Source organism: Alkalihalobacterium elongatum (assembly GCF_019024285.1).
Taxonomy (GTDB): domain Bacteria; phylum Bacillota; class Bacilli; order Bacillales; family Bacillaceae_F; genus Alkalihalobacterium; species Alkalihalobacterium elongatum.
Window position 1 is genome coordinate 230,687 of record NZ_WMKZ01000001.1, and the last position, 230,686, is coordinate 461,372.

The following is a 230,686-nucleotide window of genomic DNA, read 5'->3' on the forward strand; positions in this document are numbered from 1 at the left end:
AAGGTGGGAGAACAGGGCGAGCTTATTTCAATATTACAACAACCGACTTGACCAACTTCAACACAATTCGAGAAGCTTCTGCCAGAAGAAGTAGAAGACTCAATTTCGAGCATTTAAAAGTAATGATCTATAATGAAAATTTAGTGCGAGGCACACCCATGCTTAAACATTTAACAGATTGGTATATTCGAGACCACGAAATGAGGAGAAAATCTTATGTCTATATTACAAGTGCCAATACGAAGGATATTTTAAATATTAAGTTGCCACTTGAAGAAATGATAGCCACTTCCATTGAAGACATCACTGATAATTATCAATCTCTTTTGGAGATGCCTTCGCCCACAACAATTGGTGAAATAGCTAGTCATATTACTGGTAAAGAGAGTTTTATAATCCCACAAATTAAACTAGTGGGTAATGATTTGATAATTACAGGAGCCGCCGTATTTCTAGGAAAAGAAAACACGATGCTAGGTTGGCTAACTGAAGAAGAGATAAAAGGCTATAATTGGATTATAGGTGACGCCCAAAACGTGATTATCGAAGTGGAGTACGACGAAGGTCAAGGAGAATTCTTTGTATATGAAGTAGTCGAAATGGATACTACCATTGATTATCGCCGCGAAAATAACCGTAATATTTTTGATGTTAAATTAAGAGCTGAAGGATCACTAGGAGAAAGTTGGCTTAATGATGTGGAGATTAATAATGAAGAGACGATCCGTGAACTAGAAGCCCTTATCGAAAAAGAAATTGTTCGGCAAGTTAATATTAGCATTGAAAAAGTTCAGAATGATTATCAAGCGGATATTTTCGGGTTCCATAAAAAAATTCGGCAACAACAATATCCTTATTGGAAAACGATAAAAGAAAACTGGGAGGGCGAAGGCGGAGAGTTCCAAAATGCCGATGTGAATGTGTCAGCCGTCGTTAAAATACGCCATTATATGTTAAACGAACGCTTAGAATAGCCGTTATTGGAGGTGACTTAAATGTATAGAAAGTTATTAAGAAAATTAAATACAAATAAAGTTCGTTCAAAAGATGAATATACACTTGAGGTATCTCCTGTTATAGACGAAATGATTACTTCCATTAAGAACATCGTTGGTGAAAGTGATGACATCGTCCAACGTGATTTCCTAATCGGAAAAGGACTAAAAGCGACTTTGTTTTATGTTGATGGCTTAGCTGATGAAAATGGGATTGAAACAAAAGTGATTAAGCCTCTACTACACTTTTCTGATGACGAAGTTGAACGTTTAAAAGGGGATGCCTTATTAAACCATCTAACAAAGGAAGTTACCCATTTCATTGAATTTTCAATCGAAACGACATATGACAATGCTATCTTACCTCTCATGTCTGGGGAAACATTACTCGTCATTGATGGCATTCCCAAGTTCATTTTATTAGAAACGAGAAGCTTTAATCAGCGTGCAATCGAAGAGCCTGAAAGTGAAATTGTTGTTCGGGGGCCTCGTGACGGGTTTAATGAGGTTCTTCATACAAATGTCATGTTACTTCGCAGACGAATTAGAGATCCAAATTTGACGGTACAATTCGGACAAATCGGACGGAGGTCTAAAAATGATTTTGCCCTTATTTATGTGAAAGGTATTGCAAATATGGATCTAGTAGAAGAAATGCGTTATAGGATTTCTTGTATTGATGTAGACAATATAGAAGGGACAGGTGGTCTAGAACAATTTGTCGAAGATAATGTATTATCCCCTTTTCCGCAATTAATACGAACCGAACGACCAGACAAAACAACTTCACACCTTCTTAATGGGAAAGTTGTTATCGTATTGGATAGTACGCCGTTTGCTTTAATTGCACCACTGACCTTTGAAGAATATTTTAAGTCACCAGAAGATAACTATGATCGCTGGCAAATTAGCTCATTATACCGTGTGCTCCGGTATACTGGTGCATTTATTGCGATGTTCTTACCTGCACTTTATATAGCAATGGTATCGTATCATCAAGGTATGATTCCAACTACATTGGCTCTTTCAATTGCTGGTTCGCGAGAGGGTGTTCCATTCCCAGCCTTCATAGAGGCACTCTTGATGGAATTTACGATTGAGTTACTGCGTGAAGCAGGGGTTCGTTTACCTCGTCCTGTTGGTCAAACGATTGGTATTGTTGGAGGACTCGTCATTGGGGATGCGGCGGTTCGTGCAGGGATTGTAAGCCCTATTATGGTGATCGTCGTGGCCTTGACAGCGATCGCATCTTTCTCATTACCAGCTTATAATATAAGTATTACATTTCGGATGTTAAGATTTGGTGTTATGATAGCCGCTGCTACATTTGGCCTGTTCGGTATCGTTATCTCTTATATTTTAATTAACATTCATCTTGTCGGTTTGCGTAGCTTCGGTAGCTATTATACATCACCGTATGCACCCTATCACTTTGCAAATTGGCTTGACCTCGTAATTAAGGCCCCTATCTCAGTAATTAAAAAAAGAAAAGCAGAACCAAAGACAGAAGATCAGAACCGTCAGGTTTAATAATTCTTAACTATGGACCGTGCTACTGAATTTGAATTCTTCTTTCATCATATATGAGGTTGTCTCAAAGTAGTGCCAAACACGGTAAACAGCATGTAAACTGCCGTGAAGGGACAATTGAGCCAACCTCGCTCGTTCTTACAAACTATTGTAAGATTTGTATCTCACTTTCTGCTCTCAACTCAGCAAGAAGCTCGTTTAACAACTCTCCCCGCCTCTTTTGAATCACATTGGCTTCAATCGTAGGCCTCACCTGTTCCACATCAATTTCACCTTCTGTAAAGCCATTATATTGTTCAAGTAGATCATCGATTTCATCGACTGAAATTTCGAGTCCCTCTAAGTATCGCTCAACAAAAAGGTCAATTTTTAACATATTCTCTAAATCTTTTTCTGTCAGATAATTTGCTTTTAATTCTTTCAAATACTCTTCTTCATCTTCATAATTATGTCTAATGTCATTCATGTGCTCTTCTATATACGTAGCATTTATCCCATCACGTTCAGCAGCCTGAAGTAATAATACCTTACTAATTAAATCTTCTAATATTTGCTCCTCAATTTGACGAACAAAATGGGGATCTTCTGTATCTAGCCCATCCTCTTTATACATTCTTTTTCTGTGTTCCACTAATTCCTGAAATTCAGATTTATGTATTTTCTCATCATTAATAATCGCGACAATGGTCATTTCATCATTTGGCAGTTGAACTTCCTCTTGTTCTAATTTTTCGCTGCCCGAACATCCAGCCAGTCCAATAAAGAAAATGGCTGTTAAGAAAATATAAACATAACGAAACACAAAAATCATCCTCTCTATTCATTTTTCCAATAGTAAGGATTTTAAAACGGATCGGTCATTATGTAAAGAATGTTACCAGATTATGAAAATTATGTAGTCCAAAAAACAGCATTAGGAATACCCTTCAAGCCTAATTTGTAAAATTATGTACTGCATCACTAAAGTATCCCGTGAACTATAATTATTTGAAGGAATAGAAAGATAGCCCGTACTAGGGAGCGCATACTTAACCATTCCTTCAATCCTTTAAATCATTAATCCAGAAGTAGCCCTTGACTAAAACCTGTTGAATAAATCAGCGGATCGTTTTGCAGTGATAACACAGCACTTACTGGATAATGATCCGAAGCCTCACTCTTTGCCACACTTGTTTCATTAACAATAAATTCCCTACTATGAAAAATATAATCAATTTGCCAATCCTGGCTATAGTAAGTTTGAAGTGGAGTTCCTAAATTGCTTTTCGTTAAGAGAGAATTCCAAATTTGATATTCTTGTTTTTTAGGTAAGGAGTTTAGGTCCCCCATCAATAGAATAGGCTCATCAATTTCTTTAAGCCTTTCATAAATTAGGCCAATAGCAACTATCCGTTCTTCCTGATCTAAACCTAAGTGAGTATTCATCACGTATATAAACTGTCCATCTAATAAATCTAGCTTCGACAATATTGCAGTTCGATTTTCTTTTTTATTTATAAAAGGGATCATTTCAGTACTTTTGATAGGAAAGCGAGAAAGTATTGCATTTCCATAATAAATACCTGGGTAAGATATAGAAGGATAAAAAACAGCATTCATCTCTAATTCCTTAGCGATAATTTTTACTTGATCTCTAAACTTCGAACGAACACTGTAACGCTCAATTTCCTGTAAACTGATGATATCAGAGTCTAAAGCTCTTAATGTTTCTATTGTTCGGTCTAGATCTACACGGTTATCTATTCCTTTTCCATATTGAATATTATACGTTGTAACCGTTATCATTTTATTTGTTACATCATGGACCTGGTTGCTATTCCATGTGTATTTTATCCTATTTTTTTCATGAAGGCTGTAGATCATGAACGCTAAAATAATTGTAATTACATAGGTTATTAATAATTTTTTCGACATGCCTACCTCCTATAATAGTATTTATAGTTTTATATTATCACAATTTTCTAACTATTCTACCTAGTAATATTTCCCTCCTCCTATATAGCTAAAACTTATTAATTACCTCTTAACCACGATAAAAAACCTTCTATATAGCAGTAAGAAGGTTTTTTGTGAACTTTTATACTTTTTTTGCTTATAATCTTCTACTTGAAAGAAACCTTATAAAACAAATCCTGTAACTAACTTCTCTAAAGATCGTTTAATCGTACTTCTTTTCGTTTATCTTAGCAAATGTATTTTGAACAACGGTAGTCATAATTTCTATTCCTTTGAGCAAAGCATCCCTATCAAAGGTCATATGTGGATGATGGAGTCCTGGTTGTAAATCACATCCTAATCCTAGCATAGTCGCTTTTAATTTCGGACGTTTTAGCTTATAAAAATGAAAGTCATCCCCACCCGTTGTCATTATAGGGGCTACATGTTTCTCTTCACCTAATATTTCTTTTATTGATTGACTCATGATTTCTGTCGCTTCCTCACATACTTCGGCAGCAGCAATAAAAGCTTGATGAGACAACTGAATTTCAACATTATTTAAATCTGCCAAAACAGTTATAATTTTTTCTACACGTGCTAACAATTCATTCATTTCTTTATTCGATTGTGCCCTTAAATCTAAACTAAAGTTCGCATTTCCTGGAATAATATTTGCACTATCCCCTCCTGCCATAAACTTTGTCACTTTAACTGAATAGGGAACCATAGGATCTAGGTGAATGCCTTTTAAAAGAGAAACCAGTTCTGCTCCGACTTCAATAGCATTAGCACCAAGATGCGGCCTTGCTCCGTGCAGATCTGCTCCCATAATCTTCCCCTCTATAAATCTAGCTGAACCGTGATATATAGCTGGTGCAGCATTACCATTAGCCAATTCCTGAAATGGTCTTAAATGAACTCCATATAGAAAATCAACATCGTCGATAATTCCCTTTTCCACAAGTTTTAAAGCACCAGTTCCTTTTTCTTCAGCTGGTTGAAAAATCAATTTAATGGTACCTGGTGATTTATAGTTTAATTCCTTTAAAGCCAACATTACACCGATAACCATTGTCATATGGGCATCATGACCGCAAGAATGGTTGGCACAAAATGTTCCTTCTACTTCCTGCCATAACGCGTCCATATCAGCACGGACAGCCACAACAGGCTTTCCATTACCCGTTTCTGCTACTACGCCAGTACAATCTTCAAACGTGGTTGTTTTCCAACCATTATCTTTTAATAGTTTAGTAATATAGTCTGTCGTTTTTACTTCTTTCCAACTAACCTCTGGATTTTGGTGTAGATGATCAAACACTTGCATCACAGTAGTTTTAATATCTTTTATGATTTGTTGCATACGAAACACACCTCTCAACGTCTTTTTCACGAAGAACGTTTCTTGATTTAAGAAAAGTTTCTAATCAAACATATCTTAATTCTATTGAATGTTCGTAAAATTAGCAATTGACCAATAAGTAAAATATCGATATAATAAATTTTTAGAAAATATAAACATTTTTACTATTTTTATGGAATAAAATTGAATTCATCTGAGGGGGAGAGAGAATGGAGCTAAGAGACGATCCAGAATTACAAGAGCGGTTTCTACATCCAAATCTACGAGCTGGTGGTTGGATACGATCAATCGCGTTATTTTATGATCTCGTTATTCTTACGATGGTCCTTTACATGACATCTGCACTAACTACATTATGGATGATGACAACGACCGAGTCGTTATTTATAGGGGACCCAGAACGTGCAAGACAAGACATTTGGGCAAACGAACCGCATTTATTTATTATTAATTATTCGATTTTAGGAGCTGTATTCCTTATTTATCAAGTCATTTATCCTGCTTTTAAAAGAAGATCAATAGGGATGATGATTGCCGACTTAACATTAGTTGACGAACAAAGACAAGAGTTAACGAAGTGGCATTATGTAAAACGAGAATGTTGGAAACTCCTTTTGTTCCCTACCTTCATCCTCTCATTTGGTAAAAATAGACGTACACTTTATGATAAGGTGAGCAAGACATATTTAATGAAATATTAATCAACTATGCCCAAAATGATTTAAAATGGCGAATATATCATAAATATTAATCATCATAATTATAACTTACTAAAATTAAAATTCGCCATTTACACCACCTTCATACTTTATAAGGAATGATCCCTCTCAATTCCCAAAAAACTAGTTCCTTTAGACACTTTGCGATCCACTCTTTCTTACCCTTACAAAAACAATGCTACAATAATTCCTACCATACCAATTACCGTCAATGCATATACAGGCTTAACGGCCATATCACCGCCATTTTCCATCGCTCTACCGAACATCAAAAACACTAAAGGATGCACGAGAAATGGCATTGAGAAAATAAACGGAATAAGTTCTGCTGCTTCCATGCCAAACATCCCGCCCTGAATTGCGGCAAATAATCCAAAGTGAGATATCGCAGAAGCTTGTGCCATCGCTGCATAATCCATAGTCAATGGACTTAAGGAAAGAAATGCAAGACCACCAAATACAGCACAAATTTGCCAACCGAACGAAAACTGCATAAGTGCTGTCACTTCAAAACGATCTTCGCCATTAGCTTTATGCAAGTTTTTCAATGATAATACAGTAAGAAACACACCAACGGCCACAAGGAGAGCCGTTGGGATCAACCATAGGCTACCGCGATTTGCGCTCACTGCAAGAATAGAAAATACAAAAATATGACCAAAAAACGGAATGTTGATCATAATTGGTGCACGAGTGGCAGCGATTTTACCGAAGTCTCCAGCCGTACAAGCCCCTGTTAATCCCGAATGAGATAAGGCTCCTGCCATACCTGGCGCTAAATTACGTACATTGACCGTTCGGGCAAAATACATTAGAAGAGCAATACCGCCAAACATCCATAATAATTGACCGAAAAAGCTGTAAACGAGAACTGCATTTACCCCTGGAATACCAAATGCATCACCTACTCGAGAACCGCCAATTAAGAAATTGGCTGCCAACACAATCGGAATCCCTGCAAATAAAAGAGCACGTAATGTTGGCCCAAACGCCCAGCGATAAAAAATCGCCCCAAGTGCAGCTGCAATCATCATGGCAAAGAAGATTTGTGGTAGTGCAATAATCGGACCTACTATTTGTGCGACGTAGTAAGAACTAATTAAAACACCAATTATCCCAATAATTTCAATGAGACCTTTGCGTAAGTATAGGTGTTTATTTGAAATTTCTGCTTTGTTATCAATAAGAATTACCGATCCTACAAGACCAATGTACGCAACAACTGGGTAATAAGACGCTAGCATATCATCTGGGTTTGTTCCGAGCAAAACTCGTCCTACTCCTTCGATACCTAATAAAAGGAAAAATGCGCGAACTATAAAGAACAGCTGAGTTCTGCTCGTTCCAAGCACCAATTCTTCATCAGAAGGAACCATCATTTCTTCGTCATCTAACGGCTTCTTCCCTAGTATTTTCCGCAATTCTTGCCCACCGACAAAGAAAGAAACTGTTAGGGCAATGATTGTCGTCTTTGCCATTAAGTCAATAAACGGAAAATTATCGAGACCTGGTGAAGAAACTCCACTATATTCCAATATGTACCCCATCGCTAAACCAAAAATAACAATAATCAAAATTGGAGAATACCTTGTTCCTGCAACTACCGTTCTTGCAATAAGTACGATAGGAACAAGAAACAGAAAAATAATCCAAAATTGGTTAAGTAACTGTAAATTCGTAAGTTGTTCTGAGATGTCCATGATAATCTCCTTTTTTTCTCGTAAAATAACTCTATTAAATCCATAATGACATGAAGCCTACTCCCACTCATAGCGCCTATACCAAGGATGATAGCCCCTTTGATCGAGCATCTAACACGACTGATTTCAAGAAAAATATCTATACGAGTAAACTTTTTAATCACAACCATCCTTAGCCGTTTATAACTATTCGAAAGAAATGAAGTTTTACTTTATCATTTTGGATTAACAGGTTGTTTATCATACATTAAAAAGGAATTTAGGACAATTAACTTAACACTATAAAAATCCTCGATTAACCATCAAAAATAAAAAAAAGAGTTGCCACAAATGTGACAACCCTGACTAAAGAAGTACAAAAATTATTGTTCTAACATTAATTTTTCTAGCTGTAATGGTTCAATGTATACTCCATCTTTATAAGCTCTCATATTTCCACCAGAGATCTCATCGATCAGTACAACTTCTTTATTATCGCCAACACGACCAAATTCAAACTTAATATCATACAATTCGATACCTTTTTTCGCTAATTCTTCCTTGACGACGTTTCCAATTTGCTTTGTGAGGTCTTTTAGGACATTGTATTCTTCTTTTGAAAGAATGCCTAACATATCAAGTGCATCTTCAGAGATTGGTGGGTCTTGACGATCGTCATCCTTTAATGTCACCTCTACAAAAGCATCTAGGTCTTGTCCCTCTTTCGCATAAATTCCGTAACGACGTAAGAAACTTCCTACTGCTTTATAACGACAAATTACTTCAAGACCTTTACCAAACACCTCTGCTGGCTTGACCGTCATTGTTCCTTCCTCAATATTTGCATCAATATAATGTGTCGGTATTCCTTTTTCCTTTAATGCTTCAAAAAAGAATGCTGTTAAACGAAGCCCAGCCTTCCCTGCACCTTCAATTGAAAGACCGACTGTATTGGCACCAGGATCAAATACGCCATTTTCCCCCGTCACATCATCTTTAAATTTTAATAAAAAATTTCCATCCTCTAACTTATATACATCTTTAGTCTTACCAGTATATGTAAGTTCCATCACAATTCCCCTTCCCATTTAAAAACTTTTCATGAATCATTATGCACTAAAATGTCAAATAAACCAATAAGTTGTCGGGAAGAATTTTGTGAAACTTGTTAGATAATTAGAAATTATCATATACATTATGTATTTCATTAATAAGAATACAGTTTATTTTAATATTTACTGCTTTCTAATCAACTCAACTACTACTGAAAAATACCTAATTAATCAGCAAAAAGGTGTCTACCAATTGTTAACTTCGGTGTCGTGTTATCAAAAATCCATTGGGACGTAGCAATTTGAGGATTATAGTAATAAGTAGAACCATAGCTAGGATCCCAGCCTATCCACGCATCCTTCACAGCGCGATACGCTATATAAGTTGGAGTTAAGTTGTATTGCCCATCCTGAACAGCTGTAAACGCATTTCTTTGATAAATAACTCCTTCAACCGTTGAAGGAAATTCGGAAGAATAAAGGCGGTTTTTTATTACAGCAGCTACAGCTACTTGACCTTTATAAGTTTCACCACGTGCTTCCCCGTGTACTATTTTTGCCATCTTCTCAATTTCAACTAGCCTGTAAAATGTTCTAGGACCTGCAACACCATCAACTGATAGACGAAAATCCTGTTGAAGTTGACGTACCGCATTTTCTGTTAACATTCCGTAGTACCCGGTGGGAGCTACATTAAGATAATCTAGTTTTACAAGCTTTTGTTGTAATTCGAACACCTCTTGTCCCTGATCTCCATTTTGTAGCACACCCTCATTAGCATGAATTTCTTTTGGTAACGTCCATGCTAACAATAGACAGATGTAAACAGAGAATATAAGCTTTATTCTTTTTGACATCTAACAACCTCCTTTTGTTAAATTCAATCACGAATAAAACAAAAGATAAATAACCATCTCATTATTTAGGAAAAACCTCCTGCCAATTCAGATAAATAGAACTAGAAAAAACCGATATGAAAACTAGTAATAAAATCCTTATTTTAAATTTCTGAATTTAGCCAAATTACAAGAACTACTTCTACTCTTCATAAATCATCTTTCGTGTCATTCCACCGTCTACAACTAAGTTAATGCCAGTAACAAAGTTATTGTCCGAGGCGGTTAAGTACATGCATGCCTTGGCTATATCTTCTGGTTTTCCGACGCGCTTCGAAAAATGCTGTTGATGATCAATTTCACGTAATGTACTATAATCTCCTGTTTCAATCCATCCTGGAGAGATAGCATTTACAGTAATATTGTATTCACTTAAGGATGCTGCTAGAGCGTGAGTTAATGCAACAATCCCACCTTTTGACGCTGCATATGCTTCTGAATTAGACTCTGACATAATCGCTCTCGTCGAGGCAATGTTCACAATTGCTCCTCCTCGTTCTTTTTCACGCATAACTTTAGCGACTTCTTTTGAACATAAAAACACACTTCGAACATTCGTATTCATCACACGATCCCAATCCCCTGCAGTACATTCAAATAGAGACTTAAACTGGCTAATTCCTGCATTATTAATTAGGATATCAACAGTACCGTATGTGCCTTTAGTCTTTTCTACTAATGCAAATATCTCTGTCTCTTCGCTAACATCCGTCTTTATAAAAATGACATTATATCCCGATTGCCTTAGTTCCTTAACCGTTTTTTTACCTTGATCTTGATCAATATCAGCTAGTACAACTTTATATCCATACTCTGCATATGCTCTTGCAATGGCTTGACCGATACCATTAGCTGCACCCGTCACAATTACTACTTTTCCCTCGTTCTTATTCATAGTTCAACTCCTATCGCGTTTGTAATATGTATTTGTTTACAAATTGCACACTATAGTAAAAAAATTACTTGTAAATAACTAAAAATTTATATTCTATTTCCAGTACATAGTATAGTACATAAAAATCCACTTCTTCCACAAAATAAACTGACAAAGAATTGGGGGTGAATAATAAATGGATGAAAAACGTGTAAAACAAATCCTTTCTTCTTCTGCCGACATTGATGTGAAATATAATGGGACTTCAGTATGGATCGATAAATTGAATGAAGACGGAAAAACTGCGACTGTACATTTAAGAGGTCCTTTAGAAGAGCGTTCTGAAGTAGAGATTTCCGAACTAGTCGAAGAATAACTTTTATTAAAACTCTTTTGCAATAATAAGAACACCTAATCTCAAAAAGAAGTAAAAAGAGCCTGATTAATCGCAAACCAGGCTCTAACCGCTTCCTACCTTCTATCCTTTCCTTCATATCAACTTCATGATCATCAGACCAACCTATATATTTGCTGTTAATAAATGAAATTTGCCAACCAATAAAAATAAGGAATACCAATAATCAAATTAAACGGCAGTGTTAGTCCGAGCGCCGATCCAATATAAATACCTGAATTGGCTTTCGGTATCGCTTGACCGACCGCTGCTGGTGCGGCAATATACGACGCACTTCCAGTTAAAAACGCTAAAACAACTGCTCCACCGACTGAAAGACCAATAAGATAACCAGCTAAAACTCCTATAGATCCGCCTATTACTGGTAAGATAAATGCAAAAAGAAACGATACTGGCTTCAAATTTTTAATTTGACGAATACTTTGTGTTGCAACCATTCCCATATGAAGTAAGAAGATACAAAGGATACCGTAAAATAAATCTCCGAACAATGGTCTAATTTGGACGAGGCCATCAGTATGTGCTACGTATCCAATAAAAATACCGCCTAACAAAAGAAAAATACTCTTTCCGAAAAATGCTTCTTTTATGACATGCTTGATACTAGCTTCGGGGTTGTCTTTTTCTTCATCTTCTTTTTGCGAAAAAACTTTATATAAAACTATGGCTAAAATAATTGCGGGACCTTCCATTATGACTAGGATAGCCGACATATAGGCTTCATAATAAATACCGATTTTCTCTAAAAATGCAATACCTGCAATAAATGTTACCGCACTAACTGATCCATAATGAGCAGCAATCGCAAAGGAATCAGTAACTGAAAACTTAAACAACCCTTTAACAACAAAAAGAGATATTCCAAACATTAATATACTTAAGACAATGGAAGTTATTATCGTTGGAAGCATGTCCATCAATGTGACATTTCGCAGCTCCACTCCACCCTTAATTCCAATCGTAAGAAGGATAATCATCGTGTAGCCAGTATAAAATGCACCTGGGACTTTTAAATCGGAGTTGACGATGACAGCAACGATCCCAATTATGAAAAATAAAATCATCGGTGACAGCAAATTGGTATAGGCAATTTCATAAATTAAATCCATAAAGCCCACCTCTAATCCCAACTTTTGTTATTATATTAAATTAAGGTAACCTATTTGATCGATTTATATAATAATTCCCCACTTAAAACTACTTTTCAGTAATACAAATGAGTTTTAAGTGAGGGATTTTATGATGAAAAAATTATTCTACTTTCACTTCAATATTAAAAATGGCATTATACCCATAACCTTTGCGATTCCAAAACTCACTCTGTGGTTGGATATTACCTTGCGAATCTCGTGCTCTTGTTTGGATTGTATAACTCCCTTTTCCTGGTGTCTTCCAAACATAACTCCATTCTGTCCATGCATATGATGCAGATTTTTCTTCTAAAGTTACAGGCTCCCATGTATTTCCTTGATCAAATGAAATTTCGACTTCTGCAATTTGACCTTCCCCACTCCAAGCTAGACCGACAATTACGTGAGTACCTTCATCGATTATTGAATGATCTAAAGGTTGTTGAATAATTGAATTCACTCGAACGGTTGTAACAGGAGTTTTACCCTCATCAGTATCTGGTCTAGGATAATAGACATAATCATCCGTTTGAAAAGGGCCTTCAAACGGTCGAGTTACTACCGTTATCGTTTTTAACCATTTTACCGATGCCATCCCGTACCAATCTGGAACAATTAACCGAAGCGGATACCCATGTTTATAAGGAATAGACTGTCCATTATATTCAAAGGCAACGAGCGTATCAGGATGAAGAGCTTTCTTCAATGGAAGACTTCTTTCAAAAGAAACAACTTCATCTTTATTCGGTTTTACGCCGCGGTCTTTTCCAGTAAACACTACTTCTACTGTATTCTCATCTGGCTTTGCATAATTTAACAGCTCTTTAAGCGGGACACCTGTCCAAACCCCTTGACTCACTGCACCTTCCTCCCATTGTTCACCAAAAACTTTCGGACGGAACTTCGCTCGTTGATTACCCGAACAAATTAATGGGAGAGTTATTTTTTTATGGGGTAATGCCTTAATTTCTTCTAGTTTTATAATAAAAGGATTACTTACAGCACCAGTCACAAGCAGATTTTCACTAGCCACATTCAATTCAGGGTATTGAAAATGATTACGCAAAAACCAATACTCTTTGTCAAAAATCGAACCGCGCAAAAAATGGATCGGTGTTTCTTGATTTTCAGGAATTAAACTTCTCGTTGTAAAGTATGGTCTTACTTTCCCGTCATCCATAAAATTCCCCTTTCAAATTAAAGCTTCATAAAAACATATTAATATTGATCATTGAATAGACCTCATCTAAACGTGATGCCAAAAAAATCATTCTAATGAACTGAGTAAGAATGGTGAACATAAAAAGAGTTAAACTAAGGAAAATACAATTGGGAGGAATACTACTTGAAGAAAAAAACGTTAACAATCCAACCCGCCTTCTATTTAGATAGTCCCTATGCTAAATACATAGAAGACGAGGAACATGATGACTCTTACGGATTAATTTATTATGAATTTCTTCATGAAATGGGAACTTTACTAGGAGTTGATATTATTTTTAATCAACTTACTGAAACGAATTGGTTAATCACAGATGACCACCATATGAAAATCACCTATTATAAAGATGGTCAAAATAACGAAATGTTAGAATTTGAACCTAAAACAATCGAAGGCAAACAATCCATACAAAAGATGGCAGACAAGCTTTTACTGGATAATTCGATGTATATAACGTTTAATTAGAACACGTTGTTTAAAAAGCACTGGTATCATTTGGTTTAAGACATAAAAAAACAGGACCGCTAAAAAGTCCTGTTTTATACTGTTATTCTTTGTCTGTAAGCTGTTTGCTGAAAACAAATGTCATGACTAAAAATACAACAAAGCTGATCATTAACACCGAACCACCAACGATATAGAAAAGGAGATTAAATAGCTCTGGCGCCCATTCTGGCTTGAAGTAATACATCCACATTCCTGCTGTTAGTCCAAAACTACCTAAAAATGCCGACCATACTTGTACGGTTGCTAACTTTGACTTTTTAGGAATCGCAAAAATTGCGTAAAAAACAGCAAATGCAAAAAGGGAAAGCCACCCGACAACTAAAATGTGAGCATGAATAGCTCGAAATAGATACGATCCTGCTCCAGCCATGTGACCACCCATAAATGCTCCAATGACAGCGTATATGGCAGATGTTCGAAGTAAAAACTTAGTTCTATTCAACTTAACCACCTCAATTTATTTTGATTTATTATAACTAGAAGGCCACCAATTCCATCGACCTAATAAAGTAACAATTGCTGGTACAAGCATTCCACGTACTAAAAATGCATCCATTAGAATTCCAATACAAACAATAAATCCAAACATAAACAATTCTAAGATCGGCTGTGTCATTAATACACCAAATGTTGCAGCCAAGATCAGTCCTGCAGAAGAAATAACTCCCCCGGTATATGCCACACCTCGCTGCACGGATTCACGAATAGTAAAGGTACGATTTTCCTCTCGTATTCTAGAAATTAACATAATATTGTAATCTACTCCTAAAGCTACAAGAAAAACAAAAGCATATAGTGGGATACGATAGCTCATTGCTTCATATCCAAATAGATTTTCAAAAATAAACCAGCTAAGCCCTAACGCAGATAGATATGAAATCAATATAGTTGTCATCATATAGATAGGTGCAATCAGCGAGCGTGTATGGAAAATTAGCATCGTAAAAATGACTATTGTTACGACAATAATGACAATCCGAGTATCTCGCTCATTTAATTCCCGAATATCAGCCTGCTTGGCTGTTTCACCTGCAAAATAGAGGTAGGTTTGATGACTTCCTAGGCCACTATCATCTAGAAGTCTCTCTCTTTTACTATTCAACGAGTTTAATAGATCTAAAGCTTCTTGATCATATGGGTTCATATTTAGAATGATATCAAATTTTACAGCTTGTCCTGATTCAGATAACCAGCGCGTCCCGTGTGTTTCCCCATTTGTTATCAGATCACGTTCTGGTAAAGATGTTGACATTACACCTTCTTCAGCTAATAAACTTTCATTTAATCGCTCTAACGCCGTTAGTTCTTTTTCGGAAAAAGTAAATCCATCTTCCTTCTCCACGAGTATAGTTACAGGAGCAAGCTCTCCAGCAGGAAAGCTTTGTTCAAGCTGCTCAAAACCAATACGAGAATTCATATCGTCTGGAAATGATTTTACTAAGTTAAATGAGTATTGGACATTCAGTACATTTAGTCCGTTAACAATAAGGAATAAAAGAACAATCCCCCCTGAAATGAAGGGGCTTTTGGTTACAACCGAACCGACTTTATTCCAAAATTTATTTTTCTTTAACGTCTCCTCACCAACTTTAGGTATGGCTGGCCAGAATGAACGTCTTCCTACAATTGTAAATAATGCTGGGATTAAGGTAAGACCAGCTAGTAAAACAATTGCAATTGTAATCGCAAATACAGGTGCGAAGTTCTGGTATGGCCCGTAATTTGCTAAGAAAAGAACGAGCATCGCGGCAAAAACAGTGCCACCGCTAAAGAAGATTGGTGATGCAACCTCCTTTACTGCCTCTTTCATAGCCTTATGCTTACTCTCATGTTTCCGAAGTTCTTCACGATAGCGAGAGAATACAAATAAGCAATAATCTGTAGTTGCCCCAAATAATAGGATCATAACGATGGATAAAGATTGGGATTCGATCATAAATACTTGATTAGCTGCAAATAAACCAAGAACCCGATCGACCACTTGGTAAACAATCGCAACAGCAAAAAGTGGAATAATTGCTAATAACGGCGAACGATAAATAACAATTAGTAAAATTAACACAAGACCAATGGTCGAAAATAACAAAACGAGGTCTGCGTTAGAAAATATTGCAATCGTATCCGAAGCAATTCCTGCTGGCCCAGTAACCATTAAAGTGCCAAGATCTAGTTGCTCATCACCATAAGCCTGGATCTCGATAACCGTATGATTAATATCGGACATTTCTAAATGATCGGTTAAAGTTACAGGTAGAACAATGGTTGAACCATCTTCTGATAAAAACATTTCTTTTGCATGATCAGGAAAGTGGTGAAAAGGAACCGTAGACTCTATTGTAACAAGTTCTGTCTCATCCGTTAACCATTGACTCACTTTATCAATCTGTGAAATATTGGACTCATTCCATACTTCATCAGCCTGAAATACAAGTAAGGCTAACAAACCCTCCTGTGAGAAATAAGACTTCACTTTTTCACTCGCAACAACGGAGAGTGCTTCCTTTGGTAAATCGTCTTCTCCAGTATTAACAGTATAATCATTCGCTGATGGAGCTGCACTTAAAGCCCCAGCAACCACAATCCAAATACCTAAAATGAGCCATACCCACTTTCGGTCTGATGTATATTTAGCTAATTTGCTCATTTCTTTCTTCCTCTCCTATTTTACTTATTTCATCGTCATGTGTAGTAGTAGTAACCTAGAAAACTGTCTATCATCTCCTCTTGTATTTTGTACCCAAACAATTAGCATTAATTTTCTTTTCAAACTGATCATATCAATGCAATATGAACACAAGATGAACAAAGAAGGACCAAGCTTACAGATTTTCAAAAAACCTTACGCCCTCTTTTACTTACATCTATAAAAAAAGGTGACTAACACCCATCTTGAGGGAATTAGTCACCTTTTTTAACTGGAAGCGTAAATTTAAACTCTGTTCCTTTTCCAACTTTACTTCTCACAAATATGGACGTTTGATGCAGATCTATTATTGACTTTACAATCGAAAGTCCGATTCCCGTACCGACTTTTTTCGATCTAGCCTTGTCGGTTTTATAAAAACGATCCCAAATATGTTTTAAATCTTCTTCTGGGATTCCTTCTCCATTATCCAATATACTGATCTTTACATTATCATCCTGTAGAGATAAACTCACTTGAATTTCACTATTCTGTGGTGAATATTGGATCGCATTTTGAATTAGATTAACGAATACTTGTTCCATACGATCTAAATCAGCATATACAAAAATATCTTCATCCACACCTTTTATCTCAACATTAATCTTTTCCTTCAATAACTCTGGTTCCATGTTTGCTATAACTAACCTGATTTGTTCAGAAAGGTTGTAATTAGTAGGCTGAATGATAATTTTTCCAGCTTCTAACTGCGTTAAGCTTAGTAAATCATTTACTAGCTTAATTAACCGTTCCGTTTCTTTTTTCATGATGGAATAGTAATGATTCTTTCGTTCTTTAGGTATCGTTCCATCAATTAAAGCAACTAAAAATCCTTTGATTGAAGTTAACGGTGAGCGCAAATCATGAGAAACATTTGCAACAAAGTCTCTTCGCATTTGCTCCAAACGATCTAATTCCTTAGCCATAAAATTAAATGTTTCTCCCAATTGTCCCACTTCATCTTCCGTTTTCACTTGTACGTTACGGGAAAAATCTCCCTTCGCATACTGCAATGCAATTTCATTCATATGCCGAAGAGGTGCAGTTATTTTTCTAGAAATAAACCAAATAGCAACACCAGTTAAGGCGATTGTAATAAACATAGTGAGCAAAATAAGAAATATCATTTGGCGGGACTGGTGATTGTATTCATGAAATACCATCACCATTGAATATATATGTTGATTTTCTAGCTCAACTTCGAGTGGGGCAGCCATTAGATAGATTAGGTAGTCATTTATTCTCATCGGTTCCGTAATAAGCTCTCCTTCTAAGGAAGTCTGAACAATATCTGAATCAATCTCTGCTAATTCTGGAGGAGCATAGTCAGATTGAAAATGGACCTTCCCCACCTCGTCATAGATTGTTACCGTTGTATGCGGTTGGTTTAAACTCATTTGTAGTGATGATTTCACAACCTCTTGATCCCAATCTTTTTTATACGCTAGTTGTAAGTGGCTTACAATTTGATCCCGTTGATGATAAAAAAGCTCCTCGTAATTGCTATATAAGTATTCATGGAACAAATAAATAAAGATCGTACTAAATATTAAAAACGCTAACAGTAATATAAGAGAGTACGTTAGAAATAACTTTGTAAAAATTCCTTTTCTTTTAATCACTGACGTCCACCTCAAACTTATAACCCACCCCACGAATTGTTTTTAGGGCCCATTTTGAAGTTGGTTGTCCTAATTTCTCTCTTAATCTTTTCACATGTACATCAATCGTTCGAGGATCACCATCAAAATCATAACCCCAAATTTGATCTAGTAGCTGTAAACGTGAAAAAACTTGGTTTGGATGAGACGTAAAAAAATAAAGTAATTCTAATTCTTTAGGCGGCATCGTGACTTCTCTCCCACCAATAAACACTTTAAACTCTTTCATATTTATTGATAAACTAGGCCATTCTATATTTTCGCTTTCGTCAACCAACCCATTTGTCCTTCTCAGCACCGCCTTCATCCGTGCAATTAGCTCATTTGGGTCAAAAGGCTTAACAATATAATCATCTGCACCTAAATCCAGCCCACGGATTTTATCATAACTTTCGCCCATTCCCGTAAGCATTATAATAGGAATTACTGAATTTTCACTTCTAATTTCCTTACACACTTCCCAACCATCCACTTTAGGAAGCATGATGTCTAAAATGACAAAGTCAGGCTGGTCATCGTAAAACTTTATCAGCCCATCCTCACCTTCATTCGCAACAATCGCGATGTGGCCTTGTTTTTCAATATATAATGTAATCAGTTCACATATATTAAGATCATCTTCAATGATTAGTACCTTCAATGGACTCAAAGTGTTCCTTCCTTTCTTAAGCCAATTTTTCCTTTTTACAAAGATAACATTTCTATATGAACACGATGTGAACAGTTTTAATTTACTGCTAAAAGATAAAAGCAAGTTTCACATGGTTTTTCTGATGTTTGGACATACTTTAACTATATTATTAGTTAGGCTTTGCCAAATTCATGGATCATAATTCATACTCACTAAACTTTAACAAAGCCGAACAGGAAGGAGGAAATGCGATGGTAGACGAAAGCATTCAAGCCAGGGTCGAAGATAATTTTATGAATATTTGCGATTCTTGGGGCAACTGTAACGAAGAAAATATTCAGTTTTTTTTAGCCGAGTGTTATGGTCAAAGTATTGATCCACAGTTTTGTATGAGCTGGCTAGAACAGCACAAAGAACAATTGCCCAATTGGTCTTCTCTTTCAGTAATTGCTCAAGAATGGATTAATGAACATACCTCTACTGGATCCCCCCTCTCCATGGAAAATGACTAACAAACTAAAATGGATTTTCGTTTAATAAAGTAAAATACCTACATATACTATCATTAAAAAAGCTTCGACAAAGAGGTATCTCTTTAGTCGAAGCATATTTGTTAGAGTTTTTCTTCAATTATTCTATTACTAATAAATTTTTTAAGGCTATCTATTTCCTCTGTTTGAATGATATGAGTTGTTTCACCTATTTTCACTAGTTGGGCAGCCACTAATGCAAGTAAATGATATCCCTCTAATAGTGCATCTTGTAGTTCATTTCTTCCTTGGAGTAAGTTATTTTCTGATTGAATGTTCACCGTATGGTTACCTATTTTTTTTATGACACCGTGATGAACAATCATAGCTTCTAAGTAATAATTACGTACAAAATCAACTTCTTTTGTTTCTAGTTTTAACTCTTTTATGTTGTTAATACGTTGTGGTACTACTTCCATAAAAGACTCATAATGGAAATTAAAATCTTCTCTTTGTTCATAAGCCATTAGAACATTATGTAAATAAAAAGTATAGTCTATCGTGTAATCGGGAAGTTCTTTTTTCTCTAGAGCCCTATAAAATAAGTCTAATTCTTTTAACAGGTTCTCTTTAGATGCTGTAATCTCTATACTCGTCTGATCCCAAGCTCTTTCATTTTGAAGCTGTTTCTTTGTAAAAACTAGATTTTCTTCATTTTGTTCAAAACTTTTCTCACCAGTACTTAAGGTAGATATATGAATTTCATTTCGTTGAATTTCTTTAATAGCTGCTTGAGATTGGTCATTCGTTTGAACCGTTTCATTTTGACCACATGCACTTACTAATAACATAATCACTACTAAAGGAACCAACTTTTTTAATACTTTTATCATAAGAACCCCCCTACTTACATCAAACAACAAAGTTAGACACAATTCTCATGATACAACATTGAAGATTCATGTAATATGATGAAAAATTACTAAAAATTATTAACTTAATACCCAACACAATCTAAAGAACTAATTCAATAGTAATGAAGTCTGAGCGAAATTTAAAAACTCTCCAAAATTAATACTATAGAACTAATCAAAAGAGCTATTAGGATGATGTTTAACCCATATTTGTCCTATACAGTAGTGTTGATGTTTACATTTGTAGTTTTGGGGGCTTTGTGACAATTGACGCATCAATGCCTTTCTTAATAAGGTCACTGACAATTTGCTGGATGGGATTTACGGTTTTCTGATCATCATTTAATACGATCATTGAACTTTCACTCTTTTTCATTTAAACCCTCACCTTTTTCTTTTGCTAAGTAAAAGATAGCATATAAATATGAACTGAATGTGAATAAAACACCTTATCACAACTGTTCATATAACTTTAACATTCACTAATGAAAATGCCTTCTTATCTTAGTCAACACAATCAATAGTTAACAGACATCACATTAGCCTAACAAAGCTATGAAAAAAGGTAACTCCATGAGTGTCATGCACTTTGGAGTCACCTTTATTTGAGAGTATCATAATCTATCAGATCGAGGGAGGGAGGTATTCACTGATAGTTATTCGTATATTTTTACGATCTAGTTAGCAGCTTTTTCGCGCCTTTAGAAATTATAAATGCATTTCCTTGTGCTTCGACAAATCCACCCGACTTCATATCTCGAAGTGAACTTCTCACTTTAAATAATGGTTGTCCAATTTTCTTTGAAATGTCTTCAGGCGTTAAAGCCTGATCTTGGATTGCTGATAACAACGCTTTTGCTGAACTCGTTAATGTTCCATCAGGATTCACACAAGCCATCGTATTCACCGCCTTATTTTAATTCTTTTTTGCAGAAGTACCAATCGACACATTCGATGCCTTCCTCTTTCATGCGCTCCTCCGCCATTTCTTGTGTTGCTGCAGGAGGAACAATGACTTTTTCACCTTTTCTCCAGTTAGCAGGTGTTGCAACACCGTGCTCATCAGAAGTTTGTAATGATTCAATGAGACGGAGGATTTCATCCATATTGCGTCCTGCTGATAATGGATAGTAAATAATTGCTCGTACTACTTGGTTTGGATCAATGACGAACACAGCACGTGATGTTGACGTATCACTTTCTCCTGGCATAATCATTCCGTATTTCATTGCAACATCTTTGTTTAGATCGGCAATGACTGGAAATTCGATTTTCACACCAAATTTCTCCTCAACGTTTCTTACCCAAGCAATATGGGAGTGAACACTATCAATACTTAAACCTAGTAACTCTGTGTTTAGTTCACGTAATTGCGGATAAATTTCTTGGAATGCCATAAATTCAGTCGTACAAACTGGGGTAAAGTCGGCAGGGTGTGAGAATAAAATCACCCAGCTCCCTTTATAATCCGATAATTGTATTGTCCCGTGTGTTGTCACACTTTCAAACTGTGGTGCTGGCGAACCAATACGTGGTAAACCTTCATTTACTTCTTGTACTTTGATTTCTTCGTTCATCATTTATAACAACTCCTTTTTAATAATAATTATTATCTTGCTACAATTACATTCTACACCGGTTTTATAAAATACTCAAGGGGGTATTTGGTGTTTTTTTATAATAATTATAATTAAGTTCAAACTTTGTTCATATTTAATACGATAAGACTTCTAACTCTCCTGTTTCTAAATGAAATAAATACCCTTCTACATCAACCGAATTGCCATATTTAACATAAATCGGATGACCCTTTAATATCTTCATTTGCTGAATGACATTTTCTTTCTCAAGCTGATAACTACTTGTCTCATTATGCCCTTTGATCGACTGATGAACGTGTGTGATCCAGTTTCTAAATGACTCCACTTCTAGTGAGTCATTGGGGTCAATTTGTTGAGCAGCTTGGATTCCACCACATCCTGTATGTCCTAAAATAACGACCTTTTTTACGTTTAGGTGCTTTAAAGCATAGTACAGACTCGCATTAAAGCTATCGTCATTTTCATTCACTTGATTAGCAATATTTCGGTGAACGAATAACTTCCCTAACGGCATTTGCATAATGACAGAAGGGCTGACTCTAGAATCCGTACAACTAATAAGGAAGATTTCGGGACTTTGTCCTTTACTTAAATTTAAAAAATAATCCGTATTCCTTTGTTTCATCTCTTTTACAAAGCGTCGATTTTGCTTCATTATGTCATTCATACAACGTTCTCCTTTAGCTTGAGTTCCTCTATTGCTTGTTCTACTGAATAGTAATCTATTTGTTTGTCATACTTACTCTTCCACCCTGCCTTTTCCACTAAGTCTCGAACTGGACCTTTCATCCCTGTTAAGATACAAGTTACATTCATTTCTTTACAAACGTTCATCATTTCTTCTAATTGATCGATCGCGACAGCATCCATATCGTTTACAGCCGACATATCTAAAATAAGCCATTTCACTGGTCTCGTTGTTATATATTCTTCGACCTTATCTTCTATAAAGGACATATTAGCGAAATAAAGAGAACGGTCTACACGCAAGATAAGAGCGTCTTGATAAGTTGTTACTTGAGGGAAGCGTTTTACATTTCTAAATATGTTTTGCTCTTTTAAATAACCGACCTCTGCAATATGAGGATAGGCACTGCGCCAAATAAAAACGACGAGTGAAACTACAATTCCAATTAAAATTCCTGTCTCTATTCCAATAAAGAGAGTTAGTATAAATGTAATTGTGAGTACCCAGCCGTCTATTTTTTTCACTTTAAATAAGTGTTTAACTTCTTTTACATCGATTAAACTATAAACGGCGACGATGATAATCGCAGCTAAAACAGCATTTGGTAAATAATAGAATAATGGTGTCAAAAATATTAACGTAATAATAATTAAAACCGCTGAAATAATCGAGGCCAAACCTGTTTTAGCACCTGATTGATAGTTAACGGCGGTTCGAGAAAAACCACCTGTTACTGGCATTGAGGCAATAAAACTACTAAAAATATTAGCTAAACCTAAACCTTTCAACTCCTGATTGGGGTCGATTTTATATTTCTCTTTAGTTGCAATTGCTTTTGCAACAGCTATCGACTCCATAAAGGCGATAAATGAAATCATTAGCGCTGTAGGCAATAGTACTTGGATCGCTTCTAGATTTATTAGTGGTATTGAAAAATGAGGTAAACCTCTAGGAATGTCCCCTACAATTTTTAAGTCAAGTTCATCTAAGCGAAAGAGATAGGTTACTAAGATAGAAAACGCAACTACAAAAATAGGACCTGGAATAACTGGCACGTACTTCTTCATAAAAATAAGGATTAAAATACTTGAGATACCAAAGAAAAATGTTAATAGATGTATGTGCGAAATACGTTGAAATACTTCAACGATTAGTTGATGTGTATATTCGTGACTCTGCAGATTGACTCCTAGTAAATGTTTAATTTGACTTAAGGCAATCACAATTGCGGCAGCTGACGTAAATCCGCTAATAACAGCATGTGACAGAAAATTAACGATAAAGCCTGCCTTCGTTAACCCAAGGACCAGTTGGATCACCCCAACCATTAAGGCTAGTAAAATAACATAATTTAAGAACTCTGGTGTTCCGGGCTCGACAATGCTGGAAACCCCCGTAAAAACTAATAACGATACCATCGCTACTGGCCCAACAGCTAATTGTCTTGAGGACGCAAAAATCGCATATATGAGCAGTGGCACAGTTACTGCATATAAACCGATAACTGGATCAATTCCAGCTAACATTGCATATGCCATTCCTTGAGGTATTAACATAACAGCGACAATAATACCTGCTGAAATATCCCCTTTTAGAAACTCTTTCTGATAATTTGCTATCCATTTAATAATAGGAAACCACTTTTTTATCATGATGAAATCCTTTCTGAGCTTCTATTTTATTGGCCCGGCCCAATGAGAAATACCAGGTATTACATTCCATACATTTTTATAACCGTTCTTTTCTAATAAATGACATGCAAAGTCACTTCGATTTCCTGTTCTACAAATGACATAGATATCTTCTTCTTTAGCTAGTTCATCTAGACGAAGCTTTAGTTCACCTAATGGAATAGATACCGCCCCTGGAATATGCTTAAATTCAAATTCTAATTCTTCACGCACATCGACGATAGTGATTAATTCTTGTTCTAGCTTACTTATCAATTCATTATTAGATATAATTCGTGCATGTAAATACTTATCGTTCTGTGCCTCCTTACCTTTTCGAATATAGTGAATAAATACATTATCATTAGCTAAACCATCGATATATTCATGGCCTGTATAATTGGCCCATTCCTTCAATTCTATAAAACAATCAACTTCAGTTGAAATTACTTCTAGAACCTCACCTTCATTAAGTTCGGTTAATGCTTTTTTCACATGGACTAAGGGTAAAGGAGAGCGTTCCCCTTGAATATCAATAGTTTTCGTCACTTTCACTTCCATAGTTCTCACCCCAACGTTCTTTTAGATCTTTACTCCCTAACTATATAAAATCTAATTTAAACTCGATTAGTTAATTGGCACGACATAAACAACCTACAGAATAGCAAGTAACTGCTCCTATATTTATAAGCAGCAGTTACTTTTTTACCTCTAGTTTTTTATTGCTCTAGCTTTTTAATCGTTGCTGCACTCGTCTGTAATAGGCGTTGGACTGCTGGTTCCTTCAATAATCCCATGAGTCCCAAAATGCCAACTGGCTTTTGTTCGGTTGAACTAACTTCGTTATACGCTGCATTGGATACTTCCAATATTTTAGGCATCGCTTTCATCATTGGTGAGTTGAGTAGTTGATCACTTAGCTCTGTTAGTTGGTTGAGCTTCTTTGTCGCGTGATCAATCGTTGTTTCCGTTACTGCATCAACTAGTATTCCTGAAGCTTCAGCGAGGTCAAGAAGCTTTTCTAGCGTTCCGTTTTCGGCTAAGTTCCCCAAACGATCTAGCATTGGAAGTAGTTTCTCACCTACCGTAATGAGCTCGTCTAGCATCTTAAATAGTTCCGGTCTTTCGATTAGTTCTAAAAGCACTGCCGCTTTCTCGATTTTTTTTGTTAAATTTTCAATCGTCTCGCTCGTTAAGGCATCAGATGCAATTTTGGCCATCGTTAAAGCATCATCTAGTACTTCTGCTTTCGATACGAGCGAACTTAACACTTCAGGATCAAGATTTTGTAGCACTTCTCTTTGCTCTTTCTCTAGTACTTTTATCATACTGCCACCCTCTTTCCTCTTAAAGAATTTATTATAAAATTCCTTTTAAGTTAATCCAGTGGGCATTATTATAGGAAAGCTTAGCCCAATGTACAGCTTTAGATGGTGTGACAGGCTTTGGTGGTTGATCATAGTTGAAAGCGATATAAGTTGCTTTGTGTAATCCAGTTTCAATAAAACAGAAGACTTTTCCGTTGTATCGTTTATTTGCTTGCCCACCATCGATCATGCTTATTAGATTTTCTGCTAAAATTTCAACCTCAAAGTGTGCTGTCGAACCAGCTTTACTAATTGGTAGGTTTGTAGCATCTCCGATAACAAAAACATCGTCATGGTCTACATGGTTTAAATATTGGCGATCTGTCGGTAACCACCCTTCATCATTGTCCGTTAGCGATGATTTAACAGTAACATCCGCTCCTTTATGTGGAGGGATCATGACGAGTAAATCGAAAGGAATTCTAGTATCATCTAGAGCGACTAATTCTTTTTTTTCAGCATCTACATGGTCAATCATAAAGAATGTTTCAATATTTATGTTTCGCTCTGTATATTCTTTTGTTGCAAGCTTTGCAACAGACTCTGTTCCATACGGTTTTTGAAGCGGATAACAATACGTAATGTTTGTTTTTTCACGAATTCCTTTTTCTCTAGCCCAATCATCAAACATCATTGTAAATTCAAGTGGAGCAACTGGACATTTATGTGGCAGACCGACAGCCATAACAACGTTACCACCATCAAACTCTTCCATTGCTTTTTGTAGTTTCATAGCTCCATCTAAAGTGTAAAAAATGTGTCCTGCTTCTTCTAATCCTGGTACTTCTTCCATAGCAGGTCTTGAACCTGTTGCAATAATCAAGTAATCATACGATAGAGTTTTACCTGATTTTGTCTTAACTTGTTTTTGCTCTGTTGAAAATTGAGTTGCTTCATCAAATACAATGTCTACTAATGGCGACACAACATCTTTAACAGGACGGATAATTTCTTCCTCTGTTTTTAATCCAAATGGGATATACAAAAGCCCTGGCTGGTAGAGGTGTTCTTTTTTATCACTAATCATGGTTACGCTTACATCACCGTTCTTTAGCTTCTCTCCCATACCTTTTGCAAGCGCATTAGCCATCATCGTTCCAGCTGTGCCACCGCCGATAATTACGACTTTTTTCATGAGTCTCCCACCTTCCTACTTGTTAATACGAACTTGGATGCGGTAATAACCATCTTCCTTTTCTTGTCCAATATATTCGTGGTTAAATTTTTTCGCCCACTCTGGTACGTCTTTAAGTGATCCTTCTTCATTAGTCCATAATTCTAATACATCTCCACCATTAGCTGTTTTTGCCTTTTTCATGAGTTCTACTAAAGGTCCTGGACAAAAAGCTCCTTTTGCATTAATGATTGTTACGTTTTCTTGTACTAACATAATCATTCACTCCTCATCTTTTTTATATTAACTACGTGACAATAGTAGATTACATCAGAATGTAAGCGATTTATATCAGGTAAGTCACTTATCTTTTATTTATACCATTCACATTTTAGACACATTTTTGTAACGTTTATAAAGGAAAGGCTTAATTTGAGTGACTGCTAGAGTACGTTTCTAGGAAATCACAGTGATTAATTACATCATTTAATACGTGCTTAAATAGAGACAGCATTTTTTTCTTGTGAAACAGCGCCACCAAGTTATTGCTGGTAACGATTAAATGTATAAACCAACCTTTTTTGAAAAATGAACCTTGAGAATAGGAAATTAAAGAAAGTGCCCAGCTCCAAGACAGTCTCGTTGGCGCTAGGCACTTTACGTAAGCTAAATTTTTAAAAAGAAAACAATTCAATGTTTCTTAGTTTTATCTTAGAAGACATTAAGACGTATGATGAACTGCACAACGGTTCGGCCCAATTTCTAATTCTTGTTTACGCTCATTATCTGCAGTTTCGACACCACGATTGATCGAAATGATCTCCTCAAAGTTTGGTGGTTTTACAGAACTAGCTGATTTTTCGACTTGAGAAATAAAGTCTTCTTTATCGGTTTGGAACATCGTTTTATTTTGTTCACGAACCTTACCTAAAGTTTGTCCAATGTAATTGTCTGCATTTCTTTCAGTTTCATAGTCGGCATAGTGCGCTGGCAAAACGATTATGTCATCCGCAATTTGAGCTACTTTATCATAGACAGTATGATATAAGTCATCGGCCCACTCTTTCACTTTTCCACCTAAGTCTGGACGACCTAACCCACTAACAAAAATCGTATCTCCCGAGAATAGTAATTTCTTATTCACAAAGAAAGAGACACTTCCTGGTGTATGACCTGGTGTTTTAATCGCTAGTACTTCGACAATCGCATCTTCAAATTCAATTTTTTCATAGTTTTCTAGAGGATTGAATTCGAAGACAGCCCCTTCACTCTTCATGATGTAATAAGCTGCTCCTGTTTTTTGAGAGAGCTCATAGCCACCTGACAAATGATCCGCATGCAGATGAGAATCTACAATATGGGTAATCTGTACATTATGTCGTTTCGCTGCTGCTTCATAAATATCCACAAAGCGAAGTGGGTCCACGATTAACATTTTATCTCCTGAAATGACATAGTAAGATAAACAACCTTTTCCGACTCGAATGAGCTGGTATACTTCGATTTTTGCATCTTCATACACTTTTGCTTCGTACAGATACTCACTCCAAGATTTCATTCCACCTTCTAAATAAAACGTGCGAAGTCCTTGTTCCTCAAGTTGTTCTGCAACAAATCTAGAAGAGCCTTCTTTTGCACAAACAACAAGAATATCCTGTTCTTTTGGCAGCTGATCAAGATGCTGCTCAACTCCGTCTAAAAAATCAAAGTACGGAATATTTACAGATGTTATTTTTTCTCCTTCAATTTTCCAGTCTGTGTAGTCCTCATTGTTTCTCACATCTAAAATAAATAATTGCTTTTTACTTAAAATGTACTCAAATACTTGGGCTGTTTGCATTGATTTTTGTGTCATGAAAATTACCTCCAGTAGTTGTTTTATAGTTTTTTTGATACTTAAGTTAAGAAACTTCTATCACCCTATGACTTTGGTTGACGTGCTCCCCATATAAATAAGATTGCTATTGAAATTACAATGGTTAAAAATGGTGCAACCATGATCAGAAAAAAGTTCATATTAGCCCACCTTCCTTTCTTCTTCGTGATCGTCTGCCTTAACAGTCTCACCCTTCACATAAGAAGCATCGAATAAGAATAATCTCATCAGGATGTACAAAGAAGGAATTAACAGAAAGAGTCCTGCAATAAACGCAATGATTAAAGCTTGGGCCATCGTTGCATTCGTAAAGCCATCATAGATGTTAATATACGGATATAGTAGGTACGGTAAGTGAGACACCCCGTATCCAAAGAACGCAAAAGCAAATTGAAACATTACGAATACGAAAGCAAGTCCATACCGCTCACCTTTCCAAATGTAATAAACAGCCCCTAAGAAAAATAGTAGTGACAGTATAAACATCCAGCCGACGTCGACCATGTTTTGAAAGTGTTCAGGATTGTGATTATTTAATGCGAAAAATACGAGCACACTGGCAATGATCGTCGGCGTTGCCCAAGTCAGTGCGTAGTTACGCAAAAGTTGGAGCGCTTCGAAGTCCTTCGCTTTATTTGCGTAATAGCTTAAAAAGGCTGACGAAATAAACAGGACACTTACAATCGATAATAAAACGACACTCCAAGAATACATATTTGTGAAAAGCTCTTTATAATGTAACAGTACCTTTCCATTCTCAACGGTAATGAAACCACCTTCTGAAATAGTCAATACGACCGATAATGATGCTGGAATTAACAGACCCGTAGCTCCGTATAGAAATGAATACACTTTACTATCTTTGGCACCATACGTTCCAAAAGCATAGTAAGAACCACGGATTGCTAATAGGATAATTGCTACACTTCCTGGAATGAGTAATGCTGTCCCAAAGTAATAAGCGGTGTCTGGAAAAAAACCAATAATGCCTACAAAGAAGAAAACTAAGAATACATTCGTCACTTCCCAAACAGGTGAAAGATATCGCTGAATTAAGTCATTCATAATATGATTCATGTTTGTTAATCTACTATAATAGTTAAAGAAGCCAGCTCCAAAATCAATCGAAGCTACAATCAAATAACCATATAAAAAGATCCAAAGAACTGTAATACCAATCATTTCATAGCTCATGTCCTATCACCTCCTTTTAACTGATACGTCGTTGCTCTTTTAACTCCATTTCAGGCGTGTTGTTCTTAAACATCTTTCGCAAAACGATCGAACATGAGACCGCTAGAATGATATAGACGATCGAAAAAATAACGAGCATTATATCGACATGGTCTGCCGTTGTAGCTCCCTCTGCTGTTTTCATAACACCAACTAAAATCCACGGCTGTCTTCCTACTTCTGCAAGGATCCAGCCGACCTCAATGGCTATCATGGCCAGTGGACCTCCAATGATAATTGACCATAATAAAGGCTTGTTGTACAAGTACTCCTTCTTCCATTTGGATAACGCGACATAAATAACTGAAATTGCAGCTAAATACATACCGATGGCAACCATGATGTCAAACATATAATGAATCCATAATGGCGGTACCTCATCGGCTGGAAAGTCATTCAAACCAATTACTTCAGCACTTGGTGAACCGTGGGCCAGAATACTTAACCCATAAGGAATTTCAAGGCCATATTTTAGTTCATTGTCTTCTGTTAGGATACCTCCTAAATGAAGTGGTGCTTCTGTCGTTGTTTCAAAATGTAATTTCGCTGCTGCAAGTTTTTCAGGTTGATATTCCGCTAAAAATTTTCCAGATAAGTCCCCTATCACAACGGTTGCAATTGAAAATACGAGAGCAGCCACCATCGTTAAATGAAGCGCTTTCTTATGATACACATGGTTTCTACCTTTTACGATTTGATACGCAGAAACCATCGCCAAAATGAATGCTGAAGTTAAATAACTAGTAATGAGAACGTGGGCAACTTTTGTTGGCATAGCTGGCGTAAACATCGCTGCGATTGGATCGATATTCGTAATCACACCATCCACTAGCGTAAAACCTTGTGGGGTGTTCATAAATGCATTTACTGTCGTAATAAAAAATGCTGAAGCTGATGCACCAATAACAATTGGAATAACCAATAAAAAGTGACGCATTCTACTCTTAAAACGATCCCACGTATAAAGATAAATGCCTAAGAAAATCGCCTCAAAGAAAAATGCAAAGGTTTCCATAAATAACGGTAACGCTATCGTTTGTCCTGCAACTTTCATGAAGTTTGGCCATAGCAAGCTCAGTTGTAATGCTATTGCCGTACCAGTTACAACACCTACGGCAACGGTTATAACAAACCCGCGAGCCCAACGTCTTGCTAATAAGGAGTAATGAGGGTCTTTACGCTTTATTCCCATCCATTCTGCTAATGCGATCATAACGGGTACACCTACACCGATCGTGGCAAATATAATATGAAACACTAACGTAAAGGATGTAAGTATTCGGCTATATATGACCGGATCGTACTCAAACATAACAATTCTCCTTTCCTATTTTGTTGTTAACGAAAGAACCGACTAATTAAGAAGCATAATGCCAGCAACAATAAAACATACCATAATGAGCCAAAGCTCTTCTTTCGTATTTTTCTCCACAGACTCCCTTCCTTCGTTTCCCTTAAGTCATTGCCTTACGTTCTATAGTTAGAGTGTAATCAAACGTCAATATCGTTCACATAAGGTTTTTCCCCTATATTTAAGGTAAAAATGAGTATTTTATGAACAAAAAAAGCTTAACGGCTGTTTCACCGTTAAGCTTTATTAAATATCTAATAGCTGATATTTCTGAGCAATTTCAATCCAATCTGCCTTAGATTTGATATTTAATTTCTTAGTAATATTATGTCGGTGTGTTTCAACCGTTTTCCTTGAAATGGACAGTTTTTCTGCTATTTCTTTTTGCGTGTGACCTAATACCGTTAACACAAAAACTTCTTTTTCTCGCGGGGTAATCGGCAAAGTTAAGGTATCCTCATTCTCATCCCAGTCCTCTGTAAGTTTTCCTTCAAAAAACTTTTTTCCGTTCATAATCAAGCTTAAGTATTTCATCAGTTTATCGCCATTAAACCTTTTGACCATATAGCCGTTCGCTCCAAGTTTATAAGCTTTCTTTTGGTAGGAAATATCATCATGCATTGAAAAAATAACGATCTTTGCATCAGGGAATATTGAACGCATTTCGCGTAGTACTTCAAATCCGTCCATTCCGTCTGGTAGCGATAAATCTAAAATAATTAAGTCAAATGAATATTCAATTGCTTTTTTTATAGCCGTTCGCCCATCTTGTGCTTGAATAATATATTCAACAGTAAACATATCTTTTATTAATAAAGCTAAACCACTTGCTACTACCTCATGATCATCTACAATCAGTACTTTCACAGTTAACACCCTTTATTATGTAAATCTACATACCCTTCAACCTTCGTTGGACCTCCAATTTTACTATCCCAATTAACTTCTCCGTTAATCATCGCCATTCGCTCTTTCATATGATACAATCCAAGTCCTTTAAACTTCGTTTGACTTACATCAAAACCTTGACCATCATCAATAATTTGGAATATAATTTGATCTTCACTTTCAGCAAATTTAATGGTTATTTGTTTTGCTTTTCCATGACGAACCGCATTCGTAACCGCTTCTTGAATTAAACGAAATAATTGCAGCTCCACTTCTTTAGATAGAACGTATTCACGAATTTTATAGGATAATGTAAAGTTGACCTTATAAAATTTTTTCCAGTCTTCTACCGCTGATCTTAAAGTCGCCTTTAACCCAAATTGATCAATCGCTTGCGGTCTTAGTTGCTTGGTTAACCTTTGAATATTGTCTAACGTTTTCTCTAGTGTGCCCTCGATTTTACGAAAATGACTTTGATAATTTTCATCAGTAATATGATGCTTAACTCCTTGTAATCCCAAAAACGCACTATATACCCCTTGAGATATATCATCATGCAGCTCCATTGCTATCGCTTTTCTCTCTTTTTCTTGTGTAGCGATCGTATCTCGTATTAATAGCTTCTTTATTTTCAAGCGTTCTTTTTCTGATGTCCACTTTGGATTTCGAAGTATGAGTACCATAAACTCCATACCCTCTAGTGTTATTTTGGTTGTACTCATTTCAAATGATGTTTCTTTTTTTCCTTTATATGTCGGCATATGAGCTTGAAAGCTTGGAAGAGGATCTTCGTGTGCAAGAATACATCGTTCCTCACCAGGAGCTACTTCTCTCATCTTACAATACGAACAATAAGGGACTATATCTCCAAGTTCCCAACCTGTCATTTCTTTGGCTAAATTATTATGATAATGAATTACACGATCCTTATTAATGATTACGACCCCTTCAGATAAATCGTCCACCAATTGTTTAAACCACTCTAGTTTCATGATTTACACACCCCATCCCAAATATCTTCATTAAATTAATATCAAATAAAAATAGAAATATCGAGGAAATCAAGACCTGTTCACAAAATCTTCTTATTAAAATAAAAAATTAAGGGAAATCACTTATACGCAACTTAATATATTAAGTTATAATTAATGTATATACCCACTACCGTATTTTAGCGTCTAGTTAAAACTTTTTCTAATCCTTTTATCTTCTAAATATCCCCAGAATTGAAGGGGCATATGAATTTAACAAGCATTTAATCATTAAGCGATGTTTAAGAAGAGTGTTGATTTTGGGCTCATTACTAAAGAATGAAGGCGTGTGATATTAACATTTCACAAGATGAGCCCAAACCAACTTATCTCAACAATATCCTTTAACAGAGCTAATCATAAAAAGAGAGGAAATAAAAAAAGGTTTACAACATCAAATTTATTTGATATATTAAGTTTACACAAATTAATACCCCAGAGGGTATAAGGAGGGAAATAAAATGAAAAACAATTACAATCCACTTTACTTTTTAGCTGCTCTCGGAAATGGTGGTCTTGCCGTATCATTTTTCATGTATTTAATGTTTATGGTCCCACATCCAGATACGCCAATGGCAACATTCAATCACATCTACCCGTATATTACAGGTGAGAATACGTTTGTCTCTATCTCTATTATCATAGCTTTGCTAGCGATGATTTATTTTGCCGTAAAGCATTTCGAGAAAGTTATTTGGAATGTGAAAGAGTTTAATAAATTCAAAAAAACAGACGCATACAAAGCATTACGTTCTTCAAATGGTGAAGTCGCTTTAATGGCTATTCCATTAACTTTTTCAATGATGATCAACGTTCTTTTCGTCTTAGGAGCCGTCTTCGTTCCTGGATTATGGGATTACGTACAATTTCTACTTCCATTTGCATTAATCGGGTTTATGATTGTTGGGTTCTTTTCATTAAAGATCTTTGTAAGAATGATGACTCGTTTCATGACGACACCATCTTCATTCAAAGAAGAAGCAAACAATCACTTTAGCCAATTGCTTTCTGTATTTGCGTTCACAATGGTTGCTGTAGGTTTCGCTGCTCCTGGAGCGATGAGCCACAATCTAGTTATTTCAGCTACAGGGATCTTTTTCTCAATCTTATTTACTGTACTAAGTGTAATTTTAATCATTGTTTGGATTGGTTTAGGATTACGATCCATCTTTAAAAATGGGTTTGCACTAGAAGCTAGTCCAAGTGTTTGGATGCTCATTCCTATATTAACGCTTATCGGAATTACAGGAGTACGTGTTACTTCTGGTTTAGCACACAACTTTTTAGGAACTGACCCACACCCTTTAATCTTTTTTGTAGGTTTAGGTGCGGTGATTACGGCTCAAATCGTTATTGGAATTCTTGGTTACTCTGTCTTAAAGAAATTAGGTTACTTTAACACATTTGTTGGAGGCAACAAGAATAGTGCAGGTAGTTACGGACTAATTTGTCCAGGTGTTGCCTTCTTCGTATTAGGGATGTTCTTTACACACTGGGGATTAGTACAAAACGGTGTGATTGATAAATTCTCAGTTGCATACTTTATCATTCTTGCACCATTCGTATTCGTACAATTCAAAACCATTCATGTTCTATCTAAACTAAACAAAAAACACTTTAAATCTACAACAGAAAAAGAGCCTAAGGTTCAAGAAAAAACAGCTTAAATTTTATTGCTATGCAGGATCATGAAGTGGTCCTGCTAGCTCACTTATTTTTACTATTAAATGTAAGCGCTATTATAAACACTTACCAAATTTATTACTACATTAAGGCGGTGAATTTACATGACACAACTACCATATAAAGTAGCAATTGTCGGTGGTGGAACGGCTGGAATAACTGTGGCTGCCCAATTAGCAAAAAAAATATCACCTGATGATATCGTGATTATTGACCCAGCAGCTCATCATTATTATCAGCCACTATGGACATTAGTAGGGGGAGGAATTGTTCCGAAAGAACAGTCGGCTCGTAAGGAAAAAGACCTTATTCCACGAGGGGTTCACTTTATTCAAGAAGCCGTTGAAGCCTTTAATTTAAATAGAAAAACACTAACAACAGACAAAAATAAAGAAATAGTTTTTCAGTATTTAATAGTTGCCCCTGGTCTTAAACTTTACTGGGATCAAGTGAAAGGCTTAAAGGAAGCAATAGGACAAGAAGGTGTTGCTAGTAACTATGCTTATGAATATGTAGATTACACATGGGATACCATTAGAAACTTTAAAGGCGGAAGAGCAATTTTTACCCATCCTAATACACCTGTGAAATGTGGGGGTGCGCCACAGAAAATTATGTATTTAGCAGAGGAATTTTTTGAAACCGTTGGAGTTCGTAATGAAACAGAGGTTATTTTTAACTCTGCTAATCCAGCTATTTTCGACGTGCCAAAATATCGTAAAACTCTTGAAAAAGTTCTTCTAGAAAAGAAGATCAAAACAAATTTCAGAACGAATTTAATTGAAATTGACCATAAAACTAAAAAAGCAACGTTTGAAAATATAGATACTGGTGAGATCAAAACCTATGTATATGACATGATCCATGTTACCCCACCGATGGGACCTCATCCTTTTATAAAGAATAGTGAACTAGCGGATGAAAATGGCTGGGTAGATGTAGACCCTAACACTTTACAGCATAAACAATTCCCATTCGTTTTCGGTTTAGGCGACAGTGCGAACTTACCAACCTCTAAAACAGGAGCAGCAATTCGAAAACAAGCACCCACTGTCGTAAATAACTTACTTTCCCTAATTAATGGCAAACCATTAAATTCTATTTATAAAGGTTATACCTCATGTCCGATTGTTACAGGACGAGGCAAATTAATCTTAGCAGAATTTGATTACAACAAAGAACCAAAAGAAACATTCCCTTTCAACCAAGCAAAACAACGATATAGCATGTACTTCTTAAAGAAGGAATTACTTCCTCGTTTTTATTGGCATGGGATGTTGAAAGGAAGAATGTGATTTTTGTTAAGCACAAACTTATAGAAATATGCATAAAGGGTGAGTGTTACAAAAAATAGCTAACAGCAAATAGGCTGTTAGCTATTTCAATGACTGCATACAATAACATTTTCTAATCGATATCTTTTTTGTTCTTCCCTTTCACAAATCGGTATGTAACGTAAGCAATGTACAAAGGAGTAGCAATGTAGATCAAGTAAGGAAATTGACCATAAAATCCTTTGTAAATTACAAATAATGCGCAACCCAAAAAGATGGTCACAATTGTCCCGTATTTCGGTAACGGGACTTCTTTTAAGCTTGGTATACGTAATTTACTTACCATTAAAAAGCACAGCGCTGTAAATACGACCGTTGTTATAATATTGGGAATCAGTTCTCCAAATAAAGTGAGGGTCGCCAATATTCCCCCAGCAGCAGTAATTGGAACACCAATAAAATAATTCATCGATGACTTCGTACTCACATTAAACCGAGCTAAGCGATAAGCGCCAAACAGCGGAAATAAACCAGCAACTATAAAGCCTAATAATCCAAATTGATAAAAGTATGTATAATACACTAAAAAGGAAGGCGCGACGCCAAACGTCACAATATCAGCTAACGAGTCTAACTCTTTTCCTAAAGCACTTTCTGCTTTTAACATTCGGGCTACTCTTCCGTCCATACTGTCTAACATCATTCCGATAAGTATTAAAATGGCCGCATTTTTGTATTGGCCCGTTGCAGCATACCCGATCGATAGGAAACCACAATACAAATTCCCTAACGTAAAAAGGTTCGGGATGCTTTTTGTAAATCGCATATGTTGTCACCACGCTACTTAAGATAAATTTCCTTATGAACCTAACCATATTCTTTCATTTAGTCGCTTATTTTACAATTACTTAAATAAGAGAATCTGTATATTAATAAAAACAAAAATAACCTGTTCTGTCAAAGATTTATTTATTACATTTCCATTAATCAATCACTTCTCTATAGCTAAATAGAACGAAGCTGTACCCGATTGATACAGCTTCGTTCTATTATTCACTTTATTTCTCAAAATACTCTTTCACAAACTTAGGCTCCTTGCCTTCAGCAAATGTATAGAAGTCAGGGTATGAATGTTGATGATAGTAGTATCCGATAATGTATCTTCCATCACCACCCCATTGTGATCTTTGTAACGCTTCCTCTAATTGTTCAGGCCCTTCGATTTTCAGGCCATTTTGTTGCATTTTGATGTTTTCCTCTAATTCATACTTATGAATATAATCATACATTTCCATATCTTCTTCCATCTTAAACACAATAGCATGCGAAATGTCTTTAGGGGTTACTCTTGCTTGGTCTCGTAAACCTTTTTGCTCGAGCCAACGATCCATTTCATCGTAGGATTTTTTCCATACGGTATTAATTCTCTTTTCATTTGCCCATAAGTATTCAATATAAGCCCAAGGTTCACGTCTGTCATTCATATCTGCATAAGTTTCAGCTTCAATTTCTGAAGTTAAGACTTGATGGAACTCTTTCATATCTTGAGGATCAGTTAAGACTACTCTTTTCCCTAAGTTCGTGTGTAGTGAAATTCGATCAAGCTCGGATAAATCATCAATGGTTATCACTGGATTTTGATTACGTCTATGTTCTTTTGACTGATAAATTGGTTTGTAGAATTCATCGTATACTTTCATTGGAATACGATACTGTCTCACAAGTGTCTTATCGCTATCTAAGTCGTATCCGAATACAACAAATCCTGTGTCTCCACTATAATTTTCAATCATAGCCTGGTCATGGACAATTTGCTCGTGTAAGCGACGAATGTTTTTTATATTCTCTTCTTCCTTATAGGAATAGGACTGTCTAATATCTAATTCTTTGTCACGTCTAGAGTTATTTGACTCCCCTTGCTCTTCCACTTTCAACTCATCCAAAAGAGGATAAATACCCTCAGACATGTACACTTGATGTACATTCGCTAAATCTGGCACTTTTTTCTCGTAGCCTAAAATATCAAATTGCATAATGAAAGCTACTAAAATAATCGCAACCGTATAGATTGCATAGCCTTTCCATTTCGCGAACACTCGCCACGTCTTTTCTAAGATCATTTCAGCAATAAAATATCCTATAATGGATCCAGCGATATAGCCAAAGATAATCCATCCTAGTTGTTGATTTTGCATTGCGCCAAAATAGAGCCCCCCAACTAACATAGAACAAACCGTAACACCATATTTAAAAACTGGGCGTAACGACTTGAAGGCAATTGCTTGCGTCGCACTTTCCACACTTCGATTTTTATAAACGAATAACGAAGTTACATAAAAAAAGATGATAAACAAAAGGTAGGCGAAGATCTCTCGTACAGTTAAAGGTGTATGAATGACTTCAACTATGCGTACAAACGGTAATATTCTTTCAATGTTTTGCATTAAATAATATTCCCCGGCAAAACCAAACAAGAAAAACTCAACATTCATGAGGAAAAGTACCGTTATGCCAGTAGGAAAAATAAGCATGATATAAATAAGTGCCCCTTGTAAAACAGACATCCCTGTCAGCATCGCAACAAAAACACCCGCTAAAAAGACAAAAACATTTAATAGTAATGTTACTGCCATCCAACTAAAAACAGAGGAAAACGATAATAATTCTTCAGCTGGTAAGACACTTCCTAAAGCCCAAGCAAGCAATCCTGTTAAAAAAATAGGGACAAACAGAATGACAATCCCTAATAAAACATGTTGGTTAAATAAACTTTCTCTTTTTAGCGGTAAACTATGTACAAAGTCACTTGATGATTTAACTTGAATATAGCGAAAGATAAAAATCGAAAGTAATACAGGCATTAAAAACATTAAAAACACTTGGAACTCGATAGAAACCTCAAATAAACTAGTAACAGGCCTTGTAAAAAAAGGGTGCTCATGTCCATCTCTCGTATAGGCCATTAAGAGCTGCAAAGGCAATGCAAATAATAAGCATAAAAAATACGCAATTCCAACCCAGCCGACACTTCTTAAATCTTGGATGAATATACCTCGATTAAACGATAATGTTTTCGATAGCATAACCGACATCCCTCATTTCATATATAAAAATCTCTTCAAGCGTTAAAGGTAAAACGTCAAATATAGCTGGTTTGAATGATTCAATATGGGACGTCACCTTTTCGTGATTTCCTCTAACAATATAAAGGCGTACACTGCCCCGCTCTTCTTTATACAACACGTCAATTCCATGTAAAAAAATCGGTGGAACTTCATGTTTAAAAGCGACTTGAATTTTATGAATATCCGATTTTAAATCATCTAGGTCTTTTTCAATCATCAGTTCGCCCTGATGAAGTATCCCGATTTGATCACAAAGGTCCTCTACCTCACGTAAGTTATGTGAAGAAATCATAATCGTCATCTCTCTATCAGCTACATCTTGTATCAGTAGATTTTTTACTTTATTCCGCATAACCGCATCAAGGCCGTCGAGTGGTTCATCCAAAATAAGCACCTTAGGCATTGTTGATAAAACTAACCAAAATGCTACTTGTCTCTGCATCCCTTTGGATAAACGGTGTATTTTTTTATTAACATCAATTGGGAACACTTCACGTAATCTTTGGAAACGCTCTTCGTTCCAGTTTACATACATACTTTTATAAAAATCAGCCGCCTGCTTAATTGTCGTGTTTGGAAAGAAAAATAAAGCGTCTGCTAAAAAAATTACGGATTGCTTCTTGCTTACATTTTCAAAAATAGGCTCGCCGTCAATGAGAACATCTCCTGAATCTTGTTTATATATACCCGCAATCATTTTCATTAAGGTCGTCTTACCTGCACCATTGGAACCGAGTAGCCCGTAAATGGAGCCTTTTGAGATTCGTAGACTTAAATTTTTGACAGCTTCTGTTCCCTCGAATTCTTTGCGAAGGTTTTTGACTTCAATCACTTTCTTCTCCTCCCTTCACTGACTCCTCTGCAATCGCAACTAGAGATAGGATGTCCTCTTTTTTCATTCCTAGATACATAGCTTCTGATAAAAGCTTCACCAATTCTTCTTTCATCTTCTTCACCTTTTCATCATTTTTCGTTTCTGATTGAGGAGCAACATACTTTCCCTTACCTGGAACCGAGTAGATGTATCCTTGGTGCTCTAACTCACGGTATGCTTTTTGTATCGTATTGGGATTAATCGTTAATTCTTGTGCTAAAGCTCTAACTGAAGGTAATTGTTGGTCAGCTACGAATACCTCATGGATAATCAACTCTTTCAATTTTTCAACTAACTGCTCATAAATCGGTTTTCTACTTCTGATATCTAATTGAAACATGACTTCCTCCTTTCTAGGAAGCTTACTTTTATAGCTATTGCAAATCTCTTTTTTGACCCATTTTGCGTATGACGTTCACTAACTGTACTATTTATCGTATTACAGTTTTAATTATATATGCCAAAATTAATTTTGCAACCATTTTTTTCTAAATATTTTGTTCATGTTGGTAGTGAACACAAATAGAGGTGCAAATCATCATGTGATCTGTACCTCTATTTGTATGGAAATCTGTCGATTATTAATGTGAAAAAAACAATGATTTTTACTCTCTCAATTTGTAACCTATGGTCCTTTCATTAAACCATCTTAAAGAACCTTCCACTTTTCTTCTAATTTAACTATCATTCGATTTAATTGTGAATCTTTATTATCGCCTAACACTTGAAAGATCTCATCTTCTTTTACATGATCTGGACTCTCACTCTGGAATTGCAGTAATATGTTGTCAGCTTCGTTTTTACAATGGATATTTCCTAAAGATTGACCAGTTCGCCCGTCTCGTACCTTTTGTGCCTTCGTTTCGATCACTTGTAAGACGGTTCCCTCTTTTATCATTTCTTTTAAGCTCATAAATCCTAACGATGATGTGTTTTTAAAAATAGTTATATCTAATCTCTCATATGTTCCTCGCTGATTACTTTTATGAAAAATAGCATCATTGAGCTCGCTCAAAAACGTTTGATACGACTTTTCGTCTTCCCAAAAAGATACGATATACGCCTTTGTAGGGTTAAAGAGTTACCAACCACCAACTTGACCTATAAATCCGTCTACACCTTTTAGCACAGACCAGTAAAATTGGGCCGTTGAGAACTTCTCTTTGTTATCCTCATTGACATGGCATCTAATCCACTTCACGATCATGACGTTACTCCTTGATGATATTCTTCGTAAGTGACCAAAGCTCTTTTATATAATTCCGCGTCCATACCAAACCGTTCCGTTAACCAATATTCCATTTCTTTTTTGTTAAGCTCTTTTTGCGATGTTCCTGTCTTGAAATGTTGTTTAAGCGTCTGATTTTTTATTGAAGTGGGAACGCCATCAATGTATCCAAAAATTTGGATTTCTTTTAGAACGGGTGAGACCTTCCAATCATTTGAACGGTTGATGTGCGCCTTCATCTCATCTATACGAACCACATCTGTTCGGAGAATTTTCGTTGGCCCTGGAGTTCTAGTGATCGTAATTTCGTTTTCTTCGACTTTATACACAAACACTTCCCGTTCAGTTTTCACCTGAAATGACTGATAAATTGGGTAAGCTTGAAACAATGGTGCACAATAACCAACATCTACATAATAGGGTTGATCCAAATCAACTCGTAAACATAAATGACCAGGATCCATATACATATAATTCACTTGATATCCCAGATTAGTCAGCAACCAATGCATTCCAACTGAATGCGTCCAACACGTTCCTCCCATTCCTTGATGAATAATCCTCTTAAAGTATCGTTCAATAGGTGGTAAAAACCGTCCTGTCTCATTTCCTTCCTCCCAATCAACCACCTTCGAAAGCGTTTCCCATTTAATTTTTAGTTGATGATTTTTAATCATCTCGTTTAAGAATGCTAGATTTGCTTCTTGTCTTTCAACAGATAAAAAGTCTAATATTTCGTTCACTAGCTTTACTTGTTCATTCATACTTTCAAGCCCCTCCCCCAAGTTCTTATCCTTAGTTTATCAAGGAAGAACACAAATTCCGCCGATCAGAAGATGGATCATTTCTACAACTTTTGATGTAGGATTTACAGACAACCCATCACCGTATCTCCGAAATTACGAATATCAGCAAGATAGTCATATCCTTTAGGAGAGCCGAAGCTATTTAACATCCGCACGACAACTATATCATGTTTTGGTATCACCAATAGAGCAACATTCGTATACCCTAAAATTTGATAGGCTCCTTTTGAAATGAGCGGGCCAATTTCAGACTGTAAAGCAGGCAAGTCTTTTACAAACCATAGAAAGCCGTTTTGAGGCAGATCTTGGTCTACTAACCGCGGGGATTGAAGAGCTGTTGCAAGCTCTATTATTTCTTTTGCTACCTTTTGTTCTCCGTTTATCTCTCCCATTTTTAAATGAAGGTATCCCCAGTAAGCAAGGTCCCGTGTGGACACATACATATTCATCTTATCACCTGCAGTACTTTCGCTTGTAACCCAATTTCGATCATAGGGATCACGAATTACATCAACAAGCTTCTCATTTGACTTGGCATACCAGCCAGTTTCACGAAACCCGATTGGTTCAAACACTTCATTTTGGAGAATTCCCGCTATCGTTTGACCTGTTGTCCCTTTGATTACTGCAGCTAAGAGATCAATACCAATCATCCGATACGCCCAGTTGGTGCCAGCAGGAAATTCACGAAAAAGACTTCCTTCTTTCATATGAAGTCCATGTGCATGAGTAAGGAGGTGCCGAATCGTTGTCCCTTCTAAAACATTTCTATCTAGATCGTTCACATATGCTGTTACAAGATCATCGATTGAAGAGATGTAGCCTTTATAAACCGCATAGGCAACTGCAAATCCGATATAGCTTTTCCTAACCGAAGCAACATGAAATTGGGAGTCTGCTTGAATAGGTCTCGCTGATAAATCAAGAGAATGGTTTCCCCAATACTGTTCCGTTACGAGATTACCCTTATGGATAACGATACATGCCGAACCTGACCAACTAACAGCCTTTTGCGTTTGTCTAATATGATCCAGTACAGGGGTGAATTGATCGCTTGATTGTTTATCCAAATTCATAAAATTACCTTCCTTCTAGCACCAAGCTAAAAAAACTGTTTGATAAAATAACGGGGATTTAAGTATTCACCTGTAGCCTTTTTGATTTTTTCATTCCAATGTAATGAAGCACCAGGGTTGATGAACTCTCTAATTAAATACGATCCGACCTCTTCTGTGAACAAGTCGTTTGAAATATTCTTTTCAATAAAACAATGCAGCTGTGATGCGGTTAGTTCACCTAATAAATAATCTTGATACGAAGCAGGAGCTAGTGAGAAGTGCATTTTAGCTGCCCAGTCTGGGAAATGATTCTGTTCTGGTGGATGCATGAATTGAATATCTTGCACGAGCTTCCACCATAATTGGTTTAAGTTTTGATTTGGATTTTCATACAATTCTCTTTCAAAAAATGAAAACGTAATAATCCAACGAGCCGATACAAGCATTTGCCGCTGAAGCATTTTATTAGTAAAAGGTTTTAGCTCTTCTAATTGATTTGACTTAAGAGTAAGAAACCGTTTTTGCCAACTGCCCATTTTACTCATGCGTCCGAAGAATAAGGCGATCGCCTCTGTCGTTAATGTATGCGAATGAAAGCGAAGAATAAATGGTAATTTACGATCGATGTTTTTAAAATACACTGCATGACCGAGCTCATGAAGTAAAGCCGTGCACCAAAATAGACTTTCATCCAAATTTACTAGTATTCTGACATCTCCCTCTCGATTAATGTCCGAGCAAAATCCAAATGGGTTTTTATTATCTCGAGGATATAAATCACTGCGATTTAGAACGTCCTCTATTTCTAGCCCCATTGATTGAAAGGTTTGGTTTGCAATGTCCTTTATGTTTTTTCCTAAGAAATACGTATCTATATCTAATCCTTGAACAGGTGGCGCTTCTTGAAAGAAAGGATCGGTATAATGCCAAGGTCGAATATCACTTGTCGATACCCCCCATTTTTTTGCTAATTCTTCATCCATTTCGTGTTTAATCACTTGAAATGGGCCGTCTGATTGTTCCTTTAAACCTTCTAAAATATGAAAAACATCGTTAATGTCTAGCTCTTGCGTCTCATAAGACATTTGATAGAAATTATCAAATCCTAAGGCACGTGCATCTTCATTACGCTTTTGGATTAGCCGTAAAACTTTTGCTTCGATTTTTTTGCCAATTTGCTTGCTAGCAAACCATGCTTCTTTTCTTTGATTAAGGTCACTGCTAGTCTTGAGAATGTCTTTAATCTCATTGTTTGTTACTTCTTTCCCATGGATATTTGGACGAAAAGTTGTAAACGTTTGCGAAATTTCTTTTTCTAGCTCCAACGTTTTAGCTTGCGACTCTGGACCGAGTTGATTTTTAATCATTTTGCGATAAATGTCATCTAATTGTCGTTGTTGTTTATTTTTTAAGCGCTGTGTGCTTCGAAAAGTAGAAACTTGATCCATCAATTCTTTGCTTGCAAAGTGACTAAAATATGTATTTAAAGCTTTTTCATGCTGTTCACTCCATTTTTGATCTCCTGTTGTTGCAGCCATCCAGTGATTCGTAAGCACGGATTGGTAAAGGTCTTTTATCGTCTCATTTTGGTTATTTAAGAACGCTTCTATAGTTTTTACACTCATTCTTTCCCTCCTCCTTCATAGTAATGGTATATTCCCATACTAACAAACGAACGAGACAATCACTCAAAATATTCAAATAATCACAAATTTTTCTATAATCAGCGTAATGTAGCAAATTTTATTTACAGAGCTAGAAAACTAATTTATGGTAAATAAAAGATAGAATAGTAGGAATTATTTATTGAGTAGAGGAGATTTACCTATTTTCTAGAATTATACGGTAGCAAGTATTTACGAAAAAGGAGAATCCCAATTAATGCTTCAACAATTATTATTACAAGTTGTTTTTATTTTATTTCCAACGTTGCTTTATTACACGATCCTAAAAAACAACACATACCTTAAAAAATATAACAGTTTAATGGTAGGTTTTTTAAGCAGTTTAGCTATTTTATTATGTATGTCTTTCCCAGTCTCTTTTGGGACTGGAAACATGATGGATTTACGGACGATCCCTTGGATCCTCTCCTTTTTATACGGAAGCTTTCCCATCGGTATTTTCGTCACCATTATGATGTTTACTTTTCGTTTGTTTATTGGTGGTATTGGTCTATATGGTGTTTTAGCTGTCTATTCTTTATCGGTAATCCTTTTATTTATATACTTTAGAAATTATGAAACTTTTACATATACAAAAAAAGTTAAATCAACTTTAATACTTACTGCAATTAATTCACTACTTATCATTTTATCGATTCAGCTAATGTTTGGGTTTTCATCGAACAATGTGTACGTTTTTTATTTGTTTTTTATAATCATGCACATATTAATGATGTGGATCTGCATCTATGTGATAGAAACGATACGAGAGCATGGACAATTACGAGTCGAACTTCAAAAGTCTGAAAAACTTAACATCGTCGGCCAAATGGCTGCAAGCGTTGCTCATGAGATTAGAAACCCAATGACCGTCGTAAATGGGTTTGTTCAAATTTTACAACAAGATAAAGATACTCCAGAGAAACATCGAGAACATTATGAAATTATTACACAAGAATTAAGACGTGCCGAAACGATCCTAAACGACTATTTAACATTAGCAAAACCACAGGCCGAGAAACTTGAAACAATCAATATTCATGAACAAATCAATCGGATCAATCATACCCTCTCATCTTACGCACTCATGAAAAGTGTGAGTGTCGAGTACCACCTACCTCCAGAGAATAACTATTTAATAAAAGGCTGCCCTGAGAAATTCCAACAAGTACTTATAAACATAATCAAAAATGCGATAGAGGTTTCCACAAAAGGCGAAGTAGTTACCGTCTCCATTTCAAAAAATCGTAACTTCTACTACATTTTCATAAAAGATAACGGTTGTGGGATGTCAAAAGACGAATTGCAGGTTTTAGGTACTCCTTTTTATTCTTTAAAAGAACGTGGAACTGGACTCGGTTTAACGATTTCATACAGTATAATCCACTCGATGGAAGGTACCATTGAGGTGACAAGTCAAAAAGGAAAAGGAACTACATTCATGATTGGCCTACCTGTAATAAAGAGAAGCTTAGTTTAACGTAGACTAATACATACGAAATTATAGGAACCTGTCACAAACTGCTGACATGCTGCATACGTTGAAATTAAGTTAGTAGGTACCAACCCTTTTTTAAATCATACAAGGATTATAGTTGGTTGAAATAATTATTGAAATTAAAGTTTGAACGACCTGTTAATTCATCTACTCTGATTAAAAATAGGACTTACATTCCAAGCTCTGTTATCCTATTAAACATTGATTTAGAAAGTGGTTGATATGGAGGGAGGGATTACATGCCTAAATACAGAAAAATACCAGTCGTCGTCGAAGCGGTCAAATTAAAGAGATCGATTACAATTGAAACTGCAGAAGGTACAGTAAGAGGTTTACCTGGTGACTTTTTGATTACTGAACCAAGTGGAGAACAGTACCCCATTCGATCTGACGAGTTTGAGGCAACTTATGAACGAGTAAAATCATCGAAGGATATAGGTGACTTTCTTAAGAGAGCTCTGGGGAAACTGAAGAATAAGTCTACAGAAATTTTTATGAAACACCAATAGTCGTAATAAATATTTTGAAAGGAATGAAAAGAATTTATTATGATGAAATGATTAGCCTACTATGAAAAGTGGTTACCCAAAATTCCACGTTTTCAGTAGGTTTGTTTTTTGAAACCTTTCATTCATTAACTTTACTTCTTAATAAAACAACAATTTCACTTAAAGAAAAATTGACTCAAACGACAACTCCTCCTCAATAAGTGAGTTCCCATTTGAGCCAGCTAAACGATACATTAATTAACCTTAATAAACATAGATACGATCAACCCTAGTAATAGAAAAACACCAAGTACTATGAAACTCATTGTATAATTCAACATACTAATTAGAAAAATGGCTATAGCTGGACCAACACTTGCCCCAACAAATAAAATAAAAGCATTAAATGTAACAGCAGTCCCTCTTACTTTTTCTCCTAGGATACTTACCATTGAAATCGTGACAGGACACACTATAGCAATACCTGCGACAAATACTACACTCATCAGAACAATCATAAATAGATTGGAAAAAACACCTATCATTGTCACTCCTACAGTTGCGAGCAGAATACCAACACGTAATACATTTGAAATACCATATTTATTTGAAAGCTTTCCAGCAAAAGGAGCTAGTATAATTCCAAAAATCCCGACCGCTCGAACAGCCAACAGCTCTTGGCTAGACACTCTAAACGTATCTGTACTTAAATAGCTATTTAATACAGTATACATGGCAACGAGTGAAAAGAGCGTCAAGAACGTAATGAACAACGTAAGTAGCAACTGATTATTTTTAAGTAGAACGACCATTTGTTTAAAAATATCCCAAATGCTCACTCCACTCGGACTTCGTACCTCTTTAGGAAGTATGAAAATAACGAGAAGACTAGATATAAAATACAAAGCGGCGAGAGTAAAAAAGATAAATGGCCAGCCCCAAACCTCTTGTATCGCACTGCTTAACACTTGCCCAAAAATAGCTGCCGTCAAAAAACCTGATGTAATAAATCCGATTGTCGTCAATCGCTTTTCAGCGGGATACACTTCCCCTACATAAACAAGTGAGATAGGCGCATATACAGAAGCTACTGCTCCTTGGATCGCTCTTAAAACAAGTAACCAATAAAAACTTTCCACAAATCCAATCAATAGAGTAACAATTGTGATTGAGCCAATTCCAATCATTAAAAAACCTTTCCGTCCAAATCGATCAGAAAGTGCTCCAAAAATTAAACAACCAAGTGCGTAGAAAAGGGAGAACACACTTCCCGTTAGAGCTGCCTGTTGTAATGAAACTTCAAAAGTTGAACTGAATGCTGATATAAGTGGGATCGTAATATACATGCTCGATAATACTACGAGTCCACACCAAACTAATACAGCTGTTAATAAAGAAAATGACCGATCGTTCGGTTTTACTTTTACCTCATTTAGTTGAACTTCACTCATAGAAGCCTCCTTTAGTAACTCCCCCTTTTAACCCTTATCCACATTTCATTCTTATTTACGATTGAATATATATGGTTATGCAGTCTTTCGTTTTTATAGAAGTAAATTATCAAAGTTTCTAATTAGTTGCTTTTTCCGACCAAACAAAAAACACTTGATTGCAGAACAACTACAACCAAGTGAATTAAATTAACAAGATAAATATAGACAGAACTATAAATAACCAACCAGAAATCGAACTTGCATGATTTTTAAATATATTCAGTGCCACTAAGTGACCAAATTTGGATCCACCCCATATAAAGAGAAAACTAGTCACAAATGCTAAAAAACTTGATAGTAAAATTGGAAACCCCGCCAATCCGCCAGAAAAACCAGCAGCTAAAGAGTCAATACCCAATGCAATCCCTAAAATGACCGCAGCTTTTAAGCTTAGATCTAGCTTTTTTTCATCTGCCTCCTCTTGCTTAGATTTTCTAGCATCCCATAAAAACCAGAAACCAATGAGGAGAAAAACAAAGGCAGCTAAATATAATAATAGATGCTCTGGTATAACTCCAGCGATAGCGTCTCCAAAATATAATCCTGTCCCCATTGTTATTCCTGAAAAAATCGCAATGACAAATATAACCTTCATTGGGATTTTCCCTCTCATACCGAGTGAGAAACCTACAGCTAAATCATCAAGATTAGACGCAATGACGAGTATAAGTATATGCCAAATCAACAGATACCTCCTTCATAAATTCCGTTAATCAAAACCCTTAATCCCTAACTTGCGTTACAAATGGATGGAATAAATGAGTGTAGGTCGGTCTTTAATATTTTTTTCCTTCTCCAAGCTCATACCTATTCGTTCGGCAACTTTGATCGAAGGGGTGTTGTATTTATTGATCATCGAGATTAACCGAGATAATTGAAGCTTATTCCAACCATAGTCTCGAACTGCGCTTGCCGCCTCCGTTGCATATCCTTGTCCCCAGTAATCTCGAACAAATAAATAACCTATTTCCATTTCTTTTTGGCCATCTACTATTTGCGGTACAATCCCGCACTGACCAATGAAAGCCCCTGCACCTTTTAACTCACAAATCCAAAGCCCCGAGTGATGAATTTCGTAATTCTTTATATTCCAGTTTATCCATTTTCGTGCTTCTTCTCTCGTTTTTGTTGATTTATAGTACTGCATAGCAATTGGATCGGAAAATATCATCATGAGATGATCTTCATCCTGATCATTCATTTTTCGTAATGTTAATCGCTCTGTTTCTAGTATGGTCATCCCTATCCTCCTCGATTTGCCCTTTTTTAAACCTTTTTCAAAGGAACCTTATTTACACCAATTCTAATAAAAAAGACCCGCATCTTGCCTGCGAGTATATACAGCATATCTTAATTCGCTTGTCTCACTTCAACATGCTCACTCAATTTTAGATTGAGTTTGTCAAAGTCTCTTATTTTTAATAAGTCCAAATTAATTTCCACTTCTTTTCCACTCGTTAATAGTAAGATTAGTTTGTTGTCACTAATTCTACTTTCTTCAATATCATTATAGGCGATTTTCCGCTTCAAGCGAATAAGCCCTTTGTGAACTAACAGCATATCATTTTCTAGTTGTATATATGTAATGTCATTTAAACGTAAATAATACAACCCTATAATTATACTAAGTGCCACATTACAGCTAATAACGATAGCGACAATAACCGTAAAGGCCGTAAAACCTAATCCAACAAAGAGAAACAGTAGACAAACGAGATTTAGAAGCGCAACTCCTATCCATAGCATCCCTGTTGTTTTCCATACGCTATTTTCTCTATATTTCAAATCCACTCCATCCATCTCCCCATCACTTCTGTACCACTACTATACTATTTTTCTTTTTTTTTGTAAAAACTATTTAGTAGAATCAAAAGAAAACAAACAGAAGCTGGTTCAAATGATCAGCCTCTGCTTGTAATTACAATGGGTACGTGAATTCTTCATGTGTTATCCGCATAATTTGATTATCTTTATATTCGCCGTCATGTAACTCCCTTTTAGGTAACACTTTGATCTTTTGAAAGCCACATTTTTCGTAACATGCAATAGCTCTCTCGTTCCACGTCTGCGGATCAATGAAAACTTCATGTACACCTTGCATGGTAAATAAGTAATGAAGGGTTAACTTCATGACGTCTGTTCCAATTCCCTTATTCCAATAGACGTGTTCGCCGATAAATAAATCGATCCCGTACACTTGCTCGTATCTTGACGCACCATACTCCTCGATTTCTTCTTGCTGCAAGTGATAAAACTGCAAATACCCTATAGCTTCTTTTTCGAATTTGATGATGCACGATTGAACATAATCCTCCCCGATAGCTCGTGGACGAAACTCATCGTATATCTCTTCAATAGTATGTTTCACACTTTTACCTTCGTAAAACTCTTGAACGACTTCATCATTTAACCACTTATATAGTAATTTATAATCTGCCTCACAATCCATCAGTTTACGAATAGATAAACTATTATTTATAGCTAGCATTAGCTCTCTTCCCTTAAAGAAATTAATCCTAACCGCTCACATAGCTGTAAATAGTTTTGAGCATATTCGAAATCGTATGCCCCAGACTCTTTGTGTACTAATGCCAAAACCTCTTTTACTGAACGAGTTCCATCAATCCAATATTGTAAAAATACTTCATACCCTGCTGGTGGATTTGCCTGCTTCTTAAACCCATACCATTGCAAGCGATCTTCTACTGGTAACCGTTCTAATTCAAAGGTTAAATCAAATGGACCTTCATATGTCCTTTTATAAACCTTCTCTGTAAATTCTGATTGTAGATTTACCACTTTTGTTTCAGTTTTAGTAACCAATGCTTCGGTTACATGTGCGTGCTGTTGTAAAATTTTTATTTGTTCACCTAGTAACTCCTGTGCTCGATCTACTTGTTTCTGGAGGCTAGTAAACTTGCGAATGTTCGCATACTGTCGATAGCTTTCCAAAGCACTTCTTTCATAGTCACAGTAAAATTCAAAGGTTTCTTCCCAATTTTTGCTAAGGTGCGTGTTCTTAAATATCGATGTTAGCGCTTGCTGTAAATCGGTGTATCTTGTAGCAGTATCATTGTTTAATAGTAACGACCAGTTTTGTTCACTGCCATTTGCTAAACCATATGCATAAAAAGCTGTTGTAAGAGCAACAGTTTTCATCATGTTTGGATCAAGATTATTCGTGGAATCTTCTGTTGTATGGTAATGCTTATCTGGCCACTGGATCAGCATTGGACAAGGGATTCCAATGGTCGGGTCAGCAATAATATAATGGTCACTACCACCCGAAAACCGTGTTCTTAAGAAATGAGTTGTACTATATTTGAAAGTTCCCGTTAAATTGCTCGTATTCTGACTCACCTGCAATAAGAGATTATAAGCAAAACGATCGACAAAGGTCGGTGTAGCCATTGGTGGCTGTTCAATACATAACGGTCCTCCACCTTTCGTCTGATCAGCTCCAACCATATCTAGGTTTAAAGCAGCAATAGTCGTGTCTTTCCGCTCTGGGTGTTGAGCAAAGTACGCATACGTCCCTGTCATTTCAGGCATCAATAAAAAGCGTATACCTAAATCAGGTTGCGGTAGCTTTCCTTCATTGATAAGTCGCTGTAATGTTCGCATCGTTTCCATTAAAGTACCAGGTCCTGATGCATTATCTTGACCTCCAGGGTATGGATGACATAAGTGACTGACTAAAAGAATTTCCTCTTGTTGTTTTCCTTCAATAAAAAACTCAATATTCTCGTAATGACCGTCATATAATTCTGCGTCCACGATTGCTGACAAACGAACAGTTTCTCTTTCACATCTTGTACGTAATTCATCTCCTACTCTTGGGGAAACCGCAAAACCAAATGCTTTCTGTTCATCACCTTGCCACCAGAATGACGTATACTGGATCGCATCTGGCATATCTAACCGCGTTCGGATCGGAGGATACTCATTTAAGTTATCAAAGACAAGTCCGATTGCTCCATGCTTAACGACCGCTAGATCATGTATTAAAAATTGGTTTCCACGAACAAGCGCTATTTTGCCATTTAAATTAAGTCCTTCATAACTTTTAGGATCTTCTGCCTGATCAACAACGACAAGCTCGGCTTCGACCCCTCCTGGCGGTGTTGCTACACTACGTTGTACAACGGAAATTTCCTCTTCTTCAAACCGCGCAATCCGCTTTCTTTCTTCTCCTTCAATCCATAACTCTGCATGATTACAATGCCACTCTTGAAATGTTCGATGAGCTAAAAAGCGGCTCCCAGCCTCCGCCAAATAGGATACTAGCTCGGCTTCGACCCCATCACGTTTTAATAAATTCACAACTGCTTCTGCAGCTTCACGGTACCCTGTTGACGCTTGGATCCGATGAAACTGCGCAATCCGATCAGCGTATCGAAAAGCTTGTCTTCCTGAAAGTTCCTCTTGTAAAACCTTTCCCCAGCTTGGAAACATATTAAATTTCTCCTTTATGTTCATGTACTATGTATTTAATCACTATATTTTTAGACTATTCCGTTATTATTGTATCAAAATTAATCGAACTTTTGGGGGCACCACATAAATTTCTTTAGTGACCCGTAATAGTTTGACAACAAAAAACCTCCTGCACATTTTATAGTCACAGAAGGTTAGAAGGATATAACAAAACATCATTTTTTTAAATATGTTCTCTTGGGACACCAGGAGGTGAGTAAGGTGGTGGACTTTTCAACCATCCTCTCGTTTTCATTAAGTTTTTTAGCGGAGTGGCAAATTTCATAAGTTGGACTTGTATTTGGAAAAATAATAATCCAACGTCACTTCTGATTGATTGAGACATAGAGGCTGCACAAAATGAAATAGAAGTCGCAACTTTTGCAGAAATCAGGTTAGCAATTTCATCATTGGTCAACCTTACCCCTTCAGGAACTGCAGTTGGGTCCGAGTTCGGCTTATCCTCATTCACTGCAGGTAGTTGAACTCCTTCTTTAATTAAAAACTCTTTGATCATATTGTAATCCTTTTTAGATGCTTGAACTGCATTTTCCAATGTGTGTCTTAGATCGGGATCAGTCGTCGTATTTAAGGCAGCTTGGTAAAGAGCACGTGCCTCTTGAAAGGCAGTTACAGCCGTCCATAAGCTCATAACTTCACCTACATGTAATGGGGGTTTCGGTTCATCGTCTATAAATGATTGTAAAAGTTCTGTTATAGCTTCAATTGCTCTGGTCATCTTACACCTCATCATATAGTATTTTAACTTCTATGTAAAAACTAGTGCCTCACTCGAATGCACTAGTTTCCAAACTTCGTTCATTTGTTTAAACTCTGCTAGTTCGGGCAGTAAGGAGATACGTCAAGCTAATCAAAAAGACATTGATATTGTTCATCCTTTGAATAACTTTAAACAACAAAGTTTTAAACAATAACCTTAAAAGATTGATCATTTTATCCCCTCCTACCCATATTATTAGCTAATGAATAAGGAAATAATTATTGAATTATTTCCAGTCAACTTACAAAGGTGCCCCCAATAACCCCCAAAAAAACAGACCAAATGATTATCATTTAGCCTGTTTTATCGAAATTAATTAATCATCCCAACACGATTTACGTTTTCGTCTGACGATCCATGGTCTTTCATCAAACTTTTTGTGTCGGTAATCATATTTGTGCTTACGCTTATCTTTATCATGTTTTTTCTTTTTTTCTTCAACTTCTTCACATATTAAAAAGATTTTATCATCATGTTTCTTCTTTTCCTTTTTCTCTACTACCTTGCAAACCAAGAAATCTTTGTCATCGTCATCTTTCCTTTTTCGATCATCATCTCTGTGTTTATGATCATCATCTCTGTGTTTATGGTGATAAATTAAATCTGCAAGGTCCTCAAGTAAATCTCTAAAATTGTCACGCATCGTATATCCTCCTTCCTATCACGAGATAATATATTATATTAAGGAAGAACACGCTATGGAAAGGCGCTTGTCTTACGACAGGTGACGATTTATTCTAACTTATTTCAATTGCTTTACTGGGAAAATCAAAAAAATTAGGGTATCGTGATCTCATCTTTTGCTTCCTCTTTTAATTTTCGAATTGCTGCCTTACAAACACCATAAGAAAGCCATTTACAGCCTTTACATAATATATCTAGATCATCTGGCTCAATATTATCTCTAATACGTCTAAAGATTGTCTTTTTAGAATAAAAAAAACCAGGCCGTACTTGTAACTTCTCATTAATTCTTCGGTCAAGTTCCCTTATTTCATTATCGACTTTTTCAAATGTCGTGCAATTATTCCTTTCCATAGCAGGACAATGCTTACAAATTTCATCCGTATCCTCGTTGACAAAAATCTCAAAATCAAGATCTAACTTTCGGTATATTGGTGCAAGGTGCTCCATTTTATTAATAAAAGAAGGTGAATACCCATGACCACTGTATCCTAATAAACATAGTAAGTGATGCCCTCTTAAATTCAATTTCCCCACTCCCCTAACTGCTCTATTGCTATGGCTATCTTTTATTTAAGCAAAAGTTTACGAAAAGTGCCTTTAATTAATTGCACCCTTTTATAAAAACTCAAGCAAAACAACGACTCCCACATCGTATCGTTCGATCCCATATACAGTTGACATATAATTAATTCTATATAATCATTTCTACAAAAATATGTAGAAAACCTTCAAATTATCGAAAAATGTAAACCTATATTAATTTTATGTTAACACAACATACTTTAACACAAAACATCTTAGTCAATAATCTTTATTAACATTGTTAAAAAAGAAGGCCGCCTCTAATCAGCAACCTTCTCTCATTATTTAAATAGTTATTCAAAATTTAAACATTAAAATGTCGGTAAATTATCTAAATTATTAGTTGGATCACCATCAGCATCACTTCGCAAATGCATATCTCCATCTCGCCCTTTAAATACATTAACATGGTCAATTTCACCGTTTTGTGCCATCATTTGTGCTTGCTTATAATCAACGATTTGACCACTAGACAGTTTTAACTCAACGATATCACCTTCATTGTTTTTTTTGACAGCTACAACTTGTTGACTCATAGTATAGCCCTCCTTCATAGTGGTGACTATTTTTTTACACGTTTAGTATTACGCAATTTTTACTTTTTATCCACCTTAATCCTCTAAACATCTAAAAATGATAATTGTGTTTTATTACATAAACTCACCCTCGTTATCGAACAATACAATCAAGATTAAGGAGTGGTGATGGCATATGAAATCAAATTCCGCTGAACAAAAAGAAAAACCGTTACAGTGGTGGCAACTATCACTTTTAGGTGTTGCTTGTACCATTGGGACAGGCTTTTTCCTTGGTTCGAGTATAGCAATTAATATGGCGGGTCCATCCGTTATTTTTTCATATATTTTAGCAGCCATTGGAACGTATTTTGTTTATGAAGCACTAGCTAAGTTAATGATTAATGATCCTCAAAAAGGATCTTTTCGTACATACGCAAAACATGCTTACGGTCGTTGGGCTGGCTTTACAAGTGGATGGGTCTATTTTCTTTCAGAATTGTTAATTATCGGTAGCCAAATGACAGCCTTGTCTATTTTCTCGCGTTTTTGGTTCCCTAATATTCCACTTTGGGTATTTGCGACAATTTATTCCGTCCTTGGACTTTTAGTCATCTTAATGGGTCCATCAGGGTTTGACCGAGTAGAAAACTTATTAGCTGTTCTAAAAATTGCAGCAATTTTAATGTTTATCATTTTAGCCCTCCTTGCCTTGTTCGGTGTACTAGGGCCTGGAAATGGTGAAGCATTTAGAATCCCCAGAACTTATGAAACTGTATTTCCTAATGGTTTAACTGGGTTACTCCCATCTCTTATTTATGGGTTTTACGGTTACGCTGGAATTGAGATCATGGGGTTATTAGCTGTGCGTTTAAAAGATATGAAAGAAGCACCTAAATCAGGGAAGGTCATGCTACTTCTATTAGCTATTATTTATGTATCTTCAATAGGGCTTGCATTACTAATGGTTTCATGGGACCGTTTTACGACTGAAAAAAGTCCCTTTGTAACAGCTCTTGTTCAATATGATTTAGCATTTGTACCTCATGTATTTAATGCGGTATTTATTATTGCTGGTTTTTCAACGATGGTTGCATCTTTATTTGCGATTATACGAATTCTTGTCACTCTTGCAGAGGACCGTGATGCACCAGGCATCTTATCAAAACGTGTAAAAAAGGATATTGCACTCCCTGCTATGGCTTTAACGGCAGGAGGTATTACAGTATCCATTGTTTTAGCTTTGATAATGCCTGGAAGAATTTATGAATATGTTACAACAGCTGCTGGCCTTATGTTACTGTACAATTGGTTTTTCATTCTCGGTTCTTATGGTCGGATTATAGAGATGAACTTAATGTCAAAGATTAAACGCATACTAGGTTTTCTTCTTGTTTTTCTAGGTGTTTTTGGAACTGTCTTTCATCAGACAAGTAGACCTGGATTTTTTGTTAGTTTAGGTTTCATTGTAGTCATTGGTATCATCACGTTAATTATGAAACACTTTTGGAATAAGACAAAGGATGATGATAACGGTCCAGGTTCCTTATTCACGAAAATAAAACAATAGCAGCTTGAATTCCGAAGTAGATCCCAAATCCAATTAACGACAACCCTGAAATAATTGATATGACCGTTAACAATCGATTTGTTAAATACTTACGCATCGTACTTGCAAGGCCAGCCATTGTTAAATCCCAGACCGTAATTCCAATAAATATTGCGGCACTATACAAGATGACTTTTCCTGTACCATAAGTCGTCACGGTTTTCGCTAAAATAGATCCAAAAATACCGAGCCAAAAGAGAATCGTCAGTGGATTAAATAAGGACATAAAAAAACCAGACATAAATGATTTTAAACGAGATTCTTTTTGACTACGCATACTATTAACATCAATTTGGTTTGCACCCGATAAACTTTCAAATCCAGTATATACAAGTACGAAGAAACCGAAAATCCAAAGGAATGTCTGCATAAAAGGAATTTCTAAAAAATGCACGACTCCTACAAACACTAATAACATATAAAAAGCATCCGCAACCGTGGCACCTAGGCCTACAAGCCATGCATGAAAGAAGCCGTTTTTTATTCCTCTATCAATTTGGGCCGCATTTACTGGCCCAATGGGTGCCGCTAGTGATAAACCTAAAATAATATAGCTTATAAAAACACTCATGATCTCCTCCTCCAAATCAGCTAGCTTTCTACGACGGACAAACTGTACGACTTGTACATTGTATTCAGCTACATTAGAACTTACGACTGGAGGATTTATTTTTTGATACAATCTTATTCCAAATAAAATAAGCTGCTTCTTCTAAAAAGAGGCAGCCTTTTCTGTTAGTTTAATTGAATGGAAACAATATAGACGTGGTCATAGTTTGTAACCTCTTTTAACTCTTCATTAGTTAAAGGCCCATTGATAACTGTAATTGTGTCTTCATTTGTCCTTATGACAGATGCTACTGCATATAATTCATTTAATGACAAAGAAACGGGATCCGTTATCCCACCGTAGGCACTTAATGAATAATCTTCATCTAAGTTTAATTCTCTTTCGATTGAACCATGAGCAGACTCTGAATTCGTCATCACAGATAATGCCCATCGTTCCTTCTTGTTGTTTTCAAATTGTTGATTAATAAAAACAGTTCGAATGATTTTATCGTCACTATTTTCATAAATCGGTGTTGTCATTTCTACTACTTTTGAGACAAGCTCACCTTTAGTATAGTGATCTACAGTGACATAAACTTCGGATACATCAAGATTCTCAATGTCGATATCATGAACAAACGCACGATCTCCGATGCTTTGCAATAACCCCTCTTCAAATGGAGTTAATTCACCATTTTTGATCACTGCAGATTTCTGCTCTTCTCTAGATTGTTCTTTGTTCCCTTGTTGATTTGTTGCACTTTCATTTGACGGTTCTGTTGTACAAGCAGCAAAAAAAACTGTTACACAAAGTACGAAAAGTAAAATTACGCGTTTCATTTGTCATCTCCTCTTTCCTATGAAAACATCCTATGATAAATTCAAATAGTAAGACGTTAATAGAACCTTTAGGTTACACTGAAATAGAAAAAATTTTTAAGGTGGTTTTAACCATGAATTCAATACATAATTTAGATACTCCGTCATTGCTACTCAACCTAAACCAGCTAGAAAAAAATTTAATTGCAATACGAGATGTTGCTAAACAAAATGGAATCGGGTGGCGTCCTCATATTAAAACGCATAAAAGTGTGAACATCGCAAAAATGCAATTGGCTGAAGGTGCGTGCGGTATTACTGTTGCTAAATTAGAAGAAGCAGAAGTTATGGCTGCAGCAAATATTTCAAATATTTTAATTGCCTATCCACTAGCCCAGCCCAAAAAGCTTGAGCGGTTAATAAAATTATCTACCCAAGCGAAAGTAATACTTGCTATTGATTCGTGCGAGCAAGCTGAGATTGTGAATACAATTTTTTCTGAATGCAATGAACCCTTGGAAGTTTGGATCAAAGTTAACTCTGGACTAAATCGTTGTGGTATTAAAGTTGAGGAAATCGTTGCGTTAGCCAAAAAAATAAAAACGATGAAGCATCTATCATTAACTGGCATTTTTACACATGCAGGCCATTCATATGCTGCGACTTCTCTAGAGCAAATTGAAAAAATTGCTGAGGATGAAGCAAAGTCAGTCATTCAGAGTGCTGAACTTTGCGAACAAGCGGGCATTACAATTCAACACCGTAGCGTGGGTTCGACACCGACGTTTAAGTATGGAGCAAAAATTAAGGGCATTACTGAAATTCGTCCAGGGAATGCTGCATTTTACGATATGTGTCAAGTCGGATTAGGTGTTGCGGAAACAAAACAATGCGCTTTGACTGTTCTAGCTAGTGTTGTAAGCAAAAAGAATGACCGAATTATTTTCGATACAGGTAGTAAAGCCTTGTCATTGGATCAAGGTGCACATGGGAATAAAAGTGTTATTGGATATGGTTGCGTGATCAACCACCCTGAAGTTACGATCGAGCGACTCTCCGAGGAGCATGGAGTCGCAACGTTTAAAGACAGCAATTTAAAGATGAATGATACCGTGGAGATTATCCCTAATCACTCATGTGTGGTCGCCAATTTGTTTGAAGAGTATATTGTTCACCACGATGGAGATATCGTTGATAAATGGAAGGTCGACGCTCGCGGATTAATGAAATAACCTCTTTACTATATACCTATTTTCCAATTCCAACAATTCCATAATATATTTGCCAATATGTAAACAACTATAATAATTAAAGGGCTGACCGCAGTCAGCCCCAATAAAGTAACTATCTAAATGATACGATCCTAATTAATAGCTATCGTACATTTGGCTTTCACTATAGTCACTTTTTCCATATTGTGACATTTAGTCTTGACCACCATACATTTGGCTCTGACCTTGTCCACTTTGAGACATTTGGCCTTGCGACTGGCTACCTTGTCCCATTTGTCCTTGTGACTGACTTTGCATTTGTTGTAACTGTTGTTGGGATTGGTTGATTTGTTGAGTCATTTGATTAAGAACATTAAAGGATTGGAGGGATTGGCTAACGCTCCCTAACATTTGTGTCGCTTGCTGGATTGATTGCTGTAATTGTTGGAACGTTTTTTGCTGTTGTTGTTGAGCTTGTGAACTAAATTGCTGCATTTGTTGTAATAATTGATTAGCTTGTTGCTGATCTTGACCACTAGAAGATTGCGAACTCATAGAACTAAATTGCTGCTGAGTCGATTGCAATTGGTTCAGTGTCGATTGCATTTTCTCTAAATGTCCACGCAACGGCATTAACTCCTCTCCAATTTCTTCTTCTGCCTTTTCAGCTGCTACTCGTTCAACGATTTCTTTTGTTTCTTTTTCCATCCCAAATTCCTCCCTAAATTGTTCTCTAATCGGTTCTTGATTAACGGCTTCCCCTGTAGTAACTGGAACAAATTCCGGTTTTACTTGTCGACGTGCCCAAGCTGTAACCGTAACCACACCAGCTAAAACTATAATCGTTAAGAACAAAAACATCACGATATCAATTGTAATCAACCTCCGATCACCAACACTACATCCTTGTGTCACTGGGACAACCATTATTATGATCAAGACCGTCGACTTCTATTTGATTAGAATGATGTTAATTATTAACTCTTTTCTCTAAAAGTAAATACAATGAAACAATAATCACGAGGGAACATTATTGATGAGGTGGTTCACTATGTTAAAAAAAATAATGGCTTTTGTGTTACTCTTCATCGCTTTCACTACAGTTGTTTCAGCACAAAACCATAAACCAATCGAGATTTTTCATATTGAAAAAGGCGAAGTTATCCAATCGGTGCCTTCAACTAACAAAATACAAACAGAAATCAAAAAGCTTATAAAAGGAACTACAGGTCTAAGTAAAAAGTTCAATCCCATTCCTAATGAAGGCTATATGATAAAAGTTCCATTTGAACGCGCAACTACAATTGAAAATGAGTGGTTTCATGATTTAGTCGATCAAGTTGTGTTCATTTTCCCAGAAGACGGAAAACCTTATTACCTGTTATTTAATGATGAAAATACGCCTTTCTTTTTCACTTTTGAGGGAAACACAAAACCGTTATTAAGAGAATTAAACTTCGACCCATCTTCCACGAACTAAATAAGACGACAAGCTTAGCGATTGTTAAGCTTGATACATAATCTTTCACGTCAATTCCTACCTTTTTTTGTATAATACCCCTCAATTTATACCCTTTAATGTTATAATTGATTTCTACAATTGCAATACAAGAATTCTTAAATATCCTCATTTTAGAATCGTTAGTCTTAAATTTAATAAAAAGGAGCGAGATATGAGAGGAGTTTTTATTTGCTTACTAATGAGCAGCCTGCTCTTTGCTGGATGTACCTCAAATGAAACGCCAAAAGAAAATTTATTGCCCGATGAAACCAAACAGGGAGAAAATACTTTAGAAACTACCGTGCCTGTATTCGAACAACAACTTAAAGATACTCAACTAGAAATTGGAGACGCCGTTCTTGTTCAAGGTACGATAGCAACTGTTTTTAAGAAGGATTTTCATTCTGAAGGATATCCTATATATGGTTCAAGTGATTTTGGCTTATTTGTAGAAAATGAAGTGGGACAAATAATAGGCACTGTACACATTGTTAATGATCAAGAGATGAACTATTCAGAAGGAAGCAAAGTAAAAGTTTATGGCATTATAAGAGAGTTAAACGAATTAGAGGATATTTATTATATCGATGCCGTTACCATAAAAGAATAAGTCAGACTATATTCTTTATTGGAAGCACCTGCTTTAAGTGGTGCTTTTTTTGAGCTTTCTTCATTTTAAACCCGCCTTTATATATGACGGTTTCACGGTCGTACACTCACTCTAGTTCCAATCGGAATCGTACGGGCTAATTCTTCTACATCCTGATTAAACATTCGAATACACCCTCTAGAAACCGCTTTGCCAATCGAAGAAGGATCGTTAGTACCATGAATGCCATAACCCTTTTTCGATAACGACATCCACATTGTACCAAAGGGACCACCTGGATTAGGTGCTTTATTAATTATGACAAATTCTCCTGTCGGTGTTTGTTTTAAGATTTGTCCTACAGCAATTGGGTACGTTTTTACAACGGTACCGTATTGAAACAATGTCAACGTACGATTAGAGATAGATACCATAATTGAATATGGCAGTAAGTCTGGATTAGGAAGTCCTGGAATCGTAATCGCTTGGCCTACGAATATCAAATTAGGATTAACAATTTTATTGGCTTGCAGTAAAGTTGTATAAGGTATGCGATAATCTTCTGAAATTTTCCACAAGGTTTCACCAGGTTTCACAATATGTTGGTACATTCTAAAATTCCTCCCGAACTAAATGATGATATATTCTATGGAAGAAAGTACCTAGTGGAGCTTTACCCATTATTTTTTCATATAGTTAAGCCCATCCTGAACATGGACACTCACCTAACCAACAATTTGCAATAGGCTAAATTAGGTTAGGAGTGAATATCATGAATTTCTTATGGACAAAAGAAAAAGCGCTACTTCATATGTATGGATGGAAATTAAATGCGATACAACAATTCGAGGAGAAAATGACGCATCGCCACCATCTCTTTCCATGTATTCCAGCAACTCAAGCCTTTGTACTTGGTCATTTACGTTATGGTTTTGTTGGTCATCCTGATGAACAGCAAACTTCATATGAACTAGCACAATTATTAAAAGAGTACTCTGAAAATTATCGACAATTTGGTAGATATACTACACTCATCGTATTTTTTGAAGGTTCAAATGAAGAAAACGTTTTGGTTGAAGAGTATGAACAGAAGTATTGGCACTTATTAAACGAATTAACAGAACTAGATGAAAAACAGTGGCCCGAACATATTCCTCAAGATCCCCATCAAAATGAGTGGGAATTTTGCTTTCATGGTGAACCTTATTTTATGTACTGTGCAACACCAGCCCATACACATAGAAACAGTCGATCATTTCCTTACTTTATGATGGCCATTACTCCAAGATGGGTACTTCAACAATTTAATGCTTCTCCTGATTATGCAAAAAAAATGAAAACCCAAATTCGGAAACGTCTTGCAGCCTATGACCACATTGAAGCTCATCCAGAATTAAAGAAGTATGGAGAGGATGATAATTATGAATGGAAGCAGTATTTCCTTCATGATGACGAAACCGCCCTTGCTAAATGCCCATTCCATCGGGCGCAACAACTGATGAATAAAAAAAAGTAATCTAATAATGAAAATAGGATAGGAAGAAAGGTTAACTCTTTTCCTATCCTATTTCCAGAGATTACACACTAGAGGCTTTGACTGTACCATGTTTATCATTAAGCACCGCTTTCATTTGCTCTAAGCAAACAAACTCAGCCACAAAGGGAGTCGCTGGCTTTTTAAAAAAATGTTCTTTTGAAGAAAACTGTTCAATTTGCCCATTGTTTAACAACATTACTTTATTAGAGAGAGCCATCGCTTCGGTAAAATCATGGGTAACATGAATGATCGTCACATCTTCTTCAAAGTGAATCGATCGGAAAAGATCATAGAGCTCTAGTCTCGTTTTAGGATCCAGAGCTGAAATGGGTTCATCTAATAATAAAAGCTTAGGCTTCATGAGAAGGGCTCTTGCTAAAGATACTCGCTGTTTTTCTCCCCCACTTAAACGCTGTGGTTTACGCTCTAAAAGATGGTCAATTTTCATCTTTTCTGTTAAGTCTCTCATTCGAGCTATAATTTGGCTGTCACGTTTTTGTTCTTTTGCCGCAAATAATATATTTTCTCTCACTGTGAAAAACGGGTAAAGAAAGCTATCTTGATAGGCGAAACCGATCTTCCTTTTTTCAACTGGTGTATTCGTTATATCTTTCCCATTTATATATATACGACCGTGATCAATTTTGGTTAATCCGACAATGCTTTCAAGCAGTAACGTTTTCCCACACCCTGTTGGCCCCATCACCACTAAATAATCATTAGGTTGTAGAGAGAAATCGACATTCTTGAGAGCAAATTTTTCGTAATTAACACTCAATTGTTCTATTTTTAAATGCTGGCTCATCGTCTCTCCTCCATTCGCTCAAACATTCTAATTACTGTCAGAAATACTATTGCAAATAAAATCATCACTATTGAAATCGCAACTGAAAATTGAATTTCACCTATCGACATTTTTAAAAAGATGGCAATGCTGACCGTTTCTGTCTTAAATTTGGTCATACCTGCAACCATTGATATCGCTCCAAACTCCCCCATAGCTCTCGCCCAAGCCATGATGATCCCACTCCAAATCCCAGATCTCGCCATCGGTAATGACGTTCGCATAAATACTTGAAATGGACTATAGCCAAGAGTTGCGGCTACTTTTTCAAATCGCTCATCATAGCTGGCAAAGGCTTGTTGACATGCTCTCACAGCTAATGGTAAACCAATTACAACTTGAGCAACGACTACCCCAACAGGAGTAAAAACGATACGAATGCCAAGTGAACTTAACAAATCACTAGTTATCGGCCCAAAAAATAATAATAAGGCCACACCCGTTACTAAAGACGGAAGAATTAACGGTAGATCAAAAAGCGAACTAATGACATTTTTTAAAGGAAAAGACACTTTCGCTAAAACATAACCAACAGGAATGGCAATGATTGCTATAATTAATGCACTAATCAATGAAGTCACCAACGTAAAAACGATTGCAAAATGAAATTCTTTATCTTGGATTGTTGTAATAAAAGCAAATAGATCTACATAAAAAAATAAACCAATATAGACAGAGAATAAAAATAATGCCGTGAGTATATATATCGTGATAAAGCTTTTCGTTAATAATTGATTTGTACGCATAATTCTCCTCACTTCTATCTTGGGTATTTTCATTTACACGAATCATTAGGAAAAATAAGAACGATCTATCGAAACGATTGGATCGTTCTTTTTCCCCTAGTTACTAATGAATTTCACCTTTGATGTTATATCCGTGATATTGAAATACGGCAGGTGCTTCTTTTTCTAAAAACTGAAGAAATTCAGTCGCTGCTTCTTTTTGCTCAGAATAGGAGATGACCGTACCCATAAACGCATGAAGAACATTTAGATCTGGATCAATCTGTGCGGCATCTAGCTTTTCACGATTTTTTTGAAATGCGGCAAGCTCACTGATTGCAGCGTCAACTTCTCCCGACATTATCGCCATAACAGCTTCAGAACCTGTTTGTGCTGTTATAATTTCATTCGTTTCTACTTGTTCTGTTATTCCTAATTCTTCAAACATTTCATACGCTGATTGTCCGAGTGGTGTTCCTTCACGATTAGGAATCGCAATCGTTAAGCCTGGCTGTGCAAGATCCCCAATACCCTGTATATTTTTCGGATTATCTTTGGCTACAAGAATGATTGGGGTATGAAAAGCAAGTGGACCAAATACTTCATCCTCGATATGGCCTGCTTCCTTCATCGAATCAATCACCCTTTGTGATCCTGGAATAAATATATCACCTTGCTTACTCATCTCCAGCTGGCCGACTAATCCCGCATTATTGTTATAATTCACTTCCACTTTTACACCTGTTTGTTCTTCATACATTTCAATTAGTTCATCCATCGGCTGGGCAAGACCTGCCCCAATTAGGGCTTGAAGCGTAATGTATTCATCGCTTTTTTCATTTTCGTGATCAGATGAAGAGCTATCATTCGAACCACATGCAGCAACTGTCATCATTGTAAAAGCTAGTAATAATGCAAAAATAAATCCTTTTCTTTTAATCATTTTTTATCCCCCATTTTGTTCCTACTAAATTTTGTTGAAAGTTATATCCGAATTGGCGTTCGAAGTGATGATCGAAAAAGTCACTAAATGTGAACATTTCGCCTGCCCCATTTTCATCCATAAATCGATAAGCTTCATCTACATCTTTAAAGGTGTTAATCCCATAGCCCATCGGTGTTTGAATGGATGCATCATAGACAAAATAAGCATCTTCAATGTCTAACCACTCCAACGTATGATAATCACGTACATATTGAACCGCAATCTCTCGGTCGCTATACTGCTTTAACCACTGATAATGACAGCCGATATCATCAAACATAAAGTATTGGCCATTGGTCAGATGAATTTGGGTGGCATATTGGTTATCGCCCATGACCATATTACACTCATTACAAATGTCGACTCCTTCTGAAATTTGATAAGGCTCATACTCTTTTTCTACACAAGCACTTAGCATCAGAAGAAGTGTTATACATCCAATAAAGAAGAAACTATATTGTCTCGTAGTAACCCCCTCCTTTTATTGATACTATTAAAGTAATCGATAATTTTGAGAGCTTTGTGAAATATAAATTTTATTCACGATTTTGTCAAAATACCCTATACTGTATAAATAAATAACAATTCTCATAATCTTAATCAAAAACTACAAAAGACTAGCTTAGTTACAAATGTAACATCAAGCTAGTCTCTGATAACTTACTATTAAAATTGCATGAACTTTACTAATGCTTTTAATGAGAGATGGATCACATTTCTCCCTTGTTATCCCTATCAGTTTCAACGAAATGTTTTAGCATTGCCATCTTATTATCCCAAAACTGCTCGTAAAAAGATAACCATTCCTTTAACTCTAGCAAAGCATCTGCTTGTAGTGTGTAACGAGACTCTCTGCCCATTTTCTTAACACTCACAAGATTAGCTTCTGATAAAATACGTAAATGCTTAGAAACGGCTGTCCGACTGATTGGAAAGTGTTTACTAATGATTGTAACAGGCATTTCTCCATCCGCTAACAACCGTAGCATCTTACGTCTCGATGGATCAGCGATCGCTTGGAACACATCATGCTTTTGTTCTAGTGGCATTACCCTTCCACTACTTTACGCAATGCTTCATGCACAATTGAATCCCAACCATTGTTCATACGGTCACTGATCTCAGCATTGGTCTGATCTGGTCCTGGACCGGGAACGATTTCATCTGATGCGCCCCAACCTGAATGGATCAATGTAAATTCCGTCTGCTCCCCTAAATCTTTAAGTTCAAAAGATACTTTCCAGCCAGCTTCGCCCCATGAAAACACTAATTTGTTTGGTGGATTTAATTCCAACACCTTACAAGGCGTCGGACCAAACGGTGACTGAATTGTAAATTCATAGTCTAACTCTTGTTTAAAATCATTAGGCATAAACCATGAGTCAATGCCTTCTGATGTTGCAACAGCATTCCAAACTTTGTCGATGTTTGCATTAAAAACAGCTTGTTTACGAATATCTAAAGTAGATGTCATTCTTATTCCTCCAGTATGTAAATGCGCAACCAAAAGGTTGCATCTTTATTTTACGAAACCTTTTGGTTTCATGTCAAGCACTTGCGTTCACAGATTAATACCTTTTTGACAATTACAACAAATGATATAAATACAGTCGTGACCGTTAGCATAGCTAAAATCGAGATTGTCTGTTAGCCATCAAAAGCTATCACTTCAAATTGAAAGAGCACCATCCCAACTGATATAAATCATTAAATACTTTAAAATATAGTTCTCAAACTCCCAAAAGACCCCTATTACACTTTCTCTTAGTGTAATAGGGGTGGGCAGTACCATTTGTATGGACACGAATTATGGAGTTTATTTATCTTTCATTTGATAAAAAAAAGCTCTACTTCAACTATCTCTAAATCTATATACAAACTCAATTACTTTGCTTTTTTTAATATTTGTTTATTTAATTTAGCAAATAGTTCATCGTCTGTATCGCATTTAATGATTTTCTTTCCATCTATCAAACTGAAAGGACAACGTTTACATGTTTTGCATTCACCAATGCACCCTTTTCGTTTCACAGTGATGTCTGGATACTTTTCTTTTATATGTTTAAACACCTTTTTAGATACATCATTTTCTTTACAAAAGTAGATTTTCTTCATATGTACGTCCACCTCTTAGAAGTACTAATTGATAATTATAATCATTATCAATATCATATCAAAGGTGGTTACACAAGTCAGCTTATTTTTATTAAATTTCAGTTTTTATTTTTCTACAAATTTTTTAAAATTTGTGATCGATAACTTTTCATTTACCTTTACTTCATTTAACACTTGAAATCCATTTCTCTTATATAAAAGGATCGCTGGAGTGTTGCTCGTTCCAGTAGAAACAATCCACTCATGTATCGAAGGCTCATACTCTTCCAAGTACGTCAATAATGCTTGTGCGATACCTTTTCTAAAGTGATGAGGATGAACCATCAGACGATGAATATCTAATATCTCTATTGACATTTTGTAAGAGATCGCCCCGACTACTTTTTCCTCTATAACATATCCTAAAAAGACTTCACCGCATTGTTGAAGTTCTTGCACGGTTTCATTTAAAGGCGGGAGGTCAAAATAACCGATGATATTTGCTTCTACTTTATAAGCATTTTTTTGCAAAACGTTAATCTCAGCTGCCATAGTTGGGTCTGTAATATCTAACTTTTTAATCATGTAAACCCTCTCCCTGTTAAAAGGTTTTGTTAATAACATATTAAGATTGTAAATTTACTATGTTTTATTTGTGCAATACGTTGTTTCTTGTTTTTTATTTTGTTATTTTTATAATATCGTTTTTCGATATTGGAATACAATAATGAAAGGGGTTTACGATTGGAGGATAAAGTTTTAAGAAAGTTATTTCTAGGTTTTATTCAGATACATATTTTACATCATGCCAAAGAGCATCCGATTTTCGGTTTGTGGATGTTAGAAGAGCTGAAAGAACACGGTTATAACATAAGTGCAGGTACATTATACCCTATCCTTCACAGCATGGAAAAGGACGGCCTTCTATATAAAGAAGATCTGAAAGTTGAAGGGAAAATTCGCAAGTATTACTCAACGACTGAAAAAGGTGAAACCTTACTCGTTGAAGCAAGAAATAAAGCCTATGAGCTTTTCAAAGAAATTAAAGATTAACAAGAGGTGCAAAGATGTCTAATCAAAATGAAAATAAATTTAAATCCCTATTAGAAGTGTTGCTCGTCTCCACTCGACTAGGTTTCACTTCATTCGGCGGTCCAATTGCACATTTGGGCTATTTTTATGAAGAGTATGTTCGTAGAAGAAAATGGATGGATGAAAAAAGCTACGCTGACCTCGTAGCATTATGTCAGTTCCTACCAGGACCAGCAAGTAGCCAAGTAGGTATCGGAATTGGCGTCATGCGTGCTGGTTTACTCGGAGGAATATTAGCTTTTCTTGGCTTTACCCTTCCTTCCGTTATCGCCCTCATAGTATTTGCCGTTCTTCTCAATCAGTTAGGGTTTGCTGACTACGGATGGATTCACGGGTTAAAAATTGTTGCGGTTGCCGTAGTAGCGCATGCAATTCTTGGGATGGCAAAGAATTTAACACCGGACTTACAACGACGAACGATTGCCTTATTTGCAATTGTTCTCACACTACTATGGCAAACGGCATTTACTCAAGTTGGAATAATTATCTTAGCTGGATTTGTCGGTTATTTATTATATAAACAACAAACAATCGATGATACTACATCTAGTTCAAAGTTTCCGATTTCTCGTCGCTTTGCTTATGGATGTTTAACGGTATTCTTTGGATTACTAATTCTTCTTCCGATTCTACGAGAAGCTACAGCGATCAATTGGATTGCTATGTTTGATAGCTTTTACCGCTCTGGAGCACTTGTATTTGGTGGCGGCCATGTCGTCTTACCTTTACTAGAACGTGAATTTGTACCAACAGGTTGGTTAACAGAAGAACAATTTTTAGCTGGCTACGGTGCAGCACAAGCCGTACCAGGACCTTTATTTACATTCGCCGCTTACATCGGAGCCGTCATTAACGGCTGGCAAGGTGGGTTGTTAGCAACCATTGCAATTTTTTTACCTGCATTTCTACTCATTTTAGGAACACTGCCATTTTGGGACACATTGCGCCGCAATCCGAAAGTCAAAGGGGCATTAATGGGTGTTAATGCCGCAGTTGTCGGCATTTTAATCGCCGCCCTTTATCATCCGATTTGGACGAGTTCGATTTTATCAGCTGTTGATTTTGCATTTGCTGCCGTCCTATTTAGCATGTTAGTGTTTTGGAAACTGCCTCCTTGGGTCATTGTATTAACTGGAGCATTCGGCGGTTTTCTATTATCTTTACTATAAGTGCAAAAAAGTGAGGCCAATTCGATTAGCCTCACTTTTTTAAAACATTATAGATCTGTTGGTTCTTCTAGTTTTAAATTCAACAATTTTGTTAATGCTGATTTACTTTCCCTAGACGTTAAAATATAAAGAATGTCCCCTGATCTAATTTTAGTTCGTCCACGTGGGGTAATTAACTCTGCATCACGTATAACCGCATTGATTAAAACCTTCTTTGGAAACTCAATTTCCATAATTCTTTTACCGTTAATTAGATGATTTTCATTTACTTCAAATTCAATAATTTCTGCATTTGCTTTTCCAATCGAAACAAGCTCTAAAGAATGCGGTGAGTTAGCTTTTGGTGGACCCGTTAACTTTAACTTTTCTGCCATATAAGCAATCGATGAACCTTGCACAAGTGCAGATGTTAATACCACTGCAAAAACAACATTGAAAAACATTTGACTGTTTTCTAATCCCGCAATCATCGGAAATGTTGCTAAAACAATTGGTACCGCTCCCCGTAAACCTGCCCAAGATAAGAATACTTTTTCTCTCCAACTATATTTCATCCCAATCGTCGAGATAAATACAGCTACTGGCCTTGCAACTACAATCAATATAACGGATATTAACAATCCTTTTAGTAAAATGAAGTCATTAAAAAGTTGACTAGGGAAAATGAGTAAACCTAAAATCACAAACATTAAGATCTGCATCATCCATGCAAACCCTTCATTAAATCGGAAAATCGACTGTCGATACGTTATTTCTGAGTTTCCAATTACAAGTGCTGCAACATATACTGCTAAAAGACCGCTAGCGCCGATAAGTGCAGTTACACTATACGTCAATAAAGCAAAGGCTAAAGCAAAGACAGGGTACAACCCACTTGAATCTAAGTTAATGCGATTGATCGCATAAGTGGCAAGCCTGCCAAAGCCTAACCCAATGAGTAAGCCTATCCCCATTTGCCATAAGAATGATCCTACTAATAATAAATAATTGGGTTCGTCTGCAAGTATGAGTTGTATAAAGGAAAGGGTTAAAAATACCGCCATTGGATCATTAGTTCCAGACTCTGCCTCTAGTGTTGCTCCCATCCTCGCTTTGATGTTCTGCCCTTTTAAAACTGCAAATACAGCTGCAGCATCAGTAGAGCCAACAATCGCACCGAATAACAAAGCTTCTAGCCACGATACATCCAATACGAGTTTTGCTGCACCTGCTACAACAACTGTAGTGATGATAACACCTAATGTGGCTAAAGATAACGACGGAATTGCTACCCGTTTAACAGTTGGCCATTTTGTTTGTAAACCCCCTTCAAACAAAATAATTACTAATGCTAAAATACCAATCAACTGAGCAAGCTTAGCATTATCAAAATAAATTAAGCCAAGACCATCACTACCTGCAATCATTCCAACTAATATGAAAAGTACAAGAGCGGGTACACCAATTCTTGTTGAAAATTTGGTCGTTAGTACCCCAATAATTAGTAAAAGCGACCCCAGCAAGATGAAGTAATCTATATTAAAAGTACCTCCCATTGCTTCATTTTTCTCCTCTCTATCTATCTACAAATTAACATCAATTTGAATTTTCTTATTTACTTCGTTTTTTTCAATTCCTAAATATTTATACGTTTCTGATGGAGTCGAATGGTTAAAATGTTTTTGTAATAGTGATATAGCTACTCCTCGTTTATATGCATGATATCCAAATGTCTTCCTTAGTGTATGTGTACCAATTTTTTGGTTCAGGCCTGCCAATCTTGCGACATGATTAATAATTCGATATGCTTGTTGCCTAGTTATCGGCTGGTCCCCTTTTTGGGATTTAAAAAGATAGTCGTCCTCTTTAAGTTGAAAACTTTCAGCGTGAATTTCTAACGCTGATTTTACTTTGTTATTAAAATAAATATATCTCTTTTTTTTATCATTAAATTCGTAGTATTCTTTAACAACATTTTCATTTGTGAAAACATCTTTGACTTTTAGTCTTAATAATTCAGATACCCTTAACCCAGTATTAATACCCACTACAAAAAATAAATAGTCTCTTTTTGAATGATTGAGTAAAATTTGTTTCATTTCCCCGATCTTCGATTTATCTTTTATCGCCTCTACGTATTCCATCGAAACCCCCAAAGAAATATGTTACATAACATTATTTTAACACACTCTTATGTAACATACGTTGTTATACACTCATTTTCTTAACAAGCAATAGTACTTTATTGATAATATAAGAGTAAGCACATATACTAATTATAAAAAATAGTTGGTGTACTGATGAAAATCAAACTTCTATTCCTTTTTATTTTTATATTCAGCTTTATTCTTTCCACTTCTAAAATTGATTTACATGCAGAAACAAATGGTGATCCTTTAATCGTTGTTATACCAAGTTCATCAGACTTAAATACTAGTTGTTTCGGGAGTCCATTTTCATTAAAAGGAATCGTGCCATACTATTCAATTACTCCAATTTATATTTTGTATGCTCTACCAGGTAAATATCTATTTCAAACGACGATTGAAAAAATAAAAACAATAGTGAATTTACTTACTATCAAATTTCAAAGTACATTCATCCTTCAGTGGTCTTATGACTCATAAATTAGAAGAAACTGAAGGAGATGTTAATAATGGAATCCAATAAAAGAGCGAAGTTACCACCTGAAATTAGAGACTCAATTATGAGCGTAGTTATATCTATTGTTTTAATGACGATCGTGTTTTTATTTGCTCATTTTGTATTAGGGATGGAAGTTTTCCCTGACTAAATTCTATAAAGATGTCCCTGGAACCACAATGGATCAGGGGCATTTTCCTATTCAAGCCTGAACTCGAACAATATGATAAAATGGGGATACAAAAATATGAGAAGTTGGTGCAAATAACCTCAATGAGCTTATTTGAAAAATTATATTCACTGGTCATTATTTTAGCGGTCGTTATCGGGGTGTTATTAGGACAACTTGCTGTTGTAAGAGAAAACGCCGAGGTATTCATTGTTCCGTTACTTGTTGCAATGCTTTACATAACTTTTTTACAACTACCTGTAGAAAATATAAGAATATCTTTTAAAAACATCAAATTTACCTCTCTCTCCTTGTTGATTAATTTTATTTGGGTACCGATCCTCGCTTGGTTACTTGCTTTAGCTTTCTTATCGAACCATCCTGCTTTGTATATCGGATTTATTATGTTGATGGTCACACCATGTACCGATTGGTATTTGATTTTTACGAGCATTGCAAGAGGAAACGTAGCGCTCTCGACTGCAATCTTACCGTTAAATTTAGTTTTCCAAATCCTGTTACTGCCTGTTTATCTCCTCCTATTTGGTGGTACAACCGGTGTTGTTGAGTGGTCTTTCTTATTAAAAAGCGTGCTACTCATTTTACTCATCCCTTTTGTAGGAGCTATACTAACAAAGGTACTGTTGCGAAAAAGACACCATATGAAAGAAACTCTATTCTCTTACATTAGCTTATTACCGATGATTTTTCTAAGTCTTGCAATCGTTGCTATGTTCTCTGCTCACGGTCAATTGCTATTTAGTCATTTCGATTTACTGTGGAAAATTACGCTTCCAATCCTATGCTTTTTTGTTGTTAATTTTATAATTGGTCAAAAGATCGGCAAGCTCATGAAGCTGTGTTATGCAGATCGAGCAAGCCTAAGCCTGACAACACTTGCCCGAAACTCTCCTATTGCGTTAGCCATCGCCATGACAGCCTTCCCAGATGAACCGTTGATTGCTCTTACTTTGGTCATTGGACCTTTATTAGAGCTACCTATTTTAGCGCTTATTTCTCAAGTTCTTTTAATGGGAAGGAAATAAACAGACTCAATAATTCAATTTCTTAATAATAGAAAAATCCAGTCTAGAGTGACTGGATTTTTAATAATTTTCTATTTACTGAACTTTTCATTGACTAATTCATTCAATACATGGTTTATTCCTACCGTTCGTTCAACATCTAAAACGAAAGCGATTCCCTTCCCTGGCTCATCTAAATGGGCTTCTTTCATAATCATCGTTAAAACATCGTCTGTTTTTTTACGATCAATTAAAGTAAGGACAATTTCTTTTTCAGGTTCAATTAATATATTAAAAAACTTAGCTTGCTCGTGAATTCCTGTCCCACGGCCCGTTAAGATCGTTCCTCCTTCTGCACCAGCTTTTTTTGATGCTTCTACTACTTTGTCGGAATCACCCTTGTTTATTATCGTAACGATTAGTTCATAATGGATATTTTGTTCTGGCATTGGTATATTCCTCTCTTCCTCTGGTACTGTATGGCTTTCAACAGGTACATTTAATAAGTGACAAATTCCACCTACTTGCTTTAAATCAATTACCATTCCTAAACCTTTTCCAGGTTCATTAATTTTGCAATCATTAATAATCGTTTTCACTACAGTGTCCATTATGTTAGTCGATGCAAGAGTTAATATTACCTCCTTCTCTGGCTCTACTGGTATACCTAAAAAAGTTTTATTTTCATGAATTCCTGTACCTTTCCCAAGTAGGATTGTACCTCCTTCTGCACCAGCTTTTTTAGTCGCTTTAACAATATTTTTTGCTTGTCCTTTTTTAACTACCGTGATCATTAATTTATGCTTCAGATTTAACTTCATCTTTACTTTTACCTCCTTTACGCTCATACAACACACCTAATATTAATACCGATAAGATCGGTGATAACGCAACGAGTGCAATCATACCAAACCCATCAATAAGCGGGTCCCTTCCTTCAATGGCAGATGCTACTCCAACAGCAATGGCTAAAATAAAAGTAACCGTCATAGGTCCAGTCGCAACCCCACCAGAGTCAAAGGCAATAGAGGTAAACGTCTTCGAAGAAAAGAACATCATAATAATAACAATTAAATAACCTGGTATAACAAAATACCATAATGGAATTCCAACTAAAATGCGAACCATTGAAACAGCAATAGAAACAGCAACTCCGATCGAAAGGGTGTAGAGCATAACCTTCTGTGAAATATATCCACCAGAAACCTTTTCAACTTCATGGTTTAGTATCCGTACAGCAGGTTCTGCGAATGTAGCAACAAAGCCTAGTACAAAGCCTATCGGTATAAGCACCCAATTATACGATAAACTGCCTAATGTTTCGCCAATTAACTCGCCAGCTGGAAAAAAACCAACATGAACTCCTTGTAAAAATAGGGCTAGTCCAAAAAAAGAAAGAATAAAACCTTTTCCGATATTAATGATCTTCTGTTTCTCGAGTTTTAGAAAGAAAAACTGAAAAATAAGGAAGAAGATAATCAGTGGCAGTAAAGCGAACGTTACTTCGAGTAATACATGACCAAAGCCTTCGAAAATATTAATTTTCATCCGTAAATCACCCCTAATAACAAGACAGCTAAGATCGGCCCAATCGATGCAAGCGCAACTAATCCAAAGCTATCACTAGAAGACGTCTTACCCCTTAATACAGAAGCGACCCCTACTCCGAGGGCTAAAATAAACGGGACGGTCATAGGCCCTGTTGTAACCCCGCCCGCATCAAACGATATAGGGATAAAATGAGCTGGAGTAAAAGCTGCTAATAAAAATACTAGACCGTAGCCGCCTAAGAGCAACCACTTTATTGAAAAGTTAAAGACGATTCGTAACATCGCTAATGCTACAAAAATTCCCACACCAAGTGCTACCGAATATACCAATATATTTCTTGATATTTCACCGTTAGATACTTGATCGATTTGCAAGGCAAGCACTCGAACATCTGGTTCTGCAACGGTTACGACAAAACCTAATAAAAATCCAAAGAATAGAATTAAGCCAATTTTCTTAGTTTTTGGTAATGCTGAACCTACCATTTCGCCTACTGGTAGTAATCCGATATGTACACCTAATAAAAATAACATTAGTCCTAAGCTTACCATGACAACCCCTGCTAGGAATTGAAAAAATACTTCCATCGGCAGCCAAATCAACGTAAATTGTAAAACAACAATAACGAGTGTAATGGGTAAAATAGCATAGACAACTTCTTTTACCGTATCTCTTATATCCTGCATTTAGTTCTCCCCTCGTTCAATTTTAACTTAGTAGTTCTTTGTTAAATTCTGTTTATTTATATAAAATACCTTTTTTATTATAAATGAAACTTATCAACAAAAATAAAGCAAAAAATAATTTAATCTGACAATACAATGAAATCCCATTATTAACTGTTTTCTTATTCATTGTTGTAACTGGAGCTTCTAACACTAGTTTAAAACAGCATTGTAAATATTAACCATAAAATTTTAGTTTACTTTCTATAAGAAGGATGATATATTAATAAAGCGATGAGCTCATTGTGTAAGTCGATAAACACGCCATTTGGTAATGCACTATGTGGAGTGCAGTTTATCGCCTCAATACGCGAAGACGATGTCCATTGGACATCGTCTTCTTTTATTTTAATTCTACTACTCAAAATTCTTGTACCTACTCTTAATGAAATGCTTATCTTTTTGGAAGAGATTTAGCTTTCTTATTCCTAATATAATAGGTCCCATTAAAAACTCATTACGAAATGGAACCTTAAAAATGACAATTAATATGACAACAGAACAAACTGATAATATACCTACTAATGTCGGACTATTTAAAATTAACAAGCTAAAGCTGTACATGAGTATATACATAAGCGCTGACCATCTTATATTCCACCCATGTAAGAAATAAATAGCATTAAATTTCTTTAAACCAAACCACTCAACAATTACCGAAGTTGTCACCCATTTCATAGTGTGTAAAACCTTTTTAAATGACGAATTCGGGACTCTTGATAAAAATAAAAGAGTAATTAAAGGCATAATGACGAAAAGATGTAGCCCCCTTGCCCACCTAATATTCATATAGTTTGACTTGTAGTCCCATAAAATAAAATGCTTACATGTATAGTAATAAAACAAATTAAAAAAACCAACATATAGCACACTAATATAATGCTGATCGAGGTTCTTCAAGGTTTTCCGTTTTACATTTAAGAGTAACAGAAGTATAGCCAATAGGATATGCATTTTTCCCCTCTACTTTCCTCTTCTAAGCCAGAAACCGCACTTCAAAATGTAATAATTTGTAAATTATCTTTATTTTTTCCATATCCCAATCCAAACATACAAATAATTTTACTTACATCTTAAGTGCTCAAAAGCTAAGTACTATTACTCAACCGAATTTTTAAACCTTTTTTTTCCTCTATTTATACCAAAAAGGTTGTTTGTACATATGTTACCTATATACGAACTAAGAGGTGAGATTGTGGATATAAGAAAACCAAATTATCCCCTTTGGACAGACATTCCATATGCAGGTGAAAAAAATCCGCCAAACAACCCAGTTGAGCGCTTTGCAGGCACTTGGAAAACGTATTTTATCAGACGTTGTAAAGGAGGGGGCTTTGAGACATTAGATGGTAGAAAAGTAAGATTTGAGATCAGACACCCCAATACGATAAATTGGGAAAAGCAATTAAACGTCGTTCAAAACGAATTAGCAAACATAACAGATCACAGAATAGCCCTGTGAAGTATTGGGGTTCTGGGCCTCCAACAAAACAGTGGTTACCTATAGCTGATCGAATGATTGATTCGTATATCGTCCCAGCACCTCGAGCAGCTCGAATATTATCAGCTCTGTTCACTGGGCTTAATGATGCGTTTATTCTGACCTGGGACATTAAGTACAAGTTAAATGTCGCGCGCCCAAACCAAATGGTCAAGAGTTAACAACCATTATCTGTACACCAAAACATCCTGCTTACCCGTCAGGACACGCAACTGTTTCAGGTGCAGCGGCAGTCATTTTAAGTTACTTCTTTCCAGCGGAAAGCAGAAAAATTCATGATATAGCTGAAGAGGCTGCATTATCAAGGCTATATGGAGGTATTCACTTCCCAATAGAATGAGAAAGGGCTTCGTTTAGGTCGACAAATTGGGCAAATTGTCGTAAATGAACTAAGAAGAGATTTAGATACCAGTGGTCATCCTATCGATACACCTTATCGCAACTATAAAAATGCTAAACTAATGCCACCACCATACGATCAAGTCATACCTTACAACTTTGATGCCTCATGTAGCTCCTTAGTTATCGAAACAGAAAAAGCAATTCCCAAAAAAGAAATAAAGACTAGTAATCTTACAAAACCAGTATTATTTATCTAAAAAATAAAACCATCAGAATTGATTATTCTGATGGTTTTATAAATTCATTAGATCCTTCTAGTCCTAACATTATCTTTAATAGATCCTCTAACATCTCCATTTGTTGATTGACCTTTTCTTCATTAACTCCTAAGTTTAGCGTATCAAGCATTAGTCCATTCACCAAAGACAGTATAAATATTGTAATTTCTTCAATAGGTTTTCTAGGCTTAAACTCTCCTAAATTTACCCCGTGATTAAAGATTGCATTTAATAACTTTTTACTTTTATCATATCGTTCTGATAAACGTTCTCTTTTCTTCATATCACGCCAGCTGATTACTGAATATTCATAGAACGCTGGGACTATACCTTTTTCAACATTAAGAACTGCTTGCTTTTGAAGTATTAAAAATTGATTAACTGCTTCCCAGCCTGTTGAAAATGATTGTAAGTACATTTCCACATTCATTTGACCTTGTTGTTCTAAATAATCGAGCAAAGCTTCAAAAATCTCTTCAACGCTTGAAAAGTAAAGGTAAATTGTTCCCCTACTTATTCTAGCCTCTTCTATAATATCGGCCAACGTTGCTGGTTCAAAGCCTTTTGTTTCAAATACTCTTTTTGCAGCAAGCAATAATTCAACTCTCTTTTGTTCCTTATATTCCTCTGAAACTTTTGGAGACAAGATAAACATCCTCTCAAACGAAAAATCTAAGCACTTTTTTTCATTTTCATCTTAACTTTTTGCTGCCTTAATGACAATATCATCGTAATTAAAATACATATATACAAAAGAAAAAGTACAGTATGTGCGCTGTCAGGAACAGGATGATTAGAAATGCTCGGTAAAAGACTCAATGTTCGGCTAAACAAAATTTCATGTAAGTGTTGTGCGTCCAAAGTAGTACCAAAAATATATGGTAGCCAGTTTGACATAATTTGTAGAAAAAGTAGTCCACTCATTAAAACAGTACAAATCATCATCATAAACCTTTTTTGTATAAGGAAAGAAATAACCGAAAGTACGATCGGTAAACTAGTCACAATGGTCCCTATTACTAATTGAGTATAATAATCATCTCCAAAAAAAGCTTTAGCTACATGAGTATCATTCCAAGGAAACAAATTGACCCATGTTATTAACAAAAAATAAATTAACCCAACAAAAAGTAAACTGACAGTAATTTTTTTCATATAAATTCTCCTTTAATTTTAAAATGACACTAGTGTCACTTTTATTATAATGACACCAATGTCATTATTCAACTGTTTTTTGCTAAATTTTCAATAAAAAAAGAAGTATTTTTTGATTGAAAAAACACTTCAGAAAAGTTGGTTCGTCTAGCACATATCATTTAATTCTTTTTTATAGAGCTAGATTTTAAAACTCGAATTTTATTAAATTTTTAGCTTGTCTACTATTCCCCTACAGATTGTCCAGGTGTTACAATGACCATCAAGTTCATTAAAGGGAGAGACTGACTCATTTGAGCAGTTTTTCTCTTTTTTTGTTGAAGAAAATACGGATGGAAAGGATGATCGGATTATGCACGTAGGTAGTAAAGGTTGGTATGTCCAAAAGTTGAAAGAGCGCGGGATCCGATATATTGACGGTCGGAAGCTTGAGTTGTATAAAACTCATATTTTAGCAAACTTATATAATCGTAAAAGCAATATCAAATAATTATTGTGAGTCATGGATCCCCCATGACTCTTTCTGACTTCCTACTTATATAGAACATTTGAAACAAAAAAAGAGCTCATTAGTTGAGCCCCCATACTCTTTAATCGATTAAAGCCAATGTACTTCCAATTAGTGTTTTTGATTGGATGTCGATATATTGTTCGAGAGTATAGCGCTTGCGTAGTGCCCAACCCCTAAATGCCCACATATGCCCTTGAACAATAATATTATGTGTGAGTAAATAAATATCATCTTCATGAATAGAAATGTTTTCTTCTTGTAGTGCTTTTGAGAAAATCCCCATTACATATTGAACAAAATCGTTTTCTTTTGATAAAACATACTCTAAATACGGCTTCGGTAATGAACGTGACTCACTATACATAATCCCCGTTTCATCCCAGATCTCGTTTATAACATAAAAGTATTCCTTAACAAACGACCTTAAACGATTAAGCCCAGTAAACTGATCACTCACTCTACTTTTTAATATCGTATTCAATTTGTCATAAAGAGATTCAAAGAACAAATACAATATATCTTCTTTACTTTCTACGTATTCGTAAATGGCACCAAAGCTCATCCCTGCATTTTCAGCAATTTCCCTCGTTGTAGTTCTATGAAATCCTTTTTCTTTAAACGGTTGAATTGATGCCTCTAGGATTTGATTACGACGCTTTCTAATTTTTTGATTGTTTTTTACCATCGATGGGATATGTAACTTTTTCAATCCTTTTCCTCCTCTTCTTAACTAGGTTAATAAAGTTAAAAAAACTGAATAGAACCCTTTAGTTTTACATCTTCGTTTTCGTTCTTCACAACCACTTCTCCACCTGTATCTTCTCCATTGATTGTACAAATAACTTGAACTCTTTCACCTGGAAGTGTCATTGCCGTAAACTTAACGTCAAATTGCTTAACCTTGTTAAGGCCAAACCATCTAGTTAGATGACTTCCTGCAAGGCCCATAATGAACATTCCTTGAGCAATCACATCAGGTAGACCATTGTCTTTCGCTAATATCATATTTGTATGAATTGGGTTAAAATCACCAGATGCCCCTGCATATCTTACAAGCTGTTCCCTAGTAATCGTAATATATTCGCTCATTTTCATTTGACTCATCTGCCCTCACCTCTCTCAATTACTACCGACTTACATTCTAAAAGCAAGTCTGCTTGTTCATTAATGAAAACGGTTTCAAAGGAATAGATGGACAGCCCTTTGCGTTGTTTCATTCCAACGAGAAAGGTCTTACCATATAGCTGTTCTCCTGCAAAAATTGGTTTATGATACGTATAGGATTGACTACCGTGTAAAACTCGGGTTAAGGTGAGCTTAAAATCATCAATAATACATTCAAAATCTAACCCTTTCCACATTTCGGGAACCGTTCCAAACGTCAGTGGAACGGGTACATCAGGATACCCTGCTTCTATTGCTGCTTTCTTGCTCATATAAACTTCGATATCATCTGCCCCTGTCGCTTTTGCAAATTCGGCTATTTTTCCTCGCTCTACTTCAAACTCAAATTCTTTTAACAACTTAGGTAGCTTTAAATTATTTTCCATAATATCCTCCTTACTAATTCAATTAACACTTCCCAATAGTTACCACAGTTTACTATTAGAAACATTTTTGTACTTTTAAGATATTAATCTATGTTTTGTTTTACAATAGGAAAGGCTAGAGTAAAACAAGTCCCTACACCCGCTTTGCTCTTAACAGAAATTTCTCCTTGCATAACTTTTATGATACTAAAGACAACCATCGTTCCGAGCCCAGTTCCTTTATTTTTTGTAGTGTAGTATGGTGTTCCTAATCGCTTGACCTGTTCTTCAGTCATCCCAACACCTGAGTCTTGAATGTGGATTACAGCATTATCTTCTTCCTGCTCTAGCTTTATTGACAATTCTCCACCATCTGGCATCGCTTCAATACCATTTTTAATTAAGTTGATTAAGCATTGATGAAATTTTTGTTTTTCTCCTGCTATAAATAAATTAGGACTAAATTCAGATAAAATAGTTACGTTATACATTGTTGCATATGGAGAAACGACTTTAATTACGTAGGTTAATTCATCGGTCAAGTCTAACAGTTTTACATTTTCTAATGAAGGCTTTGCAAACGTTAAATAATCGGTAATGATTTCTTCAGCACGATCTAGTTCCTCTAGAGATAGTTTAATATACATGTCCTTTTTATCATCTGGGATATCTGTCCCCCTCAATAACTGTATAAACCCTCTGGTAACTGTTAATGGATTTCGTACCCCTTGAGAAATACTAGCAGCAATTTCACTAACAATCTTCAGTTTTTCCAGCTTTTTAAGCTCATCGATGATCATCCGCTCAGTTCTTGAGCGCTCGATCAGTATTACAAAGAAGATAATTCCAACAAATTGTGTACTAAATAAAATGATAAGGGAGATTAATTTAAATGTATTGACATTAGGATTAACAAAAAATATTACGGCAAATAGAAACACAATTCCAAAACTAGCTGCTATTCCAGCGATTTTGACTTTGTCTTTAGTCTTGATGGCTATTGTAAAACGAGGAATAAGATACCATAGAATGAAAAATAAGATAGAATAAATAATAAATGAAGCGTAATAACCATCATCTACCCCTAAAAAAAAACGATAGCTTATCAAAGTAAAAATTAAAAAAACTAAGACTCTTCGACCACCATAGAGAGCACCAACAATTAACGGCAACTGTCGCATATCAAAAATTAAGGAAGGTGTTGGTGAGATCGTAAATGTCATACTTAAAATGATTGAAACTCCAGAAATAATGCCTACAAAGATTTCATTAGAAATACGTGGTGAGTTTTTTTCTATAAACTTATGATAAAAAAAGTAGAGAAAAAAACAAAAGTTAAATTTAGTAGGAAAATTTGAACATCATCAAATACTGTATTCACCCTTATCCTCCAATCAAGGCATTTCTGGTATTTAATACATTCTCTTTTTAGCTTGTAAACTCCTTTTTGATATTTACGTTTTATCAGAAACTTTATAAAAAGTGCTCACTTTCTTTGGAAGAATGTTTTCTAATAGTAACAAAGTACCAAAAGAAGCCAGCCTGTGAAGATAACGAAACTTCTTATAATTACTATTTAAACAGCTCATGGTGTAACCCTATTAGCCTAAATATCTATGCGAGTAACGATTCACTCTCGTAAATATCAGTCTATGCAAAAAAGCATGAGAAAATATACTCATGCTCCTTATTTAAACACCACGTTTATTGCCCCACAATAAGGTATGCAATTGCGGTAATACTTTAACTTGATTCAATTCTTTAGATGCAATAACTTTTTCAATCAATCGCTCATAGCTCGAAATTAACTTATGCATTAATTGTGATGGTTCAATATCTTGCAAGTCCTCATTTCCAACTTGTAAGAAAAATGGAACATCTTTATATCTTACGTGAACGTTCTTCGCATAATTAAGATCCTCATCATTGAAAATAACTACTTTTATACTTACGTTATCTTCCAGTCTATTATTTTCCTTTAACTGGTTAATAATTTTATCTAACGTTTCAAAATTCGTATCCATTCCCGAGCTCGGCGGCTTCGGTGATAAGGTTAAATCATCAACCTTCGTAAACCAGTCCTGCCATTTACTTCCCTGCGTTTCTAATCCGATTTTAATGTTATCTCCTTGAAGAACATCAATTAATTCGTCTATAGCTGCATATAATGCTGGATTCCCACCCGAAATCGTTACGTGATCAAAACGGTCTTCCCCAGTTTGTTTAAGTTCTTCGTAAATTTGTTCGGCACTCATTTGTTTAATTTGATCTTTAGCAGAACCATCCCATGTAAAAGCGGAGTCACACCAGCTGCACCGGTAATCGCATCCCGCAGTTCGAACAAACATCGTTTTCCTACCGACAACCATTCCTTCTCCTTGAATTGTCGGCCCAAATACTTCAATTACAGGAATATTATTCGCCATCGAAATCACCTTTTCTCGGACGATACACAACATAGCTAGTTGGAGTTTCTCTAACAACAACTTGGATACATTTTGGCTTATTTGATAATTGATCAAGGTATTTTTGAATGTTTTCCCAAATTGTCCGTGCGACAACTTCAGTCGTTGGGAAATTCTCTGATTGTAGATCATTAAAGTCCAAAGTATTATCATTTAGAATGGTATGATCATAACGACCATGTACTAATTTTTTGATTAGCTGAAAGTTTACTAGAAAACCACTATCATTTAACGTATCACCAGCTACTGTAACATTAACAAAATACGTATGACCGTGAACATTTTTGCATTTACCAGCTTCATCATGAGGAATAAAATGAGCTGCTGAGAAATTAAAGTCTTTATTTAATTCATATCGATAATCATGTTGAACTTGCGGATAAAATTGCTGTATCATCTAAGCTCGCTCCTCTCTTTTCATATGCAAAAACTCCTCATATCCCCTCAAGCGTAATTCACAGGCAGGACATTCACCACAACCATCACCAATAATACCGTTATAACAAGTTAACGTTTTTGTCCGTACAAACTCGAGTGCACCTAAATCATCGGCAAGCTTCCATGTTTCGGCTTTATTTAACCACATAAGTGGCGTATGAATGACAAATTGTTGATCCATTGATAAATTAAGAGAAACATTTAATGATTTAACAAATGCATCTCGACAGTCTGGATACCCACTAAAATCTGTTTCACAAACACCAGTAATAATATGTTTTGCATCAACTTGACTAGCTAGAATACCAGCAAACGATAAAAAGATTAAGTTTCTTCCTGGAACAAAAGTGGACGGAAGATCCCCATCTTCTCCTGCTCTTACTTCAATATTCTCACGAGTTAAAGCACTAGGGGCTAACTGATTTAATAAGGACATATCAAGAACATGGTGCTTAACACCTAATTCTTCAGATATCTTCTTGGCACATTCTATTTCAAGATCGTGACGTTGATTATAATCAAAAGTCACCGTTTCTACTTCTTTAAATTGTTTTAATGCCCAAAATAGACAAGTGGTACTGTCTTGACCACCACTAAAAACAACAATTGCTTTTTCATTTTTCATCATGGTAAAACTCCTTTACAAACGAAAAAACAGCACCTCTAAGAAGTCCTGTTTCTTCTTAGTTTTTTATAGAGGGTTGAGCTAGAACCTCTACCGATCATTAAGATAACCGGAATTTCTATTTGACTATATTTATTATACTATCATAGAAATTGCAACATTAATATTATACTCTTTCTTACAAAGAATACAACCTTTTAGTGACTCATTTTTTTCTTCTGATAGAAATTACCGACTAAATAACTGCAAACAAGGCCAATTATAAAAGATAAGATTGACCCTCCTGCGGTAAATCCACTAGGTCTCTCTTCGTAAAAGCTAAACATTAACAATTGTATTTCAAAGATATTCCCAATGGCAATAAGAACACCACTTACGCTAAAAAATGTTAATAAACCAACAATTACTGTTTTGACCACAAGTACACCACCTTTGACAGCTAAAGCTGACTGAACAAAAAATCTCGGCTGTGTAGAACTGTAAATTCATACACCTCTTAGCAAGTGAGAAAAATGAGAACAAGATATTTTGAGTTTAACATGATAATAAATAATTTATTTCGTACAAACCCACATTACTTTTCGTAAATGAACCTCGTCTTTGTCAATCCAATTTAAATTTTCATTTTTTATTATTTGATAAATCTGTTCACTATTTACTTTGGACGGTTTAGCACGTTTAATCCAACTGTCTAGGTCCATTGTTGAAGTCCATTTTTTATAGCAAACTATATTAGTAAAGCCAACTGATTGAAAAAGTTCTTCCCACTTCTTTAGTGATATGCATTCATTGTGAGAGGGATCACGCAATTTTTCAATTTCATTGATCCTATTATTCGTTCCACTGTCTTCTGGAATATAGTTATCAACTATAATAAGTTTTCCTTTCTTTGTTAAAACACGGTGCATCTCTGCAACAGCTCTTCTTAATTCAGGAAAATGATGCGCTGCAATGCGACATGTGACAATATCAAAGGAATCATCTGGAAAAGAAAGATTTTCAACATCTCCAATTGCAAATGATATATTGTGTATACCTTTTGTCTTTGCATGACTTTCTGCTAATTTAAGCATATTTGGTGTGATATCTACCGCAACAACCTCATAAACTAACTCACTTAAGGTGATGGCAGTGTGACCTGCACCTGTAGCGACATCTAAGGCTTTTCTTCGCTCCCCCTTTCTTACAACTTCTTTAATCCATGCTAAATCTTTTCCTTTTGCATGCACATTACTTGTCAGATAACCATCTGAAGTTTCATTAAATTGACGAATGACATCATCCTTTTCTTTCATACACTTCCTCCTCTTCCCAAAATATTTATTCTATAATATTAACTTTCATAAAAGATCTTTTCTCAAAGATTGTTACTTTTTACTCAGATGTGAGAAATGCTAATTTCACCTAGCATCGCTTTAGTAATAAGTATTTATATCTATTCAATAATATTTTTACTATAAAACTATTCTAATTTTAGGTAATTAGTAGTATACTTAGATGGTATTTTTTTCATAAGGAGGGGCTTATATGGTTAAATATGAGTTATTTATGCCTGTTCACAAAGGTCTAAGGTTTGCATTAGGAAATTTATTAAACCATGTTAATCAATTAAACTTTGAAAATGAACAAAAGCTGAAGGAATTTACAAAGGAGTTTAACACTCTGTGTGCTGTATTGCACTCGCATGCTGAACATGAAGATGAACATGTTCATCCGATTATTGAAAAATATGCTCCAGAAGTGGCTGAAAAAATGGAAACAGAGCATGAGGCAACAGATGTCCTATTAATCGAGCTAGAAGAATTAATTAAAGATATTAACAACAGTTCTGCAGAAACCCGTAGAGAACTAGGTGTTAAGTTTGTCTATGGTTATAATAAGTTCCTTGCAGCGTATTTAAACCATTTACAAACAGAAGAAGTTGACGTCATGAATATACTATGGGAAAAGTTATCTGTTGAAGAGCTTATGGAAGTAACTGTAGCTATCCGTTCTTCCATTCCACAAGAAATATTAATGGATTACTTTAAATATATGATCCCAGGCCAGAATATTTACGAGCGCGTTGAAATGTTAGGTGGAATGAAAAAATTTGCACCACCTGAAGCATATCAAGCTGCCTGTGAGTTGGCTAAATCTGTATTGTCCAAAGAGGATTGGTCAGAATTGAAAACGGAATTAGAAGCTGCATAAATATCCTAATTTTAACAAAGTCTTCAAACGAACATAAAAGAAGAGGTTGATGAGTGAAGTATTTCTATAAATTTAGCCTCTTCTTTTATGTGAATTGTAATCCACTGATTAGTTCTTATACCTTTAGGAAAAGACAAGGGCTTGGTCATATTATCTAGTTTGTACTATTAACTTAGTATTGAAGGCTTTGATATAAGTAGCTTGTTTTTATCTTCAACTAAGGAAATATGTAATTGTTGTTCCTCTGTAATGGATGCAAAAAATATTGATTTAACATCCTCAACGTTCAGTATGTTTAATTCCTGTTGGAGCCACGCCTCTGTTACATTAAGTTTAGTTAATACTTCTTCATAAACTTTCCCTTCAATAATAACTGGATAAGCAAGCCCCGATGAAACTTTCGCGACTCCCAGATCTTCTATTTTCACATTTGCTTTTTTAGGCTTTCGATGAACTGAGAGATTTCCGTTACCTTCTATTATCGCGAGTTCAACTTCACTTACATCAAAAATCTCCTTCTCTCTTAACATCTGTAAAATATTATCAATGGAATATCTGATCTGACGAAGGTTTTCCACAATAAATTTTCCTTCACTAATAACAAGTGTTGGCTCAAACGTGATTAAACGCCTGATTTTTCTATTGCTGATTTTCCACTTTGCCACTAAAATTTGAAAAAGTCCTATTAAAATTATGGCTACCCCTGTATGGATATGTGGAACATTAGGGTCGGCAATGTCAGCTCCAACTACTGCTCCAAGAATAATTACTACTAAAAAATCAAATACTGGTAATTCTGCTATAGAACGTTTCCCCATTAAGAGCGTTGCAATAAGTATCAGTGGTAATATCGTGATAATTCTAAAAAAAAGAATGATTAACTCCTTAGCCAGCTCCATAAAGTTCATCCCTTCTAGATTTGTCAAACACTTCCTTTCCTATTTTTCTAATTAAACTAAAATTCTATTCTATTTATGTTTTTTTTCTCATTGAATGTTGTTCTTTGCTTTTGAACCTTTAGCCAAGCACACTTTGCGTGAAGGTTTAAGCAATAATGTTTACGAAAAACATTAAATACTATAATTAGTTAGGGGTTCCTATTTTGTAATAATCCGTCTAAAGAAATCAATATATTTATATGTTTTTTTAGTTTAATTAGATATCAAACGAAAATTACAGAATAATAAAGGATAAGACTGAAATAGATAGAATACAGAAAATTCTGAAATACGATATAGTGAATATATATTAGAATAAGTCTATATCAAGGGGGGATGAAATGTGAAAAAATGTTTGCTTCAATTGGCAACAGCACTAACCGTATTAGTAAGTTTAACTGGGTTTAGTCATACAGATGTAGAACAATCTTATCATCCTATAAAAATACAAGAGGATCTACCTCATCGTCATTAAAACAATAAAAATAAACTAGGTTGACTCTACACTAACTTTAAAGTAAATGAGTCCCCCTGACAGTTTCTAAAAAGAAACATAGTAAAAGACAGGGGCAACCTAAAAATAAAAGGAGTTCAGTATAGTATGAAAGATGTCGTCTTCTTTCTAAGAATGAACAGCTTATAATCCCCCCGGTGAAAGGGGTGATACCAATGGATGCAATGACGGTATTCTTAGCAACTAGTATGTTTTTATTAACTCTCGTAAACCTAGTCATTCTTCTGATTGAAAAAATTAAAAAATAGTATTCTGCGGGGTGATTTGCTGTTTATTCATCATTTGAATAAAAATTGATTTCTCTTTTAACAATGTCCGCAAATTGTTCATTTCCTTCAAGATCAAAAATTGTTTTTGCTTTCTCTAAGTATTGTAATCCTTCTTGTTTATGCCCTAGACTATTTAGATTTTTACCTTTTTGAAAATGCAACTCACCAAAAAGGCACATGATCTCGTGCTCAATGCATAATCTAATCCCTTGATCGACTTGTTCTAATGAGGATTGATAGTTTCCGTTTTTTGATAAAGTCTTCGCAAAATTAAATAAAATCCTTATTCTAATACTTTTATCTTGAACCACTGGAAGTTTTTTTAGCTGATAAAGAGCCTTCTGATAATATTCAAAAGAATTCTCAAAATCACCAACCTCACTGTAAATAATTGCAATACTCGTCAGAATCTCAATTTGCCTTTCCGAAAAATTCTTTGTAGTCGTATCGGTAAGTTCAACAGCTTCTTTTAAAAGCTCAAGAGATTGCTTGGCATCTCCTTGGATATAATATATACAGATTGCCTGGTGCCAAAGCATAAATTGTTGATTAACCTTCGTTTGAAAAAGTGGATTGGGCATCTCACTCTCTATCATCTGCGAAACTTTTTCATAGTTACGTTTTCTTATTTCCTGGCGAATTTGGAAAAACACTTCTTTCACATAATCCAATCTTGGACAATCTGTTATATCAAAAAAATAATTAATATCTACTCCAAACCGATTAGCTATCTTATAAAGTACATCTGCAGACGGCGAAACATCCCCGCATTCAATTTGACTTATGAGAGATTGAGTACAGATTCCTTTTGCTAACTCTTTTTGAGACAAGCGTAAGTAATTCCTTAAATCTCTAATCGCTTTTCCAACTGGTATCGCTTCCATAAACACCACCAACAACTTTATTTTTCATTTTACTAGCACCATCTTTTGGAAACAATCAGCCTTTGGTAATTTTTATTTAATTAAGTTGTATTATTGAACCCCTTAATACTAGTACATGTTTTCACTAGCACCGTTCAATTATCATTGAGTACGAAATATTAACTATATAAAAGGAGGATTTATATGAGTAATGAAGTTCATTTAATTCCATATAAAGTAGAGGATGTTATTCCCTATGCTACAGAAAAATTTCCTAAAGGCGTTGTGATGGTTGAGGCCCCGCTATTATGGGACAAGACCCAAGGTGATAACGTTGTAATTGCAGTATTAGACACTGGTTGCCAAATTGATCATCCAGACCTAGAGGATCGAGTGATTAGTGGCTATAATTTTACAACAGATTATCGTGGAGATCCTAATAATTTTGCTGATAACAATGGTCATGGTACACATGTTGCTGGAACGATAGCAGCGTCATTAAATGACCAAGGTGTTGTTGGAGTTGCCCCAAAAGCTGATCTCTTAATTTTAAAAGTTCTTTCGGGAACTGGTGGCGGTAAATACGATTGGATCATTCAAGCTATTTATTACGCGATTAACTGGAAAGGCCCTGACGGCGAAAAGGTCCGTGTTATCTCGATGTCTCTAGGTGGACCTCAAGATGTTCCATTGCTTCACGAAGTGATAAAAGAGGCAATAAAAAACGATATTGTCGTTGTTTGTGCTGCAGGAAACGATGGTGATGGGAAAGAAGATACGATTCAACGAGCGTATCCAGGGTATTATCCTGAAGTTGTACAAGTTGGTGCTGTCGATTTCAGCCGTAAACTCGCTCCATTTACAAATACAAATGATGAAATTGACCTAGTTGCACCAGGTGTGAACATTCTTTCAACATATCTGAACAGTAAGTATGCTCGACTCTCGGGTACTTCCATGGCTACGCCACACGTAACAGGCGCGATTGCCCTTTTAATCAATATTTGCGAACAAGAATTTGAGCGAAGGTTAACTGAACCAGAAATTTATGCCCAATTAATTAGGCGTACTGTTCCACTAGGTTTTAGTAAGTGCGCAGAAGGGAATGGATTACTTTCTCTTCACTCCGCAGCACAGTCTTTAATCAAATTGTTTACGTCTGACGATCATATTGCATAAGAGAGAACAACCCTCACTTTGGCCCTACACAAAATACCAATTAATTATGATTTTATGCCGAAATAAAAAAACTGCACCCCTATTTGTTAGTTGTGTCTAACAATTGGGGTGCAGTTCACTTTGGAATGCTTTTTTTATTTCTATGTCAATTTCAATTTCTATGACCAAGAGAGAATATATATGTTCATTACGCTTCTACTGACAAATTGAAATTTATGAGATATAGTTGCCTGTTTTATTTTTCTTAATTTCCCCTCGAACTACAAGCATCTCTAAAATTTTTTTTGTTACGAGCGTGTTATTATTCGTGTCCTTGAGTTGCGGGTTACTGGCTTTCAACTTCTTAGCAGCTCCTTCATAAGAAATTGCTCTTTTAGATTTCTGGACCATCTCAAGTAGTTGAATCGTATAACTTTTCATTTCATCACCCTTTCAAAGTAACCTAAGTGTAACATAGTGTTGAAAAAATAGGAAATTTCAAATTCTTTTGTCATACTCTTATTTGAAATAGCAAGAACAAATTAAAAAAGTAATCTGGCAAAGCAAATATACTTTTTAAGATACTTTTATTTAGGCAAAATAAAGAGACCAACTTTTTCGTTAGTCTCTTTCATCCAATATATTATCTTGCTTGAATAAACATTTGAACCCAAGCACCATGATAGAAGCCTACACCAATTGTATCGAAATTAGGGTTTAGAATGTTTTGACGATGACCTGGAGAATTCATCCATGCATTCATTACTTCTTGAGGTGTTCTTTGACCTTTTGCAATGTTTTCGCCTGCTGATCGATAGCTAACACCAAACGTTCTTAACATATCAAAAGGTGATCCGTAGTTTGGACTGTTATGTGCAAAGTAGTTAGAGTTAATTAAATCTTCTGCTTTCTTATGTGCAACATGCTTTACGTCAGCGCGATGCTGAAGAGGTCTTAAACCGTTCTTTTGGCGTTCTTGGTTAACAAGCGCTGCTACTTGGTCTTCGAAAGCACTATGATGAGCAGCATCAGGTTTTAAGCGGATTACTTCACCAACGTGCATATTTCTCGGTTCTACATCAGGATTAAGTCTCATTAACTCACGATAATCTAAACCATAGCGTTGTGCAATAAACCAGAATGTATCACCACGCGAGACTTTGTAGTGAGAGAATGGTGGTTCTTTAAACATTTTGATTTGTGCATCTGCAGCTGGTTGTACAGAAAAAAGTGAAACCATAAGTACCGCTGCAACAAGCACGAACTGTAATCGTTTCATAAGTGGTAGTACCTCCATATAAGTATTTTTCAATGTTAAGTTTCACTTTTTCGTGTAAAAGCATACACAATAAAAGCTTCTTCCTAAATTTTTATATTTAGGAAATTGATATGCTATAATGGAAAAACTATATAAAAACATTTGGAGGAATTATGTTAACTTTTAATGAAAAATTAGCAATCATTGAGTCGTTTAAAGAACTAACTAGAAAAGATGTTTCCCTAGGCAGAGTCAACTTTCAATATGAGGAAAGCCAAGCGGAAAAGAAAAATGTTGTTTACCATCTACACCCGAATGGAAATGGCTTTGTTTACGCAGGAAATATCAAGGGCTATTCGACTGACAATAAGGGAATGGTAAATATTCGAGAATTTACAGAAGATGAACTTAAAACAATCATTCAACAATCCATAAATTCACTAGATGTTGTCAACCCCAACGAAGATGAACTAAGTGATGAGGCTATTGAAGAAACGTGGATTAATCGTGATAAACAATCTCTTACTCTTATTAATGAAGAGGGTATGTGGAATGTATATGCTGGTTTAAATCTAGATGGTACGTTTAATTCCTATGGCGAGGCTGCTGCTTATTTAGATGAAGAAGGCTTTAAACGTCTATAGTTTCTTTCTATTGCTATAGCCGTTAGCCAAGCCACAAGTTAGGTTAACGGCTAGATAGCATCAAGTTACCAAAAATAGCATATAAAAAAGCAGCGAAGTCCTGAACACGTCGCTACTTTTGTAAGTATTTATGATTTCACTACATATTTGCTATGATTTACTACCGTTCTCGCTAAATTTCCATTCTTTTCTTTTCTGTTTAATTCAACAGCTACAGAGTTCGTATAAACAGCAATTACTTTTGCATTTTCACCTTTTTCTACACCTTTATTAATTTGAATGATATCACCGACATTTACATGTGACTCTTGTTCCTCTGACATTTTACTTCCCCCTTTAAATTAAAGTATTTCCCCTTTACTTGTAAACATTCTGCCAACACCATGAATAAAAAAGTGGTAGCTGTTAGTAATACTCCACCACTTTATTGTTAAGATATTACATTATTATTAAGCAACAGTTCGTTCATACTAAGGGTGTTATGAAATCATAGGTCTGTTATGTAATCTTCGAACAAAACCCTTAGATATGATATCATTAGTAAAAAAGAAAGAAAAGGTGTTTTGCATGGAAAAACAATTAGAAATCGGGCAAAAAGTTACAGGGATATATAAAACAGGCAAATACATAGGTGAAATAACCAATATTAGACCCTCACAATATGTAGTACGAGTTTTAGCCGTGCTAAAACACCCAGATCAAGGTGATCTACATAATCCCAAAGAAACAAATGTCGAGTTCTTTCATGAACGTAGAGCACTAGCACACCGTGAACAAACTAACATTCCTGAAGTTTATGTTAAACCTTTTGAGGGTGGTATTCCTGATTACAAGGAATCTCTTAAAGAGGCTCTACAAAAGCAATATGCAATCCTTAATGAAGATGGAAGTGAATGGGCGAAGAAGTCAATCGAAATGCTTCATTCATTAGAAAAAGATTATTTTAAATAAAGGTGTCATAAAATTATGTGTTGATTTTGGTCTCATTAGTGAAAAATTCTAAATTCATTTTATTACGTCGTTGGAGCTAAGCTTAGTAAAACTTTCAAACGATGAGCCAAAATCAACGTATTTAAACAATAGGACTAATATAGCTATTTTTATTTATAACTCCAAATTAATCCACATTTCAGTTTGCTCGAGTTCCCCCGCTAATTGATAAAGTAAATCCTCTCTTCCTCTCGCAGCCATAAATTGAACCCCGCACGGTAAACCGTCTTTTGTTTTATGCATTGGAACTGTCATGGCTGGTTGCCCTGTTAAATTAGCAAGTTGTGTAAATGGTGTCCGCATTAAGCTTTGCTCAGCAATTTGGTCTACTATTCCAGTTTTCTTTAACAGGCCCCCTAAACCAATCGTACCAATTGCATTAATTAATAATTTTTCCATTGGCTTCGGTTCGAGTTCACCGATTTTAGCAGGTGGAAAAGCTGTTGTTGGTGTTATATACAGGTCGTAACTTTCATGAAACGTTTCCATCGCAAATGCCGCCCTATCCCATTCACGCATACTTAGCACAAACTCTTCTGCAGTTGTCGTTCGTCCTAATAAACCTAATAACCATGTCTGTGGCTCAACATCACTACTCTTTGCCTTTCTTCCTAATACATCTTCTAATGAAGTAATCGTTGCAGCAACTTCACCAAAATACATCGTTAAATAACTTGTTGCAATTTTTTTACCGTCAACTGGAGCTCTCTTTTCTTCTATCCTATGTCCTAGTTTTTCAAGTTGTTTCACCGTCCGTAAGACAGCTTCTTTACACTCTTGATGTACGTCAGTCCCTAGAGGAGATTCTGTTGTAAAAGCAATTTTTAATACCTTATCGAATGGTAGAGTGACACATTGTAAGTAACTACCCTCGTATGGCGGAGCTTGAAAGGCACCACCTTTTTCAATACCATGGATTTCATCTAGCATGGCAGCACTGTCTCGAACTGACTTCGTTAACACATGATCAGAAGAAGCTCCTTGCCATTGTCTACCAAGTGTTGGCCCTGCTGGTGTGCGTCCTCGCGTTGGCTTAAGACCAAAGAGACCACAGTAAGCTCCTGGTATACGGATTGAACCACCTCCATCATTGGCTCCTGCTATTGGTACCATTCCTGCTGCAACAGCAGCACCAGACCCACCACTTGAACCACCTGGTGTAAAATCTAGGTTCCATGGATTTCTTGTTGGACCATAGTGGGTAGGTTCCGTAATTCCCATTAACGCAAACTCTGGTGTATTTGTTACACCTAAAAAAACCGCTCCTGTGTTCCTTACTCTCCTAACAAATTCACTATCTTTTTTTGCACGATATGATTGAAGTGATTTAGAACCAGAGGTGATTGGTTCACCTTCGATTTCTTGCGTAATATCTTTTAGCAACATAGGGACCCCAGCGAAACGTCCAGTTAACTCTTTTGTCTCTATCATTTTTTCAGCCTGTTCGTACATCTTATGAATAACCGCATTTAGATGCGGGTTTTGTTGTTCTATAACTTGAATAGCTTGCTCTAATAACTCTTTTGGCTGAACTTGCTTTGATTTAACAAGTTCAGCCAGTCCAAGTGCATCGTAACTTTTGTAAAAATCCGCCATACGATCACCTCTTACACATTTTCTTTTTTTCTCAGGTATTTATCGATTTATATTAATATCAGTCCAAGAAACGAAACAAATAAAAGTCTTTTTTCCTATGTATTTTGTTAGATAACTGATTTCGACGTCTAACCGAAAATTCCTTTTTGTCCAAGAAAATATAAAAACACAATCAGACGATTGTGTTTTTATTATGGTCATGTACCATTGTTAATTTTCGATTTTCAAATGCAACTTTCATTCACCTATTCATCTACAGCAAGCTTCTTTAATGGCTGATCAGCAGGTCCTTCAATTACATCTCCTTCTGGAGAAAACCTTGAACCGTGACATGGACAATCCCATGTACGTTCGCCGTCATTCCATTCCACCTCACAACCCATATGCGTACAAGTTGTATCTACACAATGAAGTTTTCCATCTTCATCACGGAATGCCCCTGCTTTTTTCCCGTTTACTTTTACGTGTGTCCCTTCTCCGACCTTAACATCTTCAGGGAACTTATCAATACGTTCAAACTTTCCTTTCACTAACTCTACCGCAACGTCGGCATTCTTTTTTACTAACTCCTTAATACTTGGGTCTGGAACAAAACGTGACGGTGTGAAGATGTCTTCATAGAGATGTCGACCTTCTAAAATAAGATCTTTTAACATCATCGCTGCTGCTGTACTGTTGGTCATCCCCCATTTACGATACCCAGTTGCTACAAGAATGTTTTCTTTCGTTGAGGTGATAGGTCCAACATACGGGACTTTGTCCAATGTATATAGGTCTTGTGCAGACCAGCGGTAGCGAATATCAGTTAAGCCTAAAACATCCTTTCCAAACTGTGCAAGTGCTGCATAATGTTTGATCGTATTAACACCTTTACCTGTTTTATGGCCATCCCCACTTAATAGAAGAAGCTCTTCACTTCCAATCGGTGTCGAACGAACAGAACGAGTTGGTGACTCGGAAGTTATATACATTCCACCTGGATAAGGCTGTTCTGATTTAACAGCGACAATATAAGAGCGTTCTGGATGCATTCTCGCAAAATAAAAACCCATTCCATCATAAAAAGGAAAATGAGAACATGATACAGCGTATTTACATGCTATATAATGACCATTTCTCGTAATGATTTTCGGCTGATCTTCCTCTTCTACATTCACTGCTGTCGTATTTTCGTAAATGAGTCCCCCCGCTTTTTGAATTTCCTCTACTAGAGGGAGCAAGTACTTAATAGGATGAAATTGCGCCTGATTTCTCATCACTACAGCCTTTTTCATCGGAAGCTGTAAAGGCATCGATTCGATAAGCCCACCTTGGATGCGTAGTTGTTCATAGGCTTTCGCTTCTTTCTCCAACTTATTTAGTTCCTGCTCTGAATTCGTATAGATGTAAGCATCCTGCTCTTTAAAATCACAATCAATTTTCAATGAAGTAACTGTATCTTTAATAAAGGCACGCGCTTGATCATTTGCATGATAATATAATTTTGTTTTTTCCTCACCGAAATGGCTAATAAATTCGTCATAAATAACTCCATGCTGTGCAGTTACCTTCGCAGTTGTATGTCCTGTCGTTCCGTTTAGGATAACACCAGCATCAATTAATGCCACTTTTACTCCTGCTTGACTTAATAAATAAGCTAGAGTAATCCCTGTTATACCAGCACCTACTATACCAACCTCAACTGTAATATTTTCTTTAAGTGATGAAAAAGAAGGAATCTGTATATCATCACGCCAAAAAGGCTCTGGAAATTTCGGAAAATTATGGTTATCATTGTTATTCATTGTCATGTTTTTCCTCCACAATTGTTTTCCTTATGTTCCCCTAATTAATTGGGAAATATGTGAAGTTTGATTTGGAAATTTTACCATTCACATGATGAGTAGCCTAATATATAGAATAAAGAAGAAATTGGAGGAAAAATAAATGAGAGAATTAATACTCGTGTACCATGCAAAAAGTGGGGTGTGGAACGGTTTATTGGACTCGATCCATAAATGGGCTTCTCCTAGCACGTATCCATGTCAATTATGCGCTATTACCTATGGACATGTCAGTATGAAACGTGAGTGGAAGAAGTACATTGAATCGCTAGACTTTCCCGTTACCTTTTATCATTTAGATGATCTTCCAAGCGATTATCCTGAAACAAAACTCCCATGCGGATTTCTCCGCACTTCAAATGGGCTTCAGGAACTAATAAGCAGAGAAGAAATAAATAGCTGTAAAAATGTTAAAGATTTAATTTCTATCGTTAAAAACAAACTCAAATAAAAAACTGTCCTAATAAACATTCTAGCCTTAAAACTCTGGGTCGTACTTATTGTAGCAACTCTTGCAGGTTTAAGGACTAGTTACTTAAAGGACAGCTAGACATTGTGAAATAGACTCTTTATATCAAAATTCAATACGAGCAGTGACAAGATATTTAGTTTTCTTCAGGAGTAAACGTTCGCCTTGAAAATTCATCATCTAGCATGAACAAAGCATTGTTGTCGTTTTGAATTCGCTTCAGCTTTTCAATAATACTATCGAACATCGCTTCTTCCTCCACTTGTTCGTCAAGGAAAAATTTCAAAAATTGAATTGTAGCATGCTCTCGTTCATCCATCGCAATATCAGAAAGCTTATAAATATTTTTAGTTACTAGTTGTTCATGAGCATACCCATCTTTAAAAACATCTAAAATCGTATCAAACTCATTTTTCGGTGTTTCATAGCCTGTAATTATTGCCCTTTTCCCACGATTGTTAATATAATTATAAAATTTCATTGCATGGAATCGCTCTTCCTCTGCTTGAACTAAGAAGAAATTTGCAAATCCGTCGAGACTTTGTGCAGAGCACCATGCTGCCATTGCCATATATGTATGTGCTGACTCAAATTCAAAATTCATTTGTTCATTTAATGCGTTTAACATTTTCTCACTTAACATCATACCGCCTCCTTTATAAGCCATGTTACCCGATGGTTCTTTTATTTACAAGCTATCTAATTCCCCTGCACCAAAAGAGAATCAAAAAAACAGATGGGAGCTTTTAGTCCATCTGTTTTTTATTTGTCTGTTATAGAATGGCTGTTTATTTTTTTATGTTTCGATTTTGTGTGGAAGTGGTATCAAATTGTTGGTGGTAATTTTTTGCTTTGGAGATATCATAACTGCACAAATATCATCGTTATAGCCTTCAGTTTTAGAGATAAACTTTTGCATTACCTCTAAGAATGATTGATTAGTTTCTTTAGAATGAGTGTAGTAACTCATTATTGTATCGATACCTTTTTCTCCATCAGCTCTAAATTCGTCAGTCAAGCCATCTGTATACAACAATAAATCCCAGTTTCCATGTAGTTCAACGATACCACAGTGGTTTGGGAGTTCTTTAAAGATACCAAGAGGCATAGATCCTCTATCTAATGAGTGTATCCCGCTTTTATTAATAAGAAGTCCAGGTGGGTGGCCTGCATTCATATAGGTAATACTTTGTTTATTTGTATCAATTAGTGCATAGATGCCAGTGACAAAAGTAAATAATTCTTCATCGCCTTCGAGCAATTCATTTAACATTCGATTCAACTCACACATAACCTCATAAGGATTTATCTTTTCACTCATGACTTTCTTTAATGCGGGTGTGATAGCCATTCCTATTAAAGCTGAAGAAACTCCATGTCCCATAACGTCTAGCACGATAACACCATATACACCATCTTCAATTTCATACCATGCACAAAGATCGCCTGACAAAAAATGAGATGGAACATAAATACTATCGATAGAAAGTTTAGAATCATCAAGTGGTTTCATTAAAGTAGATTTTTGAATTTTCCTTGAAAGTTGCAGTTCTCTTTTTGTTTGAGTTTCATACTTTCTTAATTGTGAAAAATATTCTTCAAGTTGCAATGTACTCCCTATTAAACTAGCAAATGTTTCTAGTTTAGGGATATGGCTCTCATTAAATACATCAGGTTCTGGATCCATTGCACATAACGTTCCAAACGTTTTCCCGTCCTCAAGAACAATGGGAACGCCTAAATAAGAACCAATTGTAAACAACGAAGTGACTGGCATATGATTGACAAGAGATGACTGAGCCGTATTCTTTATTAATAAAGGCTTATGGTGAGCTACGACCATATTACAGTAAGATTCTTCTAATGGGGCATTAAAGGTAGAAGGAACCGTACATCCACCTTCTTTATTAAATACATCTAATATAATAAATCGGTCATTTCTTGTACTAGCAATAAAAAAAGTTTTTGCTGGAATAGTTTCACTCATTAATTGAAAAACATTTCGTCCTGTTTTTGCAAAGTTTGCTAATTCCGAAGCCATAAAATCCTCCATTATCTTAATTTGTATGTTATCTAACTATAGTATAATTTGTAATATTTTGATAGTCTCGTTAGAAATGTTTTTTTATTGGGAAGGATTTTTCTTCTTGATTGCTCGAAAGAAAATCAGTAAATTTCATAGAAAAAAGTAGTGATGCTATGACTAATATGAACAAAATTAATAATGATATTAAACTGGCAATACCATCAATAGCGATGTAAAAATTAGAAATGGAACGATATAACTGAAATGAAAAAAACGACGTCATTAAAAAGACCAAGTAAAAAATAATTGAACTCCTTCTCACAGTACACCATCCTTTAAAAATTATAAACGATAAGCAGGATGACCCCTGCAGTCAATGCAGGCAAACACCCTCAACTGATGCAGTAAAGCGAGCCAATATTCATCGCTTTCCTCTTTTCTTCGTTTGAAAACGTCACACGCTCTTGTTTGTCTCTCTCTAAATTTATCTGAAAATTATAAAAATATACACTAAATTATATTTCACTTTAGCAAAATTATTTGCATTTTATAAACATTTCCTATAAAGGTGCCAGGCACCTTTATTGCTTTAAAGTCTCTAAGTGATTTGAATTTCTTCTAACATCTGTTCATATACCCTCTTAATCATCCGTTAAAGGTTATTCCGTCATACCATTTATTGTTATTTATATAAAAATTCACTAAAATTTAATTGTAGTTAAAATAAAAATGCACGGAAAAAATAAATCCGTGCACTTTCTAGCAATACTTATTAATGATCATCAAATTCTATCACTATATCTAAAACCGCTTCCTCGTTTAACTTTTGAATGTATACTGTTTCTGATTCTCTATCATCCGTATTTATAAATTTATTAAATTGCAAGCTTATTCCCTTATCCTGTCTGTCTGTTAATACTCTATAAATTTTGTTCTGGTCTAAACCACCACCGATATAAAGCCCTTCATAAGGGTCTCCTCCTAAATTACGGATTGTCATTTCATAGTAGTCGTGTTTTTGATTGACAGAATTGTATTGAAAGTCAAAAGAATAATAAACTTCAATAGTAACATGGGTCTGGACGACTTTTTCTATATAAAATTCGTACTGTTCGTCAACTAGATACGTTTCATCCACAATAAATGTGCTTACACCTTCTATCACTGGTATTTCATCGATCAAAAATTCCCATTCACCCGCGTAGTCCCCACCACGGTAGACCGTTACATTTATATCTTTTAGCTGATCGACATCACCTACATATGAAGAACCAAACACCCCAGCAAGTCTCGTTTCGGAAAGCTGCCTCGTCGGATTTCCACTAAGCATATGATAATAACTACCACGATCACCTACAAAAAAACGCGACTCTTTCAACATAAGGTCTTCTTCAGGAACAGCAACAAGATCAATAGGTTCTGGATGTGTTTCAATAAAGCCGAAATAAAGCCTCGTACCGTCAAACATCATTTCAGTAATTTCTAGCGTAATGCCGTTACTCGTTGCTGATATATTCATTGGAGTTGTCAATCCTTCTTCACTCAAATGCTGAAGCCCTTCCTCACCTACTAATTGAAATACACTTTCCTTTAGCAACTTTTCCTGTACCCCTTGCTGAACAACAGACTGGAACATCGGCATTGAAATAATCATCACTATAAAGATTGCAGCAGCGACACCGAATATTACCTTGTAATTCTTCGATGGTCGTTTTTTCCGTTCTGGCAGTGAATTAAGGGTTTTATTCATACGATCAACGACCGATGTTGGCGGCTCTTTCACGTTTTGTCGTAATCGTTTTGACAGTTGTTTATCCAGTTCATTCATTTGTAGAACACCTCTTTTCGTTAGTTTCTAATAAGGGCATTAATTTCTTTCTTGCTCGATGTAATCTGCTTTTCACTGTACCCTCTGCTACATTTAATACCTCACTCATCTCGTTAATCGTCCATTGCTCTATATAAAATAGAACGATTACCACTCGTAAATCATCTGGAAGTTGTTGTATCACTTCTTCTAATTCAAAATCAGTGGTCATCGTTTCAGAAACCACTTCTCGGTTCCACTCCGTTAACTCGACAACACGTTTACGCTCACGAACAATAGAGTAACTTTCATTCATGACAATCCTCATCAACCATGTTTTAAAATATTTCGGTTCTCTTAACGTTGTAATTTTTTCATACGCTTTCGTTATGGCTTCTGAAAGTGCGTCCTCGCATGCTTCTTTTGAATGGACAATTGTAAGTGCCATACGATACATACTGTTTCGATTTTGTTCTATTAATTGTACGAATGCTTCTTTATCACCTTGTTGAGCTCTTTTGACTACTTTTACCTCATTCATTGCGTCCCTCCTCTCTTTCTATACGTTAGATGGGGAACCTGGCGATCTGGTTCACAAAAAAAATAAAAAAGGACTGGCCCAATTAAATGTGCATTCCCCTCATCTTCGTGATAGCACCACATGGTCAGGTTACTACCTATCCTAAAAATGAGATGAAAGGACACTTATATGAGTCAGCCCACACCTTGTCTATATAATTTATGGAATAGCTTATTAAGACGCTTTTTTCGGTTCTAAAACTTTTTTCCCTCGCAAAACAAAACTACTGGCAAATACCATTACAACTAAAGTAACGGTTATTAAGGCGCCGTGCATGAGCCATACCATTTGTGGCATCGTCATGTGTGAAAGGAGAAATGGAGCAATAAGGAAACCACCAGCAAAACCGAGTGACTTCAACAGCATCCCTACGCCAAAGATACGCCCACGAATGTGATTTGCTGTTCGTTGTAAAATTGTCGCATGTAGTGTTGTAAAGGCAGCATCAAAAATTCCTGTAAAAAAGGCAAAGAATAAAATAATCCAAAGGTTTAACCCAGATAAAAAGATAATAAATCCAGTAGACATTAAAATCGCTGAAATAAAGCATGTAAAATAGATCTTTTGATCTTTGATCCATGGTAACTTAGGTAACGTAAATGTCGCTAAGACAGAACCTACACCCCAAACAGCCCAAATCATACCGTAATAAAAGCTCTGCCTTAATGGATCGAGTGTTTCAGCCAATAATGGAATTCCCATATTGTGAGAGCTTCCCGCAAATGCACCAACTAAAAATACGATATTTACAAACATTAACATTGGTGCGACTAATAAATATGAATAAACTTCTTTTAAATCGACCCAAACCGATTTTAATTTCTGCGTAATCCCACTTGCTACCTCTACCGTTCGAGTCATCGGCGACTCCCATTTAATACGTAAAAGAACCAAACCTGCAATTAAATATAAAGTGGCATCTATAAATAACGTTAATTTATAACCAAGAAAATCCGTAATGATGGCTGCAGCTAAAAAGCCTGCGACAAGAGCAAATGACGTCAATCTCGCAATTAAAGCATTCGTTGGTAGAGTGTTCTTCTCCCCAAAAATTTGTGGGATTTCCGCACTAAAGCTAACCATATAACTACTATTCACAAACCCTATTAAAAACGATGCAATAATAATCATTGTAGGATCTGGAAACGGAATGAGAGCCATAATAATACCTGCTCGTAAAAAATTACTAATGATCATAATCTTTCTACGGTTAAAACGATCGGCTAAAATACCTGAAAAAAGACTCGACAACACCCCGCCAATCGTCCGAGCGGCCATCGTTGCTGCGAGCCAAGCCGTACTTCCAGTTGCTGCGTAAATAATAACGTTCAAAACAATTAAATCCATAAACATACCAAAATCGGAAAGGGCTTTCGTATACAAAATCATTTTGCGATTCATGTTGCAACCTCTTATTCTGTTTTTTTATTATATTGTAATCTGCTTATAGTTATTTCGCAATACGAAATTTTAGTAATTTAGAAGACTGTCTTCGTAGTTGATAATGAATATTTACATTTGGAATTGATACACCTTCAAGGAAAATATTAGGAGAATCCAATAACCAAAACCCGTTTGAGCCACCTTAAAGGTATAGATTAGGAAATTGGCACCTTTAACAGTAATTAGTGTTCGAATGGTGGGATATATCTCAAAATCATGGGGTATCAGTAAACGAGCTTATTGAAGGCTAACCCTAATGTAGATGAATACGCATTACCGATCAGGTCTCAAATAAAAATCCCTCCCTGTAAGATAAATGTAAAATAACACAAGTCCTAAACCACAATAGGTGTAGGACTTGTTTCGCTTCTATTTTATTAATCAAACCGTGTCGTCTGATAGCCATCGATGATCCGTTCAAGTTCCATCGTAAAATTCAACTGCAGTGGACCTGGCAGTAGGCTTTCAATTTGCCCGACTTCCTTTAAGCTTTCTGCGTCTTCTAATTCTTTCGGCTGCAGTTCAAGCGTGCGAAACCATTTTTCAAATTCATCGATGAAATCGTAGAAGTGACGTTCAAATCGCTCCGCATGTTCTGCTCCTTCGTCACCTGAAGTTTGCTGCATCATTCCCCAGTCCGCTAACGCTTCATCTAATGCTTCTAACACTTTGTTAAACATACAACATCAAGCCGCCTTTTCCTATTTGTATTGTACGTCAAACCACTCTTTGGCCAAATCAACTTCCTGTCTCGTTAATTCGTGGCCACCTTCCCCCCAATGCTCAGTAACCTTTGCATTGGCTTTTCGAAGTTCTTCAATAAGCTCTTTTGTCTCATCAGCTGGAATTAATGGATCACGCTTCCCAGCACCCACGAATACCGAAGTTTTACTAAGATCAGGAAGTGCGACACCCCGCAGTGGCACCATCGCATGAAAAAGAATTGCTCCTTTTAGCGTATGTTCATAATGATACATTAAGCTCGCAGCGATATTGGCTCCATTTGAATAACCGATTGCAACGACTCGCTTACGATCAAAACCGTATTTTTCAGCCATTTGGTTGATGAATTCATGAAGCTCTTTTGTACGGAATTTTAAATCTTCTTCATCAAATACCCCTTCGCTAAGGCGTCGGAAAAAGCGTGGCATTCCGTTTTCCAATACATTTCCTCTTACACCTAAAACTGAACACTGTGGAGCGATAATTTCCGCTAATGGTAATAAGTCGCGCTCGTTTCCACCGGTACCGTGTAATAGCAATAAAATTGGAGCTTGTTTGTCTGACCCTTCAATAAATACATGTTGCATCATTATTCCTCCTCTATTCTTTCGTCTCTAAAGGCTTAAGTTTTGCTTCGATTTCTTCACGTTGATGTTCAAAATATGGAGGTAGTGACAGTCTTTCTCCTAAATGTTCAAACGATTCATCTCCTTCAAAACCAGGACCGTCTGTAGCAAGTTCATATAAAATTCCATTCGCTTCACGGAAATAAAGTGACTTAAAATAATATCTTTCTACAAAACCTGAATTTGGTATTCGCAATTGTTTTAAGTAACTTGCCCACCCACGTAATTCTTCCTCATTTTCAACTCGGAAAGCTACGTGATGAACACTACCTCGACCTTGTCTCTCAACAGGTAGGTCGTTTCTTTCTTCTAAATGAACTTCTGTTCCTGTACCACCTTCACCCGTTTCAAACACTCTAACATCTGGTTGGCCATTAATAAGTGATGGATAGGAATCTTTTTCTCGATAACCTAATAGCTCGGTAAGTATTTCAGCAGATCGGTCTACTTTTGCAACGGTTAAAATAACAGGACCCAATCCATAAATCGCATGTTCAGTGGGTACGGGGGCCTTATCCCAAGGCTTTCCTCCAGCAACACCAGCATTATTTTCATCTGAAACGAGCATTAACCGCTGACCTTCAAAATCACGGAACGCTAATGTTTTTCTTCCTGTATGTTGAGAGATTTCATCATGGTCTATCTTATTTTGTTCAAATCGTTGCTTCCAAAAGTTCAATGAAGCGTCACTAGGAACTCGAAGTGACGTCGTACTAATACTATTAGTCCCGTAATGTGTTTGTCCCGCATAAGGCAATTCAAAAAAGGTTAAGTCCGTACCTGGGTTACCTCGTTCATCTGCATAAAAGAGGTGATAAACCGACGTATCATCTTGGTTAATTGATTTTTTGACGAGCCGCATGCCTAACGTTTTCGTATAAAACTCATAGTTTCTTTTCGCATCGGCTGTAATGGCTGAAACGTGATGTTGTCCTCTTAACGGTTTTAATTCCATATCTTCACGCCCTTCATTTTTTTACCTTATATTTAAGTTTAGTACTTCACTTTTTCACTGTAAAGAATACTGCTTAAGACCTGTTACTCCACTCTGGCTCCATATGAACGTAAAAAGGATACCGCTTGACCAATATCCATTCGAGCTCCTTTCACATCCATCGATTTGAAATCTACTCCTTCTAATAGTGCCCCACGTAAATCAGCACCATTTAATCTAGTTTTACTTAACTGGCATCGGGTTAAATCAGAATCTCGCAAATCTACTTTTTCTAAATTAGCTTCAGTTAAATCCGCTTCTGCAAGTTTAATTCCCCGTAACTTTTGCTTTGATAAATTGGCGTATCGTAAATTAGTATATGACCAATCACCGCCTACAATCGTCATCCCATCCAAATTGGCTTCTGCAAAATCAGAGCCCGTCATTTTACATTCTTTAAAAACAGCTACAAATAAACTAGCGGCACCAAACAAGCAATTAGTAAAAGACGAGCCTGTATGCGATGATGCATTTAACTGTGCTCCTGTAAAATCACAATCGATAAATTGGGAGCGTACCGTTGCTACTTCCTCAATGTGACACCCACGAAAACGACAGCGCACAAAAAGACAATTTTTCAATTCAGCCTCACGAAAGTTGATATCTGTAAAATCTATTTCAATAAATTCTTCCGCTAAAAACGTTCGCATCTTTTTCAAATACTCCTATCGTAATCTCAATGTTCCTGAAATTGTACAAACAGCACTACCACCTACTTGTATAACTGGACCGTTTTCACTAAATGAAGTTTTTATATGTAATCTTCCAGGACGACCAGCAGCGTAACCTTGACTTATGTAAAATTCATGGTTTCTATTACTTTCAAGAATATTTTCCAACAGAAAATAGCCCGCTAATGCACCGTTAGCAGAACCCGTCACAGGATCTTCCGCAATTCCAACAGCAGGGGCAAAATCTCGTGTATACACTTTCATACCCTCTTCTTGGCTGTCAAATGTGAAAAGATGCGTTGTACATATGTCATGCATTAGATTATGTTCTTTTAACTGGTCAATCATTGGGGTGGCTTCATCAATTGCTTTTCGTGTATTAACAGGAATTAATAAGTGCCAATTCCCTGTATAGCCGAGTTTTATTGGAAATTCTGCCTCCAGTTCGCTAGTTGAAATACCGACCAACTTCGAAATCTCTTGAATGTCTGTAGCTAACTCTTTTACCTGTGGCGTCGTCTGCGTCATAATAACCGATTGAAGCTTTCCGTTGTCCATAGAAAATTCAATCGGGACTACCCCAATGTTCGTTTTAAAATGAATGGACTCAGCCTTAGCTAACCAACTATATTCTGTTGCCATCGTCCAAGCAGCTGCCAGCGTTGCATGCCCACAAAAATCAATTTCTTGCGTAGGTGTGAAAAAGCGGACACGAAAATCAGTAGCTTCTTGGTCATCAGGCATTAAAAATGCCGTTTCAGACAAATTTAATTCTCGAGCAATTTTTTGCATTTCAACTTCAGTTAAATGAGTGGCATCTGGGACTACTCCCGCAGGATTTCCCCCAAATGGTTCAGTTGTAAACGCATCAACATGGTAGATTTGAATGTTTCTCAAGTAGATCATCCCTCTCTATTCAATTAAAAAGCAGCTCCAGTGAGTCAAACTAGAACTGCTACGCTTCGATGTCTTATAGGTTTATGCTAATACTTTAATAAATTCTCTCATGTAATCTGGCAAATCTGGTGGACGACGGCTCGACACAAGATTCCCATCAACTACAACTGGCTCATTCACCCATGTAGCACCCGCATTTTCCATATCGTCTTTTATTCCAGGTGTACTCGTAACTGTTTTGCCATTAAGAATTTTGGCTGAAATTAATACCCAACCCGCATGACAAATTTGTCCAATTGGCTTGTTTTGTTCATTTAATATTCGAACCATTTGTAGTACATCCTCATATCGTCTTAACTTATCTGGAGACCACCCACCAGGTACGAGAATAGCGTCATATTTTTCAGCATCTACTTCATCGAATGCCATATCACTGACGATTGGTACACCGTATTTTCCAATGTATTCTTCATTTGCCTTTTCACCAACAATATGTACGGTTGCCCCTTCTTCACGACACCGCAAAACGGGATACCATAACTCTAAATCCTCAAAATCATCACTGACGAGTTGAATGATCTTTTTACCTTCAAGTTTCAAATAAATACCTCCTTAGACAAATAGTAGACTAAGTTTATTTTCTCACTATCGAGAAGTCGAATGCAAATGAGGCGGTTTTGAATTTTCATTTTGCAAATGAAAAAAGGAGTATGAAAAAACGAGCCCCAAAACATATAACAGCAGTGCAAAATAAGCAGGAAGTAAATGAATAAAATCAGTATATCCAATCGCAAAATGAACCCCGATACCTGCTGTAAAGGCTGGAATTCCGCCTAGAAACAGCATCCACCAAACCCATTTGTTACCCTGTTGAAATCCCCATAACGCTATCATAAGAATTAAAAGCCCCACACTAAGTAACGCGCCGCCAAATCCTGCTCGGTCATGAGCAATTACAGGGATCAGCCGTTCATTAAACTTGTTGAGCATTTCAGGCGGCATACAAATATAGGTTAAGTCAGTTGCAATAAACACATTCGTAATCCCAATATAAGCAATCGTTAAACCACCAAAAACAAATGAAAATCCGAGAATAACTAAGGCAAACTGGCCAAATAGACTTTTTTTCCAAATTACATGGTTTCTTTGATTTGTTGATTTTGCAGTTCCGTTGACCTTTTTTGTTTTTACAAACCCAACAAGATAGAAAGGTAAAAGAACGAGCCAAAATATAAGATGCAGCCAGTCAAAATAACCATATCCGATAAATAGAAAGATGCCAAGAAAACCAATAATAGCTGCTGTATCTGTCGCTTGCTTCGCCCACTTCAACCCCTGACGAATGCCGTATCTCGCCAACCCCATATAAACGATTCCACCCGAAATCATCGTACCAGCTAAAGTCATCCTATCATGTGCCATAAAGTAGAGAATACGCTCATTAAACACATAAATCGTTTCACGATTCATTTCTAAAAAATATTCGTCATACGGTAGAATAATGCTAGACATACTAATGAGTAATGTAATAAGTCCTCCAATTACGATTGATAGACCAAAAAGGAAATACCACATCCAGCCTGATTGCGGTCGTTCACAGTCGTGAACTTGAGACAGCTGTACCTCCTTAATTCTCTTCGTCAAGCCTGGACCTGAAAAAACATAGCCGCCTGATAACATGAGCAAATCTACTTTTGCATTAATCAATTGAAGTGCATCCGCTGGTTCACGAACACCTCCAACGGTAATGATTGTTTTCTTATAGTCTTGTTCTTTTAATACATTTATCGCCTTAAGGTGCTCTTCCAAATTTAATTCGTCACCTATGTTACCGATTTCATCTAGGACAATACCTGAATACATTTTCTTAATAGATTTTACTACTTCTTTATTTAGTTGATTTGGCTTTATTGCTATGTAAACTAGTTTATCCGTCACACTAGGATCAACTACCCTATTAAAACTAAATTCAATGATAAATGCATCAGCATATTTTTCTAGTGCATTGATGATTCCTTGCTGGTCTTTCTCATTGCCAGCAATCCGGATAAAAACAGGCTGTTTTCGTTTGAATTGTTTTAACTGTTCTATCGTCTTTTCCAGTCCCACCGACTCAAAGTTTTGTGAAAATTCGATGTAATTTTCTTTTAGATGAACGATTGGAGGTTCCCCATTATTATTAGGTTCGGTTGTTACTGGACCAATTTCAATAAAACCAAAACCAAGATTGCTAAAGGCTTTTGTACCAGATAATAGCGGATCCACTTTTCCAGAAAACCCGATAGAATTACGGAAGTGAATTTGATCTACTTCTTTAGCCAGAAGAGGTGATGACTCTTCTCGCCCAAGAAAGTTAATCAGATGGTGACCACCTGGCGCTGACGATATTCTATTCATTCCTTTATGGATAAACTCTCTTGAATGATGAGGAGATAAGCTTGAAAGTATCGGTTTAAATAAAATATGATAGGACCAATCAGGCATTGTCACCCTCCTTTCAAATGACAGATAGAGTCTGTATCTTTTTAATCAAACGGAAATTCATAGACCTTATACTTGAATTGTTGCTGAAATCCAATACTTTCTGCTACCGCTATTGATGGAGCGTTTACCTCCATACAATCCCAGTATGGTACCATCCCGTTTCCTAAGCATTCATTTGCAAATGTATAGGCCAACTTCTTAGCGAATTGATTTCCACAACGGGGGTCGTTCCGTTTCAATATCAATACCATGGTACTTTCCTCCAACAAATCCTGATAAGCATACACTGACGATATCTTCACCTTTTAACACACAAAATCCAATTCCTTTTTCAAGAAACTCACGCTCTGGATGCCAAAAGTTAAATATTTATTCTTTAAAAATTTACTATCCTAATAGACTTTTTTGAATTAATTAGTTCACTCGAAATTTTTATAACTTAGTGGTGTGGTTCAAGCTTCGGTTCTTTAGTTTTTTGAAATGTTTCTTTTGTTAGCTTATAAACCCTTTGGTTTGAAGCTTCAAGATTACGCTTCATGTCTTCCTTCTAAGATAAATGGTTTACACCTGAAAAACTCATGGGATTTTAATTCATAAATCACCTTTTTCGCCGCTTCACGTGGTTTGTTCTTTTACAAAATTATACACGATAAAGCTATGAAACTATATCTTTCTATTTAATTTAAACAAATCATCCCTATTAAAATGGCTCTAGTGACGATGTTTTTACAAAGTAATCATTGTTTTTTCCAAATTCGTAGTGTTATAATGATATCCATTAAACAGAATATTGTGCTTTATGGTACTTGTTGAACAAGTTTAAAAGGGAAATCGGTGCAAATCCGATGCGGTCCCGCCACTGTGAAGAGGAGCATGATCACCGAAAAGTCCACTGTCATTTTTGAGATGGGAAGGACGTGATCATGTGTTGAATCGAAGCCAGGAGACCTGCCATTAAAGAGCAACACTGTTATTTACCCACGAGGATGGGGAGGTGTTTAGGATGGAAGCTTTGATACGGATAGCAAAGGATTCGACCTAATACAAACACACTCTCACATTTTGGGAGTGTGTTTTTTTAATTGATACAAAAGTATAGACAAATAAGGAGAGAAACGAATGCTAATGCTATCAACCTATCAAGAAAAAGTTATGAGTGCAAACGATGCTGTTCGCTTAATTGAACCAGGAGATGAAATTATTACTCCTATTGCTGTCGGTGAACCTCCAGCTTTAATGGAGGCATTAATTGAATTTGAAGGCCTTGATAACAATACACTGTATCAGATGCTTTCATTTAGGGAAGTAGTACCTGTTGCTAAAGACAAACTCAAGATTGTATCAATGTTTTTAAACTCGTATGAACGAGCTGCGTATGCTAACCAGATGATCGATCTTTTACCCAACCATTTTTCAATCTTGCCAAGGATGTTACAAACAAGGGTCAAAAATCCTATCATTATGGCTCAAGTATCACCAATTGATGACGAAGGTTATTTTTCATTAGGCACAAATTGTGATTATACGGCAACACTAGTCAACCATTCAAAAGCAATATTCGTAGAAGTGAATGAAAATATGCCGAGAACATATGGAAAAAACCAAATTCATATCTCTCAAGTTAAAGCCATTATTGAGCATACTTCACCATTAGCTGTGACTGGAAAGCCAATAATCTCTGAAAAAGATAAAGCAATTGGACAGAATGTTGCGAACTTAATTAAAGATGGAGATACAATCCAAATAGGCTTTGGTTCTATACCAAATGCAGTCATGGAACATTTAATAAACTTTCGAAACTTAGGCGTATTTACAGAGATGTTTCCTGATGGTTTAGTAGATCTATATATTAGCGGTGCGATTACAAATCAAAATAAACCTTTTTACAAAGGAATTTCAACCGCAACATTTGCTTTTGGAAGTGATAGACTCTACCAGTTCATGCATGAAAACCCTGCCCTTTGCATGATCCCTGTTAACGAGTCAAACAGTATTAAGCGAATTTCAGAATTTGATCAGTTTGTTACAATTAACGGAACTGTAGAAGTTGACTTTTTAGGACAATGCAATTCGGAAATAGTGAAAGGAAGATATTATTCTTCGTCAGGTGGTCAATCTGACTTTGGAAAAGGCGTTACATTATGTAGAGATGGCCGTGGTATTATTTGTTTACACTCCACAACGAAAGACGAACAGATTTCCAAGATTGTTCCTTTTCTTAGTGAAAAATCGGTCGTTACAACATCCAAAAACGATGTCGATATTATCGTCACGGAATATGGCGTGGCTCACTTAAAAAATAAAACGATTTCAGAACGTACACGGGCATTGATTGACATCTCCCACCCTAAATTTCGTGAGGAACTTACTTTTACTGCTAAGAGTATGGGATATCTTTAAAAAGGAGTGATTATCGTGGAAAAGTTTACGGCATATTATTTAAATCATTTACTAGGAGTTCTTGTAGCGAAGCCCGATTTTAATACGTTACTGGAGAGTTATGAAAATTTAAAAGTTGACCTTGAATCTAGGGATGATCAAGGTCGTAATATCGAATCGTTAGATGAAGCTTTTAAACAAGCTGTTGAGCATTGGATGTTCGCTAATTAAGTTACTATTAATATTAGAGCGGCTAGGTGTAACGTCCTTAGCCGCTTTTCTTCTTACAAGTGTAAAAGTAATATTGTAGTTAGGTCACTACTTTTAATAGCGATCAAAAAGGTGCACGTTCACTATTCATCCCATTAAGATCCATCTGAAACCAGCCAAGCTGAAGTGCACTAATATGTTTAGAGTAATATAAACGTCCGTTAATAATATGAATGTGCGACCCACGGTCATCGAGTTGCTCTGTTTCAAGTGTATTTAAATCAAGTCTATATAAGCTATGATCTTTAGATACATTAGTGAAATATAATCCATCTCCTGCAACATTAAACCCTTGACTTTCATAAGTCGTTAATCGTTCCGTCTTTGTCCCATCAAGCTCTACTCTATAGATTTTCGAACCATCTAATGCACTTTCATAATAAACCCAGCCAGCTTCTACAATAAAAGTTCGCGTAGGGTAATCAATAACTTTTGGCGTTAGATGAGCTTCATCCATTTCATCAATCTCCACGACATAAAGAATACCTTTTGGCTCTTTTTGATAAATCACTTGATTGTCATATACCGTATAACGGAAAAGATCATCAATTAACTGTATCTTAATACCATCTTTAGATACCATATATAAAGGCTGTTTATTATTTAGGGGATTGTTTGTTTTATAAAAAATCCAATCGTCTATTACTCGTAAATCAATTGCATAGTCATCAGACATTTTTTCTACCTCTGTCCCGTCTTTTTTCATCCGGTACACATTAAACCCGTCTCGTTCATCTGAATAATATAACCAATCCCCTACCACATTTAAGTCTTTTGCTAAGACCTCAGAAATGAGTTCTTTTTCTAGATGATCTTCAGTCCATTTATAAATGCCACTCTCTTGCATCCAATTGGAGTAATAAACCACTTCCCCATCTGTTGCAAAATAAGAGCCATTCAAATGGTTTCCATCTGTGTTTCCTTTAACTCCTTCATGGAAGACTGATTTCTCATCAACTAGTTCACGCTCACCAAAAAGGATTTCTCCGTATGTTTTAGCATTTTGAATGACTGTATCTGGGACATTTACTTCCTCTACTTCATTAAAGGAATCATACGTAATATACAGCATTTCCGTCACTTTATTTTCTAGTTCATCATCAACTATGTTCAAATTAAACGAGTATTCCATCATCGCAGAAGTCCGGTAAAATGTTTCTTTGTCAATAATCATCTCGTAATTTAACGAGCTAGGACCATTCCCTGTTCGTATAGCATAAAGCATCGTATGAAATAATGGATCGTCCATTACATAGTAAAATGGGAAAAGACCCTGCCACAAAGGATGCAACCCCTCTTCTGATGTTGAAATAGTAAAGCGGTAGCCATTGTTATCTTCTATAAAATTAAATAAGTCGATGTTTTCTAATATAAGTTCTAATTCTTCGGCTGGGCCGAGTGCATTAATATCAGGGGATACATTAACCCACAAGTCACTATCCTCGTCCATTAAATAGTACGTCTCTCCCCCAGTAATATATACTTCTGCACTCATCGTTGCTCCTGAAACTTTAGATGTCCTGACGATATGTGCCTTTAGTGGGTCTACTAATATAGTTCCATTAAGATAGGAGATTAATGTCCCACTATCATTTTCTTTCGAAATTGAATCTAGCTCAAAGTTATATGTTTGCACTTCTTTCATAGCTTCAATAGATTGATTTAAAACTTCTTCCTTTGTTAATTGCTCAATTTCTGGCTGACAGGCTGCAGTAAATGCGGTAACACATAATAATAGACCAGCAAAAATTATAAAACGATAAAAACGCATGTATTCCCCTTTCAAATTAAGTAGCATGGATTTATTAGAATAGATTTAACTATTGTTTTAATTACGCAGATTATCAACTGTAGTACGTACTTTTAGATATCCATAATACCATAAAAACCTATGTTTATTACATTTTTTTCACGGGTAAATAAAGATCAAGGAGGGATGAATGATGAGAAATAAAGAAAAAGAAAAAGAACTTCAAAACCGAAACCAAAAATCCCAAGCCTTTAAACAAGATTGGGACCAACAGCTTATGAGAGACCAATTGGTTATGCCAATAGACGAGCCACCACTCGAAGACATAAAACTAGAAGAACAAGAAGAACGAGAAAAAAAGAAAACGAAGCAACAATCATCAAGCGAAGTATAAGAGGCTGAATTATTTCAGTCTCTTTTATTTCCCCTTCATAAATGGTTAAATGAAACGAACAACATTAGGTAAGGGTGGTATGCTTTAATGTTCGAGGAGTTTTTCAATCCTGCTGCCTATATGAAAGGCACGATTTTTTTATCTCCTGCCCATATAGCTTCATTAATTTTATTTTTATTATCGCTCATTTGGATGTTTGTACATAGAGATAGACCTTACATGGGAAAAATTCGCTGGTGGCTTCTTTCTGTACTTGTCATTTCAGAGCTTAGTATTATTATGTGGAGTATTGCAGCTGGCTTGTGGGATATCCGCTATAATTTACCGCTACAACTATGTACAATTAGTATTTATTTAAGCTCTGTTATGTTAATTACACGTTCTTACCGGATTTTCGAGTTCATTTATTTTTTTGGAATTGGAGGTGCGCTCCAAGCATTAATTACACCTGAATTATTTTATACTTTCCCTCACTATCGTTTTTGGCATTTTTTTATTGCTCATATCGCTATCATCCTTGCCATTCTTTATATGATTTGGATCCATAAATACACTGTTACATGGAAATCTGCTATGCGGTCTTTTGTATTTCTCAACATCCTTGCATTTATCGCCTTCTGGGTCAATTATTGGACAGGTGCGAACTATATGTTTTTAGCTAGAAAACCCGATAACCCAAGTATCCTCGATTGGCTTGGACCATATCCATGGTATATCTTATCACTAGAAGTTATCGTTATTCTCATGTTCACCCTTCTTTACTTGCCGTTTTATTTAAAAGAAAAATACAAAAATAATTAACCTCTCTATGTATAAATGGACAGCTTTTACACAAATTAATAAGAATACTTTTTGAGGAGGTAATCAACTTGAATAAGTTTTTAGATCTTATATCTTCCTTTTTGATAGCTTTATTTGAGTTAGAGTACGAACACCTTCTTTATGATGAATTATACTTAGAGGAACATGGCGACCCTACAGCCAAAGTATAAGATGTAATTCATCCATTATAATACATTTCTACTTACAGGTGGAGTTCTACACTATCCCCTTCTCTAACGTGACGAACTCCCCTTTACATTATCTCCCCACCTGTCATTCAAATTTATTACCCCTAGACTTTTTCATTTCTAACAATTTCATCACCAAAACTTTAATCATATTATCCTCCTTTAAAATTAATCGTTCCTTCTTATTCCTTGGACTATGAGTATCCACGGCTGGAACATATACAACCTCTAAAATGATTTCCTAACTATCTAACTATTACTGGTAAATTTTCTCTTCGTACTGCATAAAATTGGGAGGAGTGTCAAAAATAACTGATACTTAGAAATTCTATCCATACTTCTTGGGAGGTGGGTTTAGTGAAGTCATTACAGTTTGACTATAGTATTCCTCGCTATGTCTTTAGCAAGGTCGTTGGAAAGTGGAAATCATCTCTTTATTGGCATCCACGTCTATCTTGTATCAGGTTACGTGAAGTAGAAGAACCAACTCTTCCGAATGAAGACTGGATCAAAGTCGAAGTCACTTTTGGCGGTATTTGTGGAAGTGATTTGAACTTAATTTTTCTCAACGATAGTCCAGCAACTTCACCTTATGCGTCTTTTCCTTTTACGATTGGCCATGAAGTTGTAGGGAAAGTTGCAGAAATGGGCCGTAATGTCAGTCATCTCAAAAAAGGTGATCGAGTTGTAATCGATCCAATATTATCATGTATGAGTCGAGGCTTTGCAACACCTTGTAAAGCTTGCGAACGTGGAGAATATAGTTTGTGCAGTCATATGACTGAAGGAGACGTATCACCAGGATTACTAATTGGAGCTTGTAAGGATACTGGTGGGAGCTGGGGACCAGTTCTCGTCGCACACAACACCCAAGTTTTACCTTTACCAGATGAAGTTGATGATTTAAATGGAGTCTTGATTGAACCGTTTAGTTGTGCACTTCATGCCGTCTTAAAAAATAAGCCAAAGCCTCAAGATCATGTGCTTGTTATCGGTGCTGGAGTGATTGGTATTTCAGTAATTGCAGCTATCCGTGCCCTAGGAATTAGTTGTCATATTACTGCACTAGTTAAACATAAATTTCAGGGTGAGCTTGCTCAAACATTTGGTGCTGATGAGGTCATTTACTTAACCCGTAACGGTTCGTATGTTGATGAAACAGCTAAAACTTTGAATGCAAAAGTGTTAAAACCGATTTACGGTGCTCCTGTTATTGAAGGAGGAGCTGACATTGTATACGAATGTGTCGGCAAAAAACAAAGTATAAACGATTCACTACGTTTTGCGCAAAGTGGCGGGAAAGTCGTTTTACTTGGATTAGCTAGTATTATCGACGGGATTGATTGGACGACTGTTTGGTTAAATGAATTAGAGGTAAAAGGTAGTTTTGCCTACAGTACGGGTGAATACGAAGGTAAAACCATGCGGACACTCGAGATCGCTATTGAATTAATTCGCCAAAAGAAAGTTGATTTATCACCAATGATTTCTCATCGTTACCCTTTAGAAAATTATAAGGAAGCAATATTTACAGCAACCAATAAAAGTAGTCGTTCAGTTATGAAAGTTATTTTTGAACATGGGAACTCAAACACCGCAGGAGGAATGCAACATGAAAACATTTCTAGTTAACGGAACTACTGAAACACCGTTTATGCAATGGTTAGAAAAAGGAATGAAGCACGTATTTACTCAAAATGATTTTACACTTTTTAAAGAGGTCGATGAGGATTTACGTCTTGTTCTGAATTTTACAGACGCTGAAACTTGCCGTCCATTTAGAAGAAAAGCACAAGCGACATTTGTCGTTTCCATATTGGAAAAAGAGAGTGTTATGGAAAATGTATTCAAGGAAGCGTACCCTTATTTAATTCGGTCTCTTTCTAACCACTTAATGTTTGTTAACCACAACGATGGAATTACAACTTTTTATTTCTTAACACCCGAACAGGGCTGCTACCAAATTGAATATAAACAAGGTGATGACGAGGCAGAGCTTTTCCAAAAAATATATGAGCGCTTAGAACCGCTTGCCTCATCACAACTCGTAATCGACAACGAATTTCACTTCGACTTACCAGAACCATTATGGAATGGGGATGAAGTAAGCATACAGTTGAAGCAATCAGGGAAGAAGCTCGATGAAATGGATCTTCTCCCTGCCCCCTTCCCAATTGATGAGTATTTAACGCCAAGAGATATGCGGCATTTACATAAGTTATATGGAATTGGCGGTTTAAGTTATGGGAACTTAAGCGCAAGACAAGATGAAAACCATTTTTGGATGAGTGCAAGTGGCATTGATAAATCCAACATGGATACAATTGGACAAGATATCTTATTTATTAAAGGCTATAACTCGAAAGACAATAAAATTGAAGTAAGTGTTCCGCCAGAAGTTACACCAAAACGCGCTTCTGTCGACGCAATCGAACATTGGATGATTTATAAGGAGCACCCTGAAGTTGGGGCCATCGTTCATATTCACGCATGGATGGACGGAATTCAAGCGACTGAAATCAACTACCCATGTGGGACAGTTGAATTAGCTAAAACGGTTGCACAACTCGTTCGCGAATCAGAAAACCCTTCTCAAGCTGTTATCGGCCTAAAAAACCATGGCCTTACGATTACTGGGACAAGCCTAGAAGATATATTTGAACGTATTGATGGAAAAATTAATCGCCAAGTTCCAATGAATTAATCCGAAAAAAAGCGAGGCTGAAAAAGTACATCAACCTCGCTTTTTTTATTTTATTATCTTACTTCCTCAAGCTCTTCCTCATTCTTACCGACCTCTTTAATTAATGCTTTATAGCCATTTCTCGTTAACTTAAATTCATTATCAACATAACCTGACTTTTCTAGTGCTTGGATGACGTCGGCAGATAAAGAGGCCCGAATTTCTTCTAATGCCCAATTCAAGTCATAAATTGTTCCATTAAGTACTGAATCCTTATCAAGAGATGCTGCAATTTCTTTGATCGGATCCACTTTAATGAAGTACTTTTTCGTTTCAAGTACAGCTTGGTGGATTTTGTTTTTGGCATTCATGATATCTTGCATGATTGTTGATATTTCATTATCTTTTTGCTTGATTTGTTGGCGGTATTGTTGTTTTTCAAGATCACTTAATTCAGCTTTTGAAAAAAGCTCCTCTAATAATTGTGTACGGTCAAAATCGACCTTTTCTAAATCGCTTTGTTTTTTGGCAACTTCTGAGTTTGTTAACTCAACAGCCTCAACTTTGACGTTCTCGACTTTTTTAGACTCTGATATATCTGATTCTACTCTACTGTTAGCAGGTGAACTAGATAATTTACGATTAATAGATACTACAAGAGTCATCAACAGCACAATAACGAATAATCGAAAAATCATTTCATTAAACAACGCCCCAATTAAAAGAGCGCTACCTATGAAAGCAACTATTATAATGAGCGCCCAACCTTTTAATGAGTTTGGCTTTTTTAATTGTTGTAATGACGACGAAGACTGCTGCTTTGATCTATATTCCATCTTCTTTCCCCTTTGTCTACAATTTAATCTTTTTACATTTAAATCTACTATAATGAGTATATCAATAATATCTATCCTTGTGAAAATTCAAATGTGTCAACTTATTATAGAAAAAAAGTTTGCTATTGTAATGAGGAGTCTCTACTAATTCTACTACAAAAATACCTATATTAAGAATGATAAAGCGATTACAAAGATTGATAAATGGTATAAAAGGTCTAGTATGTTATTATTCCTATAAGATTTTAGCATATTGAGAGCAACATAACCTGAACGAATAACGATAATGACTAAAGCAATGGTGATTAAGATTGATGGAATCATTTCGTACCACCTCCAAGTTGTAGTCATTGATGTATATGTTGAAATGTTTTGAAATAATACTCTTTAATCTAACACTTTGGGACTGTTAATGTTTGTTTTTGATTTGGGATCATTTTTGGGCTCATTATAGAAAAAATGGAACGAAATTATGTGTGAAAATAACATTTGGACACGAGGAGCCCAAAATCAATGTATGTCAACAATAGGCTTTACACTACTTTTTTTAAAGAATTTCACCGTACAAATCGTCCCTTTACCTTCTACAGAATTTATTTTTAATTCCCCTCCATTTCTCTCTGCTATGCAAAAGGATATAGGTAATCCAAGACCAAGGTGATTTTCTTTAAATGTATAAAAAGGGTCTAAACATTTTGAAAGCTGCTCTGTACACATTCCTACACCATTATCACTTACAATTACCTGTACATATTCCTCTGTATCTTTTGTTTTAATATCAATTTTACCGTTATCCTTTATAGACTCTACGGAATTATTCAAGAGGTGGGAGATCAGTTCACTAATTTCCTCTGAATCTATATAGATAAGAGGAAGGTTATATTCAAGGAGAAGATTAAGATGATATTTTTTCTTCCTATGTTCAATTTTGTTTTTATTTATCGATTGAATAATAACATTATTAATATTATTTTCCGATCGATTAACCCTCTTTTTACTCGATAAGAAAATTAAAAAACAAATAATATGGTTGATTTGTTCTAATTCTTTTATTAAGATTTCCTTCATTTGATTTTCAATCGGTTCATTACTCCTCAACACTTGTAAAAACCCTTGAACTGTTGTCATTGGATTCCTTAAAGTATCTGCCAATCCTTCTGCCAATTGGCCAATTTGTTTGTAGCTATTTAAACGAGCAATTTCTTCTTCCATTATTTTATAAGTGGTTATATCGGTTGATGCAGTTGCTAGACCAATTATATTTTTTTCTTCATCGAATAGAGGCTCCCCAGAAACATCATAGATTCTCACATCATCTTCCATGAGAAAAGAGATTTCTTTTCTAATCTTTCTTCCTGTTGCAAGAACTTCTATTTTTAACGCCATTAATTCTTCAATGCCGCTATTTTGTGCGAGTTCATCATCTCTTTTTCCAATACATTCTTCCGCTTTAAAGTCAGAATGGGGGTTATAAACCCATCTATAGCGTAAGTCCGTATCAATATGTGCTACTATAATAGGGGCATTCTGAAGAGCTTGCTTTAAACAGGCTTGAATATCAACGGCTGTTAGCTTTTCATTTAAGAAACTTCCGGATTTATATATATTAGGTTTGTTTTTTGCTAGTTCAGACATCTTTTCTCCTCTTTCTAAATAGTTTTTACATAAATTACCACAAGGGGTATTTACTGGGGTGATAAGTGCTGATATTTGCGTAACTTAAGTCGTACTATTCGACACAATTCTTGTTATACCTTTACTTAAAAATTGTTATTTATTCAAAAAGAAGCCATAGCAAACCTATGGCTTCTCACTATTCTAACTTTACTATTGTAATGGGCGCAATTTGTTTTTCCCTGCATTGTGTATTTTAACCTTCACAGTAATATCTTTTAAAGACTCCTTCGTTAATGGAAGTTCTTCATTTTCCGTTAACTTTCTCCACACTTCTGGATTATTCTGGTAAAATGCATAGGATAATCGATAGATATCAGCATATATTTCTAGCCCTTTTTCAAACGTTTTTCTAATTTCATTTTCAATCACTTGCTGGGCTTGTTCCTCAATTAATTCCAAGGAGACAGAATCCATCATTTGGATTACATTACCTTTTACTTCTACTTCGATGTCAAATTGAACAGAAGATCCTTCTACAATTGGTGTGATCTGTGCATCTGGGTTTTCCATCATAACCACACTAGCTGGCTCACCCTTATGGTTAATAACGATCGGTGCCCTCTCTGTCGTGTCTTGAAGCCAACGGAAACCAACCACATCTAAATCAGTCAATGTCCCTTTATATTTTTTATTTGTTAATAAACTTACTCCATCCATATGGATAGCTGGGAAAAGTTCTTTCCCGTCAAACCACTGTTCTTTATCAATAGTTAAATGCGGAGCAAAGGCCGTCTTCCCAGGTTCATTTAAATCGGAAATAAACCGATGCATACGAATAGGTGGTATAAAAGAGCTCTGCGCATAACTATCCGTGGGATTCCCTAATGTCCCTAAAACAGGGGATGCTTCAAGGACTGGGAACGTAGCTAAAAGATCCTCCAATGGTTCATTTGTTGTAAACAACCACAGTGTATAACGGATTTCATGGTAACGTAAAAGTAAATCTAAACTTTCAGCTATTTCTTGCTCGATCGCAGCGTCGCTTAACACAACGGCAGCGAGATGCCCCCAGAAAATTCGTTGAGCAGTTGAATGATATAAATTATGTACAGCTGTATCGACCGTTTCACCGACACCCTTACCAACAATGGCTTCATGCTGTTCACCACCACCACCACCAGCTTCTCCTCTAGCTATGGTTGCAAAATTTAATAGTTGAGCATACGCCACATAAAGACCATCTACGTAATCTATACCAATGACATGAATGTAGTACATCCGTTCCAACTGTTTTGCGTTGATACAAGACGTTAAAAGAAATACGGTTAAAAAAAGAATAAGGAACTTTTTCATGTACTATTCCTCACTAGTTTGCCTCGTACGATCAATCGGATCTAATAAACTGGGACGCTGCTTTAACGTTTTCCAAGAAGGTCGGAGGACACTGTCTAACAAGTCCTTAACTGAAGAAATAGGAAATAGCGGTGCCAGGTAAGGGACACCAAACGTTCTTAGGTTCGCTACATACAATAGAACTAAAAAAGCCGAAACGATAAACCCGAACATCCCTAAAAAACTTGATACGATTACAACAGCGATCCTTAAAATACTAAGTACACCAATTAATGATTGATTGATTAGTGTAAAAGTAGCTACTAATGATGTCGCAAGAACCACGACCATCCCTGGTGCTGTTAAACCTGCACGAATCGCAGCATCTCCTATAATTAAACCACCTACTACAGTTAACGTTTGACCAATCGCTAATGGAAGTCGTGCTCCAGCTTCACGGAACAACTCAAACAAACCTAACATCACTAATGCTTCAAGGGGTGATGGTAGCGGAACCCCCATCCTCGATGTTACTAAGGTCGCTAATAACATAACTGGAATTTGATCTTGATGAAAGGTAACTAACGCAATCCAAAACCCAGGAAGAAACACTGCTACTGATAAACCAAATAGCCGTAATATCCTTTCAAATGAAGTATAAACAAACGAGTATTCAGAGTCTTCTGCGCTTTTCAACAATAAAAATAAATTGGCTGGACCAATTAATGCCGTTGGTGCACCATCAACGAAAATAATAAATCTGCCCCTCATTAACGAGTCGACTACAAAATCAGTTCGACCTGTATATTCGAAAGTAGGAAAGAGCTGAAATCTCTTGGCGCTAAGTAACTCCATCATTTGATTGGTACTAAACAAAGTATCAATATCGATGTTTTCGATTCGCTCTTTGACTTGCGATAGCGTTTCTTTATTCGTAATGTCATCGACATACAATAAGCCGACTTTCGTTTTTGACCTCGTACCAATAACATATTTTACGTATTTTAGTGAGTTTGTCGGAAGACGTTTTCTAATTAAAGCTATATTCGTACCAATATTTTCGATGAAGCCATCTCTAGGACCTAAAACAGAAACCTCTGTATTCGCTTCTTCTGGACTTCGATCAGGGAAATTAGAAATATCAATTTGATAGGACTCTTTAAGTGTTTCAAAAAAAACAACTAACTTTCCATGGAAAACCTCTCGACATAGTTGCTCGGTATCTTCAACTGGTTCTAAAGATGAAACTTTCCATTGTTTAACCGTTATCGCATTTAAGTACTCCGTAGTTTCAAAAAGCTTCTCTATACTCGGTATAATTCTTTCAATTATTAATTCAGTATTACATAGCCCTGGTGAATACACGAAAAGGACTCTCTCTTCATCCCCACGATAATTTTTAAACATCAGTGGCTCAATCCTAACATCTTCGCAAAAAGCAAACATTTCTTGAAACGTTTTGTAATTGACCTTTCTTGGTGGAGGTTGATTTGTTGAGTGACTGTGCGGAATTTCAGTTATTTTTTTCGACTTTTTTAACCACTTATGTAATCTCATGGGTAGCATCATTTCCCTTCTTTTTGCTTAAAAATGTAACCGTTAAAAGTAGAATTGACAGTGCAATTACGAATATAAGAGAAAACGGCAAGAGATAGGTCGAAATAAAAAACAAAAATTGGAAATCTTTTCGCGGAATGAGAGTCATTGCTATCATGAGAGAAAAGAAAACGGCTAATAACTGGGCTCGCTTTTTAGGTTGATGAACATTAAATATCTCTGGGACAAGAAAAAGTAAAAAAGTAATCCGAATAAACGCACCAGTCAGCCATTGATATATCGATAAAAAGTCAACGTGTTCAATAAAGCGACCGATCGTAACTAACGCCCACTCCTCGTAGGCTGGAAATCTTTGTCTCGCAGCTTCCGCAGGACCAAATTCAACAATAGCCCCAATTAAAGGACCGAGAGTTAAAGTAGCGAGAAAGGCCGTCGTTAAGAGTATAGGCACCAACTTTATAGATGGTTTCACCTTATGCTGAATAAATAAAATAACAATTATCTCTACCAAACCTGCTCCTGAATAGATCATTCCGTAGTAAATTGAAGGGTCAAACCCTCGTTCTAAAACAGGTTGTAATAAAGAGTAATCCTTATTTGGTTCGTTTGCTAGCATGACAAAAAGCCCAAAAACTATTACGACAGGTAATAGAATTCCATTAATAGTAGCTATCGTTCTTAAGTTTGTAATGGCTGCTAAGAAACAAAGTACTGAGAAAACGATTACAATGACAATTGATGGAGTTCGAGGCAAATAAGTAATAACTGTCCATTCCGAAAGATCGATGATCGTTACAGTGGCTAATACCAATAAATAAACACTAATTGCGCCAACTATAACCGCAGCTACTCCTTTTCCGACACTCCTGCTTAACCATAGATATAAATTTTCTTGCTTGGTTTTCTTCGTAATAAAATAGATTAATGGCACCCAAATAAGCGCTACCAAACAAGCACAAATAACCGAAACCCATGCATCTCTACCAGCTGATTCCAACAAGGCTGGAATAATAATGACATGATTCATAAGTCCAACTGAAGTGATGATAATTAATATTAGTGCAAAAAAACTGACTGCATCCGTATGTTTCATAGCTACCTCGTCCAATAAATTTGATAAAGTGAACCTTTTTCAGAGGGGGTTTTCTGCATCCCCCACTGAAAATTAGTTGAACCAATCGGGTTGTTATTGGCGCTTATCTCCCACTTAGCCTTTACTTCCTCAAAGGCTTGAATTGGGTGTCTTAGCGCCAGTTAAACGGGATAAATATAATATTTACCATTGCTGTTGAGTTTATGTAATTTTATTAGCCAAGTATTGTCCGTGCCTTGCTGATCTTATAAGCTATAGTATTTTAATTTATGTATCCTATTAAAGGTGGACTTATCCATACCAATGAAAAAAGTGCCTAACTCCTCATAATAAGAGCTTAGACACTTTCCCATATCACTTTTATTTAAATGTATTTTCAGAAATATTTTGTATAAATCGACTCTTTTCACCTATATAAAAAAGGTCCAGTGAGTGCATCGCCCTTGTACAAGCAGTATAAAATAAATTCCGTTCACTTTCCTCGTGATATTTTATGTTTGATGCATCGTAAATAATGACAGCATCAAACTCAACTCCTTTAGATAAATAAGATGGAATTACAAGCACACCTGCTTCATAACCTGTTGATTGTTTCGTTATCATTCGAAGAGGTACTAATTCTTTTAAATGTTCATAAACATTTTCTGTTTCCTCAGCCGTTTTACAAATAATTGCGATCGTTTCTAGTCCATTGGCTTGAAGCGATTTAATTCTCCCGCTTATTTTTGAATGAAGATCATTATGATCAGCGGCTAATTCAACCGTTGGCTTTTCACCTTGTCGGTTAAAAGGGTCGATATTTGCACCGATAATCTCTTTTGTAAACTCGACGATTTGATAAGTCGAACGATAACTACGTGTTAGCTGATATTGCTCCATTTCGTCTTCTTGAAATAAGTAGCGTAATGCTTCAAAACTATTGACGGAAGAATGAGCATAAATGGACTGATTTAAGTCGCCAAGTACCGTCATCTTTGCCCGTGGAAATAAACTTTTAATGAAAGCAAATTGAAACGGAGAATAATCTTGTGCCTCATCAATAAACACGTGACGGATCGACGTGTTCACCTGAAGACCTTCAAGCCGACCTTTTAAATAAAGAAGAGGTGTCGCATCCTCATAACGAAGATGATTTTGTTCGATATTTTCAGTCGTTGAAACACAAATATCAGTCCACTCCTTCGGTAATTGATCCGAATAACGCTTAACATACTCTGTTTTCCTAAATAATTGAAGGTACGTTGCTTTTACATCAATAAACTGTAAATTCTCAATATATCTTTTGATTTTTTTCAAACGTTTTTTCACAATGATCGCAGCAAGAATTTCTTTTTCCCTGTCAAAATCATAAAATTCATCGTTGTTTTGACTGTTTTTTTGGAGTTTATGGTAGGCTTTTAAATAAGCTTCCTTATCTAATAGCTCCATTTCACGTTCAACCCACTCTTCTTTACGCTGCTGAAGCTCAAACGTTCGTAGCTCCTTCAGTAACCATTCTGAGGTTAAATTCATTCGATTAGGTATCGGTAAATTTTGATCTAAAGCATAAAAATACTCTTTGATCCTTGCGCTTGAAAATAAGGCTTGCCCTTTGAATTTTAGCCCTTTAAAAATGATTCCATCTTGTTTTAGAAGATTTAAATACTCATCAATTACCTGCATAAATAAGAGTGACGATTTCAATTGGATGCCTGCAATACCAACTTGGTAAGATATATCTTTTGTTTTGGTCAAAACAAATTCCATTTGAGAAAATGGATCTTCTATCGTAAACGAATTACCTAATCGATGTTCTAAGTATTCTTGAAATGTCGTCTGTTGCATATTCTCTTCACCTAGCTCTGGTAGGACGCTAGATACGTAACTATTAAACATGGAGTTTGGTGAAAATAAGACGATATTTTCGGCTAATAGTGTATCGCGGTATCGATACAATAAATAAGCTACTCGTTGTAGAGCTGCTGAAGTTTTTCCACTTCCAGCTACTCCTTGCACAATTAACAGTCTTGCTTTTTCATTACGAATAATTTGATTTTGTTCTTTTTGGATCGTTGCAACGATGCTTCTCATTTGCGAATCTGCTTGAGCCCCAAGAACGGTTTGAAGCATTTCATCTCCAATCGTAATTCCTGTATCAAACATATGTAAAAGCTCACCGTTTCGGATGATATATTGCTTTTTTCCTTCCATCGTACCAACAATAATTCCAGAAGGCGTTTCATATTGTGCCGTCCCTGGCCCGTAGTCATAATATAAGCTTGAGATCGGCGCACGCCAATCGTACACATAAAAGTCGACGCCATTTTTATCGACGAACGAAGAAGTCCCGATATACACCTGTTCAGTCTCGTTTTCTCCAGTTTCAAGAAAATCAACTCTACCAAAGTACGGTGACTTCTCTAATTTATGTAAATTACGCAACTCGTTCATCGAATGACGATGTCTACGCTCTCTTTCTGACAATAGCTCAGCTTGTTGTTTTATACTTGCAAACGTTTCAGCTGCTTCTTCGGCATTATCAAAATTTACGGTCACATCGTCCCAAAACTTCCTTCTGATGTCGACAACGTCTACTTTTACATCGCCTAGCTGGTCCTTTAATTCGTGTATTCGCTCATTAATTTTATTAATAACGAAATCGACTCGTTCTTGTTCTACTTGCCAATCCTTGTTCTTTTCAGTCATAACTTCACTCCTAGCAGATCGTATCTAAGAAAAGCGGAAGGTGTCTGTTTGATGGCTGTAGCTAGACACACTGCAATTTGACTTTAGAAAAACTACCTCTTATCTTTGTTAGAATACGTATAATTTATTCCTGTTTTAGACAAAGAAGGACGTTCCTTCCATGTGGATACGTCCTTCTTGATGTCTATAATTTAATGTTATGTGTAAAAGCGTTCATTTATCTATCCACGAACATTTTTCTACAGCTTAATTTGAAGCCAACAATGATTTTAGCACTTCTTGGACGAGTAGACCTTCTTTGAAATCAATTAAGAATGCTTCTTCACCTTCTGTCGCCTTTACAAATTCATCGATTAAGTTTATTGGAGACGATACCAAATCACTCGGTTCAATGATAGCTAATTCTTCCCCACGACGAGCTTGTTTCACTACTCTCCAGTCTTCCAACGCAATCGTTTGCTTCGTACCATGGATTGTAAAAGCAATTTTCTCTTTTTCAGCTTGTCCAACAAGACCGTCCACTAACACTTGTAAACCACTTTCCAACGTTAAAGTTGCGATTAAACCAATTTCACTTTTCTCATGATCTTCTGGATATTCTATTTGGGAGTCGACGTTAGTTACTTTTCCAAACATATGAACAATCATTTGTAAATAGTGCGGCATAATTTCACGGATAAATCCACCTTGTTCACGAGTGCCAATCCACGGAGTTTGTTGCCACACACGAGGCCACACGTCAAAATGCAATTTTAAAGAAATTCGTCTTACTTCTCCTAAATCCTCTTTCTCAACCCGTTTTTTTATCGTTGTAAAAGGTGCATTGTAAGGTAATGGAAAGTGAATGGCATGGACAATGTCTGCTTGCTCAGCATACGCTAACATCTCCTCTGCTTCTTGAAGTGAGTTAGCTAATGGCTTCTCACATAAAACATGTTTCCCATTTTTAATCGCAGCGAGAACAACTGCATGATGATAGGCTGGGGGAACAGCAACATAAACAATGTCGAGCGAATCTCTTTGCACTAATTGCTCATAATCAGTCAAAGCAGTTACCCCACCACATTCAGCTGCCGTTTTGTTTGCCAGTGTTTCATTTACATCACAAACAGCATCAATTTCAGTATGAGCATTGGCCATAAATTCTTTAATTAACCGTTGTCCAACCACTCCTAAACCAACAATTCCAACTCTTTTTTTACGCAAATCATTCACCCTCTCCCGAATATACGAATTTTAGTTTACCATCAACGAACGATAATTTCGCGTCAAATGTATTATCGCCTTTTTTAAACCCTTTAATAACGTTCGTTTCTTCTCCCTTAAGCAATTTCTTTACATTTGCTTGCGATACGGTTTTTCCTAGAAGTTTTTTTGAAATCGTGAAATTACATTTCTTCGTCGTGTAATTCGAACAACCATAAAATGTTCCTTTATCAACAATATCACCATTACATTTCTTACAAGTACCGATTTTTGTTCCTGGCGTTTTCGTTCCTCTTGTTTTAGCTCCCCTTGTTTTCTTCCCTTTTCTTCGACTTCTAAACTCTTCTAGATTGTACGAGGAAAAGTTCCAGGACTCACTTTGCTTAACCGCATCTTCTATCAATTTGAGTGAGAGCTTTTTTACTTGATTCATAAAATCACTAGGCGAGGCAGTACCTTCTCCAATTTCATGAAGACGTTGTTCCCACTTAGCCGTCATTTCTGGAGATGATAGTAGGCTCTCTCCTATGGAATCTATTAATAATATGCCTTTATTCGTTGCACTAACTTGATTTCGTTTCACTTCAATATACTTACGATCTTTTAAACCTTTGATTATACCAGCACGTGTTGCTTCTGTACCCAGTCCTTCTGTTTGTTTTAAAACTTTCACTAAGTCACTGTCTTCAAGATGCTTACCTGCTGTTTTCATTAACGTAATGAGTTGACCTTCAGTATACCTTTTGGGCGGTTCGGTTTTTCCTTGTCTTACTTCAACTTTTTTGACAGTACCTGTTTCTTTTTCTTGTACAAGTGGTAAGTCTTGGTCATCGTCGTCACGTTTTTGTTTTTTCTTCCCACTATAGATGACTTTTCGCCAACCAGCTTGAACTTCTTGTTTTCCTTTTGAAATAAACATCGCTCGCTCATCAACAACGGTGTGTATCGTCGTATAATCAAAAATTGCCTGATCATAGTGAGCTGCAATCAGTCGTTTTGCAATGAGCAAATAGATTTGTTGTTCATCAGGACTTAGTTTAGCAAGTTGCGGAACTTGTTCAGTCGGTATAATTGCATAGTGGTCACTTACTTTCTTTTCATCCACATATCGTTTGTTATCGAGGATGGAAGGCTGTGGTACAGGGAAGAATGAACCGAGGTCGTCAAAATGTAGTAGCTTTCGTAAAATTTCTGGAAACATTTTTGCTTCTTCTTTTGTAACGTGACTTGAGTCAGAACGCGGATAAGAGATCAGTCCTTTTACATAAAGCTTTTGAGCAATCTCCAGCGTTTTTTGCGGTGAAAACTTATACAAACTGTTTGCCGTTGCTTGCAAGGCTGATAAATTAAAAAGGTAAGGGGGCTGAAACTCTTTTCGTTCTTTTTCAACGGATTGAATTGCTGCTTCTTTTTCTTCACAAAACTGACGGATTTTGTTTGCCATAGCTTCGTCATCTAAACGTGTTTCCTCGTCCTTATGCCACTTCCCCTTGTAAACTTTTCCTTGAACATCAAAAGTAGCATTAACTTCCCAAAATGGTTTCGATTGAAAGTTAGCAATTTCTTTTTCCCTTTTCACAATGAGCGCAAGTGTTGGGGTTTGCACTCGTCCAAGTGAAAACACATCAGATATTCCTCTTTGTTGCAACAACAAGGTGTAAGCACGGGACGCATTCATACCAACGAGCCAATCGGCACAAGCTCTTGAATAGGCTTCATAGTAAGTGGTTCTCGTATCCGTCTCATCCAAAAGTTTAGAAAAACCATCGATGATTGCCTTATTGGTCAGCGATGAGATCCACAACCGCTTCATCGGCTTTTTCACGCCACTTAATTGGATGATGTTACGGACAATTAACTCCCCTTCCCTCCCTGCATCTCCTGCATGTATAATTCGAGACACTTCATGTTTATTTAATAATTGCTTTACGATAGTAAACTGTTTATATTTTGATTTCGTCACTTTATATTGAAATTTTTCTGGAATGATCGGTAATGTTTGTAGCTTCCACGTCTTCCATTCTTGCTTATAAAATTCAGGTGGACATAGCTCTGTTAAATGACCAATCGCCCACGTACAATAAGCACCATTTTTAAACACTTCATTCGGAAGGATTTCAATAAACCCATCACGACGCTTAAATTGAAAGGGCGATGCTAGTTTTAACCCTTGGTCTGGCTTTTCCGCAATAATAATTTCCATCGATTTAACCTCACTAATGGCTGTTCATAGTTTTTAATAGATAAGGCTTAACAACAGTGCTAAGTATACACACTATCAATATTAGCGCCTTTACTATATGAATCTACTTTTCCATTCACTAAGTATATATGAAAGGAGTCATTACAGCACGTGAAATTTTCTTTTAATATTCGTAAAGATATGTCTCTCATTCTATATGTAAAACCTACAGTTGCCCCTTGGAATAGTAAAGATTTCAGAAGAATTAACTATAACATTAAACGTCTCATAATAATTTCTAAAATGTGATGATATGAAACCTCGTTCATTAGTTGGGGTTGTGACGGGTATCGGAAGTTTCGACGAAAAATCAATATTTCGTCGATATATTTAAAGTTCCACTGAAAAACATAACTTCCGTTGATTAACAAAAATATAGTTGTCATATGCAAAAATACACGGGAACCGATAACGAGTCCCGTGCTTTTTCGTAGTTTTTCTATAATTTACACCCACCACATATCAGAAGGTTTTTCTTCAATAATAATGGAGTTAAGGTTTTTTACGGCTCTAGCAAAGCCTTCTTCAATCGACATGATTGGATCCTCATGCTCAATGCTGACGACGTAATCATACCCGTAAACTCGTAATGCACTAATCATATCTGACCATTCTTGAATGCTATGACCGCAACCGACTGAACGGAACGTCCATGCTCTCGTTTGGACTTCACCGTATGGCTGCATGTCTGTTAACCCGTACATATTCACGTTTTCTTGGTCGATGTACGTATCTTTCGCGTGAAAGTGATGGATAGCATTGGCTTTTCCTAATATTTTAATCGCAGCCACTGGATCAATTCCTTGCCACCATAAGTGACTTGGGTCCAGATTAGCCCCGATTGCATCACACGTTTCCTCACGTAATTTAAGAAGTGTATACGGAGTATGAACTAAAAAACCTCCGTGAAGCTCTAAGCCAATTTTGACATTGTGGTCTTTCGCAAACTGGCCCATCTTCTTCCAGTATGGAATTAACTTTTCTTCCCATTGCCACTTTAATACATCACCGTATTCATTCGGCCAAGGTGTAACAGGCCAATTCGGGTATTTCGCACCTTCATGATCACCTGCTGTTCCCGAGAAGCAATTGACTACAGGAACTCCCATTAAATTCGCCAGCCTAATCGTCTTACCTAGGACGATATCCGATTCTTCAGCAAATGCTTTATCAGGAGAAATCGGATTTCCATGACAACTAAAGGCACTGATTTCAAGGCCTCTAGACGTAATTTTTTCTTTGTATTCTTTTCGCTTTTCTTCGCTTTCTAAAAGCGCATCGAGATCGCAATGGGCATTCCCTGGATAACCACCTGTTCCAATCTCAACTGCTTTTACGCCAGCCGTCTTGACATAATCTAACATTTCGTCAAGGTTTTTTTGTGAAAATAAAACCGTAAATACACCTAATTTCATACTATGCCCTCCTTACTTTCCGTTAAGTTAAAGCTCAATACTCTTACCCGTTTCACTGCTTTTATAAATACCATCAATAATTCTTGAAACTTCAAGTGCTTCTTCAGCCTTAACAATCAATTCATTCCGCCCTAAGCAAGCATCGATAAAGTTTTGTGCTTGGGGAAGACCTGGATTGTCTTCTCCACCAATGTAGTTTGCTTGACTGTTAAGAAGCATCCCATGCTTGGCTTGATTGAGTTCAAACGGGAATAAATCAATTCCACCTGTTTCTCCAGATATACTTACTCGTTCCACATCTTCTTTTATGTTAGCTGACCATGACGTTTCAAATAACATCGTTGCTCCGTTTGCAAAGCGAACATACGCTGTTACATGATCATCGACATCGAACGTTTCGTGATTAAAAGTGCCCCATTCATTGATCTGGTTAGGCATTTTACTAAGTTTGTTATATGTTTTTCCAACGACTTCAACAGGTTTAGGACTACCAAGAAGCCATAAAGATAAATCTAAAAAGTGACAACCGTAGTCGATTAAACTACCTCCACCTTGTAGTTCTTTATTTGTAAAGACACCCCACCCTGGGACTTTTCGTCTTCTAAGTGCTTGCACACGTGCGACAATCGGTGTGCCTATTTCATTTTCTGAAATGACGTTCTTTGCAGCTCTAGAGTCTTTCATAAAGCGGTAATGGTACGCAATCGAAAGAACTTTACCCGACCTGTCCCGAGCATCAATCATTGCTGTACATTCGTCTGTATTCATCGCCATCGGCTTTTCACATAACACGTGAACACTGGCATCTAGAGCTGCGATCGTAATTTCCGCATGAAATTTATTCGGTGTACAAATCGTTACCGCATCTACCTCATGGAAAAGGTCGCGATAATTCGTATATACCTTTTCAATATTAAACTTTTCAGCAGCAGCTTTAGCTGTCGTTTCGTTCACATCACAAACTGCTACAACCGTTACATCGTTGGCTAGCTTTAGGAAGGCTGGGATATGCCGATCTTGAGCAATCCCACCTGCCCCAATAATACCCATACGTAATTTACTCATGCTAGACTCACCTTTCACTTACACGCTGGTAATTCGTTTTGTTTCATTTGACTCAAGTGCAGAAAGAACAACCTGTAGGGACTTAAGTCCTTCTTCACCAGTAACAAGTGGTTGCTGATCTTCTATTATCGCATTGATAAAATGATCAATCACTTGGGTATTCGTTTGTCCCCCCGATTCGTTCGTTTGGATTCCCCCTAGCTCATACTTAACGACTTCACCATTTTTATATTGAACAATAACTGAATGGACAGGGTCATCTTCAAGACGAAGGATCGCATTCTCTCCATAAATAATCGTTGAGTTATCTTCTTTTGAAACGTAAGACCAGCTTGCAGCAAGTGTACCGATAATGCCACTTTCAGTTTTTAATACACAAACAGCTGTATCATCTACGTCTGTGTTTTCTTTTGCACTTGTTTCAACAAATGCCCCTACTTCCACAAACTCCTCTCCAAGGATGTATCGTAATAAATCGGTTTTATGAACACCGAGATCACCCATGGCGCCGATGTAAGCTTGTTCTTTTTTAAAGAACCAACTGTCTGTTCCATCAGCACTCCAGCCTTCTGGGCCACCGTGACCAAATGATGTACGGAAGCTATAAATTTTTCCTATCTCACCATTTTCAATTAACTGTCTGGCTTTTTGATGAGACGGTACAAAACGTTGGTTATGAGCAATCATTAATTTCTTATTACTTTGTTTCGCCGCTTCAATCATCGCAAAGGCATCTTCACGTGAAGTGGCCATTGGTTTCTCACAAAGGACATGTTTTCCTGCTTGTAATGCCGCTATCGAAACAGGCGCATGTAAATAGTTTGGCGTACAAACACTTACCGCATCAACATCTGCATTTTGTAATAACTCTTCATAATCCATATAAGCTTTAGCTTCATATTTTTCAGAAAATTCTTGTGCACGTTCTTCAACAATGTCACAAACTGCTACAATTTCAGCTTGCTCATTATTTGCGTATTCAGGCATATGGCGATGTTTTGCAATACTCCCACAACCGATAATTCCTATTCTAATTTTGCTCATCGATGACACTCCTCAACTTAGTTTTTAGGTTTAATTTCTTCTAATGGCTTAGCGTTTCCGTAGACAGGTCTCTTTCGTTTCGTCGGAGCCGTCCATTCCACTGCATTTTTAATTACTCGTTGAATTTCCTTGTTGTAATAAGTAGGATACGTTTCATGACCTGGTCGGAAATAAAAAATCTTTCCGTTTCCACGTTGATATGTACAACCACTTCTAAAAACTTCCCCACCTTCAAACCAACTCATAAAGATCAATTGGTCAGGTGCTGGAATATCAAAATGCTCCCCGTACATTTCTTCTTTATCTAGTTCAATATATTCACCGATTCCTTCAACGATCGGATGGCTCGGATCGATGACCCAGAGTCTTTCTTTTTCGTCAGCTTCACGCCACTTTAAATCACACGTTGTACCCATTAATGTCTTGAAGATTTTAGAAAAGTGACCCGAATGAAGAACGATCAATCCCATCCCATCAAGAACTCGTTCTTTGACTTTTTCAACGATCTCATCATCAACTTCATCATGAGCAAGATGTCCCCACCAAACAAGTACATCAGTTGTATTTAAAACGTCTTCTGTTAATCCGTGTTCTGGAGTATCTAGTGTAGCCGTTTTCACAATGATGTCTTCTTCATCTAAAAAGTTAGCAATAGCACCGTGAATTCCTTCTGGATAAATATCTTTAACTACTGGATTTTTTTGTTCGTGACGATTTTCATTCCAAACTGTTACATTGATCATATATCTCTCTCCTTTTACATTTCTTATTTGACTCCATCATATGTGATATAGCAGTAACTAAAAATAGATTATATAATTAAAACATATACTATTTTGCTATTTCTTTAGAAAGGAAGCTTTATGAAAACACATATTGGCTTTTGTGGTTTTTCCTATCATACAAAAGGTTATTATTCCAACGACAATACAAAATTAACCGGATATCTTGTTCGCCTTCAAACAGAAGGGTACTGTGAAGCTTTAATTAATAAGCGTAAATTTGAGATAAAAAAGGGAGACCTTCTCCTAGTGAAACCTGGTGATTATTATGATCTACACATTGAAGGCAATCAAAAAAGTGGTGACTATCACTTGTTTTGCGAGGGTTGCTGGGTTGACGAATGGTGGGAGCGTTCGGTAAAGCCTACTGTTTCTCGGATTGACCTTGATGAAAAAATCCTTTCACTTTGGCGTAACCTTATCATTGAACAGAGAAGGCCTACTTCAGAGAAAGATCATGAACTTTCTCAATATTTACTGCAAGCATTACTAGTTTCACTTGAGCGAGCGGTTAATGACGTTGCCCCTACTGTTAGACGACCCTATCCTGTTACAAGAATGATGCGTTACATTGAAGAGCATGCGACAAGTGGTTTAAAAGTTGAGGATGCGGCAAGCCATGCTGGACTTAGCGTTTCTCGAGCCGTCCACCTTTTCAAAAGCAACGTCGGAAAAACAATGATTGAATATGTACAAGAAATCCGTTTATCTTCTGCCATTAATCAAATGAAATATACGTCGATGACACTTGAGCACATCGCACACAACAGTGGTTTCGGAACGTATCCTTATTTTCATAGAGTGTTTAAAAAGAAATACGGGATGTCACCAGGGGAGTACCGAAAGAAGGAGTAGAGAAGGTAAAACTGATGAAGATAAAAGGACGCAATACACTCCGACTTCAATCGGGGCGTTTGTGTCCTTTTAAATACTTGTTTAAAAGTTTGCAGCTACTAATCTATTTTGCGGACTTCACAGGCCCTTATTTCCAACAATTCATGTGAAATCTTCGACTCTTTCATAAAATAAGAGCTTCTGAGTGCCCTACACGTGCAAAGTTTAGACTAATTCGCGTTAGACCGACATTTCTATTACACCTGTATTTGTTGTGACACTCATATTCGCTAACCATGCAGCACCGATGACACCAGCATCGTTTCCTAACGTAGCAATTGTAATGTCAATACCATCAAACACTCTAGGGAATGCAAAACTCACAAAATACTCTTTAATTGGAGCTAAGATAGTATCTCCCGCTTTTGATACTCCTCCACCGATCACAATTTTTTCAGGGTTTAACCCGTTTGCTAAATTAGCTAATGCGAGACCTAAGTACAGGGCCACTTCATCGATTACCTTTTTCGCAGGCCCATCCTCTTCTTTCGCTAAATCGAGCACGTCTTTTGCAGTCAGCGTTTGTGTTTCCTCAAAGACATCTTTTAATCTAGTAAAATGTGTCGTCGTGCTAACTTCTTCTAGCGCGAGACGAACGATACCTGTTGCCGATGCGATCGTTTCTAAACAACCTTTTTTTCCGCAATTACAGCTTGCACCATCTTTGATCACTGATGTGATGTGACCAATTTCACCGCCAGCTCCATTTAAGCCGTGAACAATTTTGCCATTAGAAATAATGCCACCCCCGACACCTGTCCCTAGTGTTACAAAAATCATATCGTTAGCTCCAGCTCCAGCACCTTTCCACATCTCACCAAGTGCTGCTAAATTCGCATCATTGTCAACAACAACTGGTAAAGCTGTTTCTTTTTCTAGTAGAGCTTTTAACGGGAAGTGTTCCCATCCTAGGTTTACAGCAACTTCAATTGAACCATCTGTAAAGTTAACAGGTCCTGGTGCGCCAACACCTAGTGCAAGTAATGTTCCTTTAGGAACGTTTAATTCTAGCATCTTTTGATCAATTGATTTAGCTATGTCAGTTGGTATACGGTGACCATTTTTAGTTTTATCTGTAGGAATTTCCCACTTTGTCACTAACTCTCCATCTGTTGTTACAAATGCTAGTTTAATTGTAGTCCCCCCAATATCAACCCCAACGAGCCATCTCTCTTCCATCATGACCACTCCTTCTCCTTGTTTATACTCTCAATTCTATTCAAAAAAATAATAATGATTTTTAGTCTTAAATAGTCGAAAAGGACACTGTCCCCAGTATCCTTTTGACGTTTCAAACTCCCTAATCGCAAACGTTTGCGCATGTGACCTTTTCCGTATTCTTAGACTAATTTATACACTCTTGCTTCGTACGGTTTCAATGTAACATTTTCAAGCTTTTCTTCTAGAACCCCATCATAGTTACTCAATAACAATTGTGCTGATTTTTTCAATAAGCTTTCTGGTAAACTAAATTCTGTTGCTTCTGCAAAGAGGTTCGTGATAACCAATACGGTTTCATTATTTAATGTACGAGTATAGGCATATACTTGTTCATGATCTTCTGCAATAAGATCATACGTACCATAGACAAGAGCTAAGCCGCCTTTTCTTAATTCAATTAGTTTTTTGTAATAGTGGTAAATTGAATTTGGATCTTGCATTGCCTGTTCTACGTTAATATCCTTATAGTTCTCATTCAATTTCAACCAAGGAGTTCCTGTCGAAAATCCTGCGTTTGCATCTGTATTCCATTGCATCGGAGTTCGCGAATTATCTCGGCCATTTTTCCAAATAACTTCCATGATCTCCTCATGGGTTTTTCCATCTTCAATTTCACTTTTATATAAGTTCTTGATCGCTACATCATTGTAATCATCAATAGACGTAAATTTCACATTTGTCATTCCAATTTCTTGGCCTTGATAAATGAATGGTGTACCTTGCATTAAAAAGTACATAGTTGCAAGACATTTTGCAGACTTTTCCCAGTACTGTTCACTGTTCCCCCAAGTTGAAACCGAACGTGGCTGATCATGATTTTCAAGGAATAATGCATTCCACCCTAATCCATCAAGACCTTTTTGCCATTTCGTTAATGTTTCTTTAAGAGCAGGGAGATCTAAACCTCCATCGGTACTTTTACCCCAAAGGTCAAGGTGTTCGAATTGGAAAATCATATTAAAGCAACCTTTTTCTTCGCCTACCCACTCTTCTGCTTGATTAACTTTAACACCATTTGCTTCACCGACTGTCATGATGTCATATTTATCAAACGTTTCACGTTTAAGTTCCTCAAGAAAAACGTGAATACCTTCACGATTCATATGTCCTTCTAACGACGGGACATAGCGTTTATTGTTTGGATTCGGTAGGTCAGGGAAACCTGGTACCTTCTTGATGTGCGAAATGGCATCAACACGGAAACCATCAATCCCTTTATCTAACCACCAATTAACCATTTCATATAAGTCGCTTCTTACTTTTGGATTCTCCCAATTAAGGTCAGGCTGTTTACGGGAGAAAACGTGCATATAATATTCTTTTGTCGTTTCATCAAATTCCCAAGCCGAGCCGCTAAAAATGGACTCCCAATTATTTGGTTCTTTTCCGTCTTTACCAGGATGCCAAATGTAGTAGTCTCTATATGGATTTTCTTTCGTAGATCGCGACTCAATAAACCATGGGTGTTCATCAGATGTATGATTGATGACAAGATCTAAGATTAATTTCATACCGCGGTCATGAACTTCTTTTAAAAGTTGATCAAAGTCAGCCATTGTTCCGAAGTCATCCATAATCCCTTTATAATCACTAATATCGTAACCATTATCATCATTTGGCGAGCTAAAAATTGGACAGATCCAAATAACGTCTATTCCTAAGTTTTTTAAATAATCTAGCTTTGAAATGATCCCTTGAATATCACCTATTCCATCACCGTTTGAGTCCATAAAGCTACGAGGATATATTTGATAAGCTACTGCTTCTTTCCACCATTTCTTTTTCATCAGCAAACGCCTCCTTCTCTCTACCATAAAAATAGCATATTTACATCATTAGCGCAATCGTTTGCACGATATTTTTTATATTTTATTCTCCATCAAACTTTGCTTAGTTTAATTTGTATATTCGTGCTTCATGAGGACGTAGTATTGTATTCTGAAGGTTTTCCTCGTCTGTTACATCAGTATAATTAGCAATAATAAGTTCTACCGTTTGCGCACTGAAATTTACAGGCAGCGAATAGTCCGCTTTGACATCAGCATGATTTAAGATTACTAACCACGTTTCACTTCCATACGTACGTGTATACACGTAAACTTTTTCTTCATCTTGAGAAAGATCTTTATAATCGCCATAAATCATGACAGGATTTTCTTTACGTAATGAGATTAACTTTTGATAGTAAAAAAATACAGAATTAGGGTCTTGCAAAGCTTGCTTTACATTAATTTCTTTATAATTGGGATTAACCTTAATCCATGGTGTGCCTGTAGTAAAGCCAGCTTGTTCTGTATCATCCCACTGGATGGGTGTACGTGAATTATCACGACTTAACAGTAATAAACTTTCGAATACTTCTTCTGGGTCACGACCTTTTTCGACTTCTTCCTTATACTTATTTTTCATCGCAATATCATTATAATCATCAATCGAATCAAAACGAACACCTGTCATTCCTATCTCTTCACCTTGATAAATGTATGGAATTCCTGGAAGTGTATGAATCATTGTAGCTAATAGTTTTGCCGATTCGAGCCGATACTCTTGGTCATTTCCATAACGGGTGACTTGGCGAGTGTGATCGTGATTGTTCAAGAACTGTGAGTTTGTCCCTTTTCCTTTTAATCCCTCATACCAGCGTGTTTGGATTTCTTTAAACCGTTCCATATCCCATGTTGGCATATCATCTGCAACCTCGAAATGGAATAATGTATGTAACTCTTTACGGTCTTCTCCTACATAAAGAAGTCCATCTTCTGGTGTAACGAACGGAATTTCACCAACGGTCATAATATCGTAATGCTGTAGCACTTCTCGATGCATCTCTTGTAAATACTCGTGAATACCTGGGTTATTACCTAAATAGTTAATATTATTTGGATTTTCAACACTCGGAAAACCTTCTAATTTTGCAAGTAAATTAATAACGTCCAATCGAAATCCATCAATACCTTTATCTAACCAGAAGCGCATCATTTTATAGATTTCTTGACGAACCTTTTCGTTTTCCCAGTTTAAATCTGGTTGTTCCACTGCAAACGAGTGCATATAATATTGATTTGTATTTTCATCATACTCCCAAACCGATGGTGTGAAGTAAGATCGCCAATTGTTAGGCTCTTTACCGTCATGAGAGTCCTTCCAAATGTACCAATCACGTTTCGGATTACTTTTAGAAGAGCGAGACTCAATAAACCACGGGTGCTGATTTGAAGTATGATTAACCACAAGATCCATAATTAATTTCATCCCACGCTGATGAATCTCGTGTAAAAGACGTTCCCACGTTTCCATGTTTCCAGCCTTATCCATAATGCTATAGTAGTCTGAAATATCGTAACCGTTATCAAAATCAGGCGACTCATAACAAGGATTTAACCAAATCACATCGACACCGAGCTCTTTAATGTAATCAAGCTTGTCGATTACTCCTTCTAGATCCCCGTATCCATCGCCATTTGTATCATAGAAACTACGCCAATATACTTGATATACGACTGCTTCTTTCCACCACGTCTTACCCATGTCCATATCTCCTTTTTTACCTAATAGTTTTAATATCCAACTATATTAATAAAAATTCTCATAAAAAAGAAGGGTGTCCCAATAGTGCCTAGTTCTCCATTACGTATAAACGTCTAGTAGAAAGTCTTCATTTCTTAAACTTCTTCTTGGATAGAAAATTGCACTTTGTGATGGGACAGCCCCACTTCTATTTACAAGATTGCCTTTTTACTAACCTATGAGGTACAATTACCTTTTTCTCCCCATAGTCAGGGTTGTTAATCTTGCTGATTAAACAATTCGTTGCTTGATAACCTAGATCATAAATATGGATATCAACGGTTGTCATTGTAGGTGACGAAAGTTCTGAAATCATTACATTATTAAAGCTAACGACAGATATATCACTAGGAACATTTACATTCATATCGGCTAGCATTTTCAACACACCAAAGGTCATAATATCATCAACAACAATAAGTGCAGTTGGGCGTTGTTCAAGAGACATTAGCTCAATAACCGCATCTTGTCCACCTTTTTCTAATTCTTCATGGTGAACAATGTATTCGTCTCTAACAGGAATATTTGCATTGATTAGGGCTTGTTTATATCCTTTTAGATGATCAATCGTTACGACATAATCTAAATTTCCACCTATAAACCCAATTTTTTCATGACCTAGCAACATCAAATACTCTGTTACTGTTTTAGCTGCCTTAAAGTTATCATTGTTAACAAAGGTTACTTGATCTTCATCAATATCATAAGGTCTACCAATCAGTACAAACGGAAAGCCTTGTTCAATAAGAAAGGGCATTATTTTATCGTCTACTCGAGAGTAGAGTAGCAGTATTCCATCCACTCGACCCCCATATACCATTTGCTTTACTTCTTCATAAATCTCTTCTTCTGTTTGACCAGTTGATAAATAGAGACCGTATCCTTCTTGGTGCGCTTTCGTACTAATTCCCCGAATAACTTCTGGGAAGAATGGATTTTGAAACGCAATTTTTGCCGAGTTGGGCATAACTACCCCAATGGTTTTTGTACTTTTATTGGCTAAACTTCTTGCGTTTAGATTAGGGTGATAACCTAATTCCTTCATTGCTTCCCTGACACGTTCTTTCGTCTTTTCACTTATACGTGAACTATTTGCAATAACACGAGATACCGTCGACGGTGCTACATTTGCCCGCTTAGCGACATCTTTTATAGTGACCGCCATCGGTATCCACCTCCTCTACAGTGATTTCATCTATATTTTAGCCCTTAGCACTACACAAGACAATCTTTTCCTTTATTGACTGTTATCAATTTTCTAATGAATTTCATTATGAAGTTGTTACAATCCACATGAGTAACGCCGAGTATAAGAATAGACCACCAGCAAGTACTAACAAAATAATAGATAGTATTTTAAATCCTTTAATCACTTGAAATCACCTTCTAATTACTTATTATCCTTTTTCAGCACCGGCCGTTAAACCTTCTACAATATACCGTTGGAACACAAAGAACAAGATCATAAGTGGAAGTGCAATAAGAACTGCACCTGCTGCGAACACAGTAAAGTTGTTATTGGCTTGTCCTGAAACTAATGTAAATAGTCCTTGTGCTAATGTCCAGTTACTGCTTGAACGCAAGATAACCTCTGCCATAATGAAGTCCATACTCGCACCAACAAAGCTATTAAAGGCAACGAATGCGATAATTGGTGTAGCCAGCGGAAGCATAACTTTCAGGAAGATATCCGTATTCGATGCTCCGTCAATACGCGCTGCTTCCATTAAACTGTTTGGAATACCATCGAAGAAACCTTTTACAATCCATGTATTAAACGCGACACTACCTGCAGCTAATACAAGAATATAACCAAGATGAGTATCTAAAAGACCAAACGTTCCTAATAAAGTATAGATCGCAATCATCCCCATGATCGTTGGAAACATCTGAAGAATAATAATCGCCATTAAACCTTGCTTTTTACCTTTAAATTTAAACTTTGAAAAAGCATAACCTGATAAAACTCCGAAAGTCGTTGAAATGACCATATTTGAAAATGCGATAAACATCGTATTTCGATACCAAGTAATATAATCATGTTCAGCAAATAAAGTTTTGTAATGTCCCCAGTTCCATTCTGCTGGGCTTGGGAAGATCCTCGACGTGTGTAGTGAAGATCCAGGGTTCACTGAACCGATAAAGATAAAGTACACAGGGAACAAACAAATAATAACGAGTGAAACTAAAATACTATATACAATAACCATGTTAATTGTCTTTTTTACTCTAGGGTTAAGCATTTATTATACATCCCCTTTCAAGGCTTTGGTATTTCGTAAGTTGAAATACGCAAATCCAGCAATGATCAAGAAGACGACTAAAGCAACGGCAGAAGCAATCGCATATTGCCCATTATCTAATGTCATTTTGAAAATCCATGATAACAAGATATCGGTATGACCAGCATAGTTGTAGTTTGCGTTTGTTGGGCCACCTTCTGTCATGAGATAAATAAAGGTTAACTGGTTAAAGTTAAATGCGAATGTAAAGACCATTAGCGGAGTCGCAGCTACCATAACGATTGGGAATGTTATTTTCCTAAATTGTTGAACGATTGTTGCTCCATCTACTTCAGCTGCTTCATAAAGTTCTTTACTAATTGTTGTTAATACAGCTGTAAACAATGCCATCCAGAACGGAAAGCCTAGCCATAAGTTAGTCAATAATACAGCTACTTTTGCCCACATTGGATCTGATAACCAAGGAATGGGGTTCAAGCCCACAGTTCTTAACATATCGTTAATAACACCAAACTGCCCATTATACATATTTCTAAAAATAAGAATACTTACAAACCCTGGTACAGCCCAAGGAATAATATAGATATTTCTCCAAAACTTACGATATTTAACAATCTTTTGTGATAAAACAACGGCTACAAAAAGGCCTGCAAATACAACTAAAACGGTTGACAAAACTGCCCAAATGATTGTCCAAGAAAAGACTCCGAGGAACGTTCCTCTCCAAGACTCCATTGTAAATAAACGAAGAAATTGTTCGATCCCCACCCAATCTACTAAAGCCCTTGGCGGCAAATAGTTTGGTGAAGAGAAGTTCGTAAAAGCAATTAATGCTGTAAATACTAACGGGAATACAGTTAATAAAAGCATAGCAGTCGCAGTTGGTGCGATTAATATATAAGCGTATCCCGTATCCCATGCGTTACGCATAGATTCCTTAAAATTGTTAATTGGTTGACCTAGTTCACGTAATTTTCCTACAAGGTAAGCATCACGAACACTTAGATAGTAAATAGCTAGGATAACGAGTAATAAAATGACCATCATTAATCCTTCAGCCATTAACAAAATCGAGTGGTCACCTTGCTCGATAATACGCCCTCTTTGTCTAACTTGCGGCTGTTCCCCTAACGTTATTAATCCATGTAAACCGCTAATAATCGGTCTTACTGCGAATATCAATACAATAAGTTCAAATACTGCCCAAGAAATACCTTTCCAATATTGCTTATTATAAATTTGTCCTAGTCCCATAAAGAGAACAGATAGCAAAGCTGCTGTTTTGCTATGACTTTTGTCTTTATGTGACACTTTCATTTCTGATTGATTTGCCATTGATTATTCCCCCTTTAAACGGAATAAGTAAACTGTCAAAAAACTTAATATATTTGCGGGATAAAATGGATAATCAGTGAGGGGGTTAGGGGGATTATACCTTCATACCACACTCACTGATTATTTTAATGACTTTTTTTTTATTGTAATAACGATAAATTGCATTCATCGTTATTACTAGATTAATTATTGTTGTTGCTCGCGAATAGCAGTTTCAATTGTATTTACTGCGCGGTCTAATGCTTCTTGAACATCAACATTACGATTCCAAATTTCTGTGAACGCAGCTTCCATTGGTCCCCAAACAAGTGGCATTTCAGGAATGTTTGGCATTGGAACAGCGTGAGTAGCTTGCTCTAAGAAACCTACAGAAATCGGGTTACTTTGAATATCTTCATGCTCTGTTAAAGCAAAACGCGGCGGTAATGCACCAGTAATTTCGTAAGCAGATAATAAGTTTTCTTCATTTGTAATAAATTTCGCTAATAAAGACGCTGCATCTGGGAATTCAGAATAAGCATTAACATAGAAACCACGAGTTCCAGAGAAAGTTGTTGGGTTTTCACCGTTGCTTAAAACTGGCAGTGGAGCTACGTTAAAGTTAATTCCAGCATCCTCATAACCACGAACAGCCCAAGGACCATTAATGTCGAACGCTAATTCTCCACCTTCAAACAAACCAGTTCTAACGTCATAAGTAATATCTTCTACAGCCATACCAGGATTTAACTCTTTTAATGGCAGTAAGATTTCTTCAGTACCAGCAACAGCACCAGCGTTGTTTAAACCGATGTCTTCTGGGTTCGTACCGTCATCACCAAAAACATAACCACCGTGTCCACCAAGGAAACCATATAAGAAGTATAAGTTAGCAGGCTCCATCATAAAGCCGTATTGTTTACCTTCTGTTAAATCACCAGCCATTTCAAATAGCTCTTCCATTGTTTCAGGTGTTTTTTCTACTAAGTCTGTGTTGTAGTAAAGGGCATATGTTTCAATACCAGATGGATATCCGAATAATTCACCCTCGAATGAAGTAGCTGTGATTGCCGCTTCCATGAAATCTCTACTATATTCTTCAGGCCAGAAGTTTTCTAAAACTAGACCAGCTGAGATTGCACGTCCGATACGGTCATGCGTTGATGCGAATACGTCAGCAGCCATTCCTTGTGGACCATCAGTTGCTAGACGCTCTGGAGCATCTTCTTGGTTCACTTCTTCTACTTGAACTGGCACGCCATATTCAGCTTCAAATCTCTCAGCCATTAATTGTGCCCATTCAAGTTGTTGGTCACCGTCACTCCATAAAAGTAACTCTGCACCTTCTTCAGGAACGATTTCAAAATCCTCTACTGTTTCTTCAGTAGTATCTTCACCGATCCCCGTATCTTCTTGTACTTCTTCATCTGCTGCTCCACCACAAGCTGCAAGCATCATTGTTGACGTTAACAACACAGAAGCAGTTAAAAGTTTTGTCTTTTTTAACATAATCAATTTCCCCTTTTTAAAGAATAATTAATAAATAATAGAACATCCTTTTACTTACAAAACGACTAAGTATTTTACACCTCCTTTAAATGATAAAGGTCATTAAGGGTTGTACACATTTTGACAACACGTGATAGTTATTGGGTACGATACATTTATTTTCTAATACAATGCTATTTTCTATTCGAATTTAATACTAAATTATTCGAGTTCATCTTACTTTGAAGAATAAATGATCACGCCCCAAGGCAACCGCTTGCATTAAGTGTTTTTAAAAAAAGCTTACGCACACAATAGATGTGAAAACGTTTGCACTTTGTTGAATTTATTATACAATCGATTATCTACACTGACAATACTTTTTTACGAAAATATTTTCGTTGTCACCTAAACGACTTATTTTGTTTATTGGTCATAGCTTTAGAGTTAATAACTCTTCTTTTTTTCATTCGTCCAGTCTAGTATAATTACTAGTACTAAAGAGTACCCTTACTCAAGGAGTATTCTTACCTCGAAAGGTGCTTTGCAAGATTCTTAATCGTATATCGTGCTTCATTTAAGCAATCGATTGCACTTTAGTTATGATAAAGTCTATTTTTATCCATAGTTCCCCTTTCTAAAAAGATATATTTAGCAATAATTTCTCTTTCAAAACCAATGTTCCCTTTCCATCCATGCCCATACTACAGGTCGTGCAAGCGCTTGACAACCATGATCATTGTTAGTAAATTTCTTGATGAGTAACGTACCAATAAATTTTGTGCCATATCAAAGGAGAGTGTCACTCATGTTAAAAGCAGCTATTTACCATCGTCCTAAAAATGAATTTGCTTATGCTATAGATGAAAGCACCTTGCATATTCGACTGAAGACAGGCAAAAATGACATACATAAAGTTATTCTAATATACGGTGATCCTTATGATTTTAACGAAGAGGAAAAATGCTGGGTATCCAACAAAAAAGAAATGACATTCAACGGCAGTGATGATTTGCACGATTATTGGCAAGTGGCAATCTCTCCTGAACATCACCGGTTGAGGTATGGATTTTTACTTGAAGGAGATAATGAGTCTCTTTATTATACTGAGAAAGGTTTTTATGAAGAAAAACCAAATGATGCTGGTTATTATTTCTGTTTTCCATTTTTGAATAAAGCTGATGTTTTCTCTCCTCCAGCATGGGTAAATAACACAGTTTGGTACCAAATCTTTCCTGAACGTTTTGCAAACGGAGATCGCATGATTGATCCAAAAGGAACTCTACCATGGGGAAGTACTGAACCTACAACGACGAATTTCTTTGGAGGAGACTTTCAAGGAGTTATTGATCACTTGGATTATTTAGAGGATCTTGGTATCACAGGATTGTATTTCACTCCTATTTTTAAGGCCTATTCCAACCATAAATATGACACGATTGATTATATGGAAATCGATCCACAATTTGGCGATAAAGCAACATTTAAAAAACTCGTTCAAAGATGTCATGAAAAAGGAATACGTGTCATGTTAGATGCTGTATTTAACCATAGCGGGTTTTATTTCCACCCCTTTCAAGATGTATTAAAAAATGGGGGAAATTCCAGTTATAAAGACTGGTTTCACCTACATGGCTTCCCAGTAAAAGCAGAAGAGCCCGCTAATTATGATACATTTGCGTTCGTTCCTTCCATGCCAAAGTTAAACACAGAGAATGAAGAAGTAAGGACCTATTTATTAGAAATTGCTCGTTATTGGATTGAAGAGTTTGATATTGATGGATGGCGTTTAGATGTTGCAAACGAAGTCGATCATTCGTTTTGGAGAGAGTTTCGAACGACTGTTAAACAAGCGAAACCCGACGCCTATATATTAGGTGAAATTTGGCATGATTCTATGCCTTGGCTTCAAGGTGATCAGTTTGATGCCGTTATGAATTATCCACTTACCACTGCAATTACGGAGTATTTTGCAAAAGATAATATGAAAACCTCTCAATTTGCAAATGCAGTCACTGCAGTAAATAATCTTTATCAAGAAACTGTGAACAACGTACAATTTAATTTACTAGGAAGTCATGATACACCAAGGATCCTTACGATTAGTGACAACAACAAAGACAAAGTAAAACTGCAAATGCTTGTTCAGTTTACGATGGCAGGTACCCCATGCATATATTATGGTGATGAGATCGGGATGACAGGTGAGCAGGATCCAGGCTGCAGAAAATGTATGGTGTGGGATGAAAAAGCTCAAGACCAAGATATGTTTACTTTTACTAAAAAACTTATCGAGCTCCGAAAACAACACGACTTATTACGAACCAATCAAAGCTTTCATTTTATCGAGATTTCCGATGATGATGATATTATGATTTATCGAAAAAATGATGAACATCAGGAAATTGTTGTATTTATTAATAACAATTGCAAGAAGAAGGTAGTTTCGATACCTACTCCCTATCAAAATAAACAAGGAAAAAATTTATGGAGTGATCAGAAAGTTACATTGGCTTCTACGCTTCAACTCGACGCCTATGATTTTCAAATCATTTTGTTGTAATTTCATATGAACTTAAGGTGACTCAAAAACAAATGTCACTACGTCTGAAAGGGTGAAATTGCTTATATTAAAAGTAGCTACTTCACCTTATAGGAGGGATCGGCACATTGAGTCACTTTTTCGCATGAGTGTTCTGTTATAGCCTACATGATAAAGGAGGGAATAGAAATGCTTCAAAACGAAAAGCAACAACAACGAAAATTGACCCTCTTCGCTATTACTTGGCCGATCTTCATCGAGATTATGCTTCACATGATTATGGGGAATGCAGATACATTAATGCTCAGCCAATATTTTGATGATGCAGTTGCTGCTGTTGGCGTTTCCAATCAGTTATTAGCTGTTATTATCGTCATGTTTGGGTTTATCGCTACTGGAACTAGTATTCTAGTAGCTCAATACCTAGGAGCAAATGAAGGAGAAAGAGCAAACCGATTTGCTGTTGTTTCTATATTCGCAAATGTTATTTTCGGCCTTGTACTAAGTATTATCCTATTCTGTTTTAGTGAATCGTTATTGCGAATGATGAATTTACCTCCCGAACTAATGGACAATGGCGTAACTTATTTACAAATTGTCGGAGGATTTTCTTTTATCCAAGCATTAATTATGACAATTGGTGCTATTATCCGTAGTCACGGCTTTACTAAAGATGCAATGTATGTAACGATCGGGATGAACATCTTAAATATTATTGGAAACTACGTATTTATTTTTGGGGCTTTTGGATTTCCAGAGCTAGGGGTTACAGGAGTTGCCCTCGTTACGGTCGCAAGTCGCTCACTTGGCGTCATTGTATTACTTGCTCTTCTTTATAGACGAGTAAATGGAAACCTTCCTTTTTCTTTTTTACGATCTTTTCCAAAGTACGAAATTAAATCTTTATTGAAAATCGGGATCCCATCTGCAGGAGAGCACCTTGCCTATAATACTTCACAAGTTGTTATTGTTTATTTTATTGCATCCATTGGAACAGAGGCATTGACAACCAAAGTGTACACACAAAATATCATGATGTTTATACTGTTATTTTCAGTAGCTATCGGTCAGGGTACACAAATATTAATTGGTCATCAGGTGGGGGCTAATAAACTGGAAGATGCCTATCAACGATGCATTCGCAGCTTAAAGATAGGGGTCGCGGTTTCTACATGTATGGCCATCATTTTTTACCTTCTTAGCGACTTTATTTTTTCAATCTTTACGTCAAATGAGGAAATAATAAGGGTTGGGAGTATACTATTATTATTAACTATTATACTAGAGCCAGGGCGAGCATTTAATCTCATCGTTATTAATGCGTTGAGAGCAGCTGGAGATGTGAGATTTCCAGTTTATATGGGAATTATCTCCATGTGGGGAATCGCTGTTACAGTCTCCTATACTCTAGGAATCTACTTTGGGTTAGGTTTAATAGGAATTTGGATTGCCTTTATACTCGATGAATGGTTGCGCGGCCTTTTCATGTTGTGGCGTTGGCGCGGTCGAAAATGGCAGCAGATGTCATTTGTTAAAAAAGTTGAACAAAAAGAACATGTGTAAAAAATAGGATGACTCATAAGTCTTAAGCGCCTCACCTTAAATGGTAAGGCATAACTTATGAGTCAATTTTATTTTCTTGATATCTCTGTAAGCTTTTTTAGCCTGGTAAATAATAACCTTCAGCTTCTAGTAATATGATGAATAGTAGGAGGAGGTTTCAATGGAAGCATTAGCCTTTCTATTTTCACTATTTCTATTAAGTATCGATGGATTTATTATTGGATTTATCTTTGGACTAAAGAAAATACGTATTGAATTATTAACATTAACAGTGATTTCAATTTTTACAGCACTTGTTATGCTCGTAGCATTGTTCTTTGGTAATGTAGCTGGAGAATTTATTCCAACATATGCTATCAAAGTATTATCTGGGGTATTGCTGATATCTATCGGAGCCTATCAATTAATGAGCGCCCCCCCTATTTATCAACCTTCGTTTTTGATACGTCTAGCTATCATTATTAACATTGACGGTCTCGCCTACGGGGTACAAGCAGGGTTAGCTGGACGTTCTTATAGTTTTGCTTTTTTTGTAGGAGTCTTTCTATTCATCGCGATTGTCTTTGGTGTGGTGCAAGGTAATACGATAAAAAATCCATTGATTTTGCGATATATCGCCATATTGCCAGGGGTAATTTTTATAGTGTTAGGATTAAGTAAATTTATATTTTAGCTTCTCTATATTTATACAGTCGCTTCCAATGATAGACCTTTATCCAACGCCTAAATATCCCATTTATTTCGAGAAACTAAGTTCTTGCTTTTTTAAGTCAATGGTCATAAAATGATCTTAAAAATGTCTAAACTTGGGATCGAGGAATTACATTGGAACAACAACTAAAAGAACATCAACTGGGAATACTATTTGCCATTGGTGCTTATGTACTCTGGGGAATTCTCCCGCTTTATTGGAAGTTACTTGACGCCATACCCGCACATGAAGTTTTGGCCCACCGGATTGTATGGTGTGTAGTTTTTATGTTTATCATTTTATTAGTCTTAGGAAAGTTTAAAAGCTTCATAGAAGAAGCTCGGGGAATTCTCACTCATCCAAAACAGTTAATTAGTATTATTTTAGCATCAATAATAATAAGTATTAACTGGTATTTATTCATTTGGTCTGTTAATAATGATCGTGTCATCGAGGTGAGCCTTGGTTATTATATTAATCCAATCGTAACGGTAATTCTCGGTGTACTTGTTCTCAAGGAGAAGTTATCTTTTTGGCAAATGGTAGCGGTAGTCCTTGCCTTTGTTGGAGTATTACATATGACCATACAATTTGGAAGTATTCCATGGGCTGCCTTAACGTTAGCCATTAGTTTTGCGGTCTATGGATTATGTAAAAAAATAGCCAATGTTGGAGCGATGACAGGTTTAACGATTGAAACATTGTTAATCACCCCATTTGCGTTGATTTTCCTCCTAAGTTTAAGTCGAACTGATGCAAGTTCATTTACAACTGATGGTTTAACTGTGATGTTCCTTCTCATTGGAGCTGGAGTTGCGACAGCTATACCGCTATTGTTATTTGCAGGTGGTGCTAGGAGAATATCTTTATCATTAATAGGTTTTTTCCAGTATATAGGGCCAACTATCATGCTTATTATTGGTATCTTATTATTTAACGAACCTTTTACACTGGCACATCTAAGTTCCTTTTTATTTATTTGGACAGGACTTCTGATCTTTTCATTTGGTAAAACAAAGTTGTTTATTAAACTTGAACCGAAGTTTCTACACAAAAAGAAATCGTTTCAAGGCTAAAAAATCACAAGTACCGCTATGGACATTAGCGGTGCTTGTTTTTTTAGTGTATGTACTGTACTTATGAAACTTCCTTACTTTTATATATCATATCAATATGTGGAATCTCATCTTCTAAGTACACTTCCGAGATCGTCTTAAATCCGAATGACCCATAAAACTGTTCAAGATATTGTTGCGCCTGAATTTTAATTTCACCTTCATTTAAATTGTTTTCAATAAAGTCGATCGCCTGCTTTAGCATTTCCTTAGCTAGTCCAGTTCCCCTGTACTCTTTTTTTACAATAACTCGCCCAATCGAACATTCCTTATACTTCAATTGACTTGGAAGGATCCTTAAGTACGCAACAACATCACCAGCTACTTCTTTAAATAAATGATGCGATGAAAGATCATAACCATCTACTTCTTCATATGGACAATTTTGCTCAACGACAAAAACATTGGTTCTTTGTTTTAAAATATTATATACTTCTAGGTTGGTTAGTTGTTCAAAGGTTTTTAACTTCCACTCCATTTTTACACCCCCTTTCTCAAAGATATTTCTTGCCTCTATGCTATGGGCATTTTACCATGGGTAAGCCTGGTCGTCACGCTATTAGCGAACGGTCCAAATGCAATGAAGTTTTAAAAAAAGCTATTAATGCATTATTTCATTAAAACATTCCTATCCATTAAATCCGCTCCCCTTGAGTCATATCTATACAAAACAATATTGAATTTAGATCACTTTATCATCAATTTCATGATTTGGGACAGAATAACAAATATATCTTTGATTTTAGGAGCGATTACGTTGTCGGATATCCCTCTAGGCTTATTATTATTTCTTGTTATTCTTCTATTTTTATCCGCCTTCTTTTCCTCTGCGGAAACAGCATATTCGAGTGCAAATAAAATTCGAATTAAAAGCTATGCTGATGAAAACCGTTCTGGAGGACAAAAGGCATATTTTATTTCGCAGCATTTCGACCATGCATTATCAACGATTTTAATTGGGAATAACTTAGTGAATATTGCGGCTGCTACGATTTCCGCTCAAATTGCAACTACCTTGTTTGGTGCTAATACGGGACTAGTCGTAAGTACAGTCGTGATGACAATTCTCGTCCTTATATTCGGAGAAGTACTGCCGAAATCATTTGCCAAAGAAAATGCGGAACCATTTGCTTTAAAGATTGCTGGCATTTTAACTTTTCTTATGAAATTGTTTAAACCATTAACTTGGATACTTGTCCAATTAAAAGAAAGGATTTCTGCTTTAGTTACGAAGCAAGAGCTAACCCCTTCTATAACAGAGCAGGAATTAAAAGAAATGGTAACAATTAGTGAAGAAGAGGGTGTCATTGAAAATCACGAAAAAGAGTTACTTCATAACTCGTTAGATTTTAACGATATTAGAGTCGTCGAAATATTAACGCCAAGGACCGATGTTTTTGCTATAGATGTTGAAATGCCCGTAGATGAAGTAACCGCTTTATTATTTGAGGAGCGTTATTCAAGGATTCCAGTTTATGAAGGCAACATTGATAATATAATTGGGATTTTATCTGAACGTGACTTTTTGTCTCACTTAATTAAACATAAAGATGTAAATATTCGAGAGATTGTTCGTAAACCGATGTTTGTAATTGAAACATTAACAGTTTCAACCCTTTTACCAATCCTACAAAAGAACCGTGTCCATATGGCAGTTGTGATCGATGAATTTGGAGGTACTTCTGGGATTATTACGTTAGAAGATATTTTAGAAGAACTTGTCGGTGAAATCTGGGACGAACATGATGATAAAGTACGGGGTGTGGACCAATTAGAAGAAAACCTCTATGAATTTTATGGTGATTTTGATTTAGATGATTTTGCACGACTTGCTAAAATCGAACTCCCTGATAGTACAAATCATACATTAGGAGGTTGGCTTGTTGAGCTCTTCCAAAAAGTACCTACCGACGGTGAACAGCTCGAATACGAACATTTAACGATAACCGTTGTTGAAGCAGAAGAACGCAGAATTATTAAAGTAAAGGTTGAAATAAACCAAACAGTTTAAACAGGGTGCCAGGCACCTTTACTCTATTAGTGTGGTAAAGGTGCCTGGCACCTCTTCTTTCTTCTTTCTTCTTTCTTCTTTCTTCTTTTCGTTTTTCTTTCCTCGTTTTTTCACGAATGCCTATGGGCTGACATACATTATTCCATGATAATTTGCTAGACGATCACCTTCTAAGAAAGGAGTCATAATATCATGGAGTTAACCGCAGCTCATTGGATGTATCTCATAGGTACGTGCATCATTATTGTGACGATGCTTTTTAGACAAAACGTAGTAGTTCCCGCACTATTAATGACCTTTTTCGTTGGCTGGATCTATAGTGGGTCATTTCTAATGGGGGTCCAATCAATATTCAATGCCAGTTTAACAGCAGCAGCAGAGCTCTTTAATATATTCCTTATTATCGCAATTATGACAGCACTTCTTCATGCTTTAAAAGCGCTAGGATCCGATGAACAAATGATTATCCCGTTTCAAAAAGTAATGAAAAACGGACATCTTTCCTTTTGGATTCTCGTATTTGTTACCTATGCACTGTCATTATTTTTCTGGCCTGCTCCAGCGGTTCCACTCATTGGTGCCCTTCTTATACCCGTGGCAATTCGGGCAGGGCTACCGCCAATTGGAGCTGCCATCGCCATATCTTTAGCTGGTCATGGAATGGCTTTGTCATCTGACTTTGTTATTCGAGTTGCACCAGGGCTAACCGCTTCATCCGCTGGATTAGATGTAGCAGCAATAACCGATAAAACATTTATTCTCTCACTAATTACGGGAGCAGTCGCGCTCTCAATTGCTTACTTTATGATTCGTAAGTCAATTGTTAAACCATCGAAAGAAAATCTTATAAAATGGGAACAAAATGATGAGGAAGATCAAGCACAAGATCAAGCAATAAGTCCCCCTAAGCAAACTACATCCCAAACCAATAAATATAGCTTTTTGTTTGCTCTTATCGTTCCACTCACCTTTTTAGCTATTATTATCTATGTTGTGCTTGCTACATTTTCAAATGCTGTTCCGTCAATCGAAAGTGGGGCCGGGGCGTCACTTATTGGTGGAATTGCCGTTATCCTCATTATTGGTGCATCATTTGCTAAAAATTTAAAAACTTCCTTGAGAAATGTTGCCGATCATATAACAAAAGGCTTTATGTTTGCTTTTAAAGTAATGGGTGTTGTCATCCCAATAGCAGGCTTTTTCTTTATTGGTAGTGGAGATTTTGCAGCGAAAATCTTTCGATTAGAGGACCCTGATCAAGCGCCAGCCTTTTTGTTTGATTTAGTTCAAGCAGGCCAACACGCTATACCTGAAAATGCCTTCATTACAGGCTTCGGTGTACTTCTACTTGGTATGATATCAGGGTTAGACGGCTCAGGGTTTTCGGCCTTACCATTAATTGGTTCTTTATCAGATGCCTTAAGTCAAAGTATCGAGGTCGATGGAACGACACTTGCCTCAATTGGTCAAATGGGTGCTATTTGGGTAGGTGGAGGAACGTTAATAGCGTGGTCACCAATTATTGCTATTGCAGGCTTTGCTAAAATCCCTGTAATGGACCTAGTTCGTAAAAGCTTTATTCCAGTAATTCTCGGTCTAACTGTTTCAACAATTGTAGCATTACTGTTCTTATAAGCTTCTAGATTAAGAGGGTGACTTTGATAAGTGCCATCATACCCCACTATTGGAAAGTTTGAGAAGCATAATTATAAAGTCACCCTTTAGTTATTTAAGAGTCAATATTTATTCGTATGATATCGTCATTTTTTCAGCTGCGTTCTTTGCTTTTTCTCTTGATGTATCAACTGAATCTGATGTATGAAGCACGACAGCCATTCTTCTTCCAACCTTCGTTTCTGGCTTACCGAAGATACGAACTTGTGTATCAGGCTCCGCTAGTGCTTCTTCAACTCCAACTACTTGATATGACTTACTCTCTTCCCAAGCTTTAAGCGTATGACTTGCCCCTGGTGATAGTAAACGAATTTCAGGAATAGGAAAACCTAATATCGCTCGTACATGTAGTGCAAATTCAGATAATTGTTGTGTAGCGAGTGTAACCATCCCCGTATCGTGCGGACGAGGTGAAACTTCACTGAAATAAACTCCATTTGGTGTTAAAAATAATTCTACACCGAAAAGACCATATCCACCTAAAGCATCTGTAATTTTTTTAGCAACTTCCTGTGACTCTATGATTTGCTCGCTCGTCATTTGATGTGGTTGCCATGATTCTATGTAGTCACCATCTTTTTGAACATGCCCAATCGGTGCGCAATAAGAAGTTCCTGATACAGAGCGCACTGTCAACAAAGTGATTTCAGAGTCAAAATGGATAAACTCTTCAACGATTACTCTGGCTTGATTTCCTCTGCCACCCTCTATTGCTTCATTCCATGATTTTTCTATATCATCAATCGATCGACATACACTTTGTCCTTTACCTGAAGAACTCATAATCGGTTTAATCACACAAGGAGTTCCAATTACTTCAACAGCTTCCTTTAGCTCGGTTAGTGTATTGGCAAATGCATATTTAGCTGTAGGAAGTCCAAGTTCTTCACTTGCTAACCGACGAATTCCTTCTCGGTCCATTGTTAGTTGAGTGGCTTTTGCAGTAGGCACAACATTGAAACCCTCTGCTTCTAATTCTACTAATGTACTTGTAGCAATCGCTTCTATTTCAGGTACGATATAGTCAGGTCTTTCCGTCTCGATAATTTGACGAAGCTCTTTGCCATCTAACATATCAACCACATAAGAACGATGTGCTACGTGCATTGCTGGTGCATGTTCATACCGATCCACAGCTACCGTCTCTGCCCCTAATCTTTGTGCTTCAATAATAACTTCTTTTCCTAACTCTCCTGACCCTAGTAACATGATCTTTTTTGCATTTTCTCCAAGTGGTGCACCGTACATTATGTAATTCCCCCTTTTAATCTATACACGAACATACTAACGTACAAGAAACGATAATTCAACTATTTTATTTCATATATACGAACTTTATACTGTTTTTATATATAAATGTTCGACTTAATGGTATTTTAAATAACTCTTAACCATTTCTTTAATTCTTTTTGAAAAGCTCTTCTATCATATATTATTGCTCTGAAAACAGACCAAATGAAATTATTCATGAAAACTTCTAAATCATGCACTAAAAAATCAAAAAATTTAATGATAACCTTCCATTTCCTATGAAAAAAAAGGTAAAATAAAGAAGTAGTATCATACATATGAAAGGTGAGTGAAAGTACATGTATAACTTAAAAGAAAGTGAACGTATTTTTGTTTTTACAGGTCCAGACGGTTCAGGGAGAAAAACAGTTGCAAAGCTAGTAGGAGCAACCTTCCATATGAACGGTGTCGTTTCCCATACTACTAGAACAAAAAGAAGATATGAGACTGAAGGTGTCGATTATCACTATTTAAACGAGGCAGACTTTCTTGAAGCTCACCGTAACGGAGAATTTTTAGAGAAGGTTGAAATTAACGGGTATTTATATGGAATTAAAGAACAGGAAATCGAAGAGAAATTTAAGAAAAAAGGCTGTATTTGGGTCGTACTTAATACTGAAGGTGCCGACATTTTAAAAGAAATGTATGGTGATAAAGTCATCCGCATTTTTGTACATGCTGATGAAGAAACAGTAAAAAGACGTCAATACGGTCGCGGGGACTCAGACGAAGTAATCCAAAGTCACTTAGACCACTATAAAGCAGATATGGCGTATAAAGAAAAGTGTGAATACGCTGTTGAAAACTATGAACTTTCTCATACAACATTTGAAATCGCTAACATAGTGGAGAAATATTTAGAGTTAAATTAATTTATAAGTAAAAAAGTTCCTACTTTGACCATTGTGCTGGAACTAAAAAGAGCTTGTACCGCCGTGGTATAAGCTCTTCTTCTTTTCCTTTTTAGCTTTGTTAATTTTGGACTCCGCTGTATAAAATGTCAATTTTACGCGCCTTCCAGTGTTCTTCAACAGCGTTTTCTTATTAAGTACCCAATCATGAATCACTACAGCTAGTCAAAATAACTATGGGCGCCTTCTATTTTTTCTATAAATAATTGGGAAGCTTTTGAATATCCTGGATTTTTTGATTGTACGAGAGAAAACTGCCTAACAAACTTTTGATTGTTGATATTAAGCTTTTTGATCGTTCCTGCCTGTAGTTCTTTTCTAACCGTCCATTTAGAAATCATCGCGATCCCTAATCCTTCAGAAACAGCTTCTTTTATCCCTTGACTACTACTAAAAATAAAGGAATGTTTTACATCTAAATTTAATTCAAGCATAAACCGATCACTATAAGCACGGGTACCCGAACCACTTTCTCTCCAAATCCACACTTCCTCCTGCAACATTTCTGGTTTAACGACTTTAAGTTGAGCTAATGTATGATTTCTCGGGGCAATCACAATCATTTCATCTTCCATGAATGGTTGTACCTCAATATCTATATGAGACACTTCCCCTTCTACTAGCCCTATATCAAGATCATTTCCTCTAATCCTCTCGATCACTTCTTCGGTATTAGCTACGGTAACTTCTACTGTAACCCCACGGTTTTCACTAGCATATTCAGCTAAGATTTTCGGAAGAATATACTCACCGATTGTAAAGCTAGCACCTATTTTGAGCGTTCCTTGAACGATATTTTTTCGATCATCCATTTCCTGTTTAGCTTCATCATACAAAGAAAGCATTTGTTTAGCTTTCACATAAAGAATTTTACCTTCTTCAGTTACTTTGACCTGTTTTGGTGAACGGTGTAGTAACGTAGCGCCAAATTCATTTTCTAAATTACGAATGTGTAGACTAACATTCGGTTGCGATACATTTAATAACTTTGCTGCTCTTGAAAAATTTTTTTGTTCCACAACAGTGACATATATGCGTAAATTATCAATTGACATCTTTCAATCTCTCATAATACCGGGTAAGCTCTATAATCATCGCACCCATTCTTTCGAGTTCGGGAACTACATAGTTGTAAATTCCTTCCTCCTTAAACGCTTCAGCCGTTACTTTTCCTACAGCTACTGGTACCACTTTTTCTTTAAAGAATGGCAGCAGCTGATCGTAAGTCCCTTGTTCTTTTGCATAATTAAAAAGAGACCGTACTTGAATTGCTGTTGTAAAACATACCGCATCTACTTTTTCTGCAATAATTTCTTCGCACAGTGTGTCAACTGTTGCTGGTTCAGGGGCAATATGGCGGTACGGTAAAATATGTTTAACAATAGCACCTTTTTCTTCTAAAAACTTCGTTAAACGTGGAGCTGTTTCCCCGTGCAGTTGGATCGTAACACGTTGCCCTTTGAAGTCATATCCATTCAAAGCTCTAGATAATCCCTCTGTGGTTCCATCATCATCTTTAGCAACTGGCTGTACATCAATTTTTTTTAAGGCTGCCATTGTCTTATAGCCTCTAGCTGCAACTTTTACATGACCAACCATATGTAAAAACTTTTCTTCTAATCCATTATTTTTAGCGACATTAAGTAATGTTTCAGTCCCAATTCCAGTTGTAAAAATCAGCCAATCTGTACCATCTTCAATCAATTGTTTTAATTCTGGCTCTACTTGTTCTTCTGCTAAAAAAACCGTTCCTTGTAAGGGACGAACAATACCTGTTCCTCCCTGTTTTTCAATTAATGTTACCATCTCTTCTGTTTTTCGAGAAGCCGCCAGAGCTATTGTTTTTCCTTCTAATGCATTTCCCATGTTATTACTCCTTTCACTACTTTTACTATGAATCTAGTTTACCCTAAAATAGTTAAAAGAATCGAGATTGTCACAACACTGACTAAAGTTGTTACTAAAGCAATACTAGATACCAGTTTAGGTGTTGTATTAAATTGTAGGGCATACATCGTTGTAGTAACAGCTGTCGGCATTGCCGTTAATACGATTAATACTTTTGCTAATAACGGATCCACAGGAAACAACATAACAAATACAAAGGCTATAAGTGGTGATACAAACATTCTTACTGTCGTCCCATAAATTAGCCTTTCTTTATTAATCACTTTATCGACTTTTAGCTCTGCTAACTGCATACCTAGTATGAGCATAACAACTGGAATAGTCGCTTGACCAACAAGATCAACGGCTGCATATAAATTAGCTGAAAGTGGTATGCTAAACAAGTTAAATATAATGGCTATAATCATCGCATATGTTAAAGGCATTGCACTTATCGTTTTCAACGCAGCTCTAAACCCTAATTGACCACTCGCAGCATAGTATACCCCAAAAAAGTTCATAATAACGGACTGGAGAACCATAAACGATACTGCATAGGCAAACCCTGTTTCCCCGTAGGCAAACAAAATGATGGGTGCCCCGTAGTTACCCGCATTCATAAAAGCAGTGGATAAAATTAAGCCACTTTCCACATCACGAGGATATTTCCTAAAGTACGCATAAACTTTATTAATAATAATGAGGACAAATAAAAGAATAAGAGAAAAGACCGTAATAAACACATACTGTTGATCTAACTGAACATCATAGAACGTTCGAAATACTAAAGCAGGAGTTAAAATATAAACAGCCAACGTCGATATTGATTTCAAATCCATTCTTTTCCAACGCTGGACCACAAACCCTGCAAGAAAAATTAAAATTGCAGGCAAAACGACATTAACAAAAATTGTCAATTACTATCACTAGACATACTACCGCACTCCTAAATATATAATATTTACTTGTTTAGACAATAATACACTAATATTAAGGAAATCGAAATATCCAATCATAATTACATATTTTATCATTTATAAGAATATCTGCTGTGTTAAAGCTTATTGTTGATAGATGTTTGGACTCATATTGATAATATATTGTTTCTCCTTCATAGTGATATTGACCCAAAAATCAATTATTTCAAATATTAACAAACACCAGCACTAAACATAACAATCATTCACATATCTACATTGCAAATGTAAATACTAAATTAAACGAAATAACTGGGAGGATAATTATGTCTGCAATAACGCAACCTCAATATAAAACATTTTGTATGAGTGAGTATGACGTTCTTAAGAAAGTTATATTATGTGAGCCAGAACATATGACGATCCGTCAAGTAATTAATGATACGCAAAAGCATTTTCAAAATGAAGGAATCCATGTAGAGCGTTCTCTTCAACAGCATAAACTATTTGTTGAAACATTGTTAAATCACGGAATAGATGTTGTCCTTCTATCACCACTTGAAAAATATCCAGAACAAGTTTTTACACGGGATATTGGATTTACTCTTGGGCAAACAATTTTTGTTGCAGAAATGGCTCATGATGTAAGAAAGGGTGAAGAAGAGATTTTAAAAACGTGGCTCAAAGACTCAAAGATTTCTTATTATAATCTGGTTGGTGATGAAATCGAGGGTGGCGATGTAATCATTGACCAATCAACAGTCTTTGTTGGCTTAAGTAATCGAACAAATGAAGCTGCTATTAATCATCTTCGTAGTTTGCTTCCACAGTTTGAGGTTGTGACTGTTCCTTTTACAGAAAAGTATCTTCATCTCGACTGTGTATTTAATGTAATCTCACCAAATGAAGCGTTGATCTTTCCAGAAGCACTAGAACAAAAAGAAATTGACATTCTCGGGGAACGCTATGATTTAATTGAAGTTTCTGAAGAAGAACAGTTTACTTTAGGGACAAATGTGTTATCTATTGGCAATAAAAAGATCATTAGCCTACCTATAAACAAACAAGTTAACAAACAATTACGTGACAGAGGCTTTGAAGTGATTGAAGTTGATATTACCGAAATCATTAAATCTGGAGGTTCTTTTCGCTGTTGTACTCTTCCAGTCTTACGAGAACAACCTGCAAATTAATTTCATTATACAACCCCACTTCACAAATGTGGGGTTGTATTTGTTTAGCCCTATTGATATATAGTTCTTTACTTTTTACCTGTAAAGATATACATATTTTGCTAAGCCTTTACTTGATTGCTATACTTTGGTTATAAAAAAAATTGGGGTGAAATGTTGTGAAGAAGTATGCATTCCTATCAGATGTTCACGGCAATGCCGTTGCACTTGAAGCTGTATTAGAAGATATCAAAACACAAAATGTTGATGAAATTTTTGTATTAGGTGACCTTTGTTACCGTGGTCCTGAACCCAAAAGAGCTTTACAGCTTATACAGGAACTAGATGCAAAGGTTATTAAAGGTAATGCAGATGAATGGCTTGTTCGTGGTGTACAGCAAGGAGAAGTACCTGATCCAATGCTTGAAATGATGAATATTGAGAGAGATTGGTGTAAGTCAAAACTAGATAATCAAGCTCTTACATACTTAGAACAACTACCTACTGATATAGAAATTACCTTAACGAACGGAACAAGCATTTACGCATTTCATGCAACACCCTCTAGTTTATTTGATATTGTATTACCCGATACTGATCCTACAATATTAAATGAAAAAATGATGTCAACTAGTGATGCTAATCTTTATATCTATGCACATATTCACTTACCTTATGTCCGTTACGTTAATGGAAAGTGTATAGTCAATATTGGAAGCGTAGGTTTACCATTTGACGGTCAACCACTTTCTTCATACGCTATCGTAGAGGAGAAAAATGAACAGTTTGTCGTTTCCATACAACGTATCCCTTATGATACCGAAAAAGTTATTCAGCAATATGAGAATGCTCAATATCCAAACTTAGAGGTTATGAAAAAAGTCGTACAATACGGGACAAGTCCATTTGTTAAATAAAAAATAAAACTCCTTATAACCCAACCCTAATATCCTTGAGGCTAACATGTAATATGTTAGTCTTTTTTTAGACCCTCTATTATTTCTCCTGTATAAAAATGAATTTTCAGAATTTTAGAGGATATCTACTGAACCATCAAGAATATGTATTATACTATAAAGCTCTGTTAGCATAAGGGTTGATTTTCAGCAATACTTATATCAACAATATCCTTTAACAAAGCTAAAATAATAAGTTATATGAAAGGAAGTCTTAGTAGTGATTAAACCGTTAGAAGAAACAATCTTAGGTGCATTAGGAATTGAAGTAACTGAAGTTTCAGAGGATAAAGTTGTGGCGACTATGCCTGTGCATGCAGCAACTCATCAACCGTTTGGATTACTTCATGGCGGCGCTTCTGTTGTATTAGCCGAAACTGTAGCTAGTATGGGAACTTGGAATCTTGTAGATCAAGAAAATGAAGTAGCCGTAGGACTTGAGATCAATGCCAATCACCTTCGTTCCAAAACAGACGGTATTGTAACAGCAATTGGAACTCCGTTACACAAGGGACGAACGACGATGGTTTGGGACATTAAAGTTGTCGATGAACAGGAAAAATTAGTATGTATTTCTCGCTGCACAGTTGCGGTTAAGAAAAAGCCAAAAGCTGAATAAATATAGCTTTTGGCTTTTTTCATGCTGGCATAAGGAATTAAAAATCAAAGTTATCAGGATCTGGACCAACACGTTCATCTTTATTTAAGGCATTAATTTTTTCCATATCTTCCCTTGTAAGTTCAAAATCAAAGATATTGCTGTTTGCTGCAATTCGATCAGGGTTAACCGACTTAGGAATCGTCACAACACCACATTGTAGATCCCAACGTAAAATGACTTGTGCTGGTGATTTCCCATACTTTTGCCCAATTTCTACTAATGTAGGGTTGTCTAGTAATTTTCCTTGTGCTAAAGGCGACCAGGCTTCAAGTTGAATTTGGTTTTCTTTACAAAACCCTCGTAATTCCTGTTGCGCAAGCTGCGGGTGGAACTCCACTTGGTTAACCATTGGAACTACTTGAGCTGTTTCTAGTAGATCCTCTAAATGGTGTACATGAAAGTTGCTTACTCCTATAGCACGTACCTTTTTATCCGCGTATAATTTTTCAAGCGCACGCCATGTGTCCTTATATTTTCCAGCTACTGGCCAATGTACTAAATATAAATCTAAATACTCTAAGCCTAGTTTCTCCATACTTTCATCAAAGGCTTTTAATGTCGTTTCATATCCTTGATTTGCATTCCATACTTTTGTAGTAATAAATAATTCTTCACGAGGAACTCCACACTCTTTTATTCCTTTTCCAACGCCTTCTTCATTTTTATAAATCGCAGCAGTATCGATGCTGCGGTAACCTGCCTTAACTGCTGTTATTACCGATTCAGTAACTTGGGAACCATCTTCTACCTTCCAAACACCTAAACCTAACCAAGGCATTTTTACCCCATTATGTAAAGTCGTTGTGTCTTGAATATGTTTTGCCATATAGTTTCCTCCTCTTAAAAATATTTGCTGTTTAACTTCACCAAGAAACAAAATACTTGAAATAATTGTGTACCAATATATACATTATGAAGGATTTATTCAAATTTTACTAATTTGACTGCTATTTAATTCGTAGTAGAACCCTCTTTCCTTTAATAACGTATCGTGATTGCCCTTTTCTATCAACTCCCCTTCTTGTAAAACAACAATTTGATCGGCTTTCTGAATCGTATTTAATCGATGTGCAATAACAAAGCTCGTTCGACCTTTCATTAGCCGTTGTAACGCTTCTTGAATTTTAACTTCTGTTATCGTGTCAATATTACTAGTTGCCTCATCTAGAATTAGTATCTTCGGATCTGCCAAAATAGCTCGTGCTATTGACAGTAATTGCCTTTGACCCTGGCTAATTCCACTACCGTCTTGCTTTAAAACGGTCTCATATTGATCTGGAAGCTTCATAATGAAAGAGTGTGCATTGGCAAGGATAGCTGCTTCTTCAACATCCCCATCACTTGCACCTAACTTACCATAACGAATATTTTCACGGATCGTTCCTTCGAATAAAAATGAATCTTGAAATACAAATCCCATATGTTGGCGGATACTTTCCCTTTTTATGTTTTTTAAATCGTAACCGTCAATTAAAATTTGACCATCATCTGTATTATAAAATCGAGACAGGAGATTAATAATCGTAGTTTTCCCTGCTCCTGTTGGCCCTACTAAAGCTATCGTTTCTCCTGGAGAAACCGAAAAGCTTACATTTTTTAATATGCTCTCTTGACTTTCATAAGAGAATGATACTTGCTTAAATGCAACTTCTCCCTTCACTTCTTTTAAAGAAATAGCATTTGTTTCATCCGCACTTTCTTCTTTTTCATCAATGACTTCAAAGACACGTTCTGCTCCAGCAATCGCAGAAAGAATGGTATTAAATTGGTTCGCTAAATCATTTAAAGGACGTGTAAATTGTCTGGCATACTCGGTAAAGATAACGATTATACCAATTGTCACCATCCCATTTAGAACAAAAATACCTCCTACCAGTGCAACTACAGCGAAGCTTAAATTGTTAAGTACGTTCATTAACTTTGGGATAAACCCTGAAATCGTTTGTGCCCAAAACCCCGCTTCACGAAGACGTTTGTTTTTACGCTGGAATTCCGATAAAACTCTTTGTTCTTGAGAAAATGTTTTAATGATCGACTGTCCAGAGAGCGTTTCCTCAATAAATCCATTCACTTCACCGAGATTACGCTGTTGCTCTTTAAACAGTTTCCCTGTCCGCTTTGTTATCCATTTCATACCTAATACCATTAAAGGAACGATAGTAAGCGTTACTAAAGTTAACAGAGGACTTAGCCACAACATAACTAATAAAATTCCAATTAGTGTAAGAACACTTGAAATTAGTTGAATTACCGAACTATTCAAGGTCGAACTGACGTTTTCTATGTCATTGGTTACCCGACTCATCAGTTCACCATGCTGTCTTTTTTGAAAAAAGTCAATCGGCAATTGATGAAGCCGTTTAAATAAGTCTGTCCTCATTGAGAATACTGTTCTTTGAGCTATCTTAATCATGACAAAGTTTTGCCCTAACACCGAACTAGATTGGATGACATATATAACAATTAAGCCTAAAATAACATTAACTAAACCATCAAAATTACGAGCCATAATATATTCATCAATGGCCATACCAACGATAAATGGTCCAAGTAAGGCAAAGACGGAGCTAATAATAACTAGAAATATTACTAGGAATAAAGAGCTTTTATATTTCGCTAAATAACCCCATATTCGTTTCAACGTTCCCGCCCAATTTTTTGCTTTCTTTTTCTTGTCTGCACCAGGCTCATTATCGCTCGACTGGATGGCAATTTTTTTATGTTGAAAAGGCTTACTAATTTCCTTTAGCAACGTACATCGCCTCCTCTCCAAACTGCGATACATAAATTTTTTGGTATAACGAATTAGTTGCTATTAAATGTTCATGTGTTCCTTCTGCAATGAGTTCCCCATCGTCTAAGATTAAAATCTTATTCGCACTTGCAGCAGTACTAATTTTTTGAGTAATGATAAGCGTTGTACATTGCATTTCTCGTAAACTTTCTAGAATTTTTGTTTCTGTTTTTAAGTCTAATGCACTCGTACTATCATCTAGTAATAACATCCTAGGTTTACGAACTAGTGCTCTTGCAATCGCCAGTCTTTGTTTTTGTCCTCCTGATAAATTGACACCTTTCTGACCGAGAACCGTGTCATACCCATTTGAAAATTTTGAAATAGTCTCATGAATCTGTGCTTTTTTAGCTGCTTCTATGATGTCTTCAATTGTTGCATCTTCTTTCCCCCAAGTAATATTGTCTTTTATCGTTCCTGAAAACAAAAGAGTTTCTTGTGGAACATATCCTATTTGTTTTCGAAGGTGTTCTAATTTGATTGACCTAATATCTTTATGACCAACCTTTATTTCACCTTCTGTAACATCATATAGCCTTGGGATCAGATGAAACATCGACGATTTTCCTGAACCAGTTGAGCCAAGAATAGCAACTGTACTGCCACTTTCAGCTTTAAAAGATATACCCTTTAGTATATCTGTTTCAGTGGTAGGGTAACTGAATGACACATTTCTAAACTCAATGGTTCCCTCAATTTCTTTCGTCAGTTCATCTGAATGTTGTGCATCTACTAAATCAACCTCTGTATTTAAAACTTCAACGATCCGCTCCGATGATGCTCTAGCACGAGAAAAAAAGATAATGATCATTGAAAAAACAGAGAATGCGCCACTAATACGTGTTGCATAATTTATGACAGCTACAACTTCACCAACATTTGCACCGCCTGTATTTACTTGAAAACTGCCAAACCAAAGGACACCGAGGATACTAAAATTCATTAACAACAATATAATCGGCATCGTTATTTCCATAAATCGCAAAGCCGAAACGGTCGAACCCATTAATTCTTGATTCGAATTTGTGAACCGACTAATTTCTGTATCTTTTCTTAGTAAAGCTCTTATCAATTTAATCCCTAATAAATTTTCACGCATTACACGGTTTACGCCGTCTAGCTTTTGTTGAACTATATTAAATAATGGACGACCTTTTTTAAATATCCATGTCAAAAATAAAAGACTTAAAGGCACTGCTATCGCTAACACGAGTGCCAATTTGACGTTTACAAACAACGCCATAATTAATCCCCCGATGACTAATAAAGGAGCGCGCAGCATAATTCGTAAACCAGTAAATAGCGTTAGTTGAAGGACATTAACATCATTCGTCATACGCGTAATTAATGAGGAAGTTGGAAATCGACTTAAATTCGTAAAAGAAAAGGACTGAACCTTTTCGAATAATCCATTTCGAATATCATGACCAAACCCTTGACTACTATGTGCTGCATAGAATGAATTTATAATACCTGCTGCAAATGCGATTAGCGATAACCCAATCATTATACTTCCCCAATAAACAACAACGGTAAGGTCTTCCTGTAAAATTCCCTCATTAATTATTTTAGCCATAAACAATGGCTGTAGTAGTTCAACTGCCAGTTCAACTAAAGTTAATACAACCGCAATTACCATAAATAATCGATATCGTTTTAAGTATGAAAATAACACAGACATATTTATCCCCCAAACTACTTTCAGAAAAAACAATTGATGTTATAGGTATTTTTAACTTATGTATGTATTAATAGTACACGAAACCTCGGAATAAGAGTATTTTTTTGAACTCAAATACAGAATAAGAGACCGACCCTTAAAGTCAATCTCTTCATAAACATATTCTATTTTTTTGTTAATTTTCTACTATTTCTCCTGTCTACAATGGAAAAGAGGAAAAATAAACTACCAACTAACAAGAACAAGACAGATAAATCAATAGCTGGAATATATCTTGTTTTCTTTTTGGTAATTTCATATACACCCACTGGGCGAACAAACATCGTTCCGCCACCACCTTCACCTTCACCAAGGTTAGAGCCTTCCTTCGTCTCTTCAGCAGTGCCTCCTCCTCCTCCAAAGATATAAGTCATTTTAGAAACAGGCACTACTTTTTTATCGCCTAACTCAATGGGTTCGCCGTATACTTTCTTCGTTTCAACTGCTTCACCCATCTTAGTAAACATTCCTCGAGCAGGATTTTGATAGCGGAATGTTTTTTCCTTATTTGTTTCAGCCATAAGACTTTCCTCCTAATATCGTATTAGAAGATAAATTCGGCTTGTATCTTAATTTTTCCTTTTTTATACATATGTTTTTACCATTTTTTATAAGGTAAGTATTTTCCATCAAATGTAATGACAACCCTTTCTGATTCTGGGTCTTCAGGGTCTGGTTGTTTATCTACTTTAATCTTTAAATCGATTGCACTCATAATCCCATCACCAAACATCTCATTTATGAGTGCCTTGAAGGTTGTACCATACACCTGGGTTATTTCATAGAAACGGTAAATTAATGGATCTATAGGTAGTGTTCGGTTTAGAGATCCTCTCATCGGTGGTTCTTGTAAGATCGTTGTTATATCAGATGAAACTTGCAGGAGAGTAGTTAATTTTAGCGCATCCTCTGCTTTCATCGATTCTTGACCTAAAATTACCGCTGCAATCCATTCTTTACTTCCTCCAATCTGTTGAGCGATTTGTTCAAATGTTAATTGAAGGTTCTTTTTTGCTGTTAATAAGATTTGAGTAACTACTTCACGGTTATCGTTAAAAGACGAAATAGGATGGGCCTGATCAGCTCTATACCGTGTATAAAATTCATTATAAGGACCATTTTCAAACATAATTATCTTCCCCCATTTGAAGTCAATAAGTGCTGTTATATCTTATGGATTAATGGATGATAAGTGCCTATTTACTGCTTTTCATTACTATCTTGTATGTGAAATAACTCATTCTAAAGTTGTATTCCTTGTTCAACCCTTTTCTTGATGGAACTGTTAGCTTCTTTTAGTAATCTATAACCATAAGGAATAATTAGAGGAGGTATGTAATAATGAAAAATGCAGAAATATTTGAAACCCATGTGAATTCAACAAGCTTAGAAAGATCCATCGCTTTTTATAAAAGTCTAGGTTTAGAATTAGCATATATTATCGAAGAACGAAGGGTGGCTTTTTTTTGGATAGGAGACCAATCAGTGAATAGACAGATGCTAGGGGTTTGGGAAAAGTCTGAAGAAATGTTCAGCAGATCACATTTCGCTTTTCATGTTTCATATGAAGATTTGATCAAGGTACCTGACTTTCTAAATAACAAAGGTATTTCACTAACCCCATCTTTTGGACTTGATACGAGTGAACCTGTTGTGCATACATGGATGCCTGCAGCTTGTTATTACTTCTTAGACCCAGACGGGAATTCATTAGAATATATAACGACATTAAACGATAAACCACATGATGTTGGAGTTGTGCACCTCAGCACATGGAACGAACTCTGTAAAAAGAACGTACTATAATTTCTCCTTCTCGAGTATAAAATGAACGAGGCTTAGCCCTACTTAATCCTAAACCTCGTTCAATCTCTTCCCCCACTATATATATCTCTTATTCTGGCTGCCACAAATAATCAAAAATGATAGATTGAAATAAATTTGTATCGATGTTACAAGTCTCAGCATCGATGCCATATTGCCATGCCCAATTCAACCAATCGTTCGGTGCGGCTGGATTATAATCTTCGGGTGCATTTTCTTCTGTTGTAATACCGATTTGTGGTTGATTTGCCCAGACGATCATATTTTCAGCTATTTCTGGATTTTCGTTTATTGCCCCTTCATATGCAACATAAACATCACTTTCCTCATCAAATAGGCCATATATAGCAGCATAATAAATTGATGGCTGTAGCGTGTCATACCACCCTTGTATAAAAGCTGAGTCTATCGGATATTCAGGTTCAACATTTGCAAAGATTGCTACCTGTTCGGGTACTCCGATCTCTTCAGCGTAAGCAATAGCTTGCTCCGCTTCTGCTACACCTTTCTCGTATGTTGTTCCATCTGTGAAGTGATTATAGATAACTAGAATTGATACGCCTTGCTCATGAAGGAAATCTACTTCGTCTGTCGTTAACCCATAAGAAACTCCTTCTTTATCTTCGAGATATCTTCCCCAAATCTCTGGATCGCCAAAGTTTGATGTGACACAAGCAAATAATTCTTCAGTCGTCAAACTAGCTGAATCAACACCCCAAACGATCTCACCTGATTCTTCTTCATTCCCATTAATCGTTCCGTTTTCACCGTTCGTTTCTCCGTTCTCTCCATTTGTCTCTTCTCCGTTGCCCTCTCCATTATCTCCATTGCTGGTTTCCCCGTTTTCTTCTCCATTGCTTTCCCCGTTACTTCCATTTCCATTTTCTCGTTCTTCATCTTCTGCACCATTTTTTTCTCGATCTTCAAATTGGCCGTTTTCGCAAATAAGAGCTCGTTCGTAACCGTCATTTATCACAAAAAAGAAAAAGGAAGCAAAAGCCAAAATAAAAACGGTTGCTAGAACTAGATACTGACGCACTATTTCGCCTCCCTACATTTGCAACGTCCATATATACTATTGCGTTTGTAGGAATGACGTGTAGGCGTGTACCTTGACATCAGCATTTTTTGAATTTTAAACATTTTTATTTTTAGGCTATTTTTTTGTAACTTTATTTCCAAATCCTCCGTCTAATCGTATGGAAACACAAAACAATAAGTGGACTTAACTAGTGGAGGGCCCCTGCTAAGTTCAGTTCTGCAACTTTCTCAAACTAGTTTCTAACTGGCTAATTACGAAAATAAAACCTGAAAACTTTACGGCTTATAAAAAATCTAAAACGAGGTGCATTCAAATGTTTAATATGAAAAAAAATGCGATAAAAGTAATGGCTTTATCACTTGGAATTACTGCTATGATTGGATTTGCTCAAAGTGCTGATGCAGCAACTTATGAAGTAAAAAGAGGCGATACATTATTTCGAATTGCTCAAGAAAATAAGATGACAATCCATGAATTAAAACAAGTTAACAATTTAAGTAGCAACATCATTTTTCCAGGGCAAAAACTTCAAGTAAAGGACGCTGCCACTTCAACTTATTTAGTAAAAAGAGGTGACACCTTATACAGTATTGCTAAAAAGCAAAAGATGAGAGTTGAAGATTTAAAGAGATTAAACCATTTGAAATCAAATACGATCTTCCCAGGTCAGAAATTAGTGATTAAAGGTAAACCCATCACTGACAACTCCACGCCAACAATGAACAAAGAAGTCAAACTTACGGTTCAAAACGGCTATCAGTTTGTAAAAGAAGAGCCAGGCAAATATCAACTTTTCTCCAAACGAGATACAGGATTTTTTGTAAGAGTAGAACTCGTTGACCCAACAGCTAATCTGGCAGACTTAAAGCAAAATGCTCAAGGTACTTGAAAACGACAGGGAATGTCAAAGAAGTCAAAGACCTAAAAAATGTTCATCCATTTTACAAGGGCTCAGAATTTTATTTCACAAGCTCAAACAAAAAGGTAAGGCAGAGTATTGTAGTTAAAAAAATCAATGGCCAACTCGTCAAATTTACACTCCATCTCCTCGATAAAGAAGAGGCAGAAGATATTACACCTTCTTTATTAAATCAATTACAAACTATTAAATTTTAAATCTCCAAAGCAAAGCAAAAAGAGGATAACCATTATATGGTCATCCTCTTTACACGTTTACAACAAACCACTTTACTTAATGATGTTTTCTCTTATGATCCCATTTCGGAATATAACCATTGTCTTCAAGCTTTTTATAATGACTTTCAAATTTTTTGATAATTTTATCCCCTTTTTCCTCGGTAAATACACCAAACTCTACATACTTCTCAATAATTTCTTTCTTCTTTTCTAAAGCTTCTTTATGTAAGGCACCCAATTCTTGTTTTTGTTCTTCTGTTAACTCTACATCCTGGACTTCAGCTTTGTTATCGTTAAATTCTGCTTGTGCAGGTAACGGTCCAAATGACGTCAATGATAAAAATAAAGCTGAAAGTAAACTAATTGATATCTTCTTCACATCATCACCCCTTCAAAAAAGTCAATCTTAGTGTCCTTCTTAGTTGTTCTTTTATACTAATTTCCCCTTATTTTTCTATTTTTATTTTCACTTATGAGGAAACCAATACCTCAAAACTGCCTCTCTAAAATCAAAAAAGCAGAAGCTGCCTTAGCGACAATTTCCACTTCTTTTTCATTATTATTGATTTCCTTGTTTAACTAATCTTGCAATCTCTAATGTACGCTTTACTTGGTGCTGAACAGCAGGTTGAACATCCTCTTTCATATTTCCATCTTGATCAACTGTCACACTTGCACCATATGGGTTTCCGCCAGTTGTAAATAAAACAGGATCTGTGTATCCAGGTGCAGCAACAATAGCGCCCCAGTGGAACATAGAAGTATATAGCGATAAAATTGTTGCTTCTTGACCACCGTGTGCGTTTTGAGCTGAACTCATTGCACTCACTACTTTATTGATTAATTTCCCTTGGAACCAAAGTCCACCTGTTGTATCTAAAAATTGTTTCATTTGAGCTGGCATGTTACCAAAGCGAGTTGGTACACTAAAAATAATCGCATCGGCCCACTCCAAGTCTTGTAGCGTTACTTCAGGCACATCTTTTGTTGCTTCAACATGAGCTTTCCAGGCTGGGTTCGAATCAATCGCTTGTTGTGGAGCGAGTTCAGGCACTTTCAACACTTTGACGTTTGCTCCATTTTCTTGAGCTGCTTCTTCTGCCCATTTTGCTAATGTGTAGTTGGTACCAGTAGAACTGTAATAAATAATCGCTAAATTTAAATTTGACATTATCGTATGACACTCTCCTTTTTATTTAAACAATAACTATTTATCTTAAAATCTCGACTTCAAATAATTTGATCCCGAGATACTTAAGCAAAAAATACATTAAAATATCACTGAAAAACTAAGGGGGTTATCTTGAACAATAGTTAATTATGTTTTTGATACCCTTTAATCATTTTATTAAAACTACCTTTATTTAATTATTCTCGAATTCGAGATATTATATAAAGAAATTAGAGCGCTTTAAGCGTTCGTCCCTAATTTCTTTAATAAATTAATTAATGTTTCTCGTTCCCCTTGGTCTAGACTGGAGAAAATATTCTCAATTGCTTTCTTATGACTCGGAAATATTTTTCTCATTAGTTCCATGCCTTGCTCGGTGATTGCCGCATACGTAACCCGACGATCCTTTGGACATGATTTCCGAACTATTAAGCTTTTCTTTTCTAATTTATCTACAACATACGTAATACTACCACTAGCTAATAATACCCTTTTACCTATTTGCTGAATCGCTTGATCCCCTTTATGAAATAGTAGTTCTAATACAGCGAACTCTGTGGGGTTTAATCCGTAGCGACGAATATCTTCCTCTACGCGATCAGCAACGGCACGGTGCGCACGGGATAATACGATAAATGATTTTAATGCAAGTTCTTCGTTTTGTAATTTTATCTCTTTTGCCACATGAACCAAATCCTTATTTATTATCTCGAATTCAAGATAAATTATATAATTATTTATCCCCTTCTGTCAACACTAATTTTGAGGTAGAGTAAAGATGCTCCACCTCAGCTAATCTTATTTTTTAATTATCCACCTTATCTAAAAATCCATCAGTTCGGATACCTGCACGTCGGATGTAAACACTTGTTACGACATCGATTTCTGCCTTGGTAAATTCATCATCCCAATTAGCTTTTATCTCTTTAAACTTTCTAGGATGTTGCCGGTGAAACGTATTTCCAAAACCAAATATATCTATACCATAGGTTTGCTGAACCTTTTGGACAGTACCCTTTATCTCCTCTTCAATATAATTATCAATAAATTCTTGATACTTTCTATACGTTTCAATTGACGTTAAGTCATCTGCACATTGCGAGGACTGCAACACTGCTTCCAGTAAAATGTCAACCGTAATTTTGGGCTTATTATCTGTGTACGAAGTTTTTATCTTTGTAGACGAATTTTTTACTCTTATACCTATAAATTTATTTTCACTACACGGAACACTTAGCGTCGTAAACTTAATTTCATCTTGCGTCCATAAATAATTTCTCGTGTCTCCATTGTTTAAATAGCCTACTAACTTGTCATTATTAAATACAGCTATACCGTCGACTATGACTATTGGTTCTGGTCGCAAATTCTGAATATGTCCTACATTTTGTCCTTTATTAGGGTCACCATCGATTGTCATTGCTGCAGTTACTGGATGCCTGCCACTCGTAGTTATCGCACGAATAAAGTCCGTTAAACGAACTTTTGGTTCCCCGCCCCACTCTTCTTCCATCGTATCTATTTGTATAGATAATTTTAGTGAAGGAACTTTTTGAATGGGATATGTAGTACTAATCATATCTTCAGCTTTAACTCCATGGGCAATAATTATTTTAAAATCATTTCGAAATTCAGCATTTCGTTCTAAGTATTGAAAGAATTCACCTACACCTTCTCTTGCCAATTCTTCATCAATGACTACCGTTTGAATGTGAGAAAAGATCGGTCTTCTTGTATAACCTACATTCATTTTATCCACTAACTCTGCGATTGTATTTCCTTCTATTCCGTATACGATCGCTGGTGCTCCACCTTCACTTTCCCCTTCATAGATTTGCTTAGCATTAATGGCCTCCACTGATAAGCGCAACCTCTCTTCGGTCCCTTTATGTAGGGCCATCCCACTTACAACTGAAATATCATTTAACTCATTTCGGTCCCAACAACCCGTTACTATAATTATAAATGAAAGACAGATAAGCATTATATAATTATTGGAGCGCCCCATTCTATCCCCCGCTTTCTTTACTAGACGACTTACTTACAATTTTTGTCTTCAAGTATGTTGGTCGGAGGTTTGTCTTCTGAAAAGGAAGTCGTACGAAAACATCTTTTTGGTCCTCGATGATAAACGGACCTAACGGAGCAAAGTAAGGTACACCAAATGAACGTAAACTAATTAAATGTAGTAGAATGGCTAAGAGGCCGACTAGCGTACCAAACATCCCTAGCGCTGCCGTGATAAAAATAAGTCCAAACCTCAATAAACGAACAGAATTGGCAAAACTATAGATCGGAGATACGAATCCTGCCATCGCTGTTAAGGCGACGATAATAACTAAGAAGTTAGATACAACACCTGCTTCAACAGCTGCTTGTCCAATAACAAGCGCCCCGACAATGGATACCGTTTGTCCGACTACTCTAGGCATCCGAACCCCAGCTTCCCTTAGTATCTCAAACGTAATTTCCATCAACAATAACTCTAACACAGCTGGAAATGGAACTCCTTCACGCTGCGCTTGAATACTTATTAATAAATCTGTCGGAATGAGTCCATGATGAAAGGTTGTAAGAGCTATATAGATAGCAGGTAAACATAAAGCTAAGAAAAAAGATATGTATCTTATTAAACGTATAAAAGATGTCATCATATACTTCTGATAGTAATCTTCACTCACTTGGAAAAAATCTACAAATACAACAGGCGCACTAACGACATATGGACTCCCATCTACTAGTAAAACGAACTTCCCATCCATTAAATGAGATGAGATCGTATCGGGACGATCAGTATGATACGTTAATGGAAATGGTGTGAGTGTTGTATCACTAATGATCTCTTCCAAATTCCCAGAATCGTATATGGCATTAATGTTAGCTTCTGAAACTCTACGCCGCGCTTCATTTACAAGATCTGTATTAGCGATATTCTTAATATATCCCAAATAGACTGTAGTCTTAGTTTCAGTCCCAACTGTAAAACTTTCAAACTTAAGCGAGGGGTTTTTAACGGTCCGCCGAATTAAGCTTACGTTTGTATTAATTGACTCTGTAAAACTATGCTGCGGACCGCGAACAATCGTCTGTGTTTCCGAAATCGAAATATCCCGTTCCTGAGTAGTCACTACATTAATAGCCAGAGCGTAAGATAGGCCTTCTAAAAAGATCACAGCATACCCTAACAGCACATACCACACCACTTCATGTTCATGCTCAATTAAAAAACATTCATGACTTGAAAAATATTTTTTATAAAGATGACTTAATTGTTCTCTCGTCTCAAGCAACATTTCATCTTCTAATTCAGCTAAAGTATCCGTGATTTGTTTGGCAACCATATTGAGATCAACCATGGTTTTTAAATAAACGATAACGGCAGCTTGTTGTCCGATTTTCATCTCTTCCATTAGAAAATCAAAATTTCCTTCAAATACACTTTGAACTTGTTTTTTGTTTAGCTTTAAATATCTAGAGATGGTCGTTTGCGATTGCCCTGTTTCTAAAAGTTCAGCGGGAGTACGAACGTCGCTTTTAGACCTTGTTTTTACTCTACTCTTTATTCTTTTTCTAAATATACTCATACGTCTAGACCTCCTGTACTAGACTGACTCTTCCGCTGTTTAATAAGCAGAATTAGACCAAGTAAAATCGGAATTCCGAATTGAAAAGGCAAATGAAGAAAATATGGTACAAGTGCTAAACCTTCTTCGTAATGCTCAACAATATTTTCCGCGATTATTACCGAGAAGAATGCTAGCAGCATTGAGGTAGGAAATAAAAAAGCTCTATAAGGAATTTTAAATAAATGTTCTAGGCCTTTTAATCCTCCATACAAAAAAATACCTGCCTTAATCATAATTCCAAACATTAAAGTAAAGACAATGAGGATATCAACTCGTTCGAAAAAATCAAACACTTCTATTTCCCTAGCTGCGACTAAAAGTGGAAAACTAGACCGAACTTTAATATCGACTCCTAACGTGGTAATTTGAATGACATTGGAATAGGCAATTAACAAGCCACTTAAAATGACGGCTATTACTCCAACTTTTCTGACATAATGAAAATGATTGGTTTGTGTCATCAATATTGTACATACAATAAGTTCGCCATAAGGAAACGTAACCATTGTTGGAAAAACTGCGTCTAAAACAGGTCCCAATCCATCTTCTAAAACAGGTAGAAGTCGATTGAATTCAAGATCCCCACCAATAAACAAGAAAACTCCAACTAAAAGTAATGAAAGTACAATAAATGGGCCGATAACTTCAGTCATTCTTGCAAACACTTCAATACCCAGATAGAGCGCATACGCTAATAATAAGCACATAACTAATGGGACAACCTCAACAGGCGTTAATGGGAGAATAGTTGTTAAAATCAACTCTCCAAAATCTCTTAATACCCTAGCCGCAATATAAAGGAAATAAATGATATAAAAAAATATAATGGCTTTTCCAACTACTTTGCCAAATCCTGCCTCAATTAGTTCAAAGATATTCTTTCCTGGAATTCGACTTAATAGTATAAAATACCCAATTACAATAATAACTCCAAGTGACAATGCAATAAGTTCAGCCAACCAATAATCTTGTTTAGCCTCTTCACCCGCACCTACAACAACAGCGCTCCCTACTAAAAAAATATTTAAAATAATAAATAATTGCCAAAGTGATATTCTTTCTTTCATTACAGCCTCTCTTGTTCCTGTTGATTTTTACTCTTCTTCCCTTGTATGTCCTGATAGATTGCTGCTATTAAACCAATAACAGCTGCAGAGACGACAATCGTTCTCCTTGACCCCATTTCAAACCAAATTAAAAATAGAATGCTTTCCATTAATGAAAGGTGACCATATACAAAAAAATTTAAGATTGTCATCAGAGAAACCATTCCGAATAAAACGACAAAAAAAGCGATTGTTACCATAAATCCACCTATTCCAAACCGTTATTTTTCTAGTATTTTCTTTGTATAAACCTTTTATGTACTTAAGTTCAATTAAAAAAAGCCCACCATTTCTGGGGGCTCATCCATTCTATTTACTAACAGTCTTTTTACAAACTCAAGGCTTACTTAATTAATAATTTCTTTCCAAAAGGTACTTTCGGTGAGAAGCCTCCAGGAATGATCCAAAAAAGCTCATAGTTGATCTCCATATCTTCGAGAACATAACCAGTGACATCGGTTATGTAAAATAACGTTTCGACCTCATTTTCATTTGCCCATTCCAGCACCTCAGTGTAAGAGGATTTGCCATGAGTGAAATACTGAATATCACTTTTATCAGTTGATGTAATTTCACGTATTTTATAATCTGCCAAAACGAGGTGTGTTTCAGGTTTTAGTTCCTGAAAAAGCTTTACAATATTTGAAATTGTCTCAGTTGGATAATCAGTCGTAGAAGTATCAACTGCTAGTGCTATTTTTTTGTCCTCACGTTTAGAAAGAATAATTAATAAGTCCTTTTGCCATCTCATCGCCTCATCTCCTTCTCTCAAGTAAAGCTCAACACCTTTTATTTTACAATAGTTACTCGATAAATATTTTGTTAATGAGTGTATATTTTAATTAATAAATATTTAACTGCTTTTTTTGCTGTAATCTGGCCACATATCATGTTTCATTTAATCTTAATAATTTTATGAATGGAAATTGTATAAAGTTTCTTCATACTTTCCAAAAAGTTGCACAACCTAAGAAAACAACTAAAACAAAGTCAGTTATTCACTAAATAAACAGTCAGGCTTTTCCAGATGATTTTCGCTTCATTATCTTTATATTTTAGGGGGTTAAACAATGAGAAAAAGTAATTCACTATTGTTATCCATCATCCTAGCAGGCGGGACGATTTTAGGTGCTTGTGGGACAGGTGGAGACGAGGCAGAAACTGCTCCTGAAACAGATGGACAAGCTGGTGCACCTACAGAGGATGTTGCTGAAGACTTTACAGTTGCGATGGTAACGGATACAGGTGGAATTGACGATAAGTCTTTTAACCAATCCGCTTGGGAAGGAATGACACAATTCGGTAATGACTTTGGTCTAACTGAAGGAACAGATTATAAATACTTACAGTCAACTGCTGCAGCAGATTATGGTCCTAACTTAAACTCATTAATCCGTGAAGACTACGACCTTGTATGGGGTATCGGATTTCTAATGGCGAGTGACATTAAAGCTGTAGCAACACAGCGTCCTGAAGCACAGCTTGCAATTGTTGATATGGTTGTTACAGATGATGATGATCAACTAATTCCTAATGTTGCAAACATTACTTTTAAAGAGCATCAAGGGTCATTTTTAGTTGGGGTTATTGCTGGTATGCATACAGACTCAGATAAAGTAGGCTTCCTTGGTGGTGTCGACGGAGCACTTATTAAAAAGTTTGAAAATGGATTTAAAGCTGGTGTGAAGTCGGTAAATCCTGATGCTGAAATTATTGTTCAATACGCTGAAGATTTTAATGACGCATCCAAAGGTCAGCAAATCGCTAACGCAATGTACAGCCAAGGTGCTGATATCATTTATCATGCTGCAGGTGGTACTGGAAATGGATTATTTACTGAAGCAAAAAACCGTAAGCGTAACAATGAAAACGTTTGGGCCATCGGTGTAGACCGTGACCAACATGAAGAAGGACTTCCTGAAAACGTTACATTAACTTCAATGATTAAACGTGTAGATACGGCTTTATATCTTGTAAATGAACAAACAATGAATGGCCAATTCCCTGGTGGTGAAGTGCTAGAATTTGGACTAGAGGAAGAAGCAGTTGGTATCGCTCCTACAGAAGAAAATGTTTCTGAAGATGCATTAGCTGCTGTTGAAGATTACATCCAAAAAATTCAATCTGGAGAAATTGAAGTACCACAAACAGATGAAGCGTTCGAGGAATTCCTGAAAAATCTATAATCATCGTTAAATGGTAGGCGGTCTCAATTGTGTCTGGCAACTTGCATCCCGAACATCGTGCACTCTCTGGGGTTAAAGGGCTTGACTACTCCTTGAGGCCGCCTATTTATTTTCGTTAATCTTACATAGATATGAGGTGTGACATTTGAGTTATGTTATTGAAATGAAGAACATTCGTAAAGAATTTCCAGGCATTGTCGCGAATGATAATGTAACGCTTCAGTTAAAACAAGGTGAAATCCATGCTTTACTTGGTGAAAATGGAGCTGGAAAATCAACACTTATGAATGTTTTGTTTGGACTATATCAGCCAGAAAAAGGTGAAATCCTTGTAAAAGGACAACCTGTTAAAATTACAGACCCTAACGTAGCTAATCATCTTGGGATAGGAATGGTACACCAACACTTTATGTTGGTCGAGAAATTCACTGTAACTGAAAATATTATTTTAGGAAAAGAACCTACATCAAAAGGTAAAATTAATATAAAAAAAGCGGCAAAAGATGTTGAAACGATTTCCAAACAATACGGATTATCTGTAGATCCTCATGCAAAGATCGAAAATATCTCGGTTGGAATGCAACAACGTGTAGAAATTTTAAAGACTTTATATCGAGGAGCAGAAATTTTAATTTTTGATGAGCCAACAGCAGCACTTACTCCCCAAGAAATTAAGGAGCTAATTCAAATTATGAAAAAATTAGTTTCAGAGGGAAAATCAATCATTTTAATTACTCACAAGCTTAAAGAAATTATGGAAGTATGTGATCGATGTACAGTTATTCGCCGTGGAAAAGGTATAGGCACCGTAAACGTATCCGAATCTACACCTGACAGCTTAGCAGCGATGATGGTCGGTCGTGAAGTTAACTTTTCAGTTGAGAAAGAGCCTGCTCAACCAAAACAAACTGTACTTAACATTGAACAATTAGTCGTTAAAGACGCACGAGAAGTTAATGCAGTGAATGAGTTGAATTTAGAGGTAAGAGCTGGTGAAATTCTTGGAATTGCAGGAGTCGATGGCAACGGACAATCGGAATTAATTGAGGCGATTACGGGCCTGAAAAAACCTATCAATGGAAAAATCACTTTGAATGGTCAAGATATTACGAATTTACCCCCTCGTAAAGTAACAGAATCAGGAGTTGGACATATCCCACAAGACCGCCATAAACACGGACTTGTTCTTGATTTTACGGTTGGTGAGAATATTGTTCTTCAAACATATTATCAACAACCGTATTCGAAGTCTGGGGTTCTTAATTTTAAAGAAATTTATAAAAAAGCAAACGAATTAATTACAGATTATGATGTTCGAACTCCGAGTGAACATACACTTGCCCGTGCTTTATCTGGGGGTAATCAACAAAAAGCAATTATTGCTCGTGAGGTCGATCGCTCTCCGGATCTACTCATTGCTGCTCAACCTACTCGTGGATTAGATGTCGGCGCCATTGAGACTATACATCGTCGTTTGATTAAAGAAAGAGATAAAGGAAAAGCTGTGTTACTCGTTTCCTTAGAACTTGATGAAGTCTTGAATGTTAGTGACCGCATTGCCGTTATCTATGAAGGAAAAATTGTAGCCATCGTTAATGCTGACGAAACAAATGAAAATGAACTTGGTCTTCTGATGGCTGGGGGCTCTTCGAAAAAGGCAGGTGATCCATCGTGAAGAAAGCTCTAGATTCAAAGTTATCTCATATTCTCTTTCCTCTTATTGCTGTCTTCTTTGGTATTTTTATCGGCGCAATCATTATGTTACTTAGTGGCAATAATCCAATTACTGGCTACTCAGCGTTAGTCAGGGGAATTTTTGGAGACATGTACTTTATCGGTGAAACGCTTCGTACGATGACACCACTCATCTTAGCTGGTTTAGCTGTTGCCTTTGCTTTTCGTACAGGTCTGTTTAACATCGGTGTCGAAGGTCAATTAATCGTCGGCTGGTTAGCTTCCGTCTATGTAGGACTAGCATTCAACTTACCAGCAATCATTCACCTTCCACTCGCTATTGGAGCAGGTGCTCTTGCAGGTGCCATCTGGGGGTTAATTCCTGGACTTTTAAAAGCGCGTTTTCATGTTCATGAAGTTATTGTGACGATCATGATGAATTATATCGCATTATATGTTGTCAATTACATCATTAGGACTTTCTTATTAGAGCCTGGTGAGCGTACAGGAACTATTAATCCCTCTGCATCGCTTGCGTCACCATTTTTACAGTCAATTACTGATTTTTCGAGGTTACACTACGGCTTTCTTGTCGCAATTACGGCTTGTTTCGTTCTCTGGTTTGTACTGTGGAAGACGGCAAAAGGCTTTGAACTACGCTCTGTTGGATTTAACCAACACGCCTCCGAATATGCAGGAATGAATGTAAAAACGAATATCGTATTATCAATGGTGATTTCAGGTGGTTTTGCTGGTGTTGGTGGGGCTATGGAAGGTTTAGGTACTTATCAATATATGACCGTAATGGCTGGTTTTACTGGCGTTGGCTTTGATGGTATCGCAGTTGCCCTTCTTGGCGCAAATACTGCCATTGGTGTTGTTCTCGCCGCTGGTTTATTTGGGGGTTTAAAAATAGGAGCGCTAAACATGCAATCCCAAGCTGGCATCCCAACTGAATTAGTTGATATTGTCATAGCATTAATTATTTTTTTCGTAGCATCCAGTTACTTGGTTCGTTGGATTATTAGCCGATTGAAAAAGGAGGGTATTTAAATGGACTTTCTACAAATATTAGGTTTAATTATCCCTGCTGCTATATTTTCAGCTGCCCCTCTTATTTTTACAGCAATCGGCGGTTTATTCAGTGAACGGTCTGGTGTCGTTAATATTGGACTTGAAGGATTAATGGTAATTGGTGCCTTTGTCGGCATAGTTGCCACACTAACACTAGAAAGTATGGGGCTTGGTGGCGCATCACCTTGGATTGCCTTTCTATTTGCGATTTTGGCGGGGATGATTTTCTCATTATTTCACGCTGTTGCCTCGATTACCTTGAAAGCTGACCAAATTGTAAGTGGTGTTGCCCTTAACTTTTTAGCACTTGGTTTGGCGGTATTTTTAGTAAAAAATATTTATCAAAAAGGACAAACTGATTTCGTTCAAAATTTAATTTATCGTATTAATGTACCTGTATTAAGTGATATACCCATAATTGGGAGATTATTTTTCTCCAATGCGTATGTAACGTCTTATATTGCTATCGGTGTAGCTTTTGCTGTCTGGTATGTGGTCTTCTATACACCATTTGGACTACGCTTACGTTCTGTTGGTGAACACCCGATGGCTGCTGATACAATGGGTATTAACGTGATAAAAATGCGTTATGTAGGTGTTATGCTAAGTGGTGCTTTTGCAGCTATGGGTGGTGCGGTTTATGCTTTAACTATCTCAGGAAACTTTGCTGCTGGAACAATCGCTGGACAAGGATTTATGGCATTAGCTGCTTTAATCTTCGGGAAATGGCATCCACTTGGAGCTTTGGGCGCTGCTCTATTCTTTGGACTCGCTCAATCGTTAAGTATTGTCGGACAACAGATACCTTTTCTACAAGATATACCACAAGTTTTCTTACTTATTGCCCCATATGTTTTAACGATTTTAGCTCTTGCAGGACTTGTTGGAAGAGCTGATGCGCCAAAAGCAATTGGTAAACCATATGAAAAAGGATCACGATAAACAAGAAAGCATTCCAGGTTTATTCCTGCGAATGCTTTTTTTATCATTATCCATATATAAAAATGAAAAAGCGGCATGATAATTAAAAGAAGCCACTCATGATGAGGGAACTATGAAAGAAAAACAACAACATAAAAACAATGATGTTGGCCATCGCAGAAAAAATTACCAAGTCTACAGTGTAAAAGCTACTGAGACCGAATTTGAAGCTTCCTATGAATTTGCTAGTGGTAATAAAATAAGTAAATCAAATAAAAAGTAACAATAATAGCTATCTGTTAAACAACATTTTGTCAAGCAGCTAATAAACCAACACTCATTCATCCAAAGCCTTTAATTTTCAATTATTCTCCTAGCTTTCCTCTATCATGCACCATTTTCATTGTCCAATAATAAAACGTGGCACGGTTTCCCATACTATAGGTAATTCATTTAAAGGAGCTTTTTTATGCCTGAATTACCCGAAATGGAAAACTATAAAAATCTACTCAATCAAAAAATCAACGGAAAAATCATATCAAATGTTACAGTAACTCGTGAAAAAACGATTAATACAAACGTTGAACTGTTTAGACAAAGTGTAATTAATAAAAGGGTTACAAAGGTTTCACGTCGTGCTAAACATTTAATTTTTGAACTGGATTCAGGAATGAATTTACTGCTTCATCTCATGTTAGGTGGATGGATGTATTATGGAGATGAACATGACCAACCAGACCGAACAAAACAAGTAACCCTTTCATTTGGTACGAATCAACTATTTTTTATTGGACTTCGACTCGGTTATTTACATCTTTTAAATGAACAGCAACTGCAAGAAGAATTTAAGGAACTCGGTCCAGAGCCATTAGACCCAATCTTCACTTATGAATCTTTTCTAGATTTAGTTCAAAAAAGAAAAGGAATGCTTAAAACGACATTAGTGAATCAATCATTTATTGCTGGCATCGGTAACTGTTACTCAGACGAAATTTGTTTTCAAGCTCAGTTAAACCCTAAAAACAAGTTTAATGACCTATCAGAACAACAGATAAAAGCACTGTATGATGCTATGATGACTATTTTTCATTCAGGTATTCAACAGGGTGGGTATATGGATTCCCCATTTACAAAGGAGGATCAATTAACAGGTAAATACCAAACACTGGTCTATGATAGAGAAGGACAACCTTGTCCTAGATGTAATGGAACGATCATATTAGAGCAAGTTTCTTCAAGAAAAACATTTTTCTGTCCAAAATGTCAACGTTAAGCAGGTGAGGTACATGTATGTTGGTAATCATATTAGTATTCGAAATGGGTATTATGAAGCCGCTAAAACCGCTCATCGTATTGGCGCTTCAGCTTTTCAATACTTTCCAAAAAACCCACGGAGTTTGAAAGTTAAAGATTTTGATAGAGAAGATGCCAGGCAGTGTGCATCGTTTTGTAAAGAACATGATATCAAAACTATCGCTCACACTCCCTACCCTACAAAACTCATTCCTGAAGATATAAATGATGAAGAACTAATTATTGCTTCTATTAAAAATGATTTAGAAATAGCCGAAGCATGTGGTTCGATCGGAATCGTTGTTCATTTTGGAACAACAAAGAAATTAGAAATAATAGAAGGCTATCAAAAAATGATTGAAATGTTGGATCGGATTTTGATGGATTGGGACGGTAACACACTTCTTCTCATTGAGAATAATGCAGGTGCAGGGACCGATATGGGGATTACATTTGAAGAAATGGTGCAAGTTCGAAAGCTTTCTGACTACCCTGAAAAAATTGGCTTCTGTTTTGACACATGCCATGCCTACGCCAGTGGAATTTGGGATGGTGATAACTGGGGTGAACTTGAAGCGAAAGGTTTAGAACTTGAGTATTTTACTCACTTAAAAGCCATTCATTTTAACAATTCCAAGTATCCATTTGGTGCTAGAAAAGACCGCCACGCCAATATTATAAGCGGACATATATCTAAGGAACAATGGCTTACCTTCTTAGAGAGAGCTTTCATGAAAGATATTCCAGTTATTCTTGAAACACCTAATGATGACCCAAACATACACGAAAAAGAAATACAAATCATAAAACAGTGGATTTCTACTACTAAAAAGTAAAAAAACCTTTTACAATATAGTAAAGACATACTTTTGGAGTAGAGCTATGAATAGTTGGATTCAATCTTTTCTCGGAAAACGGTTATTGAAAACAGGACTTGCGGTATTTATTACAGCGTTAATTTGTCAATGGCTAAATTGGCCTGTAGTGTTTGCTGTTATTGCAGCCATTGTAACCGTTGAACCGACTGTTCATGCTTCCATTCAAAAAGGGAAAATTCGACTACCAGCCGCTGCTATTGGTGCTGCTATTGCAATGTCATTTGACTTTTTATTTGGACAAGTACCTATTACATTTGCCTTATCTGCTTTTTTTACTATTTATATTTGTCATCGCTTGCGCTGGGATGATGCGATTTTAGTTGCAACCTTAACAGCAATTGCCATGATTCCGATGACTTCGGAAAACTTTTTCTTAGCATTTTTAATACGAATCGCTACGACGACAATAGGTATTGTCGTCTCGACACTTGTTAACCTTATAATCTGGCCGCCTAATTTTATGAAAGAAATACACAATGACTGTTATGCCCTCTTTGGTGAAACGATTGAACTTATTGAAGATATTCTCGAGTATCAATTAATGGGCAAACGAAGTCGTCAAGTATTAAAGCTGCGGTTTGAACATTTAAGTAAAGGGATTGAACGGTCAAATGAAACGATTCGTTTTCAAAGGGAAGATTTAAGATATCGTAAGAAAGATGTTTCAAACACGAAGCAGCTGTATGATTTAGAACGACAAATTGATTTACTACATAAAGTCTCTTTCCACATAGGAGATATTTTATCTACCTCAGAGCAACAATTACTACCTAAAGAAGATAAGGCCATTTTACAAACATCGTGGGAACAAATAAAAAAAGCATATGAGAAGAAATCAATTGATTCGGAAGTAGAGGAAAACGTAAGAACAAAACTCTACTCTCTTATTTATGATCATCGAGAGGACAAGGAACTTTTATCAAAAAGCACGGCTATCGCATACGAATTATTAGCCATTTATCACCTATTAATTGAGTACTTAGAGCAGCGTGAGCGTCAAAATTAACGCTCACCCTCCCACTCTTTGTAAAATTGCTCAAGAAACTGCTCCATTTGTTGATGCCGTCCTTCGGCTAGTTGTTTTCCGTAGGCAGTATTCATTAAATTTTTTAATTTTAACAGCTTCTCATAGAAATGATTAATAGCGGTATTGTCTCGCTTTTGATATTCTTCTTTACTCATTCCCTCTCTCGATTTAATAGCTGGGTCATAAATAATATTTCCTTTTGCACCTCCAAAAGCAAACGTCCTTGCAATACCAATTGCTCCGAGTGCATCGAGACGGTCTGCATCTTGAACAACCATACCCTCTAATGTTTTCATCCTAGGCTGTCCACCACCCTTAAATGACATTGAGGCAATAATCTGTAGTATATGTTGTGTTGACTCTTGTTCTACTTCAATGTCATTTAGCCACTTTTCAACTTTTTTCAAGCCTGCTTCTTCACTCTCATTAAACTTTTCATCAGCAATGTCATGAAGAAGTGCTGCCATTTCACAAATGAATGCATCTGCTCCTTCTACATTTGCAATTTTCTTTGCTAGCTTTGTGACACGGTAAATATGCCACCAATCATGGCCACTAGCTTCACCACTTAATTCATTATGTACGTAAGTTTCTGTTTGTTTTAGTTTGTCTTCCATCGTCATGTTTTCCTCACCTTTAACCTAAAGTTTCTATCTTACATATTCGGCTTCATATGAGTTTTCGCCCGCATGAACAGCTAACAACGTATTTGCATATCCAACAAGACGATTAATTAACTCATCACAAATGGCATATAAAAGTGGTTGCCATTCATTTTTATAAAGCATTGGATCATCCATAATAATCGTTGTATTTATAAATATATCACGGTTGCCTTGCAGGTCATAGTGGATGATCGCTTTTCCTGCTGCACCACCAGTCTTCGGATCCTTATAATTCTTTAAAAAGATATACCACTCTTCAGCAGTAGCGGAACGAAAATTTTTGGTAAAGGTCATGTTAACAATTTCCTCATCGATTTTTCCCTTCATTTCTGTACTAACTAAATCCACAATCTTCTTATCCATTACTGATCACCCCCCTTTAAAATAGATATGTCTGCCCTCAAAAAAAACACCTTCTCTTGTTTTTATTCTCGAGAAGGTGCTATGTAAAGTGAGTTACGAATCAAAACCGTCCATGGCTTCCATGTTACTTTCAATTAGTTCGATTATGGTCCCAGCTTCCTCTTTACTGAAGATAAAGTTACTCTCATCTTCTAACAATTCATTGTCTTCTGTTTTAATACGGTTAACTCGGCGAAGGATTCCATCTCCTGTATCATGAATTACACCGAATTGGTACGAAACTTCAACTTCATCCATATACGTATATGCCATTACCTCCGGAGTTGTCCATTCAACATCGACTACAATCTCCTCATAATCTTCGTCATCATGATCCTCTAAGTCGTCCATTAATTCGGCATCATCTTCAAGAAGAATCGCATCTTCATCATCTTCATCATCTTCCTCAACAATTTCTTCTACTAGTTCAAATTCATCTAAAAAATCATGGAACGTTTCATGAACCGCTTCAATGATGTCCTCAATATCGGGAAGTAATGTCCGCGATGTTTGTTCAGCTTCTATATCAAACTCTTCCATGTAAAATTCTTCGTTATGAGGGTCAAAAAATAACGTGCAAAAAAACTCTCGTTCATTGTCTTCCATTTCAACAAAACATTCAATCCTTGGGTGTTTAGCAGCTCGATCTACAGTAATATGCCCCATCTCATCATATTCCTCGCAAATGGACTCCATATAGTCCTGTAATTCTCCACAAACTCGATCAAACCACTCTAATGACATGAGAAACACTTCCCTTCTTGAGATATCCCTTTTATTATTCCTTTCATTCCATTTTTTGTTCGTGGTACTTTATCCCATTCATTAGTTCCATTTATTAACCTAACCATGCTAATAGTTGCTTATATTGTTTTTTTGCATCTGCATAACCAAGTTCATACAAGGCTAAGAGGCGATTTTGCTTACGTTCTATACGACTTACTGGAATTTCTAAGCTAGGCTTGATTACAAAAGCATAACCAGAACTTTCCTTTTCCTCTAATTCGGCTAATGTATTGTTATAAACGAGATGACGCCTTTCTAGCAGTTCACCAATTTCAGGATATTGTCGATAAAAAAACTTAGCTAACCTTGCTGCTTTACTAGGTTTTCTCCTGAAATCCTCTGCTTTCGTCATAATAACAACGTTCTTCCTAAAACCATCCTGGTGTGCCTTCCCAATAGGAATAGGATCAATCAGTCCTCCGTCCAACAAAGTTCTCCCATTATACGCTACAGTTGGAGCGACAAAAGGCAATGAACTCGAAGCTCGAATGATCGTTAAAATATCATCACCATGCTCTTGCTTGTTATAATAGATTGGCTGACCAGTATGGCAATCTGTTGTGCCTATGACAAACTGTTCTTCACCTTTTTTAAACGTTTCATAATCAAAGGGAATGATTTTGTTTGGTATTTCATCAAAAAGAAAATCCATACCAAAAAGTTGTCTTTTTAAAAGTAGGTTCCTAAATGAAATAAAGCGATGGTCACTCGCAAGTCCGACATTCACTTCTTTATTTCGTCCCTTTTGCCTCGATAAATAAGAAGCACCCATACAAGCGCCTGCGGAAACACCAATTACATATGGAAAAAACAGCTTTTGTTCTAAGAAATATTCTAGAACCCCAGCCGTATAAAGCCCTCGCATTCCTCCACCTTCTAAAACTAGTCCAGTTGTATTCATAACATTACCTCTTCAACATATTTTTCCTCTAACACAAGAATTTGCTAAACTAATAGTAATCTATTCCTAAGGAGTGGTCCAATTGTTCGACCCGACCATTTATGAAAACTTAAAAGTTGTACTAGAAGGTGCTATATATGACCTTGACTTTGCTAACGAAATTCACGTAATAGATCGGTCAGACATGATGGATATGGCAAAAATGTCTAGAGAATTTACAATGCAATTTAAAACGGCAACAGCAAAAAGCACCTATCCAATCGCTGAAGTTCGGCTTCTTTCAACCCTTCAAGATTTTGCAACAGAAAAAATCGAAGGTAATGAAAAAGCAGCTGGATCGGTCCTCGAAGTTCGTTTAATTACAACAATCCATGACGTAACAAAGGAGTGCCGTGAGATTGAGAAAAAACTCATGTACATATGGCATAACCGCCCAATTATCTCACAGAACATTTCATTTACTTATGGGAAAAACCAGCTCCTAGAAGATAATATTACGATCAGTTTCGGGCGCAAGATCAATGAAGATCAAATTAATGACTTCGAGCAGTTTCTTAACTTCACATTACTTTCCCTTCAATTTCTCGAGGACCTAAGTTTAATGAATTGAATATAAGTGAATGTATTATTAGAAAAGACAAATGCTATTAGGTGAAATGCCACCGTTGCATAATAAATAAAAGTTTAACTCGGATCTTAGAAGTCCACATACACACACACTAAACAATTGACGAAAAGGATTGATAGGTTTGAAAAAAATCGCTTGGGTAACCGATAGTACTGCATACATTACAGAAGACTTAAAAAATCACCCTGATGTCTTTGTTATGCCTCTTGCAATTATTTTTGGTGATGTTGTTTATGAAGACGGCATTAGTTTAACAACAGAACAGCTATACGAAAAGATTAAACAATCAAAAGAGGTACCAAAGACCTCTCAGCCAGCTGTTGGAAAATTTGTTGAACTTTATGAAAAACTAAAAAATGACTATGAACAAGCTATAGCAATTCATATTTCAAGCAAATTAAGTGGTACATTGGATAGTAGTCGTTCAGCAAGTGAAATGGCAGAATTCCCAGTTGAAATCATCGATTCAAAATCAATGTCTTATGCTATAACCTCTTTATTAAATACAGGGATTGAGTTATCAGAGCAAGGAATGGATGGAGAAATGATCGCAAAAAAACTCCGAGAAGAAGCTGATAAGGGGGAAAATTACATTCTACTTGGCAGCCTCGAACAGTTTTATAAAGGCGGGAGAATGTCAGGTACTCAATTTTTATTAGGTAATCTTCTTCAAATTAAACCAATCATTCGAATTAATCAAAATGGTGAATTTGAAGTCTTTGAAAAAGTAAGGTCGGAGAAAAAAGCTGTTCGTCGTTTATTAGAGCTAGTTAACAATGCCTACAATGAACATTCTATAGGTGAAGTGCAAATTATGCATGGCAATGTTCGAGAAAAAGCGATTGCCTTAGAAAAAGAAATTAAAAATAAATACCCAAATATGAACATCGTAATTGGTGAAATCAGTTCAACAATTGCAGCTCACGCTGGGGAAGGTACCGTCGCGATTATATGGCAGAACAAATAAAAAATTTTTTCATCAAAAAAGGAAATGAGTAAAGAGGCTGACTGTTTTGTTACTTCCCTATTCCTTGGAAGTTTTCACATTAAAGTTAGCCTCCTCATCCCTTTTTACATGTTCTTTTTACACACGTTTTCTTACATTAAAATTTTCATCAATGAGTAACCAGTTTTGCGGGAAATCCCATCCTAAAACCCAATAATAAAATCCTCTTAATCCAAATTCTTTAACCAGGTCAAATTTAGCTTGCATACTTCTAGCATCCTCAAACCACACTTCATGCTCTAACCCAGCTTCATCAACGTATGTGAAAAACGGCGATTGGGCAACTGGGTCATATTCAATTACTGCATTATAGGTTGCAGCTAGTCGGATCGCTTCCTGATGATCAATCGCCCGTGCTCTCGTTTCACCCTCTACAAAAGGTAAAGTCCAGTCGTAACCATAAAGAGGAATTCCCATCATAATTTTATCATTCGGCATTTCTGACGCTGCATATTCAATTACACGTCTTACTTGATCGATCGGAGCTACTGCCATCGGTGGTCCACCTGTCCAGCCCCACTCATAAGTCATTAAAAATACAAAATCAGCATATTCACCGTGAGCTGCATAGTCATGACCTTCATATAGAACGCCTATCATACCAGGCTCTACTTGTGGGGCAAGTGCACTAGATAGAAAATAACCTCTTTCATCTAACCTTTCTTTTGCTTTTCGCATAAGTTCGTTGTATGCTTCACGGTTCTCTGCACCAAGGTACTCTAAGTCAAAATCAAGTCCTAAATACCCTTTTTGTTCCATAATTGCTATTGCTTCATCCAATAATCGATTTTGCAGAGCCTCACTTTGTAAGACGGTTGTGACAAGTTCTGTATCAAATGCTCCATCTTGAATATTCGTGATAACCATTAATGGGACTATACCATTTTCATAAGCAATATTAATGATGGCTTGATCATCTATTGGCGTTAATGTCCCATCTGGATTTAACTCATAGCTAAAAATCTGAAGAAATGTTAAGTACTCACCTACTGCATCAACTACTTCAGGCGATTCCTCACCCGTAATTTGTAAATCAACATATGCACCTACATCAACTGTTGGTTTATCTAGAAATTGAGTTGGAATATACAATCTAAAACCAACAGGTAAGTTTTGAGGATCTTGAATTTGATTTACTTGAATAATCGTTTCCATTGGAATTTGATAACGTTGACTAATCAGCCATAAGCTTTCTCCTGGCTGAATGAAATGAAATCTGCCTACAATCGGAATGATTAATGCTTGACCGCTGACGAGTTGGTCAGGGTTTGGCAATTGATTTGCTTGAGCGATCGCATTTGCTGTTGTATTGTACGCTTGTGCGATCCCAAACAGCGATTCACCTGGTGAAACAACATGTATTTGCACAGCTTATCCTCCTAATGCCCAATATTTACCCTAACACTTTATTCAATAAAGGTAATTTATTGCCTGGCCATTAGAAGTTTTCGTTGAGAAGCTTTATAGGGTGCATTTATATATGAAATACTAAGCTTGAAAAAAGTCAAACGGTTTAACACAGATAAATTTCAATTTTTAGGTTATTGTTAATTCTAAGTGACTTTTTAGGACTGAAAAATAACTTATTATGGAAACAGATTGATCTATGTTGCTTTTTAGGGCAGAGATATACGGTTTTATGGAAAATATTTCTAACTAAATAACTTTCCAACTAGGCAAAAACCACTTTATAGAAATACAAACACACCTCTCTAAGAAGACAGGTGTGTTAACATTCAAGGTTATAACGATCCATTACGTGCTAAACTGAAAATAAGCAATGCTATTTCTCCCTGCTATCTTCAGTTACTTAATGGATCCCCATTTCTTTTAATAGCTTATTAAACTCAAGGATTTCAAATTGTTTTCTCACTTTTTCTGGATTGATCGTAAGTAATGCATCCTCAACTACACATTCAATGGGCACATCACAACGAATTTCTGCTAGTTTCCGTGAAAGGTGGAGCATGTCCAATTCATTTTCAATCTTCGTTCGCATCCCCTTAGGTAACTTTTCAAGGTTTTCAATAATAGCCTCAATTGTTTCATACTCTTTTAGTAGTTTGATCGCTGTCTTTTCACCGATACCTTTTACTCCAGGAAAATTATCACTTGAATCACCCATTAACCCTTTTAAATCTATCATTTGATTTGGTGTTAAGCCTTTTTCTTCTAACAATTTTTCTGGTGTATAAACTTCATAATTAGACATACCTTTTTTCATAATAATAGAGTGAACTCGATCGTTTACAAGCTGCAAGCTGTCATGGTCTCCCGTTAGGATTTGTACATGCATCTCTGAACTATATTTTTTTGCTAATGACCCAATACAGTCATCTGCTTCAAATTGTTTAAGACCAATATTAGGGATGTCAAAACTAGAAACAACCTCTTTAACGAGATCAAACTGTGGAATTAACTCTTCAGGTGGCTCGCCTCGATTCGCCTTGTACTGATCATAAAGCTCTGTTCGAAATGTTTTACTGCCCATATCCCAGCAACAGATAACATGACTCGGTTCAAATGTTTGAATTGCATCCCACATATATTTAACAAATCCGTAGATGGCATTCGTAGGAACACCTGTGCTCGTTTTCATGATATATCCTCTATATGCTGTTGCGTAATAGCCTCTAAATAATAGAGCCATGCCATCTACTAGCATAAGATTTTTATTTTCCAAAAAACTCACTCCTGACTTTTTAAAACGTACTTATCTATCCTATCAAACCTTTTTAGAATTGAATAGAGAAAAGAGGAAGTGACCATTAATTGTCACTCCCTTCCTTTCATCTACTTAAATTGACTTGTCGATCAAGCACTTTCTAGCGTTTCTCTTCTTTTTTTAACGATCTGATTATAGTTATCTGTTAGTAGATTTTTGTGTTCCTCTAATATTGACAATATTTCACGTACTTTTGCAGTTGTTTCTTCAGCTTGGTTTAAAGAGTCATTAATCTTGCCATGAACTAACCAATCAACGACGATACCATCAAAGAAATAATCAGCGAAGGTAAGGAAATTTCCGATCTCCATGTTGATGTGGAAGTGGTTTTCAATATCAAGAAGCTCCTCTTGAAATAAACGAAGCTGATTTTGTGCGTAATGAATTCTCTTTCGCGCATCATCTAAATGGCTATGTTTAATAGCTGTCGTAATCATACCCCCACCAAACATATCCCACGTCGACCACCCTTTTGCTTTATCAAGTGAATGAATCGCACGCTGTAGTGCTGATAAAGCGGAAAGACCAGCTTTATTGGCCTCCTCGTATTCTTTTAAAGAAGAGCGAATGCTAGTTTCCTCATCACTAAGAACGTAAAGCTCTCTACTTAATAATGAATGCTTATCATGAATTAAACGCTCTTTTTCGTCTAATAATTTTTTATACTCTACTTCCGCATTTCCAACTAACTGGAGCTTCGCCCGCCACTCTACTAATTCTTTTTTCAGATCTTCAATCGTTTCAACTGCTTCCTTATACTTTAGTTCTGCAGCAATCACTTCTTGTTTTTCCTGATCTAATTTCTCAAGCTTTTTCCCCATAATTGTAAAAAAGATGTTCGTTAATGAAATTCTCTCTAGCCTAGAAACATCCTTTTTTTCTTTTTGTAATTGGACGTAAAACTGATTTACTTTTTGTTGTTCTTCTTCTAAGTAAGCCTCGCTTCTTGCAATATGCTCTTCGTATTTTGCTTTTTTCCGCTTCTTTTCTTTGGCTTCGAATAGCCTCTCATTTAGTTCTGTGAACACCGTCATCACCTCTACTTATTAATACGATATTCCCGTGAAAATGTTTCAACACCAAATAGTTTTTTCTTTTGGTACGAGTTACACGTTAACAATATTAGATTACTGTCCTAGACGTTCATATAATGTCATTAAACATTTTTTCTAATTCTGCTCTATTATGATAAACAAAGTTAGCTAATTGAGCCTTTTTAAATGAGGGAGTAATGTGTAAATTCGGACTTAAGAACCGCAGTGTTTCATATGTATCGTCTAATTTTACCTGTATATCAGCTTCTCTTCTTAACGGTGTCTTATTCGTTATAACGCGAATGGCAGTTCCATCGATTACCTTTTCAATCGTTTCATTCGTAATAGGTAAGCTTTTTAAGTGTAATTGGATAAAATGATGTGCTATATCTTCTTTATTTTCATTTAACATGTGAGCACCACCTTCTCTTCAAAGATAAAAATGAACGTACTTTACTAGACAATCATAGCAAAGTACGTTTTATCGTTCTTTATTATTGAGCGTTATTTTCTCGTTGCTGTTTAATTCGCTCTAAAGCAGAAGAGCCATTTGGTTTATCATATTTCTTAAACTGCTCCTCTATAGAGGTAGTAGAGTTTAACTGCTTAACAGCTTTTGATTTATTTAATCGCTCATTGGCACGTTCTTCATAACGATTTAATGTATTGAGTGAACTATTTTTGTTGACTCGTTCAAATACTTTATTAATACTTTCATTTGCATCTGCCATTTTATGTTTAGCGACGATTGATGCTTTTTGAGATTTCACTTCAGCAATCGACTCCTGAAGCGATTCCAACTGATCTCGTAAAACCGATACTGTATCTGCCTGCTCTTCGGCTAGGGCGTGGAAATTTTCTTTTTCACCTAGGTTTTTTTCATATTGAACTGCCATTTCTTCTGCAGCTGCTTCATCACCTGCATCTAATGCGTTATTCACTCGATTTAACCATTTTTCAGCTTCTTTTTCTGCTTGGCTTGCTAAACCTTCTAACCGTTTTTGTTCTGCCATAGCTCCAGCTACCCCATCTCGAGCTTCTGTATAGGCACTTTCTAAATCTCTGATCTTTTGGTTTAAGACATTTTCCACATTTTCCATTGAATCAATTGCAGCATGAGCGTTTCCTTTAATTAACGTAACTAATCTTCCGAAAATAGACATTTTAACAAAACTCCTTTTAATATATTTTTTGCAATATATAGTGTCTAGCCTAGATGGTTCTTTCTAACTTTTGAATTCTGTCCTCAATAGGAGGATGAGTGGAAAAAAGTGATGCCGATTTCTTAGAGAAATGGTTATAAATATAGGACGACTTCAGATTATTTCCTCCAAGCTGTGCTTCATATTCAGATTTACTATAACGCGGACGATAACCACCAATTTTAGATAATGCGTTAATTAATCCTCGATTATTAGAGACCATCCGAACTGCTTTCGTATCTGCCATGTACTCTCTTTGTCTTGAGATTGCTGAAGAAAGTAATGCAGAAATTACTCTTGAAAATACTAGAATAATTAGCACAACAACAAATAATAGGGCTGTACTTTTACCATTATTATTGTTGTTCCTTGATCTTCCTTTTACCCGCATGTTGCGGTAGATAATTTCAGCTAAAAGAACGAAAGAGGATGTGAGGGCGATCGTTACAGCTTTTAACCTAATATCGTAATTAATAATATGGGCAAATTCATGGGCCATAACCCCTTCAAGCTCTTCCTCATCTAGCATATGTAACAAGCCTTCTGTTACGCCTACAATAGCGTTATTATGGTTAAATCCAGTGGCAAAAGCATTAGGTATGTTAGTCGGAATAACATATATTTCAGGCATTTTTATGTTACACCCTACCGATAATCTCTCAACAATATAATAGAGAGTCCTTAACTTCTCATCCTGGGCATCTTTCGTAACTAATCTGCCGTTTATGCTTTTTTTGATCATGAACTTGAACGTTACAAAATTAAATAATAAATAAGCACCCGTAATAGCCATCGTAATTAACGTAAAATAAATAACATTTCCTTCAAGGTACCCATAAAGTGCACCTGCACCGACAATAAGGGAGAAAAAAACGATCAGTAGCAGGATTGAATTGAACTTATTCTTCCTAATTTCTTCTCCGGACATTAAATATCGAAAATCTTTTTCACGATTTTTTATCATTACCATCACCTATTTCGAACGGATGTCATTCACTGATAAATGATTGTATACCTTTCTTTCTTCCTCCGTAATTGAAAAAGACTCTTTAGGTGTATGGCCAAACTTACTAGCTATTAAGTTCGTTGGGAAAGAACGAATGAGAATGTTATAGTTCTCAACGCCGCCATTGTAGCCTGTGCGTGCATACGTAATTTTTTCTTCAGCTTGTTTGATGGATGACATGGCATCTTTTAAGGAGTGAGCAACATTTGAATTAGGATATGCCTCCATTAGCATAGACATTTGCGGTAATAAGGCGTTAACGTTTTCATTGGCCGCTGCCTTTTCTTTGACACTATTACTTGTTAGCCCTTTTCGTGCCAATAAAGCGGATTCAACAAAATCTTTCTCTCTGTCTGAACCGAGCTCAAACATTTGGACCACATTCGTTAATATTCGGTATTTAGCATCAAGTTGATTGTCAATATTAGACCAAGCGGTTTTTACATACTGTTCATGGCGAACGAGTTTGTTGTAGGACGACCATAAATAAATGATGACACTAACTGGAATGAGTATTGCAATTAATAAAAGAACTACAATGAGTGTTGTCATAAACTACCCTTCCTTTATTTTTTATTTTGTTTTAGATCTTTTGAAAAAGGTGAACGTTGAGTGGGGCTTATACTACATTTACGAACGGAATTTTGTTTGGTTTCAAAAAAAAGTTAAAATAAATCTTTTTGGTAAGCAAGCTTTTTGAAGTGTACAAAAAATAAATATTCCCTTTCAATTCTAATATATCCACCTATGCGTTTCCAATATTTCTATAATTTATTGTTTTAATTATAAATAATCTCGTTTTCACAGGTCTGATATTGGTGACTCAACCCAAAATTAACGTACTGGTCATAGTAAAATTTTACTTAGCGGTTTTACCTTTTTAATGTTACTATAATTTCGTATTACGAAAGGAGAAGACAACATGCAAGCACAAGCTCAACAACAAACAGTTCAACCTCAAGAAAAAACAATGTACAATATTTTACTTATTATTGGATTTGTTCATTTACTTAATGATGCGATACAAGCACTCGTACCCGCTATGTTCCCAATACTGGAAAAGTCAATGGGGTTAACCTTTACACAGCTAGGAATTATTGCCTTTGCCTTGAACATTACCTCATCACTGATCCAACCTGTCGTTGGATTATATACAGACAAAAAACCTTCTCCATACGCCTTACCGATTGGGCTTTGCTTTACATTTTTTGGGGTACTCGGGCTTGCTTTTGCGCCGACGTTTTGGTTTGTCGTCCTCTCAGTTATCTTTATCGGATTAGGATCGGCAACATTTCACCCTGAAGGATCACGCGTTGCTTATATGGCAGCTGGCAAACGTCGTGGATTTGCTCAGTCCATTTATCAAGTCGGCGGAAATGCTGGGCAAGCGATGGCACCGCTTATTACCGCCTTAATCTTAGTACCATTAGGTCAATTTGGTGCTATTTGGTTTACGCTTATAGCTGCTCTAGCCATCGGATTACTCGTATATATCGCTAGATGGTATTCTAGGCAAATCATCGCAATTGCTAAAATGCCAAAAAAGAAAGTGACATCAGCAAAGATGAGCCCTGCTCACAAGAAGATGATTTTGTTTGCTATAAGTTTATTAATCTTTTTAGTTTTTGCTAGATCTTGGTTTCATGCTGGAATAACAAACTTCTATGCTTTTTACATTATTGAAAAATTCGGGTTAACCATCGCTCAATCCCAAGGCTATATTTTTATTTTCCTTTTAGCAGGTGCAATTGGAACTTTTGCAGGGGGTCCACTTGCAGATCGATTTGGAAAAAGAAATATGATTATGCTGTCAATGCTCGCCTCTGCTCCATTAGCATTAATTTTGCCGTATGCAGGACCAACTGCAACTTACTTTTTATTAGGTATTATCGGATTTGTTATTTTATCGAGCTTTTCTGTGACAGTTGTTTACGCACAAATACTTGTACCTGGAAAGATCGGGACAGTTTCTGGCTTAATTGTCGGTCTTGCCTTTGGAATGGGTGCAATCGGCTCTGTAGCACTTGGCTGGCTTGCTGACCTTGTCGGCTTATCAAACACGATGATTTTTACTGTTTCCCTCCCATTGATCGGGGTATTAACATTCTTACTACCATCTGATCAGAAGATCGAGAAAATGAATGGTTAGTATTTTCATTGCTTCTATATCATTACAAAACCCATCAAACTCATGAAAACTTCACGAGTTTGATGGGTTTTACTATTATCTGCTTATAGATAGCGTAAATTACAGCCTTACAGAGCTATTTACGATCCTAATAATAAAATTATGATCTAAACAAGCATTGACTTGTCTAGATCATTAGTTAGCAAAATTCCTGCAATAGGAATAATTCTCTATTCACTTTTTATTAGAAACGTCCAGTTTCCTTTTTGCTCTACTTTCTTTTCCTTCATCAACCTGCCAAGTGCGCGTTTAAATGCAGCCTTACTCATCCCAAAGTCTAAACGTATATCGGCAGGATCGCTCTTATCTGTATAAGGCATTTTCCCTCCACTACGCTCCAAATACGCATAAATCAACTCTGCGTCTTCACCTAGACTTTCTTGTTTTAAAGGAAGTAATGAAACATTCAGGCTTCCATCTTCCTTAACATCAATGACACGACCTGTCACAAGTTCACCAAGACGTGGCTCCTCACGTCTTTGACTTTCATGTATAAAACAACGATACCCCTCTTCAGACAGCATAAAGGACCCTACTTTTAACGCACGATAGATGCGTCCTGTTATTTGCTGCTTATCCATCTCGAAAGTAGCTTCTTTCGCTATTTCTTCAACGGCCTCTTCTGTTACAAGTTGCCCAAGTAATCTACCTTTATAATCAATTTTGAGTGTAATGAATAGTTGATCTCCAACCTTTGGCCAGACCGTTTTAAAAGCGGGTAAATCATCAACCGAAACGAGAATATCCTTTTGAATACCTATATTAACAAAGACACCTAAGCGTGGATTAATATCAACAACTTCAACCCAATCGTATTCACCTAGCTGAATATTAGGGATCGTCATGGTAGCAGCGAGGCGACCTTCTTTGTCATTATATAAAAATACTTCGACATCATCGCCTTCTGACACTTCACCTTCGATTTCATTTGTATGTAAGAGAAAGTCTTGTTCACCATCCGTTAAAAAATAACCAAATTCGGCTTGTCTTTCTATTCGTAGTTTGGCAATTGAACCTGCTTGTAATTTATTCATCTTAAAAAAACCCCTTATTCTATTTATCCACATGGAATTGACCAATGGTATATTTGACCAATGCCTTACCTATTATACCAAAAGTATTGTGCTTGCATACTATTGTTCCTAGTTTTCACTTTATTTCACAAAGGATTGCTACTAAAATAAAAGATAGGTACTAATTAGTGTGAGGGTGTGGTTTACGATTAAGAAAAAATCCGTTTTTTATACGATATTCGGACTGCTGCTTTTAAGTAGCTTTTTTAAATATTTAGATGTGATCGTTTACAGCCGAAATGAAGCGAACGTTTTTCATTTCATCATGCTCCCCGCCGTTGCAATTGGCTGTATTTACTTTTTTATGCAGGTATTTGCCTATTATAAAAAGCTATGACCCTTTCGTAAAGGAACATAACTTTTTATAATTGTCTTTATTTAATAACGAAAACCAGTGGGGGATCAATTATAAGTTTCGTTTAATCGTAACCTTATTTCAGAGCCTACAATTTCTCCGTATTCTTAGGTCTTTTTCGAAGTTTATAAATGATAATTAACGCAATAATTGTCACTGGAATGAAAATCGGTGAAAGACCAATAAGTAAAACAACAAGTCCTGAAAATAAAGCAATCGTATTATTGGTGGAAGCCATGAATAAACTTTTCGACTTTTCCCAAGTATTTAAGTCATTCCCTTGGATCGATGGGACATTCACTTTATTTTCTTGTAAATAAATAGTGACTGTTGAGAACTCCACATTTTTTTCTAAATAATTCATACGCCCTAATATTTGTTCGATCTCTTCTTGAACTTTTGCTAAGTCTGAAGATATTTTTAATAAGTCTTCCGTGTTTTCAGCGTCTTCCATAAATGCAAGTAAACGTTTTTCAACAACTCGTTTGGACCGTAACCGAGATTCTAAATCAACATATTCTTCCGTTACATCATTTCCACTTATCATTCGATCGATTACTTTTACACTTGTAGACTCCACTTCAGTTAAAAATGCTTGGAAATGTTTTTGCGGTACTTTCACGATTAGATTACCATGAATTTGTTGTTCTCCTGATCGATAAACCGATGACTCGATGACAAACCCGCCAAGCTTTTTTACTCGTTCTTGAATTGCAGCTTCTGATTGATGGTAATCATTTACCTCAATTGATAAATGTGCATTGTAAATGACCATTCTCTCTGCCGCCGTACCACTTAAATTTTCATCATCAGAAACTGAAACATCCTCTATTATTTCTTTTTCCGATGTGACCCCTCGAGTAGCCCCCCCACTATAGCTCGCTACTTCAGCAACCATATCCATTTCTCCAGCGTCTTCGCTCATTTCTGTCCGATATTCATGACTGCTACACGCCGAAAATAGGATGCAAATTCCAAGTATTGCGATTAGAACTAACAATTGTACGTATGTTTTCCGCATGAACTGCACTCTCCATTCGTTTCCGTTTTAACATTAGACGACCCTTTGCGGAAAAAAGTTACAAAAGATTTTTTTTAAAGATAAGAGCTAGAAAAGAAATTGTCTCGTAAGCACTAACCTATGATATTGACTGCATCCTCAAGTTTTTCTTTTAATTATACTCATCGCTTTATTGAATAAAAAAGGCTGACTCAGCAGGTATGTTCCCTTTGAGCCAGCTTCTTTCAATAGATCAATTGTCCTTATTTTATTGATGGAAAAGAAATCGTCTGTTAATGCGAAAATGGTCGATCCCCTTGTTCAGAAGGGTGTATAGCTGGTTCATATGACACAAAACTCGTATCGTTCTCAGTAGCTGTACCGTATTGATCATTAACTTGCTCTTTTTTAATTGATTGAATCAATGTCTGCGAGAGGTAATCCACATAATGTTCGTCTCTTGCTAACCAAGCAGAATGATTTCTTTTTAAAAAGTACTCTGCTTCATCAAACGTTGTAAAGGTTTGTTCAATCATCTTATCATTTCGATCAATACACCATTTATTTTCAGCGACTTGATAAACAAAAAATTGGTCTTCAAAATGATTCTCATAAAAACAACCTCTTTCCGAGCCCTTCAGGTTATATTGATTACGGAAAGCATCTGGTTTCATCGGCTCAATACGGAAAGTTTCCACAACAAATAGTTGATAAGCATTATCTGTTAATGGACATCCTGACGCTTTCGCATGTCCTCCACCACCAAATTGCCCCGCGACTTCTGAAACATCGATATGATCATGAATTGTACGGAGACTAATTTTTTTCCCGCCGACATTCATAATCGCTATGTAATCTATATGTGGATTTTCTTTTCCGAGTTCATTTCCTAATTCTGAATGATAACTTTCCGCATGGACGATGCCTACACACTTACTATCAATGAACGTCTGCACCATTTCTCGGCGCTTTCTGCGAACATACCGTTCAATTTTATTCTCTTCCATATCTAAGATTTTTGTTTCAAATTCATCAAAAGAAAAGCTGTCACTTTGTTGGAGTCGCTCCGCCATTCGCTCCTCAAAATCCTCAATCGAGATCATAAAGAAAAGGTCGTTCAGTCGTTTTGCTGTTTCGTTATTATTTTTTTCCCACTCCCACGTATCATAAAGTCTTACTAATTCAACAAACTCTTCCAATGCTTTACAAGGCTCCAACTGACCGTTGGCAACTAAATATTCGTAAAATAATGAGGTTGCTGCTGTTAATCTCCCATCTTCATATTCAACTTTTACACTTCCCCATTCGTAATCATTAAAATGTAAAGCTGTTTTATGATGGTCAATTAATTTAGCTTTGCCCGTTTTTTTATAATACTCATTTATTCTTTCAGTATTTAGTTCATTGACTGATAGATCGGTTACTATGATAAAATCGTCGTTTTTTGCACGCTCTAAAAAACGCTCAATCTGAAAATCTAACCCGCTAACAGAGTTATAGCGGACTCGCACTTGATCCTTAAAAGCTATCTTCGCCAGGATCCCGCAACCAACCCCGTCTAAATCGTTATGAGTAAATAAATGAAACATCTCGTGTCACTCCTCATTGAAAGTTGTTTCATTATTATGTGACAAATCCAGAAAATCCATCAATTTTTGAGAAAACACCTTCGCGATCAAGATGTGAAAGGAATTAGAGAAAACACTAACCATTTGTGTATTCGGAAGCTGTAAATAGGAATAACTTGAAGTAATTCTTCACATGTTATTAAAAACAGGAAGTCTGGGAGGTTTTCTAGTGGGAACAAATGAGGAAATCGAACGTTTTTTAAATAAAGCACAAGATTTGGTTGATGATGGCTTAGATGAGCTTTTAGAAACAAAAATCATTCGTGAAAATGACCTTTCTGACTATTCGTATATTCAACACCAACTTCATGAATTAGTAGAAGAAGCAGATCAATTAATGGTGCAATTTCCTGATCAGCGAAGCAGACTAGCCGAGATACAACGAAAAATTAGAGAAATTCAAGAAGTTATGGTAAAAGGAATTTACTAGGAGGCAATATAATGAACTATGATCAATTAAAACAAATTGTCTTATTAACTCAAGATGCGAAAGATTTAGGTTGGGAGTTTTTTATGGATGAGGGGCAATTAAAAGCACGTGATAACACGTACGCTCAAGATACCACAGCCTTTCAAAGTCAGGAACACTTTTTTGAATGGTTGGAGGAACAGTTTGATAAAAAAGATTGAGAAAAAGGCTGACATACAGTGAAAGTTTATCACCTCACTTTTGTCAGCCTTTTCTTTATGAATGATGAACCGTTTTTAAAAACAATAATTTTGTCCACTGATATAGATTTATTAATAATACAAAGCATGCAGATATGATAAGAAGAGTTCCGCCACCTTGATAGAACAATACGATTGTTACTAATCCTATAACAGTCATAATTGCGATACGAAGAAACGATTCCTCAAGCTCTTCTGTCTCTAGTTGCTGATAGATCATCTTACAAGCAGACATCATACAAGCGGCTGCTAAAAAGTATAATCCCCCTGGTATTAGAAACTCATGGATAATATCAAAACTAAAAACAAACGAGGCTTGTCCTGCCCCAGCTAGAATTGATTGAAAATACAATTGGATTTCATCAATCATTTGATAGAACGGGACATGATCTATATGACCAGATATTTTACTCCCGATAAATGCAAAAATAAACCCAAATATTACGAAGATAAATGGTAGAACGAAAACCATCTCCACACCTCATTTCATTCTCTTTTCTATTAATCTATTCAAAAGAATAGATTTTAGAAGGAAAAAAGAGAAAAAATGGTGTCAGGCACCTTTACCACTGTAATAGAGTAAAGGTGCCTGGCACCGATTATATTGCCACCGATTATTATTATTCTGATAGTTTGTATGCTCTTGCTTCGTATGGGCGAAGTGCTATTGTGCTAATTGCTTCACTTTCTTGAACATCATAATTACTAATTAGTAGAGCGTACTGTTTGCTAGATAGGTTTTCTGGCAGTTCAAACGTTGTATCTTCACCGTAGAAATTACATACGACAACTAATTGCTCATTACCAAGTGTTCTTGTATAAGCATAAACCTGTGGGTGATCTTCATGAAGAATGTCATAGTCACCATAAACGATGATCTCATGCTGTTTACGTAATTGAATGAGCTGGCGATAGTAGTGATAGATTGAATTTGGATCTGCTACTACTTTTTCTGCATTAATCTCATGGTAGTTCGGGTTCACTTTGATCCAAGGTGTTCCCGTCGTAAAGCCTGCATTTTCACTACTATTCCATTGTACAGGCGTTCTAGCATTATCACGGCCCTTTACATAAATGCTCTTCATGATGTCTTCAACTGGAACCCCAGCTTCAACTTTTTCCTTATACATGTTGAGGATTTCAATATCACGATAATCATCAATCGTATCAAACTTCACATTTGTCATTCCAATTTCTTCACCTTGATAGATATACGGTGTACCTTTCATCATGTGAAGAAGCGTCGCTAACATTTTTGCAGACTCATTATGATAATTTTGAACATCACCAAAGCGTGATACAATACGAGGCTGATCATGGTTATTCCAGTACAGGCTATTCCACCCGACTTTTTCTAAACCTTTCTGCCATCTAGATAAGCTCCATTTTAAATCTTTTAAATCTAAAGGTTTTAAATCCCATTTTCCATTAGGTCCTGAATCTAAATCGACATGCTCAAACTGAAAGACCATATTTACTTCCTTACGCTGCTCATCTGTATAAAGCTGTGCTTGTTCAGGGGATACACCTGGCATTTCGCCCACAGTCATTACGTCGTATCCACTTAATGCTTCTTCATGCATCTCTTGTAAATACTCATGAATTTTTGGTCCGTTCATAAAGTATGGCGCACCCGATACATATTTTTTGCCTTCCTGAGGCTCTCCACCTGGTAAACCATCCACTTTTGAAATGAAGTTAATAACGTCCATACGGAAGCCGTCAATTCCTTTATCGAGCCACCATTTCATCATGTCATATACTTCACGACGTAATGTCGGGTTTTCCCAATTTAAATCAGGCTGCTTTTTTGAAAAAAGGTGTAGGAAATATTCATCCGTTGTATGATCGTATTTCCATGCTGACCCACTAAAACACGACTCCCAGTTATTTGGCTCTTTTCCGTCCTTGCCTTTTCTCCAAATGTAATAGTCACGATAAGGATTATCCTTTGATTTCTTTGCTTCGATAAACCATTCATGTTCATCTGAGCTATGGTTCACTACTAAATCCATGATAAGTTTCATGCCACGCTGATGAATTTGTTCTAATAACTCTTCCCAGTCAGTCATTGTTCCGAACTCATCCATAATATCTTTATAATCACTAATATCATAACCGTTATCATCATTCGGTGATTTATAAACAGGTGACAACCAAATGATTTCGATTCCTAGATCTTTTAAATAATCAAGTTTCGAAATAATTCCTTGAATGTCACCGATTCCGTCCCCGTTACTGTCCATAAAGCTTCTCGGGTAAATTTGGTATACAACACTTTCTTTCCACCATACTTTTTCCACTGCTGTCATCTCCTTTTGTTTACTTAATTGCCCCTTTGGTTACTCCACTAATGATCCATTTTTGTAAGAAAATATACACGAGTAACATCGGTAATAATGCTAGTAAATAAGAAGCAAAAGCTAAATTGTAATTCGTACTAAATTGTGATTGGAATACATATTGAACAAGTGGTAACGTCATATCATTACGATCACTTAAGATTACTAACGGTAGCATAAAGTCGTTCCATGCCCATAAGGCTGTTAGAATACCAACCGTTGCATTCATTGGAGTAAGTAGTGGGAAGACGATTCTCCAGAAAACGCCCCAACGTGAACACCCATCAATAATTGCCGCTTCTTCAAGTTCTACTGGAATCGATTTAATGTAACCAACATATAAGAAAATATTAAAAGCAAGACCGTAAACGATATACAAAATGATTAAACCCGTCGGATTCATCATCGAAATCGCACTCATTTGCTTTACGATCGGTAACATGATGATCGGAAACGGAACAAACATCGCACTTACAAAATAATAGAATAAAACTTTATACGTTTTTTTGTGCAAATTACGCGCAATGGCATAAGCAACCATGGAATTTGTTAAAATTGTAAATACGACAGTAAAGAATGTAATGTAGGCACTATTTTTTAAAGCATTAAAGAAATTCGTCATTTCTATTGCTCTAGTAAAATTATCAAAACGGAACTCAGTCGGTAAAGCTAAAATCGATTGCGCTGTTTCTTGTGGTGTTTTTAAAGCATTGACTACCGTTAAGTAGATTGGAAACAAAATTACGATTGAACCAATAATTAATAGAAGAGTTACAGTCCAATTTATTTTTCTTCGAGCCATTACATCTGCACCTCCCGTTTTTGTAAATAACGGATTTGGATCACTGAAATCGTGACAATGATTATAAAGTAAACGACTGCGTTAGCAGATTGGTAGGCAAACTCTCCACCTTGGAAACCACCGCGGTAAATAAGTAGAGAAATAGATTCTGTTGCTCTACCAGGACCACCGCCAGTTAAAGCCATGATATGGTCGAACACCATTAAGAAGTTTTTCATTGCCAGTACCATATTGATTGTAAAGAATGGTGCGATTAGCGGGAACGTAATTTTCCAGAAATCCTGCCACTTATTTGCACCATCAATGCTTGATGCCTCATATATATCTTGTGAAATCGTTGCAAGACCCGCTAAATACAAAATCGTATTAAATGCAGCTGCTTGCCAAACCGCAACGACAACAATTCCAAGCCAAGCAAGATCAGGGTTCCCTAATATACTAGCTGTTAATGCGTTAATTCCAAGGTTCTCTGCAATAGAAGGAATAAAAATTGCAAAAATATAATTAAAAATAAACCCTACGATTAAAATACTTAAAATATTCGGCATGAAATAAATGCCTCGAAGTGTTTTCTTAAATTTAATCTTTGAATTTAACCCTAAAGCAATGGTTAAGCTGATTATGTTAACCAAAACGGTAGAAAGTACAGCAAATTTAAATGTAAAGATATAAGCATCGATTGCACGTGAATCTTTAAACACATTAATGTAGTTTCTAAACCCTACAAACTCCCATGAACCATACCCTTTAAAGTTCGTGAAACTATAAAATATACCTTGAAGCACTGGAAATGTATGAAAGGCAAAAAATAAAATAACCGCTGGAAGTACCATTAAAAAGTAGGGGCTTATTTTCTTTTTCATTTTTTCCTCTCCTCCTCTTATGAAGTCAAAATTAAGTTATCTATGGAAAGCAATTTCATATGAACATATTTTTATATAAGACAATTTCTTACGAAGATTATTTCATAACCTCCATAGGAAATTGTCCTATAACCGAGGCCTTCCATTTAATGAAGGAGCAAGGCTTTCCCACCCTATGTTTAAACTAGGACGTCGGTTAGGAAAGCCTGCTCTCGTTCTATATTTCTATTAATTTCTAAATCTATCTATCTTTTACTTTGTCCCACTCGCTGTCTAACGTATTTAAGAATGCATCTACATCTTTATTAATTAAGAACTCCTGTACTAAGTTTTCTACTTGCATTCCTGTTGGATAATAGTGATCTGGGAAACTAGTAATTGAACCTTCTTCAAAGTGTCTTGTTAAATCAACAACTGTAGGATCTTCTTGCAGTACACCTTCTACTGCTGAGAATTGCTTTTCTTTATCAATATAGAATTGTGCATTTTCTGGGCGTAGTAAGAAATCAATGAACAGTTGAGCTTCTTCTTTATGCTTTGTGTTTTCAGAGATTGTTAAAACAGTGTCTACACCAGAAACGAGACGGTTCATTGTTACATCATTAGAAGCTGGAAGAGCAAATGCTCCGATATTTGCTTCTGGGTTTGCATCTGTGATTGAACCTACAGCCCAGTTTCCTTGGATATACATTGCAACATCACCATTAGCAAAAGCTGTATTTCCTTGGTCATAGCCAGCACCGAAAATATCATTATTGGCAAAACCTAATAGTGTTAACATGTTTTCTGCAACATCTTCGTAACGCTCTTTAAATGTAACTTCGTTATTATTTCTTTTTTCTAGAAAGTCATCACCTTGTAGGTTAGCTGCTAAAGCATTGAAAGGTACCATCGCAGTCCAAGCATCCCCATATGTGTGATAAAATGGTGTTTTTCCTGCTGCTACAACTTCCTCAGCCACTGCGATGAACTCATCCCAAGTCGTTGGAATGTCTAATCCAAGTTCTTCAAACATGTCTTTGTTATATAGAACTGTGTTTGCATTAGCTGCGTAAGGAATACCATTAGGAGTGTCTTTCCCAGCTAGTGCGTTTAGCATATCAACATAAGCAGGTTGTACTCTTGAGATTTTCTCATCCCCTGAAAAATCATGTAAAACACCAGCTGCTGCTAATTCACCGTACGTTGCATTACCACTGATCCCCATAATTGCAGGTACATCATTTTGAGCTAAGCGAGATCTTAAAACAGTTTCAGACTCTGGAACATGGTTTTGCTCAATTTTAATTTCAGGGTATTTTTCCGTGAACTTAGCAATTAGCTCATCATAAGTGCCTACTGCCTCAGATTTATTTTGGAAAAATTCAAGCTTTACAGTCCCATCATCAGCTCCACCTCCACCACAAGCAGCTAAAGTAACAGCAGCTACAGAGGTTGCAATTAACATTTTGAATTTTTTCATTTTTACTCCTCCTAAAAGTTTGAAGTTTCATATAAAACTAACATAAAAATAAAACATAGGTATAAGAAAACGTTTACGTTAATGATATCAGTCAATTAAAACGTTAATTTAAGTTAATAAACATATTTTTACGTAAACGTTTACGTATTGTGGGTATAAAAAACACCTGTTAGGTGCTCTTTAAAATTTTTACACTTTTCCTCTCAATGATTTGAAAGTTCATAATCGAACTTGAAGTATGATGACCTTCGCTTTCAATCATTTCAATCACTTTTTCTATGGCCATTTTCCCCATCTCCCATAACGGTTGTGCTACCGTCGTTAATGGAGGGATCGCCATTTCAGCAACTAATGTATTATCAAAACCAATAATAGAAAAGTCATCTGGTACTTTTAAATTGTTTTCGTAAGCTGCGGACATTGCACCTACTGCCATGTCATCACTAGCAGAAAAAACTGCCGTAAACTCATTTTTTAATGGCAATAATTGTTTCATACACTTTTTCCCTGACTCAAAATCAAAGCCTCCATAAACAATTAGCTTCTCATTAAGGGGGAGCTCGTGATCTTCCATAGCCTGTTTATAACCTTCCATCCTCGGCTTTCCTGTTAAGTCATCATCACCACTAATCATTGCAATCTTTTCATGACCATTTTTTATTAAGTAAGATGTCGCATGATAAGCAGCTTGTCTATCATCGACCTTTACGTAAGGTAATGGAAAACGATAGGACATAGATGAGATTAAAATAACTGGAATGCCTAATCTTGTAATTGTTTCGTAATATTCTTCTTTTATTTCTTGACTGGAGAAGATTAAACCATCGACCTTTTTCTCTCCGAGAATATTCAAGTAATCTAGCGTTCGCGAACCGCTATGATCGGTATTACACACGATCATACTATAATCATTCTCATGAGCACTTTTTTCAATTCCTTTTAAAAGCTTAGATGCAAAAGAGCTAGTTACATTCGGCAATAGCACACCAATTGTCTTTGTTCTTCTACTAACCAAGCCACGTGCAATTGCGTTTGGACGAAAGCCTAATTCTTCAATCACTTTTAAGACTCTTTCTTTCGTCTTTTCCGAATAGCCAAGCTGGTTATTCAAAATTCTAGACACGGTAGCTATTGATACATTAGCTTTTTGTGCAACATCCTTTATTGTCGGTTTCATATCATCCACCTTTTACGAAAACGTTTACGTAAGTAATGTTACAACCGTATTTCTATTTTTGCAAGTGCTTTCACGAAAAAGACAAAAGAACTATAAAATTCCTTTAAATGTGACTTTTCTCACTGAAATCGTAGAATGGTGCCAGGCACCTTTACCACTGTAATAAAATAAAGGTCCTGGCACCTGTTGGGTTTTATTTTTTTAGGTTTAGCTTGGCTAGTGCTTCTGCTAGTGCTGAGTTAAATGGTTCTTCTTGTTTGTTTTGTTTATTTAAATATTGATTTACCTCTTTTTTAGATACTTTCGTATTTTTCTCTTTTTTCTTTCTCTCATTAAACGATGATAGTTTCTCTTTGTGCCCACAGCTGCAAGCAAATACTTGGCCCTCCCCTTGTCCACGTAATTCTAGTTTTTTGAAGCACTTCGGACAACGGGCATTCGTTTTTTTGGCAACTGCTTTTCTGTGTCCACACTCGCGATCCTCACAAACGAGCATCTTTCCTTTTTTCCCGTTAACTTGCAGTAGATTTTTTCCACATTCTGGACAAGTTCGCCCTGAAACATTATCATGCTTAAATTTCCGCTCACTCACTTTAATTTCGTTAATGATTGCTTTAGTATATTCTTTCATTTCCACGAGAAAAGCTTGCTTCGTTAACTTTCCTTTTGCAATCGCCTCAAGCTTTTGCTCCCATTCTGCTGTCAGCGCTGGAGACTTAAGGTCTGTGGGAACTAGCTCTAATAATTGCCTTCCTTTGGAAGTCGTTACGATATCTTTTCCTCTTTTTTCAATTAGAAAGCTATTAAAAAGCTTATCTATAATATCAGCTCTCGTAGCTACTGTACCAAGACCACCTGTTTTTCCAAGAGTTTTAGCAAGCTGTTTATTCGTTTCTGCCATAAACTTTGCAGGACTTTCCATCGCTGACAGTAACGTTCCTTCGTTAAATAAAGATGGTGGCTTTGTTTCTCCTTCGGTTTGTGAAACCGAGTGAATGGATAAACGATCTCCTTTTTTATATTGAAGTATATCACTACTTACTGCCCCATCTTTTTCGTCTCTATCCTCTCCATAAATTTCTTTCCAACCTTGAGATTTAACAATATTTCCTTTCGCCACAAACGTTTCTCCAGCTATTTTAGTTACAACGGTTGTTTGTTCATATTCATGCGGTGGGGAAAGCACAGCTAAAAACCGCTTTACAACTAAATCATAAATTTTTCGTTCCTTTTCACTCAGCGAAGTCAAATTCGGAGCTACCTCTGTCGGAATTATTGCATGGTGGTCTGATACTTTATGGTTATCTACAAAGTGACGGTTTGCCAAGATTGGCTTTTGTCTGATTTTAAAAGCTTGCTTTGAATACGGTCCTACGCCACATGCCTCTAATCGATCTTTTAAAGTTTCTACTATATCATCAGATAGGTAACGAGAATCTGTTCGAGGGTACGTTAAGACCTTATGTTGCTCGTACAATTTCTGCATCGTATTAAGTGTTTCTTTTGCCGAGAAGTCGAATATACGGTTCGCCTCCCGCTGCAATTCCGTTAAATCAAAAAGTTGAGGTGAATATATCTTTTTTGACTTTTTCTCGATATCTACAATTTGTATCTGTTGATTGTTTATTATGTCTTGAACTTTTTTTATGTGATCCTGATCAAAAGTTTTCGTATCATTCGTCTTGTCACTCTGCCACGTCAGCTTCAAATTTTTATCAGCATGAACTGTTAAACCGTAATATTTCTTTGGTTTAAATTCAGCTATTTCTCGTTCTCTTTGACGGATTATTGCAAGCGTCGGCGTTTGAACTCTTCCGCAAGATAGCTGTGCATTATACTTTGAAGTTAATGCTCTTGTCCCATTTAAACCGACTATCCAATCCGCTTCAGATCGAGCAACCGCTGCAGCATAAAGATTTTCATAATCTTTACCTGGGCGAAGCTTTTGAAACCCCTCATTAATCGCCTTATCCGTAACAGAGGAAATCCACAGGCGCTTAATTGGCTTTTTAACACTTGCTTTTTCGATTATCCATCTCGCTACTAACTCTCCCTCTCGTCCGGCATCAGTAGCGATAACGATATCTCCAACATCTTTACGGTTTAATTGAGTTTTTACTGCCTGATATTGTTTATTTGTCTTTTTTATTACATTAATTTTTAATTTTTGGGGTAACATAGGAAGGTCATTCAAATTCCAGGATTTATATTTTTCATCATATGATTCTGGGTCAGCTAACGTCACTAAATGGCCAAGTGCCCAAGTCACGATATAACGATCACCTTCAAAAAATCCGTTGCCTTTTTTCGAACAATTTAAAACTTTTGCAATGTCTCTTCCAACTGAAGGTTTTTCAGCCAGAACTACTGTTTTTTTCATGTAAACACCCTTTCAACAACGACTATTAAGAACTATATCATAAATTGATTGACAGTGAAATTAATGAATGATAAAATTATAAATTTTGCTATTATCAGACAAGTATGATATAATAATGATGAACTCAAATTTAGGAGGTCGAGCTATGTTTCAAATTGGAGACAAGATTGTTTACCCAATGCACGGCGCTGGTGTGATTGAAGATATCGAGGAAAGAGAAATTCTTGGGGAGACCCAACAATACTATGTCTTAAATTTGTCTCATAGTACGATGCAAGTAATGGTTCCTATGGAGAAAACATCAATTATCGGTATACGTGAAGTCGTTGACCCAGATACGTTAGAAAAGGCTTTATTAATTCTTCACGAAGGTGAACCAGACGATTCGGTTAATCGTCACCAACGTTATCATTTAAACATGAAAAAAATGAAAACTGGTGATATTTGTGAAAGTGCCCAAGTAATTAGGGATTTAATGTTCTTAAATAAAAATAAAAAGCTTGGTACTGAAGATAAGTTTATGCTTGATAATGCCCGACGCATTTTTATTAGCGAACTCATTCTTGTCAAAGGATTCGAAGAAGAACAAGCTATTGAATTTTTAGACAATGCAATAAACGGTTAATCGAATGAAAGCCTCTTCGTAGTGAAGAGGTTTTTTTGTTGTGATGGGCTGGTAGTAGTTGAGCTAGCCTTGTAGTTTGATATGTGTTTTCTACATAGCATTTTTATCGAGTTTTTCCTCTAGCATGATCTATTTTCTCATTCGTTCCTCGTTTGTTTTAATACTTCCTTAAGCGGGAACCATTCTTTCACATTTTCCAGTTACAGATGAACATCTAAAAAGCGGTGAAATCCAAGGATTCCCCGCTCTCTATTAATAACACACTATTTAATTAATCTTGTCTTACTCTCTTACCAATTACATAGCGAATTTCGAAATAGGAAACTTCTGCTGGTAAGCTCTCCTTAAGAGGCTTTAAGCGCTCAGCACCTATCGTCTCAATGGCTTCTTCAATTAATTGTTCATGTTGCTCATTCACAAACTGACGAAGATCGATATCTTTGCCTTCGTCATAACATTTTTCGAAGTGAGTTAGAACCGTTTCTTCAGAACACTCCCTTTGCTCTGCAATCTCATTGACTGAACTTCCTTGTAGATACATTTCATACGTAATATGATGGCTCGGTACTTTTGAGGAAGCTTTTTTTTGTACGAAAACTTCCTGTTCGCCTTTCTGATCCTTAAAAGGTTGTAGCGCGTTTAAAAATTGTTCACCATACTTCTGAAGTTTTTGCTGCCCGACCCCGTTAACTTGCAATAATTCTTCAGTGGTAATAGGAATTGCCTTACTCATTTCACGAAGGGTTTTATCTGAGAAGATTAAGTATGGAGGTACTTTTTCTTCATCTGCAATTTCCTTACGTAATTTACGTAAACTCTCGAAAACTTCATCGTTAGCCTCGATTACTACTCGCTCAACCTTTTCTTTACGATAAACTTTCAGCTCTCCTTTTAGGACAGTTACTGCTTTTTCAGTTAAGCGTAACGTCGGAAAATTGCCTTCCGACGGCTTTAGGAATTGTTCTGCCGTTAAATAATCAATAAACTGTGATAGGTTTTTTCCAGTCCATGTTTTAAGCAATCCGTAGGTCGTCAATTGATCTAATTTAAAATCTTTTACCTTTTTACTTTCAGAACCAACTAAAACTTGAGCGACGATCGTTTTTCCGAACTTTTCTCGCATTCTTTTAATCGTGGAAAAGACCATTTGTGCTTCTGTAGTCACATCTGAAGTTTCGCCATCATCTAGACAGTTCGAACACTTATTACATTTTTCAAATTCATCATCCTCAAAATAGTGTCCAATATATTGTTGTAAACACGATTCCGTATGACAATAATCCACCATCTGTTGTAGCTTTTTGTATTCGTTTGTTCGCCTCGATTCTTCTAAATCAGACTGTTCAATTAAAAACTTTTGAATCCGAATATCATCAGGAGCAAAAAGCAGCACACATTCACTTTCTTCACCGTCACGTCCTGCTCTTCCCGCTTCTTGATAGTACGATTCAATATTTCTTGGCAAATTGTAATGCAGGACGAATCGCACATTAGATTTGTCAATTCCCATTCCGAATGCATTCGTTGCGATCATAACCGTTATATTGTCACGGATAAAATCATCCTGATATTTTGCGCGTTCTAGATCTGATAAGCCTCCATGATATTTTCCAACAGCTATGCCCTTTTCGGTTAATTTATCATACAGCTGCTCAACGACTTTTCGCGTTGACGCATAGATAATCCCTGAGCTTGCGGCATGCTTTTTTAAGTATTGCGAGACATAAGAAAATTTATCCTGCCCTTTGACCACTTGTAACGATAAGTTATCTCTTCTCGCTCCATTCACAATCGTATTCTCTTCTTCAATGCTTAAGTGCCGGCAAATATCTTCTCTTACTTGAGGCGTTGCCGTTGCCGTTAACGCTAACACAACTGGATTGGTCGGCAGTTTCCTGATGAGTGATGATATATTTAAATAACTCGGGCGGAAATCATGTCCCCATTGTGAAAGACAGTGCGCTTCATCGATTGCAACGAGCGTAATCGGTAGCTCATTTAATAAATAAAAGAAACGAACGTCTTCTAACCGCTCAGGTGCAATATAAATTAACTTATATTGTTCATTTCTCATATTCTCGATCCGTTCACTCAATTCACTATTCGAGAGAGAACTATTAATATATGTACTCGGAATTCCAAGCTGATTTAACCCGTCCACCTGGTCTTTCATTAATGAAATAAGCGGTGATACAACGATGGTCATTCCATCGAATATAAGAGCTGGAATTTGATAACAGATTGATTTCCCACCACCTGTTGGCATAATTCCAAGTGTATTTTTTCCTTCTAAAACTTTTTCAACAATATGACTTTGACCTTTACGAAAAGATTCATAACCAAAATATTGCTTTAAAAGTTCAACTGCTTTTGTTTGCATGAATGAACTCCTTCCTAAACACTGCTTTTTCTATTGTAAAGGAAAATATAATTTTTATAAATGGAGGAAGAGACCTTTTCTACTTGTGATTAGTTAAGAGTACTAAGGGGATTAATGCTCTATCATCGTTAATTTGAGGTTAATCTGATACTTCATTTTACAATAGTTCAATGACTCATTGTATAAACTTTTTGTAAAGAAACGCACTTCTCTTCAAAGCTTTCAATTTTAAAAATAATAAATTGGATATTTTCAAAGTATGTTAAAATAGTTTCATTCGTTTTATAATAGGTAAGATGCGAAAAGTTAAATTGATTATCTATAAATTTATATAGAAAGAGTGTTGTCCATTCATGAGTGTATTAACGGTGAAAAACTTAAGTCACGGATTTGGTGACCGTGCGATTTTTAATGATGTATCTTTCCGCCTTTTAAGGGGAGAACATATTGGTCTGATCGGAGCAAACGGCGAAGGTAAATCGACGTTTATGAATATCATTACAGGAAAACTGCAACCAGACGCTGGAAAAGTAGAATGGTCGAAACGAGTACGTGTTGGTTACTTAGATCAACATACAGTTCTGTCAAAAGGCATGACGATGCGCGATGTATTAAAAAGTGCATTTCAATATTTATTTGACTTAGAAACACAAATGAATGAGCTTTTTGATAAAATGGGTGATGTTTCTCCAGAGGAATTAGAAAAGTTACTTGAAGAAACAGGGACGATTCAAGATATTTTAACGAATAATGATTTTTATACAATTGATGCTAAAGTCGAAGAAATTGCTCGTGGTCTTGGACTATCAGATATTGGTCTTGATCGTGATGTTGATGATTTAAGCGGTGGACAACGAACAAAAGTCCTTTTGGCTAAACTATTACTAGAGAAGCCTGATATCTTACTATTGGACGAGCCGACAAACTATTTAGATGAGCAGCATATTGAGTGGTTAAAGCGTTACTTAAATGAATATGAAAATGCGTTTATCTTAATCTCACATGACATCCCGTTCTTAAATAGCGTTATTAACCTCATTTATCATATGGAAAACCAAGAGTTGAACCGTTATGTCGGCGATTACGACCACTTCCTAGAAGTTCACGATATGAAAAAACAACAATTAGAAGCAGCCTATAAAAAGCAACAACAAGAAATATCTGAGCTTAAGGACTTCGTTGCAAGAAACAAAGCCCGCGTGTCCACACGTAATATGGCAATGTCCCGCCAGAAAAAGCTAGATAAAATGGAAGTCATTGAACTTGCTAAAGAGAAGCCAAAACCAGAGTTTAATTTCAAAGAGTCTCGTGCATCTGGAAAAGTTATCTTTGAAACAAAAGATTTAGTGATTGGATATGATGAACCACTTTCAAGACCGTTAAACCTGCGTATGGAACGCGGACAAAAAGTCGCATTGTACGGGGCAAACGGTATCGGTAAAACGACGTTATTACGTAGCATTTTAGGCGAGATTAAGCCTGTCTCAGGTTCGGTTGAACGAGGAGACTACTTGCATATTGGCTATTTTGAACAAGAAGCGAAAGCGGATAATCAAAATTCGTGTATTGACGAAATTTGGAAAGAGTTCCCCTCATATAGCCAGGCGGAAGTTCGTGCTGCATTAGCAAAATGCGGATTAACGACTAAGCATATCGAAAGTAAAATTATGGTCTTAAGTGGTGGAGAAAAAGCAAAAGTTCGTCTATGTAAGCTTATTAACAATGAAACAAACTTACTCGTACTCGATGAGCCGACGAACCACCTTGATGTCGATGCAAAAGAAGAATTAAAGCGTGCCTTAAAAGCTTACAAAGGAAGCATTCTTCTTATTAGCCACGAACCTGAATTCTATAATGATATCGTTACTGAAAAATGGAATTGTGAGGATTGGACAACGAAGGTTATTTAATTCTTTAATAAATAAAATACGCTCAGACCGTAATGGTTTGAGCGTATTTATTTATACAGATAAGAATGTGCTATTTTTCTAGAAATACCTCTATTACATCTGCAAAATACGTGGCAGCTCTCTTTACCTCCTCTAATGAATTTTCATAGCCACCAATGTCTATCATTATCGCTTGATTGTGAAGATCTTGATTGTATATCTCGTTTCGGCCTATACCTCCAGTTCTGACAACACCTCTTGATAAACCAGGGTACATTTCTTCTGCTAGTCGGTGGAGTTCTGCTGCAAAATCAAAATTGCTCCTTTGGTGTAACTCCCCTCCGACGTTAAAGTAAATTCTAGCAACTTCTTCACCATTGATAGTAGTTGTTGTTTGGTTCCTTGATAAAGAATCGCGGTGTATATCAAACACCATTTGTATGTTGTCATATTTTGTGAGTACTTCCTCTACATTTTCCCTCGACACATCATAGGAGTCCGTGTACTTCAGTCCGCGCTCTTCAAGTATCGTTTGAAAATCAGTGGCATCATGAAGGGTAACAATTCGTCTCTTCGTTAACTCATTACTTAAATGCTCTCCAACAGCGGTAATATTATTTTCACGGTGCCAAGCATGCGCTCCTGGAAATTCGTCATCCTCGTTTACTTCTATATCCAACTCTGGCAGGAACGCTTCCCACGTATGAGTGTGATAAATATAGACTTCGATATCCTTTTCATACTCTGCATGCTGGTGGAACAGCCCCTCTATATTGAAAACGAATAACAGCAATAATATGCTTGCAAAAATTGTGCCCGTTACAGGAAGCATTAATTTATTTTTTGATCGTAATGAAAATTTGTGAACGAGCTTTCCTTCCAATTGGTCAACAAAATCTTCGTTAGGCTTTATGTTTGAATGGCTTTTCTTTAATTCTCTTAAAATTTCAAGTTCTTCATTTCGATCCATTTCAAACCCACCTTTCATTTACTAGACTAGTATCTGACTCTAGTTCATTCTTTAATTGTTTTAAAGCGCGATGATAATTAACTTTTACCTTAGACTCATTCCAATTCATGATTTGAGCAGTCTCTTTCACAGAAAACTCTTGTATTCCTCTAAGGATAATAACCATCCGATATTCATACTTTAACTTTTTTAATGAAGTATACACGGCATCAATCTCTTCTTTTGCTTCAACCATCTCTTCAGTTGTCTTTTCTTTGGAAGGAATGAATTTTAAGACTATGTCACTCATCAATTGCTGTCTTCTAGTTCTTTTTGAGTGATCGATGGCAACATTTCTTGCTATCGAAAAAATCCATGTTTTTAATTGAGAGTCACCTTTAAACTTAGGTAACGATTTAAATAAACGAATAAATACTTCCTGCGTTAAGTCTTCTGATTCATTTCTCGTATTTGTAAAGGCTACTAGAAACTTATAGACATCGTTGTAATGGTCACGGTAAATTTGTTTAATTTCTTCTTTAACTTGTTCTCGCTCCAAAGTTCAACCTCCCCTTTTTTATTGATACTGATTAGTCTAATTTCAGCACAAAAAGGTTACAAATCTTTTAAATTTAATTTGATTTCATTATGGAAGAAAATTTATTTATCACATCTCCAATAATGTCCGTTCAAAGAATCGTGTGAAAATAACTCATTTTTTATCATTTACACCATTATACAACTGTAAATTGATTGTATCTTTAGTGAAAGTTAACTCTAAATTAATCTTTAAAATTTGCATTCCAAACGTACTCATGGTAGTAAATAAGTTAGAACCTGGGAGGGCGATGTCACTATGTTTTTTAAAACAGAAGAACAAAAGGAACACTATGAAAAAATAGGCCAATTAGCAGATCAATTCTCAAAACGAGCTCAACAGTATGATCTTGAGGGAGCATTTCCAATTGAAAATATAAATGACTTAAAGCAGATCGGTTATACGATATTAACACTGCCAAAAGAGTTTGGTGGAAAAGAAGCTTCCTTATACGAATTCATTTTACTGCATGAGCGTTTAGCTCAAGGGTGCGGGCCGACTGCTCTTTCGATTGGTTGGGATGTTGGAATAATTTTAGATTTGGCAACTACTAGACCATGGAAAAAAGAAAAATACGCAGCGGTGATGGCAAAGGTAAACGAAAATGCATTACTTAATCGTGCAGCAACAGAGGCACAAACTGGTTCACCTACACGAGGTGGTAAACCACAAACGACGGCAGTAAAAAATGGGGAGCATTGGAGAATTAATGGTCGAAAAACATTTACAACAATGGCTCCAGTCCTTGATTTCTTTTTAGTTTCAGCCGCGATTGAAGGCAGTGAAGAAATCGGGGAGTTTTTAGTACCCCGTGATACCCCAGGTGTTCGTATTGAGAAGACGTGAGATAGTATTGCAATGAGGGCAACGGAAAGTCATGATTTATTTTTGGAGGATGTGAAAATTGAGGACGATCACTTATTAGAGATGGTTTCTTCTCGACCCAAATATAGAGCAAATGGCTGGCTGCTTCATATTCCTGCTTGCTATTTAGGAAATGCACAAGCTGCATGTCACTATACAATTGAATTTGCCAGTTCCTACCAACCAAACAGCCTTAATTATCCAATTATCGAATTACCGAATATACAAAGACAAATAGGTGAAATGGAACTCAAGTTAAAACACGCCCGACACTTTCTTTTATCCGTAGCAGAAAAATAGGATGAGTTAGATGATAAAACAATCACGATTCCTGATCTTGCCGCAGTCAAACATGTCGTAACCAATTCAGCTATTGAGATGGTCGATCAAGCTATGCGAGTCGTCGGCGCTAGAAGCTTATCTGAAAAAAATCCTCTTTAACTTTACTACCAGGATGTCCGTGCTGGACTGCATAACCCACCGATGGATGACGCCACTATTCAAATACTTGCTCAGAGTGCAATTCAATCTTTTTCTAATAAAACAACTTAAACCTAAATAAAGAACCGAGGCGACATTCTTTTGTCTGCCTTGGTCCTTTTTACATGGCTAGCCTTTTACATAAACTGATACGGTCCGCACGAGCGTTCTAAAACATAGTGTTCTTCTGCTTTATTTAACATCTCACTCCAGTTATTAAAGTGAGTCGTTTGAGCAACAAATTGATCCCATTCTTCTTTATTACTATTAATTAAATTTTTTATGTTTGAAGTATCTAGGTAACTATTTTGTTGAAATTGTTCCCAAGAATAAAACGATGTATAACGTTCCATAAACTGTTCATTAAATAAGAGATGATAAGGTGCTATAGTTGCACAATACTGATCGATGAAAATTTTTTGTAAATTTGTGACTACCGACTTTAACATACCTGACATCCCCTTTTAATACATACTATTCTTATATGATTTATTTTTCACTAATTTCTTTTCTCATAGATTGTTCCTTTTTGCATTTTGCCGTCAACCAAGCATTAGCTTTCTCTTCACGGCTGTGCGCCTAAACAGTCTTTTACTAACTAAATAATTAGAAAGACTTAATATAATCATTTGTTTTACTTATAATTATATATTATTCAAACAATTCCTACCTGTCAACTTGTATTTGTGTTTTTAATAAATTTGGACGTTTTGACTTACTTGTAATTCACAATTATTTCTCTTGTGTTAAAAAAACTTAATTGTATAATTAACTTTGTTCAATTTTTTTAGAAAGTGAGAATTACTTTGAATGTATTATTTCATACATGAGATGTTTGCCAATGCTGCTATCCTTTCATCGTTTATATTTGTTTGTGGATATTTAACGAGAGATACCGAGCTTTCTATAAACTCTCAACTACGTATAAAATTTGCGATTGGTTTATTTACAGGACTTTTAGGGATTATTCTAATGCAATATAGCATTCAAATCTCTGATGCTGTCATTGATTTACGTTATTTTTCAATTATGCTTGCTGCTCATCTTGTGGGTATAGTACCAGCTATTCTTGCTTCGATAATAATTGGTTTAGCTCGGATTACAATATATGGTTTGAGTATTGGAGGAATTATTGCTTTCAGCACTACTATAGTCGTTGGCATAGGCTGCGGACTTATTGGCGAATATATCGCTAAGCAATATCGTAAGAAATGGTTAATTATGACTTTCTATTCAACTGTGGTTGGGATTGGAACAGTATTTCTCTTGGTAAGAGATTTATTTATCCCTTTTCAATTTAGTATTATATTTATTGTAAGTGGGATTTTTCTTATGTATTGTTTACGGTACGTTAGAGAAGCTAATGAAAATTACCGTTCTATAAAGCAAAATTCTTATGAAGATGCCCTCACTGGCCTAACGAATGTACGGGGGTTTAATAGGTCTCTTGATGATTTAATAAAGAATTGTCGAAATAACGAAGAAACACAGCTTTCCTTTCTATTGATAGATATTGACCATTTTAAACAGATAAATGATACTTATGGTCATACTAATGGCGACCTCGTTTTAAAAAGATTAGGACAAGTTCTCCAGTCAGAATCGCGTTCGTCAGACATCATTTCAAGAAATGGTGGAGAGGAATTTTCGGTTCTACTACCAGATTGTAATAAAGAAAACGCTCTACAAATTGCCAAAAGGATCCGCGAATCAGTAGAGGGAATTTTATTTAATATAAACGATACACAACTCAATGTTACTGTTTCAATTGGGGTTTCAAACTTCACAAACCAAAATATGAAACCTGAACAGCTCGTTCAAGCGGCCGATGAATGCCTATACTTTGCTAAACGATCAGGACGAAATCTAGTTGGATTTAGAAAAAACGGTAAGTTTATGGCTGAAAAGTAACTAGGCAGAAGTTTTGAGAGATATTGACGAAAGCCTGATTTCCTTGAATCAGGCTTTTTTATTTTGGCTCTTTTATTAAGGCTGTTTTCGTAAACTATGTTGCTATTGGACCGTTGTTTGAACGCTAAAGCGTGAAGAACCAAGTTTTCGCTTGTTAACGGTCCAATAGCTTAGAGCAACAATCTTTGAGAAAGAGCCTTTCTTAAAGTACTGAAACCAGCCTTTATTTTATAAAATTGTTTCGGGAATTAACTTTAGTTTTTTCTCAAATGAATTAATGGTATAATTTTAAAGATATTGTTTTTGGAGGGTTTTATTTAATGATTACAGTACAAAATGTAGGTTTACGTTATGGAGATAGAAAACTGTTTGAAGAAGTAAATATTAAATTCACACCTGGTAACTGTTATGGTCTTATCGGTGCCAACGGAGCTGGGAAATCAACGTTTATCAAAATTCTTTCCGGTGAAATTGAACCTCAACAAGGCGAAGTACATATGAATCCAGGTGAGCGTCTAGCTGTTCTAAAACAAAACCACTTTGAATACGAAGAACACGAAGTACTTAAAGTGGTTATTATGGGTCATGCTCGTCTTTATGAAGTCATGCAAGAAAAAGACGCTATCTATATGAAAGAGGATTTCAGTGATGAAGATGGAATTAAAGCTGCAGAGCTTGAAGGCGAATTCGCTGAAATGAACGGTTGGGAATCAGAGTCTGAAGCTGCAATCCTTTTAAAGGGTCTAGGTATTGGTGAAGACCTTCATTACAAGACAATGGCAGAACTAACAGGTGGAGAGAAAGTAAAAGTATTACTTGCTCAAACTTTATTTGGTAAGCCTGACGTTCTTTTACTAGATGAGCCGACCAACCACTTAGATATCCAAGCAATCCAATGGTTAGAAGAATTCCTTATTAATTTTGAAAACACAGTAATCGTCGTATCCCATGACCGACACTTTTTAAATAAAGTGTGTACGCATATTGCTGACTTAGACTTTGGTAAAATTCAAATATATGTGGGGAACTACGATTTCTGGTATGAGTCTAGTCAATTAGCATTAAAAATGGCTCAAGATCAAAATAAGAAAAAAGAAGAAAAGATTAAAGAACTACAAAACTTTATTGCTCGTTTCTCGGCAAACGCCTCAAAATCGAAACAAGCAACTTCTCGTAAAAAGTCGTTAGAAAAAATATCTTTAGATGATATTAAACCATCTTCTCGTCGTTATCCTTATGTTCACTTTACGCCAGACCGTGAAATTGGAAATGATCTGTTGCTTGTAGAAGGCCTTACAAAGACAATTGACGGTGTTAAAGTGTTAGATAACGTCAGTTTTACGATGAACAAAGATGACAAAGTTGCATTAGTAGGAACGAATGAAATTGCAAAGACAACTTTATTTAAAATCCTAATGGGTGAAATGGAAGCAGATAGTGGTACGTACAAGTGGGGATTAACAACTTCCCAAGCCTACTTCCCTAAAGATAACTCGAAGTTTTTTGAAGGCTGTGACCTTAACCTTGTCGATTGGCTACGCCAATTCTCCCCTAATGACCAAACTGAAAGCTTCTTACGAGGGTTCTTAGGTCGTATGCTTTTCTCTGGTGAAGAGGTTATGAAAAAAGCTAGTGTTTTATCAGGAGGAGAAAAGGTACGTTGTATGCTTTCGAAGATGATGTTAAGTGGAGCTAATGTTCTTTTGTTAGATGAACCGACTAACCATCTGGACTTAGAATCAATTACAGCTGTTAACAATGGCTTAATTAACTACAAAGGATCAATGATCTTTACTTCACATGACCACCAGTTTATTCAAACAATCGCAAACCGCATTATCGATATTACACCAGAAGGTAAAATCATCGATAAACTAATGACATATGATGAGTATTTAGAAGTAGCAAATGCTAGTGCTTAATAACAGAAACACCGCTCAAATTACTTGAGCGGTGTTATTTTTGCTTAACATCTAATATGGAATTATGGGTTACACCAGTTACAACGAGAAGGGTCTGCATACTCTTTACCATTCGGATACAGAACTTCATCTTTGTGGTGACATTTTTTACATTCAAGAACATGAGAGAGTATCAAATCAGTTGGATTACCACAGTATTGGCATGTTAAACCTTTCTTATATTCAACCACCTCATAGCCAGGTGTTGAACACTCTGGACATATTGACTGTATTTTCTTAACGAGGTCTAATGTTGCTAGTTCAATATTTTTCATTCGGGTTGGATTATACATCGCTCTCATATCCGTTTCAATACAGATTGCGCTTCGTGAGTCCAACAATTTAGTAACTGCATGGTTAAGGTGTTCTAAGCACGTTATCCCTTTTTCAATCTCCTCTCTTTGTATCGTATCTGTGGTTGCTTTGATGATAAAGCCGTGCTCTGGAAATCCGTGAGCTACCGCAAACTCGTAGGCTTCATCAAAGCTTCCAACCATTTTTTTTGCATAATTAGTATTGCTATTTGCTGCAAAGCCTGTAATTTCAAGGTCTTGCTCTTTATCAACAAATAAAATGAGCTCTCTGTTAAAAGGAATAAACGGAACCATGGGGTGTGAACCAAAGGAACCTTCACTCGCAATTCCGATTATCTGATCACTAATTAACATAGCGTTTTCTATTTTCTTTCTTGCTGCTTGAAGCTGATCTCCTGCCCTCTCGATTTCATTCGTAAAAGTTCCAAAAGCATCGGTATCAAATTGTTCTGGAACTACTAATCCCATTCCTAATTCTCGCTTTAATATTGGGGCAATGACTTGCTCTTTCTTATGCATTGTTGCCAATACTGCTATTCGATTTTTATATAAATTACCATTTCTACATTTGTCCATATACCTGTTATTCTTCGCTTTCATCATTTATTAAAACAATCTCACCAAAGCGCTACCGCAGCTGCAGTATTGCTTTCTCTTTCATTTTCGCTTCAATCATAATATCTACATCATAACCATTTAAAACAGATAAAAAATAATCCATATCGTGACTATGAATGAAATCATGATGTGCTGTATCTGTACTGCACGTCTTTCCAGAGCTTATGTGCATTTTCGGTTTACCTACCCCATCCCACGTTTTAACAACTGTTTCAATAATAGTATTAATATCAGTTTCGACGGGATTACAAAAGTGATGATGTATATCAAAACAAATCGGTACTCCCGTTTCTTTGTATATATGTAGCACATCATTAACGTTATAAACTTTATCATCATTTTCAAGACGGAGCTTTCCTTTAATACTAGGTGTTAATTCATTATAAACATTTATAAACCGCTGTTTACTATCCTCTTTGTTTCCATAAGCCCCGCCTGTATGAATAATGATATCTGTACCTTCTACGAGCTCCATTAGCTTATCATGATAAGCTAAGTCTCTTAAGGCGTTATCTACTACTTTTTTATTAGGTGAATTGATGACCGTATATTGACCTGGATGTATACTTAAACGCATTTTATACTTGTTCTTTACTTTTACAATTTGACTACTAAGGTCTAGAATGTCTTCATCTTCCCACCAATTCCAATCTAGGACTTCGTGACTGCCAAATGGAATAATATCGCTACTCAATCGAAAAAAAAGAATACCATTTTCTGCATTCCAATTTACGATTTTTAAAACTTCCTTGAAATTGAGTAATGCTAGCTCCTTTATCTTTGTCATTCCTTCTTTTTCCACAGTAGCTAACCGACATGTCCTCATCTTTGACTTCAAACTAATATTTTGGCAAGCATACCCTAGTCTCAAAACGGATCAACTCTTTTCTTTAATCTTTCAAACCTCGATACTTCGCAGTTTTTAATTCTTTAATATACTCTTCAAGTTCTGGCATCTTCGCTACTTTTGCTTGTTCAATAGCTAAGTCAATATCATATGGAACTCGTACAAATTGAATCGAGAAACTACTTATACGCTTGGACTGATAGTCACCTTCTAAAATTGCATATGAAGCTTGAGTAATTTCTAATGGATTTCCGACACTTCCACAATTAAATAAAGTTTTCCCTTGGAAGTTTTGTAAATATGCATTATGGACATCTCCATAACCGACTACATCTGGCTCTTTTGCTCCCACAAGGTTTTCTGTTTTGTCGGAATTATGAAACATTGTCATTCTTTTTTCAAGCGTGTCCCACGGCTGAATTCGCTCATGAACACTTCTAGGCGAAGCATGGAATAGTCTTATTAACCTGCCACTCATATAAAAGTCAAGTGAAAACGGAAGTTGTTCTAAGAACGTTACTTGGTCATCACGCAGTTGAGCTTGATGCCAGCGAAGTGTATCAAACTCTGGTTCTCTTGTAATAATTTCATCCCAGTTTCCCATAATCGTTAACTCACATTTTTCTTTAACTTTATCAATTACGAAACTTGAGTGCGGCCCTTTTCCGACAAGATCACCAAGACAAATGATGTGAGATATTTGTCGGTTTTCAATATCTGCTAATACAGCATCTAATGCGGGGGTATTACCATGGATATCTGAAATAACTGCGATTTTTTCCATCATGTCCCTCTCTCCCATTTGTAATAGCATTAATGATTAAGATTCTCCATTACATTATTAACATATTGTATTGGTATTGCTAAACCAACGGGCTCTTTTTCATCTATTAACCGTGGAATAGTTCGGGCATAAACAACGCCAATTACTTTACCCTCTTTATTAATTACGGGGCTACCGCTATTTCCGCTATAAATAGGTGCCGATATTTTTAACACTTGTAATCGATCTTCATTTTCCACAATTTCTCCATCTGTTACAATTTGTGAGTGCATCAATGGGTTACCAATTACATAAATTTCATCCCCTATTGAACCACTTTTGTCATTTAGCGATAGATAAGGAATATCTTTAGCAGGAACAGATACAAAAGCCAGATCTAAATCTTCATTTGAGTCAATGACTGTTCCCTCATACAAATCACCATTAGGAAAGCTAATTACAAGTTGTCCTTTTCCATCGACAACATGATGATTAGTGATAATTATCCCATCGGATGACACTGCAAACCCTGTTCCCCTTGAATGACTACTTTGAATTGTCACTACTGCCTCTTTATATAATTGAATATCTTCTTGTTTTGATAATTCATTTGAAGTTTTCAAAAATTGTAACGCATCTAAGTTAAACATATTTAACCAAACACCTAATACATTGAGTACCAGTAAAAAAGAAATCCCGATAGCAACTGATTTTATAATAACGGCTTTACGCCTTTTTTGTTTTTCGACAGCCTCTAGGTCCTCTACTGATTCTTCAAATAAAAAGTCTTCTGGAGATGGTTCTTCGTATTTATGTTCTTCTATATTGTCATTTTCTCTATCGCTCATACGATCCTCCACCCTCTTATAATCTTATTCTAATGATATCATTTTTATTAGAAAAACACGATTTAACGCTTCTAATGCTAACCTTGATTTGAACCCATAACTATTACCTACAAATTAGAATGTTGTTATAAAAAATTTAGTCTCAAGTCAGTACACACATCTGAAATCAAAACATAGCTACCTATTGCCCCATACCATAAAAAAGACAGGGGTGTATCCCCTGTCTACTGCTAGTTCAAATAACTATAATTACTTATTTTTTCACCAATTGCCCTCTAGTGACTCCAAGTTGGTTAGTCGCGCGCAATTCACGCCATACACTGCTTCCAGTACGTTTATCATCTAAGGCTTCGCGATATAACGAAAGGACTTCTTTTACCTTTTCACCTGTTTCCTCTAAGAACTCGACTCGATAATGCTGAATTCCTAACTGTAAAAACTGTGGTAAATATTCTGCACCAGATTGCTCAATTGCATTATAAACCGTATTTCGGCACCCGATATCAACACGAACTGGATGAGAGAAGCCAACGCGATCTTGTAATGAGATACGATGTTCTTCACAAGGACGTCCACAGTTCGTAAAATCTGTTCCTTCACTTAAGAAAGTACAATATACACAATGTTCAGTATGGAACATCGGTAAGTGCTGATGAATAACCAGCTCCATTTGGTCTGTTGGTGCTACTTCAAGCATATCGACCATCTGCTGAACATTCAAATCATAAGATGGTGTTACACGGTCTAAACCACGACTTAGAAACAATTCTGCAGCTTTATGGTTTGCAATATTTAAAGAGAAATCACCGAATAACGGTATACCTAGGTTAAGTAAAGTATAATATTGCACGGCACCTAGGCTACGAACAAGAATTGCATCTGGCTTTGCTTTTAGGATTCCGTTTAAAATACCATTTTCTCCAGGCATATGAATACGAGGCGTTGCTAGCGCAATTGGCTTATTATATTTCCTCGCTACTTCAACTGCAGCTGGATAATCCGTCGTAAACTCAAAGTCAGCATAAACAAAATGTACATCTGTATGACAGGCTGCTTCGACTTGTTCCATTGTACGACAAAGGGCAATTAACTCACTCTTCGCAGCTGCTTTGACAACTACGCTTTCTGTTGAGACGGATGTTGATGCATCATTTACTTTATATTGGCGCGGCCTTTTTCGAAGTTCCAGTAACTGTTCAGCTGCGACACGTCTCATGCGGTTAAGCTCTTTTACAGGAACAATTAAATCTCCTTCTAAGTGAAGATCTAGACGACTCAATTCAAACATTGTCCCGCCCAAACGCCCCCATTGGTCCACTAAATATTCTTTAGTTAACGGACGTTTCATCGCCCTTTCTAGTCCCATTTCAGAACGGACAATGACAGAGTTTCCAGTCGTTACATCCGTCCACTTGGTTACAAGAGTTTGTCCTATTTCACCGCTTGCTTCGATACTAACAGGAAATAGTTTATACGTAATTTCACCTTCAAACGTTTTGCGCAAGCGATTTTCTAGCTCTTGGTCACTCGTTTTCCAAATCTTGTCCCCGACTTTAACTTTAGTTAAGTTCACATCATGACGCCCTGGAACAATTTCGATTAAACCAGAAGGTATTTCACCTGGTACTTTTTCTCCACGTTTCCGAAGGTCATAAACACGGCCACCTTCTTCTTTTTCTTCTGGACGTCCTGCATCAAATACGATACCATCGCCCCGTTTTAACGGCGCTTCAATATCACAAAGAACAGCATCTTTTAATACTTTTTTAACTGTACCTAGATAAACACCACGTTTTTTCGGGAACGTACCATCGAGGAGTTTTTTATGATTTGTACCTTCTAAAAATCCGTGTGTAAACCCACGGCTAAAGCTTTGCTCTAATTCACGTATATCCTCAACCGAAGGACGGTAATATGCACCTGCCATATATTCATCAATCGCTTTACGATACTTACTAACAACGTTTGCTACATATTCAGGTGATTTAAGTCGCCCTTCAATCTTGAAAGAAGATACACCTGCCTCAATTAACTCT

The 230,686-nt window shown here is 36.3% G+C and carries 234 protein-coding genes, 3 pseudogenes and 2 riboswitches (2 of these 239 cut by a window edge); of the genes and pseudogenes, 68 read left to right on the plus strand and 169 right to left on the minus strand.

The window, feature by feature from the left end; all coding sequences use genetic code 11:
• Together GKP30_RS01205 and GKP30_RS01210 are read left to right on the plus strand one after the other, a co-directional pair.
• Positions 1 to 974 carry the 3' portion of a Ger(x)C family spore germination protein gene (locus GKP30_RS01205; protein ID WP_216827558.1) on the plus strand. The gene continues 250 nt to the left of window position 1, outside the view, so 974 of the gene's 1,224 nt are visible here — the last part of the coding sequence; the start codon falls outside the window, past its left edge; the stop codon is at positions 972 to 974.
• A gap of 21 nt (positions 975 to 995) precedes the next feature.
• Positions 996 to 2,525, plus strand: a complete 1,530-nt coding sequence (locus tag GKP30_RS01210) for a spore germination protein (RefSeq protein WP_216827559.1) — start codon at positions 996 to 998, stop codon at positions 2,523 to 2,525.
• Positions 2,526 to 2,670: 145 nt separating this feature from the next.
• Here GKP30_RS01210 and GKP30_RS01215 read toward each other — a convergent pair whose 3' ends face one another.
• From GKP30_RS01215 to GKP30_RS01225, 3 genes are all read right to left on the minus strand, one after another.
• Positions 2,671 to 3,327, minus strand: coding sequence for a SurA N-terminal domain-containing protein (locus GKP30_RS01215; RefSeq protein WP_216827560.1), 657 nt, complete (start codon positions 3,325 to 3,327; stop codon positions 2,671 to 2,673).
• A 254-nt stretch (positions 3,328 to 3,581) separates the two neighbouring features.
• Entirely contained in the window at positions 3,582 to 4,439 is an 858-nt protein-coding gene (locus GKP30_RS01220; protein ID WP_216827561.1) for an endonuclease/exonuclease/phosphatase family protein, read from the minus strand.
• Positions 4,440 to 4,683: 244 nt separating this feature from the next.
• Positions 4,684 to 5,826 carry a M20 peptidase aminoacylase family protein gene (locus tag GKP30_RS01225; RefSeq protein WP_216827562.1) on the minus strand — a complete coding sequence of 381 codons (1,143 nt, stop codon included), beginning with the start codon at positions 5,824 to 5,826 and terminating at the stop codon, positions 4,684 to 4,686.
• A 209-nt stretch (positions 5,827 to 6,035) separates the two neighbouring features.
• Here GKP30_RS01225 and GKP30_RS01230 point away from each other — a divergent pair, with 209 nt between their 5' ends.
• Entirely contained in the window at positions 6,036 to 6,527 is a 492-nt protein-coding gene (locus GKP30_RS01230) for an RDD family protein (protein ID WP_216827563.1), read from the plus strand.
• Between the two features lie 182 nt (positions 6,528 to 6,709).
• On the opposite strand, the gene GKP30_RS01235 is transcribed toward GKP30_RS01230, so the two are convergent.
• From GKP30_RS01235 to GKP30_RS01250, 4 genes are all read right to left on the minus strand, one after another.
• Complete coding sequence (locus GKP30_RS01235) at positions 6,710 to 8,245, minus strand: hypothetical protein (protein WP_216827564.1); 1,536 nt, start codon at positions 8,243 to 8,245, stop codon at positions 6,710 to 6,712.
• A 362-nt stretch (positions 8,246 to 8,607) separates the two neighbouring features.
• Entirely contained in the window at positions 8,608 to 9,294 is a 687-nt protein-coding gene (locus tag GKP30_RS01240; RefSeq protein ID WP_216827565.1) for a phosphoribosylaminoimidazolesuccinocarboxamide synthase, read from the minus strand.
• A 209-nt stretch (positions 9,295 to 9,503) separates the two neighbouring features.
• The gene (locus GKP30_RS01245; protein WP_216827566.1) at positions 9,504 to 10,133 is read right to left on the minus strand and encodes a cell wall hydrolase; all 630 of its coding nucleotides are present in this window, start codon (positions 10,131 to 10,133) and stop codon (positions 9,504 to 9,506) included.
• 181 nt (positions 10,134 to 10,314) lie between these two features.
• Complete coding sequence (locus GKP30_RS01250; RefSeq protein ID WP_216827567.1) at positions 10,315 to 11,067, minus strand: glucose 1-dehydrogenase; 753 nt, start codon at positions 11,065 to 11,067, stop codon at positions 10,315 to 10,317.
• A 175-nt stretch (positions 11,068 to 11,242) separates the two neighbouring features.
• Between GKP30_RS01250 and GKP30_RS01255 the strand changes: the two genes are divergently transcribed.
• Entirely contained in the window at positions 11,243 to 11,422 is a 180-nt protein-coding gene (locus tag GKP30_RS01255; protein WP_216827568.1) for an H-type small acid-soluble spore protein, read from the plus strand.
• A 158-nt stretch (positions 11,423 to 11,580) separates the two neighbouring features.
• Here the strand turns inward: GKP30_RS01255 and GKP30_RS01260 are convergent, their stop codons facing one another.
• Both GKP30_RS01260 and GKP30_RS01265 read right to left on the minus strand, forming a co-directional pair.
• Entirely contained in the window at positions 11,581 to 12,570 is a 990-nt protein-coding gene (locus GKP30_RS01260; protein ID WP_216827569.1) for a sodium-dependent bicarbonate transport family permease, read from the minus strand.
• A gap of 142 nt (positions 12,571 to 12,712) precedes the next feature.
• Positions 12,713 to 13,771 carry a sulfite oxidase gene (locus tag GKP30_RS01265; RefSeq protein ID WP_216827570.1) on the minus strand — a complete coding sequence of 353 codons (1,059 nt, stop codon included), beginning with the start codon at positions 13,769 to 13,771 and terminating at the stop codon, positions 12,713 to 12,715.
• A gap of 165 nt (positions 13,772 to 13,936) precedes the next feature.
• Here GKP30_RS01265 and GKP30_RS01270 point away from each other — a divergent pair, with 165 nt between their 5' ends.
• Entirely contained in the window at positions 13,937 to 14,278 is a 342-nt protein-coding gene (locus GKP30_RS01270; RefSeq protein ID WP_216827571.1) for a hypothetical protein, read from the plus strand.
• 82 nt (positions 14,279 to 14,360) lie between these two features.
• On the opposite strand, the gene GKP30_RS01275 is transcribed toward GKP30_RS01270, so the two are convergent.
• From GKP30_RS01275 to GKP30_RS01290, 4 genes are all read right to left on the minus strand, one after another.
• A complete protein-coding gene (locus GKP30_RS01275) occupies positions 14,361 to 14,762 on the minus strand; it encodes a hypothetical protein (protein WP_216827572.1) in 402 nt (133 codons plus the stop codon).
• Positions 14,763 to 14,777: 15 nt separating this feature from the next.
• Positions 14,778 to 16,964: an MMPL family transporter gene (locus GKP30_RS01280; RefSeq protein WP_216827573.1), complete on the minus strand. Its 2,187-nt coding sequence runs from the start codon at positions 16,962 to 16,964 to the stop codon at positions 14,778 to 14,780.
• Positions 16,965 to 17,218: 254 nt separating this feature from the next.
• Positions 17,219 to 18,625 carry a sensor histidine kinase gene (locus GKP30_RS23860; RefSeq protein WP_216827574.1) on the minus strand — a complete coding sequence of 469 codons (1,407 nt, stop codon included), beginning with the start codon at positions 18,623 to 18,625 and terminating at the stop codon, positions 17,219 to 17,221.
• The gene (locus GKP30_RS01290; RefSeq protein WP_216827575.1) at positions 18,618 to 19,313 is read right to left on the minus strand and encodes a response regulator transcription factor; all 696 of its coding nucleotides are present in this window, start codon (positions 19,311 to 19,313) and stop codon (positions 18,618 to 18,620) included. The genes GKP30_RS23860 and GKP30_RS01290 overlap by 8 nt, the downstream gene beginning before the upstream one ends.
• Before the next feature lie 233 nt (positions 19,314 to 19,546).
• On the opposite strand from GKP30_RS01290, the gene GKP30_RS01295 reads away from it, so the two are divergent.
• Positions 19,547 to 19,807 (plus strand): hypothetical protein, encoded by a 261-nt coding sequence (locus tag GKP30_RS01295; protein ID WP_216827576.1) that lies wholly within the window; start codon positions 19,547 to 19,549, stop codon positions 19,805 to 19,807.
• A gap of 101 nt (positions 19,808 to 19,908) precedes the next feature.
• On the opposite strand, the gene GKP30_RS01300 is transcribed toward GKP30_RS01295, so the two are convergent.
• From GKP30_RS01300 to GKP30_RS01370, 16 genes are all read right to left on the minus strand, one after another.
• Positions 19,909 to 20,658: a hypothetical protein gene (locus tag GKP30_RS01300; RefSeq protein WP_216827577.1), complete on the minus strand. Its 750-nt coding sequence runs from the start codon at positions 20,656 to 20,658 to the stop codon at positions 19,909 to 19,911.
• Between the two features lie 256 nt (positions 20,659 to 20,914).
• The gene (locus GKP30_RS01305; RefSeq protein ID WP_216827578.1) at positions 20,915 to 21,055 is read right to left on the minus strand and encodes a hypothetical protein; all 141 of its coding nucleotides are present in this window, start codon (positions 21,053 to 21,055) and stop codon (positions 20,915 to 20,917) included.
• 294 nt (positions 21,056 to 21,349) lie between these two features.
• Positions 21,350 to 21,577, minus strand: coding sequence for a hypothetical protein (locus tag GKP30_RS01310; RefSeq protein WP_216827579.1), 228 nt, complete (start codon positions 21,575 to 21,577; stop codon positions 21,350 to 21,352).
• A gap of 13 nt (positions 21,578 to 21,590) precedes the next feature.
• On the minus strand, positions 21,591 to 22,259 hold the full coding sequence (locus GKP30_RS01315) for a peroxiredoxin (RefSeq protein ID WP_216827580.1): 669 nt from the start codon (positions 22,257 to 22,259) through the stop codon (positions 21,591 to 21,593).
• Positions 22,260 to 22,392: 133 nt separating this feature from the next.
• Complete coding sequence (locus GKP30_RS01320; RefSeq protein ID WP_216827581.1) at positions 22,393 to 22,947, minus strand: carbonic anhydrase; 555 nt, start codon at positions 22,945 to 22,947, stop codon at positions 22,393 to 22,395.
• Complete coding sequence (locus GKP30_RS01325) at positions 22,944 to 24,620, minus strand: SulP family inorganic anion transporter (protein ID WP_216827582.1); 1,677 nt, start codon at positions 24,618 to 24,620, stop codon at positions 22,944 to 22,946. The genes GKP30_RS01320 and GKP30_RS01325 overlap by 4 nt, the downstream gene beginning before the upstream one ends.
• 21 nt (positions 24,621 to 24,641) lie before the next feature.
• On the minus strand, positions 24,642 to 25,199 hold the full coding sequence (locus GKP30_RS01330; protein ID WP_216827583.1) for a sulfurtransferase TusA family protein: 558 nt from the start codon (positions 25,197 to 25,199) through the stop codon (positions 24,642 to 24,644).
• Between the two features lie 158 nt (positions 25,200 to 25,357).
• Positions 25,358 to 25,966 carry a hypothetical protein gene (locus tag GKP30_RS01335; RefSeq protein WP_216827584.1) on the minus strand — a complete coding sequence of 203 codons (609 nt, stop codon included), beginning with the start codon at positions 25,964 to 25,966 and terminating at the stop codon, positions 25,358 to 25,360.
• A 31-nt stretch (positions 25,967 to 25,997) separates the two neighbouring features.
• On the minus strand, positions 25,998 to 27,140 hold the full coding sequence (locus tag GKP30_RS01340; protein WP_216827585.1) for an NAD(P)/FAD-dependent oxidoreductase: 1,143 nt from the start codon (positions 27,138 to 27,140) through the stop codon (positions 25,998 to 26,000).
• A gap of 15 nt (positions 27,141 to 27,155) precedes the next feature.
• Positions 27,156 to 27,395, minus strand: coding sequence for a sulfurtransferase TusA family protein (locus GKP30_RS01345; RefSeq protein WP_216827586.1), 240 nt, complete (start codon positions 27,393 to 27,395; stop codon positions 27,156 to 27,158).
• Between the two features lie 445 nt (positions 27,396 to 27,840).
• Complete coding sequence (locus GKP30_RS01350; RefSeq protein WP_216827587.1) at positions 27,841 to 28,974, minus strand: MBL fold metallo-hydrolase; 1,134 nt, start codon at positions 28,972 to 28,974, stop codon at positions 27,841 to 27,843.
• A 65-nt stretch (positions 28,975 to 29,039) separates the two neighbouring features.
• Positions 29,040 to 29,135 carry a cytochrome bd oxidase small subunit CydS gene (gene cydS, locus GKP30_RS23950; protein ID WP_407928573.1) on the minus strand — a complete coding sequence of 32 codons (96 nt, stop codon included), beginning with the start codon at positions 29,133 to 29,135 and terminating at the stop codon, positions 29,040 to 29,042.
• A gap of 1 nt (position 29,136) precedes the next feature.
• Positions 29,137 to 30,189: a cytochrome d ubiquinol oxidase subunit II gene (locus GKP30_RS01355; RefSeq protein ID WP_216827588.1), complete on the minus strand. Its 1,053-nt coding sequence runs from the start codon at positions 30,187 to 30,189 to the stop codon at positions 29,137 to 29,139.
• Positions 30,190 to 30,205: 16 nt separating this feature from the next.
• Positions 30,206 to 31,540 (minus strand): cytochrome ubiquinol oxidase subunit I, encoded by a 1,335-nt coding sequence (locus GKP30_RS01360; RefSeq protein ID WP_216827589.1) that lies wholly within the window; start codon positions 31,538 to 31,540, stop codon positions 30,206 to 30,208.
• A 285-nt stretch (positions 31,541 to 31,825) separates the two neighbouring features.
• Positions 31,826 to 32,446 carry a response regulator gene (locus tag GKP30_RS01365; protein ID WP_216827590.1) on the minus strand — a complete coding sequence of 207 codons (621 nt, stop codon included), beginning with the start codon at positions 32,444 to 32,446 and terminating at the stop codon, positions 31,826 to 31,828.
• Positions 32,447 to 32,448: 2 nt separating this feature from the next.
• Positions 32,449 to 33,459, minus strand: coding sequence for a sensor histidine kinase (locus tag GKP30_RS01370; RefSeq protein ID WP_216827591.1), 1,011 nt, complete (start codon positions 33,457 to 33,459; stop codon positions 32,449 to 32,451).
• A 500-nt stretch (positions 33,460 to 33,959) separates the two neighbouring features.
• On the opposite strand from GKP30_RS01370, the gene GKP30_RS01375 reads away from it, so the two are divergent.
• Complete coding sequence (locus tag GKP30_RS01375) at positions 33,960 to 35,165, plus strand: TsoY family (seleno)protein (RefSeq protein ID WP_216827592.1); 1,206 nt, start codon at positions 33,960 to 33,962, stop codon at positions 35,163 to 35,165.
• A gap of 120 nt (positions 35,166 to 35,285) precedes the next feature.
• The gene (locus GKP30_RS01380; protein ID WP_216827593.1) at positions 35,286 to 36,476 is read left to right on the plus strand and encodes an NAD(P)/FAD-dependent oxidoreductase; all 1,191 of its coding nucleotides are present in this window, start codon (positions 35,286 to 35,288) and stop codon (positions 36,474 to 36,476) included.
• Positions 36,477 to 36,588: 112 nt separating this feature from the next.
• On the opposite strand, the gene pssA is transcribed toward GKP30_RS01380, so the two are convergent.
• The 9 genes and pseudogenes from pssA to GKP30_RS01425 form a co-directional block, all read right to left on the minus strand.
• Entirely contained in the window at positions 36,589 to 37,281 is a 693-nt protein-coding gene (pssA, locus tag GKP30_RS01385; RefSeq protein WP_216827594.1) for a CDP-diacylglycerol--serine O-phosphatidyltransferase, read from the minus strand.
• A gap of 232 nt (positions 37,282 to 37,513) precedes the next feature.
• Entirely contained in the window at positions 37,514 to 39,538 is a 2,025-nt protein-coding gene (locus GKP30_RS01390) for a DUF6449 domain-containing protein (protein ID WP_216827595.1), read from the minus strand.
• On the minus strand, positions 39,513 to 40,412 hold the full coding sequence (locus tag GKP30_RS01395; protein ID WP_216827596.1) for an ABC transporter ATP-binding protein: 900 nt from the start codon (positions 40,410 to 40,412) through the stop codon (positions 39,513 to 39,515). The genes GKP30_RS01390 and GKP30_RS01395 overlap by 26 nt, the downstream gene beginning before the upstream one ends.
• Positions 40,405 to 40,794 (minus strand): GntR family transcriptional regulator, encoded by a 390-nt coding sequence (locus tag GKP30_RS01400; protein ID WP_216827597.1) that lies wholly within the window; start codon positions 40,792 to 40,794, stop codon positions 40,405 to 40,407. The genes GKP30_RS01395 and GKP30_RS01400 overlap by 8 nt, the downstream gene beginning before the upstream one ends.
• 309 nt (positions 40,795 to 41,103) lie before the next feature.
• The gene (locus GKP30_RS23365; RefSeq protein WP_236034887.1) at positions 41,104 to 41,367 is read right to left on the minus strand and encodes a hypothetical protein; all 264 of its coding nucleotides are present in this window, start codon (positions 41,365 to 41,367) and stop codon (positions 41,104 to 41,106) included.
• A 36-nt stretch (positions 41,368 to 41,403) separates the two neighbouring features.
• Positions 41,404 to 41,661, minus strand: a pseudogene (locus GKP30_RS23370) (DUF4937 domain-containing protein); the annotation flags it as partial.
• Complete coding sequence (locus tag GKP30_RS01415; protein WP_216827599.1) at positions 41,658 to 42,446, minus strand: arylamine N-acetyltransferase; 789 nt, start codon at positions 42,444 to 42,446, stop codon at positions 41,658 to 41,660. The pseudogene GKP30_RS23370 and the gene GKP30_RS01415, both read right to left, overlap by 4 nt.
• Positions 42,447 to 42,550: 104 nt before the next feature.
• A complete protein-coding gene (locus GKP30_RS01420) occupies positions 42,551 to 43,564 on the minus strand; it encodes a serine hydrolase domain-containing protein (protein WP_216827600.1) in 1,014 nt (337 codons plus the stop codon).
• Between the two features lie 26 nt (positions 43,565 to 43,590).
• Complete coding sequence (locus GKP30_RS01425) at positions 43,591 to 45,171, minus strand: gluzincin family metallopeptidase (protein ID WP_216827601.1); 1,581 nt, start codon at positions 45,169 to 45,171, stop codon at positions 43,591 to 43,593.
• Between the two features lie 256 nt (positions 45,172 to 45,427).
• Here GKP30_RS01425 and GKP30_RS01430 point away from each other — a divergent pair, with 256 nt between their 5' ends.
• Both GKP30_RS01430 and GKP30_RS01435 read left to right on the plus strand, forming a co-directional pair.
• Positions 45,428 to 46,690 carry a sensor histidine kinase gene (locus GKP30_RS01430; protein WP_216827602.1) on the plus strand — a complete coding sequence of 421 codons (1,263 nt, stop codon included), beginning with the start codon at positions 45,428 to 45,430 and terminating at the stop codon, positions 46,688 to 46,690.
• A gap of 257 nt (positions 46,691 to 46,947) precedes the next feature.
• Positions 46,948 to 47,217, plus strand: a complete 270-nt coding sequence (locus GKP30_RS01435; protein WP_216827603.1) for a hypothetical protein — start codon at positions 46,948 to 46,950, stop codon at positions 47,215 to 47,217.
• 233 nt (positions 47,218 to 47,450) lie between these two features.
• Here the strand turns inward: GKP30_RS01435 and GKP30_RS01440 are convergent, their stop codons facing one another.
• The 10 genes from GKP30_RS01440 to GKP30_RS01485 all read right to left on the minus strand — a co-directional run bounded on the left by GKP30_RS01440 (position 47,451) and on the right by GKP30_RS01485 (position 55,751).
• On the minus strand, positions 47,451 to 48,647 hold the full coding sequence (locus GKP30_RS01440; RefSeq protein WP_216827604.1) for an MFS transporter: 1,197 nt from the start codon (positions 48,645 to 48,647) through the stop codon (positions 47,451 to 47,453).
• A 184-nt stretch (positions 48,648 to 48,831) separates the two neighbouring features.
• A complete protein-coding gene (locus GKP30_RS01445; RefSeq protein WP_216827605.1) occupies positions 48,832 to 49,374 on the minus strand; it encodes a manganese efflux pump MntP in 543 nt (180 codons plus the stop codon).
• Between the two features lie 54 nt (positions 49,375 to 49,428).
• Entirely contained in the window at positions 49,429 to 49,929 is a 501-nt protein-coding gene (locus GKP30_RS01450) for a GNAT family N-acetyltransferase (protein WP_216827606.1), read from the minus strand.
• A gap of 110 nt (positions 49,930 to 50,039) precedes the next feature.
• Complete coding sequence (locus GKP30_RS01455; RefSeq protein ID WP_216827607.1) at positions 50,040 to 50,480, minus strand: hypothetical protein; 441 nt, start codon at positions 50,478 to 50,480, stop codon at positions 50,040 to 50,042.
• 127 nt (positions 50,481 to 50,607) lie between these two features.
• Entirely contained in the window at positions 50,608 to 51,177 is a 570-nt protein-coding gene (locus tag GKP30_RS01460; protein WP_216827608.1) for a GNAT family N-acetyltransferase, read from the minus strand.
• The gene (locus GKP30_RS01465; protein WP_216827609.1) at positions 51,177 to 53,144 is read right to left on the minus strand and encodes a DUF4910 domain-containing protein; all 1,968 of its coding nucleotides are present in this window, start codon (positions 53,142 to 53,144) and stop codon (positions 51,177 to 51,179) included. Before GKP30_RS01465 ends, GKP30_RS01460 begins: the two co-directional genes overlap by 1 nt.
• 205 nt (positions 53,145 to 53,349) lie before the next feature.
• Positions 53,350 to 53,904: a DUF3231 family protein gene (locus tag GKP30_RS01470; RefSeq protein ID WP_216827610.1), complete on the minus strand. Its 555-nt coding sequence runs from the start codon at positions 53,902 to 53,904 to the stop codon at positions 53,350 to 53,352.
• Between the two features lie 358 nt (positions 53,905 to 54,262).
• A complete protein-coding gene (locus GKP30_RS01475) occupies positions 54,263 to 54,589 on the minus strand; it encodes a hypothetical protein (RefSeq protein WP_216827611.1) in 327 nt (108 codons plus the stop codon).
• A 134-nt stretch (positions 54,590 to 54,723) separates the two neighbouring features.
• Complete coding sequence (locus tag GKP30_RS01480; RefSeq protein ID WP_216827612.1) at positions 54,724 to 55,158, minus strand: DUF1284 domain-containing protein; 435 nt, start codon at positions 55,156 to 55,158, stop codon at positions 54,724 to 54,726.
• Positions 55,159 to 55,526: 368 nt separating this feature from the next.
• Positions 55,527 to 55,751, minus strand: coding sequence for a DUF3892 domain-containing protein (locus GKP30_RS01485; protein WP_216827613.1), 225 nt, complete (start codon positions 55,749 to 55,751; stop codon positions 55,527 to 55,529).
• A gap of 175 nt (positions 55,752 to 55,926) precedes the next feature.
• On the opposite strand from GKP30_RS01485, the gene GKP30_RS01490 reads away from it, so the two are divergent.
• Positions 55,927 to 57,300: an amino acid permease gene (locus GKP30_RS01490; RefSeq protein WP_216827614.1), complete on the plus strand. Its 1,374-nt coding sequence runs from the start codon at positions 55,927 to 55,929 to the stop codon at positions 57,298 to 57,300.
• Here GKP30_RS01490 and GKP30_RS01495 read toward each other — a convergent pair.
• Together GKP30_RS01495 and GKP30_RS01500 are read right to left on the minus strand one after the other, a co-directional pair.
• On the minus strand, positions 57,281 to 57,910 hold the full coding sequence (locus tag GKP30_RS01495; protein ID WP_216827615.1) for a LysE family transporter: 630 nt from the start codon (positions 57,908 to 57,910) through the stop codon (positions 57,281 to 57,283). The two genes, GKP30_RS01490 and GKP30_RS01495, sit on opposite strands and share 20 nt — an antisense overlap.
• A gap of 164 nt (positions 57,911 to 58,074) precedes the next feature.
• Positions 58,075 to 58,731 (minus strand): hypothetical protein, encoded by a 657-nt coding sequence (locus GKP30_RS01500; RefSeq protein WP_216827616.1) that lies wholly within the window; start codon positions 58,729 to 58,731, stop codon positions 58,075 to 58,077.
• A 113-nt stretch (positions 58,732 to 58,844) separates the two neighbouring features.
• On the opposite strand from GKP30_RS01500, the gene GKP30_RS01505 reads away from it, so the two are divergent.
• The gene (locus tag GKP30_RS01505; protein ID WP_216827617.1) at positions 58,845 to 59,942 is read left to right on the plus strand and encodes an alanine racemase; all 1,098 of its coding nucleotides are present in this window, start codon (positions 58,845 to 58,847) and stop codon (positions 59,940 to 59,942) included.
• 192 nt (positions 59,943 to 60,134) lie between these two features.
• Here GKP30_RS01505 and GKP30_RS01510 read toward each other — a convergent pair whose 3' ends face one another.
• The gene (locus GKP30_RS01510) at positions 60,135 to 60,860 is read right to left on the minus strand and encodes a hypothetical protein (RefSeq protein WP_216827618.1); all 726 of its coding nucleotides are present in this window, start codon (positions 60,858 to 60,860) and stop codon (positions 60,135 to 60,137) included.
• 112 nt (positions 60,861 to 60,972) lie between these two features.
• Between GKP30_RS01510 and GKP30_RS01515 the strand changes: the two genes are divergently transcribed.
• Both GKP30_RS01515 and GKP30_RS01520 read left to right on the plus strand, forming a co-directional pair.
• On the plus strand, positions 60,973 to 61,401 hold the full coding sequence (locus tag GKP30_RS01515; protein ID WP_216827619.1) for a hypothetical protein: 429 nt from the start codon (positions 60,973 to 60,975) through the stop codon (positions 61,399 to 61,401).
• A 193-nt stretch (positions 61,402 to 61,594) separates the two neighbouring features.
• The gene (locus GKP30_RS01520; protein WP_216827620.1) at positions 61,595 to 62,032 is read left to right on the plus strand and encodes a hypothetical protein; all 438 of its coding nucleotides are present in this window, start codon (positions 61,595 to 61,597) and stop codon (positions 62,030 to 62,032) included.
• Between the two features lie 92 nt (positions 62,033 to 62,124).
• Here the strand turns inward: GKP30_RS01520 and GKP30_RS01525 are convergent, their stop codons facing one another.
• On the minus strand, positions 62,125 to 62,622 hold the full coding sequence (locus tag GKP30_RS01525) for a L,D-transpeptidase family protein (protein ID WP_216827621.1): 498 nt from the start codon (positions 62,620 to 62,622) through the stop codon (positions 62,125 to 62,127).
• Between the two features lie 161 nt (positions 62,623 to 62,783).
• On the opposite strand from GKP30_RS01525, the gene GKP30_RS01530 reads away from it, so the two are divergent.
• Positions 62,784 to 63,527 carry a YqcI/YcgG family protein gene (locus tag GKP30_RS01530; RefSeq protein ID WP_216827622.1) on the plus strand — a complete coding sequence of 248 codons (744 nt, stop codon included), beginning with the start codon at positions 62,784 to 62,786 and terminating at the stop codon, positions 63,525 to 63,527.
• A gap of 61 nt (positions 63,528 to 63,588) precedes the next feature.
• On the opposite strand, the gene GKP30_RS01535 is transcribed toward GKP30_RS01530, so the two are convergent.
• The 8 genes from GKP30_RS01535 to GKP30_RS01570 form a co-directional block, all read right to left on the minus strand.
• Positions 63,589 to 64,353 (minus strand): ATP-binding cassette domain-containing protein, encoded by a 765-nt coding sequence (locus tag GKP30_RS01535; RefSeq protein ID WP_216827623.1) that lies wholly within the window; start codon positions 64,351 to 64,353, stop codon positions 63,589 to 63,591.
• Positions 64,350 to 65,138, minus strand: coding sequence for an ABC transporter permease (locus tag GKP30_RS01540; RefSeq protein WP_216827624.1), 789 nt, complete (start codon positions 65,136 to 65,138; stop codon positions 64,350 to 64,352). Before GKP30_RS01540 ends, GKP30_RS01535 begins: the two co-directional genes overlap by 4 nt.
• A 103-nt stretch (positions 65,139 to 65,241) precedes the next feature.
• On the minus strand, positions 65,242 to 66,060 hold the full coding sequence (gene modA / locus GKP30_RS01545) for a molybdate ABC transporter substrate-binding protein (protein WP_216827625.1): 819 nt from the start codon (positions 66,058 to 66,060) through the stop codon (positions 65,242 to 65,244).
• Positions 66,053 to 66,520, minus strand: a complete 468-nt coding sequence (locus GKP30_RS01550) for a nitrous oxide reductase accessory protein NosL (RefSeq protein ID WP_268884646.1) — start codon at positions 66,518 to 66,520, stop codon at positions 66,053 to 66,055. The genes modA and GKP30_RS01550 overlap by 8 nt, the downstream gene beginning before the upstream one ends.
• A 292-nt stretch (positions 66,521 to 66,812) precedes the next feature.
• Entirely contained in the window at positions 66,813 to 67,151 is a 339-nt protein-coding gene (locus tag GKP30_RS01555; protein WP_216827627.1) for an ArsR/SmtB family transcription factor, read from the minus strand.
• Complete coding sequence (locus GKP30_RS01560) at positions 67,151 to 67,582, minus strand: SRPBCC family protein (RefSeq protein WP_216828068.1); 432 nt, start codon at positions 67,580 to 67,582, stop codon at positions 67,151 to 67,153. The genes GKP30_RS01555 and GKP30_RS01560 overlap by 1 nt, the downstream gene beginning before the upstream one ends.
• Positions 67,583 to 67,986: 404 nt before the next feature.
• Positions 67,987 to 68,217 (minus strand): DUF1450 domain-containing protein, encoded by a 231-nt coding sequence (locus tag GKP30_RS01565; RefSeq protein WP_216827628.1) that lies wholly within the window; start codon positions 68,215 to 68,217, stop codon positions 67,987 to 67,989.
• 105 nt (positions 68,218 to 68,322) lie between these two features.
• The gene (locus GKP30_RS01570) at positions 68,323 to 68,781 is read right to left on the minus strand and encodes a GNAT family N-acetyltransferase (RefSeq protein ID WP_216827629.1); all 459 of its coding nucleotides are present in this window, start codon (positions 68,779 to 68,781) and stop codon (positions 68,323 to 68,325) included.
• Positions 68,782 to 68,940: 159 nt separating this feature from the next.
• Between GKP30_RS01570 and GKP30_RS01575 the strand changes: the two genes are divergently transcribed.
• Positions 68,941 to 69,249, plus strand: coding sequence for a PadR family transcriptional regulator (locus GKP30_RS01575; RefSeq protein WP_216827630.1), 309 nt, complete (start codon positions 68,941 to 68,943; stop codon positions 69,247 to 69,249).
• Between the two features lie 14 nt (positions 69,250 to 69,263).
• Positions 69,264 to 70,457, plus strand: coding sequence for a chromate transporter (locus GKP30_RS01580; protein ID WP_216827631.1), 1,194 nt, complete (start codon positions 69,264 to 69,266; stop codon positions 70,455 to 70,457).
• A 47-nt stretch (positions 70,458 to 70,504) separates the two neighbouring features.
• On the opposite strand, the gene GKP30_RS01585 is transcribed toward GKP30_RS01580, so the two are convergent.
• Positions 70,505 to 71,992: a potassium/proton antiporter gene (locus GKP30_RS01585; protein WP_216827632.1), complete on the minus strand. Its 1,488-nt coding sequence runs from the start codon at positions 71,990 to 71,992 to the stop codon at positions 70,505 to 70,507.
• A 27-nt stretch (positions 71,993 to 72,019) separates the two neighbouring features.
• On the minus strand, positions 72,020 to 72,580 hold the full coding sequence (locus GKP30_RS01590) for a tyrosine-type recombinase/integrase (protein WP_216827633.1): 561 nt from the start codon (positions 72,578 to 72,580) through the stop codon (positions 72,020 to 72,022).
• A 156-nt stretch (positions 72,581 to 72,736) separates the two neighbouring features.
• On the opposite strand from GKP30_RS01590, the gene GKP30_RS01595 reads away from it, so the two are divergent.
• The 3 genes from GKP30_RS01595 (at position 72,737) to GKP30_RS01605 (ending at position 74,294) form a co-directional block, all read left to right on the plus strand.
• Entirely contained in the window at positions 72,737 to 73,063 is a 327-nt protein-coding gene (locus GKP30_RS01595) for a hypothetical protein (RefSeq protein WP_216827634.1), read from the plus strand.
• Positions 73,064 to 73,092: 29 nt separating this feature from the next.
• Positions 73,093 to 73,230, plus strand: coding sequence for a hypothetical protein (locus tag GKP30_RS01600; RefSeq protein WP_216827635.1), 138 nt, complete (start codon positions 73,093 to 73,095; stop codon positions 73,228 to 73,230).
• 122 nt (positions 73,231 to 73,352) lie between these two features.
• Positions 73,353 to 74,294, plus strand: coding sequence for an arsenic resistance protein (locus GKP30_RS01605; RefSeq protein ID WP_216827636.1), 942 nt, complete (start codon positions 73,353 to 73,355; stop codon positions 74,292 to 74,294).
• A 71-nt stretch (positions 74,295 to 74,365) separates the two neighbouring features.
• Here the strand turns inward: GKP30_RS01605 and GKP30_RS01610 are convergent, their stop codons facing one another.
• The 4 genes from GKP30_RS01610 to GKP30_RS01625 form a co-directional block, all read right to left on the minus strand.
• The gene (locus tag GKP30_RS01610; protein ID WP_216827637.1) at positions 74,366 to 75,094 is read right to left on the minus strand and encodes a P-II family nitrogen regulator; all 729 of its coding nucleotides are present in this window, start codon (positions 75,092 to 75,094) and stop codon (positions 74,366 to 74,368) included.
• Entirely contained in the window at positions 75,072 to 75,821 is a 750-nt protein-coding gene (locus GKP30_RS01615; RefSeq protein ID WP_216827638.1) for a DUF1538 domain-containing protein, read from the minus strand. Before GKP30_RS01615 ends, GKP30_RS01610 begins: the two co-directional genes overlap by 23 nt.
• Positions 75,818 to 76,510 (minus strand): DUF1538 domain-containing protein, encoded by a 693-nt coding sequence (locus GKP30_RS01620; RefSeq protein ID WP_216827639.1) that lies wholly within the window; start codon positions 76,508 to 76,510, stop codon positions 75,818 to 75,820. Before GKP30_RS01620 ends, GKP30_RS01615 begins: the two co-directional genes overlap by 4 nt.
• 236 nt (positions 76,511 to 76,746) lie before the next feature.
• Positions 76,747 to 76,914 (minus strand): hypothetical protein, encoded by a 168-nt coding sequence (locus GKP30_RS01625; RefSeq protein WP_216827640.1) that lies wholly within the window; start codon positions 76,912 to 76,914, stop codon positions 76,747 to 76,749.
• A gap of 830 nt (positions 76,915 to 77,744) precedes the next feature.
• On the opposite strand from GKP30_RS01625, the gene GKP30_RS01630 reads away from it, so the two are divergent.
• Genes GKP30_RS01630 through GKP30_RS23955 form a run of 3 tightly spaced genes read left to right on the plus strand, consistent with a single transcriptional unit; the run spans position 77,745 to position 78,390 of the window.
• A complete protein-coding gene (locus GKP30_RS01630) occupies positions 77,745 to 78,011 on the plus strand; it encodes a hypothetical protein (RefSeq protein WP_216827641.1) in 267 nt (88 codons plus the stop codon).
• Entirely contained in the window at positions 78,008 to 78,211 is a 204-nt protein-coding gene (locus GKP30_RS01635; RefSeq protein ID WP_216827642.1) for a phosphatase PAP2 family protein, read from the plus strand. The genes GKP30_RS01630 and GKP30_RS01635 overlap by 4 nt, the downstream gene beginning before the upstream one ends.
• A gap of 8 nt (positions 78,212 to 78,219) precedes the next feature.
• Positions 78,220 to 78,390, plus strand: a complete 171-nt coding sequence (locus GKP30_RS23955) for a phosphatase PAP2 family protein (protein ID WP_407928581.1) — start codon at positions 78,220 to 78,222, stop codon at positions 78,388 to 78,390.
• 281 nt (positions 78,391 to 78,671) lie between these two features.
• Here GKP30_RS23955 and GKP30_RS01645 read toward each other — a convergent pair whose 3' ends face one another.
• Together GKP30_RS01645 and GKP30_RS01650 are read right to left on the minus strand one after the other, a co-directional pair.
• A complete protein-coding gene (locus tag GKP30_RS01645; protein WP_216827643.1) occupies positions 78,672 to 79,316 on the minus strand; it encodes a TetR family transcriptional regulator in 645 nt (214 codons plus the stop codon).
• Positions 79,317 to 79,342: 26 nt separating this feature from the next.
• Positions 79,343 to 79,825 (minus strand): hypothetical protein, encoded by a 483-nt coding sequence (locus GKP30_RS01650; protein WP_216827644.1) that lies wholly within the window; start codon positions 79,823 to 79,825, stop codon positions 79,343 to 79,345.
• A 352-nt stretch (positions 79,826 to 80,177) separates the two neighbouring features.
• On the opposite strand from GKP30_RS01650, the gene GKP30_RS01655 reads away from it, so the two are divergent.
• Positions 80,178 to 80,315 carry a YflJ family protein gene (locus GKP30_RS01655; protein WP_216827645.1) on the plus strand — a complete coding sequence of 46 codons (138 nt, stop codon included), beginning with the start codon at positions 80,178 to 80,180 and terminating at the stop codon, positions 80,313 to 80,315.
• Between the two features lie 100 nt (positions 80,316 to 80,415).
• Here the strand turns inward: GKP30_RS01655 and GKP30_RS01660 are convergent, their stop codons facing one another.
• From GKP30_RS01660 to GKP30_RS01700, 10 genes and pseudogenes are all read right to left on the minus strand, one after another.
• Positions 80,416 to 81,045 (minus strand): TetR/AcrR family transcriptional regulator, encoded by a 630-nt coding sequence (locus GKP30_RS01660; RefSeq protein ID WP_216827646.1) that lies wholly within the window; start codon positions 81,043 to 81,045, stop codon positions 80,416 to 80,418.
• 35 nt (positions 81,046 to 81,080) lie between these two features.
• Positions 81,081 to 81,440 carry a MaoC/PaaZ C-terminal domain-containing protein gene (locus tag GKP30_RS01665; protein ID WP_216827647.1) on the minus strand — a complete coding sequence of 120 codons (360 nt, stop codon included), beginning with the start codon at positions 81,438 to 81,440 and terminating at the stop codon, positions 81,081 to 81,083.
• Positions 81,437 to 81,886, minus strand: coding sequence for an FAS1-like dehydratase domain-containing protein (locus GKP30_RS01670; protein ID WP_216827648.1), 450 nt, complete (start codon positions 81,884 to 81,886; stop codon positions 81,437 to 81,439). The genes GKP30_RS01665 and GKP30_RS01670 overlap by 4 nt, the downstream gene beginning before the upstream one ends.
• An 83-nt stretch (positions 81,887 to 81,969) precedes the next feature.
• A complete protein-coding gene (locus tag GKP30_RS23375) occupies positions 81,970 to 82,665 on the minus strand; it encodes a sensor histidine kinase (protein ID WP_236034868.1) in 696 nt (231 codons plus the stop codon).
• 30 nt (positions 82,666 to 82,695) lie between these two features.
• Positions 82,696 to 83,166 (minus strand): annotated as a pseudogene (locus tag GKP30_RS23380) (LytS/YhcK type 5TM receptor domain-containing protein); the annotation flags it as partial.
• Between the two features lie 390 nt (positions 83,167 to 83,556).
• Entirely contained in the window at positions 83,557 to 84,291 is a 735-nt protein-coding gene (queE, locus tag GKP30_RS01680) for a 7-carboxy-7-deazaguanine synthase QueE (protein WP_216827650.1), read from the minus strand.
• Positions 84,281 to 84,727 (minus strand): 6-carboxytetrahydropterin synthase QueD, encoded by a 447-nt coding sequence (gene queD, locus GKP30_RS01685; protein WP_216827651.1) that lies wholly within the window; start codon positions 84,725 to 84,727, stop codon positions 84,281 to 84,283. The genes queE and queD overlap by 11 nt, the downstream gene beginning before the upstream one ends.
• Positions 84,728 to 85,393 (minus strand): 7-cyano-7-deazaguanine synthase QueC, encoded by a 666-nt coding sequence (gene queC, locus GKP30_RS01690; RefSeq protein WP_216828070.1) that lies wholly within the window; start codon positions 85,391 to 85,393, stop codon positions 84,728 to 84,730.
• A 52-nt stretch (positions 85,394 to 85,445) separates the two neighbouring features.
• Positions 85,446 to 85,490, minus strand: a riboswitch (PreQ1 riboswitch).
• A gap of 100 nt (positions 85,491 to 85,590) precedes the next feature.
• The gene (locus GKP30_RS01695; RefSeq protein ID WP_216827652.1) at positions 85,591 to 85,812 is read right to left on the minus strand and encodes a hypothetical protein; all 222 of its coding nucleotides are present in this window, start codon (positions 85,810 to 85,812) and stop codon (positions 85,591 to 85,593) included.
• Positions 85,813 to 85,947: 135 nt separating this feature from the next.
• Entirely contained in the window at positions 85,948 to 86,688 is a 741-nt protein-coding gene (locus GKP30_RS01700) for a class I SAM-dependent methyltransferase (protein ID WP_216827653.1), read from the minus strand.
• Positions 86,689 to 86,920: 232 nt separating this feature from the next.
• Here GKP30_RS01700 and GKP30_RS01705 point away from each other — a divergent pair, with 232 nt between their 5' ends.
• Entirely contained in the window at positions 86,921 to 87,586 is a 666-nt protein-coding gene (locus GKP30_RS01705; RefSeq protein ID WP_216827654.1) for a hemerythrin domain-containing protein, read from the plus strand.
• A gap of 167 nt (positions 87,587 to 87,753) precedes the next feature.
• On the opposite strand, the gene GKP30_RS01710 is transcribed toward GKP30_RS01705, so the two are convergent.
• A complete protein-coding gene (locus GKP30_RS01710) occupies positions 87,754 to 88,485 on the minus strand; it encodes a DUF421 domain-containing protein (protein WP_216828071.1) in 732 nt (243 codons plus the stop codon).
• Between the two features lie 382 nt (positions 88,486 to 88,867).
• On the opposite strand from GKP30_RS01710, the gene GKP30_RS23685 reads away from it, so the two are divergent.
• Positions 88,868 to 88,999: a hypothetical protein gene (locus tag GKP30_RS23685; RefSeq protein ID WP_268884647.1), complete on the plus strand. Its 132-nt coding sequence runs from the start codon at positions 88,868 to 88,870 to the stop codon at positions 88,997 to 88,999.
• A gap of 310 nt (positions 89,000 to 89,309) precedes the next feature.
• Here GKP30_RS23685 and GKP30_RS01715 read toward each other — a convergent pair whose 3' ends face one another.
• Positions 89,310 to 90,191: a helix-turn-helix domain-containing protein gene (locus GKP30_RS01715; RefSeq protein WP_216827655.1), complete on the minus strand. Its 882-nt coding sequence runs from the start codon at positions 90,189 to 90,191 to the stop codon at positions 89,310 to 89,312.
• Positions 90,192 to 90,374: 183 nt separating this feature from the next.
• Between GKP30_RS01715 and GKP30_RS01720 the strand changes: the two genes are divergently transcribed.
• Entirely contained in the window at positions 90,375 to 91,349 is a 975-nt protein-coding gene (locus tag GKP30_RS01720; RefSeq protein WP_216827656.1) for a S8 family peptidase, read from the plus strand.
• A gap of 213 nt (positions 91,350 to 91,562) precedes the next feature.
• On the opposite strand, the gene GKP30_RS01725 is transcribed toward GKP30_RS01720, so the two are convergent.
• Both GKP30_RS01725 and GKP30_RS01730 read right to left on the minus strand, forming a co-directional pair.
• Positions 91,563 to 91,769, minus strand: coding sequence for a hypothetical protein (locus GKP30_RS01725; protein WP_216827657.1), 207 nt, complete (start codon positions 91,767 to 91,769; stop codon positions 91,563 to 91,565).
• 202 nt (positions 91,770 to 91,971) lie between these two features.
• A complete protein-coding gene (locus GKP30_RS01730; protein ID WP_216827658.1) occupies positions 91,972 to 92,607 on the minus strand; it encodes a CAP domain-containing protein in 636 nt (211 codons plus the stop codon).
• Between the two features lie 152 nt (positions 92,608 to 92,759).
• Between GKP30_RS01730 and GKP30_RS01735 the strand changes: the two genes are divergently transcribed.
• Positions 92,760 to 93,230: a hypothetical protein gene (locus GKP30_RS01735; protein WP_216827659.1), complete on the plus strand. Its 471-nt coding sequence runs from the start codon at positions 92,760 to 92,762 to the stop codon at positions 93,228 to 93,230.
• Between the two features lie 128 nt (positions 93,231 to 93,358).
• On the opposite strand, the gene GKP30_RS01740 is transcribed toward GKP30_RS01735, so the two are convergent.
• Positions 93,359 to 93,553 (minus strand): DUF2187 family protein, encoded by a 195-nt coding sequence (locus tag GKP30_RS01740; RefSeq protein WP_216827660.1) that lies wholly within the window; start codon positions 93,551 to 93,553, stop codon positions 93,359 to 93,361.
• 244 nt (positions 93,554 to 93,797) lie between these two features.
• On the opposite strand from GKP30_RS01740, the gene GKP30_RS01745 reads away from it, so the two are divergent.
• On the plus strand, positions 93,798 to 94,181 hold the full coding sequence (locus tag GKP30_RS01745) for a kinase-associated lipoprotein B (protein WP_216827661.1): 384 nt from the start codon (positions 93,798 to 93,800) through the stop codon (positions 94,179 to 94,181).
• Positions 94,182 to 94,334: 153 nt separating this feature from the next.
• Here the strand turns inward: GKP30_RS01745 and GKP30_RS01750 are convergent, their stop codons facing one another.
• Positions 94,335 to 95,816 carry an amidase gene (locus GKP30_RS01750; protein WP_216827662.1) on the minus strand — a complete coding sequence of 494 codons (1,482 nt, stop codon included), beginning with the start codon at positions 95,814 to 95,816 and terminating at the stop codon, positions 94,335 to 94,337.
• 245 nt (positions 95,817 to 96,061) lie between these two features.
• Positions 96,062 to 97,606, minus strand: a complete 1,545-nt coding sequence (locus GKP30_RS01755; protein WP_216827663.1) for an FAD-dependent oxidoreductase — start codon at positions 97,604 to 97,606, stop codon at positions 96,062 to 96,064.
• Positions 97,607 to 97,742: 136 nt separating this feature from the next.
• Here GKP30_RS01755 and GKP30_RS01760 point away from each other — a divergent pair, with 136 nt between their 5' ends.
• Positions 97,743 to 98,090, plus strand: coding sequence for a hypothetical protein (locus GKP30_RS01760; protein ID WP_216827664.1), 348 nt, complete (start codon positions 97,743 to 97,745; stop codon positions 98,088 to 98,090).
• A gap of 154 nt (positions 98,091 to 98,244) precedes the next feature.
• On the opposite strand, the gene GKP30_RS01765 is transcribed toward GKP30_RS01760, so the two are convergent.
• From GKP30_RS01765 to GKP30_RS23960, 14 genes are all read right to left on the minus strand, one after another.
• Positions 98,245 to 98,751: a ferritin gene (locus tag GKP30_RS01765; protein ID WP_216827665.1), complete on the minus strand. Its 507-nt coding sequence runs from the start codon at positions 98,749 to 98,751 to the stop codon at positions 98,245 to 98,247.
• A gap of 153 nt (positions 98,752 to 98,904) precedes the next feature.
• Positions 98,905 to 100,149, minus strand: coding sequence for a GAF domain-containing SpoIIE family protein phosphatase (locus GKP30_RS01770; protein WP_216827666.1), 1,245 nt, complete (start codon positions 100,147 to 100,149; stop codon positions 98,905 to 98,907).
• Positions 100,150 to 100,906: 757 nt separating this feature from the next.
• On the minus strand, positions 100,907 to 101,962 hold the full coding sequence (locus GKP30_RS01775) for a DUF4179 domain-containing protein (protein WP_216827667.1): 1,056 nt from the start codon (positions 101,960 to 101,962) through the stop codon (positions 100,907 to 100,909).
• Positions 101,955 to 102,482, minus strand: coding sequence for an RNA polymerase sigma factor (locus GKP30_RS01780; protein ID WP_216827668.1), 528 nt, complete (start codon positions 102,480 to 102,482; stop codon positions 101,955 to 101,957). The genes GKP30_RS01775 and GKP30_RS01780 overlap by 8 nt, the downstream gene beginning before the upstream one ends.
• A 213-nt stretch (positions 102,483 to 102,695) precedes the next feature.
• Complete coding sequence (locus GKP30_RS01785; protein ID WP_216827669.1) at positions 102,696 to 103,922, minus strand: MFS transporter; 1,227 nt, start codon at positions 103,920 to 103,922, stop codon at positions 102,696 to 102,698.
• A gap of 419 nt (positions 103,923 to 104,341) precedes the next feature.
• On the minus strand, positions 104,342 to 104,644 hold the full coding sequence (locus GKP30_RS01790) for a hypothetical protein (protein WP_216827670.1): 303 nt from the start codon (positions 104,642 to 104,644) through the stop codon (positions 104,342 to 104,344).
• A gap of 21 nt (positions 104,645 to 104,665) precedes the next feature.
• Positions 104,666 to 105,274: an alpha/beta hydrolase gene (locus tag GKP30_RS01795; RefSeq protein ID WP_216827671.1), complete on the minus strand. Its 609-nt coding sequence runs from the start codon at positions 105,272 to 105,274 to the stop codon at positions 104,666 to 104,668.
• Positions 105,275 to 105,287: 13 nt separating this feature from the next.
• Entirely contained in the window at positions 105,288 to 106,268 is a 981-nt protein-coding gene (locus GKP30_RS01800) for a ring-cleaving dioxygenase (protein WP_216827672.1), read from the minus strand.
• Between the two features lie 83 nt (positions 106,269 to 106,351).
• Entirely contained in the window at positions 106,352 to 106,957 is a 606-nt protein-coding gene (locus GKP30_RS01805; RefSeq protein ID WP_216827673.1) for a pentapeptide repeat-containing protein, read from the minus strand.
• Positions 106,958 to 106,972: 15 nt separating this feature from the next.
• Entirely contained in the window at positions 106,973 to 107,875 is a 903-nt protein-coding gene (locus tag GKP30_RS01810; protein ID WP_216827674.1) for a PhzF family phenazine biosynthesis protein, read from the minus strand.
• An 81-nt stretch (positions 107,876 to 107,956) separates the two neighbouring features.
• Positions 107,957 to 108,475 carry a type 1 glutamine amidotransferase domain-containing protein gene (locus GKP30_RS01815; protein WP_216827675.1) on the minus strand — a complete coding sequence of 173 codons (519 nt, stop codon included), beginning with the start codon at positions 108,473 to 108,475 and terminating at the stop codon, positions 107,957 to 107,959.
• 45 nt (positions 108,476 to 108,520) lie between these two features.
• Positions 108,521 to 110,359, minus strand: coding sequence for a dihydroorotate dehydrogenase (locus GKP30_RS01820; RefSeq protein WP_216827676.1), 1,839 nt, complete (start codon positions 110,357 to 110,359; stop codon positions 108,521 to 108,523).
• Positions 110,360 to 110,400: 41 nt separating this feature from the next.
• Entirely contained in the window at positions 110,401 to 110,610 is a 210-nt protein-coding gene (locus GKP30_RS01825; protein ID WP_216827677.1) for a GNAT family N-acetyltransferase, read from the minus strand.
• Positions 110,558 to 110,671 carry a hypothetical protein gene (locus GKP30_RS23960; protein ID WP_407928574.1) on the minus strand — a complete coding sequence of 38 codons (114 nt, stop codon included), beginning with the start codon at positions 110,669 to 110,671 and terminating at the stop codon, positions 110,558 to 110,560. The genes GKP30_RS01825 and GKP30_RS23960 overlap by 53 nt, the downstream gene beginning before the upstream one ends.
• Positions 110,672 to 111,142: 471 nt before the next feature.
• Positions 111,143 to 111,329, plus strand: a riboswitch (cobalamin riboswitch).
• Positions 111,330 to 111,478: 149 nt separating this feature from the next.
• On the opposite strand from GKP30_RS23960, the gene GKP30_RS01835 reads away from it, so the two are divergent.
• Both GKP30_RS01835 and GKP30_RS01840 read left to right on the plus strand, forming a co-directional pair.
• A complete protein-coding gene (locus GKP30_RS01835; protein WP_216827678.1) occupies positions 111,479 to 112,759 on the plus strand; it encodes an acetyl-CoA hydrolase/transferase family protein in 1,281 nt (426 codons plus the stop codon).
• Between the two features lie 15 nt (positions 112,760 to 112,774).
• Positions 112,775 to 112,969, plus strand: coding sequence for a hypothetical protein (locus GKP30_RS01840; protein ID WP_216827679.1), 195 nt, complete (start codon positions 112,775 to 112,777; stop codon positions 112,967 to 112,969).
• Between the two features lie 103 nt (positions 112,970 to 113,072).
• Here GKP30_RS01840 and GKP30_RS01845 read toward each other — a convergent pair whose 3' ends face one another.
• Positions 113,073 to 114,779, minus strand: coding sequence for a DUF6612 family protein (locus GKP30_RS01845; protein WP_216827680.1), 1,707 nt, complete (start codon positions 114,777 to 114,779; stop codon positions 113,073 to 113,075).
• A 169-nt stretch (positions 114,780 to 114,948) separates the two neighbouring features.
• Between GKP30_RS01845 and GKP30_RS01850 the strand changes: the two genes are divergently transcribed.
• The 5 genes from GKP30_RS01850 to GKP30_RS01865 all read left to right on the plus strand — a co-directional run bounded on the left by GKP30_RS01850 (position 114,949) and on the right by GKP30_RS01865 (position 118,866).
• Complete coding sequence (locus tag GKP30_RS01850; RefSeq protein WP_216827681.1) at positions 114,949 to 115,152, plus strand: hypothetical protein; 204 nt, start codon at positions 114,949 to 114,951, stop codon at positions 115,150 to 115,152.
• Between the two features lie 87 nt (positions 115,153 to 115,239).
• Positions 115,240 to 115,953: a YwaF family protein gene (locus GKP30_RS01855; protein WP_216827682.1), complete on the plus strand. Its 714-nt coding sequence runs from the start codon at positions 115,240 to 115,242 to the stop codon at positions 115,951 to 115,953.
• Positions 115,954 to 116,021: 68 nt separating this feature from the next.
• Complete coding sequence (locus tag GKP30_RS23690) at positions 116,022 to 116,144, plus strand: hypothetical protein (protein WP_268884648.1); 123 nt, start codon at positions 116,022 to 116,024, stop codon at positions 116,142 to 116,144.
• Positions 116,145 to 116,519: 375 nt separating this feature from the next.
• Positions 116,520 to 117,794 carry a zinc-dependent alcohol dehydrogenase gene (locus tag GKP30_RS01860; RefSeq protein WP_216827683.1) on the plus strand — a complete coding sequence of 425 codons (1,275 nt, stop codon included), beginning with the start codon at positions 116,520 to 116,522 and terminating at the stop codon, positions 117,792 to 117,794.
• Entirely contained in the window at positions 117,775 to 118,866 is a 1,092-nt protein-coding gene (locus GKP30_RS01865; protein ID WP_216827684.1) for a class II aldolase/adducin family protein, read from the plus strand. The genes GKP30_RS01860 and GKP30_RS01865 overlap by 20 nt, the downstream gene beginning before the upstream one ends.
• A gap of 53 nt (positions 118,867 to 118,919) precedes the next feature.
• Here the strand turns inward: GKP30_RS01865 and GKP30_RS01870 are convergent, their stop codons facing one another.
• From GKP30_RS01870 to GKP30_RS01930, 13 genes are all read right to left on the minus strand, one after another.
• A complete protein-coding gene (locus GKP30_RS01870) occupies positions 118,920 to 119,681 on the minus strand; it encodes a hypothetical protein (RefSeq protein ID WP_216827685.1) in 762 nt (253 codons plus the stop codon).
• Between the two features lie 165 nt (positions 119,682 to 119,846).
• The gene (locus GKP30_RS01875; protein WP_216827686.1) at positions 119,847 to 120,005 is read right to left on the minus strand and encodes a hypothetical protein; all 159 of its coding nucleotides are present in this window, start codon (positions 120,003 to 120,005) and stop codon (positions 119,847 to 119,849) included.
• 186 nt (positions 120,006 to 120,191) lie between these two features.
• The gene (locus tag GKP30_RS01880; protein WP_216827687.1) at positions 120,192 to 121,316 is read right to left on the minus strand and encodes an ATP-binding protein; all 1,125 of its coding nucleotides are present in this window, start codon (positions 121,314 to 121,316) and stop codon (positions 120,192 to 120,194) included.
• Positions 121,317 to 121,508: 192 nt separating this feature from the next.
• Positions 121,509 to 122,651 (minus strand): Ger(x)C family spore germination protein, encoded by a 1,143-nt coding sequence (locus tag GKP30_RS01885; protein WP_216827688.1) that lies wholly within the window; start codon positions 122,649 to 122,651, stop codon positions 121,509 to 121,511.
• A gap of 3 nt (positions 122,652 to 122,654) precedes the next feature.
• Positions 122,655 to 124,196: a spore germination protein gene (locus GKP30_RS01890; RefSeq protein WP_236034838.1), complete on the minus strand. Its 1,542-nt coding sequence runs from the start codon at positions 124,194 to 124,196 to the stop codon at positions 122,655 to 122,657.
• Positions 124,174 to 125,280: a GerAB/ArcD/ProY family transporter gene (locus tag GKP30_RS01895; RefSeq protein ID WP_216827689.1), complete on the minus strand. Its 1,107-nt coding sequence runs from the start codon at positions 125,278 to 125,280 to the stop codon at positions 124,174 to 124,176. The genes GKP30_RS01890 and GKP30_RS01895 overlap by 23 nt, the downstream gene beginning before the upstream one ends.
• 360 nt (positions 125,281 to 125,640) lie before the next feature.
• On the minus strand, positions 125,641 to 127,965 hold the full coding sequence (gene helD, locus GKP30_RS01900; protein ID WP_216827690.1) for an RNA polymerase recycling motor HelD: 2,325 nt from the start codon (positions 127,963 to 127,965) through the stop codon (positions 125,641 to 125,643).
• A gap of 246 nt (positions 127,966 to 128,211) precedes the next feature.
• Entirely contained in the window at positions 128,212 to 129,171 is a 960-nt protein-coding gene (locus GKP30_RS01905) for a Gfo/Idh/MocA family protein (protein ID WP_216827691.1), read from the minus strand.
• A 1-nt stretch (position 129,172) separates the two neighbouring features.
• A complete protein-coding gene (locus GKP30_RS01910) occupies positions 129,173 to 131,374 on the minus strand; it encodes a DNA topoisomerase III (RefSeq protein WP_216827692.1) in 2,202 nt (733 codons plus the stop codon).
• Positions 131,375 to 131,859: 485 nt separating this feature from the next.
• Entirely contained in the window at positions 131,860 to 132,828 is a 969-nt protein-coding gene (locus GKP30_RS01915) for a sugar phosphate isomerase/epimerase family protein (RefSeq protein ID WP_216827693.1), read from the minus strand.
• A 27-nt stretch (positions 132,829 to 132,855) separates the two neighbouring features.
• Positions 132,856 to 133,893: a Gfo/Idh/MocA family protein gene (locus GKP30_RS01920; protein ID WP_216827694.1), complete on the minus strand. Its 1,038-nt coding sequence runs from the start codon at positions 133,891 to 133,893 to the stop codon at positions 132,856 to 132,858.
• 18 nt (positions 133,894 to 133,911) lie between these two features.
• Positions 133,912 to 134,937 (minus strand): Gfo/Idh/MocA family protein, encoded by a 1,026-nt coding sequence (locus tag GKP30_RS01925; protein ID WP_216827695.1) that lies wholly within the window; start codon positions 134,935 to 134,937, stop codon positions 133,912 to 133,914.
• Positions 134,938 to 134,954: 17 nt separating this feature from the next.
• On the minus strand, positions 134,955 to 135,680 hold the full coding sequence (locus tag GKP30_RS01930) for a ThuA domain-containing protein (RefSeq protein WP_216827696.1): 726 nt from the start codon (positions 135,678 to 135,680) through the stop codon (positions 134,955 to 134,957).
• Between the two features lie 120 nt (positions 135,681 to 135,800).
• Here GKP30_RS01930 and GKP30_RS01935 point away from each other — a divergent pair, with 120 nt between their 5' ends.
• Positions 135,801 to 136,574 (plus strand): AraC family transcriptional regulator, encoded by a 774-nt coding sequence (locus GKP30_RS01935; RefSeq protein ID WP_216827697.1) that lies wholly within the window; start codon positions 135,801 to 135,803, stop codon positions 136,572 to 136,574.
• Positions 136,575 to 136,793: 219 nt separating this feature from the next.
• On the opposite strand, the gene GKP30_RS01940 is transcribed toward GKP30_RS01935, so the two are convergent.
• The 7 genes from GKP30_RS01940 to GKP30_RS01970 all read right to left on the minus strand — a co-directional run bounded on the left by GKP30_RS01940 (position 136,794) and on the right by GKP30_RS01970 (position 146,467).
• On the minus strand, positions 136,794 to 137,792 hold the full coding sequence (locus GKP30_RS01940; RefSeq protein WP_216827698.1) for an ROK family glucokinase: 999 nt from the start codon (positions 137,790 to 137,792) through the stop codon (positions 136,794 to 136,796).
• Between the two features lie 161 nt (positions 137,793 to 137,953).
• Positions 137,954 to 139,621, minus strand: coding sequence for a glycoside hydrolase family 13 protein (locus tag GKP30_RS01945; RefSeq protein WP_216827699.1), 1,668 nt, complete (start codon positions 139,619 to 139,621; stop codon positions 137,954 to 137,956).
• Between the two features lie 103 nt (positions 139,622 to 139,724).
• Positions 139,725 to 141,362 carry a glycoside hydrolase family 13 protein gene (locus GKP30_RS01950; RefSeq protein WP_216827700.1) on the minus strand — a complete coding sequence of 546 codons (1,638 nt, stop codon included), beginning with the start codon at positions 141,360 to 141,362 and terminating at the stop codon, positions 139,725 to 139,727.
• Positions 141,363 to 141,549: 187 nt separating this feature from the next.
• Positions 141,550 to 142,566 (minus strand): LacI family DNA-binding transcriptional regulator, encoded by a 1,017-nt coding sequence (locus GKP30_RS01955; protein WP_216827701.1) that lies wholly within the window; start codon positions 142,564 to 142,566, stop codon positions 141,550 to 141,552.
• Between the two features lie 232 nt (positions 142,567 to 142,798).
• Entirely contained in the window at positions 142,799 to 143,644 is an 846-nt protein-coding gene (locus GKP30_RS01960; RefSeq protein WP_216827702.1) for a sugar ABC transporter permease, read from the minus strand.
• 3 nt (positions 143,645 to 143,647) lie between these two features.
• Positions 143,648 to 144,979, minus strand: coding sequence for a carbohydrate ABC transporter permease (locus GKP30_RS01965; RefSeq protein WP_236034839.1), 1,332 nt, complete (start codon positions 144,977 to 144,979; stop codon positions 143,648 to 143,650).
• Positions 144,980 to 145,165: 186 nt separating this feature from the next.
• Complete coding sequence (locus GKP30_RS01970) at positions 145,166 to 146,467, minus strand: sugar ABC transporter substrate-binding protein (protein ID WP_216827703.1); 1,302 nt, start codon at positions 146,465 to 146,467, stop codon at positions 145,166 to 145,168.
• A gap of 787 nt (positions 146,468 to 147,254) precedes the next feature.
• On the opposite strand from GKP30_RS01970, the gene GKP30_RS01975 reads away from it, so the two are divergent.
• The 4 genes from GKP30_RS01975 (at position 147,255) to rarD (ending at position 152,318) form a co-directional block, all read left to right on the plus strand.
• On the plus strand, positions 147,255 to 149,009 hold the full coding sequence (locus GKP30_RS01975; RefSeq protein WP_216827704.1) for a glycoside hydrolase family 13 protein: 1,755 nt from the start codon (positions 147,255 to 147,257) through the stop codon (positions 149,007 to 149,009).
• A gap of 168 nt (positions 149,010 to 149,177) precedes the next feature.
• Positions 149,178 to 150,551, plus strand: a complete 1,374-nt coding sequence (locus GKP30_RS01980) for an MATE family efflux transporter (RefSeq protein WP_216827705.1) — start codon at positions 149,178 to 149,180, stop codon at positions 150,549 to 150,551.
• A 160-nt stretch (positions 150,552 to 150,711) separates the two neighbouring features.
• Positions 150,712 to 151,224 (plus strand): manganese efflux pump, encoded by a 513-nt coding sequence (locus GKP30_RS01985; protein WP_216827706.1) that lies wholly within the window; start codon positions 150,712 to 150,714, stop codon positions 151,222 to 151,224.
• A 152-nt stretch (positions 151,225 to 151,376) separates the two neighbouring features.
• A complete protein-coding gene (gene rarD / locus GKP30_RS01990) occupies positions 151,377 to 152,318 on the plus strand; it encodes an EamA family transporter RarD (RefSeq protein WP_216827707.1) in 942 nt (313 codons plus the stop codon).
• 61 nt (positions 152,319 to 152,379) lie between these two features.
• Here rarD and GKP30_RS01995 read toward each other — a convergent pair whose 3' ends face one another.
• Complete coding sequence (locus tag GKP30_RS01995) at positions 152,380 to 152,835, minus strand: GNAT family N-acetyltransferase (RefSeq protein ID WP_216827708.1); 456 nt, start codon at positions 152,833 to 152,835, stop codon at positions 152,380 to 152,382.
• A 279-nt stretch (positions 152,836 to 153,114) separates the two neighbouring features.
• On the opposite strand from GKP30_RS01995, the gene GKP30_RS02000 reads away from it, so the two are divergent.
• Together GKP30_RS02000 and GKP30_RS02005 are read left to right on the plus strand one after the other, a co-directional pair.
• Positions 153,115 to 154,368 carry a hemolysin family protein gene (locus GKP30_RS02000; RefSeq protein ID WP_216827709.1) on the plus strand — a complete coding sequence of 418 codons (1,254 nt, stop codon included), beginning with the start codon at positions 153,115 to 153,117 and terminating at the stop codon, positions 154,366 to 154,368.
• 192 nt (positions 154,369 to 154,560) lie between these two features.
• The gene (locus GKP30_RS02005; RefSeq protein ID WP_216827710.1) at positions 154,561 to 156,003 is read left to right on the plus strand and encodes a hypothetical protein; all 1,443 of its coding nucleotides are present in this window, start codon (positions 154,561 to 154,563) and stop codon (positions 156,001 to 156,003) included.
• A gap of 108 nt (positions 156,004 to 156,111) precedes the next feature.
• Here the strand turns inward: GKP30_RS02005 and purT are convergent, their stop codons facing one another.
• Positions 156,112 to 157,290: a formate-dependent phosphoribosylglycinamide formyltransferase gene (gene purT, locus GKP30_RS02010; RefSeq protein ID WP_216827711.1), complete on the minus strand. Its 1,179-nt coding sequence runs from the start codon at positions 157,288 to 157,290 to the stop codon at positions 156,112 to 156,114.
• A gap of 341 nt (positions 157,291 to 157,631) precedes the next feature.
• Here purT and GKP30_RS02015 point away from each other — a divergent pair, with 341 nt between their 5' ends.
• The gene (locus GKP30_RS02015; RefSeq protein ID WP_216827712.1) at positions 157,632 to 158,204 is read left to right on the plus strand and encodes a guanylate kinase; all 573 of its coding nucleotides are present in this window, start codon (positions 157,632 to 157,634) and stop codon (positions 158,202 to 158,204) included.
• A 200-nt stretch (positions 158,205 to 158,404) separates the two neighbouring features.
• On the opposite strand, the gene GKP30_RS02020 is transcribed toward GKP30_RS02015, so the two are convergent.
• Genes GKP30_RS02020 through GKP30_RS02030 form a run of 3 tightly spaced genes read right to left on the minus strand, consistent with a single transcriptional unit; the run spans position 158,405 to position 161,047 of the window.
• On the minus strand, positions 158,405 to 159,298 hold the full coding sequence (locus tag GKP30_RS02020) for a LysR family transcriptional regulator (protein ID WP_216827713.1): 894 nt from the start codon (positions 159,296 to 159,298) through the stop codon (positions 158,405 to 158,407).
• Positions 159,288 to 160,109 carry a uroporphyrinogen-III synthase gene (locus GKP30_RS02025; protein WP_216827714.1) on the minus strand — a complete coding sequence of 274 codons (822 nt, stop codon included), beginning with the start codon at positions 160,107 to 160,109 and terminating at the stop codon, positions 159,288 to 159,290. The genes GKP30_RS02020 and GKP30_RS02025 overlap by 11 nt, the downstream gene beginning before the upstream one ends.
• A gap of 38 nt (positions 160,110 to 160,147) precedes the next feature.
• Positions 160,148 to 161,047: an AEC family transporter gene (locus tag GKP30_RS02030; RefSeq protein WP_216827715.1), complete on the minus strand. Its 900-nt coding sequence runs from the start codon at positions 161,045 to 161,047 to the stop codon at positions 160,148 to 160,150.
• A gap of 326 nt (positions 161,048 to 161,373) precedes the next feature.
• Between GKP30_RS02030 and GKP30_RS02035 the strand changes: the two genes are divergently transcribed.
• From GKP30_RS02035 to GKP30_RS02045, 3 genes are all read left to right on the plus strand, one after another.
• Positions 161,374 to 162,240 carry a dimethylarginine dimethylaminohydrolase family protein gene (locus GKP30_RS02035; protein ID WP_216827716.1) on the plus strand — a complete coding sequence of 289 codons (867 nt, stop codon included), beginning with the start codon at positions 161,374 to 161,376 and terminating at the stop codon, positions 162,238 to 162,240.
• 158 nt (positions 162,241 to 162,398) lie between these two features.
• Positions 162,399 to 163,136, plus strand: a complete 738-nt coding sequence (locus tag GKP30_RS02040; RefSeq protein WP_216827717.1) for a metallophosphoesterase family protein — start codon at positions 162,399 to 162,401, stop codon at positions 163,134 to 163,136.
• Positions 163,137 to 163,395: 259 nt separating this feature from the next.
• On the plus strand, positions 163,396 to 163,794 hold the full coding sequence (locus GKP30_RS02045) for a hotdog fold thioesterase (RefSeq protein ID WP_328703105.1): 399 nt from the start codon (positions 163,396 to 163,398) through the stop codon (positions 163,792 to 163,794).
• A 37-nt stretch (positions 163,795 to 163,831) separates the two neighbouring features.
• On the opposite strand, the gene GKP30_RS02050 is transcribed toward GKP30_RS02045, so the two are convergent.
• The 5 genes from GKP30_RS02050 to cynS form a co-directional block, all read right to left on the minus strand.
• Positions 163,832 to 164,662, minus strand: coding sequence for an aldo/keto reductase (locus tag GKP30_RS02050; RefSeq protein WP_216827718.1), 831 nt, complete (start codon positions 164,660 to 164,662; stop codon positions 163,832 to 163,834).
• 99 nt (positions 164,663 to 164,761) lie between these two features.
• Positions 164,762 to 166,588, minus strand: coding sequence for an ABC transporter ATP-binding protein (locus GKP30_RS02055; protein WP_216827719.1), 1,827 nt, complete (start codon positions 166,586 to 166,588; stop codon positions 164,762 to 164,764).
• Positions 166,572 to 168,311 (minus strand): ABC transporter ATP-binding protein, encoded by a 1,740-nt coding sequence (locus GKP30_RS02060; RefSeq protein WP_216827720.1) that lies wholly within the window; start codon positions 168,309 to 168,311, stop codon positions 166,572 to 166,574. The genes GKP30_RS02055 and GKP30_RS02060 overlap by 17 nt, the downstream gene beginning before the upstream one ends.
• Positions 168,312 to 168,475: 164 nt before the next feature.
• Positions 168,476 to 168,871 carry a spore germination protein GerW family protein gene (locus GKP30_RS02065; protein WP_216827721.1) on the minus strand — a complete coding sequence of 132 codons (396 nt, stop codon included), beginning with the start codon at positions 168,869 to 168,871 and terminating at the stop codon, positions 168,476 to 168,478.
• Positions 168,872 to 168,948: 77 nt separating this feature from the next.
• Complete coding sequence (gene cynS / locus GKP30_RS02070) at positions 168,949 to 169,479, minus strand: cyanase (protein WP_216827722.1); 531 nt, start codon at positions 169,477 to 169,479, stop codon at positions 168,949 to 168,951.
• A gap of 212 nt (positions 169,480 to 169,691) precedes the next feature.
• Between cynS and GKP30_RS02075 the strand changes: the two genes are divergently transcribed.
• Positions 169,692 to 170,156 (plus strand): VOC family protein, encoded by a 465-nt coding sequence (locus tag GKP30_RS02075; RefSeq protein ID WP_216827723.1) that lies wholly within the window; start codon positions 169,692 to 169,694, stop codon positions 170,154 to 170,156.
• 88 nt (positions 170,157 to 170,244) lie between these two features.
• Here GKP30_RS02075 and GKP30_RS02080 read toward each other — a convergent pair whose 3' ends face one another.
• Positions 170,245 to 171,213, minus strand: a complete 969-nt coding sequence (locus tag GKP30_RS02080; RefSeq protein WP_328703106.1) for a glycoside hydrolase domain-containing protein — start codon at positions 171,211 to 171,213, stop codon at positions 170,245 to 170,247.
• A 316-nt stretch (positions 171,214 to 171,529) separates the two neighbouring features.
• Here GKP30_RS02080 and GKP30_RS02085 point away from each other — a divergent pair, with 316 nt between their 5' ends.
• Positions 171,530 to 172,105: a LysM peptidoglycan-binding domain-containing protein gene (locus GKP30_RS02085; RefSeq protein WP_216827724.1), complete on the plus strand. Its 576-nt coding sequence runs from the start codon at positions 171,530 to 171,532 to the stop codon at positions 172,103 to 172,105.
• A 303-nt stretch (positions 172,106 to 172,408) separates the two neighbouring features.
• On the opposite strand, the gene GKP30_RS23385 is transcribed toward GKP30_RS02085, so the two are convergent.
• The 8 genes from GKP30_RS23385 to GKP30_RS02125 all read right to left on the minus strand — a co-directional run bounded on the left by GKP30_RS23385 (position 172,409) and on the right by GKP30_RS02125 (position 179,007).
• Positions 172,409 to 172,732: a YckD family protein gene (locus tag GKP30_RS23385; protein WP_216827725.1), complete on the minus strand. Its 324-nt coding sequence runs from the start codon at positions 172,730 to 172,732 to the stop codon at positions 172,409 to 172,411.
• 180 nt (positions 172,733 to 172,912) lie between these two features.
• Positions 172,913 to 173,524 (minus strand): NAD(P)H:quinone oxidoreductase, encoded by a 612-nt coding sequence (wrbA, locus tag GKP30_RS02095; RefSeq protein ID WP_216827726.1) that lies wholly within the window; start codon positions 173,522 to 173,524, stop codon positions 172,913 to 172,915.
• 240 nt (positions 173,525 to 173,764) lie between these two features.
• Entirely contained in the window at positions 173,765 to 174,208 is a 444-nt protein-coding gene (locus GKP30_RS02100) for a MarR family winged helix-turn-helix transcriptional regulator (RefSeq protein WP_328703107.1), read from the minus strand.
• A gap of 121 nt (positions 174,209 to 174,329) precedes the next feature.
• Positions 174,330 to 175,532, minus strand: coding sequence for a Ger(x)C family spore germination protein (locus GKP30_RS02105; RefSeq protein WP_216827727.1), 1,203 nt, complete (start codon positions 175,530 to 175,532; stop codon positions 174,330 to 174,332).
• 1 nt (position 175,533) lies between these two features.
• Entirely contained in the window at positions 175,534 to 177,108 is a 1,575-nt protein-coding gene (locus GKP30_RS02110; protein ID WP_216827728.1) for a spore germination protein, read from the minus strand.
• Positions 177,105 to 178,217, minus strand: a complete 1,113-nt coding sequence (locus tag GKP30_RS02115; protein ID WP_216827729.1) for a GerAB/ArcD/ProY family transporter — start codon at positions 178,215 to 178,217, stop codon at positions 177,105 to 177,107. Before GKP30_RS02115 ends, GKP30_RS02110 begins: the two co-directional genes overlap by 4 nt.
• Positions 178,217 to 178,456, minus strand: coding sequence for a hypothetical protein (locus GKP30_RS02120; protein WP_216827730.1), 240 nt, complete (start codon positions 178,454 to 178,456; stop codon positions 178,217 to 178,219). Before GKP30_RS02120 ends, GKP30_RS02115 begins: the two co-directional genes overlap by 1 nt.
• A 143-nt stretch (positions 178,457 to 178,599) precedes the next feature.
• On the minus strand, positions 178,600 to 179,007 hold the full coding sequence (locus GKP30_RS02125; RefSeq protein ID WP_216827731.1) for a VWA-like domain-containing protein: 408 nt from the start codon (positions 179,005 to 179,007) through the stop codon (positions 178,600 to 178,602).
• 319 nt (positions 179,008 to 179,326) lie between these two features.
• Between GKP30_RS02125 and GKP30_RS02130 the strand changes: the two genes are divergently transcribed.
• The 8 genes from GKP30_RS02130 (at position 179,327) to GKP30_RS02165 (ending at position 187,288) form a co-directional block, all read left to right on the plus strand.
• Positions 179,327 to 180,442: a BMP family lipoprotein gene (locus tag GKP30_RS02130; protein WP_216827732.1), complete on the plus strand. Its 1,116-nt coding sequence runs from the start codon at positions 179,327 to 179,329 to the stop codon at positions 180,440 to 180,442.
• Between the two features lie 145 nt (positions 180,443 to 180,587).
• The gene (locus GKP30_RS02135) at positions 180,588 to 182,117 is read left to right on the plus strand and encodes an ABC transporter ATP-binding protein (RefSeq protein ID WP_216827733.1); all 1,530 of its coding nucleotides are present in this window, start codon (positions 180,588 to 180,590) and stop codon (positions 182,115 to 182,117) included.
• Positions 182,114 to 183,169, plus strand: a complete 1,056-nt coding sequence (locus tag GKP30_RS02140) for an ABC transporter permease (RefSeq protein WP_328703108.1) — start codon at positions 182,114 to 182,116, stop codon at positions 183,167 to 183,169. The genes GKP30_RS02135 and GKP30_RS02140 overlap by 4 nt, the downstream gene beginning before the upstream one ends.
• The gene (locus GKP30_RS02145) at positions 183,170 to 184,132 is read left to right on the plus strand and encodes an ABC transporter permease (protein ID WP_216827734.1); all 963 of its coding nucleotides are present in this window, start codon (positions 183,170 to 183,172) and stop codon (positions 184,130 to 184,132) included. It begins immediately after the preceding gene.
• Positions 184,133 to 184,244: 112 nt separating this feature from the next.
• Entirely contained in the window at positions 184,245 to 184,394 is a 150-nt protein-coding gene (locus GKP30_RS02150) for a hypothetical protein (RefSeq protein ID WP_216827735.1), read from the plus strand.
• A gap of 186 nt (positions 184,395 to 184,580) precedes the next feature.
• A complete protein-coding gene (gene mutM / locus GKP30_RS02155; protein ID WP_216827736.1) occupies positions 184,581 to 185,384 on the plus strand; it encodes a DNA-formamidopyrimidine glycosylase in 804 nt (267 codons plus the stop codon).
• A 13-nt stretch (positions 185,385 to 185,397) separates the two neighbouring features.
• Complete coding sequence (locus GKP30_RS02160) at positions 185,398 to 186,240, plus strand: deoxyribonuclease IV (protein WP_216827737.1); 843 nt, start codon at positions 185,398 to 185,400, stop codon at positions 186,238 to 186,240.
• A 46-nt stretch (positions 186,241 to 186,286) separates the two neighbouring features.
• Entirely contained in the window at positions 186,287 to 187,288 is a 1,002-nt protein-coding gene (locus tag GKP30_RS02165; RefSeq protein ID WP_216827738.1) for an aromatic acid exporter family protein, read from the plus strand.
• On the opposite strand, the gene GKP30_RS02170 is transcribed toward GKP30_RS02165, so the two are convergent.
• The 4 genes from GKP30_RS02170 to GKP30_RS02185 form a co-directional block, all read right to left on the minus strand.
• Complete coding sequence (locus GKP30_RS02170; RefSeq protein WP_216827739.1) at positions 187,285 to 187,932, minus strand: HD domain-containing protein; 648 nt, start codon at positions 187,930 to 187,932, stop codon at positions 187,285 to 187,287. The two genes, GKP30_RS02165 and GKP30_RS02170, sit on opposite strands and share 4 nt — an antisense overlap.
• Positions 187,933 to 187,959: 27 nt before the next feature.
• The gene (locus GKP30_RS02175; RefSeq protein ID WP_216827740.1) at positions 187,960 to 188,337 is read right to left on the minus strand and encodes a hypothetical protein; all 378 of its coding nucleotides are present in this window, start codon (positions 188,335 to 188,337) and stop codon (positions 187,960 to 187,962) included.
• 93 nt (positions 188,338 to 188,430) lie between these two features.
• Entirely contained in the window at positions 188,431 to 189,120 is a 690-nt protein-coding gene (locus tag GKP30_RS02180; protein ID WP_216827741.1) for a hypothetical protein, read from the minus strand.
• 94 nt (positions 189,121 to 189,214) lie between these two features.
• Positions 189,215 to 190,063, minus strand: coding sequence for a patatin-like phospholipase family protein (locus tag GKP30_RS02185; protein ID WP_216827742.1), 849 nt, complete (start codon positions 190,061 to 190,063; stop codon positions 189,215 to 189,217).
• A gap of 82 nt (positions 190,064 to 190,145) precedes the next feature.
• On the opposite strand from GKP30_RS02185, the gene GKP30_RS02190 reads away from it, so the two are divergent.
• Complete coding sequence (locus GKP30_RS02190) at positions 190,146 to 190,673, plus strand: hypothetical protein (protein WP_216827743.1); 528 nt, start codon at positions 190,146 to 190,148, stop codon at positions 190,671 to 190,673.
• A 133-nt stretch (positions 190,674 to 190,806) separates the two neighbouring features.
• Complete coding sequence (locus GKP30_RS02195; RefSeq protein ID WP_216828079.1) at positions 190,807 to 191,658, plus strand: DegV family protein; 852 nt, start codon at positions 190,807 to 190,809, stop codon at positions 191,656 to 191,658.
• 117 nt (positions 191,659 to 191,775) lie between these two features.
• On the opposite strand, the gene GKP30_RS02200 is transcribed toward GKP30_RS02195, so the two are convergent.
• From GKP30_RS02200 to GKP30_RS02230, 7 genes are all read right to left on the minus strand, one after another.
• Positions 191,776 to 193,065 carry a glycosyl hydrolase family 18 protein gene (locus GKP30_RS02200; protein ID WP_216827744.1) on the minus strand — a complete coding sequence of 430 codons (1,290 nt, stop codon included), beginning with the start codon at positions 193,063 to 193,065 and terminating at the stop codon, positions 191,776 to 191,778.
• Positions 193,066 to 193,507: 442 nt separating this feature from the next.
• A complete protein-coding gene (locus GKP30_RS02205; RefSeq protein ID WP_328703113.1) occupies positions 193,508 to 194,362 on the minus strand; it encodes a 5'-3' exonuclease in 855 nt (284 codons plus the stop codon).
• A gap of 149 nt (positions 194,363 to 194,511) precedes the next feature.
• Positions 194,512 to 195,456, minus strand: coding sequence for a hypothetical protein (locus tag GKP30_RS02210; protein WP_236034841.1), 945 nt, complete (start codon positions 195,454 to 195,456; stop codon positions 194,512 to 194,514).
• Positions 195,457 to 195,565: 109 nt separating this feature from the next.
• Complete coding sequence (locus GKP30_RS02215) at positions 195,566 to 195,868, minus strand: hypothetical protein (RefSeq protein WP_216827747.1); 303 nt, start codon at positions 195,866 to 195,868, stop codon at positions 195,566 to 195,568.
• A gap of 82 nt (positions 195,869 to 195,950) precedes the next feature.
• Complete coding sequence (locus tag GKP30_RS02220; protein ID WP_216827748.1) at positions 195,951 to 196,619, minus strand: PspA/IM30 family protein; 669 nt, start codon at positions 196,617 to 196,619, stop codon at positions 195,951 to 195,953.
• A 49-nt stretch (positions 196,620 to 196,668) separates the two neighbouring features.
• Positions 196,669 to 197,622, minus strand: coding sequence for a M48 family metalloprotease (locus GKP30_RS02225; RefSeq protein WP_216827749.1), 954 nt, complete (start codon positions 197,620 to 197,622; stop codon positions 196,669 to 196,671).
• A 9-nt stretch (positions 197,623 to 197,631) separates the two neighbouring features.
• A complete protein-coding gene (locus GKP30_RS02230; protein ID WP_216827750.1) occupies positions 197,632 to 198,216 on the minus strand; it encodes a LemA family protein in 585 nt (194 codons plus the stop codon).
• A gap of 370 nt (positions 198,217 to 198,586) precedes the next feature.
• Here GKP30_RS02230 and GKP30_RS02235 point away from each other — a divergent pair, with 370 nt between their 5' ends.
• Complete coding sequence (locus tag GKP30_RS02235; protein WP_216827751.1) at positions 198,587 to 199,813, plus strand: MFS transporter; 1,227 nt, start codon at positions 198,587 to 198,589, stop codon at positions 199,811 to 199,813.
• A 209-nt stretch (positions 199,814 to 200,022) separates the two neighbouring features.
• Here the strand turns inward: GKP30_RS02235 and GKP30_RS02240 are convergent, their stop codons facing one another.
• From GKP30_RS02240 to GKP30_RS02250, 3 genes are all read right to left on the minus strand, one after another.
• Positions 200,023 to 200,886, minus strand: coding sequence for a CvfB family protein (locus GKP30_RS02240; RefSeq protein ID WP_216827752.1), 864 nt, complete (start codon positions 200,884 to 200,886; stop codon positions 200,023 to 200,025).
• 482 nt (positions 200,887 to 201,368) lie between these two features.
• Positions 201,369 to 202,301: a DUF4349 domain-containing protein gene (locus GKP30_RS02245; RefSeq protein WP_216827753.1), complete on the minus strand. Its 933-nt coding sequence runs from the start codon at positions 202,299 to 202,301 to the stop codon at positions 201,369 to 201,371.
• 272 nt (positions 202,302 to 202,573) lie between these two features.
• Positions 202,574 to 203,869, minus strand: a complete 1,296-nt coding sequence (locus GKP30_RS02250; protein WP_236034842.1) for a DHH family phosphoesterase — start codon at positions 203,867 to 203,869, stop codon at positions 202,574 to 202,576.
• A gap of 208 nt (positions 203,870 to 204,077) precedes the next feature.
• On the opposite strand from GKP30_RS02250, the gene GKP30_RS02255 reads away from it, so the two are divergent.
• A complete protein-coding gene (locus GKP30_RS02255; protein WP_216827754.1) occupies positions 204,078 to 204,338 on the plus strand; it encodes a DUF2524 family protein in 261 nt (86 codons plus the stop codon).
• A gap of 11 nt (positions 204,339 to 204,349) precedes the next feature.
• A complete protein-coding gene (locus GKP30_RS02260) occupies positions 204,350 to 204,538 on the plus strand; it encodes a hypothetical protein (protein ID WP_216827755.1) in 189 nt (62 codons plus the stop codon).
• Positions 204,539 to 204,593: 55 nt separating this feature from the next.
• Here GKP30_RS02260 and GKP30_RS02265 read toward each other — a convergent pair whose 3' ends face one another.
• From GKP30_RS02265 to GKP30_RS02295, 7 genes are all read right to left on the minus strand, one after another.
• Entirely contained in the window at positions 204,594 to 205,049 is a 456-nt protein-coding gene (locus GKP30_RS02265) for a hypothetical protein (protein ID WP_216827756.1), read from the minus strand.
• Between the two features lie 148 nt (positions 205,050 to 205,197).
• Entirely contained in the window at positions 205,198 to 206,880 is a 1,683-nt protein-coding gene (locus tag GKP30_RS02270) for a glycoside hydrolase family 13 protein (RefSeq protein ID WP_216827757.1), read from the minus strand.
• A gap of 19 nt (positions 206,881 to 206,899) precedes the next feature.
• On the minus strand, positions 206,900 to 207,721 hold the full coding sequence (locus tag GKP30_RS02275; RefSeq protein WP_216827758.1) for a carbohydrate ABC transporter permease: 822 nt from the start codon (positions 207,719 to 207,721) through the stop codon (positions 206,900 to 206,902).
• Complete coding sequence (locus GKP30_RS02280; RefSeq protein ID WP_216827759.1) at positions 207,721 to 208,584, minus strand: carbohydrate ABC transporter permease; 864 nt, start codon at positions 208,582 to 208,584, stop codon at positions 207,721 to 207,723. Before GKP30_RS02280 ends, GKP30_RS02275 begins: the two co-directional genes overlap by 1 nt.
• 241 nt (positions 208,585 to 208,825) lie before the next feature.
• Entirely contained in the window at positions 208,826 to 210,046 is a 1,221-nt protein-coding gene (locus GKP30_RS02285; protein ID WP_216827760.1) for an ABC transporter substrate-binding protein, read from the minus strand.
• Positions 210,047 to 210,215: 169 nt separating this feature from the next.
• On the minus strand, positions 210,216 to 211,223 hold the full coding sequence (locus tag GKP30_RS02290) for a LacI family DNA-binding transcriptional regulator (protein ID WP_216827761.1): 1,008 nt from the start codon (positions 211,221 to 211,223) through the stop codon (positions 210,216 to 210,218).
• A 193-nt stretch (positions 211,224 to 211,416) separates the two neighbouring features.
• Positions 211,417 to 213,603, minus strand: coding sequence for a DNA topoisomerase III (locus GKP30_RS02295; RefSeq protein WP_216827762.1), 2,187 nt, complete (start codon positions 213,601 to 213,603; stop codon positions 211,417 to 211,419).
• 145 nt (positions 213,604 to 213,748) lie between these two features.
• Here GKP30_RS02295 and GKP30_RS02300 point away from each other — a divergent pair, with 145 nt between their 5' ends.
• A complete protein-coding gene (locus tag GKP30_RS02300; protein ID WP_216827763.1) occupies positions 213,749 to 214,228 on the plus strand; it encodes a CarD family transcriptional regulator in 480 nt (159 codons plus the stop codon).
• Positions 214,229 to 214,499: 271 nt separating this feature from the next.
• Here GKP30_RS02300 and recQ read toward each other — a convergent pair whose 3' ends face one another.
• Positions 214,500 to 216,608 (minus strand): DNA helicase RecQ, encoded by a 2,109-nt coding sequence (recQ, locus tag GKP30_RS02305; RefSeq protein ID WP_216827764.1) that lies wholly within the window; start codon positions 216,606 to 216,608, stop codon positions 214,500 to 214,502.
• A gap of 353 nt (positions 216,609 to 216,961) precedes the next feature.
• Between recQ and GKP30_RS02310 the strand changes: the two genes are divergently transcribed.
• Complete coding sequence (locus GKP30_RS02310; RefSeq protein ID WP_216827765.1) at positions 216,962 to 218,518, plus strand: ABC-F family ATP-binding cassette domain-containing protein; 1,557 nt, start codon at positions 216,962 to 216,964, stop codon at positions 218,516 to 218,518.
• Between the two features lie 70 nt (positions 218,519 to 218,588).
• On the opposite strand, the gene GKP30_RS02315 is transcribed toward GKP30_RS02310, so the two are convergent.
• Both GKP30_RS02315 and GKP30_RS02320 read right to left on the minus strand, forming a co-directional pair.
• Entirely contained in the window at positions 218,589 to 219,467 is an 879-nt protein-coding gene (locus GKP30_RS02315; protein WP_216827766.1) for a stage II sporulation protein P, read from the minus strand.
• Between the two features lies 1 nt (position 219,468).
• Positions 219,469 to 220,005 carry an RNA polymerase sigma factor gene (locus GKP30_RS02320; RefSeq protein ID WP_216827767.1) on the minus strand — a complete coding sequence of 179 codons (537 nt, stop codon included), beginning with the start codon at positions 220,003 to 220,005 and terminating at the stop codon, positions 219,469 to 219,471.
• A gap of 297 nt (positions 220,006 to 220,302) precedes the next feature.
• On the opposite strand from GKP30_RS02320, the pseudogene GKP30_RS02325 reads away from it, so the two are divergent.
• Positions 220,303 to 221,460: pseudogene (locus GKP30_RS02325) on the plus strand (acyl-CoA dehydrogenase family protein).
• A gap of 65 nt (positions 221,461 to 221,525) precedes the next feature.
• On the opposite strand, the gene GKP30_RS02330 reads toward GKP30_RS02325, so the two are convergent.
• Positions 221,526 to 221,837, minus strand: a complete 312-nt coding sequence (locus GKP30_RS02330; RefSeq protein ID WP_216827768.1) for a hypothetical protein — start codon at positions 221,835 to 221,837, stop codon at positions 221,526 to 221,528.
• A gap of 361 nt (positions 221,838 to 222,198) precedes the next feature.
• Here GKP30_RS02330 and GKP30_RS02335 point away from each other — a divergent pair, with 361 nt between their 5' ends.
• Both GKP30_RS02335 and GKP30_RS02340 read left to right on the plus strand, forming a co-directional pair.
• Positions 222,199 to 223,299, plus strand: a complete 1,101-nt coding sequence (locus GKP30_RS02335) for a GGDEF domain-containing protein (RefSeq protein WP_216827769.1) — start codon at positions 222,199 to 222,201, stop codon at positions 223,297 to 223,299.
• Between the two features lie 320 nt (positions 223,300 to 223,619).
• Entirely contained in the window at positions 223,620 to 225,221 is a 1,602-nt protein-coding gene (locus GKP30_RS02340) for an ABC-F family ATP-binding cassette domain-containing protein (RefSeq protein WP_216827770.1), read from the plus strand.
• A 62-nt stretch (positions 225,222 to 225,283) separates the two neighbouring features.
• Here the strand turns inward: GKP30_RS02340 and GKP30_RS02345 are convergent, their stop codons facing one another.
• The 5 genes from GKP30_RS02345 to GKP30_RS02365 form a co-directional block, all read right to left on the minus strand.
• Positions 225,284 to 226,177, minus strand: coding sequence for a DUF6671 family protein (locus GKP30_RS02345; RefSeq protein ID WP_216827771.1), 894 nt, complete (start codon positions 226,175 to 226,177; stop codon positions 225,284 to 225,286).
• Positions 226,178 to 226,202: 25 nt separating this feature from the next.
• Complete coding sequence (gene uvsE / locus GKP30_RS02350; RefSeq protein WP_216827772.1) at positions 226,203 to 227,063, minus strand: UV DNA damage repair endonuclease UvsE; 861 nt, start codon at positions 227,061 to 227,063, stop codon at positions 226,203 to 226,205.
• Between the two features lie 19 nt (positions 227,064 to 227,082).
• Positions 227,083 to 227,823 (minus strand): metallophosphoesterase family protein, encoded by a 741-nt coding sequence (locus GKP30_RS02355; RefSeq protein ID WP_216828080.1) that lies wholly within the window; start codon positions 227,821 to 227,823, stop codon positions 227,083 to 227,085.
• 29 nt (positions 227,824 to 227,852) lie between these two features.
• Positions 227,853 to 228,650, minus strand: a complete 798-nt coding sequence (locus GKP30_RS02360) for a S1C family serine protease (RefSeq protein WP_216827773.1) — start codon at positions 228,648 to 228,650, stop codon at positions 227,853 to 227,855.
• Between the two features lie 253 nt (positions 228,651 to 228,903).
• A protein-coding gene (locus GKP30_RS02365; protein ID WP_216827774.1) for a U32 family peptidase crosses the window boundary here: on the minus strand, positions 228,904 to 230,686 show its 3' portion. 704 nt of this gene lie beyond the right edge of the window; the window shows 1,783 of its 2,487 coding nt (coding positions 705-2,487); the start codon falls outside the window, past its right edge — the gene reads right to left on this strand; its stop codon occupies positions 228,904 to 228,906.

Excerpts from the sequence above, each read along its gene's own strand:
- GKP30_RS01210 (WP_216827559.1), top strand. The coding sequence starts at position 996 with ATGTATAGAAAGTTATTAAGAAAATTAAATACAAATAAAGTTCGTTCA.
- GKP30_RS01220 (WP_216827561.1), bottom strand. The coding sequence starts at position 4,439 with ATGTCGAAAAAATTATTAATAACCTATGTAATTACAATTATTTTAGCG.
- GKP30_RS01225 (WP_216827562.1), bottom strand. The coding sequence starts at position 5,826 with ATGCAACAAATCATAAAAGATATTAAAACTACTGTGATGCAAGTGTTT.
- GKP30_RS01230 (WP_216827563.1), top strand. The coding sequence starts at position 6,036 with ATGGAGCTAAGAGACGATCCAGAATTACAAGAGCGGTTTCTACATCCA.
- GKP30_RS01235 (WP_216827564.1), bottom strand. The coding sequence starts at position 8,245 with ATGGACATCTCAGAACAACTTACGAATTTACAGTTACTTAACCAATTT.
- GKP30_RS01240 (WP_216827565.1), bottom strand. The coding sequence starts at position 9,294 with ATGGAACTTACATATACTGGTAAGACTAAAGATGTATATAAGTTAGAG.
- GKP30_RS01245 (WP_216827566.1), bottom strand. The coding sequence starts at position 10,133 with ATGTCAAAAAGAATAAAGCTTATATTCTCTGTTTACATCTGTCTATTG.
- GKP30_RS01250 (WP_216827567.1), bottom strand. The coding sequence starts at position 11,067 with ATGAATAAGAACGAGGGAAAAGTAGTAATTGTGACGGGTGCAGCTAAT.
- GKP30_RS01255 (WP_216827568.1), top strand. The coding sequence starts at position 11,243 with ATGGATGAAAAACGTGTAAAACAAATCCTTTCTTCTTCTGCCGACATT.
- GKP30_RS01260 (WP_216827569.1), bottom strand. The coding sequence starts at position 12,570 with ATGGATTTAATTTATGAAATTGCCTATACCAATTTGCTGTCACCGATG.
- GKP30_RS01265 (WP_216827570.1), bottom strand. The coding sequence starts at position 13,771 with ATGGATGACGGGAAAGTAAGACCATACTTTACAACGAGAAGTTTAATT.
- GKP30_RS01280 (WP_216827573.1), bottom strand. The coding sequence starts at position 16,964 with ATGAGCAAATTAGCTAAATATACATCAGACCGAAAGTGGGTATGGCTC.
- GKP30_RS01295 (WP_216827576.1), top strand. The coding sequence starts at position 19,547 with ATGGTAGACGAAAGCATTCAAGCCAGGGTCGAAGATAATTTTATGAAT.
- GKP30_RS01300 (WP_216827577.1), bottom strand. The coding sequence starts at position 20,658 with ATGATAAAAGTATTAAAAAAGTTGGTTCCTTTAGTAGTGATTATGTTA.
- GKP30_RS01305 (WP_216827578.1), bottom strand. The coding sequence starts at position 21,055 with ATGAAAAAGAGTGAAAGTTCAATGATCGTATTAAATGATGATCAGAAA.
- GKP30_RS01310 (WP_216827579.1), bottom strand. The coding sequence starts at position 21,577 with ATGGCTTGTGTGAATCCTGATGGAACATTAACGAGTTCAGCAAAAGCG.
- GKP30_RS01315 (WP_216827580.1), bottom strand. The coding sequence starts at position 22,259 with ATGATGAACGAAGAAATCAAAGTACAAGAAGTAAATGAAGGTTTACCA.
- GKP30_RS01320 (WP_216827581.1), bottom strand. The coding sequence starts at position 22,947 with ATGAATGACATAATGAAGCAAAATCGACGCTTTGTAAAAGAGATGAAA.
- GKP30_RS01325 (WP_216827582.1), bottom strand. The coding sequence starts at position 24,620 with ATGATAAAAAAGTGGTTTCCTATTATTAAATGGATAGCAAATTATCAG.
- GKP30_RS01330 (WP_216827583.1), bottom strand. The coding sequence starts at position 25,199 with ATGGAAGTGAAAGTGACGAAAACTATTGATATTCAAGGGGAACGCTCT.
- GKP30_RS01335 (WP_216827584.1), bottom strand. The coding sequence starts at position 25,966 with ATGATAAAAGTACTAGAGAAAGAGCAAAGAGAAGTGCTACAAAATCTT.
- GKP30_RS01340 (WP_216827585.1), bottom strand. The coding sequence starts at position 27,140 with ATGAAAAAAGTCGTAATTATCGGCGGTGGCACAGCTGGAACGATGATG.
- GKP30_RS01345 (WP_216827586.1), bottom strand. The coding sequence starts at position 27,395 with ATGTTAGTACAAGAAAACGTAACAATCATTAATGCAAAAGGAGCTTTT.
- GKP30_RS01350 (WP_216827587.1), bottom strand. The coding sequence starts at position 28,974 with ATGACACAAAAATCAATGCAAACAGCCCAAGTATTTGAGTACATTTTA.
- cydS (WP_407928573.1), bottom strand. The coding sequence starts at position 29,135 with ATGAACTTTTTTCTGATCATGGTTGCACCATTTTTAACCATTGTAATT.
- GKP30_RS01355 (WP_216827588.1), bottom strand. The coding sequence starts at position 30,189 with ATGAGCTATGAAATGATTGGTATTACAGTTCTTTGGATCTTTTTATAT.
- GKP30_RS01360 (WP_216827589.1), bottom strand. The coding sequence starts at position 31,540 with ATGTTTGAGTACGATCCGGTCATATATAGCCGAATACTTACATCCTTT.
- GKP30_RS01370 (WP_216827591.1), bottom strand. The coding sequence starts at position 33,459 with ATGAAACTAGAGTGGTTTAAACAATTGGTGGACGATTTATCTGAAGGG.
- GKP30_RS01375 (WP_216827592.1), top strand. The coding sequence starts at position 33,960 with ATGAAAAACAATTACAATCCACTTTACTTTTTAGCTGCTCTCGGAAAT.
- GKP30_RS01380 (WP_216827593.1), top strand. The coding sequence starts at position 35,286 with ATGACACAACTACCATATAAAGTAGCAATTGTCGGTGGTGGAACGGCT.
- pssA (WP_216827594.1), bottom strand. The coding sequence starts at position 37,281 with ATGCGATTTACAAAAAGCATCCCGAACCTTTTTACGTTAGGGAATTTG.
- GKP30_RS01390 (WP_216827595.1), bottom strand. The coding sequence starts at position 39,538 with ATGCTATCGAAAACATTATCGTTTAATCGAGGTATATTCATCCAAGAT.
- GKP30_RS01400 (WP_216827597.1), bottom strand. The coding sequence starts at position 40,794 with ATGTTTCAATTAGATATCAGAAGTAGAAAACCGATTTATGAGCAGTTA.
- GKP30_RS23365 (WP_236034887.1), bottom strand. The coding sequence starts at position 41,367 with ATGAGCTTAAAAGAAATGATAAAAGAGGGAACCGTCTTACAAGTGATC.
- GKP30_RS01415 (WP_216827599.1), bottom strand. The coding sequence starts at position 42,446 with ATGAATGAACAAGTAAAGCTAGTGAACGAAATATTAGACTTTTTATCT.
- GKP30_RS01420 (WP_216827600.1), bottom strand. The coding sequence starts at position 43,564 with ATGAATTTGGATAAACAATCAAGCGATCAATTCACCCCTGTACTGGAT.
- GKP30_RS01425 (WP_216827601.1), bottom strand. The coding sequence starts at position 45,171 with ATGAGTGTAAAAACTATAGAAGCGTTCTTAAATAACCAAAATGAGACG.
- GKP30_RS01430 (WP_216827602.1), top strand. The coding sequence starts at position 45,428 with ATGCTTCAACAATTATTATTACAAGTTGTTTTTATTTTATTTCCAACG.
- GKP30_RS01435 (WP_216827603.1), top strand. The coding sequence starts at position 46,948 with ATGCCTAAATACAGAAAAATACCAGTCGTCGTCGAAGCGGTCAAATTA.
- GKP30_RS01440 (WP_216827604.1), bottom strand. The coding sequence starts at position 48,647 with ATGAGTGAAGTTCAACTAAATGAGGTAAAAGTAAAACCGAACGATCGG.
- GKP30_RS01450 (WP_216827606.1), bottom strand. The coding sequence starts at position 49,929 with ATGACCATACTAGAAACAGAGCGATTAACATTACGAAAAATGAATGAT.
- GKP30_RS01460 (WP_216827608.1), bottom strand. The coding sequence starts at position 51,177 with ATGCTAGCTATAAATAATAGTTTATCTATTCGTAAACTGATGGATTGT.
- GKP30_RS01465 (WP_216827609.1), bottom strand. The coding sequence starts at position 53,144 with ATGTTTCCAAGCTGGGGAAAGGTTTTACAAGAGGAACTTTCAGGAAGA.
- GKP30_RS01470 (WP_216827610.1), bottom strand. The coding sequence starts at position 53,904 with ATGACCAGAGCAATTGAAGCTATAACAGAACTTTTACAATCATTTATA.
- GKP30_RS01475 (WP_216827611.1), bottom strand. The coding sequence starts at position 54,589 with ATGCGTGACAATTTTAGAGATTTACTTGAGGACCTTGCAGATTTAATT.
- GKP30_RS01485 (WP_216827613.1), bottom strand. The coding sequence starts at position 55,751 with ATGAGTCAACAAGTTGTAGCTGTCAAAAAAAACAATGAAGGTGATATC.
- GKP30_RS01490 (WP_216827614.1), top strand. The coding sequence starts at position 55,927 with ATGAAATCAAATTCCGCTGAACAAAAAGAAAAACCGTTACAGTGGTGG.
- GKP30_RS01495 (WP_216827615.1), bottom strand. The coding sequence starts at position 57,910 with ATGAGTGTTTTTATAAGCTATATTATTTTAGGTTTATCACTAGCGGCA.
- GKP30_RS01500 (WP_216827616.1), bottom strand. The coding sequence starts at position 58,731 with ATGAAACGCGTAATTTTACTTTTCGTACTTTGTGTAACAGTTTTTTTT.
- GKP30_RS01505 (WP_216827617.1), top strand. The coding sequence starts at position 58,845 with ATGAATTCAATACATAATTTAGATACTCCGTCATTGCTACTCAACCTA.
- GKP30_RS01515 (WP_216827619.1), top strand. The coding sequence starts at position 60,973 with ATGTTAAAAAAAATAATGGCTTTTGTGTTACTCTTCATCGCTTTCACT.
- GKP30_RS01520 (WP_216827620.1), top strand. The coding sequence starts at position 61,595 with ATGAGAGGAGTTTTTATTTGCTTACTAATGAGCAGCCTGCTCTTTGCT.
- GKP30_RS01525 (WP_216827621.1), bottom strand. The coding sequence starts at position 62,622 with ATGTACCAACATATTGTGAAACCTGGTGAAACCTTGTGGAAAATTTCA.
- GKP30_RS01530 (WP_216827622.1), top strand. The coding sequence starts at position 62,784 with ATGAATTTCTTATGGACAAAAGAAAAAGCGCTACTTCATATGTATGGA.
- GKP30_RS01535 (WP_216827623.1), bottom strand. The coding sequence starts at position 64,353 with ATGAGCCAGCATTTAAAAATAGAACAATTGAGTGTTAATTACGAAAAA.
- GKP30_RS01540 (WP_216827624.1), bottom strand. The coding sequence starts at position 65,138 with ATGCGTACAAATCAATTATTAACGAAAAGCTTTATCACGATATATATA.
- modA (WP_216827625.1), bottom strand. The coding sequence starts at position 66,060 with ATGATTAAAAGAAAAGGATTTATTTTTGCATTATTACTAGCTTTTACA.
- GKP30_RS01550 (WP_268884646.1), bottom strand. The coding sequence starts at position 66,520 with ATGCTAAGTGCTTGTGTAGAAAAAGAGTATGAGCCTTATCAAATTTCA.
- GKP30_RS01555 (WP_216827627.1), bottom strand. The coding sequence starts at position 67,151 with ATGCCACTAGAACAAAAGCATGATGTGTTCCAAGCGATCGCTGATCCA.
- GKP30_RS01565 (WP_216827628.1), bottom strand. The coding sequence starts at position 68,217 with ATGAAGAAAATCTACTTTTGTAAAGAAAATGATGTATCTAAAAAGGTG.
- GKP30_RS01570 (WP_216827629.1), bottom strand. The coding sequence starts at position 68,781 with ATGATTAAAAAGTTAGATATTACAGACCCAACTATGGCAGCTGAGATT.
- GKP30_RS01580 (WP_216827631.1), top strand. The coding sequence starts at position 69,264 with ATGTCTAATCAAAATGAAAATAAATTTAAATCCCTATTAGAAGTGTTG.
- GKP30_RS01585 (WP_216827632.1), bottom strand. The coding sequence starts at position 71,992 with ATGGGAGGTACTTTTAATATAGATTACTTCATCTTGCTGGGGTCGCTT.
- GKP30_RS01590 (WP_216827633.1), bottom strand. The coding sequence starts at position 72,580 with ATGGAATACGTAGAGGCGATAAAAGATAAATCGAAGATCGGGGAAATG.
- GKP30_RS01595 (WP_216827634.1), top strand. The coding sequence starts at position 72,737 with ATGAAAATCAAACTTCTATTCCTTTTTATTTTTATATTCAGCTTTATT.
- GKP30_RS01600 (WP_216827635.1), top strand. The coding sequence starts at position 73,093 with ATGGAATCCAATAAAAGAGCGAAGTTACCACCTGAAATTAGAGACTCA.
- GKP30_RS01605 (WP_216827636.1), top strand. The coding sequence starts at position 73,353 with ATGAGCTTATTTGAAAAATTATATTCACTGGTCATTATTTTAGCGGTC.
- GKP30_RS01610 (WP_216827637.1), bottom strand. The coding sequence starts at position 75,094 with ATGAAGTTAAATCTGAAGCATAAATTAATGATCACGGTAGTTAAAAAA.
- GKP30_RS01615 (WP_216827638.1), bottom strand. The coding sequence starts at position 75,821 with ATGAAAATTAATATTTTCGAAGGCTTTGGTCATGTATTACTCGAAGTA.
- GKP30_RS01620 (WP_216827639.1), bottom strand. The coding sequence starts at position 76,510 with ATGCAGGATATAAGAGATACGGTAAAAGAAGTTGTCTATGCTATTTTA.
- GKP30_RS01650 (WP_216827644.1), bottom strand. The coding sequence starts at position 79,825 with ATGAAAAAAATTACTGTCAGTTTACTTTTTGTTGGGTTAATTTATTTT.
- GKP30_RS01655 (WP_216827645.1), top strand. The coding sequence starts at position 80,178 with ATGCACGTAGGTAGTAAAGGTTGGTATGTCCAAAAGTTGAAAGAGCGC.
- GKP30_RS01665 (WP_216827647.1), bottom strand. The coding sequence starts at position 81,440 with ATGAGTCAAATGAAAATGAGCGAATATATTACGATTACTAGGGAACAG.
- GKP30_RS01670 (WP_216827648.1), bottom strand. The coding sequence starts at position 81,886 with ATGGAAAATAATTTAAAGCTACCTAAGTTGTTAAAAGAATTTGAGTTT.
- GKP30_RS23375 (WP_236034868.1), bottom strand. The coding sequence starts at position 82,665 with ATGATCATCGATGAGCTTAAAAAGCTGGAAAAACTGAAGATTGTTAGT.
- queE (WP_216827650.1), bottom strand. The coding sequence starts at position 84,291 with ATGGCGAATAATATTCCTGTAATTGAAGTATTTGGGCCGACAATTCAA.
- queD (WP_216827651.1), bottom strand. The coding sequence starts at position 84,727 with ATGATACAGCAATTTTATCCGCAAGTTCAACATGATTATCGATATGAA.
- queC (WP_216828070.1), bottom strand. The coding sequence starts at position 85,393 with ATGAAAAATGAAAAAGCAATTGTTGTTTTTAGTGGTGGTCAAGACAGT.
- GKP30_RS01700 (WP_216827653.1), bottom strand. The coding sequence starts at position 86,688 with ATGAAAGAAAAGGATGATGTCATTCGTCAATTTAATGAAACTTCAGAT.
- GKP30_RS01705 (WP_216827654.1), top strand. The coding sequence starts at position 86,921 with ATGGTTAAATATGAGTTATTTATGCCTGTTCACAAAGGTCTAAGGTTT.
- GKP30_RS01710 (WP_216828071.1), bottom strand. The coding sequence starts at position 88,485 with ATGGAGCTGGCTAAGGAGTTAATCATTCTTTTTTTTAGAATTATCACG.
- GKP30_RS01715 (WP_216827655.1), bottom strand. The coding sequence starts at position 90,191 with ATGGAAGCGATACCAGTTGGAAAAGCGATTAGAGATTTAAGGAATTAC.
- GKP30_RS01720 (WP_216827656.1), top strand. The coding sequence starts at position 90,375 with ATGAGTAATGAAGTTCATTTAATTCCATATAAAGTAGAGGATGTTATT.
- GKP30_RS01725 (WP_216827657.1), bottom strand. The coding sequence starts at position 91,769 with ATGAAAAGTTATACGATTCAACTACTTGAGATGGTCCAGAAATCTAAA.
- GKP30_RS01730 (WP_216827658.1), bottom strand. The coding sequence starts at position 92,607 with ATGAAACGATTACAGTTCGTGCTTGTTGCAGCGGTACTTATGGTTTCA.
- GKP30_RS01735 (WP_216827659.1), top strand. The coding sequence starts at position 92,760 with ATGTTAACTTTTAATGAAAAATTAGCAATCATTGAGTCGTTTAAAGAA.
- GKP30_RS01740 (WP_216827660.1), bottom strand. The coding sequence starts at position 93,553 with ATGTCAGAGGAACAAGAGTCACATGTAAATGTCGGTGATATCATTCAA.
- GKP30_RS01745 (WP_216827661.1), top strand. The coding sequence starts at position 93,798 with ATGGAAAAACAATTAGAAATCGGGCAAAAAGTTACAGGGATATATAAA.
- GKP30_RS01750 (WP_216827662.1), bottom strand. The coding sequence starts at position 95,816 with ATGGCGGATTTTTACAAAAGTTACGATGCACTTGGACTGGCTGAACTT.
- GKP30_RS01755 (WP_216827663.1), bottom strand. The coding sequence starts at position 97,606 with ATGACAATGAATAACAATGATAACCATAATTTTCCGAAATTTCCAGAG.
- GKP30_RS01760 (WP_216827664.1), top strand. The coding sequence starts at position 97,743 with ATGAGAGAATTAATACTCGTGTACCATGCAAAAAGTGGGGTGTGGAAC.
- GKP30_RS01765 (WP_216827665.1), bottom strand. The coding sequence starts at position 98,751 with ATGTTAAGTGAGAAAATGTTAAACGCATTAAATGAACAAATGAATTTT.
- GKP30_RS01770 (WP_216827666.1), bottom strand. The coding sequence starts at position 100,149 with ATGGCTTCGGAATTAGCAAACTTTGCAAAAACAGGACGAAATGTTTTT.
- GKP30_RS01775 (WP_216827667.1), bottom strand. The coding sequence starts at position 101,962 with ATGAATGAACTGGATAAACAACTGTCAAAACGATTACGACAAAACGTG.
- GKP30_RS01780 (WP_216827668.1), bottom strand. The coding sequence starts at position 102,482 with ATGAATGAGGTAAAAGTAGTCAAAAGAGCTCAACAAGGTGATAAAGAA.
- GKP30_RS01785 (WP_216827669.1), bottom strand. The coding sequence starts at position 103,922 with ATGAATCGCAAAATGATTTTGTATACGAAAGCCCTTTCCGATTTTGGT.
- GKP30_RS01790 (WP_216827670.1), bottom strand. The coding sequence starts at position 104,644 with ATGTTTAACAAAGTGTTAGAAGCATTAGATGAAGCGTTAGCGGACTGG.
- GKP30_RS01795 (WP_216827671.1), bottom strand. The coding sequence starts at position 105,274 with ATGCAACATGTATTTATTGAAGGGTCAGACAAACAAGCTCCAATTTTA.
- GKP30_RS01800 (WP_216827672.1), bottom strand. The coding sequence starts at position 106,268 with ATGGAATTAAAACCGTTAAGAGGACAACATCACGTTTCAGCCATTACA.
- GKP30_RS01805 (WP_216827673.1), bottom strand. The coding sequence starts at position 106,957 with ATGCGAACGTTTTTAGCGGAAGAATTTATTGAAATAGATTTTACAGAT.
- GKP30_RS01820 (WP_216827676.1), bottom strand. The coding sequence starts at position 110,359 with ATGCCTGATTGGTCCTATCATATTTTATTTAAACCGATACTTTCAAGC.
- GKP30_RS01825 (WP_216827677.1), bottom strand. The coding sequence starts at position 110,610 with ATGGTATTGATATTGAAACGGAACGACCCCCGTTGTGGAAATCAATTC.
- GKP30_RS01835 (WP_216827678.1), top strand. The coding sequence starts at position 111,479 with ATGCTAATGCTATCAACCTATCAAGAAAAAGTTATGAGTGCAAACGAT.
- GKP30_RS01845 (WP_216827680.1), bottom strand. The coding sequence starts at position 114,779 with ATGCGTTTTTATCGTTTTATAATTTTTGCTGGTCTATTATTATGTGTT.
- GKP30_RS01850 (WP_216827681.1), top strand. The coding sequence starts at position 114,949 with ATGATGAGAAATAAAGAAAAAGAAAAAGAACTTCAAAACCGAAACCAA.
- GKP30_RS01855 (WP_216827682.1), top strand. The coding sequence starts at position 115,240 with ATGTTCGAGGAGTTTTTCAATCCTGCTGCCTATATGAAAGGCACGATT.
- GKP30_RS01865 (WP_216827684.1), top strand. The coding sequence starts at position 117,775 with ATGAAAACATTTCTAGTTAACGGAACTACTGAAACACCGTTTATGCAA.
- GKP30_RS01870 (WP_216827685.1), bottom strand. The coding sequence starts at position 119,681 with ATGGAATATAGATCAAAGCAGCAGTCTTCGTCGTCATTACAACAATTA.
- GKP30_RS01875 (WP_216827686.1), bottom strand. The coding sequence starts at position 120,005 with ATGATTCCATCAATCTTAATCACCATTGCTTTAGTCATTATCGTTATT.
- GKP30_RS01880 (WP_216827687.1), bottom strand. The coding sequence starts at position 121,316 with ATGTCTGAACTAGCAAAAAACAAACCTAATATATATAAATCCGGAAGT.
- GKP30_RS01885 (WP_216827688.1), bottom strand. The coding sequence starts at position 122,651 with ATGAAAAAGTTCCTTATTCTTTTTTTAACCGTATTTCTTTTAACGTCT.
- GKP30_RS01890 (WP_236034838.1), bottom strand. The coding sequence starts at position 124,196 with ATGCTACCCATGAGATTACATAAGTGGTTAAAAAAGTCGAAAAAAATA.
- GKP30_RS01895 (WP_216827689.1), bottom strand. The coding sequence starts at position 125,280 with ATGAAACATACGGATGCAGTCAGTTTTTTTGCACTAATATTAATTATC.
- helD (WP_216827690.1), bottom strand. The coding sequence starts at position 127,965 with ATGACTGAAAAGAACAAGGATTGGCAAGTAGAACAAGAACGAGTCGAT.
- GKP30_RS01910 (WP_216827692.1), bottom strand. The coding sequence starts at position 131,374 with ATGGAAATTATTATTGCGGAAAAGCCAGACCAAGGGTTAAAACTAGCA.
- GKP30_RS01915 (WP_216827693.1), bottom strand. The coding sequence starts at position 132,828 with ATGAAATTAGGTGTATTTACGGTTTTATTTTCACAAAAAAACCTTGAC.
- GKP30_RS01920 (WP_216827694.1), bottom strand. The coding sequence starts at position 133,893 with ATGAGTAAATTACGTATGGGTATTATTGGGGCAGGTGGGATTGCTCAA.
- GKP30_RS01925 (WP_216827695.1), bottom strand. The coding sequence starts at position 134,937 with ATGAGCAAAATTAGAATAGGAATTATCGGTTGTGGGAGTATTGCAAAA.
- GKP30_RS01930 (WP_216827696.1), bottom strand. The coding sequence starts at position 135,680 with ATGATCAATGTAACAGTTTGGAATGAAAATCGTCACGAACAAAAAAAT.
- GKP30_RS01935 (WP_216827697.1), top strand. The coding sequence starts at position 135,801 with ATGAAAACACATATTGGCTTTTGTGGTTTTTCCTATCATACAAAAGGT.
- GKP30_RS01940 (WP_216827698.1), bottom strand. The coding sequence starts at position 137,792 with ATGGAAGAGAGATGGCTCGTTGGGGTTGATATTGGGGGGACTACAATT.
- GKP30_RS01945 (WP_216827699.1), bottom strand. The coding sequence starts at position 139,621 with ATGAAAAAGAAATGGTGGAAAGAAGCAGTAGCTTATCAAATATATCCT.
- GKP30_RS01950 (WP_216827700.1), bottom strand. The coding sequence starts at position 141,362 with ATGGGTAAGACGTGGTGGAAAGAAGCAGTCGTATATCAAGTATATTGG.
- GKP30_RS01955 (WP_216827701.1), bottom strand. The coding sequence starts at position 142,566 with ATGGCGGTCACTATAAAAGATGTCGCTAAGCGGGCAAATGTAGCACCG.
- GKP30_RS01960 (WP_216827702.1), bottom strand. The coding sequence starts at position 143,644 with ATGCTTAACCCTAGAGTAAAAAAGACAATTAACATGGTTATTGTATAT.
- GKP30_RS01965 (WP_236034839.1), bottom strand. The coding sequence starts at position 144,979 with ATGGCAAATCAATCAGAAATGAAAGTGTCACATAAAGACAAAAGTCAT.
- GKP30_RS01970 (WP_216827703.1), bottom strand. The coding sequence starts at position 146,467 with ATGTTAAAAAAGACAAAACTTTTAACTGCTTCTGTGTTGTTAACGTCA.
- GKP30_RS01975 (WP_216827704.1), top strand. The coding sequence starts at position 147,255 with ATGTTAAAAGCAGCTATTTACCATCGTCCTAAAAATGAATTTGCTTAT.
- GKP30_RS01980 (WP_216827705.1), top strand. The coding sequence starts at position 149,178 with ATGCTTCAAAACGAAAAGCAACAACAACGAAAATTGACCCTCTTCGCT.
- GKP30_RS01985 (WP_216827706.1), top strand. The coding sequence starts at position 150,712 with ATGGAAGCATTAGCCTTTCTATTTTCACTATTTCTATTAAGTATCGAT.
- GKP30_RS01995 (WP_216827708.1), bottom strand. The coding sequence starts at position 152,835 with ATGGAGTGGAAGTTAAAAACCTTTGAACAACTAACCAACCTAGAAGTA.
- GKP30_RS02005 (WP_216827710.1), top strand. The coding sequence starts at position 154,561 with ATGGAGTTAACCGCAGCTCATTGGATGTATCTCATAGGTACGTGCATC.
- purT (WP_216827711.1), bottom strand. The coding sequence starts at position 157,290 with ATGTACGGTGCACCACTTGGAGAAAATGCAAAAAAGATCATGTTACTA.
- GKP30_RS02015 (WP_216827712.1), top strand. The coding sequence starts at position 157,632 with ATGTATAACTTAAAAGAAAGTGAACGTATTTTTGTTTTTACAGGTCCA.
- GKP30_RS02020 (WP_216827713.1), bottom strand. The coding sequence starts at position 159,298 with ATGTCAATTGATAATTTACGCATATATGTCACTGTTGTGGAACAAAAA.
- GKP30_RS02025 (WP_216827714.1), bottom strand. The coding sequence starts at position 160,109 with ATGGGAAATGCATTAGAAGGAAAAACAATAGCTCTGGCGGCTTCTCGA.
- GKP30_RS02035 (WP_216827716.1), top strand. The coding sequence starts at position 161,374 with ATGTCTGCAATAACGCAACCTCAATATAAAACATTTTGTATGAGTGAG.
- GKP30_RS02050 (WP_216827718.1), bottom strand. The coding sequence starts at position 164,662 with ATGGCAAAACATATTCAAGACACAACGACTTTACATAATGGGGTAAAA.
- GKP30_RS02060 (WP_216827720.1), bottom strand. The coding sequence starts at position 168,311 with ATGTCTGTGTTATTTTCATACTTAAAACGATATCGATTATTTATGGTA.
- GKP30_RS02065 (WP_216827721.1), bottom strand. The coding sequence starts at position 168,871 with ATGGCTGAAACAAATAAGGAAAAAACATTCCGCTATCAAAATCCTGCT.
- cynS (WP_216827722.1), bottom strand. The coding sequence starts at position 169,479 with ATGTTTGAAAATGGTCCTTATAATGAATTTTATACACGGTATAGAGCT.
- GKP30_RS02075 (WP_216827723.1), top strand. The coding sequence starts at position 169,692 with ATGAAAAATGCAGAAATATTTGAAACCCATGTGAATTCAACAAGCTTA.
- GKP30_RS02085 (WP_216827724.1), top strand. The coding sequence starts at position 171,530 with ATGTTTAATATGAAAAAAAATGCGATAAAAGTAATGGCTTTATCACTT.
- wrbA (WP_216827726.1), bottom strand. The coding sequence starts at position 173,524 with ATGTCAAATTTAAATTTAGCGATTATTTATTACAGTTCTACTGGTACC.
- GKP30_RS02105 (WP_216827727.1), bottom strand. The coding sequence starts at position 175,532 with ATGGGGCGCTCCAATAATTATATAATGCTTATCTGTCTTTCATTTATA.
- GKP30_RS02110 (WP_216827728.1), bottom strand. The coding sequence starts at position 177,108 with ATGAGTATATTTAGAAAAAGAATAAAGAGTAGAGTAAAAACAAGGTCT.
- GKP30_RS02115 (WP_216827729.1), bottom strand. The coding sequence starts at position 178,217 with ATGAAAGAAAGAATATCACTTTGGCAATTATTTATTATTTTAAATATT.
- GKP30_RS02120 (WP_216827730.1), bottom strand. The coding sequence starts at position 178,456 with ATGGTAACAATCGCTTTTTTTGTCGTTTTATTCGGAATGGTTTCTCTG.
- GKP30_RS02125 (WP_216827731.1), bottom strand. The coding sequence starts at position 179,007 with ATGAGATGGCAAAAGGACTTATTAATTATTCTTTCTAAACGTGAGGAC.
- GKP30_RS02130 (WP_216827732.1), top strand. The coding sequence starts at position 179,327 with ATGAGAAAAAGTAATTCACTATTGTTATCCATCATCCTAGCAGGCGGG.
- GKP30_RS02145 (WP_216827734.1), top strand. The coding sequence starts at position 183,170 with ATGGACTTTCTACAAATATTAGGTTTAATTATCCCTGCTGCTATATTT.
- GKP30_RS02150 (WP_216827735.1), top strand. The coding sequence starts at position 184,245 with ATGAAAGAAAAACAACAACATAAAAACAATGATGTTGGCCATCGCAGA.
- mutM (WP_216827736.1), top strand. The coding sequence starts at position 184,581 with ATGCCTGAATTACCCGAAATGGAAAACTATAAAAATCTACTCAATCAA.
- GKP30_RS02160 (WP_216827737.1), top strand. The coding sequence starts at position 185,398 with ATGTATGTTGGTAATCATATTAGTATTCGAAATGGGTATTATGAAGCC.
- GKP30_RS02165 (WP_216827738.1), top strand. The coding sequence starts at position 186,287 with ATGAATAGTTGGATTCAATCTTTTCTCGGAAAACGGTTATTGAAAACA.
- GKP30_RS02170 (WP_216827739.1), bottom strand. The coding sequence starts at position 187,932 with ATGACGATGGAAGACAAACTAAAACAAACAGAAACTTACGTACATAAT.
- GKP30_RS02175 (WP_216827740.1), bottom strand. The coding sequence starts at position 188,337 with ATGGATAAGAAGATTGTGGATTTAGTTAGTACAGAAATGAAGGGAAAA.
- GKP30_RS02180 (WP_216827741.1), bottom strand. The coding sequence starts at position 189,120 with ATGTCATTAGAGTGGTTTGATCGAGTTTGTGGAGAATTACAGGACTAT.
- GKP30_RS02185 (WP_216827742.1), bottom strand. The coding sequence starts at position 190,063 with ATGAATACAACTGGACTAGTTTTAGAAGGTGGAGGAATGCGAGGGCTT.
- GKP30_RS02205 (WP_328703113.1), bottom strand. The coding sequence starts at position 194,362 with ATGCTAGTAGATGGCATGGCTCTATTATTTAGAGGCTATTACGCAACA.
- GKP30_RS02210 (WP_236034841.1), bottom strand. The coding sequence starts at position 195,456 with ATGACGGTGTTCACAGAACTAAATGAGAGGCTATTCGAAGCCAAAGAA.
- GKP30_RS02215 (WP_216827747.1), bottom strand. The coding sequence starts at position 195,868 with ATGTTAAATGAAAATAAAGAAGATATAGCACATCATTTTATCCAATTA.
- GKP30_RS02220 (WP_216827748.1), bottom strand. The coding sequence starts at position 196,619 with ATGTCTATTTTCGGAAGATTAGTTACGTTAATTAAAGGAAACGCTCAT.
- GKP30_RS02225 (WP_216827749.1), bottom strand. The coding sequence starts at position 197,622 with ATGATAAAAAATCGTGAAAAAGATTTTCGATATTTAATGTCCGGAGAA.
- GKP30_RS02230 (WP_216827750.1), bottom strand. The coding sequence starts at position 198,216 with ATGACAACACTCATTGTAGTTCTTTTATTAATTGCAATACTCATTCCA.
- GKP30_RS02235 (WP_216827751.1), top strand. The coding sequence starts at position 198,587 with ATGCAAGCACAAGCTCAACAACAAACAGTTCAACCTCAAGAAAAAACA.
- GKP30_RS02240 (WP_216827752.1), bottom strand. The coding sequence starts at position 200,886 with ATGAATAAATTACAAGCAGGTTCAATTGCCAAACTACGAATAGAAAGA.
- GKP30_RS02245 (WP_216827753.1), bottom strand. The coding sequence starts at position 202,301 with ATGCGGAAAACATACGTACAATTGTTAGTTCTAATCGCAATACTTGGA.
- GKP30_RS02250 (WP_236034842.1), bottom strand. The coding sequence starts at position 203,869 with ATGTTTCATTTATTTACTCATAACGATTTAGACGGGGTTGGTTGCGGG.
- GKP30_RS02260 (WP_216827755.1), top strand. The coding sequence starts at position 204,350 with ATGAACTATGATCAATTAAAACAAATTGTCTTATTAACTCAAGATGCG.
- GKP30_RS02265 (WP_216827756.1), bottom strand. The coding sequence starts at position 205,049 with ATGGTTTTCGTTCTACCATTTATCTTCGTAATATTTGGGTTTATTTTT.
- GKP30_RS02275 (WP_216827758.1), bottom strand. The coding sequence starts at position 207,721 with ATGGCTCGAAGAAAAATAAATTGGACTGTAACTCTTCTATTAATTATT.
- GKP30_RS02280 (WP_216827759.1), bottom strand. The coding sequence starts at position 208,584 with ATGAAAAAGAAAATAAGCCCCTACTTTTTAATGGTACTTCCAGCGGTT.
- GKP30_RS02285 (WP_216827760.1), bottom strand. The coding sequence starts at position 210,046 with ATGAAAAAATTCAAAATGTTAATTGCAACCTCTGTAGCTGCTGTTACT.
- GKP30_RS02290 (WP_216827761.1), bottom strand. The coding sequence starts at position 211,223 with ATGAAACCGACAATAAAGGATGTTGCACAAAAAGCTAATGTATCAATA.
- GKP30_RS02295 (WP_216827762.1), bottom strand. The coding sequence starts at position 213,603 with ATGAAAAAAACAGTAGTTCTGGCTGAAAAACCTTCAGTTGGAAGAGAC.
- GKP30_RS02300 (WP_216827763.1), top strand. The coding sequence starts at position 213,749 with ATGTTTCAAATTGGAGACAAGATTGTTTACCCAATGCACGGCGCTGGT.
- recQ (WP_216827764.1), bottom strand. The coding sequence starts at position 216,608 with ATGCAAACAAAAGCAGTTGAACTTTTAAAGCAATATTTTGGTTATGAA.
- GKP30_RS02310 (WP_216827765.1), top strand. The coding sequence starts at position 216,962 with ATGAGTGTATTAACGGTGAAAAACTTAAGTCACGGATTTGGTGACCGT.
- GKP30_RS02315 (WP_216827766.1), bottom strand. The coding sequence starts at position 219,467 with ATGGATCGAAATGAAGAACTTGAAATTTTAAGAGAATTAAAGAAAAGC.
- GKP30_RS02330 (WP_216827768.1), bottom strand. The coding sequence starts at position 221,837 with ATGTTAAAGTCGGTAGTCACAAATTTACAAAAAATTTTCATCGATCAG.
- GKP30_RS02335 (WP_216827769.1), top strand. The coding sequence starts at position 222,199 with ATGTATTATTTCATACATGAGATGTTTGCCAATGCTGCTATCCTTTCA.
- GKP30_RS02340 (WP_216827770.1), top strand. The coding sequence starts at position 223,620 with ATGATTACAGTACAAAATGTAGGTTTACGTTATGGAGATAGAAAACTG.
- GKP30_RS02345 (WP_216827771.1), bottom strand. The coding sequence starts at position 226,177 with ATGATGAAAGCGAAGAATAACAGGTATATGGACAAATGTAGAAATGGT.
- GKP30_RS02355 (WP_216828080.1), bottom strand. The coding sequence starts at position 227,823 with ATGGAAAAAATCGCAGTTATTTCAGATATCCATGGTAATACCCCCGCA.
- GKP30_RS02360 (WP_216827773.1), bottom strand. The coding sequence starts at position 228,650 with ATGAGCGATAGAGAAAATGACAATATAGAAGAACATAAATACGAAGAA.